This window comes from Lentzea sp. NPDC036949 (assembly GCF_055608075.1).
On sequence record NZ_JBVJRA010000002.1, the window covers coordinates 110491 to 338797 of the forward strand.

The window sequence follows — 228307 nt, forward strand, 5'->3', positions numbered from 1 at the left end:
GAACACCAGCAACGCCGTGCTGAGCAACCACTCCCTGCCCACCTGCTCCAGCGCGGGACCCAGGTACGTGTAGAACATGTTGTGCGCCAACGAGAACGTGAGCACCATCAGCACGACCGGGACCATGCCGGGCACGCGCAGCGCGGCGGGGATGCTGACCCGCACCGGTTCGGGCGCCACCGGGGGCACCGCCGCCGACACCCACCCGAGCAACGGCACGGCGATCACGCCCATCAGCACGAACGCCCACCGCCACCCCACCAGCTCACCCAGCACGGTGCCCGCCGGCACGCCGACGGCGAAGCCCAGCGGGGTACCGGCCATGGCGACCGCGAGTGCGCGCCCGGACAGGTGCGGTGGCGCGAGCCGCATCGCGTACACCGCGACCAGCCCCCACATCACGCCGGTGATCGCGCCGGAGGCGATCCGCATCGCCAGGACGAGGCCGTACCAGGGGGAGACGGCGATGACGAGGTTGGTCAGGCCGAAGCCGAACACGAGCCCGAGCAGCACGGGCTTGCGCCGCAACCGGGAGGTGAGCGCGGTCAGCGGCACCGCGGCCAGCGCGGTGGTGAGGGCGTAGCCGGTGACCAGGTGACCGGTGGTCGAGGGCGGCACGCCGAAGTCGGCGGACATGCCCAGCAGCAGCCCGGCGGGCAGCACCTCGGTCAGGCAGCCGAGCAGGACGATCACGGACAGCGCGAGCAGTGCGCGGTACGGGAGCACGGCCGGCTCCTTTCGCAGGGAAACGCGGCGGCAGGGGCGCCGCGGTGGCCGGGTGGGCGAACGGCCGGCGCCCTGGCACGAGGGCGCCGGCCGGCCGCGTCAGCCCTTGGCGAGCTGGGCGTCGATCCACGACCGCAGCGCGGCCTCGCCGCGGTACCCGACGTTGCGCGAGCCGGGGAGCTCCGCCGCGTTGCGCATCGGGACGAGCGTGGGCAGGTACTGGATGCGGTACTTGGAGGACAGGTCGCGGCTGACGTCGACGTCGACCTCACCGAGCAGGAACCGGCCGTTGTACTCGGCGGCGAGCCGTTCGATGACCGGCTTCATCTGCCGGCACGGACCGCACCAGGTGGCCCCGAAGTCGAGGACGACCAGCTTGGTCCGGGAGATCTCCAGGATCTCGGCGTGGTTGGCGGAGGTGACCTTGACGACGTTCCCGTCGGCCGTGACCGACGGTGCCGCGGAGGCGGGTGCGGCCACCAGCAGGGTGGCGGCGACCGCGACGAGGGCGACGCCGACGTGGCGCAGCCGGGCGAGCAGGGACATGGGTGAACTCCTCGGGTGTGGCAGGGTGAGGCGGCGGAACGTCTCGGGAGCGCTCAGGCGCTGGAGGTGTCCGAAGTGGACGTCGGCAGGCCGGCACCGACCCAGTCCTCGATGCCGCCGCGGTACTTGCGCACGCGGGCGTACCCGAGCTGGGCCAGCCGGGCGCCGACGAAGTCGCTGTTGCGGCACGGGGCGTTGGCGCAGTAGACGACGATGTCCGCGGACTTGTCGGGCAGCACGTCGGGGGCGTGCCGGTCGGTGAACGCCGCCGCGTCGTCGTAGGGATAGCCGGGGATGTTCACCGCACCCGGCAGGTGCTCCCTTTCGTAGTACGCCACGGGCATGGTGTCGACCACGACGAGCGTGCCCGTGTCGATGCCATTCCTGAGCTCGTCGCGGGTGATCAGCGGCAGCATGGCAGAAGTCCCTTTCCGGCTCCTCGGCGCAATTGCGGCGGTCCACCGAGTGTGTCCACGCCGCGCCACCGCGCCCACTGCCGCTCGGCTATGCCGTGCCGTTATCCGCCTCCAGCCACGCGCGGTAGACCGCGTTGTCGCGGGCGAGTTTCCGGTAGGAGCTCACCGCGGCGGCGTGCACTTCCTCGAATTGCGCGGCCAACGGGTGGTCGGTGCGCCACAACAGCAGGTGCTGCACCGTCATCGGCGTTCCCGTCAACGGCCGCAGCACCATTCCCGGCGTTTCCGGTGTGGTCGGCTGGACCAGGCACACCCCGTGCCCGCCGGCGACCAGGCGGAACCGCAGCGTGTCCACGTCGTGCGCGATGCGCGGGGTGAACCCGTGCGCCAGGCACATCTCCCTGAACACGATCCGGCAGCCGTCGCCGCAGCTCGACACGATCCACCGCTCGTCGGCGAGGTCCGCGAGGTCGACCGCGGCCGCGCCGGTGAGCCGGTGCCACGACGGCAGCGCCACGAACGACGGCTCGGTCACGACCCGCGCGGCTCGCACCGCGCCGGGCACCGCCAGCGTCCGCGGCCCGCAGACCAGCACCAGCGCCAGGTCCACGCACCGGTTCACCACCTGCTGCACCAGCCGGCTGTGGGACATGTCCGCCCTGGTCGTCAGCTCGTGACCGGGCATCAGGTCGAGCACGCAGCGGAACACGTCCGGTGCCAGCGCGCTGTCGTTCCAGCCCACCCTGACCCCCGTGGCGGCCTGCTGGTGGGCGCGGAAGTCGCGGTCCAGCTCGTCGAACGCGGGGATGATCGCCTCCGCGCGGGCCAGCACGAGCGCGCCGATGCGGGTCGGTCGCACCCCGCGCGGGTCGCGGTCGAACAACCGGTCGCCGACGAGTTGTTCGATGCGCCGCAGCTGGTGGCTGACGGCGGGCTGCGGGAGGCGGAGCTCGCCCGCCGCCCGGTTGAGGCTGCCCGCGCGTGCGATGGCGAGCAGCACGCGCAAATGCCGGACCTGGAGTTCCATGCACCTCATTACGCTCGGTCCGCGGCGCCCTGTCACCAGACCGTTCAGCTCAATCCTGGACAGCGCATAAGGCTGCGGCATGACCGTTCGGCATTACCTGCCGGGTGGACTGCTCCGCATAGTGGTCGGAATCCGGACTTTCCGGTTTCCCTGCACCCCTGTGAAATTCCTCGGAGCCAACGGTGTTGCTGACAACCCCGCTGACCGAGCACTGCGCGCGGCCGTTGCGAAGCGGCCGGCACGTGTGCGTCGGCGTCAGCCCGTTCAACAGCTACTTCTCGGTCGAGCGCATCACCGCGCTGGCCCGCTGGGCGATCGCCGAGTTCGAGCGCTTCCACTTCTTCATCCCCGACCACGCGGCGGCCTTCACCCTGGAGGCACTGGGCTACGACCCCGCACGCGCCAGGACGAAGGCACGCCGCCAGGGCCAGTACGTGGTCAACAAGGTGTGCCGCGCGCTGTGGGACGTCGGTGTCGCCCGCCCGGAGGACCACGTGCTCGACGGCACGACCCTGGCCGAGAACCCGTGCTACCTGCGGCTGCTGACGAACGGCCACGACCTGTTCGACCACGACGAGGAGTTCGCCGGCCACTGCCTGGACGCCACCCGCTGGGTGCTCGACCGCAAGCTGCCCGACGGCGAGGTGCCCACGGAGGTCCAGCTGCGCAGCGCCGTGCGGTACTTCCTGGCCGAGCTGCCCCTGTTCGTCGACACGCCCGCCATCACCGGGACCGAGAGCTCGGTGTTCGCCTACCACCAGCGGGTCAAGTTCCTCGAGCTGCTCTACGCCCGCGAGCTGACCTGGCAGCCGCACCCGAACCAGGGCTTCGTGCTGCTGCAGTCCGACGACGAGGAGAGCTGACCCCGTGCACGACGACTACTCGCTGCGCCGGCTGCCCGACTCGGCGCGCTGCTCCTGGGTTTCCGTGGCGGTGCAGCGGTTCGGGCAGGTCTCCTCGTTCCACCAGTTCCTGCTCGGCGCGGTCCTGGGCTTCGGCATGACGTTCCAGGACGCCGTGCTGGCCATCACGCTCGGCGCGGTGATGCTGGAGGTCGTGACCGTGCTGATGGGCGTGGCCGGCATGCGGGAGGGCGTCTCCACGTCCGTGCTCGCCCGCTGGGCCGGGTTCGGCGGCCGCGGCTCCGGCCTGGTCGGTCTGCTCGTCACGCTGAGCCTCGCCGGGTGGTTCGGCGTGCAGAACGACGTGTTCGCCCACGGCCTGCACTCGTTGATGGGCGGCCCGCCGGTGTGGGTGTGGGCGGTGTTCGGCGGGATCGTGGTGACCGGCATCGTCGTCGCCGGCTTCCACACCATGGCCTGGACCGCGTACCTGACGGTGCCGGCGTTCCTGCTGCTCGCCGGGTACGCGATCACGCAGGAGCTGCGCCGCCACGACCTCGCCGACCTGGTCGCCATGCCGCCGCCGGGCCCGGCGCTGTCCGTCGCCCAGGGCACGACCCTGGTCGCGGGCGCGTTCATCATGGGCGCGGTGATGACGCCGGACATGACCCGGTTCAACCGGCGCGTGAGCGACGTCGTCAAGCAGACGCTGATCAGCGTGACGCTGGGGGAGTACCTCATCGGCCTGACCGGGGTGCTGCTCGCGCACGCCGCCCGCAGCGCCGACGTGGTCGCCGCCGTCACCTCGACCTCCGGTGTCCTCGGCACGCTCATCCTGGTCACCGCGATCATGAAGATCAACGACTGGAACCTGTACTCGGCCTCGCTCGGCCTGGTCAACACCGCGGACGTGCTGCTGGGCCGCACGCTCACCCGCACGAGGGCCACGCTGGCGCTGGGCGCGCTGGGCACCCTGCTGTCCGCGCTGGGCATCCTCGACCACTTCACCACGTTCCTGACGTGGATCGGGATCATCACGCCACCGGTCGCGGGCATCGTGATCGCCGAGTACTTCGTGGTCCGCACGTGGCGGCGCGAGCTGGCCGAGTGGGGCGCGGTCGGCGAGCTGCCACCGGCCCCGCCGGACTGGGTGCCCGCCTCCCTGGTGTGCTGGGCGGTCGGTGCGGCGGTGGGCGCGTTCGTGCCCGTGGGCATTCCGACGATCAACTCCGTCGTGGTGGCGTTCGCGCTCTACGCTGCGATCGGGAGGACCGCCGGCATCCTGCGACCGCCCGGCCCCCGCGTCACCACCCCCGGCTGACCCGGCATCTGCAAGTACCACCGTAACCAGCAGGGGATCAGGGAACGGAAGAAACACGTAGAGGTGTGGACGGGGTGTGACGGCATGGAGCTCGACGTCCACCACCTCCGGCTCGTGCGGGCGATCGGTCAGACCGGCAGCCTGTCCGAGGCGGCGGTGGTGCTCGGCATCAGCCAGCCCGCGGTGAGCGGCAAGCTCAAGCGGCTGGAGAACGCGCTGGGACAACGCCTGTTCGACCGCGGCCGCGCGACGGCGGTGACCCCGACCCCGACCGGTGAGCTGCTGATCAGCCGGATCGCCGCCGTCCTGCCGCTGATGGAGGGGCTGGTGCACGACATCGAGTCGCGCACCGGCCCCGGTTCGTCGCGGGTGCGGGTGGGCGGGGCGTGTTCCCCGATCCTCGCCCACCTGCCGGCGATCGCCGCGGCCCGGCTGCCCCGCGGCGAGGGCGCGTCGCTGCTCGACAGCGAGTGCCGCGACCTCGTGGTGGACCTGGTGGCCCAGCGGCGGCTGGAGATCGGCGTGGTCAAGGACTACCCGGGGTTCGAGGCGGCGGTGCCTGCCTGCGTGGACACCGCGGTGATCGCGCTGGACCCGACGATGGTGGTGCTGCCGGAGGACCACCCGCTGGCACGCCACAAGGTCGTGCGGCTCGACCAGCTGGCGCAGGAGGAGTGGGTGCTGCCGCCACCGGACTCGGCGCGGTTCCACGAGTACTTCCGCGCCACCTGCCGGGCCGCCGGGTTCACGCCCAGGGTCCGGCACGTCGCGGAGAACTACTCGACGACCGTCGCCGCGGTCCGCACCGGCGCGGTCGGGTTGTCGCAGGCCATTTGCGAGGGGCACCAGCAGGTGGCGGTGCGGCTGCTCGCCGACGACGCGTTGGAACGGCGGTTCCTGCTGCTGTGGCACCGGGAAGGCGTCGTGGCCGAGCACGCGCGCCCGGTGCTCGCCGACGCCGCGGCGGCCTACCGGGCCGAGTGCCACGCCTCGCCCGTCTACTCGCGCTACCTGGCCTGACGCCAGGTGTGAGCCGGCCGGTCTCGGGGATCCGGCCGGCTCACGGTTCCCCGGGCCGGGGTCGTGTGGTCAGCCCGGGAAGCCGGTGGGCGCGGTCGTGCCGTCGACCCAGGCCGCGAAGAACGGCTCCAGGTCCATGTCGGCCACCGCCGCCGTGTAGAGCTCCCAGTCGTGCCAGCCCTGGTTCCAGTTGTCGTTGATCTCCGGGAACTCCCGCAGCACGGCGAAGAACTTCTCGTCACCGATGTGCTTGCGCAGCGCGTGCACCATCAGCACGCCCTTGTCCGACACCGAGAACTCGCGGCCCCTGCCCGGATCGGACAGCTTGCGCGCCCAGAACGCCGCACCCGCCCGGTCGACCGCGGCCCGGTAGCGCTGCTCGACGTCGACACCGTGCCGCTGCTCGTCCCACAGCCACCCGAGGTAGCGCGCGAACGACTCCGGCAGCGGCTGGTCCTTCCACATCTTGATGGCGAGCTTGTTGCCCCACCACTGCGCCGCGACGGCCCGCACGAGCGCGGACTCGTCGGCACCCGCCCCGAACACCGCGCGGCCCTGCGCCGGGTGCGCGTACCCCAGCCGGTCCGGCACGTACAGCCCACCGGTCGACGCGTACGGGAACGGACCCAGGTAGGTGGTCAGGAACTCCACCACCGCGGGCAGCTTCGCCGCCGGCTCCGTCGCGTTCGCACCGGGCGCGAAGGCGTCGAGGACCGGTGTCCGCCCGGCGACCGACTCCCGCACGGTGTACCGGTCGATGCCGATCATCGTGGCGGACGGGGCGATCGGGGTGTTCTCCGCCCACGTGACGGTGGACCCGGAAACCGACTCGCGCACGCCGTTGGACACCGCGGTCCACCCGCCGGGAACGGTCGCGGTGACGCGGAACGTGGCCTTGTCCGCGGTGGTGTCGTTGACCGGGAACCACGTCGTGGCCGAATGCGGCGCACCGGCCGCGAACGCGCCACCGGTCACCGAGGTCCGCCACCCGGTCCAGCCGCGCGGGGTGAGCTCGGCCTGCGGGCGTCCGCAGTAGACGACGGTGACGGTGAACTCGGCGCCCTCGGTGAGCACCTCCTTCGGCGTCACGACCAGCTCGTGCTCCCCGGTCCGGCTGAACGCCGCCGCGACGCCGTTCACCTGCACCCCGCTCACGGTCAGGCCGCGCAGGTCGAGGTTGAACCGGCTGAGCCGCTGCGTCGCGACCGCCCGCACGGTGGTCCTGGCGGTGAGGAAGCGGATCGCCGGGTCGTAGGTCAGGGTGACGTCGTAGTGCGCCACGTCGTACCCGCCGTTGCCGTCGGTCGGGTAGTACGGGTCGACGCCGAGCACGGTGCCGTTGGGAGCGACGTGGACGTAGCCGTCCGTGCCGATCGTGTCGTCCTGCGCCGCGGCGGTCGCCGGGCACACGGTCAGGCCGCACAACAGCAGGGTGACCGGCGACGCGAGCCGCCGGATGCGCACAGCCATGGGAAACCTCTCGGGATCGGGTTCGGATCCCCGTCAGTCTCTGCGGCCGTGGTCCCGCCGCCCACTGCCGTTCACCCATGCCGCCGCGTTATCCCGACCCGCCATGCTCAGGCTGCCGCCGGAGGCCCGCAACCGGTGCCCCGTCCGAAAGTACTAGATCCGAACCCGTTGTGCTGCAATGCTTTCCGCCACGTCCTACGGTCGTGATCATGACTACTGCAACGGGCAGGACCACGCCGCCGGGCACCATCACCGCGGCGTTCGCGGGGTTCCTCGTGTCCAGCGTCTCCGCTGTCGCGGCCGTGGGCATGTTGGTGGGCACGCACGACGAGCTCGTCGAGGCGCTGCGGGCCGCGCAGCCGTCCCTCGGCGAGGACCAGCTGCAGAGCACCGCCACCGCCACCCAGGTCGTGTTCGCGAGCATCGCGCTGGTGATCGCGCTGGTGCAGCTGTGGCTCGCGTTCAAGGTCAGGTCGGGGCGCAACTGGGCCAGGGTCGTGCTGACCGTCTTCACCGTGTTCCAGGTGGCGGCCGTGCTGTTCGGCGAGGGCACGACGCTGCCGGCCTACGGGGGTGCGCTGGCGGCAGCGGCGGCGGTGGTGGCGAGCTACCTGCCGGCGTCCAACGCCTACGTCGACGCGGTCAAGCGGGCGGGGTAGCGGGATCACCGCCGGGCGACGGGGCCAGAATGCCGGTATGACCGCAGGCGTACCGACGGCACGGCGGAGCGTGTTCGTGGCGGAGGTCGGCGCGCTGCTCGCGGCGCAGGCCGTGGACGCGGTGCTGGTGGTGCAGGCGGACGCCGTTCCGCGTGGGATCACCGGGTCGCTGCTCACGGTGGTGCTGCCGTACGCGGGCTCGGCCACGGCCGTCCTCGCCGTGCTGCGGCGCCGGTTCCCGCGCAGGGTCGAGCTGCTCGCGGGCGCGGTGGTGGGGCTGTCGCTGCTCGGCACCGCGGTCGCGGGCCTGGCACCGCGGGCTCCGCTGCAACCGGTGGTGACCGAGGTGCTGGCGGTGCTGCTGGTCGCGGCGGCGGGGTGCCGGCGGCTGCCGGTGTGGCGGGCCGCCGCGCTCGCCGTCGTCGCCGGTGCCACAGTGGTGCTCGCACCGAGCGTGCGCTACGGCCTGGACTACCCGGCGGCGCTGTTCCCGGTGGCCGCCGCGCTGGCGTGGGGAGCGGCGCTCGCGCTCGGCCTGATCCTGCGGGACGCGGACGCCCGGCACCGGCGGGAGCTGGAGCGCATCCGCACCGAGGACCGCCTGCAGCTCGCGCGGGACCTGCACGACCTCGTCGCGCACCACGTGACCGGGATCGTGGTGCGCACCCGCGCCGCTCAGGCGCTGGCCCAGCATCCCGTCGAGGTGTTCGACGAGATCGAGCACGCCGCCGCCGAAGCGCTGACCGCCACCCGCGGCCTGGTCGGCGTGCTGCGCAGCGACGATCCGCTGCCGTCGCCGAGCCTCGTGCTGGGCGACGTGGTGCGGGCGGCGGCGGGCACGGACGCGGCGGTGCACGTGGCCACCGACGTGGAGGCGCTGCTCGTGCCGGCACAGGTTTCCGTGGCGCTGCACCGGGTGTTGCTGGAGGCGCTGACGAACGCGCGCCGGCACGCGACCGCCACCGAGGTGCGCGTCACGGCCAGGTCCGACGGGGACGAGCTGGTGCTGGAGGTCGAGAACAACGGCGTGACCGGGGAAGCAGCGGACGGCGGGCACGGTGTGCTCGGGATGGGAGAACGGGTGGCCGCGCTGGGCGGGGAGCTGGTCGCGGGTCCACGGGGGAGTGACCGCTGGGTGGTCACCGCACGGGTGCCGCTCGCGTTCGACACCCTGCCGAGGGGGGTCTGATGACCATCCGCGTGCTCATCGCCGACGACCAGACGTTGGTGCGCACCGGTTTCCGGCTGGTCCTCGACGCCGAACCGGGCATCAAGGTGATCAGCGAGGCCGCCGACGGCGAGGCGGCCGTGCGGATGGCCCGGCAGCTGCGCCCGGACGTGACGCTGATGGACATCCGCATGCCCAAGCTCGACGGCCTGCGGGCGACCGAGCTGCTGGCCGGTCCCGGCGTCGAGGACCCGTTGCGCGTCCTGGTGGTCACGACCTACGACCTCGACGAGAACGTCCACGCCGCCCTGCTCGCCGGTGCCTGCGGCTTCCTGCTGAAGGACGCCCGCCCTCGGCTGCTGGTGGAAGCCGTGCACGCGGCCGTCAGGGGAGAGGCCCTGGTCTCGCCCGCCGTGACGGTCCGGCTGCTCGCCCACTTCACCGGCACCGGCGGCCGCGAGCAACCTCCGACCCCGCTGACCGGCCGCGAACTCGACGTGGTGCTCGCCGTGGCCCGCGGCTGGACCAACGCCGAGATCGCCGACCGCCTCAGCGTCTCGCTGTCGACGGTGAAGTCGCACCTCACCAACGTGCAGGCCAAGCTCGGCGCCCGCAACCGCACCGAGATCGCGATCTGGGCCTGGCGCACCGGCCTGCTCAGGTGACCGCCCGCACCACCACGGTCCCGGCCACCACGTCGCCGAGCCGCTGGTGCCGCGGCGTCACGGCGATCAGCACCGCCCCGACCAGGCCGAAGAACATCCCGTCCACGGCCATCAGCACCCACCGCACCAGGTAGTCCCGCAGCGACGGCTGCCCGCCGCGCAGCGTTGTGATCCGCAACCCCAGCCACCGCATGGCCGGGGTTGCGCCGCCGTGCCGGTGCGGGTACCAGATCTCCACCCACAGCACGCCCAGCAGCGACACCGTCACGAGCACGCCCGTCGGCAGCACGAAGAACACCTCTCCGGGTGCGCCGAGCTTGATGAGCGCCATCGCCAGCAGCAGGCCGAGCACCATGCCCAGCAGGCCGGCCACCACCAGCAGCGCGAACTCGATGAGGTGCTGCCAGTACCTGCGCAGGACGATCGATCGGGACTCGGCGTCGGTGAGCACCCGGAGATGGTGCCAGGGGCGAGTTCTCGGTGGTGCGGTGCCTGGCGCCGGTGCGGTCGTGGCGTTCGGAGGGGTTACCCGGGCCGGGCCGTCAGCCGGTCGAGCGGTCATCGGCGGCCGCGGTCTGGGTGAGCACGGCAACGGTCTCCTCGAGCCCGCGCTGCACCTCGTCGCCCTTCGCCTCCCGCACGCTGTGCAGGCTGACGGTGATGCGCGACCTCCCCGGCGCGACCTCCTCGACGTGCAGCTCGCCGTGGTAGTCGTCGGGGCCCTCGGCACCCCATTCCAGCCGCCGCTGCTCGGTGTCGGGCCGCACCCACGCCTCGCCCTCGACGTGGTGGCCGTGCACCTCGGCCTCGACGTGGACCTGCTCGCCGCCCTCGGGCTCCGCCGCGGTCATCTGCGGGAAGTAGCGGGGGAGGTTCGTGGGGTCGGCGAGGAAGCTGAACAGGGTGTCGGCGGGGATGTCGGCTTCGGCGGTGTGCGTGTAGGTCGTCATGGCAGCGGGGGTACCCGCTGACCCGCCCGTCTGCACGTCGTCACGCTCCGGCAACGTGAACCACCTTCGGGGGAAGAGGTGTCACTGGATGGGCGGTATCCCGGGACCTGCCACCGGTGGCGGGGTACCTCGCGATCACAGAGACGCCAGCGACGCGAGAGGAAGAACGATGATCGATCGGACCCAGCTCGAGGCCCTGTACGACTGCGACGTCATCGACAACAAGGGCGAGCGGATCGGCTCGGTGAAGCAGTTGTGGCTCGACGACGAGGACGGCCAGCCGACCTGGGCCCAGGTCCACACCGGACTGTTCGGGCTGCGCGAGAGCTTCGTGCCGATCCAGCAGGCGCGGGTCAGCGCGGGCGCGATCACGGTGCCGGTGGACAAGGAACTGGTCAAGGAGGCGCCGAAGATCGACGTCGACGGTGACAAGATGTCCGACGCCCAGCAGGAGGAGCTCTACCGGTACTACGGCATGATCCCGAGCGCCAAGACCGGGGAGCACGACCGGCTCAGCCACGAGACCCGCGGCACGCGCGACAGCGGCATGAGGGACAGCGGCACGAACGACAGCCGCACGAGGAGCGGCCGCGAGGGCGACGGCATGTCCGTCACGCGGTCCGAGGAGCACCTCGAGGTCGGCAAGCGGCAGGTCGAGGCGGGACGGGTGCGGCTGGTCAAGCACGTCGTCACCGAGCAGCGCAACGTCACCGTGCCCGTGTCGCACGAGGAGGTGCGCGTGGTGCGGGAGCCGGTGGACGGCCCCGTGAAGGACGCGTTCGAGGAGGAGGCGGCCGAGGTGACGCTGCACCGCGAGGAGCCGGTGGTGCAGAAGCGCGCCGAGGCCGTGGAGCGGGTGCGGCTGGAGAAGGACGCCGTCACCGAGCAGCGGCAGGTCAGCGGTGAGGTGCGCAAGGAACGCGTCGACGTCGAGCGCGACGACCAGAACCGCCGCTGAGGAGCAGCACCGGAGCGGACATCAGCCGCGCGCGTGGAGCACGGCCAGTGCGTGCTCCCGCGCCGGTGCGCTCAGCGTGGTGTTCAGCTGCTCGAACAACGCCTCCGCGGTCACGCCGTTCCACCCCGGCGGCAACAGGGCCAGGGGAAGGCCGGGATCGCTGTAGGGCAGGCGGCGCCACTGGGTCAGCATCGGCACGTAGGTCCGGAACGCCCCCAGGGCTCCGGCCGGCGGTGTGTCGAGCACGGGCCGGTGGCGCCGCACGAAGTCGGCGTACAGGTCGGCCAGCTCGTCGAGGTCCCACCACGACCGCACCTTCGAGCGCAGGTCGCCGAACGCGAAGTGCCGGCCCGCGAAGATGTCCACGTACTCGGACAGGCCACGGCGCTCCAGGGTCCTGCGGGTCTCCACGGCGAGGTTGCCCGGCGCCACCCACACGCCCGGCGAGGCGGTGCCGAAACCCAGCTGGGTCAGGCTGGTGCGCAGCGCGTGGCGCTTGTCGCGTTCGGACTCCGGCACGGAGAACACCACCACCAGCCAGCCGTCGTCGGTGGTGGCGCGCCTGCGTTCGAAGATCCGGGCGTCGCCCTCGGCGAGCGCCTCCAGGGTCGGTTCGGCCAAGGCGTAGCCGGCGGCGCCGTCGCGGCGGTCGCTGCGGACCACGCCGCGGCGCTTCAGCCGGGAGATCGACGACCGCGCGGCCTGGCCCTCCACGCCGAGGTCCGCCATGAGCTGCACGACCGACGCGACGGACAGCCAGTTGTCCTCGCCGCGCGCGTAGAGGCCGAAGATCGTGACGATGAGCGGGCCGAGCCGGTCACGACCGGCGGGTGCCACGTCCGCGTCACTGTTCACCGCGAGGTTCAGCGCCCTCTCCTTCCCGGCTGAGATCCGTGAGGGTGACAGTGTTGCGCAGCTCGCCGAGACCGCTCGCACGTGTCACCACCAGGTCGCCGTCGCACAGGAAGAGCTGCGGGTCACGGGCGCTGCCGATGCCGCTGGGGGTGCCGGTGAGGACCACGTCCCCTGCGCGCAGGGTCATGCCGCGGCTCAGCTCGGCGATGATCCGCGCGAACGAGAACGCCATCTGCGCGCTGGAGGCGTTCTGCAGCAGCTGCCCGTTGACCTCGCACTGCACCTGCATGGCCGTGAGGTCCACGGAGTCGGTCGTCGTCACCCACGGGCCGAGAGGCATCGTGCGGTCGATGCTCTTGCCCTTGAGCCACTGGCCGCCGTGCGCGCGTTGCAGGTCGCGCTGGGAGACGTCGTTGGCGACGAGGAAGCCGAAGACGTGGTCGAGGGCCTTCTCCTCCGGGATGTTCCGGCCGTCGCGGCCGATGACCAGCGCGATCTCGGCCTCGTAGTCCCACTGCACCGACAACGCCGGGTCGTAGGCGATCGGGTCGGTGGGGCCGATCACCGTGTCCGGGCCCTTGGTGAAGAACGTCGGCCGCTCGGGCACCGCGACCGGGTCCTGCCCCTCCCGCCTGCCCCGCGACTCCAGGAAGTGGTCGAGGTAGTTCCAGCCGGTGCACAGTACGTCGCGGTTGAAGCGGTGCAGCGGCGACTCCAGCCGCACCTCGGACAGCGGCAGGACCTCCCCGCGCTCACCCGGTGGCGCCCCGCGCACGACGTCGTCGACCGCGGTGGCCAGCAGCGTGATCAACTGCTCGGTCTCGTCGACGAGACCGGCCCTGCGGACACCGTCCACGGTCACTGATGCGAGCTTCACTATCGCGCCTCCATTTCGCTGATCATGGAAACGCTATTTCTGAATCGGCGTGACCAGGCGGTCTTCGGGGATCACCGCGACACCGAGGATCTCGATCATGGCCTCCGGTTGCCACAGCGCGGTGCAGCCGATGCCGGCCATGGCGGGGTAGACCGGGCCGGCGAGCTCGCGCCACACCGCGCCGATCTCCTTGCCGTTGGCCTGGTAGTCGGGGACGTCGGTGAGGTAGATCGTGATGCTGACCAGGTCCTCCGGCACGCCGCCCGCAGCGCGGAGGGTGGTCAGCACGTTGCCGAACGCCTGGCGGAACTGCGCGACGATGCCGCCCGGCACGATCTTCATCCCGGCGTCGGTGGCCGTCTGCCCGCCCAGGTGCAGCGTCGTGCCCGCCAGGGTTCCGTGGGAGTAGCCGCTCGGCCGGGGGAGCTCGGCGGGGTTCACCGCTAAGGGCCTCATGTGTATTGACAATATCTGACGGCGGTGAAGAATGCGATATATGGAGCCCGACCTGAGCAGGTACCAGCTCGAAGGCGACAACTCGACGTACCGACTGCCCAGCGGCCTGGTCGCGCCGGTGGTGACGCGGGGCGGCAGCGAGAACCCGGACACCGCGAACTCCGGCGGCGCGATCCGCATCTCCGGCGTGAGCATCCAGCACACCCCGGCCACCCGGCTGTGGTTCGGCAAGGTCACCAACGAGCCCGGCTACCGCTCGGTCACCCACCACCACGGCGAGGCCGAGACCGGCGGGTACGTGCTGTCGGGCCGGGCGCGGATCTACTTCGGCGACAGGTTCGAGGACTACGTCGACATGGAGGAGGGCGACTGGGTCTTCGTGCCGCCGTTCATGCCGCACATCGAGTGCAACCTCTCCCGCAACACCCCGCTGACGTGGATGACGACGCGGACCCCGGAGAACATCGTCGTCAACCTCGACGACGTGCCCGACGAGGACCTGCGTGACTGGCTGACCCGATGACCGCGGGCACCTCCGCGTTCTTCACCTCGGCGATCACGCTGGAGCGGGCCGAGCCGGAGCACTTCGACCTGGCGTTCACCGCCGTCACGCAGCCCTGCCCGTGGCCCAAGGCCTACGGCGGCGACCTGGTGGCGGCGGCGGTGGCCGCGGCCGTGCGGTCGGTGACCGACGGCAAGGTGCTGCACTCGATGCACAGCTACTTCCTGCGCCCGGCCGACATCGGTGCCGAGGTGCGCTACGAGGTGGAGCTGCTGCGCGACGGCCGGGGCTACAGCACCCGGCAGGTCCGCGGCTACCAGAACGGCAAGCCGCTCTACGCGTGCCTCGCGAACTTCGCCGCGGGGGAGGCGGGCGGCACGTTCGCGGCCGGGCTCACCGACGACCTGCCCGGCCCCGAGGAGCTGCCCAGCTCGGCGGCCTACCTCGCGGACCGCGCCGGCGGCACCATGACCGAGGAGTCGAAGCACTACTGGTCAGCCGGTCGCAGCTTCGACGTGCGGCACGTGCCTGGCCCCGTCTACCTCGCTGTCGAGGGCGACCGGGTGCCGCACCAGGCCGTGTGGCTCAAGCCGTTCGACCCGCTGCGCCCGGTCGAGGGGCTCACCGACGCCCAGCGCGATGTCGCCGCACTGGCCTACATGTGCGACTACACCATCCTGGAGCCCGTCCTGCGGGTGCTCGACCTGCCGTGGGCCCGGCCGGGACTGGTCACCGCGAGCCTCGACCACGCCATGTGGTTCCACCGCACCGGCCCGGTCGACGACTGGCTGCTCTACGTCCAGGAGGCCGTCGCCGCCGACGACGGCCGCGGCCTGGGCTCCGGCCGCTTCTTCACCCGCGACCGCAGGCACCTCGCCACCGTCGCCCAGGAGGGCATGATCCGCGCCGCTTGACCCCGCCGCCGCCGGAAGGACCCGCCATGGACACCTTCGCCCGCGACCACCTCCCGCCGCCGGCGCTGTGGCCGACCATCGAGTTCACGACGCCCGAGCTGGCCTACCCCGACCGGCTCAACGCCGCCGCGGAGCTGGTCGACGTCGCCGCCGCGCGGTTCGGGCCCGGCCGCCCGGCGCTGCGCACCCCGGCGGGCGAGGTGTGGTCCTACGGCGAGCTGCGGACCCGTGCGAACCAGGTCGCCCACGTGCTCGTCGACGACCTGGACCTCGTTGCCGGGCAACGGGTCCTGCTGCGGTCGCCGAACAACCCGTGGACGGTGGCCGCGTGGCTCGGGGTGCTCAAGGCGGGCGGTGTCGTGGTCACCACCATGGCCGCGCTGCGCACCCGTGAGCTCACGCCGGTCGTCGAGCGGACGCGTCCGTCGATCGCGCTGACCGATCCCCGGTTCGCCGCGGACGTGCGGGCCCTGCCGGGGCTGACCGTGGTGACCCACGACGACCTCGCGGCCCGCGCCGAGCGCAAGCCGGGGGAGTTCACCGCCGTGGACACCGCCGCCGACGACGTGGCCCTGCTGGCGCCGACCTCGGGCAGCACCGGCTCACCCAAGATCACCGCGCACTTCCACCGCGACGTGCTCTCCATCGACAACACCTTCGGCCGGCACGTGCTGCGGCTGGTGCCGGACGACCTCGTGGCGTGCACGGCGCCGTTCGCGTTCACCTTCGGCCTGGGCATGCTCGTCGTGTTCCCGTTGCGCGCCGGTGCCTGCGCCCTGCTGACCGAGACCGCGACACCGCCGCAGGTCGCGGACCTCGTCGCGGAGCACGGCGTCACGGTGCTCGCGACGGCACCGACCGCGTACAAGGCGATCCTGCGCGACGGCGCCGAGCAGAAGCTCGCGGGCCTGCGGGTGGCGGTGTCGGCCGGTGAGCACCTCCCGCTGGAGACCTGGCAGCGGCTTCAGGACCGGCTGGGGCTGCGCGTGATCGACGGCATCGGCGCCACGGAGCTGTTGCACATCTTCATCTCCGCGGCCGGGGACGACATCCGCCCCGGTTCCACCGGCAGACCCGTGCCCGGCTACCGCGCCACCGTCCTGGGGCTCGACGGCGAGGAGCTCGGCCCCGGCGAACCCGGCCGGCTGGGCGTCATCGGCCCGGTCGGCTGCCGTTACCTCGACGACCCGCGGCAGGAGGACTACGTGGTGGGTGGCTGGAACGTCACCGGCGACGTCTTCCACCGCGACGAGGACGGCTACTTCCACTACCACGCCCGCAGCGACCACATGATCGTCTCCTCCGGCTACAACATCGGCGGCCCCGAGGTGGAGGAGGCCATCGACACGCACCCGGACGTGCTGGAGTCCGCCGTCGTCGCCAAGCCCGACGAGGAACGCGGCTCGATCGTGTGCGCGTTCGTGGTGCTGCGCGAGGGCGTCGAGGCCGGTGCGGCGAAGGCCCGTGAGATCCAGGACCACGTCAAGCGGACGATCGCGCCGTACAAGTACCCGCGCGAGGTCCGGTTCCGCACCTCGTTGCCCCGCAACGCGAGCGGCAAGCTCCAGCGGTTCGCGCTCCGCAGGATCGTCGAGCAGGAGGTGCCGGCGTGAGGATCGCTGTCGTCGGTGGTGGGCCCGGCGGGCTGTACTTCGCCGCGCTGATGAAGCAGCTCGACCCCGCCCACGACGTCACCGTGTGGGAACGCGACGCGGCCGGCGTCACGTTCGGCTTCGGCGTGGTGTTCTCCGACGAGACGCTCGGCGGGATCGAGAACGCCGACCCGGAGTTCGCCGACGCGATGGCCAGCCGGTTCGCGCGCTGGACGGACATCGACATCCACTACCGCGGCGAGAGCCACACGGTCGGAGGTCAGGGGTTCGCCGCGATGAGCCGCAAGGAGCTGCTCGGCCTGCTCCAGCGGCGGTGCCACGACCTGGGGGTGGCCGTGCACTTCTCGGCGACCGCGCCCGACGTCCGGCTCCTGCGCGCGGACCACGACCTGGTCGTCGGCGCGGACGGGGTGAACTCGCTGGTGCGCCAGACCGCCGGGGACGTCTTCGGCTCCACCGTGGACCGCCGGCGCAACAGGTACATGTGGCTCGGCACCGACCGCGTCTTCGAGGCGTTCCAGTTCTTCATCAGGGACACCGAGTGGGGCACCGTGCAGGTGCACGGCTATCCCTACTCCGACAGCGGTTCCACGTTCATCGTCGAGATGCACGAGGACGTCTGGCGCCGCGCCGGGTTCGACACCGGCGAGCAGTTCGCGCCGGGTGCGTCCGACGACCGCGCCGTCGACCGGATCCGCGAGCTGTTCGCCGAGGAGCTGGGCGGCCACGAGGTGTTCGCCAACAACTCCAAGTGGCTCAGCTTCGCGACCGTGCGCAACGAGCGCTGGCACGACGGCAACCTCGTCCTCGTCGGCGACGCCGCGCACACCGCCCACTTCTCGATCGGCTCCGGCACCAAGCTCGCGATGGAGGACTCCCTCGCGCTGGCCGCCTGTCTGCACGAGCACCCGGACGTCGGGACCGCGCTGGCCGCGTACGAGGCCGAGCGCCGTCCCGTCGTGGAGTCCACCCAACGTGCCGCGCAGGCGTCGCTGGAGTGGTTCGAGAACATCGGCATGTACACGGGCCAGGAGCCGACCCGGTTCTGCTTCAACCTGCTGACCCGCTCGCGCCGCATCACCCACGACAACCTCCGCACCCGCGACCCGGAGTTCGCCGACCGCGTGGACGCCGCGTTCGCCGCCGCCCAGGGCCTCCCGGCCACCGCGCCGGCGATGTTCCAGCCGTTCCGGCTGGGCGGGCTGGAGCTGAAGAACCGGGTCGTCGTCTCACCGATGGACATGTACTCGGCTGTCGACGGCGTGCCCGGCGACTTCCACCTCGTGCACCTGGGCTCCAAGGCGATGGGCGGCGCGGGCCTGGTGATGACCGAGATGGTGTGCGTGTCGCCGCAGGGCCGCATCACGCCGGGCTGCACCGGTCTGTGGAATGACGAGCAACGCGACTCGTGGGCGCGCATCGTGTCGTTCGTGCACTCGCGCAGCACCGCGCGCATCGGGTTGCAGCTCGGCCATTCCGGCCGCAAGGGCTCGACCCGGCTGATGTGGGAGGGCATGGACGACCCGTTGCCGGAGGGCGGCTGGGAGACGGTCGGGCCCTCGCCGCTGCCGTACGGTCCCGCCTCACCCGTTCCGCGCGAGCTCACCCGCGCCGACCTGGACGAGCTCACCCAGTCGTTCACCGAGGCCGCCCTGCGCGGTGCCGAAGCGGGTTTCGACCTGCTCGAACTGCACTGCGCGCACGGCTACCTGCTGTCGTCGTTCCTGTCGCCGCTCGCGAACCGGCGCACCGACGCCTACGGCGGCTCGCTCGCGAACCGGTTGCGGTACCCGCTGGAGGTCTTCGACGCCGTCCGCGCGGTGTGGCCGGCAGGGCGCCCGATGATCGTGCGCATCTCCGCCACCGACTGGGCCGACGGCGGCACCACCGAACACGACGCCGTCGAGATCGCCCGCGCCTTCATCGCCCACGGCGCGGACGCGATCGACGTCTCCTCCGGCCAGGTCACCGCGGACGAACGCCCGGCGTACGGCCGCTCCTACCAGACCCCGCTCGCCGACCGGATCCGCCACGAGGCCGCCGCCGCCACCGGCACGGCCGTCATCGCCGTCGGCGCCATCGCGTCCCACGACGACGTGAACTCCATCCTGCTGGCCGGTCGCGCCGACCTGTGCGCACTCGGCCGCACCCACCTGTACGACCCGCACTGGACGCTGCACGCGGCCGCAGAGCAGGACCACCGCGTCGACTGGCCGGTGCAGTTCCAGGCCGGCAGCCGGAAACCACCGTCGGCGCGCACCGACGCGGTCCGCCCGCGGCTGTCGCTGCTGCGGGCGGACCCGCCGGAGCGCACCGTGCACCTGCGGTGGACACCGCGCAGCGCACCGGAGCGGGTCCGGGACGAGCCTCCGGCCACCGGCACCCGCGTCTGACCGGCGTCAGCCCGCTACCTGCCGCCGTAGGGTCATGCGGTGTCGCAGCCGTCGCTCACCACTCGGTCGCGGCGGCGAACTCCGCGAAGGTCCGCGCAGGCCGCCCGAGCGCCCGCTGCACGCCGTCGGAGAGGTACGCGTCGGTGCCGTTGCGCAGCGGCTCGACCATGTCCGCGAACGCCCGCGCGTCCTCGGGTGCGAAGCCCTGCGCGGTGAGCTCGGCGATGTGGTCGTCGACGTCCAACGGCACGTAACGGATCTCGCGACCGGCGTGAGCGGAGATCGTGGCCACCGCCTCGGCGAGCGTCACGACCGCGGGCCCGGACAGTTCGTAGACCTGCCCGTCGTGCCCGTCCTCGGTGAGCGCGGCGCCGACCACGGCGGCGATGTCCTCGGCGTCGACGAAGCTCGCCGCACCCTCACCCGCGGGCAGCCGCAGCTCACCGGCCTCGACCGCGGCCGAGAAGAACCCCTCGCTGAAGTTCTGCGCGAACCAGCCCGGCCGGGTGATCGTCCACTCCAGACCGCTGGTGCGCACCGCGTCCTCGCTGTCCAGCAACCCGTCGAGGACCCCGCCGCTGTCCGTCGCGTAGTCCGGGTCGTCGATGCCGCGACCGGACGCCAGCACGACCCTGCGCACACCGAGCTCCTGCGCCCGTCGCACGAACGGGCGCACGAGCCTGGTCCCGTCGACCTGCACGACGTAGACGGCGCTCACCCCGTCGAACGCCGCGTCCCACGTCTGCTGGTCGGTCCAGTCGAACACGTGCTCCCCGCGCCGTGACGCCGCGCGGACCCGCACCCCCTGGGCCCGCAACCGCCGCACCACGCGCCTGCCCGTCTTGCCGGTCGCACCGGTGACGAGAACTTGATCAGTCATGGGCCCAGCCAACCTCGGTCCGGTGAGACGATCCATGGCTCTGGCACTCTTCTGGATGTTCGATCGTCTACGGTGGGGCTCGTGGATGTCGTCTCGCAGCTGCTGGCGGACGTGCGAGCGCGTGGCGCTGTGTTCCGGCAGGCGGCCCTGACCCCGCCGTGGGCGCTGCGGATGTCGAGCGGCGCCCCGCTGACGCTGGCCGTCGTGCTGCGCGGTGAGGCGTGGATCGTGCCCGACGGCGCCGACGCGGTGCTGCTCGAACCGGGCGCCGTGGCCCTGGTCCGCGGCGACGTGCCCCACACCGTCGCCTCCACACCGTCCGCCACGCCGACGCACGACGTGACCGCCGCCGACTACTGCCCACCTGGCCCGGAACCGGCCACCTGCGGAACCCCTGACAACAGCGCCGCCGTGCTGCTCAGCGGCGCGTTCGAACGCCGGGGTCAGCTGAGCGAACGCCTGCTGCACGCGTTGCCGCCGGTCCTCGTGGTGCCCTTCGGATCGCCGCCGGCTGTCGCGGAGGCGATGGCCGCCGAGATCGCCGGCGGACGCCCCGGCCACCACCTGGTGCTCGACCGCATGCTGGACCTGCTGCTCGTGTCCGCCCTGCGCACCTGGTTCGCCGACCCGGCCGCGAACCCTCCCGCGTGGTGCCGTGCGCTGGACGAGCCGGTGGTGGGCGACGCGCTGCGGTTGATGCACGCCACGCCGGCCCGGTCGTGGACCGTGGCGGCGCTGGCGGCCGAGCTGGGCGTGTCGCGGGCGGCGTTCGCGCGGCGGTTCAGCGCCTCCGTCGGGGAGCCGCCGATGAGCTACCTCACGCGGTGGCGGATCACGTTGGCGGCGGACCTGTTGCGGGGCGGTGGGGAGACCGTGGGTGCCGTTGCGCGGAAGGTGGGGTATTCGGACGCGTTCGCGTTGAGCGTGGCGTTCAAGCGGGTGCTGGGAGTGCGACCGAGTGACCACCGCGATGGTTGAGGTTCGTCCCAGTGGGCACCCCGGTGTCACGACAACGCAGGGAACCCAGCTGTCGGGGAGGACCACATGGGCACCGACGACAAGATCGACCACAAGGCCGACGAGCTCAAGGGCAAGGTCAAGGAAGGCGTCGGCGACGTGACCGACGACCCCGGCCTGGAGACCGAGGGCAAGGTCGACCAGGCGAAGGGCAACCTCGGCCAGGCGGCGGAGAAGGTCAAGGACGCCTTCAAGAAGGACTGACGAAGCCGCGAGGACCGACCAAGGGGCGCGCACCCAACACGAGGTGCGCGCCCCTTGGCGTGCAGGAACGTCAGGACACGGAGTCGGTGCGCCCGAACTGGTGCGACTCGTTGCGCCGCATCACGCGGTCGAGCAGCTCGGCGTCCTCGCCGCCCTCGTCACCGGAGGACGTGAGGGCCAGCAGGAAGATGATGACCACGCTGACACCGGCACCGCCGATGATCAGGGACGTGATCAGCTCCGGCGAGTTGTCGACGACCAGCGGGGCGTTCGGGGTGAGCATGACGTGCATGGCGTGCATGCCGGTGTAGTGCATGCCGGTGACCGCCACGCCCATCACCAGCGCGGCGCCGGCGACGGCGAGCCAGCCGCGGACGTTGGCGGTGGCCCAGAGGGCGGCTGTCGCGGCGGCGACGGCGATCACGACGGAGAGCACCACCAGGCCGGGGTGGTAGGTGACGTCGGCGCCGATCACGATGCCCGCCATGCCGGTGTAGTGCATGCCGGCCACGCCGAGGCCGGTGATCAGGCCGCCCGCCAGGAACGGCCAGAGCCGGGTGTTGTCGCCGCGGCGGACCACGAGCAGGCCGAGGGCGACGACCACGATGGCGACCACCATGCTCGCCAGGGTGATGGGGATGTCGTAGGCGACCTTCGCGCCCATCCAGGTGCCGAGCATCGCGGTGAAGTGCATGCCCCAGATCCCGAGCCCGCCGATGGACACCGCGGCGATCGCCAGCCACCCGTTGCGTGACGCTCCGGTCGCCGTCCGTGCGCGTTCGGCGGACAGGAGACCGAGTGCGGAGCCGACGCACGCGACGAGGTACGCGGTGATCAGAGTGGAGGTCCCCATGTCCATGGGCCGAATGCAAACATTCTTCACCTATATGTGCAAGGAAACCTCCGGTGTCACATGGGCAACGAATGTCCACTGCGGACAGAGGGCCATCGGCCGGTCACCGAGCGCACTCCCGTCCGCAGAAGTGCTGCGTGCCGTGCCAGGTCGGCGACGCTGCGTCAGTGCGACTCCAGGACGCTCGCGGCCAGTGCGTCGGCCGCGGCACGGGTGCCGATGTCGACGACGGCGCGCAGCACGGCGGGGCGGCGTTCGGTGCGGCCGACGCGCAGGCTGCCGAGCGGCGGGCGGATCTGCAGGCACGCGGGGTGGGAGGCGAGCACGGCCTCCTCGACGAGCCGGTCGTCCTTGCGGCGCAGGAAGGTCTCGACGACGCCCGGTGCGTGGCGGGCGAACCAGCGCCGCAGCACCAGCCGTTCGCTGCGGGTCGGCGGCATCGGCACCTCGTCGGAGCGGACCGTGCGCAGGACGACCAGGTGCGTGGCCTTCTGGGCCAGCGCGGTGCGCACCGGGACCATCTCGCTCATGCCGGCGTCGACGTACGGGCGGCCGTCGATCACCACCGGCGGGCCGGCCAGCAGCGGCATCGCGGTCGAGGCCCGCAGCGCGGCCTGCAGGCTCGGCACGTCGTGGATCCGCCCGTGCAGGTCGGTGGACTCGCCGGTGAGGGCGTCGGTGGTCATCGGGTGGAACTCGACGGGGTTGTCCAGGATGTCCTGGAAGCCCATCGGCACGACCTGGGTGTAGATGGTGTGCACGAGGTGCTGGGTGTCCACGACTGGCAACCGGCGCAGCGCGCGCATCGGGTTGATGGTCGTCCGCATGACCGCGGGGTCCCACCAGGCGTGTTTGCTGCTGTCGGCACGCCCGCACAACAGCCACGCACCGTTCAACGAGCCCGCCGAGCTGCCGTAGACCGCGTCGAACGCCGGCAGCAGCCCGAGCTGTTCGATCGCGACGGTCATGCCGCTCGAGTACGCGCCGCGCGAGCTCCCGCCCTCGATCAGCAGCACGAGGCGTGCGTCGTCCGCGCGGTTGCCCGGTGTGCTCCCTTGCCGCTTGCGGTCGCGCAGCAGCTGGAGGACGGACTCGGTCACCTTCCACCCCTTTCCCGGCACGGGTACACCACCGATGATCCACGAACACCGGACCGGCGGCCCGGCCGCGGCGACATGCGGGACGAAGATCCGCGCATATCCGCAACGACCGCCCTCCGCGGGCACTACGGTGGCGGTCGGTGGATCAGCGAGGTGTGAGGGGTTCGGGGACATGACGTCGTGGGCCGAGGTCGTCAGCTACGTGCGGCTGCGCTACGAGGTGCTGGAGGAGCAGGACGCGTGGCTGCGGTTCCGCCTCGACACCGAGGACGGCCGGTCCCAGCAGGTCACGGTGCACCACCTGCCCGACCTCGACGGCGCGCAGTGGCTGGAGATCTCCTCCGCCGTCGGCCGCGCGGACGAGATCGACCTGCGGCGGCTGCTCGAGCTGGCCGGCGGGGTGGACGTCGGCGGCGCGGCCGTGGTGGACGGGGTGGCGCTGCTCAAGCACACGATCCCGCTGGAGCACCTCAGCGTGCAGGAGGAGTTCGGCCGGCCGCTGACCCTCCTGGTCGCCCGCGCCGACGCCTTCGAGCACGAGCTGACGAGCACCGACCACTTCTGACACCCGACCGCTCCCGTTGTGCCGCAACGGGACTCGTCACGGCACTGCGGGTGGCGCGCTCACACCGCGGTAGGTCATGGTCTGGCTGTAGACGATGCTGGTGGTGGTGCTGCCGAACGCCATCAGCTCGTCGACCACCCGCTCCAGGTGCGGCATCGACGTGGCGGCGACCTTGAGGGTGTAGCAGTCCTCGCCGGTGGTGCGCAGGCACTCCAGCACCTCCGGCCGCTCGGCGAGGAACCGGTGCAGCGGCTGGTGCCGGTTGCCGGGGTACTTCAGGCGCACCACGGCCAGCACGCCGTAGCCCGTGCTGGCGAGGTCGACGGTGGCCCGGTAGCCGGTGATGACCCCGGCGCCCTCCAGCCGCTTCACGCGTTCGGTCGTGGCCGAGGCGCTGAGGCTGACGCGGCGCCCGAGCTCGGTGATCGGCACGCGGCCGTCGCGCTGCAGCTCGGCGAGGATCGCCCAGTCGGTCGCGTCGAGCGTCTCGGTCATCCGGCGAATGTAGCGGGAAATCCACGGCCGGACCGCGCAGATGCCGTGAAGATCCCCTTCAGCGGACTCGGTCCGACGGCCTAGCCTTGATCACGTGTTGATCGGCGTGAACGTCCCCAACTTCGGCCCCGGCACCAGCCCGGCCGTGCTGCGCGACTGGGCGCGGACGGTGGAGGGCCTGGGCTTCGACCTGCTCATGGTGTCCGACCACGTGGCGGTGACGCCGGACGTGGCCGAGCAGTACCCGGCGCCGTTCTACGAGCCGTTCACCACCCTGTCCTGGCTCGCCGGGGTGACCGAGCGGATCACCCTCGGCACGACCGTGCTCATCGCGCCCTACCGGCACCCGCTGCTGGTCGCGCGGATGGCGGCGAACCTCGCCGACCTCAGCGGCGGGCGGCTCGTGCTCGGCGTCGGGATCGGCTGGGCGCGCCAGGAGTTCGCGGCGCTGGGCGTCGAGTTCGGGCGCAGGGGCGAGCTCACCGACGAGCTGATCACGGCCGTGCGCACGGCGTGGGAGGACGACGGCTACCGCGCGGGGCACATCCCGATCTGGGTGGGCGGGCACAGCGACGGGGCGTTGCGCCGCGTGGTCCGGCTCGGTGACGCGTGGCACCCGCTGCGGCAGACACCGGACGGGTGGCAGGAGTCGTTGGCGCGGTTGAAGAAGACGGCTGCCGAGCAGGACCGGCCGGTGCCCGGTCTGGCGCCGCGGGTCCTGCTCCGGCTGACCGACGACCCGCCGGCGGAACGGCGGCTGGGGGAGGGCACCGTCGAGCAGGTCGTCGCGGACCTGGAAAGGCTGCGGGCCGACGGCGCGCACGCGGTGGTCCTCGACCCGTTCATCGGCGACCCCGAGGAGACGCGGCGGCCCGAGGCCGCGTGGCACGCACTGGCAGCGGTACGGAAGGAGTTCCGGTGAACGAGGAGCATCTGCGGCGGGCGCTCGCACTGGCGGCCGAGGCACGGGCGGGCGGCAACCCGCCGTTCGGGTCGCTGCTGGTCGGCCCGGACGGGTCGGTGCTCGCCGAGGAGCGCAACACCTGCCTGACCGACGACGACATCACCGCGCACCCCGAGCTCAAGCTGGCCAGGTGGGCCGCGCGGTCGCTCGACGCGGACACGGCGGCCGGGACCACGATGTACACCTCCTGCGAGCCGTGCGGGATGTGCGCGGGGGCGCTGGCCCGCTCGGGCATCGGGAACGTCGTGTTTGCGCTGTCCACAGAGCAGCTCAACGGGCTGAAGACGACGGGCGGGTTCGCCGCCGTGCCGAACGACGGCCCGCACCTCTACGACGAGGCGAAGGTTCCGGTGGAGGGCTACTACCCGTAGCCGATGCCCCGTGGGCATCGAGGTGGTTGGCTGGACGGTGTGGAGTTGCGACAACTGCGGTACGTCGTGGCGGTCGCCGAGCACCGCCACTTCCGGCGCGCGGCGCACGCGCTCGGGATGACCCAGCCCTCGCTGTCGCGGCAGGTGGGCGCGGTCGAACGCGAGCTCGGCACGGCTTTGTTCGAACGGACCGCCCGCGGCGTGGTGCCGACCGCCGCGGGCGAGGTCTACGTCGTGCACGCCCGGCAGGTGCTGGAGCAGGTCGAGGCCGGGGCGACCGAGGCGCGGCGGGCTGCCCGCGGCCAGACCGGGTCGCTGCGGCTCGGGTTCGTGGGGGAGGCGCTGGTCGAGCTGCTGCCCTCGCTGCTGGCGCGGTTCCGGTCGGTGCACCCCGGGGTGGGCCTGGAGTGCCGTGAGCTGTCGACGGCGCAGGGCGCGGCTGCGTTGCGCGCGGGGGAGGTCGACCTGGCGTTCTGCCGCGGTGCGCCGGCCGGGGACGGCGCCGAGCTGCTGACCTCCGTGCCGGTCGCCGGCGACCACCTCGTGCTGGTGTGCCACCGCGGCCACCCGTTCGCCGGGCTGCCCGCCGTCTCCGCAGAGCAGCTGCGCGGTCAGCCGCTCATCGCGTCGTCGGCCGCCGACGAACCCGCCGCGGCGCGGGTGCTGGCACCGCTGCTCGGCGCCTCCTGCGGGGTCACCGCGACGCGGGACGTGCACACCGTCATCGGCCTGGCCGCCTGCGGGCTGGGGGTGGGGCTGCTGCCGTCGAGCGCGCGGCGCCTGGCCCGGCCGGAGACCGTCGTCGTGGAGGTCGACCCGGTGCTGCGGCTGCCCGACCTCACCATGGCGTTCCGCTCCACCGACGGGTCACCGCCGCTGGCCGCGTTCCTCGCCGTGACGAGGGAGCACTGCCCCGGAACCGGGAAGCTGCTGGCCAGGGTGATGCCCCGCAGGCATCGTCGGTCGGGTTGACGGGCATCACGCGCGCCGGGGGCCGCCGCCGGGGGTGACATGGGTGCATGTCGATCACTTCACAAGCGGTGCGGTACGGGGTCACGTTGGCCGGTACGGGCGGGGACGACCTGGTGGCGGCCGCCGTGGACGAGGCTCGTGAGGCCGCCGGGTTCGGCGCCGACTCGGTGTGGCTGGGGCAGCGGCTCGACTACGACGCCATCGGCCTGGCCGGGCTGGTGGGCGTGCAGGTGCCGGGCATCGACGTCGGGGTCTCCGCGGTGCCGGTGTTCGCACGGCACCCGCTGCTGGTGGGCAGCCAGGCCCAGACCGCGCAGGCGGCCACCCGCGGCCGCTTCCACCTCGCGGTCGCACTGGGCGCGCCGCCGATCGTCGAGCAGGCGTTCGGGTTGCCGTGGGAACGGCCGGTGACCCGGCTGCGCGAGTTCCTGACCGCACTCGGCCCGTTGCTGCGCGGCGAACCCACCCAGCACGAGGGCGAGCTGCTCACCGCGCGGTCGCTGCTGCCGACCCACGTCCCCGGTGCGGCGCGGACCCCGTTGCTCGTGGCCGCCATGGCACCGCGGGCCCTGCGCGTCACCGGCGAGCTGGCCGACGGGACCGTGCCGTACCTCGCGGGGCCCAAGGTGCTCGCCGAGCACATCGTGCCCGCCGTCACCGCCGCCGCGGCAGCGGCGGGCAGGCCGGCTCCCCGCGTCGTGGCGCTCGTCCCCGCCGCCGTCACCACCGACCGGCGGGACCTCCGCACCATGGCCGACGGCCTGTCGTTCTACCCGCAGTTCGCCTCCTACCGCCGCGTTCTCGAGCTGAACGGCACCGAACGACCGGAGGAGCTGGCACTGCTCGGCGACGAGGACACCGTCGCAGAGGGGCTGCGCCGCTACGTCGAAGCCGGCGCCACCGAGGTCGTCCTCACCGCGCACCACGACCTCAGCCCCGCGGTGCAGACCAGGACGCGCCGGTTGGCGGGAGCGCTTGCACGGGCTGCGAAGGAGAGTGTGATCAGCGGTTAAACCTGGTGGTAGTTGATTTTGAACCGGTTTGCGATGATCAGACCGGGTCGGCTCGCCGCACGACTCCGCCAGACGTGGGAAACTGTCCGTCGCACTGCGAGACGGAGGTGGGATGGCGGAGGACAGGACGTCGTTGCGGATGCGCGTCCTCGACGCCATCACCGACGGAGCGCTCAAGGAGCTCGACCTCGACAAGGTCCTGCACGTCCTGCTGGACCGCACCCGCGAGCTGCTCTCGGCCGACACCACCACCGTGCTGCTCGTGGACCGCAGCGGCACCCAGCTGGTGGCGCGGGCTAGCTCCGGTCTGGACGAGGAGGTCTTCCAGGGCGCGCGCGTTGCGGTCGGCAGGGGTTTCGCCGGTCGCGTCGCCCAGTCCCGGCTGCCGCTGCAGATCGAGCACGTCGACCCGTCCACTGTGGTCAACCCGCTGCTGTGGGAGCACGGCCTGCAGGTCATGCTCGGCGTCGCGATGATCGCCGAGGGCGAGCTGACCGGCGTCGTGCACGTCGGCCGCACCACCGCCGACACCTTCTCGGAGGAGGAGGTCGACGCCCTGCAGCTGATCGCCGACCGCCTCGCCGTGGCCGTCTACGTGAACCGCTTCCGGTCCGAACGCGCCGCCGCGACACTGCTGCAGGAAAGCCTTCTCCCGGCTCGGCTGCCGAGCACCGAGGGCTGGGAGCTGGCCGCACGGTACGTCCCGGGCGCGGAGAGCGGCGTCGGCGGCGACTGGTACGACGTGTTCGACCTGCCCGGCGGGCGGATGGGCGTGGTGATCGGCGACGTCGTCGGCAACGGCCTGAAGGCGGCTGTCGTGATGGGACGGTTGCGCAGCGCGTTGCGCGCCTACGCGCTGGAGTACGCCGATCCCGCGGTCGTGCTGGCCAAGCTCGACCGGAAGGCGAGCCACTTCGAGCACGAGACCATGGCCACCGTCGCCTACGCCGTCATCGACACGGCGACGCACCACATGAGCCTCGCCGTGGCCGGCCACCTGCCCCCGGTGATCGCGCAGCCGGGTGCGGAGGCCCGCTTCGCCGACGTCCCGGTGGGCCCGCCGGTCGGCTTCGACCTGGGCAGCTCCGGCCGCCGCGCCACCGAGGTGGAGCTGGCGCCGGGGTCGCTGGTCGTGCTCTACACCGACGGGCTCGTCGAGCGGCGCGACCAGGACCTCGACGACGGTCTGGAGCGGCTGCGCGGCGTCGTGACACCGCTGGAGCCGGAAGAGCTGTGCATCCAGGTGATGGCGACGATGGTCGGTGACCAGCCGGCGACCGACGACATCGCGCTGGTGGCGATCCGGCACAGCCCCTGACGCACGTTCATCCGCGCCGGGACCGGGTAGCCGAGCGGTATGACCACTGAACGGCGTGACAACGCGGAGCAGGACTACGACAACGCGAGCCGGACCTCGTTGCAGGAGGCGGGGGCGGACGTGGTGGACGAGGCGGAGACCGTGCCGGGCCGCAGCGGCTCCGGGTCGGCGCACCCGGAGCCGAACCCGACCGGGAACGTCGGTCTCTCCGACTACTCGGTGAGCGACGACCCGGACCGGGGCTGACCGGTGACCGGCTCGCTGCACTTCATCGGCAACGCCACGACGGTGCTGCGGCTGGGGCCGTTCACGCTGCTGACCGACCCCAACTTCCTCCACAAGGGACAGTGGACGCACATCGGGCAGGGCGTGGTGTCGCGCCGGCTCACCGACCCGGCCGTCGAGATCGCCGACCTGCCCGAGCTGGACGCCGTGGTGCTGTCGCACCTGCACGGCGACCACTTCGACCGGGTGGCGAGCCGGGAGCTGGCCCGCGACCTGCCGGTGCTCACCACACCGCACGCGGCGAAACGCCTGGCACGGCGAGGTTTCCGCGAGGCGCAGCCGTTGCGCACGTGGGAGACGACGACGCTGACCCGCGGCACGGCGCGGCTGACCATCACCTCGTTGCCCGGCCGGCACGCGCTGGGAGCGGTGGGCCACCTGCTGCCGCCGGTCATGGGCACCATGCTGGAGTACCAGGAGGCCGGTGGGCGGCCGTTCCGCGTGTACCTCAGCGGCGACACGCTCGTGCACCCGTCACTGCGGCAGATCCGCGACCGCTTCGCCGACATCGACCTGGCGGTCGTGCACCTGGGCGGCACCAAGGTCCTCGGCGTGCTGCTCACCATGGACGGCGAGCAGGGCGCCGACCTGGTGGAGCTGCTCTCGCCGCGCACCACCGTCCCCGTGCACTACGAGGAGTACGGGGTGATGAAGTCGCCGCTGTCCGACTTCACCGCGGAGATCGCCCGGCGCGGCACCGGCCTGGACGTGCGGGTGGTGCCCCGCGGCGACACGGTCCTGCTGCCGGTGCGGCGGTGAGATCGGGCACCATCGCGCCGCACGGGGAATGCCCGCGCGCCGGTGCACGTTCCCGTGGCACAGGCGGAAGCCCGCCGTGCACCGGCTACCGGACGGAAGTGTTGGGCAGGACATGAAGAAGATCGGTTTTCTGTCGTTCGGGCACTGGTCGGACAGCCCGCACTCGCAGACGAGGTCCGCGGCGGACACGCTGCTGCAGTCGATCGACCTCGCGGTGGCGGCCGAGGAGCTGGGTGCCGACGGCGCCTATTTCCGCGTGCACCACTTCGCGCAGCAGCTCGCGTCGCCGTTCCCGCTGCTCGCGGCGATCGGCGCCAAGACCGAGCGCATCGAGATCGGCACCGGCGTGATCGACATGCGCTACGAGAACCCCATGTACATGGTGGAGGACGCGGGCGCCGCCGACCTGATCTCCGGTGGCAGGCTCCAGCTCGGCATCTCCCGCGGATCGCCCGAGCAGGTCGTGGACGGCTGGCGGTACTTCGGCTACCAGCCCGCCGAGGGCGAGACCGAGGCCGACATGGCCCGCAAGCACGCCGAGGTGTTCCTCAAGGTGCTGGAGGGCGAGGGCTTCGCACGCCCCAACCCGCGCCCGATGTTCCCGAACCCGCCCGGTCTGCTGCGCCTGGAACCGCACTCGCCGGGCCTGCGCGACCGCATCTGGTGGGGCGCCGGCTCCAACGGCACCGCCGTGTGGGCGGCCGAGCAGGGCATGAACCTGATGAGCTCGACCCTGAAGTTCGACGAGGGCGGCGCACCGTTCCACGTCCAGCAGGCCGACCAGATCCGCGCGTTCCGCAAGGCGTGGACCGAGGCCGGCTGGGACCGCGAACCCCGCGTCTCGGTGTCGCGCAGCATCTTCGCGCTCACCACCGACCTCGACCACATGTACTTCGGTGACGACGGCGAGAGCCGCGACCAGATCGGCTTCATCGACGGCCCGAACAAGGCCATCTTCGGCCGCTCGTACGCCGCCGAGCCGGACGTGCTCGCGAAGCAGCTGGCCGAGGACGAGGCCATCGCCGAGGCCGACACGCTGCTGCTGACCGTGCCGAACCAGCTGGGCGTGGATTACAGCGCGCACGTGGTGGAGAACATCCTGCTGCACGTGGCGCCGGAGCTCGGCTGGCGGTGATCCCGGCGGTCCGGTGGCGTGTTCCGCGCCACCGGACCGGCGCGTCACGTGCAGTACCAGGAATACGGGTTGTTGTAGCTCGTGTAGCCCGCCGTGCTGTTCGACCCGTAAGTGCGGCGGCACGCCGCGTTCATGTCGACGGATTGACGGCCGCCTGGGTCCTGGCCGTACTGGCAGGCCCAGCCGAACACGTGGAAATGGACGAGTTCCGCGTGCCACGGGTTCTGGAAGGTGGCCACGCACCACCCGTTGATGTCGACGCCACCGCCCGCTGCGGCTGGTGCGGCGGTTCCGGCGAGGGTTCCCCCGACCAGCAGCACCGCTGCGACTATTCGTTGAATTCTTCTCACGGTTCTCCCGACTCGGTTTCGCTGAGCTGTCGTCCCATCGGTACCGGGTACCGAACAGCGAGGTCAACCGGACCGTCGGAAATTGCCGCAATCTGCCGGTTCCGGTGCTGATTTCGTCAATTCACTGGCCGATTCCTGTCTAATTCGCGGAAGTGGGCGGTCGTGAATCCGCCGGGCCGGATCGGGCTGCTGCGCCGGTGCGTCGGTGCGAGGATGGCCGCGTGCCTTCCCTGGTCGGTCCCGCCCGGTCCGCGGGCTCCCTGCGCGCCCTCGCTCAACCGCACCTCGACGTCGACGACGGCCTGGTGCTGCGCCCGTGGCTGGCCGCTGACGCCAACGTCGTGAAAAGGGCGTTCGACTGCCCGGACGTCCAGCGGTGGCACGTGCGGCGGATGGACGGGCTCGCCGAGGCCCGCGCGTGGGTCGAGGAGTGGGCGCGGCGGTGGGAGGCCGAGACCGACGGCAGCTGGGCGGTGGCCGGCCGGGCCGACGACCGGCCGGTCGGGCAGGTCGGCTTGCGCATGATCTCGCTGGGTGTCGCGTCGGCGCACCTGTCGTACTGGGTGGTGCCCGAAGCGCGCGGTGCCGGGGTCGCGGTGCGCGCGACGCGGGCGGTGGCGCGGTGGTCGTTCGACGTGCTCGGCCTGCACCGGCTGGTGCTGCAGCACTCGACGGCCAACTCCGCGTCGTGCCGGGTGGCCGCGAAGCTGGGGTTCGCCGTCGAGGGAACGGAACGCGGAGCCGCCCGGCACGCGGACGGCTGGCACGACATGCACGTGCACGGCCGCCTGCGCACCGATCCGCCGTTCTAGGGGGTCGCGGCACCGACCGCGGGCACCGCGACCGGCTCCACCCGCTCCCGTTCCGCGCGGACCGCGGCGATCCCGGCGAGGATCAGCGCGCCACCGGCGAGCTGCAGCGGGGACAGGCCCTGGCCGAGCAGCAGCCAGGCGAACACCGACGCCGACACGACCTCCAGCAGCGCGATGAACGACGCCAGCCGCGAGCCGAGGATGCCGGACGCCGTGATGCCGCTCGCGTAGGCCAGTGCGGTGCCGACGACCGCGACGACGAGCAGCGGCGCCCACCACGGCGTGCTCGTGCCGAACAGCGGCAGGTCGCCGAACGTCGCCGTGAACGGCAGCAGACCGGTGGCGCCGACCAGTGCCAGCACCGGCACGGCGAGCAGCAGGCCCGCGCCGGCGAGCGCGACCGGCGGCAGCCCCTCGTTGGGGCGTGCGGCGATCACGAAGTACACCGAGCAGCCGATGGCCGCGCCGAAAGCAGCGGCGACGCCGACCGGGTCCACCGCCTGGAGTGCGCCAGGTCCGATCACGAGCACCAGCCCGCCGACGGCGAGCACCGAGCCGACGAAGACGACAGGTGCGGGTGTGCGGCGGCTGACCGCCCAGGTGAAGCCGACGAGGATGATCGGCGCGAGGAACTCGATCAGCAGCGCCGTCGCCACCGGGATGCGCTGGATCGCCGCGAAGTACAGCACCTGCGTGACCGCCACGCCGACCACGCCCATGCCCACCACGGACCACCGGGCGCGCACCAGCGACGACCACCGGCCGCGCAGCGAGAACAGCACGAACGGCAGCAGCACCAGCCCGGCGGCGAGCGCGCGGGCCGTGACCGCCGCGGTCGGCGACCAGCCGTTGTCCAGCAGCGGTTTGACGAACGCCCCGGAGGTGCCGAAGGAGAGGAACGAGACCGCTGCCGCGATCAGACCCGTGGACTTCGACGGGACTCCCATGCGTGCCTCCCGGCTTCCGAGCGTTGTCATGGCCTAACCTGGCCGATGCCCCTGACGCTAAGCCGCTTCGGGTAAGGAGTCAATTTGCGTTTTGCCCCTGACACGGAGGTGTCGCTCGCCTTCGTCGTGGACCTGTGCAACACCGACCCGTCGGCGTCCCGCAGCGGTGCCGACGAGCTGGCCACGGTCGAGCAGCTCTCGGAGCTGGTGACCCGCGTCGGGTTCACCGGCCGCATCGACCGCGACGAGGCCGAGCTGCGCGAGGTGCAGGAGGCGCGGGCGCAGCTGCGGCACGCGTGGACGCTCAGCCGTGACGACGCCGTCGAGGTCGTCAACAAGATGCTGCGCGACGCCAAGGCGCTGCCTCACCTCGTGCGGCACGACACGCAGGACTGGCACATGCACGCCACCGAACCCGGCTCGCCGCTCGCGGAACGGATCCGCGTGGAGGCCGCGCTCGCCCTCATCGACGTGATCCGGATGGACGAGGTGGACCGGCTGCGGATCTGCGCGGCCGACGACTGCGCCGGTCTGCTGCTCGACCTGTCGCGCAACGGGCTCAAGCGGTTCTGCAGCGTGCGGTGCGGCAACCGGATGAACATGATCGCCTTCCGGGAGCGCCGCGCGCAGGAGGGGCGGGAGTAGGGGTCAGCGCGGCACGGCGACCCCGCGCTTCCACACCCCGGTGATCTCGCGGGTGGCGCTGATGTCCCGCGTGGGATCGCGGGCGACCAGCAGGAGGTCCGCGCGTTTGCCCGTGGCGATGACCCCGCGGTCGTGCAGGCCGAACGTGGTCGCGGCCCGGGAGGTCGCGGCCGCGAGCGCGTCGGCCGGGGTGAGCCCGGCGGACACCAGCAGGGCGAGCTCCTCGTGGACCGCGCTGCCGTGGGCGACCCGGGCGGGCGAGCTCGGGTCGGCGTTCGCGTCCGTGCCGAGGACGATCGGCACCCCGGCGGTGTGCAGGGCGGTGGTCGAGGCGACGGTCTGGCCGAAGTGCAGCGACTTCGGCTTGAACGGCACGCGGAGGTTCTCCAGGACCGTTCGCATCATGACCATCGTGGGGGACACGGCCGTTCCCGCGGCGGCGATCCGGCCGGCCAGGTCGGCGGGGAGCGCGGCGCTGACGGGGGCGTGCGTGATGACGTCGGCCCCGGCGGCGAGCGCGGTGGCGTAGGCCTGCGGTGAGGCGGCGTGGACGACCACCTTCTTCCCGGCGCGGTGGGCCTCCGCGACGAGGGCGGTGACGGTGTCCTGGCTGAGCGGCCTCGGCTGGAACGGCAGCAGCCGCTCCTCCAGCACGACCTTCAGGTAGTCCGGGTCCTGCCGCAGGCGTTCCGCCACCCAGCGGGCGGCGTCGAAGGGGCCGCGCACCGCCGTGGAGGCCGGGAAACCCATCTTGCGCACGGCGGTGCCGCGCACGGCGCACGCCGGGTGGGAGACGCCGCGGACGTCGGCTCGGGTGTCGGACTCGGTGTCGCGCAACGACCTCAGGTCGTCCCACAGCTTCGACCCCATGTCGAGCGCGGTGGTGACGCCCCAGTGCAGCGCGGTGGTGAGCTCGTCGGCGTGTCCGATGTGGACGTGCGTGTCGATCAGGCCGGGCAGCAGGTAGCCGCCCCGTCCGTCGACGAGCTCGCCACCACCGGTGCTTCCGGTGACCACGCCGTTGTCGACGGTCACCGAACCGAGCGGGCCGAAGGTGTGCGCCGCGGTGAACGGGTGGATGTTGGTGATCGTGAACCGGGACATGTCATGCCTCCGTCGCCGCGAGCAGGGCCGTGAGCGCGGCCACGGCGGCCCGCACGTCGGCGGGGTCCGCCTTGCCGACCAGCTCGTGCTGGGCGGCGACGACCGCGCGGACGACCTCCTCGGCCAGTTCGGTGCCCTGCCGGGTCAACGCGATGCGCTTGCTGCGGCCGTCCGTCGCGTCCGAGGCCGGAACGGTGAGCCCGCGCCGTTCCAGCGACCGCAGCACGTTGCTCAGACCGCCGGTCGTGAGCAGCAGCCGCGCCGACAGCTCCGACGGCTTCAGCGTCGGGCGGTCCGCTGTCAGGAGCGTGCCGAGCACGTCGTACTCGGCACGGCTCAGGTCGAACCGGCTCAGCACGGCGACCGTGACGCGGTCCGTGAGCGCGTGCAGCCGTGCCACCCGCTTGGTGAGCTCGATCGTCTGCGCCGGCAGCTCCGGGGCGTGGCGCTGCCACCACTCCACCACCCCGCCCACCAGGTCCGTCTCCACGTGTCCTCCTCGACCAGTTGCCTTTCAATATAGCTTTATATAAAGGCAACTGGTCGAGGCGGGGTGTCAGGCGGTCTTCAGCTGCCCGCCGTGGACGGCCCAGTTCGACCCGACGGCGCTCGGCATGGTCGGCGACGACAGCAGCACGACCGCGCGGGCGATCTCGCTCGGGTCGATCAGGTCGCCGGTGACCATGCCCAGCTGCTCGGGCAGGCCCTGGAAGAACGCGTCGCGCTCGACGCCGAGGTGCTCGGCGATCCCGGCCGCGTACCCGTCGTCGCCGACCAGCAGGTCGGTGCGGGTGGCGCCGGGCGTCACGGCGTTGATCCGCACGCCCATCCGGCCCGTTGCCTCGGCCAGGCCGCGGGTGAACGCGTTGAGCGCCGCCTTGGCCGCGGCGTAGGGCAGCGGTGCGGTGTGCGGGTCGCGGGCGCTGCTGGAACTGATGTTCACGACCGCGCCGCGCGACTTCGCGAGTGCGGGCAGTGCGGCCCGCGTCGCGCGCACGGCCGCGTTGAGGTTCAACGCGAACACAGTCGCCCAGGCGTCGTCGTCGCCGCTGAACGGGTCCTCGAACATGCCCTCCGCCCGGTCGCCGCCGCCGGCGTTGTTGACCAGCACGTCGAGCCGCGGGGCGCGGGCGAGCACGGCCTCGACGAGCCGGACAGGGCCGTCTGGGGTGGACAGGTCGGCGGGGACGAACACGGCGCCGGTGGCGGCGAGGTCCGGGGTCTCGCGCCGGGCCGTTGCCACGACGGACGCCCCTTCGGCGATGAAGGCGCGCACGACGGCGAGCCCGATGCCCTTGCTCGCGCCGGTGACGAGCACGCGCTTGCCTTCGAGCTGCAGGTCCATGACGTGGGTCCTCTCTGTGGTGATCCCTTTCAAGTGATACACACCTGTTGCACTTAGCGCAACAACTGCGACAGTGCCGTATCGTTTGTGGCTGACGAGAGGGGCAGGCACATGAGCACGTCCACGGGGGCGCGACGACTGCGGGCCGACGCGGAGAACAACACCGCGCGGATCCTCGCGGCGGCCGCGGAGGTCCTGGCCGCCGATCCGGCGGCGTCGCTGGAACGCATCGGTGAGGCCGCGGGGCTCACGCGCGCCACCGTCCACCGCCGGTTCGCCTCCCGCCAGGCGTTGCTCGACGCGTTGACCGACCAGCTCAACCAGCGCTACCTCAGCGCGCTCGACCAGTCCAGGATGGACACCGCCGCGCCGCTCGTGGTGTTCCTGCGGCTCACCGAGATCCTCTTCGAGCTCAAGGTGAGCCACCGGTTCGCGATGGAGCTGATGGGCCAGTCGGACGGCTGCCGGGACGGCCTGAGCCCGGAGGTCGCGGCCGGGCTCGAACAGGTCTTCGCCCGGCTGCGCGCGGCGGGCGACATCACCGCCACCGGTGCCGACTGGTGTCGGCAGGTGTTCCTGGCGCTGGTGCACGAGGTGAACCGGCTGCCTGACGACGCACCGGACCTCGTGGCGGCTGGTTCACGCCCGCAACTGCTCGTGCAAGCCGTAACCGGCGCGTTGGGCGGCACCCCTCGCTAGCCAGGTTCGCCCTCCGCCCGCCCGGCTGCCTCAGGACTGGTTCAGCAGACGGCGAACCGGTTGGTGGTGGTCAGCGGCGATTTGATCATGGGTTGGCGGTACTTGCAGATGCTGTCAGCAGCAGGGGAGGGGATGGCGGGCTGACTTGGCGTGACCGGTTGCACCGAACGGGGGTCATCCGGCGGTTTTCGCGATGGCCCGGGAGGGTATTCGGCCGCTGGTCGCTGCGGGTCTGCCGCGCGGCCGTTTCACGAGCGCGGGACGGGTGAGCCAGTGGAGAAGCCGCCATCGGAGCGGATGTGGAGTCCGACAGTCGGTGTGGAGGAGGAGTTCCTGCTCGTCGACCCGGAGACCGGTGTGCCGGTGAACCGGGCAGAAGAGGTCGTCGCGATCGCACGCGAGCAGCACGGCCTCGAGCTGGAGCACGAGCTGACCGGCGCGCAGGTCGAGATCAACACCTCTGTCTGCCGCGACGTGGAACAAGCGCGCGACGAGCTGCTGGAGACACGCCGCAAGGTCGCCGCCGCCGCACGGGCGGCCGGGTGCCGGGCCGTGTCCGTCGGCGCGCCACCGCTGGGTGACGGCACGGGAGAGATCACCGACAGCGCGCGCTACCTCCGGATCGCCGAGCAGTTCGGGGTGCTGGCCGAGCAGCAGCTGATCTGCGGCTGCCACGTGCACGTCGCCGTGCCGGACAAGGAAACCGCCGTGCAGGTGTGCAACCACGTGCGGCCCTACCTGCCGGTGCTGGCCGCGCTCACCGCGAACTCACCGTTCTCCGGCGGCGAGGACACCGGGTTCGCGAGCTGGCGCACCACCGTGTGGTCGCGGTGGCCGGTCTCCGGCCCGCCGCCGTTCTTCCCCGCGTTGCAGGACTACGAGGACGCGTGCGAGGCGGTGATCGAGGCGGGCACGGCACTGGACCGGGCGATGGTCTACTGGGACGTCCGCCCCGCCACCGATCTGCCGACGGTCGAGGTGCGCGTCGCCGACGTCGCCGTGACCGTGGACGACGCGGCACTGCTCGCGGCGCTCGTCCGCGCGCTGGTGGCCAGGGCCGTGGTGGACGTCGGCCGCGGGGTGACCGCCGAACCGGTGCCGCTGGAGACGTTGCAGCAGGCGTGCTGGCGCGCGGCCAAGGACGGTTACGACGGCAGCACGACGGACGTGCTGTCCGGCGAGCTGGTTCCGGTGCGCGACCAGCTCACCGCGCTGGTGCGGGACCTGACGCCGATCTTCGAGGCGAACGGTGACCTGCCCGTCGTGCAACGGGGTCTGCGGCTGCTGGAGGAGCAGGGTTGCGGTGCGGATCGGCAGCGCCGGGTCTTCCGCGACGGTGACGTGCAGGAGCTGCTGGCTCTGGTCGACGTCGACGCCGCCGACCGCGATGCCGCGAAACCCGTTGGCTGACCGGGTCAGCACTGCCGGCCGGCCGCGGGACGGAGTCACAACCGCGGCCGGCTGAGCAGCCTGGAGAGCACGATCGTGCTCTCCGTCCGGTCCACCGGAGCGGTGGCGCGCACCCGCTGGATGGCCTGCTCCAGGTGCGGGATGTCCCGCGCCAGCAGGTAGAGGAGCGCGTCCGCTGCGCCGGAGACCGTGCAGGCCTCGACGACCTCGGGGATGCCGTCCAGCGCGCGCAGCAGCTCGGCCGGGGTCGGGTTGCCGGTGCAGTACACCTCGACATACGCCTCGGTGTGCCAGGCCAGGGCCTGCGGGTCGACGAGCGCGGTGAAGCCGCGGATGGCACCGGAGTCCACCAGCCGGTCGAGGCGGCGCTTCGCGGCGGACGGGGACAGGCCCGCCTCCTTGCCGATCTGGGCGTAGGTGGCGCGGGCGTTGCGCACCACGCAGCGGATGATCGCCTCGTCGATGGTGTCCATGGCGCAATAATCCGGCAACGGGGCCGGAAGATTGCAAAGAACCGGGGCCAGTTCGGCGAAGATGATGATTGTTTGCGCGCCAAGATCGAACCTACTGTCACGGCTCGTGAACCTGAGCAACGTGGAAGCGGCCGCACTGGCCGCCGTGGACGAGACGGCGATCGGCCGGACGCTGGTGGAGCTGCTCGCGGTGCCGAGCATCACCGGCAGCGCGGCGGAGTCCGAGCTGCAGCACCTGCTGGCGCGCCGGCTGGAACACCTGGACCTCGACGTCGACCTGTGGTCGATGGACCTGGCGGAGCTGAGATCCGACCCGCTGTTCCCCGGCGGCGAGGCCCCGCGCGACGAGGCGTGGGGCCTCGCCGCCACCACCCGGCCGCGTGGCGACGGGCCGACGCTCGTGCTGCAGGGCCACGTCGACGTCGTCCCTCCCGGCGACCTGGCCCAGTGGGAGGGCGACCCGTTCCAGCCGCGCGTCGCGGGCGACGTGGTGCACGGGCGCGGTGCGTGCGACATGAAGGCCGGTCTCGTCGTGGTCCTCGCCGCGCTGGCGGCGATCCGGTCGTCGGGGGCGCGGCTGCGGGGAACGCTGGCTGCGCACTTCGTCGTCAGCGAGGAGGACGGCGGGCTCGGGGCGTTCGGCACGTTGCGGCGCGGCCACACCGGCGACGCCTGCGTCATCACCGAACCGACCGGCGGCGTGCTGATGACCGCGAACGCCGGTGCGCTCACGTTCCGCGTCGAGGTACCGGGCAAGGCCACGCACGGCAGCACCCGTTACGCCGGGATGAGCGCCATCGACGCCTACCTGCCGATCCACCACGCGCTGGCGCGGCTGGAGGCCCGGCGCAACGAGGACGCCGACCCGCTGATGGCCGAGTACCCGGTCCCGTACCCGTTGTCCGTCGGCACGGTGCGGGCGGGCGACTGGGCGAGCAGCGTGCCCGACCTGCTGGTGGCGGAGGGGCGGCTGGGCGTCCGCCTCGGCGAGGACCCGGCGCTGGCGCGCGCCGAGCTGGAGCAGTGCGTGGCGGAGGCCTGCGCCGCGGACCCGTGGCTGCGCTCCCACCCGGCCACCGTCACGTGGCCCGGCGGTCAGTTCGCCAGCGGCCGGTTGGCGGCGGGCCACCCGCTGGCCGCCCTGGTGGGCGCCGCGCACGCGGACGTGACCGGCAGCGCCCGCCCCGCGGAACGTGGTGCCCCGTACGGCAGCGACCTGCGGCTCTACGCCGCGGCGGGCATCCCGACGCTGCAGTACGGGCCGGGCGACGTGCGCCTCGCCCACGGCCCGCGCGAGCAGGTCGGCGTGGCCGAGGTCGTCACCGCCACCCGTGCGCTGGTGCTGGCCGCGCTGCGCGCGGTCGGCTGCGAGTAGCCGCCGCGCGCAGCGGTGGCCGGCTCAGCCGCTGACCGAGGCGGAGAAGTTGCCGACCGCGAGGCCGACACCGCCGTTCCACGGTTCGAACCCGGCCTGGATGCTGGTCAGGTACCAGGAGCTGGTGATCGCACCGCGGTTGCGCACGTCGTTGATGAAGTCCATGACGTTGAACGACCACGAGCTGATCGCCGACGGGGCGACGTACGAGATCACGTTGTTCGACCCGTTGCTGCCGCGCCACACCTGCCAGCTCCGGCCGCCGATGTTCGTCGTGCCGACGGCGCTGCCGATGGGCTGGATCGAGCCCTGGCGGTTGAACCAGATCATGATCTCCATCTGGTTCACGCCGTTGGTCTTCGGCGTGGGGTCGAGCCAGATGTCGTACGAGGCGTTGTACGTGCCGCCGGCGAACCGGTAGTCGATCGACGACGTGGCACTGCGGATGCGGCTGACCTGCATCGGCAGCGTCGAACCGGGGGAGCAGTTGGTGTAGTGGCACCCGAGGAACACCGACGGGTACGACACCGGCGCCCCGTTGGTCGGGCTGGAGCCTTGCTGGGAGGTGATCTGGAAACCGGACGACGTGACGTTGATGCACTGCTGCGCGGACGTGCCCCACCGGTTGTTCTGGACCACGTAACGGCCCTGGATGGTGGTCGACCCGTACTGGTCGCAGATCGTCACATCGGCCTGTGCCGGTCCCGCTGTCGCAACGACCGTGCTTGCGACCAGCAGGGCGGCAGCGGCGAAAGAACGAACGGCCCTTCGCATGAAGACTCCTCTCGCAGGTCTGGGAGCGCTCCCAGATTACCGGAGTGTCAACAGCCGGTCACACGATGTGCTGACGCGGGCCTCGGAGGCGAACCGCGGCGGGCCCGTCGTGCGGACGTCGGGTGCGCGGATCCGCCAGATGCGGTTCAGCCGGTTCGGGACGGCGCCGCGCCCGTGCGCCCCGCCTCGCCCACCGCGGGGCGGGGCGAACGGGGCCCATCGGGTGACAGACCAAGCCGCACGGCTGCCCGCTGCGAACCACCCGTGTGAAGGCAACCCGAACCGTCCTGATCGGGCTGGTCTCCGTGGTGGCGGCGCTGGCCGCCGGACACCTCGTGGCCGCGCTCGTGAACCCGCTGGCCTCGCCGTTCCTCGCGGTCGGCAACACCGCCATCGACCTGACGCCGCACCCGGTCAAGGACTTCGCCATCCGCACGTTCGGCGAGAACGACAAGCTGGTGCTCCTGGCCGGCATGGCGGTCGTCCTGGCCGCCATCGGCGTGGTGGCGGGCCTGCTGTCGCGGCGCAGCCCGTGGCCCGGCGTGGGGATCGCCGTGCTGCTCGGCCTGCTGGGCATCGCCGCCGTGGTGGCCCGGCCGACGACGACACCGCTGTCCGTGCTCGCGCCGGTGACCAGCCTCGTCGTCGGGGCGGTCGCGTTCCGCTGGCTGTACTCGCGTGCGGCCGGGGCGGGGGCGACGTCCGCTGCTGGGACGGGGGCACCGGACGCGACGCCTGCGAGCACCCCGGACCCGGCGCCCGCGCAGCCTGCGGCCACGCCGGACCCGGCGCCCGCGCAGCCCGCGACCACCCCGGACCCGGCGCCCGCGCGGCCCGCGGCCACGCCGGACCGGCGCCGGTTCCTGCTCTCCACGGCCGGTGTGGCGGTGGGCGCGGGCATCGCCGCGTCCGCAGGGCAGTTCCTCATCGGGCGGGTCGACGTGGAGTCGTCGCGGCGCGCGATCCGGTTGCAGCCGGGGGTGAAGGCGCCGGAGATCCCGTTCAACGCCGACTTCGCCCGCGAGGGCACGCCGACGTTCATCACGCCCAACGACGAGTTCTACCGCGTGGACACCGCTCTCACCGTGCCGAAGCTGCGCGCGGAGGACTGGCGGCTGCGCCTGCACGGCATGGTGGACAACGAGATGGTCCTCACCTACGACGACCTGCTGCGCCGCCCGCTGGTCGAGAAGACGATCACCCTGGTGTGCGTCTCGAACGAGGTCGGCGGCCCGTACATCTCGACGTCGAACTTCATCGGTGTGTCACTGCCGGACCTGCTGCGCGAGGCGGGGGTCCGGCCCGGCGCTGACCAGCTGGCGACCCGCAGCGTGGACGGCTGGACCTGCGGCACGCCGGTCGCGTCGATCATGGCGCCGGGCAGCGGTGCGTTGCTGGCGATCGGGATGAACGGCGAACCGCTGCCGGTGGAGCGCGGGTTCCCCGTCCGGATGGTCGTGCCCGGTCTCTACGGGTACGTCTCCGCGACGAAGTGGCTGGTCGACGCCGAGCTCACGACGTTCGACGCGTTCGACCCGTACTGGGCGCAACGCGGGTGGGCCAAGAAGGCGCCGGTGAAGCCGATGTCGCGGGTGGACCGTCCCAAGCCGTTCGAACGGGTCCCGCCCGGCCGGTTCGTCGCGGCGGGGGTGGCCTGGGCCCAGCACACCGGCATCGACAAGGTCGAGGTCCGCGTCGACGGGGGACCGTGGCAGCAGGCGACCCTCGCCACCGAGGTCAACATCGACACGTGGCGGATGTGGCGGATCGAGCTCGACCTGCCGGAGGGCGGCCACACCGTCGAATGCCGGGCCACCGACCGCACCGGGTACACGCAGACCAACGACCGCGCCGCCCCGGTCCCCGACGGTGCCACCGGGTGGCACTCGATCGTCTTCTCGGCGGTGGCGCAGTCGTAGTCCCGGTGAACGGGTGGTGCCGGAAATGCCTGCCTCACAGGCATTTCCGGCACCCGGACGTCAGCCGGGGAGGTGTTCGGCACCGCGATCCGCGGCCACCTCAGCTCAGCAGGCAGAGCAGCGAGCAGGCCTTCGCCGAGGACCAGTCGCTGTACAGCCGCGTGCCGTTCACCGGCGTGTACTTCGCCTTCGCCTTGTTGGTCAAGGGGAACAGCGACAGCAGCGCGTACGTCGAGCAGTGGACCTGCTTCGACTGACCCGGCTGCAACGTGAACGGTCCGGTCTGGCAGGACGGTTCCACGTCGTCCACCACGTACGCGTCCGTGATCGGGATCGGGCCGTTGTTGGTCACGGTGATGCGCCAGTAGGCCGTCGCGTTCAACAGCCCGAGCACGCCCACGGGTGCCTCCTTCAGCCACGGTCCCGAACCGCCCGCCGTGCAGTGCGCCAGCGTGTGCGAACCGCAGATCTCCTTGTTCACCACCACGTTCGGCAGGCACGCCGGGCCGGGCGCGATCTGCCGGGTCACGGTGTTGGACGAGAACGAGCCGGTCGCGTCGGTGCCGCCGGCCGTGTTGGCGACCGACGTGACGGTGCACTCCGCGGCGATCGTGGTGCGGAAGCACACCTGCGGTGCGTCACCGGTGAACTCCACGACCAGCGCCGGCTGGTTGCCGCCACCGAAGTCCGCCGCGTTGTTCAGCACGAGCGAGGCCGTGACCGTGACCGACGTGGCCGTCACGCCGCTGAGGTCCACGGTGCCGTCCGGTGCGAAACCCGGTGTGGCGACCGGGTTGCCGTCCTGGTCGACGACCTTCGCGCTGGACGCCGCGAAGTTCACGTTCGCCGGGGTCACGCCCGCCAGGCGCGCCCTGGTGTACGCGACCGGGTGCGCTTTGCCGTCGCAGTAGAACTGCGCCGGGGTGAGCGACACGGAGGCGCCGCTGCGAACGCAGGGCGACGCCCCCGTGTCAGGATCCATCGAGAACAGCACACCCGCGTCGCCCAGCCCGATCAGGCAGCCGGTGGGGGTGTCGTAGGCGTACCCGTAGTCCCTCGTGTCACCGCCGTTGACCGTCGGGTGCGGGATGCGCGCCGGCATCCCGGCGCACGACGTGCCGGTGCTCCAGTCGTGGCAGACCGTCGCGCCGAGGTACGGGCCGCGCCAGATGCCGAGGTAGCTGCGCACCCGGTTGCCGGTGCGGATCACCTCCGGGTTGAACACGATCACGCCGTTCTCCAGCCCGGTCGGACCGGCCGGAGCGGCCAGCGGCGACCCGTCGACGGCGTAGCAGACCGTGGTGTTCACCCCGGTCGTGCTGGAACACGCGCCGACCTCCGCACCCGTTGAGCTGTAAGCGGTGTAGGCGTTGTAGGTGTAGTTGCCGGAGGAACCGACCGGTTTCGCGGTCGCCCAGCCCGTGCACGCGGTGGTGGTGGCGGGGTCGAAGCAGCCGAGCACGGGAACGGTGCCTGCGGGCTGTGACGACGACGCGAACACCTTGCCCGCGGCGACGGTCAGCGCGCCCAGGTAGTAGCCGCCGCTGTTGCTCGGCGGCACGACCGGCGCGTAGGGCTGACCGGCGCACGCGCTCTGCGTGGCGACCGTCCAGCACACCACCTGACCGGACGTCGCGACGCCGTAGAGGTTCCCGCCGACCTGCACGAGCCCGGCCATCTCGAAGACCTGTGCGGACCGCGCCGCGAGCGGCCAGTACCCGCAGTTGCCGGGTGCCGCGAGGTCGAGGCAGCCGACGCCGATCGAGGTCGCGGTCGTGGCCGAGTAGTAGACCCGCGCCGGGTTCGCCTCGTCGCGGACGTACTGCGGTTCCAGCGGGCTGCCGATGTCACCGGTGGCACCCGTGCCGAACGGGCCGGGTGCCGTGTTGAGCGGCCGCGGCCACGGACCGCCGGGGCAGGGCGAGTTGGTGGTGAGGTCGGTGCACACGAGCTTCGGGTTGGCGGGCGCCAGGTGGTGGTAGACGTTCCACGACTGCAGCCGCCCGTCCGGCGTGCGGTGCAGGATCGGCGTGAAACCGTCGCCGCCGGTGGCGTTGGCGCTCGCCTGCACCGGTGGCGTGAGCAGGCTGGAGAGAGCGGTGCCACCGTTGCGCACGTTCGGGTTCGTGGCGGTGACCGGGTTGCCCTCGGTGCCGGTCCAGCCGGGGGGAACGCGCAGCGAACCGGGCACGAGGGCCTGGCCGGCTCCGATCGGGTCGGTGATGGTGGCGGCACCGTCCGCGCCGCCGGCGTAGGACACGACCCAGGTCGCGGTGTCGCCGTGCGCCGCGGGGTCGGACACGCCCTGGACGGTCTTCGTGAGGGTGGAGGCGAGCGGCTGGGCGACCGCGGTGGTGGCGGTGAGCGCGCTTCCGGCGAGCACGGCCGCGAGCAGCGTTGCCGGCAATCGTCTTCGCACGGGCGGATCCCTTCTGCGGTGGGATGTTCCCCGGTCCGGGAACAGACCGCAGACGCTAGGGAGACCGGCGCGGCAGGGCACTCCCCGTCACCCGCGTGCGCGGGACGTCCGCCCCAACAGCTCAGCGGGTCGGGTGGAAAACATCTGACCGGGAATGCGATTCCACTCCGGCGGCGACTCGGGGATCACCTGATCGCCGCCGAAGTGCCCATCGGGCACCCTCCCATCGGGGCACCGGTCAGGTGACGTGTGCCCCGGGAACGGGTGCGCCGCGGTCAGGGCTGCTGCGCCACCTTGATCTTGCCCTCGACGATCTGCGCCTTGTACGCCTCCAGGACGCCCTTGAGCTTCTCGTCGACCTTCCCGCCCGACGTCGCGTAGCCCATGCCGTCGACCTTGAGGTCGAAGACCTTCGGCAGTGACGCGAGGTCGTTCTTCGCGGCGGCGCGGTAGAAGTCGTACACCGCCACGTCCACGCGCTTGAGGCTGGACGCGACGATCACGTCCCGGTTGGCGGCCAGCGCGGGCTGGTTGTACTGGTCGGCGTCGCAGCCGACGGCGAGGACACCCGCCTGCTTCACCGCGGCGAAGACACCGATGCCGGAGGCGCCCGCGGCGGGGTAGAGGACGTCGGCGCCCTTGTCGATCAGGCCCTTCGCGACCTCCTGGCCCTTCGGCGGGTCCTGGAAGCCGGTGAAGTCGCCGGCCGGGGTGATGTACTTCTTGTCCAGCTTGACCTTCGGGGCCGCGGTGCGCGCGCCCTGGGCGTAGCCGGCCTCGAACTTCTGGATCAGCGGGATGTCGACACCGCCGACGAAGCCCACGTGGCAGTTCTTGCTCTGGTACGCGGCCACGACGCCGGCCAGGAACGCGCCCTCCTGCTCGGCGAACACGAGCGGCGTGACGTTGGGGGCGCCCTCGACGGCCGAGTCGACCAGGCCGAAGCGGACGTTCGGGAACTCCGGGGCCACGACCTTCAGCGACTCGGTGTAGGCGAAGCCGACGCCGACGATCGGGTTGAAGCCCTCGCTCGCGAGCTGGCGCAGGCGGGTCTGCTTGGCGGTCTCGTCCTCGTTGGGCGCGGCGGAGAGCTCGCGGGTGTTCTCCTCCTTCACCCCGAGGTCCTTGATCGCCTGGTCGAAGCCGAGGGCGGCGAGGTCGTTGAACGACGCGTCGCCGCGGCCGCCGATGTCGTAGGCCAGGCCGATCTTGAGCGCGCTGCCGTCGACCTTCTCGCTGTTCTTCGCGCTGGTGCTCGCCGCGGGGGGTGCGGTGGGCGGGGTGGCGAGCTCGCAGGCCGCGCCGGTGGACGTCGACGCGGTGCCGCCGCCCCCGGAGTCCTTCGCGCAGGCGCTCACCACCATCAGGCTGGTCAACGCGATCGCGGCAACGGCGGTGCCACGCATACGACGGCGCACGGCTCGTCTCCTCACTGCTCGGCGAACGCACCCCGATGGCGGTACCGGGGGCACAGCGACGGACGCTACCTCGCCTCCCGATCGTTCCGGGTGAACGCTCACCTGCTGGGACCACCCCGCTCAGCGGGAGGGGCCGATCCCCGCCACGGCGAGCGCGAACAACCGGTGCGCCGCGGCGGCCGGGTCCTGGTGCCCCTCGGTGGCCATCGCGATCCCCACGACCAACGTCACCAGCTCGACGACCGTGACGTCCCGCGCAACCGCGCCGTCCTCGATCGCCTTGCGCAGCAACGGTTCCGCCGCCTCCTCCAGGGCTCCCGCGCACGAGTTGCCGTGCACCGGGTCGCCCTCGTAGGCCAGTGCCGTGGCGAGTCCGCGTGCGGTGACGCAGTACGCCACCACCTCGGTCAGCCACGCGAGCAGCGCGTCCCTGCTGTCACCGGTCCCCGTCAGCTCGCGGGCGCGGTCGCACAGTGCCTGGACCCGGTGCCACGACACGGCTTCCAGCAGCGCCTGGCGGGTGGGGAAGTGGCGGCGCACGGTCGCCGAACCGACGCCGGCGACGCGGGCGATCTGCTCCAGCGACGCGCTCGCGCCGTGGGCGGCGACCTCTCGCTCGGCCACGGCGAGGATCCGCTCGTGGTTGCGCCGGGCGTCGGCGCGCTGGTTCTCGACCATGGGAACCTCGTGCTTGCGTAAACGGCGGGGGCCGCCATATCGTAGCCGAGCGATAAACGGCGGACCCCGCCGTTTACGTTCTCGCTGTTGAGGAGTGTCATGTCCGCACCAGTTCTGGTGACAGGAGCCACCGGCAAGCAGGGCGGCGCCGCCGTCCGTGCGTTGACCGCGGCGGGTGTTCCGGTGCGCGCGCTCGTCCGCGACCCGGACGCCGATCGTGCCAAGGCACTGGGGGTCGAGCTCGTGGCCGGCGACCTGGACGACCGCGAGTCGCTGTCCCGTGCCGCCAAGGGCGTCCGCGCGGTGTTCTCCGTGCAGATGGCCGCGCTGACCGAGCGGGGGTTCGACTTCGCGGGCGAGCTCGCGCAGGCGGTCACCCTGATGGAGGTCGCACGGGAGCAGGGCGTCCGGCAGTTCATCCAGACCACGGTGGACGGTGCTGACCGGGAGGTCGTCGACGAGCGCTACCCGATCAGGGCCGCGGCGATGACCACCAAGGCCGCCGTCCAGGACCGGTTGCGCGCGGCCGGGTTCGAGCGCTGGACGCTGCTCAAGCCCGGCTTCTTCATGGAGAACTTCCTGCCGTCGTCGGCGTTCCTGTTCCCGCGCGGCGTCGAGGGCGGCCTGGTCAGCATGGTCAAGCCCGCGACCCGGCTGTCGCTGGTCGCCGTGCGGGACATCGGCACGGCGGTGACCGCGGCCGTCGCGGACCCGCAGCGGTTCGACCGGGTGGAGCTGGAGCTCGCGAGCGACCACCTGTCGATGACCGAGATCGCCGCGGTCCTCTCGGAGGTGCTCGGCCGGGAGCTGGCCGCGCCGGACCTGACGCAGGAGCAGGCGTTCGCCGCCGGGATGCCGGAGATGGGGGCCGGTCACGACCGGTTGAACGAGACTCCGATGGTGGGCCGTCCCGAGTTCGCCCGGGAGCTGGGGCTGCCGCTCACGAGTTTCGCCGAGTGGGCGCGGCAGGAGTTGCGCTGACGGAAGTGGACCAGTGGCGGAAGTCCTTTTCTGTCACTGAATTGTCCATTCGCCGGCACCGCCGGTCGCACTACCATCGAATGCCGTGAAGGTGCGTTGGTGGAGCCGCAGCCGGCCGCAGGTCTCGTTGCCCGGCCGCTCCCCGGTCCGGTGGCTCGTCACGGCGTGTGGTCTGGGCATCCTGGTCGTGGCGCTCGTCAGTGGTGCGGAGCCCTACCGGCAGACGCGCGAGTTCCGCGACGTCGCGGCGTGCGAACAGGGCGCGGGCGGGTGCTTCGAGACCGAGCGGGGTTCGATCGCCGACCGGCGCACTTACACCACGACGTCGACCCAGACCGACGCCAACGGTCACTCGACCACCACGACCACCACCCACTTCGAGGTCACCTGGCAGCGGGCCGACGGTTCCCGGCGGGCCCGCGACGTGCCGTCCGACTTCTACTCCAAGGCCCGCGAGGGCGACGCGGCCGAGCTGCGGCTGTGGCGCGGCGAGGTGGTCGGCGTGCAGGTGACGGGCGCGGAGGCCTGGTTCCTGCCCACGTCCGGCTCGACCCTGCGCTGGTGGCTGCACTTGGGCTTCCTCGGCCTGGGTGTGCTGCTGTGGGGGTTGTTCCTCGGGTGGTGGGACGGACTGTTCATGCTGGCGTTCCGCACGTTCGCCTGGATGTTCCTGAGCTTCGTGCCCGTGTCCGCGACGACCCACGCACTGGCGTACGGCTGGCCCGGCGGCTGGGGACTCGTGGGCGAGCTCGCAATGGCCGGGGTGTTCACGGCCATCGCGGGCGGGATGCTCTACACCTCGCTGGACGGGTGGTGAGAGCGGTCAGGTGCAGGCCGGGAACAACCGGCGGGTGCCGGGACCGGTGTGGGCGGCGCGGTCGGTGAACCGGCAGCCGAACGCGGCGGCGGCGACGGTGCCGCGGTCACCCACCGCGTCACCGGCCGGTCGCGTGCCCCGGCCTGCCCACGCCACGAGGTCGTCCCACGCCGTGCCGACCTCGGCCGGCGAGAACTCGCAGTGGTCCACGGTCCGGATCGCCCGCTGCACCAGCCACCGCGACCGGCCGTTGCGGGCGACGTCCGCGCGGTAGTCCTGCTCCATCGAGAACGGCACGAACAGGTCGCCCAGACCGTGCAGCGAGATCACCGGCGCACCGGGCCTGCCGGTGATCCGCGGCACCTCGGTGAGCGCGGGGGACAGGCGCGAGCGCCAGTCCCGCGGCGCGACCCGCTGCACCGCCCGCTCACCGCCACCCAGCAGACGCTGGGCAACGGCAGCGGGCCGAACCTCGTGGTCGCCACCGCACCGGCCGGGTCGTCGTCGCAGGCCGCGCTGGCGCTGCTCGCCCAACTGAAGGCGGCGAGCAGCACGCCGGACCGCGCGTCCCGGCCGCGTCGTCAGCGGGTCGGACCCGTCCACCCGGCGGTGATGCGGGCGATGCGGACGCGCTGCGGGTGGTCGCCGACCGGCACCGAGACGATCTTCTGCCCGGAGGCGAAGTCGATCGCGGTGATCTGGTCGGAGCCGCTCTCGGAGATCACGCACGCGCGGCCGTCCCCGCTGACCGTGGCCCAGTAGGGCTTGGCGGCGGTGACGAGCGGGCCCTGGTCGAGCGTCGCGCGGTCGACCACCGCGGCGTAGTCGTCCATCGTCCCGGCGACGCAGAGCTTGCTGCCGTCGGGGCTCATGGACAGGCCGTGGTGGCGCGAGTCGTTGACGAACGTCTTGCGGTCGTCGCTCGTGTTCGGGTTCTTCGGCAGCGTCTTCACGCGGGTGACCCGGTCGGTGGCCACGTCGTACTCCACGAAGCCGTTGAAGAACGACACCTGGAAGTACAGCTTCTGCTGGTCCGGGCTGAACACCGCGGGCCGCACCGAGTTCGACAGGTCGCCGCGGCCGAACGCGTCGAGCCGGGCGCGCATGTCGATCGTCTTGACGGTCTGGAACGTGGTCGTGTCGACCACGGTGATGTGCCGGTCGCCCTTCAGCCAGTCCTGGTCCGGGGCGTCGAAGTCGTTGTTGACCTCGCCGATCGACATGTTCCAGAGGTAGCGGCCACCGTTGGTGAAGACGTTCTCGTGCGGCTTGTCGCCGGTGCGGAACGAGCCGAGCTGGCGGCCGGTGTCGATGTCCAGCACGTGCACGGTGTTGGAGGTCGACGCCGACACCGCGACCCTGGTGCCGTCGGGGGAGACGGCCATGTGGTCGGAGCGGAAGCCCGACACCGGGAACCGCCACCTGACCCGGCCGGTGGCGAGCTCGATCGAGACGACGTCGGCGAAGCTCGGGCGGGAGACGACCATGGCCGTGCCGTCGGGCGTGGCGTACATGTCGTCCACGAACTGGTCGTGGCCCTCGCCCGGTCCCTGCCGGATGCCGAGGAAGAACGCGAGCTTGATCGGGTTGAGGTAGATCTCGGTGAGCCGCTGGGTCTTGTCGGGGATCACGTTGAGGCGACCGATCCTCGCGAAGTCGCCGGTGGACTTGACGACGTCGGCGGTGCCGTCCCAGTTGTTGCCGACGAACATCACCTCGCGCAGGTCGGGGGCAGCGCCCGCGGCGGCGACCGGCGTGGTGACGCAAGCGGCGAGAACGGTCACCGCGGCGGCGACGCGGGTGACGCGGCGCGTGAGAGCGCTCCCGGAAAGGGCTTTCCGTGCAGGGTCGGAACTGGCGGTCATCGCTTCTCCGAGTGAAGTCGGTGCCCCGGGAGGGGCGGGAACGCGGGCGGGCTCCGCGGCCGGGACGAGGTTCGCAGGGTCTCGGAGGGGAACTCACCCCGTGGGAAGATCTGAAATCGGCCGAGTTCAGATCTTGCTACTGGATAGTAGGGTCGGAGTGACGCCGACCACAAGACCCGCGGGGCGCAACCGCCGCGGGCCAGTCGACGGAGGTGCCGTGGCAGGCAGGATCACCCCGGCGGAGGGGCGCTACGGCGGCAAGGACGCGGCGCAGCGCCGGGAAGAGCGGCGCGAGCGGTTCCGGCAGGCCGGTCTGGAGATGTTCGGCGCGGGGCCCGGTTACCGGGGCACCCGGCTCGGTGACCTGTGCAAGGCGGCGGGGCTGTCCAGCCGCCAGTTCTACGAGGAGTTCCGCACCCTGGAGGACCTGCTCGCCGACCTGCACCTGCACGTCAACGACGTGGCGGCGGGCGCGGTCGCCGAGGCCCTCCCGCGGCTGCTGCACCTGAGCATGGCCGAGTTCCTGCCGCTGGCCGTGCGCGCCTACGTGAAGGGCGCGTGCGCCGACCTGCGGCACGCCCGCATCGCCTACGTCGAGGTGGTCGGCGTCAGCCCGCGGATGGACCGCCAGCGGCTCGAACGGCGCGCGCTGTGGGTGGAGCTGATCGACCGGCTGGCGGGGGAGGCCGTGGCGCGCGGCGAGATCCCGCCCGGCAACCACCGCACCACGGCCGCGGCCATCATCGGTGCCGTCAACGGGCTCATGCACGACTGGGTCGTCGGGTGGGTCGACGCGACGCTGGACGAGGTCGCCGACGAGCTGGCCCAGATGGTGCTGGGCCGGTACCGGGTCGCCAGATGATGTGAGCGCTCACAGCACCACGTCGAGGATGTCGAATCGATTCGATGGTGACGGGCCCGCGTTCTTGACGTGGCCCGGCGCGGCTCTGCAATGTTAACGCTCACTTAACGTTGTGCTGCGAGGGGAGAACGCGATGCCGAGGAAGTCCTGGCAGGCCGTCTGGGCGGCTGCCGCGGTGGTCGCCGCCGCGCTGCTGCCCGCCACACCGGCGGTCGCCGAGTCCAACGGCGGCACGCGGGTGATGCCGCTGGGCGACTCGATCACCGAGGGCACCCAGGTGCCCGGCGGCTACCGGATCGGGCTCTGGCAGCGGTTCGGCGGCGGTGGGTACCGGGTGGACTTCGTCGGCTCGCAGTTCAACGGCCCCGCCTCGCTGGGCGACCACGACCACCAGGGGCACCCCGGCTGGCGCATCGACCAGATCGACGCGAACATCACCGGCTGGCTGCGCAACACGACCCCGCGCACCGTGCTGCTGCACATCGGCACCAACGACGTGCTCCAGAACTACAACGTCGCCGGCGCACCCGGCCGCCTGTCGGCGCTGGTCGACCGGATCACCGCGACCGTGCCGAACGCCGACGTGTTCGTCGCGACGATCATCCCGCTGGCCAACCAGTCGCAGGAGGCGGCGGCGCGCTCGTTCAACGCCACGATCCCCGGCATGGTGCAGAGCAAGGTGAACGCGGGCAAGAAGGTGCACCTCGTGGACATGCACGCCGCCCTCACCACCGGCGACCTGATCGACGGCGTCCACCCGACCGCGACCGGCTACGACAAGATGGCCGCCACCTGGTACTCCGCGCTGCGGGCCGTGCCGGGCGCCATCGGCGACCCCGTGGCCGCGGGCAAGCGGCTGGTGGGCGTGCCCTCGGGCCGGTGCGCGGACGTGCCGGGGTCGAGCACGGCGAACGGTGCCCAGGCGCAGCTGTGGGACTGCCACGGCGGCGCCAACCAGGGCTGGACGTACACCGCGGGCAAGCAGCTGGTCGGGTACGGCTCCAAGTGCCTCGACGCCTACGGCTGGGGCACCACCAACGGCACGAAGGTCGTGACCTGGGACTGCTCCGGCGGCGCGAACCAGCAGTGGAACGTCAACGCCGACGGGACCATCACCAACGCGGCGTCGAACCTGTGCCTGGACGCCTCCGGCCGGGCCACGGCCAACGGGACGCTGCTGGTGCTGTGGTCGTGCTCGGGGCAGCCGAACCAGCAGTGGCGGCTCGGGTAGCCGCTGCGGGGCGGGTCGCGGCCGGACGGCTCCGGCCGCGGCTCACAGGTCGGCCAGCGGCACCGGCCGGCCCAGCAGGAACCCCTGCGCCTGGTCGCAGCCCAGCTCCCGCAGCACGTCGAGCTGCTCGGTCTGCTCCACCCCTTCCGCGATGACGCTCAGGTCGACCGCGTGGGCCATGGCGATGATGCTCGTGACGATCGCCTCGGCCTCCGCGGACCGGCCCAGGCCCGACGTGAACGACCGGTCGATCTTGAGCGTGTCCAGCGGCAGGGTGAGCAGCTGGGCGAGCGAGGAGTAGCCGGTGCCGAAGTCGTCGATCGCGAGCCGCACGCCCAGGTCGCGCAGCGCCGACAGGGTGCGGGCGGCCAGTGCGGGATCGCGCATCAGGGCGCTCTCGGTGATCTCCAGGCAGAGCGACTCCGGGGGCAGGCCCGCCTCGTGGGTGGCGTGCCGGATGGCCGAGACGAGCCACGGGTCGTCGAGCTGGCGGGCCGACAGGTTCACGGTGAGCTGCAGGTGCGGGGCCAGCACGGCGAGCTCGCGGGTCGCGGTGTGCAGCATGTGCGCGCCGATGATGTTGATCAGGTCGCTCTCCTCGGCGAGCGTGATGAACTCGCCGGGGGAGATGAGGCCGTAGCGGGGGTGCGTCCAGCGCAGCAGGCCCTCCACGGCCGTGCGGCGGCCCGTGGCGACGTCGATGATCGGCTGGTAGGCGAGCCACAGCTGGTCGCTCAGCGGCGCGCGGCGCAGGTCTTGCTCCAGCTGCAGCCGGCGCTGGATGCGGTCGCGCAGCTCCACGTCGAAGAACGCGATGCGGCCGCGGCCGTCGGTCTTCGCCCGGTACATGGCGAGGTCGGCGTCGCGCAGCAGGTCGGCGCCGTCGCGGGCGTCGCTCGGGTCGGCCAGCACGATGCCCACGCTCGCGTCGACGTGCAGCTGCCGGCCCTGCACGGTGATCGGCCGGTTGAGCTCGGCGCGCACGTGGCCGGCCAGTGCGTGCGCCTCCTCGGGGCCGGTCACGCCGTAGGCGATGACGGTGAACTCGTCGCCGCCGAGCCTGCCCACCACGTCACCCCGGCGGGAGCTGCGGCTCAGCCGCGTGCCGACGACCCGCAGCACCTCGTCGCCTGCGCTGTGGCCCAGCGAGTCGTTGATGACCTTGAACTTGTCCAGGTCGATGAACAGCACCGCGGTGAGCCCCGAGCGGTGCGCCCGCGCGGCCGGGCTGAGCCGGTTGATCGTCACCGTGCGGTTGCACAGGCCGGTCAGCGCGTCGTGCGTCGCCTCGTGCTCCAGCCTGCTGTCCATCAGGCGGCGCTCGGTGATGTCGGTGAACGACACGACCGTCGCCGACGGCAGCCGGCCGTCCTGGTTGAGCGCGCGGGCGCTCAGCGACAGCCAGACGCGGGTGCCGTCCGGCCGCAGCGCGCGCAGGATGCGGCCGTGCTGCGAACGGCCCGTCGCCCTGGTGATCGCGGACGGGAACTGGTCCACCGGCACCGGACGGCCCGCCTCGTCGTGCAGCTCGGTCAGCGACGCCGCCTGACCGATGGCGTCCTGCGCGCGCACGCCGAGAATCCGTTCGGCCGCCGGGTTGACCGACTCGACCAGGCCGGTCGGGCCGACCACCAGCACGCCCTCCTCGATCGCGGCGACCACGGCCGTGAAGTGGCGCTCGGCCCGGCGGCGCGCGGTCTCGTCGGCGCAGATCAGCACGTAGCCGTCGGCCATCCGCGCCACGGACACCCGCACCGCCAGCGCCTCGCCGTCGGAGCGGTGGTGCTCCGCCTGGGCCACGCCACCCGCCTCCAGCACGGCGGCCGGGTACAGCGCGGCGCCGACCACGGCGCCGATGGGCTGGCCGATCGCATCGGCCGCGCGGTGCCCGTAGACGTGCTCGGCGCTGGGGTTCCAGCTGGTCACGACGCCGTCCGCGGTGGTGGCGATCAACGCGTCGCTGACGTGCGCGACGAGCGCGGCCTGGTAGGTCAGCGCCGCGGCGGCCGCCTTCTGCTCGGTGACGTCCCGCATGATCACCTGGAACGCCGGCCGGCCCTCCCAGGTCGTGCGCACCGACACCGACTCGACGTCCAGGGTGCCGCCGCCGCGCCGCAGCAGCACGGCGTCCGCGGGGTCGCTGGTCGCGCCCGGCACGGTCAGCTTCTCGATCCGCCGCAGCATGTCGGACTGCGAGTCCGGGTGGACGAAGTCGGTGATCGGCCGCCCGAGCAGGTCGCCCTCGGACTGCGCCCGGACGAACCGGACCGCTGTCGGGTTCGCGTACACGAGCACACCGGCCTCGTGCACCACGATCGCGTCCGGCGACAGGTCCACCAGCAGCCGGTAGCGGTCGGCGAGGTCGGCCAGCTCCTGCTGCTGGGCGTGCCGCCGGGTCACGTCCGCGGCGACGCCGACCAGCGCCCGCTCACCACCGCGGGCCGAGACGCGGGCGTGGAACAGCAGCCAGCGCCGGCCGCCGGGGGTCTCCAGCGGCTGCTCCAGCTCGAACTCCTGCCACGCCGAGGCCGCCCGCGCCGCCACGGTCAGCGGCGCGACGAGCTCGGTCAGCCGGGCGCGCACGGCGTCGGCGTCCGCACCGGGCAGGCCGAGCACCGAGTCGAGGCCCGCCGTCCAGCCGAACCGGTCGGTGCCCAGGTCCAGCCACCACGCCACGGCGGCACCGACCGAGAGCGCGAGGTCGGCCAGCAGCTCGTGGTCGAACTCGGCGTCGCCGGTCAGGCCGCTCACGTCGTCGCTCCCAGATCCGATCGTCCCCCGGACTCGCGGTGGCGTGGCCATCGTGAAGTCCTACTACACACCGTGCCAGAGCCGCACCCGTCTGGCGTGAACACGGTGAGCCGTTATATCCGGTCGCCGGGAGCGACGGGCGGCCAGGGGTCCCGTCAACAGTCCATTGTAGACTGCCGATTGATGTGTTCGCGAGCCGACCGACCCGTTTATGCTGGTGTGAGGTGTCGGCCCTCGGTGTGGGGGAGCGGGATATGGTCGCGCGTGGTGTGGGTGTCTGCGGAATCGGCGTCGTCAGCGCGTACGGCTGGGGCCGCCAGTCGCTCTGGGACGGTCTGGTGAGCGGGAGACCGGCCGCCGTCGTGGTGCCTGAGCTGGCCCGTTTCCCCGGCGACACCGTCTGGGCGGCGTGCGTGGGCGAGGGCGGCGACCCGGCCGACGGACCGAGCCGGTTCACCCAGGCCATGCGGGCCGCGGCCAGGGAGGCGGTCGAGGACGCCGGTGCGCGCGGCTGGCAGCCGGGCCGCCGGGTCGGTCTGCTGCACGCCGTCGTGCTCGGCGAGGTCGACCTGTGGCGCGAGTTCTACGTCACGCGCGGAGGCGATCTGCCGGTGCACGACTACCTGGCGTTGATGCCGTCCACCCCGATGTCGATGTTCATGCAGGAATACGGTTTCCACGGTCCGGCCATGAACGTCTCGGCGATGTGCGCGTCCGGCAACGCCGGGCTCATCACCGCCAAGGCCTGGCTGGACGCCGGAATCGTCGACGACGTCGTGTTCGTGGCGACGGACCTGTCCCTCACCCCGGAGAACGTGGCCCACTTCGTCCGCCTGGGAGTGGCCATCGTGGACGCCGAGCCGCTCGACGCGTGCCGGCCGTTCCAGCAGGGCAGCCGCGGCTTCGTGATGGGCGAGGCGTCCGTGGCGTTCGTCCTGTCGCGCCGCGCGTCCAACCCGTACGCGATGACGCTCGGCGGCGCGATGTCGCACGACGCCTACCACGTGACCTCGATCGACCCGCGGCTCGACCAGATCACCACCTGCTTCACCGACGCGCTCGACAACGCCGGCGTGAGCGCCGCCGACGTGCGCTACCTCAACGCCCACGGTCCCGGCACGGCCCAGTGCGACGCCGCCGAGGCCGCCGTGCTGGAACAGCTGTTCGGACCGGACACCGGCATCTACTCGGTGAAGCCGCTGACCGGCCACTGCCAGGGCGCCGCGTCCGCCGTGGAGGTCGCGGTGACGGCCATGGCCTACGACTGCGGGGTCGTCCCGGCGCCACCGGTCGTCGCACCGGGACACCCGCGGCTGCTCAACGGGCCCACACCGGTCGCGGACGGCATCACGATCAAGTCGTCGCTGGGCATGGGCGGGCACAACTCGGCCGTCGTGCTGGCACCACCGGCCTGAGCCGCGCCGCCGGTCAGAGGTCCAGCACCAGCCGCGGTGAGCGGGACCGGGACACGCAGATCATCATCACGTCGCCGCAGTCCTGTTCGGCCGCGGTGAGGACGGAGTCCCGGTGGTCCGGCACGCCGTCGAGCACGCCCGTCTCGCACGTGCCGCAGGTGCCCTCCCGGCAGGACGACAGCACGGACACCCCGGCCCGTTCGACGGCGTCGAGCACGGACTGTCCCGCCGACACCCGCACCGTGGTCCCGGTCTGCGCCAGCTCGACCTCGAAGTCCTGCCGCGGTCCCTCGCCGGCGCCGGGCTTCGGCGCGAACCGTTCGACGTGGAGGGTGCCCTCCGGCCACCGCGCGCAGTGCTGCTCGACCGCGGCCAGCAGGCCTTCCGGGCCGCAGCAGTACACGGCCGTGCCCTCCTCGGGTTCGCCCAGCAGCGCGGCCAGGTCCAGCAGGCCGTGCTCGTCCTCGGGGCGCAGCTCCACCGCGGGCAGGTGCTCCAGCTGCGCGCGGAACGCCATGGAGGACCGCGTCCGGCCGCCGTAGACGAGCCGCCAGTCACCTCCCGCCGCCGTCACCGCGGCGATCATCGGCAGGATCGGCGTGATGCCGATGCCGCCCGCGATGAACAGGTGCCGCTTCGCCTCGACGAGCTCGAAGTGGTTGCGCGGCCCGTGCACCTCGACCTCCTGCCCGGCGGTGAGCACCTCGTGCACGTGCCGCGAGCCGCCGCGGCCGCCCGGTTCGAGCAGGACGGCCACCTGGAGGACCGCGGTGTCGGCCGGGTCGCCGCACAGCGAGTACTGGCGCACCACCCCGTCGGCGAGCACCAGGTCGACGTGCGCGCCCGGCGTCCACCGCGGCAGCGGGTCGCCCGCGGGGTGCCGCAACGTCAGCAGCACCACCCCGTCGGCGACCGGTTCCTTGCGTTCCAGCAGCAGTTTCACGGCGTGTGCCCCGCAGGGTGGGCGAGCAGCCAGTCCCACAGCTCGACCGGGCCCTCGAACTCGCGTTCCGCCGCGCAGTGGCAGGTCGCGCGGAGCCGGTCGGTGCCGGGCACCCAGTGGACGCGGTTGACCCGCTCGCCGGTGAGCGCGTTCACGCCGGCTCGCACAGGCGCCCGAGCATCCGCCGCGCGGCCAGCCCGCCGGTGTCGATGTTGATCGACAGCTCCTGGTAGCCCTCCGGTTCGGACGCGATGACCTGCTCCAGCACGTTCAGCGCCACGACGTCCTGCAGCACGACGGTGCGGTTGCTCTCCGCGAGGAACGCCGAGACCTCCTCGTCGCCGAGCGCGAAGTCCCGTGCCACGGCCCAGAAGTCGTGCGTCGAGGTCTCGGTCTCCGGCGTGATCGCGTACACGACCTCGACGTGGAAGGCGTCCGGGTCGGTGCCGTCGGGGTTCGGCGTGGACCCGACCGGCGCGATGCGGCTGTGCAGCTTGTACAGGCACGGCGGCGTGTACTCGATGTCCTGCCAGCGCGCGATCCGGCCCTCCAGGCCCGTCGACTTCGAGTAGAACGGCGGGCACTCCGCGTCGTCCATGTGCCGCGAGACGTAGATGATGCCCGCGTCCTCGTCGACCTCGGTCGTGATCGGGGTGGACGCGACCTCCGGGGTGCCGATGTAGCCGCCGTGCAGGTAGGTCTCGTGCGAGAGGTCCAGCAGGTTGTCCACGAGCAGCGAGTACCTGGCCTGCAACGGCTCCATGCCGCACACCGTCGTGTAGTCCGGCGCGACGAGCCACGGCGCCCGCGGGATGCGCGCCGCGTCGGCCTTCTCCGGGTCGCCGATGAACACCCACACGAACGAGTCCTGCTCCACCACGGGGTAGGGCAGCAGCCGGGCCGTGCGCGGGATGCGCGTTTGCCCCGGCACGGCGACGCACCGGCCGCCCGCGTCGTAGGTGAACCCGTGGTAGCCGCACACCACCTGGTCGTCGACGAGCCGCGACGGCGCCTGCGACAGCGGGAACCGCCGGTGCACGCACCGGTCCGGCATCGCCGTCACCGCACCGCCACGGGTGCGCCAGAACAGGATCGGCTCACCGCAGACGGTGCGGCTGAACAGGTCGTGCTCGATCTCGGACCCGTACGCGGCGACGTACCACTGGTCGCGCGGAAAGCCGGTCATTCGGGCTCCTTCGCCGGTGTTGCTCCGTGGTGGGAGAGCACAGCGTGGCGGAGACCACCGCACGCGGCGAAGCGCCGTTTCCGGAAAATGGAAGCCCTGACGCCGTTAGCCGCAGAGCGCTCGGGAGATCGCCTGAGCGCTGGTGCGCACGAGCGGCGCCAGCGCGTGCGGCGTCATGGTGCCGTGCCGCACCACCAGCGACACGGCGGCGACGACCTCGCCGTGCTCATCGTGGACCGGCGCGCCGACCGAGAGGGCGTCCATGGTCACCTGCCGGTCGCTGACCGAGAAGCCGTTCGACCGGACGGCGGCGAGCATCCGCCGCAGCTGGGCCGGATCGGTGACGGTCCTGGCGGTGTAGCGGTCGATCGGACCGCTCAGCACGTCCTCCTGCACCTCGACCGGCGCGTGCGCGAGCAGCACCAGGCCGACACCGGTGGCGGTGAGCGCGAACCGGTCGCCCACGCGGGTCAGCACCGGCACGGCGACCGACCCCGCGATCCGCTCGACGAACACGACCTCGGTGCCCTCCCGGACGGCGAGCTGCACGTTCTCCCTCGTGACCTGGGACAGGTCCTCCAGGAACGGCAACGCGGTCTCCCGCAACCCCGGACCGCGCGGCGCGAGCGAGCCGAGCTCCCACAGCCGCAGCCCGATCCGGTAGAGCCCGTCCGCACCCCGCTCGGCGGCACCCCACGCGCACAGCTCCTGCATCAGCCGGTGCGCGGTCGACAACGGCAACCCGGCCCGCCGCGCGAGGTCGCTCAACGTCAGCTCGCGATGCTCGGCGTCGAACGCGTCGAGCAGTTGCAGCGCACGGCCGATGACCGGTCCGGTGGGACCGGTGGGCCGGCCTCGACGCGGGGCACTCACCCCGTCATTTTGCCCGGCGTGGTGTGCGACCTGGATCAAGTCAGGTGGGCAGCCGGCCGGTCCTGGTGAGCTGCTCGGCGATGTCGCGCAGCTTGAGGTTGGTGTGCTGGCTCGCGCGGGTGAGCACCGCGAACGCCTGGTCCGCGGTGATCTGGTGGCGTTCCATCAGGATGCCCTTGGCCTGGCCGATCAGGTCGCGGGTCGCCACCGCCGCGCTCAGCTGGCTGCGTTCCTGGGCGGAGGCGAGCGCGATCGCAGCGTGCCCGGCGAACAGGCTGCCGACGTGCCACGACTCGTCGTCGAACGCACCCGTTCGCGCGGAGTACAGGTTGAGCGCGCCGAGGTCCTCGTCCTGCACGAACAGCTGGAACGACAGCATGCTGCCGACCTCCAGGTCCGCGGCCTTCCCGGTGAACACGGGCCACCGGTCGTCACCGGCGACGTCGGGGACGGAGACGATCTTCTCGTCGTACAGGGCGGTCAGGCAGGGACCCTCACCGGACGCGAGCTGCGCCTGGTCGACCTCGCACGGCAGGTCACCGGTCGTGGCGACGGTCCGGATCTCCCTGCGGCCGAGCACGGTCATGATGCCCGCGTGCTCGGCACCCGGAATGGTCCCGGCCGCGGCGTGGACGATCGCGTCCATCGTCTCCTGCTCGCCGTGCTGCTGCTGGAGCGCACGGGCGATTCTGGTCAGGTGCGCTGCCAGGTCCGGCTCGCGCTCGGCGGGGAGTCCGAGGTGGCCCTCGCCCGGCGGGCCTGCGGTGTCGGTGGCCATGCGGGTGGTTACCCGGAACGGCCGCCGGTACACGGGTGCGGTACGGGTGCACGGAGTGGAACGGCGCATCCGTGCGCTGGAGTCGCGCCGGGCCCGGCTCAAGACGCGGGCCGGCAGGGCGTCGAGCTCGGGTGACGTCAGCACGGCCATGGCCGCGCCGGCCGAGGCGCGCCTGCACGCGGCGCAGGCACGACAGCGGTTGCGGGAGAGCCTGATCAGCTCCGCGCGTGCGCACGAGCGGGCAGCCGCTGCCCACACGCGTGCGGCGGAGCACGGGGGCATGGGCGTCGCGGAACACCGGGCCGCAGCCGCGCAGCACCGCCGTGGCCGACCGCGAGAGCGCTGCCAAATCGTGATCACGAAAACCCCCAGTCCTCTGTGGAACCAGGCGTAGCACCGGACCCGGCAGGGAACTCCCGGTCCGCCGGGCCCGGTGCGCCGGACGCGGCGGCACCGCGCGTGTGGTCGGGCTGTGTTCGGCAGTGTTGTTCAACAGCCAGCAACCGCGCGGGTCCGGTAGCGCGGTGCGGATCTGCGTTCGCGCGATCCGCACCGCGTTCGCCGGTTCACCACGCCGCTGGCGGGTATGCCGCACGGACGGAAGCCGACCTCCAGGAGGAGAGTGCCGTGACCGGACCGGACCGGGACGAGGAGACGGTGCAGCGGGGAGCCGCGGAGGAAGCGAGCGGCACACCCCTGACCGAGACGGAGGCCGAGGTGTCGCGGCGGCCGCCGAGCGACACCCCCGAGGACGTGCCAGACGAGGACGGCCGCGGGACCGGCGGCATGGGCCTCGGCGGTGACGACGTCGAGTGAGACCGGACGAGCCGGTGGTACAGCAGCGGCGGTTCGCCGGCCGCAGCTCGCGTGGTCGGGTGAGGTGGCCCGGCGCGCGAAGGAGCTGGAACGCGGCAACTGCGTGACCTGACCGGCCACCCGGCGCGGTCCGCTGTTCCCGGACGAGCGGTCCTCACGGGCACCCCGTCGACAGGTCGTTGCAGAACGAGCACATTCCGCGCGACGGCCGATCACATCGGCGCGGCATCGTCGAGCACGTCGGACACACCCGGCGCGCGACGACGAGGAGATGAACCAGTGGTGATGCGGGGACACGCGGGCGGCAACGGACTTCGCACCGCCTGCGCGGTGGTGCTCGTGCTCGTGGTGACGGCCTGTGCGACACCGCCGGAGGCCGGCACCGTCCACTCGGGAGGTGGCAGCTCCCGGGCGGACGGTGACGGCAGCATCCCGGAGAACGAGAGCATCTCGTTGCAGGACAACGACCACCCCGCCATCGCCAACCTCGACCCCGCACTGCTCGCGGCGGTGCGGGCGGCCGCCGTGGACGCCGCGGCGCGCGGGGTGGAGCTGAAGGTGACGTCGGGCTGGCGCAGCAAGCGGTACCAGCAGCGGCTGCTGGACGAGGCCACCGCGCGGTACCGCAGCGCGGAGGAGGCCCGCAAGCTCGTGCACCCGCCGGAGAAGTCGAAGCACGTGACCGGGCACGCCATCGACATCGGGCCGACCGCCGCCGCGGACTGGTTGGTCCAGCACGGCGCGGACCACGGGCTCTGCCAGGCGTTCGCCAACGAGATGTGGCACTTCGAGCTGCTGACCACGCCCGGCGGCCAGTGCCCGCAGCCGCAGGGCACCGCACTGGGCTGAACCCTTCCGATTCCTTTCACCGCCTCCACGGGTCCACACCCCCGAAGTGCCGGCGTCGGGTGACACCGGCCGGAGCCAGAGGGGGAAGGACAGTGGCCACCCGCACGTGGGTGCTCGTGACCACCTCGGTCGCGTCGCTGATGGTGGTGCTGGACGCGCTGGTCGTGACGACCGCGCTGACGGCGGTCAGAACGGACCTCGGTGCGTCGGTCACCGAGCTGGAGTGGACGGTCAACGGCTACGCGCTGAGCTTCGCCGTGCTGCTGCTGACGGCAGCGGCGGGGTTGCCGGAGCGGATCGGTCCCGGGTGACCGGCATCGGGCGTCAGGCGCTGGGCACCGGGTGCGCGCGGGTCCAGTCGTCCACGTGGAACGGTCCCGCTCCCTCCGGCACCACCCCGGCCGCGTGGGCGGCGACCGCGGCGGGGACCTGCCCGTCGGCCAACCCGAGCCGGTCGCGGTAGTCCGCCGCGAACGCCGCCGCGACCTCCGCCGAGGACAGCCCCGGCGCGTAGTCGGCCAGTCCGGCGATCGAGCTCTCCCGCAGTCCGTAGCCCAGCGCCTGCGACACCGCGGTGAGCACGGCGCGGACCTCGTCCGACACGGCGACCTGGACGACGGTGCTGAACAGCGACCCGGTCGCGGTGACCCGCTGGGCCGAGCCCACGACCTTGGCGGTGCCCGCCACGTTGATGCTGTACTCGCCGGGGCAGTACTCGCCGTCGACCTCGCCGACGCGGGCGTCGACGTCACCGAGCCCGCGCAGCACCCGCACGTGGCTCTCGGCGTTGGCGGCGAACGTGGCGCTGCCGGCGTGCCGGATTCCGGTGGTGCGGTCGAGGTGGTCGATCACGACGGCACCGGCGTCGTAGGCGACCATCCGCCCGCCCGGCGAGCGCACCACCGTCGCGAACCCCGCCGCACGGGCCACCTCGGTGGCCTTCGCGATGCCGGGTGAACGGAGGTCACGGCCGCTGAACGCGACCGTCGGGCCGTGCGGCACGTAGATGTGGACGAGCTCCGACCACGTCGCGGTGGGGGCGCGCAGCAGCAGGGCCGGGACCACCAGCTCGGTGGGTGCGGGGCCGGTGCTGCCGGTGGCCAGCAGCCGGCGGAGGTCGAGGTCGTTCGCAGGAGACACGCGACGATTCTCGACCACCGCCCCGATGACCGTCGCGGTGAGCCGGTCACGACCCCAGCAGCACCAGGAACTCCGCCCTGCTGCGCTCGATCCGCGCACCCAGGTCGAGTGCCTGCCTGCTCGTTCCGGCCGACAGCTCCGCACGGGCGACTGTCCGCGCCTCCTCGCACTGGGTGCGCAGCAACGTCCGCAGCTGCCCGTCGAAGTCGGCGTCCCGCGCGCCGCCGGTCGCGGCCAGCTCGGCGGGCGTGATCATGCCGGGCATGTCGTGGCCTGCGTGCTCACCGGACTCCGGCCGGCCCGCCTCCGCGAGCACCTCCCTGGCCTGGGCCAGCTCAGCTCGGTAACCGGCACCGAGCTGCTCGGCCACCGGACGCAGCGCGGAGCCGGGACGGCCGGCGGCCAGCGCCAGGGCGGCCAGCGCCGACTCGTTCTGCGGGATCACGAGGTCCACGAACGCCAGGTCCGTCGCGGTAGGCCCGGCCTGCGACGGGACAGCAGGCGACGAGACGGCAGGCGACGGGACAGCGGCCGGTGGTGCCTCGGCCACCGCACCGCACCCCGTCGGCAGGACCGCCGCCAGCAGGACCACCGCGACGTGCAGGACCCGCACTACGGGCGGCCGTCCGGTCCGCACTTGACGATCCGGTTGATGCAGTCGCGCACGCGCTGCGCCATCTCGGCCTCGGGCCACACGTTGAAGAAGTCGCCGTGCATCGTGTAGCCGGGACCGGACGACAGCCTGAACCGCGCCGGGTCGCCGTTGGCCGGGTAGCGCAGCACCTGGCGCAGCTTCGGCACGGGCACGGGGTGCGTGGCCGGGCAGTCGCCCGCGACCGGGTAGGACATGTGGCTCTTGTGGTCGGCGGAGTCGAGGTCCTTGCCGTTCCAGCACTGCGGGAAGTCCAGGTAGGACTCGATCATCGTGCCGGCCGGGCAGTTCACGAAGTCCTTCGAGGCGCCGACATGGCCGGCGTGCAGGCACGACCAGCGCGACTGCGTGCTGCCGTCCGGCGCGGTGGCCTTGGCGTTGCCCGCGACGATCCGCAGGCCCCGCGGCAACGGCTGGGTGCGGGCGATCACGTCGTCGCGCACGCCCTCGCCGAGGTAGTAGAACGTGGTGCCGGTCGGCTCGACGGGCTGGCCGTCGACCAGCAGGGTGGGCACCCAGTACGACGACAGGTCGGTCTTGGGGCTGCACGTGCTCGTCGCGCCGCCCAGGCTCGTCACGTCCGAGCGGGCGTTCGTGGAGACGTTGCCGAAGAAGCTGTGCATGTGCGAGACACCGGGCAGGTTCGGGAAGACGATCGGGTCGTCCGGCAGCCGGTGGGTGAACGGGCACTCGGCCACGAACTCCGCCACGCGCACCGCGTTCGGCGGGATCGGCGCCTGCGGCGGCAGGGGAGCGACGGCCTCGGTGGTGGGCGGAGTGGTGGCCGGGGTGGTCGCCGGTGCGGAAGCGGGAGCGGGAGTCCCGGGAACGGCCGTCGCGGTGCGGGTCTGCGCGGTGGGCGTCGTGGTCGTGGTCGGCGCGACCGCGGCCGGCGGTGGCTTGGGCGGTGAGAAGAACATCGCGTTCGCGGTCACCGCGGACGCCGCGACACCGGCCACGGCGAGGACCGCGATCAGGACGCGCCTCCGCAGCCGTGACGGGGTGGGGGCGTGGGTCATCGGAAGTCCTTTCGGGCAGGGTGGACTGACACAGGGGTGGAACGGGACGAGCGGACGCGAGCGGGAGCTCAGCCCGCGTCGCGGTAGGCCTCGCCGGCCTGGTTCGGGGTGCCGCCGGGGGCGTAGAGACCGGTGCCGGGCTTGTCGGCGGGCAGCGCGAACCACGCGTACCGCTCGACGTGCGGCAGGCCCTCCATCATCGCGCTGGAACCGCGGGCGAACGCCGCGAGCTGCGCCTGGGTCGGGTAGCGGGGTGTGCCGCCGGAGAAGTCGATGAGCGAGTACTCGGTGAGCCACACCGGTTTGCCGTACCGCGCGTGCACCGCGTCGAGGTAGTTCTTCAGGTGCTGCACGGCCGCCGCGCTGAAGTCCGACCCGTACCAGTGCACGGTGATGAAGTCGACCCGCAGGCCGCGCTGGGCCGCACCGGTCATGAACCGGTCGAGCCAGCCGCCCGGCTTGTCACCGCTGTGCGCGACGGCGGGGCTGCCGAGCCGCAACCCGGTGGCGGCGAGCTTCGGCCACAGGTCGAGTGCCTGCTCCGGCGTCATGTTGGCCTGATCGGGGAAGTCCGGCTCGTTGAACCCGAGCAGCACCTTCCCGTTGGCCTTCGCGCGGGCGATCGTGGCGTCGTCGGTGAACTTCGCGCCCCAGATCATCGGCACGAACTCGACGTTCGGCGGCGTGGCGATGCCGTCCGGGTGCACGGCCCAGTTGTAGTACCACCCGGCGCGCACGTCGGTGAGCGCCTTGCCGACGCCGGAGAAGTTCCACGTGCTGACGCCCTTCTTCGCCGACGCCGCAACGGGTTTCGGCGCCGCGGCGGGCACGGGCGGTGCGGCCACCGTCGTCGAGGACGGCGGCGCCGTGGACGGCGCTGGTGACGGAGTGGTGGTGCTGGCCGGCGGTGTGGTCGTGGGCGCGCTCTGGGAGGTGGTCGCGGACACCGCGCGGGTGACCGGCTCCTCCTTCGAGGGCAGCACGGCGACCACGATGCCCGCGGCCAGCACGGCGGCCGCCGCGGCGGCGATCGGTTTGACCAGCGCGCCCTGCAGGAACACCCCGAACTTGCCGGTCGCCGCCGTGGACGTCGTGGTGGCGGCGGGCGCCGTGGTGACGGGGGAGATGCTCACCTGCGTCCCGACGAGCGCCGACTGGTCGAGCCCGAACCCGAACGCGGCGGGCAGCGGCACCAGCGGCAGCCGGGCGATCAGTCCCTCGACCGCGGCCAGGTCGTACCCGCACCGCTCACACCGGGGGCAGCCGCGGCTGTGCCGGACGATCCGCTTGCGCCACAACGGGCTGGGGTCACCGTCCCAGTCGGCGACGACCTCGGCCAGCTCGGGGCAGCGCGGCGTGCGCTCCAGCGTCCGCACGACGATCCGCGCGGCGTCGAGCTGCGCCTTGACCCGCTGCACCCGCACGGCGGTGTGCTGCGGCGTCAGCTCCAGCGCGTCGGCGACCTCGGTGCGGGTCAGCCGGCCGGCCGCCTCCAGCCACCACAGCGACAGCAGCTCGCGTTCGTCGGCGCTGAGCCAGCGGGTGGCCGCGACGACCTCGCGCCGCTGCCCGGACAGCTGCAACCGCATGATCGTGAGGTCGACGAAGTCAGCGCCGGGGTCGGCGACGTCCTCCAGGACCGGTCCGGTGATCGGGACCCGCTGGTTTTCGCGGTGCCGCAGCCGGATCTGGTTCATCGCGATCACGACGAGCCACGACCGGAACCCGGCCGGGTCGCGCAGCGAGGACAGCCCGTGCACCGCGCGCAGCATGGTCTCCTGGACCACGTCGTCGGTGTCGGCGTGACCGCCGAGCGCGTGCCCCACGATGTTGTAGACGAGGGGCAGGTATCCGCTCACCAGGTCGTCCAGCGCGCGCTGGTCGCCGTCGCGTGCGGCCACCACCGTCGCGACGCCGGGTTCCTCGGCCACCGCCATGCCCACCTCACTTGCCGGTCCAGGGTCCTCTGACCAGGAGATGTCCCCGGCGCCCGGCAATAACGAAAAAACTTCGAAGAACTTTCGAGCGCTCCGCCGCCGCCGCGGGCAGGAGCTCAGAGCAGCGCCACGAGCCCGTAGGCACCGGCGGCGACGGTAGCGGACGCGGGCAGCGTCAGCACCCAGCCCTTCGCGATGTCCGCCGCCACCGACCAGCGCACCGCGGACCGGCGTGTGGTGGCGCCGACGCCCATCACCGCCGAGGTGATGACGTGCGTGGTGGAGATCGGGGCGTGGAAGACGAACGCGGTCAGGTACAGCACCGAGGAGGCGGACAGCTCGGCGGCGAAGCCGTGCGGCGGCGTGAGGTGGAAGATGCGCCGGCCGAGGGTGCGCATGATCCGCAGACCACCGGCGTACGTCCCGGCCGACAGGGCCAGCGCGCAGGCCCCGATCACCCAGAACGGCACCGAGTAACCGGCCTGGTTGCCGGTGACGACCAGCGCCAGGACGATCACGCCCATGCTCTTCTGGGCGTCCTGCAGGCCGTGGCCCAGCGCGAGGCTCGCAGCGGAGAACACCTGGGCGCGGCGCATCAGCCGGCCCGCGCGGTGCGCGTTCGCGTTGCGGAACGCCCACATGATCACCGTCATCACCAGGTAGCCGAGCAGCAGGCCGACGACGGGCGAGACCACCATCGGGATCACGACCTTCTCCACCACGCCCGCCCAGTGCACCGTGGTCGCGGAGGCCAGCGCGGCACCGACCAGGCCGCCCACCAGCGCGTGCGACGAGGACGACGGCAGCCCGAAGTACCAGGTGACCAGGTTCCAGGCGATGGCGCCGACCAGGGCGGCGGTGACCACGTGCAGCGCGTCGTCGCCGACCGGGGTGTCGATGAGACCGGAGGCGATGGTGACCGCGACGCCGGTGCCCAGCAGCGCGCCGACCAGGTTCATCACCGCCGCGAGCGCGAGTGCGGCGCGCAGGGTGAGCGCACGGGTGGAGACCGCGGTGGCGATGGCGTTGGCGGCGTCGTGGAAGCCGTTGGTGAAGTCGAAGGCCAGTGCCAGCACCACCACGAGCACCAGGCCCGCGGTGAGCATCAGGCCTCCTTGACCGCGATCGAGTGCACGGCGTTCGCCACGTGCTCGAACGCGTCGGCCGCTGCCTCCAGCTCGTCCACGACCTCCTTGAGCTTCATGACCTCCAGGGCGTCGCGCTGCCCGTTGAACAGCTCCGACAACAGCCGCCGGTAGACCTGGTCGGCCTCGTTCTCGACCTGGTTCACGTCCACCCAGTAGGCGGTCAGCTCCTGCGGCTCTGCCAGCCGGGGCATGGCCGCCGCGGTCAGTTGGGCGGCCCGGCACAGCAGGTCCACCTGCGCGTTCACGCCGTCGGGCAGCTCACCCACGCGGTAGAGGGTCGCCAGGTCGACCGCGGCGTCCATGTGGTCGACGACGTCGTCCAGCCTGGCCGCGAGCCGGTAGATGTCCTCCCGGTCGAACGGCGTGACGAACGACCGGTCCAGGTGCTCGATGATCGCGTGCGTGGCGTCGTCACCGGCGTTCTCCAGCGCGTGCATGCGCTCCGCCAGCTCCTGCCGCCGGTCGGCGGGCGCCCGCACGAACTCGCCCAGCAGCTCCACGCTCCTGCCGATGTTCGCGCCGATCTCGGTGAACAGCTCGAAGAACTTGGCACCCGTGGGCTTGCGGCTGATGCGCATGCGGTCGTTCCTCCCTCGCCGTGGTGGGTCGTGCGGCGTCTCCGGACGTGCCCGAGGTCAGTCGCGTGCGCGTCCGGGGGAGGTGGGGAGCCCGGCGGTTGCCCGCCCGCAGCCCGCCGGCGTGGCACCGCCGGCAGGCTCGTGGTGCGGATGCGGTCGGTGGTGCGCACGCGGCACGGTTACCCGGCGGGGTCGCGGGCAAACAGCGCGTTGTCACCTCGTCAGGTGAGCAGCTGGCCACCGGTGACGCCGAGGACCTCGCCGGTGATGTAGCTGGACTCCTGCGAGGCGAAGAAGACGTAGACCGGTGCCAGCTCGGCCGGTTGCGCGGCCCGGCCCAGCGGTGTCTGCGCGCCGAAGTCGTCGACCTTCTCGGCCGGCATGGTCGCGGGGATCAGCGGTGTCCACACCGGACCGGGGGCCACGGAGTTGACCCGGATGCCCTTGTCGACCAGGTCGGCGGAGAGCGCCTTGGTGAAGTTGACGATCGCGCCCTTGGTGGCGGCGTAGTCCATCAGCTCGGGCGAGGGCTGGAACGCCTGGATCGACGACGTGTTGATGATCGCCGCACCCGGTCGCATCAGCGGCACGGCGGCCTTGGTCAGCCAGAACATCGCGTAGACGTTCGTCTTGAACACGCGGTCGAACTGGTCGCTGCTGATGCCGAGCAGCCCCTCGTCCTGCGCCATCTGGTAGGCCGCGTTGTTGACCAGGACGTCGATCCGCCCGAACTCCTCCTCCGCGCGCCGGGCGACCTCCCGGCACGCCTCCTCGGTGCGCAGGTCGCCGGGGACCAGCACGGCCTGCCGGCCAGCTTCGCGCACGAGCTCGGCGGTGCGCTCGGCGTCGGCCTGCTCCTCCTCCAGGTAGCAGAGCAGCACGTCAGCACCCTCGCGGGCGAACGCGATCGCGGTGGCGCGGCCGATGCCGGAGTCGCCGCCGGTGATCACGGCCTTGGTGTCGCGCAGCCGGTCGCTGCCCCGGTAGGTGTGCTCGCCGTGGTCGGGCTCTGGACCCATCCGGCTGCCGGTGCCGGGGTGCTCCTGCTCCTGGCCCTCCTGCCGGCCGGGACGCGGGTACTGCTCCCTCGGGTCCTGCCGGGTGTACTGGTCTGCTGCCATGGGCGGTCACCTCACGATGATCGAACGTCGGAACCGCAGGTGTTCCCGCGCACCGGACGTCCAATCACGCGGATCTCCGCCGTGCGTCACGTTTCGCCGATCGGGGGAGCGGTAGTTCCGGTGTGGACCACGGCGGAGGGAGCCAGCCATGCCGGACCGCCCGCGGCACGTGCGGGAACGGTGGGACCGGGTCGGGGACCGGGAGTTCCGCAGCCTGACGGCGGGGCACCGCGTCGGCGACCGGCCCGACGTCGTGCTGGTGCCCGGCCTCGGCGCGCTCGGCTACCTAGCCGACACCCTCGCCGGCTGCGGTGCCTTCACCAGGGCGCACCTGCTCGACGTGCCGGGCTTCGGCCACCGCGCGGCACGGGTGTGCCCGGCCGGGATCGGCGCGGTCGCGCGGGCGGTGTGCGACTGGGTCGAGGAGGTGGTCGCGGCACCGGTGGTGCTGGCGGGGCACTCCACCGGCGCCCAGGCCGCACTGCACGCCGCTGCGGCCCGGCCCGAGCTGGTGCGGTCGCTGGTGCTGCTCGGCCCCACCTTCCCACCGGAACAACGCGGCTTGGGCGGCCTGGTCAGCGGGTTCCTGCGCACCCTGCCGCACGAGCCGCCCTCGGTGGTGCGCGGGACGGTGCCCGACTACCTGCGCGCCGGTCCGGTGGAGATCGCGCGCTTCGTCCGCTCGGCCCAGCGGGACCGGCCGGAAGAGGTCGTCGCGCGGGTGGGGTGCCCGGTGCTGGTGGTGCGCGGTGAGCACGACGCGTTGTCGCCGGTGCACTGGGTCGAACGGCTCGCCGCCGCGGCACCGGACGGGCGGGCGGTGGTGGTACCCGGTGCCCACGCGTTCCTGTTCCACCGCGGGGGGATGACGGCGCAGCTGATCGCCGGGGTGACCGGGTAGCTGAGCGGCGTCGAGGTCCTGTTCGGACGTCTCAACCGGTGACGCGGGCTTCGGCGCAGAACGGCGCCCGCCGGACGGTTGCGTCCGGCGGGCGCGGCCGCTGCGGGATCAGATCGGCTCGTCGGGCGTCCGTGCCGTGCTCGCCACCGAGCCACCGGGCTCGTCGGCGAGCTGGCCCCGCCCCGCGGCCTCGGTCTGCGACTCCTCGTCCAGCTCGCTCGGCACGACCGGCACGTCGGGCTGTTCCTCTGCCAGCCGGTCGTCCAGCGGACGCGGGTGGGCCTGCTCGTACGGCGTCGTGCCGTACTTGTCGGCGGCCGTCCACCGCTCCGGCGGGTCCATCCCCGCTTCGAGCGGGTCCAGCTTGAGGCGGTCCTCGTCGAGGTCCTCCGCGCTGTTCAGGGCCGCGGGATCGGTTTCGACCGAGTCGGGTGAGCCGGTGTCGTGCGGGGGCGTGTAGGACGCCTGGTCGTCGCCCGCGCCCAGATCATGTGTTGCCATGAGAGCCGGTTACCCGGTGATCGCGAGCACAACCTGCACTCGAAAGAGTTAGATCGGGTGATCCTGGGCATACCTCGCGCGTGAAAGCCTGGCCTGGAACGTCCTACCCGCTCGGCGCCACCTATGACGGCGTCGGTACCAACTTCGCGTTGTTCTCGGAGGTGGCAGACCGCGTCGAGCTCTGCCTGTTCGACGACGACGGCACCGAGACGCGGGTTCACCTGCCCGAGGTGAGCGGTTTCGTCCACCACGGTTACCTGCACGGCGTCGGACCGGGACAGCGGTACGGGTACCGCGTGCACGGGCCGTACGACCCGGAGCGGGGCCTTCGCTGCAACCCCACCAAGCTGCTCATCGACCCGTACGCGAAGGCGATCAGCGACGGGCTGCGGTGGGACGAGTCCCTCTACAGCTACCGGTTCGGCGCGCCGGACGAGCGCAACGACGACGACTCGGCGCCGTTCGTGCCGAAGTCCGTGGTGGTCAACCCGTTCTTCGACTGGGCGGAGGACCGGCTGCCGAGGACGCCCTACAACGAGAGCGTCGTGTACGAGGCGCACGTCCGCGGCCTCACGATCGACCACCCGGAGATCCCGGAGCGGATGCGCGGAACGTACGCGGGTCTCGCGCACCCGGTGATGATCGACCACCTGACCAGGCTGGGTGTGACCGCGGTCGAGCTGATGCCGGTGCACCAGTTCATCAGCGACCACACCCTCGCCGACAAGGGCCTCACCAACTACTGGGGCTACAACACGATCGGCTTCTTCGCGCCGCACGACGCCTACGCCTCCCTCGCCGGCTCCGGCGACCAGGTGCAGGAGTTCAAGGGCATGGTCCGCACCCTGCACCAAGCGGGCATCGAGGTCATCCTCGACGTGGTCTACAACCACACCGCCGAGGGCAACCACCTCGGGCCGACCCTGTCGATGAAGGGCATCGACAACGAGGCGTACTACCGGCTCGTCGAGGACGACCCGCAGTACTACATGGACTACACGGGCACCGGTAACTCCCTGAACGTGCGGACGCCGCACACGTTGCAGCTGATCATGGACTCGCTGCGGTACTGGGTCACCGAGATGCACGTCGATGGCTTCCGGTTCGACCTGGCGGCGACGCTGGCGCGGGAGTTCTACGACGTGGACCGGCTGGCGACGTTCTTCGAGGTCGTGCAGCAGGACCCGGTGGTCTCGCAGGTCAAGCTGATCGCCGAGCCGTGGGACGTCGGTCCCGGTGGGTACCAGGTGGGCAACTTCCCGCCGCTGTGGACGGAGTGGAACGGCAAGTTCCGCGACACCGTCCGGGACTTCTGGCGCGGTGAGCCGGCGACGCTGGGCGAGTTCGCCTCGCGCATCACCGGCTCCTCCGACCTCTACCAGAACGACGGCCGCCGGCCTTACGCGTCGATCAACTTCGTCACCGCCCACGACGGCTTCACGCTCAACGACCTGGTGTCGTACAACGAGAAGCACAACGAGGCCAACGGCGAGGACAACAACGACGGCGAGAGCCACAACCGCTCGTGGAACTGCGGCGCCGAAGGACCGACCGACGACGAGGGCGTCCTCACGCTGCGCGCCCGGCAGCGGCGGAACATGATGGCGACGCTGCTGTTGTCGCAGGGCGTGCCGATGATCCTGCACGGCGACGAGTTCGGCCGCACGCAGGACGGCAACAACAACGTCTACTGCCAGGACAACGCCATCTCGTGGGTGGACTGGACGTTGGCCGACGCGAACGCCGAGCTGGTCGACTTCACCTCGGCGCTGACCGCGTTCCGCAAGGCGCACCCGGTGTTCCGGCGCAAGCGGTTCTTCGTCGGCCGGCCGATCCGCAAGGGCGACGAGCTGCGCGACATCGCGTGGTTCACCCCCTCCGGTGAGGAGATGACCGAGCAGAACTGGGAGGACGACTTCGGCAAGTGCATCGTCGTCTTCCTCAACGGCGAAGGCATCCCCGACCTGGATCAGAGCGGGATGAGGGTGGTCGACGACTCGTTCCTCATCGCGTTCAACGCCCACCACGAGGACATCGAGGTGACGCTGCCCGAGCCCACCTACGGCCCGGAGTGGGTGGTCGTGGTGGACACCGCGACCGGTGAGGTCGGCGAGCGGGAGAAGCCGATCCCCGCGACCGGCCAGCTCGTCCTGGCGGCGCGGTCGCTGGTGGTGCTGAAGCGGGTGGGATGACGGTCAGGTGACCGGTAGGGGCCACGGGTGGCTGCCGCGGACGTCCGCGGCAGCACCTCGTGGCAGTGCCCGGAACCGGCCGGTGACCCGCGCAGCCCGACGCCGCAACGCCGTGCGGGTGCGCCCTGCGCCCCTGCGCCGTCACGGCGTTGCGGCGGCCCCCGCCCTGCCGGGGTCTGGAACTGCCGGGGTCTGGAACCGGGTCAGAAGTTCTTCTTGGCCACCACCCACGGCGCCTTGGCGGCCAGGCCGGACGGGCTGAGGACGTAGTTGCGGGCGGTCTGGTTGCCGTTGAGCACCATGTCGAGGAACTGCACGACCGTCGTCATGCCGTCGGTCAGCTGGCTGCCGGTGATGAACCCGACGTGCCCGGCCTGCGGGTGCCGCGCCAGGACGGACGGCACGGTGGCCAGGTCGTAGTTGGCCTGGTTGTTGGCGTAGGCGATGTCGGAGGAGCCGCCGTCCATGAACAGCGCCGGCGTGTGCAGCTTGCCGAGCTCGGAGCGCGGGTAGCCGAAGGCGCCGTCGGCGAAGAAACCGCTGTTCAACGCGATCACGGCGGACACCCGGCGGTCCTGCGCGGCGACCAGTGCCTCCAGCCCGCCGCACGAGTGGCCCGCGGTGGCGACCCTGGTCAGGTCGAGGCGCTGGCGCAGGGCGGCGCCGGAGCGGTTCTGCTCCCGTTCGGCCCAGGTGATCGCGTCCGTCAGCAGGGAGGGGATCGGCGACCCGCTCGGCACGCCGTTGGGCGAGCCGTCGACCGAGCCGGTGTCCACGACCACGAAGCCCTTCGACGCGACGAACGTCAGGATGCGGGTGACCTCGCTGTTGTTCGTGTGCGCGCAGGCGCCGTTGCCGAACGCCAGCACGGGCAGTGGCCGGTCGGCCGCCTGCGGGTTCGCCGGGCGGAACACCGTGAAGCGGTTGTCGCCGTACGCGCCCTCGCGGGTGACGGGGAAGTTGTTCTCGATCGCGGGCCGACCCGGCTGGGGGTCCGTGCTCGTCGTGGTCGTGGTCGTGGTGGTCGTCGTGGTGGGGTCGGTGGTGCCGGTGCACGCGGTGCCGTTGAGGGTGAACACCGCCGGGGTCGCCGCGCGCGCACTGGCGGTGGCGTTGAACCCGAGCGAGACGGTCGCGCCGGTGGCGATGCCACCGTTCCAGGCCGCGTTGACGGCGGTCACGTTCGCGCCGGACTGGGTGTGCGACCCGTTCCACGACTGCGTGATCCGCTCGTCACCGGGGAACGTCCACGCGAGCCGCCAGCCGGTGACCGCGTCACCGAGGTTCGTGACGACGACCTCGGCGGTGAAGCCTCCCTGCCATTGGGACCCGACCCTGTAGTCGGCCCTGCACCCGGCGGCGGCTGCCGCGGACTGCGACCCGGCCACGGCGGCCGTTGTCGTGACGAGCACCGCGGCGGCCATGGCCGCGGCTGCTCTGAACGTGCGGGAATCGGTGGAGTGCATGGCTTTGCTCCGTCCAGTCCGGGTGGCGGCGGAGTGGCGTAGCGCGGACGGGGGAAGGGCCCCGGTGGTCACCGGGGCCCTCCGCTGGTGTGATCAGGCGACCCGGCAGGAGATGCTGGGCCAGTTCCAGTTGCCGCCGTGCATGATGGTGAAGCCGAACGTGTTGCCGCTGCCGTTGGGGCGCGCGGTCATCACGTTCGCGGAGTCCCACGAGGCACTGGTGTTCCAGGTGGCGATGATCCGCTGTGGCGAGCTCACGGTCACCGTCACGATCCAGTTGTCAGTGCCCGACACCGTGACGTTGCCGTTGAAGCGGTCGCCCCACTTCTCACCCTCGGAGTACGTCGCCGTGCAGCCCCCGCCGCCGGGGTTGGACGTCGTGGTCGTCGTCGTGGTGGTGGTCGTGGGGTCGGTGCCGCCCGTGCCGCTGTTCAGGACGCTGAGGACCGAGTTGTACGCGGCCTTCTTGTTGCCGCTGCCGTCGAACAGCAACGGGGTGCCCGAGGCGCGCCACGAGTCGGTGTCGCGGATGCCCCACACCGTGATGCCGGTGCAGCGGGCCACGGAGAGACAGGCCTGCGTGACGCCCTGGTACTGCTGGGCCTGCGAGCTGCCGGAGCCCTCGATGTCCAGTTCGGTGATCTGGACGTCCACGCCCAGCGCCGCGAAGTTCTGCAGCGTGGTGTGGTAGTTCGACGGAACCGGGTTGCCGCTGTTGAAGTGCGCCTGGAAGCCGACGCAGTCGATCGGGACGCCGCGGGACTTGAAGTCCTGCACCATCCGGTAGACGCCCTGGGTCTTGGCGTGCGACCAGTTGTCGGTGTTGTAGTCGTTGTAGCAGAGCTTCGCGTTCGGGTCCGCCGCACGGGCCGCGCGGAACGCGGCCTCGATCCAGTCGTTGCCGGTGCGCTGGAGGTTCGAGTCGCGACGCCCGCCGCTGTTGCCGTCGGCGAACGCCTCGTTCACCACGTCCCAGGCGTAGATCTTGCCCCGGTAGTAGGTGGCGACCTGCGTGACGTGGTTGAGCATCGCGTTGCGCAGGGCGGTGCCGGACATGTTCTGCATCCAGCCGGGCTGCTGCATGTGCCAGGCCAGCGCGTGCCCGCGCACCCGCTTGCCCTGGTTGCGGGCCTGGTTGACGATCCGGTCCGCGTTGCCGTAGCTGAACTGGTTCTGGTTCGGCTCGGTCGCGTCCATCTTCATCTCGTTCTCGGCGGTGACCATGTCGAACTCGCGGTTCAGAATCCCCACGTAGGTCGAGTCGCCGAGCTTGTTCGCGGCCACCGCGGTGCCGAAGTACCGGCCGCTCTGCTGGGCCGCCGCGGCCAGTGTGGACGCGGCCCCACTGGCGGGCGACGCCGCGATGATCGCGGCACCGACGGTGGCGGCGACAAGGCTGGACACGAGGGTCACCCGTGCGACTGACTTCGCTGTCAGCGTCATATTCGGCGCTTTCTGAGTTTGCACCCGCAGCTTCGCGGGTGGAATGGGTTCAGTTGCTGATCTGTCCGGTGCGGGCGATGCGGATTGCGCCAAAACCACCCGCCCGACGCCGAACTGCGAGCAGTATTAACCGAATCCGTTCGACGGATCAAGGGTCGCGTTCGCGCTGCTCACAGGCCTTGGTGCGGTCCGGGGAGGACCGTTGAAGCTGTCAAGACCCGTGTCGAATCGTTGTCGAACGACCAGGTGAACGACATGTTCGACTACATGGGATTCACTCTTGTGCGAGTGCTTCCGACTCGCTGTGCCGACGCGTGAATCGGCGAAGTTTCGAAAATCTTTTCGAAAACTCCGGCGCGTGTGGTTCTTGATCAGGACCCGTGCGCGTGCCGACGATCATGAATTGTGCTCCGCCATTCGTGTCGCGGGCGGCGCCACGGCGGGACCCACCCTCAAGCATGTGCCGCCGGGGCGGCGGTCCTGAACTGATTCGGACGTTGCGGTAATCTGGATGTTCACAACATCTGAACCGTAGCGGGGAGTGGCCGATGGTGCGGCTGACGAGGGCACAGCAACAGGCGCGCACGCGGGCGTCCGTGCTGGCGGCGGCGAAGGAGGAGTTCACCGAGCACGGCTACGCCGGGGCCAAGGTGGACCGCATCGCGGAGCGGGCGGAGCTGACCCGTGGCGCGGTGTACTCCAACTTCCCCGGCAAGCGCGCGCTGTACCTCGCCGTGCTGATCGAGCTGGCCGGTGCCGCGGGTGCCGCGGGCGGGGTGCCGGCCGAGGTGTCGCCGTCGTCGGCGGTCGACGCGCTGGGCGTGTTCGCGCGGGTGTGGCTGGAGCGGTTGCCGCTGGTGGGCGACTCGGCCGCGGGCGGGCGGTTGCAGCTCAGGTCGCTGGACGGTGTGCTCGACGACCAGCACGGACCGGTGCTCGCCCAGGTCGCGGCGCTGGAGGCGGTCCTGCTGGCGACGGCGCTGGAACGCGGTGGTCCCGCGCGACAGGTGCGGCTGGCGCAGGTGGTGCTGACGTTGCTCGACGGCGCGGCGCACCGGGCCGAGTCGGCGCCGGGCTTCGGCGACCCGTTCGACGTGGCGCACGCGTGCCGGCACCTGGCGCAGGTCGACCTCGCGGACACCTGGGCGCCACCGCACCTGCCCTACGTCGCCCCGGCGCGGACCTGCGCCGACGCCTGGACCGCGCCGGAGGGTCTAGTCGACCTGATCGGCGGAGGCCCGGTCGACCTGACCGACGGCCTGGTCGCGGTGCTCGGCGCCGGCCGGCTCGGCGCGGCTGAGGAGGCGCTGCGGTCGGTGCGGCCCGGCGAGCAGGTCGTGCTGGTCGTGGTGACCGGCGACCAGGAGGAGACCGGCCGCCTCGTGCGGCTGCGACTCACCGACCTCGTCGGCTGCCTGCGGCGGGTGTTCGCGCCCGACGTGTGGCGGCACGTACGGCTGGTGCTCGACGAGGACGCGGCGGTGCCGTCCGCGCTCGGGCTCGGGAACGCCGGCGACGACACGGAGGCGGCGGTCCGGGTGCGCGACGGCGTGGTCGTGGCCCGCGCTCAGGGGCTGGGCGCCAGTCACGCGGCCGGTGCGCGCAGGCGGGAGGCGACGTCGTGAACCCGTTGGTGCTGCACGCCCTGCGCTGCACCGGTGCCACGAACGTGACGCGGGTGGCCGCGTTCACCGGGCTGTCACCGTCCGAAGTGGAGTCCGACCTGATCGACCTCGCCGTTGCCGGCCTCGTCACCCACCACCGCGACTTCGGCGGCTGGTCGCTGACGGGGGACGGCAAGGCCGCCGACGCCGAGCAGACCGCCGCCGAGCTGGACGGGGCCGGCACCCGTACCGAGCTGAAGGCCGCGTTCGAGGAGTTCCTCGTCCTCAACCCCGAGCTGCTCGACCTCTGCACGGCGTGGCAGATCCGCCCGGTCGACGGCGCCACGACCATCAACGACCACACGGACGCTGCCTACGACGACCGCGTCGTGGGCCTGTTCCGCGACTTCCACGACCGCGCGCTCGTCGTGATCGCCGCTCTGGCCGCCGCGCTGCCCCGGTTCGGCCGCTACGAGACCCGCCTCGGCACCGCCCTGGCCCGCGCGGAAGCGGGCGAGCGGGACCACCTCACCGACACGATCGACTCGTTCCACACCGTGTGGGCCGAACTGCACGAGGACCTCCTCGCGACCATGGGGATCCAGCGATGGGCTGGGTGAGGACGGTCTCCGCGGACCTGCACGAGCCGCCGGAGGTGGTGGGCGGCAAGGCGCACGGCCTGGCCCTGCTGCACCGCCTCAGCCTGCCCGTCCCCGCCGCGGTCGTCGTGACCACGGACGCGTGCCGCGCGTTCCTGCGCGACGGCAGGCTTCCACCCGGACTCGGTGCCGAGCTCGCGGCGGCCGTGGCGGGGATGTCCGCGGTCTCGGTCCGCTCCGGCGCCGCGGTGTCGATGCCCGGCATGATGGACACGATCCTCGACGTGGACCCGACCACCCTGGACGACGCGGTCGAGTCCGTGTTCGCCTCGTGGAACACACCCCGTGCCCGCACCTACCGCACGTTGCACGGCATCCCGCACGACCTCGGCACGGCCGTGGTCGTGCAGCAGATGGTGTTCGGCACCCGCGACGACCACAGCGGCGCCGGCGTCGCCTTCAGCCGCGACCCGAGCACCGGCGCGCGCACGCCGTTCGGCGAGGTCCTCTTCGGACACCACGGCGAGGCCGTCGTCTCCGGCCGGTCACTGACCCTGCCGCTGACCGCGCTGGAACCCCCTGTGCGGCAGGACCTCCACGACGCGCTGCACCGAATCGAGCGGCACCACCGCGACGCCTGCTACGTCGAGTTCACCTTCGAGTCCGGCCGGCTGTGGCTGCTGCAGGTGCGGCCGGGACGGTTCACCGGGGCCGCCGCTGTTCGCACCGCCACCGACCTCGCCGACGAAGGCCTGATCACCCGCGCCGAGGCCCTGCTGCGGGTGTCGCCCTCGCACCTGCGGCACGTGCGCGTGCCGCGGATCGCCGCGGGAACGGAGGTGGTGGCGCGAGGCGTGGGCGTGTGTCCCGGGGTCGCGACCGGGCAGGTGGCGCTGACCTCCGACGACGCGGTGCGTCGGGCCTCGGGTGGTCCCGTCGTGCTGGTGCGGCCGGAGACATCACCGGACGACATCCGCGGGCTGGCCGTGGCGGCCGGCGTGGTGACTGCGCGCGGTGGGCCGGCGAGTCATGCGGCGGTGGTGGCGCGGTCGATGGGGAAGCCGGCCGTTGTCGGGGCAGGGGAGCTGACCCTCGCCGCCGGTGTGGTGGTCACGCTGGACGGGACGAGTGGTGAGGTCGTGCTCGGGCGGCCCGAAGTGGTGACGGGAGAGGCGGATTCGCGCCTGGAGCGGTTGCTCGGGTGGGCGGACGAGGTCGTCGGTGGCGTCGGGGGCGGCGGCGAGGTCGAGCGGCTGGTCGCCGCGCAGGCGGTGCTGCGCCGATAAGGGCACCACCGGGTGACCCGGCTCCCTCACCTCACGGCCGCAGCCGGGTGACCCGGCTCCCTCACCGCACGGCCGCAGCCGGGTGACCCGGCTCCCTCACCGCACGGCCGCAGCCGGGTGACCCGGCCTCCTCACCGCACGGCCGCAGCCGGACGATCCGGCCTCCTCACCTCACGGCCGCAGCCCCGGCCCGAACCCCGTCCACCGCAGCTCCGCCGGCAGGTGCCCCATGTCGTTGTAGACCACCAAAGCCGGCGGACTCCCGTGCCGGTGCTCGACCACCGTCAACGCCGCGTTCCCGCAGCTCATCCCCAGCCACCGGGCCGGCGGCGCCCCGAGGGCGTCACGCACCAGCCACGCCACCTGGTAGGCGTGCGTCACCAGCACCTCGTGCGACTCGGCAGAGGCCGGCCCGGCGAACCGCGCGGTCAAGGCCTCCGCCAACCGTGCGCCTGCCGCGGCCTCCGCGGCGTCGTAGCCGTCGAAGAACCCCGCCCACGCCGGTGGGACGTCCTCCGGCACGTGCGGCACGTGGTCGACCAGCTCCGGTGCCTCGGCCACCGTCGCCCCCGGCAGGTGCGTGCCGAGGATCCGGGCGGTGCGCACGGCTCTGGGCAGAGGGGAGTGCCACACCGCCGTGATCGGCGACTCCGCCAGGCGCTCACCGAGCAGGTGCGCCTGGCGTTCCCCGACCTCCGTCAGCTCGCCGAACGGGTCCGCCGCGCCGTGCCGCACCACGTACAGGTGCCGAGTCGCCATTCACCACTCCTGGATGTCGTCAACATCCGGATGGTAACAACAGGCGGCTCACCGGTGCGCGACCGCGAAGTTGTCAAATGCCGCACCCGTGTTGAACACGCGCACCCCGTTGGCCCCGCTGGCGTAGCTCGTGTCGGTCACCGAGATCTTCGGCGTCGTCAGGTCCTCGACGTACACCTTGATCGACGCCCCGACCGCCTCCACCCGCAGCCGGTGCGCCGCGTTCGGCCGCACGGTCGCCGGCGCGGACGCCAGCTGCGCCCAGCTGTTGTCCGCCTTGCCCAGCACGACCCGGCCGTTGCCGGTGATCCCCGCGTAGTAGCCGCGGTAGCTGTCGGTGCCGGTGGCCGCCTGCGTCACGCGGAACACGACGCCGCTGTCACCTGCGGCCGAGCGGGGGATGACGTCGACGTCCTGGACGAAGTTCGTGAAGTTGGTGTCCAGCAACGACTTCCCGCCGAACGACGAGCCGGCCTCGTAGCGGCCGGCGCGGGCTGCCCAGGTGCCGCCGTGGGTGGTCCAGCCGATCGCGTTGTCGTCGGCGAAGTTGTCCTTGACCCGCATGGTGACCGGCTGGATGGTGCCGTCGGGGTTGAAGGTCATGCGGTCGTAGGCGAGCTGGCGGTCGTTGGCGCCGGACTTGCTCAACGGGCGGCGGTGGTAGGTGATGTACCAGATGTCGGTGCCCGGCACGTTGATCACGCCGTTGTGGCCGGAACCCCGTGCCACCGCTGGGTCCTGGCTAAGCACGCGGCCGACCTTCGTGAACGGGCCGGTGGGGGAGTCGGAGATCGCGTAGGCCACGGCGTAGTTCGGGCCGGTCCAGCCGTCCTCGGACCACATGAAGTAGTACTTGCCGCCGCGCTTGAACATCTGCGACCCCTCGGTGAAGTTCGCCGGGGTGATCTCCCTGTACGTGCTGCCGTCCGCGAACGTGCCGAGGCTCGTCATGTCCGCGTTGAGCTTCACGACGTTCGCGTGACCCCAGCCGCCGTAGTACAGGTATGCCTGACCGTCGGTGTCGATGAAGACGTCCTGGTCGATGGGTTGCGCGCCGTTGACGAACTGCGCGATCAACGGCTTGCCGATCGCGTCCCGGTACGGGCCCTCCGGCCGGTCGGCGACCGCGACGCCGATACCGCCGAGCTCGGAGTCGGACTGGATGTCGTTGGCGCCGAAGTACAGGTAGTACTTGCCGTTGCGTTGCACGGGGGCCGGTGCCCAGACGGCGCGGCGGGCCCAGGAGACGGACGCCGTGGTCAGGACGTTCGGGTGCTTGGTCCAGGTGACCAGGTCGGTCGAGGAGAAGGCGTCGAGGTAGGTCTGCTCGTCGTAGGGGCGCGACGAGGTGGGGAAGACCCAGTACCTGTTCTCGTAGAACGCGGTGTCGGGGTCGGCGTACCACCCGTCCACGAAGGGGTTGCCGGCCTCCGCCGTCGCGAAGTCGGGCGCGGCGGCCGTGGACGAGGCCACGGCGGGCACGCTGCCGAGCAGCAGGGCGGCCAAGGCGGAGGCGACGATCCTGGAGGTCAACGTCTCGGTCCAATCTGCCGGGATACAACGTTGTAAGCACGGTGTGTAATCATCCAAACACCAGTGGATGAACACTGTCCAGGTTGCGGGGCGGATCTGTCCTGGACAGCAATCGGTCGCGCACCTTGGCCCGGCGGGCAGCTGACCGACAATCCTCGAAACTTTCTGACACGCGCCTGAGCAGCGCTTTTCTGGTGTCGTGGCGAGCTGGCCGGCAGTCGTCGGTCTTGTGTCCCGCCGCAACACGTGCCTATATTTGCCCCATCAAGCCTATGTAAGCGCTTACATCACAAATAGTGACATGTAAGCGCTTACATAGAACCGTCAGCGACGACGAGGTGGCAGGCAGCACGATGGCGAAGCAGCACCACGCCTCCCAGGAGGCCAAGCCCGCGGGCGCGACGATCTACTCGGTCGCCGAGCGTGCCGGGGTCAGCATCGCCACCGTCTCGCGGGTGTTGCAGGGGGCCACCGTCGTGGCCGAGACGACCCGGCAGAAGGTGCTCACCGCCGTCGAGGAGCTGGGGTACGTGCCGCTCGGGGCGGCGCGGAGCCTGGCGGTGCGGCACCACGAGGCGCACGGGCTGGTGCTGCCGGAGCTGTCCGGTCCCTACTACGCCGAGCTGCTGATGGGGTTCGAGGCGCGGGCCGCCGAGCTCGCGCAGTCGGTCGTGCTGGTGCTCACCGACAGCCGGACGGACCTGGCCGCGGCGGTGCGGCAGCTCGCCACCAGGGTCGACGCCATCGCGGTGTTCGGGGCGGCGGCGATCTCGCGGGACGTGGTGCGGTTGCTGCACGCCAGAAAACCTGTCGTCGTCATCGCCGGTGAGCCGCTGGACGGGGTCGAGGCGGTCGCGGCGGAGAACCTGGAGAGCGCGCGGGAGCTGGCCGGGCACGTGCTCGACCACGGGCGGCGGCGGGCGTTGTTCGTCGGCGACCCGGACAGCGGGCCCGACATCCGCGACCGTTATGCGGGGTTCGTGGCCGCCCACGAAGACCGCGGGCGCACGGCCGCCGAGCCGGTCGGGGTCGGGTTGCGCGAGGCCGACGGTGCCGCGTTCGCGCGGAACCTCCTGCGCGGCGAGCACGACGTGGACGCGCTGATGTGCGCCAACGACGAGCTCGCGTTGAGCGTCATGACCACGTTGCAGGACGCCGGGAAGGACGTGCCCGGTGACATCGCGGTGGTCGGCTGGGACGACGTCATGACCTCGCGGTACGTGCGGCCGGGGCTCACCACCGTCCGCCAGCCCGTCCACGCGCTCGGCGCGCTGGCCGCGAGCCGCCTGCACGACCTGGTGAGCGGGGAGCCGGTGCGGAAGAACGCGCAGACGTTGCCGACGCAGCTGGTCGTGCGCTCGTCGTGCGGCTGCCCCTGATCACACCGTCCACTTCAGAGAGGAAGCGGGAAACCAATGGTGCGCAAGACCGCCAAGTCGCTCGCGGGCCTGTCCGCCCTGGTGCTGGTGCTCGCCGCGTGCGGGCGCGGTGACGACCGGGCCGGTGGCCAGCAGGGAGGCGACATCTCCCAGGGACCCGCCACGGGCACCGTCACCGTCTGGGCCATGGGCGCCGAGGGGGAGAAGCTGCCTGCCCTCGCGGAGGAGTTCGAGAAGGCCAACCCCGGTGTGGACGTCCAGGTCACCGCGATCCCGTGGGACGCCGCGCACAACAAGTTCACCTCGGCGATCACCGCGGGCCAGGCGCCCGACGCGGCCATGGTCGGCTCGACGTGGATGGGGGAGTTCGCGGGCATGGGCGCGCTCGACCCGACCCCGTCGTCGATCGACAAGGGCGCGTTCTTCGACGGCGCGCAGCGCACCACCGAGGTCGGCGGCACCTCCTACGGCATCCCCTGGTACGTCGAGACGCGGCTCGTCTACTACCGCAAGGACCTCGCCAAGACCGCGGGCTTCGAGACGCCGCCGAAGGACTGGGCCGGCCTCAAGGAGATGGCCAAGGCCATGCAGGCCAAGGCGGGCGCCAGGTTCGGGATCGGCCTGCAGGCGGGCGGAACCGGTTCGTGGCAGTCGCTGCTGCCCTTCGCCTGGTCCAACGGCGCGCAGCTGACCAAGGACGACGGTGCCGCCTACAACTTCGACAGCCCGGAGCTGAAGGAGACGCTGGAGTACTACGGCTCCTACTTCTCCGAGGGCATCGCGGACGGGGAAGCACCCGCGCAGCCCACGACCGAACCCGACTTCGTCAGCGGCCGCGTGCCGATGTTCATCTCCGGTCCCTGGATGATGTCCGCGGTCGAGAAGCTCGGCGGTGAGGGTTTCAAGGACAAGTACGACGTCATGCCGATGCCGGTCAAGAAGACCTCGTCGAGCTTCGTCGGCGGCTCCAACTTCGTGGTGTTCAAGGAGACGAAGAACCGCGACTCGGCCTGGAAGTTCGTGAGCTGGCTCGCCGACGCCAAGACGCAGGTCAAGTGGTACCGGCAGTCCACGGACCTGCCGTCGGTGAAGAGCGCGTGGCAGGACCCGGCGCTCACCGCCGACACCAAGCTCGCGACGTTCGGCAAGCAGCTCGACACCGCCCAGTCGCCGCCCACCTTCGCCACCTGGGAGCAGGTGATCACCGCGCTCGACACCGAGGTCGAGAAGGTGGCCCGCTCCGGTGCCGACCCGGCCGGCGCGCTGAAGGCGGCCCAGTCGGCGGCCGACTCCATCGGCACCGGCAGGTGAGCTCGCCCGCCGCGGCCCGCCGCCGCGGGGTCGAGCGGGCGGCGTGGGGCCTGGTCGTCCCGTTCTGCGTGCTGTTCCTCGTGTTCACGGCCTGGCCGGTGCTCCAGTCGCTGTTCATGAGCCTCACCGACACCCGCAACCGCGACCTGCGCACGCCGTTCGCGGTGGAGTTCGTCGCGCTCGAGAACTACGTGCGGGCGTTCGCGGACCCGCTGTTCCGCACGGCCGCCGCGAACACCGCGTACTTCGTGCTCGTCGGCGTGCCGCTCACGCTGGGCATCGCGCTGCTGGCCGCCGTGGTGCTGGACAAGGGCATCACCCGGTTCCGCGCGTTCTTCCGGCTGGGCTTCTACACCCCGGTGATCACCTCGATCGTCGCGGTCGCGGTGGTGTGGCGGTTCCTGCTGCAGGACGAGTTCGGCCTGGTCAACACCGTGCTCGGCTGGTTCGGGATCGACGGGCCGAACTGGCTCGGCGACCCGGACTGGTCGATGCCCGCGTTGATCCTGATGGCCGCGTGGCGCAACTTCGGCACCGCGATGATCATCTTCCTGGCCGGGTTGCAGGCGGTGCCCGCGTCGCTGCACGAGGCGGCGTCCATCGACGGCGCGGGGGCGCTCAAGCGGTTCCGGCACATCACGCTGCCGCTGCTGCGCCCGACGATCCTGTTCGTGTCGGTCACCACGGCGATCGGCTACCTGCAGTTCTTCGAGGAGCCCTACGTCATGACCAACGGCGGCCCGCTCAACTCGACGATCTCCGCGTCGATGTACACCTACCGGCAGTTCGGGTTCGGCAACTACGGCTACGCCTCCGCGATGAGCTACCTGATCTTCGTCGTCATCGCCGTCGTCACCGCCCTGCAGTTCCGGCTGCTGCGGGAGAGGGGCTGAGCATGAGGAACCGCTGGTGGCTCTACGTCCCGCTGACGGTCGCGTTCGCCGCCGTCGTCGCGCCGTTCGCGTGGATGGTGCTGGGCAGCTTCAAGGGCGAGGGCGAGATCCGGGCGAACCCGCCGACGTGGTGGCCCGGCACGGCGTCGCTGGACAACTACACGCAGCTGTTCTCCCGGCTGCAGTTCGGCACGTACTTCCTCAACTCCACGATCGTCGCGGTGGCCGTGACGGCCGGGAACCTGCTGTTCTGCTCGATGGTCGGCTACGCGCTCGCCAAGCTGGAGTTCCGCGGCAGGCGGACGCTGTTCCTGGTCGTGATGGCGACGCTGATGATCCCGGGCGTGGTCACGTTCGTGCCGCTGTACGTCCTGGTCGTCAACGCCGGGCTGGCGAACTCGTTGCCCGCGTTGATCCTGCCGTTCCTCGTCTCGCCGTTCGGCGTCTTCCTGATGCGCCAGTTCATCGCCGGCCTGCCGAGCGAACTGCTCGACGCCGGCCGGGTCGACGGTGCGGGCGAGCTGCGGATCTTCGCCAGGATCGTGCTGCCGCTGTGCGGGCCCGCGCTCGCCACGCTCGGCATCCTCACGTTCCTGGGCAGCTGGAACAACTTCCTGTGGCCGCTCGTCGTGGCGCAGCAGGAGAGCGAGTACACGCTCCCGGTCGCGCTCGCCCTCTACTCGACCGGCCAGAACTCCATCCAGTACGGCCTGCTGCTGGCCGGGGCCACCATCGTCGTCGTGCCGGTGCTGGCCGTGTTCCTGGTCTTCCAGCGGCGTTTCATCGAAGGCATCGCGACCACCGGCATCAAGTGACGAGGTCTCACATGACTGCAAGGATCACCCGCCGAACCGTCCTGCTGGGAACGACAGCGGCACTCGTGGTGCCTGGGGCCGCGTCCGCCGCCCGCGGGTTCGACCGGGAACGCGTTCGCGGCTGGGCCCGCGACACGTGGCGCAGCCTGGTCGCCATGACCCCGGCGAGCACCGGCCTGCCCGCCGACAACATCCCCGAGTCGCTCGCCCCGGCAGACCGGTCCGGCTACACCTCGCCGACCAACATCGGCGGCTACCTGTGGTCGACCGTCGTGGCCAGGGAACTCGGGTTCATCTCGAAGGACGAGGCGTCCGCCCGGCTGGTCCGCACGCTCACCACCCTGGACCGGATGGAGCACCACGTCCCCAGCGGCATGTACTTCAACTGGTACGACGAGGAGACCGGGGAGGCGTTGCGCGCCTGGCCCGGCACCGGCACCGTCGTGCACCCGTTCTGCTCCAGCGTCGACAACGGCTGGCTCGGCGCCGCCCTGCTCGTGGTGGCCGGGGCCGACCGCGCGGCGGCGGGCCTCGCACGCCGGATCTTCGCCCGGATGCGCTGGGACTCCTTCTACAACCCCGGTGACGACCCCGCGCACCCCGCGGTGCGGCCCGGCGGCCTGATCCACGGCGGGTTCTTCCCGTTCGACCACGACCGGCCCGGCGGCGTGTACCAGGGCACGCACATCGGCGGCGACCCCGTGTGGCTGACCACCCACCACTACGACACCACCGTGTCCGAAACGCGGATCACCAGCTACCTCGGCATCATCACCGGCCAGGTGCCGGCGAAGCAGTACTTCGCGATGTGGCGGACGTTCCCGGCGTCGTGCGACTGGTCGTGGCACGAGATGCAGCCGGTGGGGGAGAACCGCACCTACTACGGCATCGAGGTCTTCGAAGGCGCCTACACCTACCGCGGCATGCGGATCGTGCCCGGCTGGGGCGGCTCGATGTTCGAGGAGCTGATGCCGGACGTGTTCGTGCCCGAGGCCAGGTGGGCGCCGCGGTCGTGGGGCCGCAACCACCCGCTGCACGTGCGGGCGCAACGCGAACACGGCCTGCTGGAGGCGAAGTACGGCTTCTGGGGCTTCAGCCCGTCGAGCAACCCGGCCGGTGGTTACCGCGAGTACGGCGTGGACGCGCTCGGCATGGGGCCCGGCAACGAACCGGGCAACGGCGCCAACGGCTACTTCTCCGACCAGGAGATGACGAACTACGACGCCGGCTTCGGCACGTGCCGCCCGGCCACCGCGCCCACCCCGTCCTACGGCGACGGCGTGGTCACCCCGCACGCGGCGTTCCTGGCGATGATGCACGAGCGCGACGAGGCGTACGCCAACCTGCTGGGCATCGAACGGGACCTGCGCGCCTACGGCCGCGGCGGTTTCTTCGACGCCGTCGCCGTGCGGTCGGGCACCGTCGCGCGGCGCTACCTGTCCCTGGACCAGGCGATGGTCATGGGTGCCATCGGCAACGTCCTGTGCCGTGACGTGGTCCGCCGCGCGTTCTCGACCCCTGCCGTCGAACGCGCGCTGCGCCCGGTGATCGGTGTCGAGGAGTTCGGCGCGAGCCGAGTGTGATGGAGGTTTCTGACATGCGGCCTGTTCGGCTGACATCCGAGGACGGCGTCGAGTACCGCGACCTCAACGGCAACGGCGTCATGGACCCCTACGAGGACCCGCGCCTGCCCGTGGCCGACCGGGTCGAGGACCTGCTGGCGCGGCTGTCGCTGGAGGAGAAGGCCGGTCTGCTGTTCCACACCGTCATCGAGGCGGGTGAGGACGGCACGGTGAAGGAGGCGCCCGGCGCCATCAGCAAGTCGCCCACCAGCGTCGTGGTCACGCAGAAACACCTGTCGCACTTCAACGTCCACGCGCTGCACGACGCGCGCATGGCCGCGCGCTGGCACAACAACCTCCAGCTGATCGCGGAGAGCACCCCGCACGGCATCCCGGTGACCATCTCCACCGACCCGCGGCACGCGTTCCTGGAGAACGCCGGCGTCTCCTTCACCGCCAAGGCGTTCTCGCAGTGGCCCGAGTCGCTGGGCCTGGCCGCGCTCGGCGACCCGGCACTCGTGGAGCGGTTCGCGGACATCGCCCGCCAGGAGTACGTCGCGGTGGGCATCCGCTGCGCCCTGCACCCGGCGATCGACCTCGCCACCGAACCCCGCTGGGCGCGGCAGGCCGGCACCTTCGGCCAGTCCTCGGCGCTGACCGCCGAGCTCGCGGTGGCGTACGTGCGCGGTTTCCAGGGGCCGTCCCTGGGAGCCGGGTCGGTCGCCTGCACCAGCAAGCACTTCCCCGGCGGCGGCCCGCAGAAGGACGGCGAGGACGCGCACTTCCCGTACGGCCGCGAGCAGGTCTACCCCGGTGGCCGCTTCGCCGACCACCTGGCCCCGTTCCGCGCGGTGGTCGAGGCGGGCACGGCGGCGGTGATGCCCTACTACGGCATGCCGGTGGGCCTGGAGGTCGACGGCGAGCCGATCGAGGCGGTCGGCTTCGGCTACAACCGCCAGGTGGTCACCGGCATGCTGCGCGGCGACCTCGGCTTCGACGGCGTGGTCCTCACCGACTGGGAGCTGGTGATGGACAACCACGTCGGCGACAAGGTCCTCCCGGCCCGCGCCTGGGGCGTCGAGCACCTCGACGCGCACGGCAGGATGGAGCTGATCCTCCACGCGGGCGCCGACCAGTTCGGCGGCGAGGAGTGCGTGGACGTGCTGCTCGACCTCGTGGCCCAGGGCCGTGTGACGCAGGCCCGCATCGACGAGTCCGCCCGCCGCCTGCTCACCGCGAAGTTCCGGCTCGGCCTCTTCGACGACCCGTTCGTGGACGAGGACCGCGCGGCCGAGGTGGTGGGACGGCAGGACTTCCGCGACGAGGGCCACGCCGCGCAGGCCCGTTCGGTCACCGTGTTGCAGAACGGTTCCTCGGCGGCGGCCCTGCCCCTGCGGCCCGGCCTGAAGCTCTACGTGGAGAACGTCTCACCCGAGGCCGCCGCCCGCCTGGGCACCGTCGTCGCCACCCCGCAGGAGGCCGACCTGGCGCTCGTGCGGCTCATGGCGCCGTTCGACCCGCGCTCGGACCTGTTCCTGGAGTCGTGGTTCCACCAGGGTTCGCTGGAGTTCCCACCGGGCCTGCCCGCACGCCTGGCCCGCATCGCCGCCGCGTGCCCGCTGGTCGTGGACGTGACCCTGGACCGCGCCGCGGTGCTCACCCCGTTGCTGCCGATCGCCTCCACCCTGGTCGTCAGCTACGGCTCCACCGATGAGGCCCTGGCCGACGCGCTGACGGGCGCGATCCCGCCGCGGGGACGGCTGCCGTTCGACCTGCCGCGCTCGATGGAGCAGGTCCGGCGGCACCCGGAGGACGTGGCGGGGTACGACGACCCGCTGTTCCCGTTCGGGCACGGCCTCCACCCGGCGGGTTAGTCCCGCGCGGTCACGGGTAGCCGGGGGCCACCACACCCCGATGCGGAGGAGAGCGATGAGCGACACGACCACGGTCGACCGGTTGCGCACGGTGCTGGCGGACGCCACCTACCCGGCCGACAAGGGCCAGCTGGTCGACCACGCCTCGCGCAACAACGCCGACGAGGACACGGTCCACGCGCTGCACGCCGTGCCGGACCAGCTGTACGGGTCGTTCGACGAGGTGCTCGACGCGGTGGCCGTGGACCAGTCCCGGGAGGCCTGACCGCTCCGCCGGGTGCTCGTTCCGCTCGGTCACCGATCGGACGGGCACCCGGCGCCGCCCTGGTGCCTCACCCGCGTCAGGGCGTCGTGCCGGACGGCCGGAAGTCGCGCGCCAGCAACCCGAACAGCAGGTCGTCCGTCCACTCGCCACCGGTCCAGGTGTGCTCGACGCGGTGGCCCTCCTGCCGGAAACCCAGCCGCAGCAACACCTTCACCGACGGCTCGTTGCGCGCGTCGGTCTCGGCGGACACGCGGTGCAGGCCGCGGTCGGTGAACAGGTGCTCCAGCATCCGGTGCACGGCCTCGGTGGCGTATCCGCGGCCCTGGTGGGCGGGAGCGAGGGTGTAGCCGATCTCGGCTTGCATGAGGTTGTCGTGCGTGTTCACGCCGACGTCGCCGATGACGGTGCCGTCGCGGTCGAGGGCGTACTGGAACCAGCCGGGTGCGGCGGGGTCGGTCATCTCGGCGATCATGCGGGTGGCGGCTTCGAACGGGAACGGGGCGTCCCAGCCCTGGTAGCGGGCGACGTCCGGGTCTGACCGGTAAGCGGCGAGGGCGGGTGCGTCCTCGGGGCGGAACGGCCGGAGCGTGAGACGGGCGCTGGTGAGGAGCACGCGGACAGAGTAGGTGCTGCGGACGGCTCAGAGCGTCCGGTTTCACTGAGTCGGCGCGGCTGGTGCTCCGGCTTCCGGCGTGCCGACCGCGCGCGGCTAATCCTCCGGCCGCCGCCGCGCCGACCGCGCCAGTCGCTCAGCCAACTCCGCGACCAGCCCGCGCAGCTCGTCCGGCCGGTCGACAACGAACGGCAGGTCCAGCGCCGCCAGCACACCGGGCAGCCAGTCGAGCCGTTCCACCCGCAGCCCGACCCGCACCCACTCCCCGCCGTCCGGCTCCGGCTCCACCACCGCCACCCCGGCCGGGAGCCGCGCGCGGACCTGCTCCTCGTCGCCCCGCACCCGCAACGCCACCTCGTACCGGTGCGGTGCCGTGGCGAGTCCCGTCACCACCTGCTCCGCCGCGTCGAGCCCCTCGGGCACGGCGAACGTGCCGGGCAACGTCCGCGCGCCGCCGATGCGGTCCAGCCGGAACGTGCGGCCCTCACCGAGCGCAGGGTCCGCGGCCCGCACGTACCACCGGCCCGCGTGGTTGACCAGCCCGTACGGGTGCAGGGTGCGCTCGCTGCGCCGCCCGTCGGCGCCGGTGTACCGGATCGACACCGGCCGCCGGTGCGCCACCGCGTCCGCGAGGGTCAGCAGCACGGCGCCCTCCGGGACGGTGGCCTCCGCGCCGGGAGCGGTGAACGCGAGGGAGCCGAGCACGGCGTCGAGCCGGCGGCCGAGGTGGTCCGGGAGCACGCGGCGGATCTTCGCGGCCGCCGTCTCACCGGCCGCGCCCGCCGCCGTCGTCAGGCCCGTCCGGCGGCCCGCGACCAGGCCGAGCAGCACGGCCAGGGCCTCGTCGTCGGTCAGCATCAGCGGCGGCATGCGGTAGCCGGGGGCCAGCCGGTAGCCGCCGTAGCGGCCGCGCACCGACTCGACCGGGACGTCCAGGTCGAGGAGGTGGTCGACGTAGCGCCGCACCGTGCGCTCGTTGACGCCGAGCCGGTCGGCGAGCTCGGCCACGGTCCGCACGCCGCCGGACTGCAGGAGCTCCAGCAGCGTGAGCACTCGGGCGGTGGGCCGGGTCATGGCACAAGTCTCCAGGAAATACCGGGCGGGTTCTGCCCGGTATCCGCTTTAGCGTGCGGGCACAGGTACCGACGAACAAAGGGAGAAAGCTCATGGACCTCGTCTCGATCCGCGTCATCACCGCCGACGTCGCCCGCCTCGCCGGGTTCTACGAACGCGCCACCGGCCTCCGCGCCGACTGGGCGACCGAGGACTTCGCCGAGATCAGGACCGGTCGCGCGACCCTCGCGATCGGCAGCACCCGCACCGTGCCGCTGTTCGCGCCCGGTTCCGCACGGCCCGCCGACAACCGCAGCGTCATCATCGAGTTCCTGGTCGACGACGTGGACGCCGTGCACCGGAACCTGACCGGGGTCGTGGACGAGTTCGTCACCGAGCCCACCACGATGCCCTGGGGCAACCGCGCGCTGCTGTTCCGCGACCCCGACGGCAACCTCGTCAACTTCTTCACCCCGGTGACCCCGGAGGCTGCCGCGAAGTTCGCACGCTGACGGCCCGTCTGTGATCCACTGGCAACATGGCGGCAATGGAACGCGTGGTGCTCCTGGGCCGCGGTGCAGCGGGGAAGTCGACGCTGGCGGTCGCACTGGGCAAGGCCACCGGACTGCCCGTCGTCGAGCTGGACAAGCACTTCTGGGGTCCGAAGCTCGAACCGATGACGCACGACCTGTGGGCGATCGTGCAGGGCGAGCTCGCCGAGGCGGACCGGTGGGTCATGGACGGCGACCTCGGTCCGCACGACGTGCTCGCCGTGCGGCTGCGGCGGGCCGACACGGTGGTGCTGCTCGACTTCCCGTTCTGGCGCTGTGCCTGGCGGGCGTTGCTGCGGTCGCGCGAACGGGCCGACTTCTGGGTGTGGCTGTGGTTCTGGCGGCGCCGCAGCCGGCCGTTGCTGCTGGAGGCGGTCAGCGAGCACGCGCCCGGCGCGACGCTGCACGTGCTGCGCGACCCCCGTGCCACCGCCGCGTTCCTGGCGAGCGCCGGGAGTGCCGGTGGATGAGGACGAGTTCACCGTGCCACGGGTCGTGGCGGACACGCTCGCCGGCTGGGACGAGCTGCGGCGGGACGCCGGGAGGGCCGGTGACGAGCAGTTCCGGCGCTGGTACTTCGACGTCGTGTCGACCCACGGCGATCCGCACACCTTCGCGTTCCTGACGTTCGAGACGGCGGTCGAGCTCTTCGACCGGGGGCGTGCCCCCGACGCGTTCCTGTTGCTGGGCTGGCTGGCGCGGCACGTGGGACGTGCACCCGCCGGTGACACGGCGGTGCGCACGGTCATGGCGCTGACCGACACGTGCGCGGTGCGGGCGGTCGACCGGGAGTCGGCCGCGCTGGCGATCGGGGTGCTGCGCGAGGTCGTGGACGGGGTTCGCGCAGCCGGGGACGTCCAGGTGGAGGACGCGGTGTGCCGGGCGTTGTCCACCCTCGCGCACCTGAGCGGCCGGCACGTCACGTCCGGCCGGGCGGGGGTCGAGGAGGTCGCCGCCCTGTGGCGTGAGCTGGGCACCCGGTGCCGCGGCAGCGCCGACCCCGGCCTGCGCGGGTGGCGGGCGCAGGGGCTGGGCAACGAGGCCCTGCTGCGGCTCCAGCTCGGGGACGAGGAGCCCGCACGCCGGCTGCTCGACCTGATCGCGGCCGAGTTCGCGGCCGACCCGCCGGGTGCGTCGGAGGACGTGGACCTGTGGCGTGTCCGGGCACGGCACGCCGCCGGGGTGCTCGACCGGTTCCACGTGGGCGAGCCCGAGTTCGAGCTGGGCCACCTCGAACGCCAGCGGTACTGGGACCGGCGGCGCCGGTCCACCCCGCGCGGGTTCGCGTCCTGGCTGCGGGCCGGCGCACCGCGCAACCACCTGCGCGAGCTGGTCCGCCAGGCCGGGGCCGTGCACCGCAGGTCCGTCGGCACGGTGCGGAGCTGGTTGTGCACCGGAGAGCCGTTCGTCCTGCTGCTGCGCAACTTCGAGCTCACCGAACGCTCCGGGACCTCGACGCTCCTGGCCGGCCCCGACGACCCGGCGGACCACGTCCAGGTGATCAGCCTCGGCGGCGGCGCCACACCCGCGCTGACCGAGCTGGCCGCCTCCGTGCCGCTCGTCCTCGTGGCCAGCACGACCGCCGGTGAGCTGGAGCTGGACCACCAGGACTGGGGCCAGTTCACCGCGCCGGTCCGGCTCTACCTGCCGCACGAGACGTGGTTCGACACCGTGTCGACGCTGATCACCGTCACCGCCCAGGTGGTCGTGTGGGCGGCGGAGCTCACGCCGGGACTGGCGCGGGAGCTGGAGCTCCTGACCGCCGAGGGGCGCGGCGAGGACACGCTGGTCGTGCTCGACCGGCTCGACGACCCGATGACGCAGGCGTTCCTGCCCAGGACCGGTGGTGAACGGCTGACGAAGGACCACCCCGCGCTCGCCCGGTTCCCCCACGTGGTCGACGCGGCGGAGCTGGGAAGCCGGGACCTGGCCGGGTGCCCACCGCTGATCGCCGTGCTCGAACGCCTCGACGCCGCCCACCGGGTGCCGCTGGACCAACGGCTCGCCGACATCGGCGCCCGGCTGGACGCACGGCGAACGTGACCGCCGCGCGTCCGTCGGCGCTCACCCGACCTCGGCGACGACCTCCGACCCGGCGGCGTACCGGCTGACCGGCCTGGCCAGCCCGTAGTGCTCGCGCAGCGTCCGGCCGGTGTACTCGGTGCGGAACAGGCCGCGCGCCCGCAGCAGCGGCACGACGTGGTCGACGAACTCCTCCAGCCCCGACGGCAGCAGGGGCGCCATCACGTTGAACCCGTCGGCGGCACCCGTGGTGAACCACAGCTCGACGTGGTCGGCGATCTGCTCGGGCGTGCCCGCGACGACCTGGTGGCCGCGGCCGCCGCCGAGCCGGCCGAGCAGCTGCCGCAGCGTCAGCCGTTCCCGCTCGGCCAGGTCGCGGACCAGCTCGAACCGGCTCTTGGCCCCGTTGATGCGGCTGACCGGCGGCAACGCGGGCAGCGGCGCGTCGAGCGGGTGGCCGGTGAGGTCGACGCCGATCATGTCGGTCAGCTGCCGCACCGCCCGTTCCGGGATGATCAGCTCGTCTAGCTCCGAGGCCAGGCGCCGCGCCTCTGCCTCGGTGCCGCCGAGCACGGGGACGATGCCGGGCAGCACCTTCACGCCGTCCGCCGGTCGACCGGCCGCGACCACGCGGCGCTTGAGGTCGGCGTAGAACGCGGTGGCGTCCTCGTGCGTCTGCTGGGCGGTGAACACCGCCTCCGCCCAGGCCGCCGCGAACGCCCTGCCGTCCTCGCTGGACCCGGCCTGCACCAGCAGCGGACGCCCCTGCGGGCTGCGCACCGCGTTGAGCGGCCCGCGCACGGAGAAGAACCGGCCGCGGTGGCCGACCTCGTGCACCTTCGCCTCGTCGGCGTAGACGCCGGAACCGGGGTCGGCGACGACCGCGTCGTCCTCCCAGGAGTCCCACAGGGCGGTGGTCACGTCCAGGAACTCCGCTGCGCGCTCGTAGCGTTCGGCGTGCTCGGTGTTGACCTCGCGGTTGAAGTTCTGCGCCGACCGGTCCTGGGCGGTCGTGACGATGTTCCAGCCGGCCCGGCCGCCGCTGATGTGGTCGAGCGAGGAGAACAGCCGCGCGAGGTTGTAGGGCTCGCTGAACCCGGTGGACGCGGTGGCGATCAGTCCGATGTGGTCGGTCGCCTGCGCCAGCGCGGTGAGCAGGGTGAGCGGTTCGAAGTGACCGGCGGCGGTGTGCCGGACGTCGCCCCAGATCTGCACGCCGTCGGCGAGGAACACCGAGTCGAACGTGCCGCGCTCGGCGGTGCGCGCGAGGTGCTGGAAGTGCGTGACGTCGCCCAGCGCCCGCGGGTCGGTGCGCGGGTGCCGCCAGGCGGCCTCGTGGTGGCCGACGCCCATCAGGAACGCGTTGAGGTGGAGTTCGCGTGCGGACAACTTCAGACTCCCTGCCAGACTGGGTTTCGGATGTTCAAGGGGTCGGCGTAGAGGGCGTCCAGCTGCACGGCACCCGCCGCGACCGCCAGCACGTCCTCGCCGAAGCTGCTCGCCAGCACCGCGTCCGCGGACGCGCGCGACATGGCCGCGACCTCCTCGCGCAGCGCGGCGGCGCAGTCGGGCAGCCGGTTCGTGCCGATCTCGGTGACGACCAGGACCTCCGGGTCGAGGAAGTCGAACAGCACGGCCGCCGCCCTCCCGACCACGCGGGCCCGCTCGACGAGGTCCGCCCGCGCCGCGGGTGACCCGGCCACGGCGTCGTCGACCAGGTCGAAGATCGACGGCCGCCGCACCACCCCGGCCAGGCGGGCCCGCTCGGCCCAGGCGCGGTCGGACACGGTGGCCTCCAGGCACCCGCGCTTGCCGCACCCGCACCGGACGCCGGGGTCGCCCAGCGCCAGGTGCGCCACGTCCCCTGCGGCCGACCGCGGCCCGCGGTGGGTGGTGCCGGCGGTCACGATCGCCGCGTCGACGACGTTGCCGACGAACAGGTGCAGCAACGACTCGCGGCCGCGGGCGGCACCGAAGAGCTGCTCGGCCCGTGCCAGCGCCCTGGCGTGGCTGTCGACCCGCACCGGCAACCCGGTCCTCGCGGTGAGCAGCGCGGCGACCTCGACGTCGCGCCAGCCCAGCGAGGCGTGCCGGACGACCACACCGCCGGTCGGGTCGACCCAGCCGCCCGCTGCCACGCCGAGACCGATCGGGATGTGGCCGGGGAACCGGTCGGCGTGCAGCCGCAGCAGCTCGTCGGCGGCCGTCGTCAGCACCTCGTGCGGGTCGTCCGCCGCGGTGTGCGGGATCGTCCGCCGCACGAGCACCCGGCCGCGCAGGTCGACCAGCGTGATCGTGCTGAACAGGTGCGCGACGTGGACGCCGGCCACGACGTGCCGGCTCGTGTCGACGTCGACCGGTACGTGCGGCCGTCCGATGCCCCGGTACGGCACGGCCTGCGGCACCTCGGCGAGCAGCCCGAGCTCGGTCAGGGCCGCGCAGGCACGGGTCACCGCGGCCGGGCTCAGACCGGACGTGCGGGCGATGGTGCTGCGGGCGATCGGCCCGCACCGCAGCACCGTGCCGAGCACGACCGACGCGGTGCCGCTCACGAGATCAGCGGCGGGGCGGAGGGGGACAGGGCGGGGCCGACGGCGCGCGCCGCGCCCGGCGTGCGGCCGCGGCCCCACCCGATCTCCCTGCGGTAGCTGCCGAGCAGCCCGGTCCGGCGCAGGTGGTCCTCGTCGTGCGCGGGCGACCCCGGTGGCAGCGGGTGGGTCTGCGGTGCCACGAACAGCGCGTCCGCCGGGCAGTTGGCCTCGCACTGGAAGCACGTCTGGCAGTCGGACTGCCTGCTGACCACCGGCAGCCCGTCCGCACCCCGGTCGAACACGTTGGTGGGGCACACCTCGATGCACTTGTCGCAGGTGATGCACTGCGCCGCCGACACCAGCTCGATCACGCCGCCACCTCCTGCGGGCGGGCCCACACCTCGTCCAGGCCGCCGGAGGTGATCCGGTGGCGCTGGGCGGGGTCGAGGCCGGGGCGGTCGAGCCGCCTGGCCATGCCGCGGCTCTCCTCCCGCAGCAGGGCGGAGGTGTACATCCACCGCGCGTGCGCGACCATCGCCGCCGCCTGCCGGGCCCGCACGACCGCGGCACCCTCGGCCCGCAGGCCCGACCGCACCGACCGCCAGGTCTCGTCGAGCTCGCCCAGCGCCGCCCGCAGCACGTCGCCGTGGCGCAGGTAGTTCTTGTCGTAGGGCAGGACCTCGGCCTGCACCGCGCGGACCACCTCCTCGACGTCGACCTCCGCGGAGCGGCCGGTCGGGCGCAGGCCCGCGCCACCGGCCGCGGTGACCCGCCGGGTGCCGCGGCCGAGCGCGAGCGCGAACCGGGCGGCGGACCGGCCGGCCCATGAGCCGGACGAGATGGCCCACGCGGCGTTGTGGCTGCCACCGCCGGTGAACCCGCCGCAGATCAGCTCGCGCGTGGCGGCGTCACCGGCGGCGTACAGGCCGGGAACGGTGGTGGCGCAGCCGTCGTCGACGATCCGGATGCCGCCGGTGCCGCGCACGGTGCCCTCGGCCAGCAGCGTCACGGCGAACGGCTCGGTGAACGGGTCGACGCCCAGCCGGTCGAACGTGAGGAAGAAGTTGGGCTGCGCCAGCCGCATCGCCCTGCGCGCCGCGTCGTCGGCCAGGTCCAGCTTGCAGAACACCTTCTCCGACAACAGGGTCCTCGCGATCACCGATCGCCCGCGCTGGCTGCCCGCGCCCTCCAGCACCTCGCCGTCGGCGCGGTAGAAGGTGGCGTAGTTGTAGAACGCGGTCTTCGTGACGGACGTGTGCTCCGGGGCGATGCCGTAGGCGTTGGAGAACTCCATGCCGGACAGCTCGGCGCCGGCCTCCACCGCGAGCAACGCCCCGTCGCCGGTGTTCACGTCGCACCCGAACGCCTTGCTCAGGAACGCGCACCCGCCCGTGGCGACGACCACCGCGCCCGCGCGCACCTCGAACGGCCGACCGGCCTGCCGCCGGTACCCGGCAGCGCCCGCGACCGCGCCGTCGTCGGCGGTGAGCAGCTCGGTGACCGGGCTGTGGTCCAGGACGACGACCCCGGCGCGTTTGACCCGGATCCGCTGGCGCCGCATGTACTCCGGCCCCTGCAGGCCGTTGCGCAGCGGTGTGCCGTCCGGTCCGGTGGGGAACGGGTAGCGCCCGGCGTCGGCCAGCTCGTTGACCCGCTCGTAGGTCTCGTCGAGCACGCGGGCCATCCACCGGCGGTCGGCGAGGTACCCGCCGAGCGCCTCACGGCTGGCCATGGCCGCCTCACGGGCCTTCTCCTCCGGCGGCACGTACCAGACACCGGTGCCGACGGACGCGGTGGCGCCGCTCGTCCCGCAGTACCCCTTGTCCGCCAGCACGACCGAGGCACCCTGCTCGGCGGCCTTGAGCGCGGCCCACGTGGCGGCCGGACCGCCACCCACCACCAGCACGTCAGCTGTGAGCGTCATGACCCCTCCTCAGGCCCCGACCGGGACGCGCCACGAGGTGAACCGGCGCTCCAGAGCGACCAGCACCTGGTTGAACAGCACGCCGATGGCGGACAGGGTGATGATCCCGGCGTACATCTGCGGGATCGCGAAGTTGAACTGCGAGGCGTTGATCAGGTACCCGAGACCGGCCTTGGCGCCGACCATCTCCGCGGCCACCAGCACGAGGATCGACAACGCGCCGGCGAGCCGGACGCCGGTGAACACCGTGGGCACCGCCGAGGGCAGGATCACCTTCTGGAACAACCGGAAGCCGCCCAGGTCCATCGACCGCGCGAGCCGCAGCAGCGTCGGGTCCACCGCGCGCACGGCGCTGATCGTGTTGAGCAGGACCGGCCAGGTGCAGGCGTAGCAGACGATCGCGATCTTCGACGTCTCACCGATGCCCAGCAGCAGCACGAACACCGGCAGCAACGCGAGCGCGGCGGTGTTGCGGAAGACCTCCAGCAGCGGGCTGAGCAGGTTGGCGACCGGCTTGTACCAGCCGATCAGCAGGCCGAGCGGGACCGCGACCGCGACCGCGAGCCCGAAGCCGGACAGCGACCGCACCAGGCTCGCCTGCGTGTTGTCGAGCAGCTTCCCGCTCACCGCGAGGTCCCACCACGACTCCAGGACCGTCGAGAACGGCGGCAGGAACGTGGAGTCCACCAGGCCGAACCGGGGCGCAATCTCCCAGACGGCCAGCACGACCGCGATGGCCACGACCTTGCCCACGGCGGTCAGCAGCGCGTCGGCCAGCCGGGCCACCGCCCCGCGTGGCCGCGCCGGTGCTGGCGGGGCGTGGTCCTCGGTCCGTGACGGGGTCTCCAGCAGCGCGGTCATGCGCCCACCACCTCCTTCTCCTGTTGCTGGGCACGGGACACCTCGTCGTGCAGGAGGTCCCAGATGCGGTGCCGGCAGCGCGCGAACTCGGGGCTCGAGCGCAGGTCGTCCTGCCGGGTCCGGTCACCGAGGTCGATCGGCACGACCTCCTTCACCCGGCCCGGCCGCGAGGTCAGCACGACCACCCGCTGACCGAGGTGGACCGCCTCGTCGATGGAGTGCGTGATGAACACGACGGTCTTGCCGGTGCGCTGCCAGATCCGCAGCAGCTCGTCCTGCAACGACTCGCGGGTCTGCGCGTCGAGCGCGGCGAACGGCTCGTCCATCAGCAGCACCTGCGGGTCGTAGGCGAGGCTGCGGGCGATGGCGACCCGTTGCCGCATGCCGCCGGACAGCTGGTGCGGGTGCCGGTCCTCGAACCCGGTCAGCCCGACCAGGTCGAGGAACTCGCGGGCACGCCCTGCGCGCTGCCTGCGCGGCACCCCGGTCGCCTCCAGCCCGAACTCGACGTTGCCCTGAGCGGTGCGCCACGGCAGCAGCGCGTACTGCTGGAACACGATGCCGCGGTCGAGGCCGGGACCGGTGATCGGGCGGCCGTCGAGCAGGATCTCGCCCTCGCTCGGTTCGGTGAGTCCGCCGAGCAGGTCAAGGAGCGTGGACTTGCCGCACCCGCTGGGGCCGACGAGGACGACGAACTCGCCCCGTTCGACGTCGAGGTCGATCCGGTCGACGGCGGTGAACCCGGTGCGCTGCCGGGAACCGCGGACCTTGACGTCGAACCGCTTGGTGACGCCGCGGAAGGCGATGTGCGCGCTCATCGGGCCACCTCGTTGAACTCGTTGGTGTACAGGTCGGTGAGCCGCACCTGGTCCCGGGTGATCTCCCCGCGCTCGGCGAGCCAGTCGACCCAGATGGACAGCTCCCGGTCGAGGATCTTGCCGCCCTTCTCGGCGACCCCCGTGGACTTCCAGTACCTGAGCGCCGCAGGGTCCTCGTTGCGCCCGCGCCGGGTGAGGACCTCGACCTTGCGCGCCACCACCTCCTCGCGCGGGGTGGTGCGGCTCCACTCGATCGCCTTCGCGATGCCGCTCGTGAACGTCCGGACCGTGCCGGGGTTGTCGCGCAGGAACTTCTCGGTGAAGACGTACGTGCCGGCGGTGAACGGGCCCAGCAGGTCGAAGTCGGAGAACAGCTTGCGCACACCGCCCTTCTCCAGCGCCTTGTCGCGCAGGATGCCGCCGAGCACACCGACCTCGATCTGCTTCTGCCGCACCGACTGCTCGGTGTTGACCGGGGGCACGACGATCGGCTCGACCTTCTTGACCTCGTCCTGGCTCAGGCCTGCCCGCTTGAGGTAGATGCCGAGCATGGCCTCGTGGTGCGCGCCGAGGGTGTTCATGCCGACCTTCTTGCCGAGCAGGTCGCGGGCCGTGCGGACCGAGCTGTCGTCGAGCACGTAGAAGCCGCTGTAGGCGTTCTCGTCGGCGCCGTAGTAGCCGATCACGGACCGGATCGGCGCTCCGGCGGCCTTGAGCTTGACCACGGCGCCGTTGAACGCGCCGCCGAAGTCGACCTGCCCGGTGGCGGCGGACTGGATGTCCTGCGGGCCGCTGATCGTGTTGCCGACCCACTCGAGCTTCACGTCGCCGAGGTAGCCCAGCTCCGCTGCCAGCTCCGGCAGCGTCACGTCGCCCGCCCAGCCCTGGTAGCGCAGCGTCTTGGTCTCGACGCCGGCACCGGCGGCGGTGGAGCAGCCGACGGTCGCGGCTGTCAGTCCGAGCAGGGAAAGGCCGAGGAAGTTCCGTCGCGTGGTGGTCACGGCAGGTCCTTTGTCGAAGGGAAGTCGGGCACGCTGAAGAACGGGACGAACGGTCCCGGTGGAAATGCGGAGCGGATTCAGCGACCGGCGCGACAGAAGGCGCTGGCGTGCCGTCGGAGGTCGACGTGCCGGCGCGAGGTGAGAGAGGCGGCTTGGCTCACGGAGCGAGCGTCACACCCGGATCGGACGGGGTCAACGGCCGGACCGCACGTCCCACATCATGGAGCCGGGCTGGACGGTCCCGCCTATTTTTCACGCTGGAAGGAACTCGGCCGGTCAATCCCTTCCAGGTGCTGGGAAGACTTATTTTTCGGCCGCGCGATGTTGCGCACGCGGCGCGGACATCAGCACGGTGGTGGGGAAGTTCGCCACCACGAGAGGAAGTCCGCGATGACCGCACAACTTTCCGCCACCGTCGCCAAACTGGGTGCGGGCATCGGCGCACGCGTCGACGGCGTCCGGCTCGGCGGCGACCTCCCGCAGGACGTCGTGGCGGAGATCAGGGCCGCCCTGCTGGCCAACAAGGTCGTGTTCTTCCGCGACCAGCACCACCTCGACGACGCGGAGCAGCTCGCGTTCGCGCGGCTGCTCGGCAGCCCGACCCTCGCGCACCCCACGGTGAAGGGCCAGAACCACACCAACGTGCTGGCGATCGACTCCGACTACGGCAAGGCCAACAGCTGGCACACCGACGTCACGTTCGTCGACCGCGTGCCCGCGATCAGCATCCTGCGCGCCGTCGAGCTGCCGCCGTACGGGGGCAGCACGGTCTGGGCGAACACCGCACGCGCCTACGACGAGCTGCCCGAGGCGTTGAAGGCGCTCGTGGACCGGCTGTGGGCGGTGCACACCAACGTCTACGACTACGCGGGTCACGTCGACTCGACCCGCATCGGCGGCGTCGACGTGAAGGAACGGGCCTACCGCTCGGAGTTCGAGTCGCAGCGCTACGAGACCGAGCACCCGCTGGTCCGAGTGCACCCGGAGACCGGCGAACGAGCGCTGCTGCTCGGGCACTTCGTCAAGCGGATCGTCGGCCTGACGGCCGCGGAGTCCAAGGCGGTCTTCCAGCTGCTGCAGGACCGCGTCACCCGGCTGGAGAACACCGTGCGCTGGCAGTGGGCCGACGGTGACGTGGCGATCTGGGACAACCGGGCCACCCAGCACTACGGCGTCGACGACTACGACAACGCCCGCCGCCGGCTGCACCGCATCACCCTCGCGGGCGACGTGCCGGTCAGCGTCGAGGGCGTGGCGAGCACGACCGTGGTCGGCGACGCGGCCCACTTCTCCGAACTCTGACGCTCGTTCTCCTCGGGCGCGGTGACGTGGCTGCGGCGTCGTGGCCACGTCCCGGTGGTTCGCCCGCGCACGCGCTGCTGTCGTGGCCTGGTCGGCACGGCCGGTTCAGCCGATGCGTACGCGGGCCAGCACCTCCATCGCGGCCCGTTCCCGTTCCGCCAGCTCGCCCAGGACCGCCGCTGCCCGGTCCAGCCGCCCCTGGTCACCCGTCTCCCCGGCCGCGGCGATGTGGTCGGCCACCTCGGTCCACAGCGGCGCGATCGCGGCGTACAGCCCGTGGCCGTGCCGCAGGGTGTCGTCGCCGGTGAGCTCGGCGGCCTCGGCGAGGAAGTCCCGGTACAGCGCGCGGAACAGCGATCCGCCGGTGCCGCCGCGCTCCATCAGCATCGCGGCGAGCGGGAGGTCGCGGGACGGGTCGCCGGCCCGGTCGAACCACCGCGCCACCCGCTTCGCCGCCGTGGCGATGCCGCGGTGCCCGAGGTTGGCGATGGGCGGCGTGAGGAACGCGTGTGCGTTGGCGCGCACCGCTTCCCGGACCGCGCGTCCGAGCTCGGGACGGCCGGTGGGCGCGGTGGCGGTGTAGGAGAGGTTGCGGGCGGTCATCGGTCCGCGTTCGGCACGGGCTTTCGCCAGGCTCGCCAGCGTCGTGGTGACGTTGCCGCCCTGCTGAGCCGTGTCGACGAGGTGGGCGGTGTCGTCGTCGTAGCCGTGGATCGCGACGAAGTGACCTCCGAAGTGGACTTTCGTCGTGAAGTGGTCGAGGTGGAACGAGTCCAGCTGCAGGCCGACCGGGCGGCCCGCGGACAGGTGGGTGACGACGTTCTGCCACGCCTTGTGCGGCGAGGTGGTCTCCTCGGCGCGCAGGTCGAGGCCCAGCCTGGTGGCCGCGGTCCGGGTGAGCGCGAACGGCTTGACGCGCCCGCCGAGGAACGGGAAGTCGAGGCTTTTCGCGTCCCAGTAGACGAAGCCCAGGCCTTCGCCGAGGCCGAACAGCAGCGGTTCGGACAGGTCGAGGCCCTCGTGGCGCAGCAGGGCGCCGAGGGTGGTGGTCTCGCAGTGCTGACCGCGGGGGAACGAGACGTCGTCGATGATCATGTGGCTTCCTGGGCTGGTGCGTCGTGCGGGGGTGCGGTCAGTCTCGACCCTCCCACGGTGTGAGGGTCAACGGCGACGAGCGGTTCACCGAGGGCCGTGGTCACGCTCACTCACCCGGCCGTCACGACGGGAACGGCCCCTTCTCTACGATTGCGCGACTCGTCGAGGGGACGAGCGCGGCGCCTCGGCGCCGGTGCCGGGGAGGTGTTGTGCGGACGAGTCCGGACTCCGGGGCGGGGCTCGGCGGCCCGTCGCTGCGGCGGTGGTCGCTGCTGATCTCGGTGGCGCTCGTCGTCGTCCTGCTCGGGGCGACGGTGGCCGTGCTGCTGGCCATCGGCGACCTGTCCAGGGCGCGCTCGCGGTTGCTCGACGTCGTCGGGCCCGCGGTCGTGAGCTCGCAGCAGCTCGGCACCCTCGTGGTGGACCAGGAGAACGGCGTCCGGGGCTACCTGCTGAGCGGCAGCGAGGCGTTCCTCGACCCGTACCGCGACGCGGGGGAACGCCAGGCCGCTGCACGCGCGACCGTCGAGGCGACGAACGACCCGGCCGTGCTGCGGGCGCTGACCGCGCTGGACGGAGCGTTGGCGGACTGGCGTGGTGACTACGCCGACCCCGCGGTCGCCGCGGTGCGGACGGGCGGCGTCGTTCCGGCCGAGGCGCTGGGCAAGCAGCGGTTCGACGCGGTGCGCGCGGCGTTGTCGGCGTTGCAGGACGAGATCGCCGCCCAGCGCGCCGCCGGACGGGCCGCGCTCAACGACGCGTCCACGCGGATGGCGGTGACGTGCATCGTCGCGATGGCCGTGCTGCTGGCCGCCGTGCTCGGGTGTGTGGTGGCGCTGCGGGTGTTCGTCGTGGCGCCGTTGGGCAGGCTGCGCCGGCAGGTCGGGACGGTGGCGGGCGGGTCGTTCGCGCACACCGTGGCCGCGACCGGGCCGACGGAGCTGCGCGAGCTCGGCGTCGACGTCGACACCATGCGCACCCGGATCGTCGCCGAGCTGGAGCAGGCGCGGGAGCGCAACGCCGCGCTCGACGCCGCCACGACCGAGCTGCGCCGCTCCAACGCCGAGCTCGAGCAGTTCGCCTACGTCGCCTCCCACGACCTGCAGGAGCCGCTGCGCAAGGTCGCGAGCTTCTGCCAGCTGCTGGAGAAGCGCTACGGCGACCAGCTCGACGAGCGCGCCACGCAGTACATCGACTTCGCCGTGGACGGCGCGAAGCGCATGCAGCTGCTCATCAACGACCTGCTCGCGTTCAGCCGGGTGGGCCGCATGCGCGACAAGCAGGTGGTGGTCCCGGCCGGTGACCTGGTCGACGAGGCCCGCCGCAACCTCGCGCTGTCGATCGAGTCCTCGGGAGCGCGGATCGACGTGGGACCGCTGCCCGAGGTCAGGGGAGAGGTCCGGCTGCTGGTCGGGGTGTTCCAGAACCTCATCGGCAACGCGCTGAAGTTCCACGGCGACGAGCCGCCGCACGTGCGCATCGCGGCCGAGCCCGGTGAGGACGACACGTGGTGGTTCTCGGTGAGCGACAACGGGATCGGCATCGACGAGCAGTACGCCGAGCGGATCTTCGTGATCTTCCAGCGCCTGCACGCCAAGGACCGCTACCCCGGCACCGGCATCGGGCTCGCGATGTGCCGCAAGATCGTCGAGTTCCACGGCGGCCGCATCTGGCTGGACACGGAGGCCACCGGGGTGAACGCGGGCACGACCGTCCGCTTCACGCTGCCGCGGGTCGGCGCGGACGCCCCGGTGACCGTGTCCGGAACCCCGTGAGGTCGCACGGGAGTCGCTGACCGCTCCGGCTCAGACGGCCACCCCGTCGAGCTGGAAGGTCTGCACCTGGCCCGGTGCGAAGGCGACCCGCAGCAGCTTGCCGTCCAGGCGGACGTCCGTGCGCTGCGCGTAGCGGTCGCTGCCGCTGGTCGTGGACGTGGACCAGCGGGTGAGCTGCCCGGTGGGCAGGGTGGTGAACCGGGTCAGGTCGAACGTGGTTGTCTGCGCCGAGGTGGCCGTGTTGACGCAGACCAGGACCAGCCGGCGCGCCACCGGGTCGTAGGCGGTAGCGGCGTTGCCGGTGGACGCGGAGACGATGCGCATGCCCGGCCGGATGTGCCGGGTGAACTGCGCCAGGACGTGCAGCTTGTTCTGCACGGCACCGGCTTCGAGCGTGACCGGGTCGTAGCTGATCAGCGCCCACGCCGGGGTCGGGTCCATCACCTGCCAGAAGCACCACGCGGTCGGGTGCAGCCAGCGCCAGTCCAGGCACAGGTTGCTCGCCATCGACAGGCCGGTGCCGTCCGCGTCGCCGTACTCGGAGTTCCACAGCACCTTGCCCGCCGAGCGGGCGTCGGAGTGCAGCAGGTCGCGGCGCCCGCCGGAACCCTGGTAGCCGTGGACGTTCAGCTGGTCCACGACGGACCGGGTGGTGGCGTCGAACGCGGCCCACGTGCTGCGCGCCGCGTCGTAGCTGGTCTCGTCGGACGCCGCGATCCGCATGCCGGTGAGACCGCGGGCGTTCATCTCCTGCCGGAGGTGCTGGAGCACGACCCGCTGCGTCGCCGGGTCGAAGTGGCAGCCCTCCTGCCTGCCGGTCGCCGACCAGTAGTCCGACGCCGGCTCGTTGAACGGCGAGATCGTGCGGAAGGTGACGCCCCACCGGTCGCGGAACTGCCTGGCCACCTCGGCGAGGTGGGCGGCGTGGGTGCGCTGGTTCCACGTCTGCAGGTTGTCGCTGTTCGCGTCGGCGGCACCGGAGGGGTTGTGGTTGGCGCACATCCACCACGCGGGCGAGTTGGCGAACAGCTCGGTGACGGCACCCCGTTGCGCCGCCTTCACGACGGCCGCGCGTTGCTTGGCGTCGGCGGCCCACTTCCACGCCGCCGACGCCGGGTCGGTGTTGCGCCAGTCCTGCCAGAAGGTCTCGATCTGCTTGAACCGCGGGATGTTCGGCGAGGTGACCATGGTCTCGTCGTTCACGCTGTTCCAGCTGCACGCGCCGAGGTTGTACCGGGCGATGCTGAGCCCCAGGCCGGGCAAGGGCTGTCCTCTGTAGACGACGGTCTTCGTGGTGAACCACAGGTCCGCCAGGTCGTCGCGGTCGCCGAACACGTTGGCCCACCAGGCGAGCGACGTGCCCCAGCCCTCCCACGTGCCGTGGTCTGGACCGGGGTCGACGGTGATGGTCTGGTCCGCGTGGGCGGAACCCGTTCCCACGGCCGCCGCGGCGACGGTGGCGACCGCACCGGACAGCACCGTCCTGCGCGTGACCATGGCAGCTCCTCGGGGTGGTCCGGTTCGGCGGATGACGAACTTGTTGGTGGTAGTTGGCGGCGGTTTGATCAGGTGTTGGTGGTACTTGCAGATGCCGTCAGGAGCAGACGTTTGACGGGCTGTTGTTCAGGGTGAGGTTGCGGAACGTCGTGTTCGTGCCGCAGGGGCTCTCGCGGACGGCCGAGTTGGTCACCGTCAGGTTCTGGACGGTGATGTCGCGGTTGCCGGGGAACTCCGAGCGCGCGGCCAGCCGGATCTCCCCGCCGCCGGTCACCGTGCCGCTCTGCGCCGCCAGGACCACGTTGGTGCAGTTCTCGATCAGCACCGCGTTGTTGCCGGTGTTCGCCAGGTCGATCCGGTCGATCGTCAGGCCACCGCTCTCCGACACGCAGAACACGCCACGGCCGCCACCGCGGGCGCGGACGGTGCCGACCCGGACGTTCGTGGGGTAGGCGGTGCCGATGCGGCCGTTGCGGTTGGCCGTGCGGAACGCCGCGTACCCGGTGCCCGCGCCCGCGTTCTCCGCGTCCACCGTGCCGACCGTCGCGTTGATCGTGTCGTTGAGCAACAGCCCGGACTCGCCGACGTTGCGCGCCGTCACGGTGCCGACCGTGAGGCCGTCCACCCCGTAGGTCTCGACGGCGTGGCTGCTCGCACCGGACACGAACACGTTGTCGATCCGGATGTTGCGGCTGCGCACGCTCGTGTTGCCGCGGTTGTCGATGCGCACGCCCAGGCCGCCGGACAGGCGCATGTCGAGCTGGCCCAGCACGAGGTTGTCGACGTTGCGCATGAAGATCCCGTACAGCGGACGGCCGGTGAGGCTCAGGTAGCGCACCTCCACGTCACGGGTGCCGCGCGAGTAGATCGGCGCCTGGTCGCCGGAGCCGGTGCCGGTCACGTTGATCGTGCCGCACACGTCGATGCCGGTGTAGCTGGGCAGCGAGATCCGCGAGCCCGCGCTCACCGCACCGCTGCCGCGCACCAGGACCCACTGCTTCGCGGTCCGGCCCGCGGTGAGGCTGTCGACGGCGGCTTGGACGGCGGAGCGCATGTCGGTGCCCGTGTAGACGGTCCGGCCGCCGGTGCGGGAGGTCCAGGTGCTGCCGCTGAGCACGGCCTCGGCGTTGAACGCCCGGTCACCGCAGGCCAGCGCCCGCACCTCGGCGTGGGCCACCGGCACGAGGCCGCCGATCACGACCGCTGCCGCCGCTGCGGCGCTCACCCACGTCCTGGTCGAGGGCATGCGAAGAAGTCCTTTCACGAGGGGCGGCGGCGGTGTGCGGAAACTCCGGGCTCGGCGAACCCGTTACCTCAGGTAGTTCGCCAGTGGGATGCGCTGGTCGCGCAGCGCCTTGGCCACGACACCGGCGATCTGCCTCGCCCCGGCGGCCTCGAAGTGCGTGTGGTCGTTGCAGAAGAACGCGCCGACCGGGCCCCTGGTGTAGTCACCGTCGTTGGGGCAGAGCCGCAGTGAGTTGTAAAGCGCGTAGCTCAACCGGTGCAGGTCGACGACGGTGACGCCGCTCGTCCGTCCCGCGTCGAAGGTCTCGGTCAGGAACCCGCGGGTGGCGACGGCGGTGCTGCCACTGCACCGGATCGCGGAGACCGGGGTGAGGAAGATCGGCGTGGCACCGCGGTCCTTCGCCGCCTTGGCCATCAGCGCGAGGAGCTCCCGGTAGCGGGCGCTGCCCACGTGCCGGGGGCAGTCGGGGCTGCCGTCGTTGATGCCGAACTGGACGACGAGGTAGTCACCCGCCTTCATCCCGGTGGCCGGGTCGAGCATGGCCTGCCAGCGCTGGTGGAAGGTCCGCGGGCTCACCACGCACTCGCCCGCCGCGTCCTTGGCGTTCTGCACGTTCGACTCGTAGAGCCAGGTCTGGACGCTGCGACCGGCCACCGCGCTGTTCACCACGGTCACGTCGGGGGTGAACAGCGCACCGAACTGGCTGCCCCAGCCGACCGGGCAGCTCGCCTTCGGGTCGGCCATCGTCGAGTCACCCGCCAGCCACACCTTCACCGCGGCCGCACCGGCCGGCGCCGTGCTCGCCGGGGAGCAGCCGGGTTCCTCCGCGACGGCCGGCGTGGCCGCCGCGCACAACGGCAGCACGACGAGTGCTGCCAGGGCCAGGAAACGAGTCCTCACAGTGGTCTCCAGACGGGCAGGGGCTGCCTGAGACGGCCGGGCGGGAACGGCGGGTGAACCGAGCGTAGCCCGTGGTCACGGTGTGCGGAAAGCGCTTTCCGCGAATCGTCGATTCGACGTCCGGTGGTGGTGCGCCGCAGTCGGTCCACTGTGCACCGCGCCGTCGAACACCGGGTCGAACGCAGGTCGAATCGGTGTTCAACGAAGCTTTCGACGGCGTTCGACGCCGCTGCTTGACGGTCGGGTGACGTCGATGCAAACTCCGGAAAGCGTTTTCCAAACGGATCAGGGGCTCCATGAGTGCTCTCGACGAGTTGCGCCGGCTGCGTCGCGACGGCACGCAGGTGCGCAAGCGCGACAACAGGGCGGCCTTCTGGTTCCTGGCACCCTGGTTCGCCGGACTGCTGTTCATCACCCTCGGCCCGGTCCTCGCGTCGTTCGGGCTCGGCTTCACGAAGTACAACCTGATCCAGCCGCCCAGGTTCACCGGGCTGGACAACTTCGCGCGGATCCTCACCGACGAACGGCTGCACAACGCCCTGCGGGTGACGTTCACCTACGTGCTCGTGTCCGTGCCGCTCCAGCTGGCCTGCGCGCTCGCCGTCGCACTGCTGCTGGACCGCGGGCTGCGCGGGCTCGCCCTGTACCGCTCGGCGTTCTACCTGCCCTCGCTGCTGGGCTCCAGCGTGGCGATCGCCGTGCTGTGGACGCAGGTGTTCGGCACCGACGGCCTGGTGAACCGCGTGCTCGGCCTCTTCGGCGTCGAGGGCGGGGGCTGGATCTCCGACCCCGACACCGCCCTGTCGACGCTCATCGTGCTGAACGTGTGGACGTTCGGGTCACCGATGGTCATCTTCCTCGCCGGGCTGCGGCAGATCCCGGCCGTCTACCACGAGGCGGCCGCGATCGACGGTGCCGGCCGCTGGTCGCGGTTCTGGCACATCACGCTGCCGCTGCTGTCGCCGATCCTGTTCTTCAACCTGGTGCTGCAGATCATCCACGCGTTCCAGTCGTTCACGCAGGCGTTCGTCGTCTCCGGCGGCACCGGCGGCCCGTCGGACTCGACGATGTTCTACACGCTCTACCTGTACCAGCAGGGTTTCAGCCGGTTCGACATGGGCTACGCGTCGGCGCTGGCGTGGTTCCTGCTGCTGATCATCGCGGCGTTCACCGCGATCAACTTCTGGGCGGCGAGGTACTGGGTCTTCTATGACGACTAGCCGGTTGTCCTCCCTCGCCAAGCACACCGGCCTGGTACTGGCCGGCTTCGTGATGCTGTACCCGGTGCTGTGGATGGTCGTGAGCTCGCTGCGGCCCGACGACGAGATCTTTCGCAGCCCCGGGCTGGTCCTCGACGGCCTGCGGACGGAGAACTACACCGAGGGGTGGACCGCCCTCACACCGTCGTTCGGGACCTACCTGGTCAACTCGTCGGTCCTGGTGCTGGGCTGCATCCTCGGCAACCTGGTGTCGTGCTCGATGGCGGCCTACGCGTTCGCCCGGCTGCACTTCAGCGGGAAGCGCTGGTGGTTCGGCATCATGCTCGGCACGATCATGCTGCCGATCCACGTCATCATCGTGCCGCAGTACGTGCTGTTCTCGAACATCGGCTGGGTCAACACGTTCCTGCCCCTGATCGTGCCGAAGGTCCTCGCCACCGACGCGTTCTTCGTGTTCCTCATGGTGCAGTTCATCCGCGGCCTGCCGCGCGAGCTGGACGAGGCCGCGCGCATCGACGGCTGCGGCCACCCGCGAATCTTCCTGCGGATCATCCTGCCGCTCATGACGCCCGCGCTCGCGACCACCGCGATCTTCACGTTCATCTGGACCTGGAACGACTTCTTCGGCCAGCTGATCTACCTCACCGACCCGGACATGTACACGGTCCCGGTCGCCCTGCGGTCGTTCGTGGACTCCACGGTCGCGACGTCGTGGGGCGCGCAGTTCGCCATGAGCGTCGTGTCGCTCGTCCCGATCTTCCTCGCCTTCCTCGTCGGCCAGCGGTACCTCGTCAAGGGGATCGCCACGACTGGGGGCAAGTAGCCGAAAGGACAGCTCATGCCAAGAGGTGCTCGCCGCAGGGTCGCGTGGGCCACCCTGCTGTCCCTGACCGCGTCGCTGCTCGTCGCGTGCGGGGCCGGTTCCGACGCCGGTGGCGACCTGACCGCGGAGCCGGTGACGCTGCGCTTCACCTGGTGGGGCGGCGACGACCGGCACAAGAGGACCCAGCGGATCATCGAGCTGTTCCAGGAGCAGCACCGGAACATCACCATCAAGGGCGAGTTCAAGGAGTGGAACGGCTACTGGGACAGCCTCGCCACCACGATGGCGGCCAACGACGCGCCCGACGTCATGCAGATGGACGAGCTGTACATCGCGTCCTACGCCGAGCGCGGCGCGTTGCTCGACCTCACCGAGGCGAAGAAGCACCTCGACACCGCGGACTTCGACCAGAAGGCGCTCGCCACCGGCGCGATCGGCGGCAAGCAGTACGGGCTGCCCGTCGGCCTCGGCATGTACTCGGTCATGGTGAACCTCGACCTGCTCGCGCAGTACGGCATCCCGGTGCCCGACGACACGAAGTGGTCGTGGGACGACCTGAAGCGGATCGGCGAGCAGGTGTCCGAGGCCGGTGGCGGGCAGGTGTTCGGCGTGCAGTCGCCGGGCATCAACGACACCGCCGGGCTGAGCATCCGGGCGCGCCAGCAGGGCAAGGCCATGTTCGACGCCGAGGGCAAGGTCGTGCTGCCGCAGGAGATCGCCCGCGAGTACTGGCAGTACATCGCCGACCTCGCGAAGTCCGGCGTCGCGGCACCGCCGTCGGTGACGATCGAGAAGGCCTCCGCGGGACTCAACCAGTCCGCCACCGCGACCCGCACCGCCGCGTTCGGCCTGTGGTGGAACACCCAGTTGACCGCGCTGACCGCTGCCAGCGGCGCCAGGCTGAAGTTGCTGCGGCTGCCGGGGGAGACGCAGGGCAAGGCACCCGGCGCGTACTACAAGCCGTCGATGTTCTGGTCGGTGTCGTCGCGGTCGAAGCACCCCGCGGAGGCGGCGGCGTTCGTGAGCTTCCTCGCCAACGACGAGGAGGCGGCGAAGATCATGCTGACCGAACGCGGTGTGCCCGCCAACCAGAAGATCCGCGACGCGATCGCCGGCCAGCTGAAGGAGACCGACAAGGCGGCCAAGGAGTACCTGGACACCGTGCCGGTCAGCGACCCGCCCAGGATCACGCCGAACGGCGCCAGCACGGTCGACGCGATCCTCAAGCGGCACACCGAGGACGTGCTGTTCGGCCGGACCACCCCCGATGCGGCGGCCACGTCGTTCATCAGGGAGGTCCAGGCGGAAGTGGACGCGGCCCGGTGAGGCGCGCCGCCATCGTCGGAACGGGTGCAATTGCGGCCGCCCACGCGGAGGCGGTGCGGGCCTGCGGTGACCGGGTCGAGCTCGTCTCGGTCGCCGACGTGGACGCCGGCCGCGCCGCCGCGTTCGCCGAGCGGTGGGGTGTGCCGCGGGTGCACCCCGGGCTCACCGCGCTGCTGGCGGAGGAGGAGCCGGACGTGGTGCACATCTGCACCCCGCCCCGCCACCACGTGCCGCTGGCGCTGGAGTGCCTGGCCGCGAACGCGACGGTGCTCGTCGAGAAGCCACCGGCGTTGTCGCTGGCCGAGGTCGACGCGCTCGTCGTCGCCGAGCGGAGCTCGACCGGCCGGGTCGCGACGGTCTTCCAGCACCGGTTCGGCCCGGCGGCGGTGCGGCTGCGGCGCCTGGCCGCCGAGGGGGTGCTGGGCCGGTCGCTGGTCGCGAAGTGCGACACCCTCTGGTACCGCGACGACGCCTACTTCGCCGTGCCGTGGCGCGGTTCGTGGGACAGCGAGGGCGGCGGTCCGACGATGGGGCACGGCATCCACCAGTTCGACCTGCTGCTGTCGGTGCTGGGACCGTGGCGGGAGGTGCGGGCCGTCGCGGCCAGGCAGGCCAGGGACGTGCAGACCGAGGACGTCTCGATGGCGCTGGTGACCTTCGCCGACGGGACGGTCGCCTCAGTGGTGAACTCGCTGCTCTCACCCAGGGAGACCTCACAGCTGCGGTTCGACTTCGAACGCGTCACGGTCGAGGTCGAGCACCTCTACGGCTACAGCGACGCGCACTGGACGGTCACCCCGGCGCCCGGCCACGACGACGTCCTCACCCGCTGGCAGCAGGAGCAGCGGTCGGACGAGGTCAGCGGTCACCGGGGCCAGCTGGCGGCGGTCCTCGACGCCCTGGACGGCGGCGAACCGCCCCCGGTCACCCTCGCCGACACCAGGGACACCATGGAGTTCATCGCGGCGCTGTACGCCTCGGCGTTCACCGGCGCCGTCGTGCAGGCCGGCCGGATCGGGCCGGGCGACCCGTTCTACACCAGCATGGAAGGAAGCGGTGCCCCGTGGGCGACCAACCGGTGATCACGCGCCAGGACGACGAGGTGCTCGTCGTGTCGGCGGGCCCGGCCGAGCTGTTCCGGTACGTGCACCGGCCGACGACCCCGGCGTTCGAGGGGCCCAAGCCCTACCTGCACCCCGTGCGCACGCTGGCCGGTGACGTCGTGACGGCGTTCCGGCCGCACGACCACCGCTGGCACAAGGGCGTGCAGATGACCGCGACCGACGTGTCCGGGCAGAACTTCTGGGGCGGCGTCACCTACGTGCGCGACGAGGGGTACGTGGTGCTGCCGAACGTGGGCAGCATGCGGCACGAGGAGTTCAGCACCGCCGAGGCCGGGGGCGAGCTGACCATCGGCGAACGGCTCTCCTGGGTCACCGAGGCCGGGCAGCACTGGGTCGACGAGGAACGTCGGCTCACCGTGCGCGACGTCGAGGACGAGGCGTGGACGTTGGAGTTCGCCACCACGCTGACGAACGCGCGCTCGGAGTCGTTGTCGTTCGGCAGCCCGACCACCAACGGCCGCGAGCTCGCGGGCTACACCGGGTTCTTCTGGCGCGGTCCGCGTTCGTTCACCGGCGGCGAGGTCCTCGCGGCCGGCGGCGGGAGCGGGCAGGAGCTGATGGGCGAGAAGGCCGCGTGGCTGGCGTTCGTCGGACAGCACGACGAGGTGGACCGGTCCTCGACACTGCTGTTCATCGACCACCCGGACAACAAGAACACCCACTGGTTCGTGCGCAGCACACCGTTCGCGGCGGTCAACCCGTCGTTCGCCTTCTTCGACACCGTCGAGGTGCCACCCGGTGAGTCGCTGCACCTGCGCCACCGGCTGGTCGTCGCGACCGGCGGCTGGGACCGCGGGCGCCTGGAGTCCTATGTGGAGGAGCACGCGTGGTGACCCCGTTCCCCGGCGGGATCGGCCTGTCCGGTCTGCGGGTGTACGACTGGCCGACCGCGGACGGGGTGTGCGGCGGGTCGCCGCACGTGCACCTCACCTGCGCGGAGTGCTACTACGTGGTCGGCGGGCAGGGCCGGGTGCAGACCCTCACCCGGCGCGGGTTCGCCGAGACCCCGCTGCGCACCGGCACGGTCGCGTGGTTCACGCCCGGCACGGTCCACCGGCTGGTCAACGACGACGACCTGCACATCGTCGTCGTGATGCAGAACAGCGGCCTGCCCGAGGCCGGTGACGCGGTGTTCACGTTCCCGCCCGAGGTGCTGGCGGACCCCGAGCGCTACGCGACCGCCGCGTCCCTCGCGCAACCTGGGCACGCCTACGCCGCCTCCGAGCCCGCCGCCCGCCGGCGCCGCGACCTGGCCGTCGAGGGGTTCCTGGAGCTGCGGGAACGCCTGGAGGCGGGCGACACCGCGGCGATCGAGGCGTTCTACGCGGCCGCGCTCACGTTGAAGCGGGAGTCGCTGGACGACTGGGAACAGCGGTGGCGGGCCGGGGCGCTCGCGGCCACTCAGCTGACCGGCGAGCACCTGGAGCGCCTGCGCGCCGGGGACATCGGGCACCTCGCCGGCGCGGACGTCCACGTGGTGCGGGGGGAGGAACCGCAGCGGTTCGGCATGTGCGGCCGCCTCGACGTCCACGACCCGGCAGCGGGCCGGTCGCCGTACCGGTGACCCGCGCTGCGCGGGCACCCCTCACCGCAGGTACGGCCAGCCCGCGGAGTCGAGGGCCAGCAGGTTGACGCCGAGCCGGGACGCGCCGGAGTCGGTGTAGTAGTGGTAGACGAGCAGGTCGCCGTCGACGTCGCTGAGGACGTCCTGGTGGCCGGGCCCGTGCACGCTGCCCTGCCCCGCCAGGACCTCCGTGCCGCCGCCCGAGGTCAGGGCGGTGCCGTTGCGGTCGATGTAGGGACCGGTGACGCTCGTCGATCGGCCGACCATGACGCGGTAGGTGCTTGACGCGCCCCGGCAGCAGTAGTCGAACGAGACGAACAGGTAGTAGTAGGAGCCCCGTTTGACGATGTTCGGCGCCTCGATCGGGCCGCCGTTGCGCCCGGCGAGGGACCGGATCGTGGAGTCGGCCCGCAGACCCGTGGACGGGTTCAGCGCGACCATCTTGATCCCGGACCAGAACGAGCCGAAGCTCAGCCACCAGCGGCCCTGGTCGTCCACGACGAGGTCGGGGTCGATGGCGTTGAAGTCGTCGGAGGTCCGCGACTCGACGACGAGACCGCGGTGGGTCCAGGTGCCGGCGTTCCCGCTGGGGCTGGTGGCGAGGAAGATCGCCGACCGGTTCGAGCCGAACGTCGAAGCGGAGTAGTACAGCCAGTACTGGCCGTTGCGGAACGACAGGTCCGGTGCCCAGAGGTTGCGGTCGCCGTTCGTGTACGGAGTGGTCCAGGACGCCCCGTTCGGGAACGCCGACCCGGCGGAGCGGAACGCGACCCGGTCGGTGGAGGTCCGGAGCGCGATGTCCCTCCCGGTGTGCGCCACCAGGTAGCTGCCGTCGGCGCGCCGGACCGCGCTCGGGTCGTGCACGCCGGTGTCACCCGTGACGCGGCCCGGCAGGGGATAGGCAGAGGCGGGGGGTGCCGTTCCGGCGACGGTGGCCAGCACCACCGCCGCGACCAGTGCGATCTTCCTCGTCATCGCGGATCACTCCAGCACGAACGTCGCATCGGAACGGCCCTGCGCGTCGGTGACCGCCTGCAGGAAGAGCAGACCGCCGTTGACGCGCACGTAGAGGCCGGGGAAGTTGACCGACTCGAACGACACCGCCGAGCTCGCGGCGAGTCCCGCGCGCTGGGTGAAGCTCGCGTCGTTGCGGAACAGGGTGCTGCCGTCGCTGCGGTCCACCCACAGCTCGTTGTTGCGGTGGCGCAGGTAGTAGCCGGGGAAGTTGGTCGACTCGAGCGACACGGTGCCGGACCCGGTCAGCCCGGTGACGACCCGGAACTGCGAGTCGGCCAGCGGCGACACGTTCGCCTCCAGCCGGGCGCGGTACTCCCAGTGCCGCACGAAGCGGTCGGCGGCGGCGTAGGACCGCAGCCGCACCGGCGTCGGGCCGTCGGGCACCGGAATGCCGAAGTCCGGGGTGCCGTCGGAGCGGTAGTGGACCTTCTGCACGCGGGTGCGGCGGTTCGGGTCGTTGAGCGGGTCGCCGCTGATGTCGCGGTAGTTGCGGTCGTGGTAGACGAGGACGTCGCTGGCACCGTCCTCGGAGACGGTGAACGAGTTGTGGCCGGGACCGTACTGGCCGGTCGCCGCGTTGCTGGTGAACACCGGGTCGGCGCTCTTCGTCCACGACGCCGCGTTGAGCGGGTCGGCCGACGCGGAGGCGGTCAGCAGCCCGAGGCAGTAGTTCGCGTCGGTGGCACTGGCCGAGTAGGTCAGGAAGAGCCGCCCGTTGCGCTGCAGGACCGACGGCCCCTCTGCGACCTTGTACCCGCGGGTCTCCCACACCAGCGCCGGCACGGTCAGCCGCGTCACCGTCCCGGTGATGGTCCACGGGTTCGCGCCCATGCGGGCCAGGTAGAGGTTCGAGTTGGTGGCGATGCCCGGTTCCTGCTGCGCCCAGGTCAGGTACCGCACGCCGTTGTGCACGAACGTCGAGGCGTCCAGCGAGAAGGTGTCCCACGGCGTGGTGATCCGGCCGCGTTCGGTCCACGGCCCGGTCAGCGGGTTGGCAGCCGAGCTCTCCAGCACGTACATGCGGATGCACCAGACGTCGTCGGTGCGCCCGGCGGCGAAGTAGACGTACCACCTGCCGTTGATGAAGTGGATCTCCGGTGCCCAGATGTGGGCGCCCATCTCACCGCTGGAGTGCTTGCGCCAGATCACCGTCTCCGCCGCCGTGGCCAGGCCCTGGATCGTCGTCGCGCGGCGCAGGACGATCCGGTCGTACTCCGGGACGGTCGCGGTGAAGTAGTAGAAGCCGTCGGTGTGCTTGAAGACGTGCGGGTCGGCCCGCTTCTCGGCGATCGGGTTGGTGTAGCGCACCGCAGGCGCCGCACCGGCCTGCGGCACCGGCATCCCGGCCACGCAGGTGACGACCGCGAGCACCAGCACCGCCAGGCGGAGGAAGACCGTCCTCATCGGCTGTCCTTTCAGGCCAGTGGGGCGGCGGCGGTGAACGACGCGTCACCGGCGAACGCCGAGTCGGAGGTGCGCCAGTCCACGCGCAGTTCGTAGTTGTGGTGGCGCAGGTAGCGGCCGGGGTGGGAGTAGGACTCCAGTGACGTGCCGGTGCCGGCGAGTCCGGTGCGGGCGCAGAACGTGGCGTCGCGGGCGAACGTGGCGTCACCGGTGTTGGCGTCCAGCCGTGCCTTGAAGTCGTGGTGCCGCAGGTAGCGGTCGGGGAAGTTCACCGAGCGCAGCGAGTGGCAGTTCGCGTTGGCCAGGCCCGCCACGACCGTGAACGTCGCGTCCTGACGCGTGGAGAGCGGGCTGGACGAGCTCACCGGGTCCACGTACGCGAGGTTGTCGCGGTGGCGGACGTACCGGTCGGGGAAGTTCACCGAGCGGAACGAGCGGGCGCCTGTGGCGATGGCCGTGCCGTCGCCGGAGTCCTCACGCAGGACCGTGAAGTGCCGTGCGGTACCGGACAGCCCCGCCAGCTCGGTCTTGGCGCCGAACGTCGTGAGGTTGCCGCTGTCGGCGTAGAAGTAGCGCCGCTGGCCGTACTGGTCGAAGTAGATCCGCCAGCGGCCGTCGGGCAGCCGCACCAGAGCGGGTCCCTCCAGCCCGGAGCCCCAGCCCGCCCAGTTCCCGGTGCCGACGAACGTCCACGGCCCGGTCAGCGACGTGGCCGTGGCGTGCTCGACGTACTTGGTCGTCTCGTTCTTGAGGAAGTTGTGGTAGGTGCCGCCGACCTTGACCAGGAAGCTGTCGATGTAGTTGGCCGGGATGCCCAGCGCGACCGGGCTCGTCCACGCCGACAGGTCCGCGTTCGTCGCGGTGATCCGGTACGGGCGGAACTGCCCGGCCGTTCCCGTCGTGGACGCGGAGAAGACGACGTGGACGCTGCCGTCGGAGTCCTTGAACCACTCCGGTGCCCAGGTGCTGCCGGTGGCGCCGTTGAGGCCTATCCGGACGTTGCGCAGGAACGTCCACGTCACGTAGTCGGCACTGCGGGCGAAACCGATCGTGTCACCGGTCCAGTTCGTGGTGTAGACCAGGTAGTAGTAGCCGTCGGTGTGCCGGATGACGCTGGGATCGCGGATCAGGCCCGACGGCGGTGTGTAGGCGTTCGCCCTGACCTGGGTGAAGCCGGTGGCGTTGGCCGAGTCGTAGACGTACATGTTCGACTCGCTGCTGTTGGTGAACGCCGTCATCAGGTAGTGCGGCACCGGACCTGCCGCCGAGGCGGCGGGGACGACGACGGCCGCCGCGACGAGCGCGGTCACGAGCAGGACGAGCCGGAGTGCTGTGCGCGGCATGGACCGGCTCCCTCAGAACTTCGCGGCGACGATCGGCGCCAGGCGGTCGGCGATCTTGCGGTGCCCCTGGTCGTTGGGGTGCACGTTGTCGGTCGTGTCGGTGGCCTCGACGATCCAGCCGGTGGTGTCGACGAACCAGACGCGGCCGTCACCGCCGTTGACGACCTCCTGCACGGCCGCCTGCGTCTCCGGCAGGTACCGCTTGCGGAACGTGCCCAGCGCGAAGACCGCCGCGGTCGGGTACTTCTCCCGCACCCGCCGCAGCAGCGTCACGTAGGAGGCGCGGAACTGCTCCTTGGTGACGCTGTGACCGACGTCGTTGGTACCGAGGTTGATCACGACCGCGTCCGCCCGGTAACGGCCGAAGTTCCACGCCGGGGCGTTCAGGGCGAGACCGGTGCGCAGGAAGCCCTCGCGCATGCTCAGGCACCCGTCCGCCGCCGGGTGCAGGCACGCGCCGCCGACCGCGATCTGCGTGTGGCCGGCCTTCAGCCGCTCGCCGGTCAGCCAGCCGTACGCGGTCAGCGCCTGCTTGGACGACTGCTGGCCGACGGTGATCGAGTCGCCGACGAACTCGATGGTCTTCGCGGGCACGGCGGGCGCGAACGTCCGCGCGCCGGTGTCGATCTCGATGCCCTGGTACACCGCGTCGCCCTTGTAGGAGCCTGCGATCGGGCGGTAGGACACGCGCAGGGTGTGGTTGCCGGTGGCCAGTGGGGTGGGCGTGAGGTCGACCGTCCCGCTTCGGTTCACGTACGACACGTCGGGGCCGCCGTCGATGCTGGCGAAGAAGTCGATCGTGCCGCGCTGCCGGAGCTTCACCGTCCGTCCGGTGAACCCGATGACGACGTGCGCACCCGCCCACTCGGACACGTAGGCGCCGGCCGAGCTCGTGTTCCAGCGGCCGGTGTAGCGGGCGTTCGGATCGGTGGGCGGGCTCGTGACGGCCGCCGTGGCCGCCGGTGCCGCGACGGCGGTGCCCGCGAGCACCGCCACCGCGACGAGCAGGGTCCTGATCATGGTGCGACCTTTCCGCGCCAGGGCAGGGGACGCGCGCCCTCGTGGACCATGAAGATTTCGAGACCGGGGCGGTTCGGGTCGATGTCGGTGACGTGCAGGGCGTCACCGTGCCCGACCCGGACCGCTGCTCCGGTGACGGCGCTGCCCGGTGGCAGCACGCCGGTCGAGCTGTACGCGAGCGACCCGTCGTCGTCGAGCGTCGCACCGCCGTGGACGACCTCCTGCCGCAGCTCTCGTCCGGCCAGGACGGCGGTGACCACCACTGGGAGCAGCACGCTTCGTCGCGGGTCCACAGCGGTCAGGATGACCCGGCGGACTGGCGCGCGCAAGGGTGAGAAGTGTTGTGCAGCAATGTGGAAAGCGTTTTCCAAACTTGATCGTCGATTCGGGTGCGCCGTTCGACGGAGCAGGTGTCGAACGGGTCGAACGGCCATCGACCGGTGTTGCGCGTCCCGGTGGGGCCAGTCGGCGGTGTGGTCGCTTGATCCGCCGTGGTTACAGTCCCACTCCGGGAGCGCTCCCAGAAGATGTCCTCCCCTGTCGAACACCTCAGGAGGTCGTGGTGGCCCGCAGACTCCTCCGAGCGGTGGTGGCCGTCCTGGTGCTGGCGGCCTGCGCGGTCGTCGCTCCCACGCCCGCCGGCGCCGCCGCACCCGTTCGGATCATGGCCCTCGGCGACTCGATCACCGGCTCACCCGGCTGCTGGCGTGCGCTGCTGTGGAAGCACCTGCAGGACACCGGTCACACCGGCGTCGACTTCGTCGGTTCGCTCCCGGCGCCGGGCTGCGGTTTCCCCTACGACGGCGAGAACGAGGGCCACGGTGGCATCCTCGCCACGAACATCGTGCGGGACAACCAGCTCCCCGGCTGGCTGGCCACCGCACGGCCGGACGTCGTGCTGATGCACCTCGGCACGAACGACGTGTGGAACAACATCCCGGCGCAGACCATCCTCAACGCCTACACCACCATGCTCGGCCAGATGCGCGCCGCCAACCCGGCGGTGAAGCTGGTCGTGGCCCAGCTCATCCCGATGAACCCCTCCGGCTGCCCGGCCTGCGGCCAGCGCGTGGCCGACCTCAACGCCGCCATCCCGGCCTGGGCGAGGGCGAACAGCACGACGGCCTCACCGATCACGGTCGTCGACCAGTGGACCGGTTTCAGCACCGCCACCGACACCACCGACGGCGTCCACCCCAACACCACCACCGGCATCCAGAAGATCGAGAGCCGCTGGTACCCGGCCGTGGTGGCCGCTCTCGGGACGCAACCCCCGGCCGCGCCCGGCCTGCACGTCGAGGGCACCCGCGTCGTCGAGGCGAACGGCACCCCGTTCGTGATGCGCGGCGTCAACCACGCCCACGTCTGGTACCCGAACCGGACCAGGGCGTTCGCGGACATGAAGTCCTTCGGCACCAACACCGTCCGCGTCGTGCTCGGCAGCGGCCAGCGGTGGGGCCCGACCCCGGCCGCCGAGGTGTCGTCCGTCATCGCGCTGTGCAAGCAGAACAGGATGATCTGCGTCCTGGAGGTCCACGACACCACCGGCTACGGCGAGCAGAGCGGTGCCGCGAGCCTCGACCAGGCCGCCACCTACTGGCTCGGCGTCGCGGACGCCCTGAAGGGCCAGGAGAACTACGTCGTCATCAACCTGGGCAACGAGCCGTTCGGCAACAACGCCCAGGTCAGCGCCACGTGGGCCACGGCGACGAGCAGCGCGGTCACCCGCCTGCGCGGCGCCGGCCTGCACCACCTGATCATGGCGGACGCCCCGATGTGGGGCCAGGACTGGCAGAACGTCATGCGGGACGGCGCGGCAGCGGTGTTCGCCGCCGACCCGTTGCGCAACACCGTGTTCTCCATCCACATGTACGGCGTCTACGACACCGCGGCCGAGATCAACGCCTACTTCGACGCGTTCCAGACCGCGGGCCTGCCGCTCGTGGTGGGCGAGTTCGGCTTCGACCACAGCGACGGCGACCCCGACGAGAACACCATCATGGCCCAGGCGCAGGCCCGCGGCCTCGGTTACCTCGGCTGGTCGTGGAGCGGCAACGGCAGCGACGTCGCCTACCTGGACATGACCACCTCCTTCGACCCGGCCGCACTGACCCCGTGGGGCGAGCGCTTCCTCAACGGTGCCAACGGAATCCGCCAGACCGCGAAGGAGGCCACGATCTTCGGCGGCGCGGTGGACCCCGTCCCGCCGTCCGCTCCGGGCGCCCCGGTCGCGTCGAACGTGACCTCCACCGGCCTGACGCTGACCTGGCCCGCCTCGACCGACAACGTCGGCGTCACCGGCTACGACGTCTACCGCGCCCTGGGCCCGGCTGCGTTCGCCCTGGTCGGTTCGGTCCCGTCGGCCACCTACACCGACACCGGTCTGACCGCCTCGACCACGTACCGGTACCGCGTGCGCGCCAAGGACACGACCGGCAACGTCTCCGCCGACTCCCCGGTCGTGTCGGTGACAACGGGCGCGGGTTCGGCGAGCTGCAAGGTCGCGTACTCGGGTTACAACTGGGGCGGTGGCAACGGGTTCACGGCGGGTGTGACCATCACCAACACCGGTGCCGCCCCGGTCGACGGCTGGACGCTGGCGTTCAGCTACGCGGACGGGCAGCGGCTGACGCTGCCGGGGTGGGGTGCCACGTTCGCGCAGTCCGGCGCGGCGGTCACGGCGGTGAACCTCGCTTGGAACCGGACGTTGGCACCCAACGGGTCGGTGAGCATCGGGTTCAACGGGACGTACAACGGGGTGAACTCGGCGCCGGGGGCGTTCTCGTTGAACGGGAGCACCTGCACGACCGGCTGATGTGGAGCGCGCTGCGGGCCGTCGTGCTACAACGGTGCGACGGTCCCGCACAGCCAGGAAGTGCCATCACATGGAGAACGTCGTCGAGTCCATCGCGACCGAGTTGCTGATCGACGGCCTCACCGACTGGGTGCACGCCGACCTGCCGATCGGCTGGGCGCGCGAGACCGTGGGCGAGGACTTCAAACCGATCGCCGTCGCCGTGGTCGAGTACGTGGTTCTGGGTGGACTGATGGTCGCGGGCGACCTCGGCGGGACCGGTTTCGAGGCGTGGCCGGGAACCCCGGCGGACCACGTGCGCACGGTGGTGGAGAGGTACGAGGCGTACGACTGGAACCCGCAGGGCATGGCCGGCTGGCTCGCCAACACCGAGGCGGGCGACGCGCGGGTGGGTTGACGCGCTGGAGGGCTGACGCGGCAGCGGCTCCTCACGGGACCGGCGCCTGGTCACGCCGACCGGCACCGCTTCACGCCGACCGGCGCCCGGTCACGCCGCCCGGCGCCGGTTCACCGGCCGCAACCGGACCCGCCGCCCAGCCGCAGCCCGCCCAGCCGTGGCCCGCCCAGTCGCAGGCTGCTCAGCCCGCGACACGTCGTCAGCAAGACCTCCGCCGGACTCGCCACCGGAGGAGACCCGCCCACCCGGCCCCCGATCGCGGAAGTGCACCACCGCGAGCAAGGCCAGCCCGATGACCAGCAACGAGTGCGACAGCACCCGGCCGGCGGTCGCCGTTCCGTTGACCAGGTCGCTCGCCGAGTACGGCACCAGCACGGCCACGAAAGCCGCCGTCACCGGGAGCACGCCCGCCGTCGCCGCCGGCCGCAGCGCGGTCCACAGGAGACCGAGGCCCAGGGCCAGGTTCCAGGCCGTGCTCTCGTTGAACAGGTGGCTGCTGTCCACACCGGTGGTGTGCCCGCCGTGCGCCGCGGAGCCCGTGCCCAGCACCTGGGCGAGCCCGAGGGTGAGCTGTGCGACAGCGACCCCGCCGAGCAGGGCCCGCGACAGCCACGCCCGCGGTGCGGGTGGGGTGAGTGCGGGGGTGGCGTCGAGGACGGCCGCGGCGAGGTCCGGCGCCGGTGCGGCTGGGCGGACGCGCAGCGTGCGGGTCAGGGCGGTGGCGGTCTCCTGCCACTGGCGGCAGGGTGCGCAGGAGCCGAGGTGCGCGTCCACCTCCTCGGCGGGCACGCCCTCGTCTTCCCCGTCGAGGCGGGCGGACAGGGCTTCGCGGCAGGTGCTGCAGTCCACATGCACATTGTCGGTCATCCGGCCCAGTTGGTTCCCGGTGATCTGTGAACGGTTCGGCGGACGCGGGTCCGGCACGTGGCCCAGCGGGTCCGAATGGCCGGTGAGGTCACCGGACGGTGGCCGTTACGATGCGGCCTCGTGAACTCCCCCGATGACGAGGTGACCCGCTGGGCGTTGCAGGCACGCGGGGGTGACCGGGTTGCCCTCGAGCGGTTCGTGCGGGCGACGCAGCGGGACGTGTGGCGGTTCGTCGCGCACCTCGCGGACGTCGGCGTCGCGGACGACCTGGCGCAGGAGACGTACCTGCGGGCGTTGCCGAGCCTGCGCAACTTCGAGGCACGCTCGTCGGCGATGACCTGGCTGTTGTCGATCGCGCGGCGGGTCGTGGTGGACCAGGTGCGGATGGCGCAGTCGCGGCCGCGGGTGTCCGCGGACGTCGACTGGGTTCAGGCCGCGGACCGGGGGCAGGGCACGTCGTCGGGGTTCACGGCGATCGTCGAGCTCAACGTGCTGCTCGACGGGCTCGCGGAGGACCGGCGGGAGGCGCTGGTGCTCACGCAGGTGCTCGGGCTGGGGTACGCCGAGGCCGCGGAGGTCGTCGGCTGCCCGATCGGCACGATCCGGTCGCGGGTGGCGCGGGCGCGGGAGGACCTGGTCAGGGCCGCCGGGCAGGACGCCACCGAAGTCGGCTGACAACTGCCGGGAACTGACCCGGCCGGGTGAACGACCTGTGGCACGTGACCGCGTCGTCCCTGCTGTTCCGAGGTGTGCATTGCCGCTATGGCAGGCACACCGCCGTTCATGCCGTCGACCTCGACGTGCCCGCGGGGCTGCGGGTGGCGTTGATCGGCACCAACGGCTCCGGCAAGTCGACGTTGCTGCGCGCGGTGCTGGGGTTCCAGCCGATCGCGGACGGCGTGGTGGAGGTCGGCGGGGTGCGGGCCGGCAACGCCGCGCAGTGGCGCCGGAGGCGGGCCGAGGTCGCGTGGATCCCGCAGCTGCGGTCGGCGGGGCGGTTCCCGTTGCTGCTGGGCGAGTTGCTCGACAGCAGCGGTCACGGCGAGGCGGCGCGTGCGGCGGCGGAACGGCTCGGGCTCGCCGGGGTGGAGTCCCGTGGCGTGCACACGTTGTCCGGTGGTCAGGCGCAACGGGCGTGGCTCGCGCGGGCGGTCGGGGCCGTGGCCGCCGGAGCGGGCGTGCTCCTGGCCGACGAACCCACCGCGGCGCTCGACTTCGCGGGCCAGGAGGAAGCGGCGGCGGTCATCGCGGCGTTGCCGGTGACGGTGCTGGTGGCGACGCACGACCGGGCCGTGGCCGACGCGTGCGACCGGGTCGTGGAGATGGCCGCCGGGCGGCTGCGGGACGTGGCGTGATCGCGGAGCTGCTCGCGCTGGTCCCGGTGCAGCGCGCGGGTCTCGGCCTGCTGCTGGGTGCCGTCGCGTTGCCGCCGGTCGGGGTGCTGGTCGTCGGCCTCGACATCTACCCGGTGCGGTTCGCGATCATGCACGTGGCGTTGCTCGGCAGCGCGATCGGCCTGCTCACCGGCACCGACCCGCTGCTGTGGGCGCTGGCGCTGTGCGCGCTCGCCGGCGGTGGGCTGGCGCCGTTCGCGACGACGTCGGCGGGGCTGTCCGGTGCGATGGGGTTGCTGATGAGCCTCGCCATCGCCGTGGCGCTGCTGGTGCTGTCGATCTCCGGCGTGAACGCCAACGGCGCGTTCGAGCTGCTGTGGGGCTCGATCCTGTCGACCCGGCCGGTCGACCTGGTGGTGCTCGGGGTGCTGGCGGTGGCCATTCCGGCGCTGTTCTGGTGGCGTCGCGGGGATCTGGCGTTGCTGCTGCACGACAGGGAGCTCGCCGCGTGCTCCGGTGTGCGCACCGGACCGCTGACCGCGGCGCTGCTCGTGGTGATCGCGGTGTCGATCGCCGCGGCGATCAAGCTGACCGGCGCGCTGCTCGTGGACGCGCTGACCCTGCTGCCCGCGCTGGCGGCGCGGCGGATCGGCCGCGGCCTGACCGGCATGGTCGTCGCGTCGGTCGGCATCGGCCTCGTCGTGGCCGTCGGCGGTCTGCTGCTCGCACTCGCACTGGACCAGCCACCCGGTCCGGTGCTCGTCCTGCTGGCGGGCGTGATCGCCCTGCTGGCCCAGTTGTCGCCGATGAGGAGAACCTGACCCGTGAAGACCAAGCTCGTGGTGCTCGGCGCGGTGCTCGCGCTGACCGCCTGCGGCGGCGGAGCCCAGCCCGCGTCCCCGGCCGCCCCGGCGGGCAAGAAGGTCGTCGCCGCCACGGCGTGGGAGGCCGCGCTGGCCAAGGCCGCGGGTGCGACCGACGTGCGGGTCGTGGTGCCGGCGACCGTGGCGCACGCGGCGGACTACGACCCCAAACCGTCCGACCTCGCCGCCGTCGCGGGCGCGGACCTGGTGCTGTACGCGGAGTTCGAGGGGTTCGCGCCCCGGCTGAAGGAGGCCGCGGGCGGGGCGGCGCAGGTGGAGGCGGTGAAGCTGGAGAACGCACCGGAGGTGGTGCGCGCCGAGGTGACGCGGCTGGCCGGCCTGCTCGGCACCACCGACGCGGCCGAGAAGTGGCTGGCGGAGTTCGACACCACGCTGAAGTCGGTCGAGCAGCAGGTGCGCGGCTCGTTCCCCGGCGGCAAGGCGCCGAAGGTGGTCAGCCAGGCGTTCGTGGCGTACATGGCCGCGGTCACCGGCGCCGAGGTGGTCGGCACGTTCGGCCCGCAGCCGGTCACCCCGGCGCAGCTCGCCGAGCTCGCGGGCAAGCAGCCGGACCTGGTGTTCGACAACGCGCACATGTCGACCGGGACGGTGCTGCCCGGTTCGGCCGCGCGGCAGGTGCGGATCGTGAACTACCCGGGCGAGGACCTCGACCTCCTCGGCGTCTTCACGGCGAACGCCGCGGAGATATCGAAGGCCCTCAAGGCCTGACGGGGCATGCGCCCGGCGGACGGCCCGTCCGCCGGGCGCGCCTCACGACCGCCGCACGAGGTCCTGCACGGCGCGGCGGTCCACCTTCCCGGCCGCGCCCAGCGGCAGCGCGTCCACCACGACCAGCCGCTCGGGGAACTTCCGCGGCTCCAGCCCCTGCGCCGACAGGTGTGCCGTCAGGTCCTCCAGCACGAGCGCCGGATCGCCCACGACACAGGCGCACAACCGTTCGCCCAGCACGTCGTCCGGCACCGGCACGCACACCACGTCCCGCACCGCCGGGTGCGTGACGAGCAGCGCCTCGACCTCGGCGGGGCTGATGTTCAGGCCACCGCGGATGATCACGTCCTTGCGCCGCCCGACCACGTGCAGGTAGCCCTCGTCGTCGATGCGGCCGAGGTCGCCGGTGCGCACCCAGCCGTCCGGCGTGCGGTAGCGCTCGTTCAGCTCGGGTGCGCCGACGTAGCACAGCGGCGACATCGGGCCGAGCGCGATGATCTCGCCGACCGCGCCGGGCGGCACGTCGTGCAGGGTGTCGTCCACGATGCGCAGGCGTGCGACGAACGGGTTGGGGCGGCCCGCGGTGTCGGCGTGGCCGGGCGGGTCGTCCAGGGCGGTGTGGCAGTTGACGCCGTCCGCCGAGCCGTAGACGTTCACGACCGTGCAGCCGAGCGTGTCGCGGACGCGTGCGGCGGTCGTGGCGTCCAGGGCGGCACCGCCGAGTGCGACCACGCGCAGGCTGGACGTGTCGTACCGGTCGAGGTCGGGGGAGTCGGCGATCATCCGCAGCATGGTGGGCACCGCGAGCACGTGCGTGGGGCGGGCGCGTTCGACCATTGCCAGCGCGGCCGTGACGTCGAACTTGGGCAGCAGCACGAGGGTTCCGCCGTGGACGGCGAGCGTGACGGAGGTGCCGTTGCTGCCGTAGGACGACGCCAGCGGCACCAGCACGAGGTTCCGCAGCTCGGGGTCGCCGCCCATCAGCTCGCCGATGAACCGGCCGCGGCCGCCGACGAGGGCGTTGTGCGAGTACAGCACCATCTTCGGCGCTGCCTCCGAGCCGGAGGTGACGAGGATGCGCGCGGGTCCGTCCGGGTCGGGGGACGCCGGGGTGAACCGGTCCGGGTGGGCGGCCAGCAGCGCCGCCACCGGCACGCAGCCCGCCGGCACCACGCCGTCGCCCGCCGCGATCACGGTCCGCAGCTCGGGCAGCTCGCCGGCCAGCGCGCGGGTCCGCTGGGCGCAGGGGTAGTCGCCGTAGCGCGTCGTCGTGACCACGGCGACCGCGCCGGACCGGCTGAGCAGGCTCGCCGCCTCCCGGTCACCGCGCCCGACCGGGTAGGGCAGCGCGACGGCACCCAGCGCGGCCACCGCGAGGTCGAACGCGCACGCCAGCCGACCGTTGGGCAGCTGGATGCCGACGACGTCACCCGGTTCCACGCCCATGCCCGCGAGGCCCGCCGCCAGGGAGCGGGCCATCAGGTCGAGCTCGGCGTAGGTGACCTCACCCTGCGCGTCGACGACGGCGACGCGGCCGGGACCGGCCAGGACGTGCTCGCGGAACAACGAGTACAGGTCGCGGTCGCGGTACAGACCGGTGGCGGCCCAGCCGCGGCGGAGCTCGTACGGCACGAGGTCCGCCAGGTGCCGCACGGCGGTGGTCGCGGCGAGTGTCACAGGAACCTCCACGGGGAGCCGAGAGCGGGACAGCCGCGGTCGTCGCGGCCCAGTACGGCGGCGAAGCGGGGGTCACCCGGCAGCGCCGCGAGGTCGGTGAGCACGTCCACGCCGCCGACCCGGCCGTCGACGGGAACGCGGAAACCGGGGGAGGGCCGGGACTTCGCGCCGGCGAGCAACGCACCGGCCGCGCCGAGCAGGCTGCTCTCGACGGCGACGCCGCGACCGGTGCGCCGGCGGGTCAGCACCCCGGCGAGCACGGCCTCCGCGCCGATCAGGCCGCCGAGCACGTCCACCAGCGTCATCAGCGACGGCGCGGGCTCCTCGTCGGCAGGGCGCACCAGCTCGGCCAGACCGGTGCGGGCCTGGACCATGAAGTCGGTGCCCAGCGGCGGGTCCACGAGGTCGCCGCCGCCCCAGCCGGACGTGTGGGCGTACACCAGTCCGTCCGGCAGGTCGGCCGCCGTGAGCCGCCACCTCTCGGCGTTGCCCGGCGCCCAGTTGTGCAGGAACACGTCCGCGTCCACCAAGAGGTCGCGCAGCCGTTGACGATCGGCGGGGTCCTTGAGGTCGACCTCGACGGCGTCCTTGCCGCGGTTGAGCGCGAGCCAGCGGGCCGACAGGTCGCGGCACATCGGCGGCATGCCCCGCAACGGGTCACCGCCCGGCGGCTCGACGCGGATCACCTTGGCGCCCAACAGACCCAGCAGGTGCGCGGCCATCGGTGCCTGGATGCGCCGGCCCGCCTCGTACACCACCAGGTCGTCGCCGGTGCGCGTCGCGACGCCGGCCGTGGGGCGGATGCTCCACGGCCGTTCGAGCGGCTGAACAGGACGGTGCACCCGGCAGACGCTGGCCCCGCTCACCATCGCGGCGGTGGTGATCTCCGCGAACGTGACGGCGCGGGTCGCCGCGTGCAGGGCCTCGGGAATCGGCGCAGTCGCTGTGGCATAGCGGAACTGGTACGGCCGCCAGCCCGCGCGGACCGCGGCGGAGTCCGTGCCGAGCGCCGCCCAGAACGCAGCCCACACCTCGGGCACCAGTGCCTCGACCTCGAACCGCACCCCGTCCGCGGTGGTGAACGGCGGTCCACCGGGCCGCAGGTCGACCGCCTCCGCCTCGTCCGCCCCCGCCGCAGCGAGGTACTGGGACACCGTCAGCAACGCCGCCTCGGCCACGCTGGTCCGCACCCGCGGCTCGCCCCGCAGCACCGCCGCGAGCAACCCCGTCACCGCCAGCACCCCGGCCGCCGTGCCGCAGTGGTCGACGCCGAGGCCGCGCGGTGAGCCGGACCGCCTGCCGTGCACGTGCATCACCCCGCACGCGGCCTGAACGGTCGCCTCGTCGCGCAGGCCGGGGACGTCCACCGGCCCGGCCCAGTCGACGACCACCTCGTGCCGATCACCGCCGTCCAGCACCAGAACTGCCTCGGCGGGTAGTTCCGCGAAGCCGGTGTGCACCTCCGCTCCCAGCGCGCGGAGGTGTGCGCGCAGCACGCGTGCCGCCGCGCTCGTGCCCGAGACCGACGCGGTCGCGCCTTCCAGGGCCAAGGCGTGCAGTGCTGTGGCTTCCGTCATGACCCAGAGGTCGTACGCGCGCCCATTCGGGTTCCCACGGTGGTGTGATGTGCCGGTGACGGGTGACACGCAGTTGCGGCGGTTCGTGGACGAGGTCGTGATCCCCGCCGAACCGGAGCTCGACGCGGGCGGCGGTCTCGCACTGCGCGACCTCGCCAAGCAGGCCGGGTTGTGGGCCCGGCCGCTGCCGGTCGAGCTGGGCGGCGGTGGTCAGCCGCTGGCCGGCTACCTCGCGGAGGCCGAGGACGAGGGGCGCAGCGACCACGGCCCTGACGTCGTGGGCTCGTCGAGCCTGCTGAACACGCGGATGCTGGCCGCGCACGCACATCCGGAGCTGCGGGACGCCGTGCTGACCGACCTCGTGGCCGGGCGCGCGCACGTCAGCTACGCGATGACCGAGCCGGGGGTCGCGGGCTCCGACCCGTCCGGGCTGCGCACCACCGCCGAGCGCGGCGCGGACGGCTGGTGGACCGTCACCGGCCGCAAGTGGTTCACCAGCGGTGCGGCCCGTGCGGACCTCGTGCTGGTCGTGGCCCGCACCGGCGACGGCTTCTCGGTCGTCGCCGTGCCGGCAGGCGGGTTCCGGGTGGACCGCGAGCTCGACGTCCTCGGTGCGGGCGGGCAGCACGAGATCTCGTTCGACGCGGTCCGCGTGCCACCGACGCACCTCGTCGGTGAGCAGGGGAACGGGATGCGGCTCGCCGGCGAACGGCTCGCGCTCGGGCGGACGTTGCGCGCGCTGCGCTGGGTCGGGCAGGCGCAGCGGTGCCTCGACCTGCTCGCGGACCGTGCGGTGTCGCGGGCGCTCGGCGACGGCGTGCTGGCCGACCGGCAACTGGTGCAGCGCCTGGCGTTCGAGTCCGAGCTGGAGGTGCGCTCGGCCCGGCTGTTGGCCCGCGAGGCGGCCGCGCTGGTCGCCGCCGGTGAGCGCGCGCCGGTCGAGGTGAGCCTCGCGAAGGTCGCCGCCGCACGGGCGCTGGACACCGCGGCCGACGCCGCGGTCCAGGTCTACGGGGCGGAAGGGCTCATGGCCGCAACGGGTCTGCCGCGGCTGCTGCGCGTGGCACGGGCCGCCCGCATCCTCGACGGCGCGGACGAGCTGCACGTCGCGACCACCGGACGGCGGCTGCTCACCAGGCGTCGGGCGGCACCAGACCGGTCAGCAGCGCGGCGCCGAGGAACGTGAAGAAGTCGCCCCACACCACCTGAAGACCGGTCAGGCCGTCGTACTCGGCACCGTCCGGCAGCGTGCGCAGCAGTCGTTCGCCCTCCTCGCGCCGACCGGCCTTCAGCAACGCCACGGCGGCGATCGCCACCGCCGAACTGTCCTGTGTGGACACGGTCCAGGCCGGACGCGGGTGGGTGAGCTGCAGCCACGCCTTGCCGCGCGGCCAGTCCGGGTCCAGTGCCAGGTGCGCTTGCTGATGGCAGCGCGCGACGGCGTGGTGGCCGTGGGCGTTCAGCAGCGGAACGAGCCCGGCCGCCCCGTCCGCGCGCACGGGCTGTCCCTCGGGGGCCAGCGCCGTGCCCCACGGAACCGCGCCCAACTCGCGGTCGTAGCACCGCGCGAGCCGGTCCGCGACCAGGGCCGTGCTGGGGCGTGCGGCGATGGTCCCCAGCCGTTCCGCGCCGCTGCCGTACCAGAAGATCATGCCGCGCAGCACCGTGTCCGCGTCCGCCCAGACGTCCAGCCGGTCCCGCACCGCGGCGACGTCACCGGTGCCGGTGACGAGACTCCGCAGCGTCAGCAGCCCCGCCCAGAACCCGCCGGTCCACGACCCGCGGGCCGAGGTCTTCCACCGCCCGTCGTGGCGGTAGAGCGGAAACCGTTCTCCCGCCGCGGCTTCGGCCTCGTCGACCCGGTCGCACAGCCGGCGCACCAGGTCGTGCGCCCAGCCGCTCACACCGCCACCGCGGTGCGCCGGACGACCAGCACGCCCACGGCGGCCGCCAGCCCGAACGCCACGCCGACGACACCCCACAGCCACGGGTAACCGGCCTGCTGCAGCACGAGCCCGGTGACCGGCGGCCCGGCGGCGAACCCGGAGAAGAACCCGGCCGACACCACCGCTGCCGCACGCCCGGCCAGCCCTTGCGGCACCGCCCGCAGCACCGCGACCATCGACACGGCGTTGCCCGCCACCGCGAACACCCCGATCCCCGCCGCACCGAACCACACCAGCCAGTGCACGTGCTCGGCCAGCGCCACCACCGCGACCGAGACGACGGCCCCGAGCGCCAGCAACGGCAGCACGGCGGCAGGGTCGCCCGCTCGCCCCGCCGCCGCGCTCCACCACACCCGGCCCACGATGCCGACCAGCCCCACCACGGCGATCGACCACGCCGCGACGGGTGCCGGCAGCTCCAGCCGGTCCACGCCGTACAGCGGGAAGAAGGTGTTCACCGACGCCAGCCCGAAGCCGAGCGCCAGCGAGAACACCGCCAGCGCGCGCACCCGGCCACCCACCCGCCCGCGCCCGCGCTGGGCCGGAACCGCCGGCACCGCGAGCCGTGTGGTCAGCACCGCGCCCACCAGGCACAGCACCGCGAGCACCCCGACGCCCCAGCGCCAGTCCACCACCGCGGTGGCACCGGCCAGCGGCACGCCCGCGACGAACGCGCCGAGCTGCACCCCGGACTGCTTCCACCCGGTCACCGCCCCGAGCCGCTCCCGTGCCACGGCGGCGACGACCACCTTGTTGGTGGCCGGGTTCGCCAGTGCCTGCGGCACCCCGCCCAGCGCCACCCCGGCCGCGATCCACCACACCGACCCGGCGACCGCCAGCACCGCCAGCGCCACCGCGCTGACCACGAACACCCCGGCCAGCGCGCGCCGCGCCCCGACCCGGTCCACCAGCGCCCCCGCGGGCAGCGACAGCAGCGCCGCCACCGCGAACCCCACCGCGACCAGCGCACCGAGCTGCCACTGCGCCACGCCGAGGTCGGTGACCAGCACCGGCCCCAGCGCGCCCAGCACGAACAGCTGCAGCATCGACACGGCCATCGCGGCCGTCGCCAGGACGGCCGTCACGCCGTCACCCAGTAGTCCCAGAACGCGTGCAGCACCAACGCGACGATGACCGCGTACCAGAGCACGAGCACAGTGCTGTGCAAGCGGCGCAACGGCGCGAGGCGTGGCCAGGTGTCGAGGGTGGTGTACCAGAACAACGGGATCACGACGATCCACACGACGATGCAGTACAGGCACAGCGCGTGGATGTCGTAGAGGCTGACGACGACAAGCCAGTGCACGAACACCACGGCCAGGCCGGTGCCCGCGTTGAGGGCGAGCCGGTAGGAGCGCGGCGGCGCGAACCCGGCCAGCAGTGCGACCCCGGTGGTCACCACGACCGCGAACCCGGCGATGCCGAGCAGCGGGTTGGGGAACCCGAACGCCGCCGCCTGCGGGCTGTCCATCACCGGCCCGCAGGACACCACCGGGTTCAGCGAGCACGTGGGCACGTGCGCCGGGTTCCGCAGCAGCGCCAGCTTCTCCAGGGTGAGCGCGGCGGACGCGGCGAACCCGAGTGCGCCGCCGGCCACGTACAGCCACGCCAGCGGGCGGCTCATCCGGCCAGCGCCGCGTCGATCTTCGCGCGCAGCTCGCGGTCGACGTCGGCGAACGACTTGCCCGACGGCTGGAACTGCTCGCCGTTGAGGAACAGCGTCGGCGTGCTCTGCACCCCGAGCTTGCGCGCGTCGGCCACGTCGCGGTCGATCGCGGCCCGCACGTCCGCGGACGCCATGTCGGCGCGGAACCGGTCCAGGTCGAGCCCGGCGGCGGTGGCGAACTGCTCGAACAGGCCGATCGCGCGGTCGCGGTCCGCACTGGTGTTCTGGCCGTCGACCGCCCAGCGGTCGTAGTTGCCGTAGAGCGCGTGGTACATCTCGGCGTACTTGCCCTGCCGGCCCGCCGCCTCGGCCGCCTGCGCCGCGGGCAGCGCCAGCGGGTGCATCTCCAGCGGCAGGTTCCTGGGCACGATGGTGACGCGCCCCCGGTAGTCGTCCTCCAGCTTCTTCGTCACGCCGGAGTAGTAGGCGGAGCAGGCCGGGCACTGGAAGTCGAGGAACTCGACCAGCACCACCCCGTCACCGTCCACTTTGGAGAGCGTGTGCGCACCGGCGGGCACCAGCGCGGCGGTCCTGTCCTCGGCGCCATCGCGCTGGAACAGCAGCACACCGCCGAACACGGCGGCAGCGAGCAGCACGACCACGGAGGTCAGCACCACGTTGAGCGACACGCCGCGGCGTGCCGTGACGGGATTCTTCTTCGTGCGGGACATCCTGTTGCGCCTCGGGTTGTTCGGGGACTCCTTGCTCAGGTAGTGGTCGGATCGGAGGCCGAGGAGTTCCCGGTCCACCGTCACTTGCGCCAGACGGTGCCCCTGCGCTCGTACTCCAGCACGGTCTCGACGCGTTGCGCGGTCTGCGCGCCGACGAACCGTTCCACCAGCCAGAGCGCGACGTCCAGGCCGGACGTGATGCCGCCGCCGGTGATCAGGTCGCCGTCGTCGACCACCCGCGCGTTCACCACGGTCGCCCCCTGCGCGGCGAGGTCGGCCTTCGCGCCGCTGTGCGTGGTGGCGTTGCGGCCGCGGGTGAGGCCCGCCGCGGACAGCACCATCGTCCCGGTGCAGATGCCCACCGGCAGCACGTCCGCCCCGGCCAGCCGGCGCAGGAAGCCCTGGTCGCCGATGAGCCGGTGCACACCAGGGCCGGTCCGCGCGGCATACCCGCCGCCGGGCACCACCAGCACGTCGGCCTCGCCGGGCGACCAGCCGCGCGCGACCTCGACCTTCGTGCCGTACGTGCAGGTGACCGTGCCCGGCCGGCCGGACGTGACCTGGGTGGTCACGACGGCACCGCCGGACATCCGCCCGGCCAGGCCCAGCACCTCCACCGGTGCCACGAAGTCCTGCTCCTCCACGCCGTCGAACAACAGCACCTGGACGCGCAACGGCTGCGCCGCCGACGCGGTGGCGCCCGCCGCGCCCGTGATCCCCAGCGACAGCGCCGATGCGCGCAGGAATGTCCGTCGTTCCACGGTGGCCTCCCAGGTCCGGTGTCGTCCTAGGAGTCGGCCGCGAGGTCGGTCCGGTTCCCGAGCGCGTTGCGCAACCTCAGGCTGTTCGCGACCACCAGCACCGACGACAACGACATGGCCGCACCCGCGATGAGCGGGTTGAGCAACCCGAAGGCAGCGAGGGGGAGCGCGGCGGCGTTGTAGCCGAACGCCCAGACGAGGTTGCCCCGGATGGTGGCGAGCGTCCGCCCGGCGAGCACGACCGTGTCCGCGACAGCGCCGAGGTCGTCGCGCACGAGCACCACGTCGGCGGCCTGCGCGGCGATGTCACTGCCGTGCGCGACCGCCATGCCCAGGTCGGCGGCGGCAAGTGCGGGCCCGTCGTTGACGCCGTCACCGACCATCGCGACCCGGTGGCCCTGCGCGCGCAACCGTTCCACGACGGCGACCTTGTCCGCGGGCCGCACGTTCGCGACCACCTCGCCGACCCCGACCTCCGCGGCGACGGCCCTGGCCGCGGCGTCGTGGTCGCCGGTCAGCAGCACGGTGCGCAGACCGAGCGAGTGCAGGCGGGCGACCGCACCCCTGGCAGACGGCCGGACCGTGTCGCGCAGGGCGATGCCGCCCACCACCACACCGCCGCGCGCGACCAGCACCCCGGTCGCCGCGCCGAGACCCGCAAGCCACTCGGTCGCCGCCGGCGGGACCGGGAGCCGCAGCCGTGCCATGAGCTCCGCGGAACCGACGACCACGGCGACGCCCTCGACCTCGCCTCGTGCGCCCGCACCGACCAGGGCCTCGAACGCGGTCACCGCGGGTGCGTCCGAGCAGGCGGCGGCGATGGCCACGCCGATGGGGTGCTCGGAGGCGGCTTCCACGGCGGCTGCGGCGCGGAGCACGTGGTCGGCGGTGGTGGGCGGGTGTTGGGAGGCGGCTTCCACAGCCGCAGCCCGAAGCACGTGGTCGGTGAGGGTGGGCGGGTCGTCGTGTACGGCCTCCGGCCCCGGCACTCGTTCGTCCCCGAGCGCCCACGTCTCCACGACCTCCATGCGGCCGGTCGTCACGGTCCCGGTCTTGTCCAGCACGACCGTGTCCACACCGCGGGTCGCCTCCAGCGCCTCCGGCCCCTTCACCAGGACGCCGAGCTGTGCCGCCCTCGCCACGCCGACCATCAGCGCGGTCGGCGTGGCGAGGCCGAGCGCGCAGGGACAGGCGATGATCAGCACCGCGACCGCAGCGGTGAACGCCTCGCGCGGGGAGTGGGCGGTGAGCAGCCAGCCGGCCAGCGTCAGCGCGGAGAGCACCAGCACGACGGGCACGAACACCGCGCACACCCGGTCGACCAGGCGTTGCACGGCGGCCTTGCGCTCGGCCGCCCGTTCGGCCAGCGCCCGCATCTGTGCGAGCTGGGTGTGGGCGCCGACCGCCGTCGCCCGCACGACCAGCCGCCCGGCGCTGTTGACCGTGCCGCCGACGACCGGTGCGCCCGGACCCACCTCCACCGGGACGGGCTCGCCGGTCATGGTCGCCGTGTCGACCGCGGAGAACCCCTCGGTCACGACGCCGTCCGCGGGCAGTGCCTCGCCCGGTCGCACCACCACCAGGTCGCCGACCAGCACCTGCGCCGCGGGGACCGTGGTCTCGACGCCGTCGCGCAGCACCCTGGCGTCCTTGGCCGCGATGCCCGCGAGCGCTGTCAGCAGGCCCACCGCGGAGCGCCGCGACCGCAGCTCGAAGTAGCGGCCGGCGAGCAGGAACGTCGTGACACCGGCGGCCACGTCGAGGTAGACGGCGTCCGCGCCCTCCGCCGTCACGCCGAAGCCGAGCCAGTGACCCGGCCCGGACGGTCCGGCCGCGAGCGACCACACCGCCCACCCGAACGAGGCCAGCACGCCCAGCGACACCAGGGTGTCCATGCTCGACGCGCCGTGCCGCAGGTTGCGCAGCGCCGCGCGGTGGAACGGCCAGGCCGAGTACGCGACCACCGGCAGCGCGAGCAGCACGCACACCGCCTCCCAGCCGGGGAAGCGCAGCGCGGGCACCAGCGCGAGGCTGATCGACAGGTTGCCCAGCGGGATGGCGAGCACCGCCGCGACCACCAGCCGGTGCCGCAGCCCGGTGACGACGTCGTCACCCCGCTCCTGCCCGGCCACGGCCGCGTCGTACCCGGCGGCGCGCACGACCTGCACGGCGTCGTCGGTGCGCATCCCCTGCGGCAGCTGGACGATCGCGCGTTCGGTGGCGTAGTTGACGGTGGCGCGCACGCCGTCGACCCGGTTCAGCTTGCGTTCGATCCGGGTGGCGCAGGCGGCGCAGGTCATCCCGGACACCGACAGTTCGACGGCGTTGTCCGCGGTGGTGGTGGTCATGGCGGGTCAGTTCTTCCTTCCGGACAGTTCCGCGAGCATCGCGTTGTAGGCGGCCAAGCGGTCGTCGTGCCCGGTGTCGGTGGCGCGGTCGAACCGCACCGCCTCCCGCCGGTCCGCCACCGCCCACTGCCGCAGCAGTGCGAGCACGACGACGAGCATCGGCACCTCCCCGGTGGCCCACGCGATGCCGCCGCCGAGGCGCTGGTCGGTGAGCAGGTCGGGCAGCCACGTCAGGCCGAGGGTGCGGTAGAAGTGCTCGGCGATCACGGTCTGGTGGTTCATCAGGACCACGCCGAAGAACGCGTGGAACGGCATCACCGAGAACAGCAGCCCGAGCCGGGCCAGGTGCGGCAACGCCCGCGGCGCGCGGTCGACGCCGATGACGAGCCAGAAGAACACGCAGCCGGTGACCAGGAAGTGCAGGTTCATCAGCTGGTGCGCCCAGTGGAAGCGCATCGCGGCACCGAACAGGTCCGAGAAGTACAGGACGTAGAACGACCCGACGAACGCCGTCGCGGCCACCGCGGGGTGCGCGACCAGCCGGGTGGCCCGGCAGTGCAGCAGCGCCGTCACCCACTGCCGCGGCCCGGCCGGCAGCACCCGCAGCGCGAGCGTCACCGGTCCGCCCAGCACGAGCAGCACCGGTGCCAGCATGTTCAGCGACATGTGCGCGACCATGTGGGTGCTGAACATCCCCGCCGCGTACCGGCCGACCCCGGACGACGTCACGACCAGCACCACCGCGCACCCCAGCAGCCACGCGACCGTCCGCCCGGCGGGCCAGGTGTCACCTCGGCGCCGCAGCTTCCGCACCGCTACCGCGTACCCCGCAGCCAGCCCGAGCGCGCCCAGGCCGAACACCAGGTCGAGGCGCCAGCCCAGCACCAGTTCCGCGAGGCTCGGCGGGTCGGGCAGCTCGTAGCCGAGCACGGTCTCCTGCGGCGACGGCCGGTCGGCGAACCACGCGGGCGGCACGAGGTGGGTGAGACCGGTCGAGGCGCCGAGCACGAGTCCCAGCACCACCAGCTCGGTGCCGAGCGGCCGCTGCGGGCCCCAGCGCGCACGCAGCAGCGGCACGGCCACACAAAGGGAAAGCTTGAGCAGCAACAGGACCGCGTACCCGGTGTGGAGCCCGGACGGTCCGATGAGGACCGCCGCGGTCACCGCGCCGCTGAGGACGAGCACGACCACGCAGCCCGTCGTGAGCCGGTGGTAGCGCCGGACGACGACATCGGTCGCAGCGGTGCCCGGCCTGCGCAGGTACGCCCGCAGCGCGACGAGCGAACCGACCCACACGGCGGCGGCCGGGATGTGCCACACCACCGCGTTGGTGGCGACGTCGTGCCACGCACCGTTGGCGACGTGCCCGGCGACGACCGGCGCGAGCACCCCGGCCAGGGCGGGGCCGAGCCACAGCACCGAGGTCGTCCACGTCAGCGTTGCCCGCGCACCGGCCGCGACGACCACGGCGGCGACCGCCGAGACGATCCACGCCTTGGGTTCCTCGGTGGCGGCCACGAGCCCGCCGAGGTGCTCCAGCGCGACCGCGACGGACTGCCCGGACGCGTCGGCGGCGGACAGGACGACGGCGGCAGCGGCCGCACCGGCCCACACGGCCGCAGCCGTTGCGGCGGTGCGCACGGCGGCGAAGGCGTGCGGTGTCAGCTGGGCGCGCTTCGGCGGTGCGGGCACGACGAACGCCCCGAAGACGAGCGCTCCCACCGTGATCGTGGCAGCGGCGTTCGCCGCGGTGCGCACGAGGCCGAACGCCAGCGCCGTGGCCCTGCCGGGATCGCTGTCGCCCAAGGCGGCGTGCACGTCACCCGCCCAGAGCACGACGACCGCGACGCACACCACCGAGCCGACCGACGCGACCGCGACGGCCCTGTCCACCCTCATGCCCAGGCGGTCGGACGAAGCCCTCGCCGAGTTCCCGGCCTCAGTGGATCAGGGGCGCCGGTGTGACGCAGCCGACTGCGCACAGTGGACGGAGCCGGCGGGGCCCCGTCGATCAGTCCCCGGTGCGGGTCACCGCGGCGAGCACGATCTCCTGCGCCGCCCGCACCGTGGCCGCGAACGCGTCCGGTTCCCTGGTGATCCGATCGATACCCGCGCGCATCGCCCCCGACAGCAGCTCGACGGTGAGCCGCACGTCCTCGACCGGCCGGAACTCACCGGCGGCGACGCCAGCCTCGACGATGTTCACCACCTCGGCCACGAGCACGGAGAACGGGTTCTCCGGTCCGTCCGGCAGCTCCGCCACCAGCGGGCTGGAGTTCGGCAGGAACATCAGCCGCAGCGCGTGCTGCGTGGACGCGGCCAGGATCGTCTCGACGACCTCCCGCAGCCGGTCGGCTGCCGGGTCGGACGACCGCGCGGCGATCTCGGCGACCTGCCCGGCGAGCGGCAGGCTCGCCCGGTGCGCGAGGGCCAGCACCAGCGCCCTCTTGTCGCGGGCGTAGTTGTAGAGGGTGTTGCGCGCGAGTCCCGCCCTGGCCGCGATGTGACCCATGTTGATCGAGTCGTAGTCGCGTTCGAGCAGCAGCTGCCGCACCGCCTCGGTGAGGTCGGCCCACACCATCTCGTGGTGCTCTTCGATGGTGGCGGCGCGAATCCGCGGCATCAGGTGCTTCTCCCGGGTCGGTCGGGTCATCCCGCGGCGGGGACGAGCTCCGGTGCGTTCTCCTGGTGGATCGTGGTCAGCTTGACACGGCTCCGCCGTCCGCCGCCGGGCGCGTGGACCGCCGCGGTGCCGCCGTCGACCTCGGCGACGTGTCCGCAGCACCTCGACGTACTGGCCCATCAGTTCGATGGGCTCGGGTGCGGTGGCTCGGGTCAGCCGAGCCTGCGTGCGCGCACGGCAGCCACGGCGCGGGCGACCCGCGCGTCGAACGCGGCCAGCTCCTCGGCCTCGGCGGCGTCCGGGACGAACGGGCGCCGCTCGCACTGCACGCCCGCGCGCCAGACCCGTTCGACCGCGCGGACCGCGGTGATGTCGGCCAGCGGGTCGCCGGACACGAGCACCAGGTCCGCGCGCAGGCCCGGTGCGATCCGGCCGCGGTCGCCGAGCCCGAACACCCGTGCCGGCTCGGCCGTGGCGGCGGCCAGCGCCTCCGCCGGGCTGAGACCGCACCCGACCAGGAGCTCCAGCTCGCGGTGCAGCGCCTGCCCGAACGCGGTGCCGGGGTTCGGCGCGTCGGTCCCCGCCAGCAGGGGGATGCCCGCCTCGGCGAGCCGCCGCACGGTGGCCGCTGCCCGGTTCGCGGAGCGCAGGGCGTTCTCCGCGGTGACGAGGGTGGGGCCGACGGAGATTCCGGCCAGGGCCATGCGGTCGACGAGGGTGTCGTCCAGGTCGTCGGTGGGCACGTGCGCCACGACGTCGGCCCCGGCGGACACGAGCTGGTCGAGCCCGGCCGCCGAGCTCACGTGCCCGACGACCACCAGGCCGCGGGCGTGCGCGGCGGTGACCAGGGCGGCGATCGTGGCGGAGTCCAGCGCCGGCCAGAGGCCACCGACCCCGGAGATGACCTTCAGGTGGTCCACGCCCTCCGCGACCCGGTCCGCGACGAACCGCTCGGCCTCACCGGGAGCGCTCACCGTCGGGATCGGCGCGTACAGCGGCGACGGGTGCCCGCCGGGTGCGGTGGCCCCGATGCCGGAGGACCGCACGTCGGCCACGTCCGTGCGGGTGGCGGCCTGCTGCCTGGCCGCGGCCACGACGTCGGGCTTGCTGAACATGTCGAGCACGGTCGTGACGCCGTGGTTCAGCGACTGCGCGAGGGCGCCGGGGACGAGGTGCACGTGCGAGTCGATCAGGCCGGGCAGCACGGTCCCGCCCCGCGCGTCGACCACCTCGTCGCCGTCCTGCGCGGCCGAGCCCACCGCGCAGCCGGTGACCAGGCCCTCCGCGAACCGGACGGAGGTCCAGTCCCGCACCGCCCTGCCGTCGAACACCCGCGCGTTCACGATCGTCGTCGCCACACCGCCCACTCCACCCGTTCCGGCGGGCGCGATCAACGACCGACGCGGTCGTGTCCCACCCGTCCGTCCATTGTGGAGCACCCGTGACCGGCCGGTAGGCTGCCGGGCATGAGCAGAAAAGTGGTGGTCGGGGTCGGCGTCGTGCTGCTCGTGCTCGGCGGCGTCTGGACCGCGCAGGGCCTCGGCCACCTCAAGGGCAGCTTCATGACCGGGCAGCAGCTCTGGACGACGATCGGCCTGCTGTGCGCCGCCGCCGGCGTGCTGCTGCTCGTGCCCTGGCCGAAGCGGCGGTGACGCCGGGACGGGGAGCACGGCCGTGGTGAGACTGGACCGGCTGGTCAACGTGCTGGGCGGGTACGGGGTGCGGCTGTGCTGCTGCCCGGTGCCGCGGTCGGCGGAGCTGCGCGGCGTGGTGCTGCGCGACGCCGCGGACGAGCGCGCCGAGGTGGGTGACGTGTACCTCGCCGTCGGCGCGGGCTCGGTCGCGGAAGCGGTGCGCGCGGCGGTGGCGGCGCGGGCCGTCGTCGTGCTGCTGCGGGGCGGCGAGGAGCTGCTCGCGGACGTCGTCGCGGTGGGGGAGGCCGAGGGCGTCGCGGTGATGCTGGCGGACCCGGCGCTGTCGTGGAGCCAGCTCGCGGGCGTCGTCTACGGGCTGGTGCTCGAAGGCAGGGAGACCGAGTCCGGACGTGGTCCCACCGACCTGTTCGCCCTGGCCGACAGCCTCGCCGCGGCCACCGGCGGTGCGGTGACCATCGAGGACCAGCTCTCGCGCGTGCTGGCCTACTCGGGACCGCAGCAGGAGGTCGACGCCGCCCGGCTGGAGACGATCATGGGCCGGCAGGTGCCGGCGTGGGTGCGGGAGCTGTTCGAGGCGGCGGGTGTGCGGGCGCACCTGCAGGCGTCCGACGAGCCGTTGTTCGTGGCCGGGGCACCCGGACGCGGGCTGACCGGCCGGATGGTGGCCGCGGTCAGGGTGGGCCGGGAGCTGCTGGGCGCGGTCTGGGTGGCCTGCCCGGCGCCGCTGCGGGGGCCGCAGCGCACGGCGCTGACCGACGGCGCCCGGATCGTGGCGCTGCACCTGCTGCGGCTGCGGGCCAGCGCCGACCTGGAGCGCCAGGTGGAGTCGGAGTGGGTCATCCGGCTGCTGGAGGGCACGGCGGACGCGGCGACGGTGATCAGCCAGCTCGGCCTGCCGCCGGGACCGGCCAGGGTGGTCGCGGTCCGCGCCCACGTCGGCGCCGAGCGGCACGCGGCCGTGCTGCTCGCGTTCGAGCAGGCGACCACCGGCTTCGGCTGGTCGCGGCCGGGACGCAGCGCGGTGACCGGCAACAGCATCTACACGGTCCTGCCGGGCGAGCGGGTGGCGGCGGCACGGGATTGGCTGGCGGCGCTGCGGTCGGCGCTGCCCGACAACGTCACCCTGGCGGCGGGCATCAGCGCGGTCGCCGGCCCCGCCGACCTGCCCGCTGCCCGGCAGGAGGCGGACGAGTGCCTTGCCCTGCACGAGATGCGCACCGGCGACACGCCCGCCCCCGCCTACGACGAGTCGTGGGACGAGATCCTGCTGCACCGGCTGCGCGCCGCGGCCCGCGTCGGCCGGGCGTCCGCGCGCGGACCGGTGGCCGACCTGCGCAGGCACGACGCCGAGCACGGCACCGAGTACGTCGCGACGCTGCGCGCGTGGCTGGAGGCGCAGGGAGACCTGGCCGCGGCCGGTGACCGGCTCGGCGTGCACGGCAACACCGTCCGCAACCGGCTGCGCAAGATGAGCGAGGTGACGGCCCTCGGCCTGGACGACCCGGCCAAGCGGGTCGCCATGCTCATCGACCTCGCCGCCACGGTGTCGGAAATCTACAACCGCTGAGCCGCGGTTGTAGGAATCGGACAACCGGATCGGCCTGTCCTCACTCCATCCTGGGGGCAAGCGATGACAGGAGGCCCGGGATGGACGGCGTCGAGCGCCTTGACGGCGGTCCGCGCTCAGCGGTGGTGGTCGGTGCGGGGGTCGTGGGGTTGTCCACGGCGTGGTTCCTGCAGGAACGCGGGGTCGAGGTCACGGTCGTCGACCGGACCGGTGTCGCCGCCGGCGCCTCGTGGGGCAACGCGGGGTGGATCGCGCCGGGCCTGGCGATCCCGCTGAACGAACCGGCGGTGCTGCGCTACGGGCTGCGGTCCCTGCTCAACCCGGCCGCGCCGCTGCACATCCCGCTCACCGCCGACCCCGGGCTGTGGTCGTTCCTCACGCGGTTCGCCGCCCACTGCCGCTGGTCGTCGTGGACGCGCGTGGCGAAGGCGAACCTGCCGCTCAACGAGGAGAGCATCGAGGCCTACGACGTGCTCACCGCCAACGGCGTCGCGGTGCCGACCGTCGACGCGCCGTTCACCGCGGCCTTCACCTCGGCCCGGCAGGCGCAGGGCCTGGTGCGCGAGCTGGAACGGCTCGCCGCGGCAGGACAACCGGTCGACCACTCCGTTCTGTCCACATCGGACCTGAGGGAACAGCTCCCGCAGGCCTCGGCCGCGCTGACGGCCGGGGTGCGCATCGACGGACAGCGGTTCGTCGACCCCGGCGCGTTCGTGCGGGCGCTGGGTCGCGCCGTGGTCGCACGCGGCGCCACGATCCGGTCCGGCGAGGTGACCGGCGTCCGCCCCGGTGTCTCCGTGCACACGAGCGACGGCACCGCGATCTCCGCCGACGCGGTGGTACTGGCCACCGGCGCGTGGCTGCCCGCCCTCGCCGCACGGGCCGGTGTCCGCACGCAGGTCCGCGCCGGCCGCGGCTACTCGTTCACCGTCCCCGTGAGCGAACCCGTCCGCGGCCCGATCTACCTGCCGGAGGTGCGCGTGGCCTGCACCCCGTACCGGGACGGCCTGCGGGTCGCGGGCACCATGGAGTTCCGCGACCCGGACGCACCGCTGGACAAGGCGCGCGTGGACGCGATCATCGCCTCCACCCGGCCGCTGCTCGACGGCGTGCGGTGGGAGGACCGCACCGACGTGTGGGTCGGCCCCCGCCCGGTCACCCCGGACGGCCGCGCGGTGATCGGAGCGACCCGCGTCCCCGGCGTGTACGTCGCCGGCGGCCACGGCATGTGGGGCCTGGCGCAGGGACCGGTCACCGGCCGCCTGCTGGCCGAGCAGATCACCACCGGCAAGCAACCCGCCGCGCTGCGCGAGTTCGACCCGCTCCGGTGACCGCCGCATGCACCCCGCCGAACCGCCGCTGACCGACGGCGAACGAGCCGAGCTCGCCTGGCTGCGCAAGGAGAACGACTTCCTCCGCGTGCAGCGCGACATCCTCCTGCGCGTCGCCTCCGACTACGCGCACGACTTCGAGGCCCTGCGCCGCGACCACTGACCACCCTCCTGTCCGTGCGGGTCGTGGGCTGACGAACCCGGCCCACACGGACACCCCCTACTCCTCGCCCTGGAGCAACGATGACGACTCCCCGCGTGTGGCTGACGCCGCAGGCGCACCACCGGCTCCGCAACGAGCTCACGACCCTGCTCGCCCCACCGCGCGCGCAGTCCGACGACGAGACCAGCCCCGTGCCGCAACAGCAGCGGACCGCGCGCATCCGCCAGATCACCGACCTGCTCACCAACGCGATCGTCGGCGAGGACCCGCCCGACGACGGCATCGCGGAACCCGGCATGGTCCTCACCGTCCGGTTCGACGACACCGGCGAGACCGAGACGTTCCTGCTCGGTGCCCGCGGCGCGGAGCACGGCGCGGTCGAGGTCTACTCACCGGACTCACCGCTCGGGGCGGCGGTGAACGGGGCCCGGCAGGGGGAGCGGCGCACGTACCGGACGCCCAGCGGAGCCGCGGTGCCGGTGACCCTGCTGAGCGCCGTGCCGTACGGCCAGGCGCACGGCGAGCAGGAGGTGCGCAGTGCTCGATGACCGGGAACGCGCGGCGCTGAGCGAGATCGAGCGCACCCTCGGCGAGCAGGACCCGGAGCTCGCGGCGAAGCTGGAGGGCGCCACCCGGCCCGCGGCGGACCGCCACCAGGCCCTCGTCATCGCCGTCGTCCTGCTGGGCGGTGCGGCGCTGGTGCTCGGGCACCCGATGGGCATCCTCGTGTTCGCCCTCCTCGCCGGGTGGGCCTGGGCCCGCTCGCAGTACCGGCGCAAGCCCGGGGCGTGACCCCGGATGCGCACGGTGCGTGACCCGGGACGCGCACGGTGCAGCTCGGCTGGAGGCCGTTGTGCACGCGGTGTTCCGGGCGGCGGGGGAGCGCCAGCGTTCGGGCCAGGGGACGGCGGAGCGTGGAGGCGGCGGTCGGGGAGGCGTTGCCGATCGCGGCGCGCGACTGCCCGACCCGGTCACCCGGTCATCCCGGCCGGTCGGTGACGGTCAGCTCCAGCCCGCCCTCCCCGGCCGTCACCACGACGTGCTGCCCCTCCCGCAGCTCCCCGGCCAGCAACGCCCGCGACAACCGCCGGTCCAGCTCCCGCCCGATGGTCCGCCGCAACGGCCGCGCGCCGTACTCGGGCACGTACCCGCGGGCCGCGAGCCACTCCACGGCCTGCTCGTCGACCTCCAGCGTGATGTCCTTCTCCCGCAACCGGTCGCGGGTGCGGTCGAGCAGCAGTGCGGTGATCTGCCGCAGCTGGCCGGCGTCGAGGCCGCGGAACAGGATGATCTCGTCGAGGCGGTTGAGGAACTCCGGGCGGAAGTACCGGCGGACCGTGCCCAGCAGCGGGCCGCGCAGGTCCTCGACCGGCACGCCCGAGGTGGCCGCGGCGAGCAGCTGGTCGGCGCCGATGTTGCTGGTCATGATGATGACGGTGTTGGCGAAGTTCGCGGTGCGGCCCTGGCCGTCGGTCAGCCGGCCCGCGTCGAGCACCTGGAGCAGGGTGTTGAAGACGTCGCCGTGGGCCTTCTCGATCTCGTCGAGCAGCAGCACCGAGTACGGCACGCGACGGACTGCGCCGGTGAGCTGGCCCGCGTCCTCGTAGCCGACGTAGCCGGGGGGTGCGCCGATCAGGCGGGTCACGGTGTGCTGCTGGGCGAACTCGCTCATGTCGAAGCGGATCAGCCGGTCCTGCGAGCCGAACAGGGCCTCCGCCAGCGCACGGGCGACCTCGGTCTTGCCCACGCCGGTCGGGCCGAGGAACAGGAACGAGCCGATGGGGCGGTTCGGGTGCTTGAGGCCCGCACGGCCCTGGCGCACGGCGTCGGCCACCGCCTCCACGGCCTCCTCCTGTCCGATGATCCGGCGGTGCAGGTGGTCCTCCAGGTGCAGCAGGCGGTGGCGTTCGGCCTCGGTGAGCTGGGCGACCGGGATGCCGGTGCTGCGGGACACGACCTCGGCGACGTCGTTCGCGCCCACCTCCGGGGCGTCGGCCAGTGCGGCGCGGGCGGCCTCCAGGTCGGCGACGGCGCGGTCGAGCTCGTCGTCGATCGCCAGCACCTCCTCCGGTGGCGCGGTCGCGCGGTCCCGCTTCAGGCGCCGCACGCGGTGTTCGAGCTGCGCCGGGTCGGCGGGCAACGGGGACTTCTCGCGCAGCCGCAGCCGTGCGCCCGCGCGGTCCACCAGGTCGACGGCCTTGTCCGGCAGGAACCGGTCGGCGACGTAGCGGGCCGACAGCTCCACCGCGGCCACGACCGCCTCGTCGGTGATCCGCACGCCGTGGTGCAGCTCGTAGCGCGGGCGCAGGCCGCGCAGGATGGCGATCGACTCCTCGACCGACGGTTCGGGCACGAGGATCGGCTGGAACCGGCGTTCCAGCGCCGCGTCCTTCGCGATGTACCGGCGGTAGTCCTCGGCCGTGGTGGCGCCGATGACCTGCAACCGCCCGCTGGTCAGCACCGGTTTCAGCATGGTCGCGGCGTCCATCGGCGCGCCCTCGGCGCTGCCGGCGCCGACCACGGTGTGCAGCTCGTCGACGAACAGCACCACCATCCGGTTCGTCGCGGCCACCTCCTCGACGACGCCCTGCAGCCGTTCCTCGAACTCGCCGCGGTACTTCGCCCCGGCGACCATGCCCGCGAGGTCGAGCGAGATCAGCCGCCTGCCCTGCAGCGTGGCCGGCACGTCGCCGCTCGCGATCAGCGCCGCGATGCCCTCGACGACCGCCGTCTTGCCCACGCCCGGATCGCCGATGAGGACGGGGTTGTTCTTGGTGCGCCGCGACAGCACCTCGAGGACCTCCTCGATCACGTCCTCGCGGCCGACCACGGGGTCGAGCAGGCCGTCGCGGGCCGCCGCGGTGAGGTCGCGGCCGAAGTGGTCGGTACGCCTGGTCGCCGACGGCGGCTGCCCCAGCCCGCCGAACAGCTTGCCCACCAGGTCTTCCAGCGAGTTGGACCCGAACCCGAACAGCCAGTCGTCACCCACTGCTCGCCACCTCCACCCGGTCGAGGGACCTGCACCCGCACATCGTCCCCCTTCTGGAGGGTGGACGTGACGGTCGTTCCGCCACCTGGCGCAGCGCCCGGCCGCAGCTCGCACCCCGGGGACCCGTGCTGAAGTTCCTGCCCGACGGCCACCCCGTCGTCGACCGGCTGCGCAACGTCGCCGCGCGTTCCCCCGTCAGTCGAGGGTGAACTCCGCCCACACGACCTTGCCGCGGCCGGTGGGCTGCTGCCCCCAGTCCGTCGCGAGCGCGTCGACCAGCGTCAGACCGCGGCCACCCGTCGTGGTGCCCTCACGCGGCCGGGCCGGTGCCGGCTCGCCGTCCTCGACCTCGAACCGCAGCGAACCGGGTCGCAGCAGCAGGGTCAGCGTGCGCGGGGCCGCGCCGTGCCGCAGCGCGTTGGAGACCAGCTCGTCGGCGGCGAGCACCACGTCCTCCGCCTGGTCCGCGGTCAGCCCGGTGAGCTGCTCGCGCACCCAGTCCCTGGCGCGGCGCAGCTCGCTGACGTCGTCCTCGATCGCGAGGGTCCGCCGCGTGCCGGATCTGTCCGGCAGCACGTCTTCCGTCGTGGACACGTCGCCTCCAGTTCGTGGTCGGTGCGCAGAGCTGCCATCCGGACGTTCGTCGTGGGTTCGGACGCGGTTCGGGTCTTTTGTGGTTCCGTTCCGCCGAGGAGGCCGCCGCACCCCCGAGAATAGGGTGCGCGGGTGGACTTGCTCGCACGATTGCGCACAGAAACCCGCGGTGCGCACCATGCGCTGGAGGACGACCTGGGGTTGTCGGGCCGGCTCACCTCACCGGAGCGCTACGAGGAGGTGCTCGCGGTGTTCCTCGGTTTCCACGAACCGCTGGAGGAGGCGCTGGCCGCCGCCGTCACGGCACAGCGGCTGCCGTGGTCGGTCCTGCCGGGCGCCGGCCTGCTCGCCGCGGACCTGCGCGACTCCGGCTGGAGCCCGGCGCGCATCGCGTCGCTGCCGCGGTCGGCCGCGCTGGACGTCGAGTCGCTGCCCGCGCTGGTCGGCTCGCTCTACGTCGTCGAGGGCGCCCGGCTCGGCGGGCAGCTGATCACCCGCTGGGTCGCCGGCGCACTCGGCCCGGTGCCGGTGTCGTTCTTCGCGGGTGACGGGGACGCGCGCCGCCGGCTGCGGCGGTTCGGCGAGCTGGCCGGACAGGTCCTGCCGCCGCAGGACGTCCCGGCCGCCTGCGCGGCGGCGAACCGGCACTTCGAGCTGTTCCGCGACTGGGTGGTCGCGTCCGACCACCGTGCTGCGCCGTCCGCGCGGTGACCGCTGCTCTGCTCGCCGCAGCCGGTAGCGGACCCCTGACGCCGACACTGCCGCAGTCCCACCTCTGCACACCCACGGACAACGGCCACGACGGGCACCGGTCCGACACGCTGCGGGACTTCCAGGTCCCGGTCGACGGTGGCCAGACCTGGGGCGACGGGTACCGCACCGCCACCGTGCCGCTGGGCGGCGAGACCGGTGTCGAACAGGCGTTCCACACGATCGTCAGCCATGTCGTCACGTCGTGGAACCACGACCGCGCCAGCCGCGTGCGGTTGTGGCGCGGTGACGGCACGCTGCTCGCCGACCAGGCCGTCCCCGGCGCGTACGCCGACGCGTTCGCCACGCCGGTGCCGGTGGTGCCGGGGGTGGAGTACGTCGCCTCGCTCACCTCGCGCCACGGCCTGTACCGCGCGAGCACCGAGACGTTCCCGGCAACGGTCGTGCGCGCGCCGTTCGTGCTGCCCGCGCACGCCGGCGTGTACAGCTACGACGACGGGTTCCCGACCGAGACGTGGCGCGACAGCCACTACTGGGTCGCTCCGGAGCTCCAGGCCTGACCGCCCTGACACGGGACGGCACCGCCGTCCCGTAGCGGGGAACCGCTCACGGCAGTGGCAGGTCCGGCGGCAGCTGCAACGCGATCGTGATCAGGTTGTGCACCCGCGTCGCGATCACCGCGAGCAGGCCCTGCATCTCCGGCGACGCGCTGTCCGCGGCCTCCTGCAGCACCCGCAGGTCGGTGTCGATGCGGTCGAGCAGCAGCGTGACGTCGCCGGTCCGCGCCTGCAGTGCAGTGCCGATCTCCTCCAGGGGCAGGCCGTGCACCTCCAGGCGCTGCACCAGGTGGATGCGGTCGACGTCGGCGGGGGAGTACAGCCGGTAGTTGCCCGCGGTGCGCTGAGCTGGGCTGATGAGACCCAGGGTCGTGTAGTAGTCGACGGTGCGGATGCTCACGCCGGCGCGGGCGGCCAGCTCTCCGATCTTCAGCAGGGCCTCGGACACGCACACCTCCTCGTCCCCACAACCGTACAGTGTCACGTGCTACTGTGAAGCATGCCTTCCGAAGCCGATGTAGACGGCTGCAGTACTGCGCCGGGGCGAGCCCGGCGAACCTCTCCCTTCCGTGTCGCGGGTGCGACATGTTGATCTTCTCCGGCCTGCTGGTGATCGTGGCGCTGACCGCCGCCACCGGCTACTTCGTCGCCCAGGAGTTCGCCTACATGGCGGTCGACCGGGGCCGGTTGCAGCAGATGGCCGAGGCGGGCGACAAGGCCGCCGAGCGCGCCTACCGGGTGACCCAGAAGCTGTCGTTCATGTTGTCGGGCGCGCAGTTCGGCATCACGGTGACGGCGCTGCTCGTCGGGTACGTGGCCGAGCCGCTGCTCGGCACGGGTCTGGCGACCGTGCTGGGACTGCCCGAGTCCGTGGGCGTGCCGCTGGCCATGGCCGTAGCGCTGATCTTCGCCACCGCCGTGCAGATGGTGCTCGGCGAGCTGCTGCCGAAGAACCTCGCGATCGCCAAGCCGGAGGCGCTGGCGACGTGGCTGGCCTCGTCCACGCTGGTGTACCTCAAGATCGCCGGTCCGGTGATCCGGTTGTTCGACGCGACGGCGAACAAGCTGCTGCGCTCCCTCGGCATCGAGCCGGTGGAGGAGCTGCCGCAGGGCGCCACGCCCGAGGACCTCAAGCAGATCGTCGGGGACGCGCAGGAGCAGGGCCACCTCGAACCGGAGCTGGCCCGGCTGCTCGACCGCGGTCTCGACTTCCGCGAGCTGGTGGCCGAGCAGGCCATGACGCCGCGCGTGAACGTCCACTCGGTGCGGGCCGACGAGCCCGCCGCCCGCGTGGTCGAGCTGCTCGCCACGGGGCACTCGCGGTTCCCGGTGACCGGCACCGACCTGGACGACCTGCGCGGTGTCGTGGGCCTGGCCGAGGTGCTGACCCTCGCGCCGGAGCAGCGGCCGCACACGCCGATCGGTGACATCGCGTCGTCGGCGCTCGTGGTGCCCACGACGCTGCCGCTGCCCGCGGTCCTGGAGCGGCTGCGCACCGAGCGCCGCCAGCTCGCCTGCGTGGTCGACGAGTTCGGCGGGTTCGCCGGCGTCGTCTCGCTGGAGGACCTGGCGGAGGAGCTCGTCGGTGAGATCCACGACGAGGACGACATCGTCGAGGACGCGATCGAACCCCTCGGCGACCGCCGCTGGCAGGTGCCCGGCCGCATGCGGCTGGACGAGGTGGAGGACGCCACCGACGTGCCGCTGCCCGCGCACGACTCCTACGACACGGTGTCGGGCCTGGTGCTGCACCAGCTCGGCCGCACGGCGGAGGCCGGTGACGAGATCGAGCTCGGCGAGGTGACCCTGCTGGTCGCCGCGGTGGCCCGCAACGTGCCGGACACCGTGGTGCTCACGGCGCGCACCGCACAGCGGGAGGAGGCCCGATGAGCACGACCTGGTCCCTGCTCGTGTCGCTGGTGCTGCTGGCGGCCAACGCGTTCTTCGTCGCCGCCGAGTTCGCGCTCATCGCGGCGAAGCGGCACCGGCTGGAGCAGGAGGCGGAGACCTCCCGCGCCGCACGTGCCGCCGTGGCCGGTGTCCGCGAGCTGTCGCTCATGCTCGCTGGCGCACAGCTCGGCATCACGCTGTGCACGCTCGGCCTGGGTGCGCTGGCCAAGCCCGCGGTGACGGACCTGCTCGACCCGCTGCTGCAGCTGACCGGGATGCCCGACGCCGTGGCGTACGGCATCGCGTTCACGATCAGCCTCGTGCTGGTGGTGTTCCTGCACATGGTCGTCGGCGAGATGGCACCCAAGTCGTGGGCCATCGCCCACCCGGAGCGGTCGGCGCTGCTGCTGGCCGTGCCGTTCCGCGCGTTCGCCCACTCGGTCCGCTGGGTCCTGAGTGGACTGAACGGCACGACGAACGCCCTGCTGCGCCTGCTGAAGGTGGAACCGCAGGACGAGCTCGCCCAGGCACACCGCCCGGACGACCTGCGGCTGCTGGTGCGCCAGTCCGCCGAGCACGGCCTCATCCCGGAGAACCAGCAGCGGCTGCTCACCCGGATGCTGCAGGTGCAGAAGACGACGCTGCGCGAGGTGATGGTGCCGATCGCGGACGTCTCGACGGTGACCGAGCTGACGTCGGCGCGCGACGTCGAGCGCGCCAGCCTCCGCTGTGGACGGTCGCGCTTCCCGGTGAGGGACGAGCGCGGCGCCTACGTGGGCCTGGTGCACATCCGCGAGGCCATGCGGGCGACCGCCGGTGGGGCCGATCCCGCCGCGCGGGAGCTGATGGGCCCTGTGCTGACGTTGGCGCAGGGGATGCCGGTGGCGGCCGCGGTGACGGCGATGCGCGCCGACCGCGCCCAGCTCGCGCTGGTGGCCGGCGCCGACGAGGCCGTGGTCGGCATCGCCGCACTGGAAGACCTGCTCGAAGAACTGATCGGCGAGTTCGACGACGAGACCGACGCACCGCGCGCAGCGGTGCGTTCGAACTGATCCTCACCTAGTCCCCGCAGGAGGAGACTGTCCATGTTCAAGCGGATGCTGAGCGCCTTCGGTGTCGGTGGCCCGTCCGTCGACACAGTGCTCGACTCGCCGTACGCCACGCCCGGCCAGGTGGTCACGGGCCAGGTGCGCATCCAGGGTGGCAGCGCGGACGCCGAGATCGGCCAGGTCGTGCTGTCGCTGGTCACGCGCGTCGAGGTCGAGCACGGTGACCACGAGTACGCCGGTGTGTCCGAGTTCTTCCGGCTGGTGGTGCAGCAGGGCGTGCGCGTGCCCGCCGGTCAGCCGGTCTCGATCCCGTTCCAGCTGCCGCTGCCGTGGGAGACGCCGATCACCGCGGTCGGCGGTCAGCCGCTGCCGCGCATGACCGTCGGTGTGCGCACCGAGCTGGTGATCGCGGGCGCGCCGGACAAGGGCGACCTCGACCCGGTCCACGTGGGCCCGCTGCCGTCGCAGGACGCGGTGCTGAACGCCTTCGGGCAGCTGGGTTTCTCGTTCCGCAGCGCGGACGTCGAGGCCGGCCGCATCCACGGCGTGCACCAGGAGCTCGGGTTCTACCAGGAGATCGAGTTCTTCCCGCCGGCCCAGTTCGCGGGCCGCATCCAGGAGGTCGAGCTGACCTTCGTCGCCTCCCCGCACGAGCTGTACGTCGTGCTGGAGGCCGACAAGCGCGGCGGCATGTTCTCCTCCGGCGGTGACGCGTTCGGCCACTTCCGGATGTCGCACCAGGAGGCGCAGGTCGCCGACTGGGCGTCGGCGATCAACGGGTGGTTGTCGCAGATCTCCGACCGCGGCCACGGCGGCATGCCGTTCGGCGGCAACCCGGCGTTCGGCGGTCAGCCGGGTTATGGCGGCCAGCCGGGTTACGGCGGTCAGCCGGGGTACGGCCAGCCGCACCCCGGCCAGTACGGCTACGACCAGCACGGGCACCACGGCCACCACGGCCAGCACGGTCACCGCAGCGGGCCGGGCATGGGCGGCATGATCGCCGCCGGTGCGGCCGGTGTGGTCGGCGGCATGGTGCTGGGCGAGGTCGTCGAGGAGGTCTTCGAGGACGACGGCGGGGACTTCGCGTTCGGCGAGGAGTGACCTGATCGAACGACACGGCGGGCGGCCCTGCAGGGGGTCGCCCGCCGTTCGTCCGCCTCAGCCCGGCACGCGGTCGCGCATCGCCGCCAGCTCGGCCCGCAGCGACCGCACCTCGTCGAGGATCTGCAGCGTCGCGGCCATCTCCTCGCGGTCGTGCTCCTCGGTCATCTGCGTCTGCATGGCGCTGACCGCCACGGCGATGAACAGGTTGAGCACGGTGAACGTCGTGACCACCAGGTAGCCGACGAAGAAGATCCACGCGAACGGCTTCTCCGCCATGACGGTGCGCGCGACCTCCGACCACGCCTCCCCGGTCATCACCTGGAACAGCGTGAACAGCGAGTCCCCGAGGTCACCGAAGTACTCCGGCGCCACCGCGCTGAACAGCTTCGTGGCGATCACCGCGGACACGTAGAGCACCAGCGCCAGCAACGCGGTGATCGACGCCATCCCCGGCAACGCCGTGAGCAGCGCGGACACCACCCGCCGCATGCTCGGCACCACCGACACCAGCCGCAGCACGCGCAACACCCGCAGCGCCCGCAGCACCGAGAACGTGCCGGTGGCCGGCAGCAGCGTGATGCCCACGACCACCGTGTCGAACCAGTTCCACGGGTCGCGGAAGAACTCCCCGCCGTACGCGGCGAACCGCAGGGCGAGCTCGACCACGAACACCGCCAGCGCCAGCTGGTCGACCGCGTGCAGCACGGTGCCGTGGTCGGCCAGGAGCTGGGGCGAGGTCTCCAGACCGAGCGTGACCGCGTTGATCAGGATGACGGCGGTGATCACTCTGGTGAACCACGGCGCGTCGACCAGGACGCGCAAACGGGCACGGGCGGTCAACGGAGGGCTCCTGGTGCGAGAGGTCGACTGGTGATGATCAACCTGTCGAGTGACCGGAGCCTGTCGTGGATCAGCGTCTCCGTTGGTCCTGCAGCGCGGTCGTGGTGCGGGACAACCACTCGGTGAGCAACGTGCGCTCCCCGTCGCTGAGCGACGGCAGCTCCGGCAGCGCCTCCTCGAACGCCAGCACGAGCGCCAGCGGATCGGCCGCGGGCGGCGCCGGTGCCGTGGTGAGGACCTGCCTGAGCACCGCCTCCAGCAGCACGTCGGCGAGCTGAGGATCGCGCTGGTCCTCCGGCTTGCCCAGCAGCGCGAGCACGGCCCCGCTGCCCGCGGCGTGGACGAGGTCCACCGCGCGTGCGACGGACACGTTCAGCAGTCCCGCCGCCGCCAGCCGCGTGATCCGGGCCCGCAGCACCTCGGTGCCGCCGGTGGCGGCGGGGGAGCGCCGGCGGCCGGGGCCGGTCAGCAGCAGGAACACGTCGGGGTGGGCGAGGCTGAACGCGAGGTGGGTGCGCCAGGCGGCGCGCAGGTCTTCGACCGGGTCGCCGTCCTCCGCCGCGGCGCTGGCGGACTTCTCGGTGACGTGGTCGGCCATCAGCTGTTCCGCGACCGCCTCCAGCAGGCCGTCCTTGTCGCCGAACAGCCGGAAGATCGTCGGTGCCGGGACGCCTGCCTCCTGGGCGACGGCGCGGGTCGTCACGGCCTTGGCGCCGCCGGTGCGCAGCAGGTGGGCGGCCGCGGTGACGATCTTCACGCGAGCGTCGGCGCCGGTCTCCGTCATGGATCAACGATATCAGCATCGAGCTATCGCCGATCCGAATCAGTGATAGCGTGATTGTGAATCACTGGTTCAGGGAGGCTTTCATGATCATCGTCACCGGGGCGACCGGACGGCTCGGTCGCCAGGTCGTCGAGGAGCTGCTGGAGCGCGTTCCCGCCGGGACCGTCGGCGTGAGCGTGCGCGACCCCGGGAAGGCGGCGGACCTCGCCGCGCGGGGCGTGCGGGTTCGCGCGGGCGACTTCACCGAGCCCGCGACGCTGGACCGCGCGTTCGAGGGTGCGGACCAGGTGCTGCTCGTCTCGGCCGCGATCCGCGGGCCCCAGGCGGCTCAGGCGAGCCGTGCGGCGGTCGACGCGGCCGTGCGCGCGGGAGCGTCTCGGGTGCTCTACACGAGTCACCAGGCGGCCTCGCCGGACTCGTTGTTCGACCCGGGACGGCAGCACGCGGCGGTCGAGGAACACCTGGCGCAGCAGGACGTCCCGCACACGGCGCTGCGGCACGGCTTCTACGTCAGCACGCTGGAGCACTACGTACCCGATGCGCTGCGGACCGGTGAGCTCCGCCTGCCCGCGGACGGGCCGTTCTCGTGGACGGCGCACGCCGACCTCGCCGAGGCGGACGCCGCCGCGGTGACGAAGTCCGGGCTGTTCGACGGCGCGAGCCCGCCGCTCACCGCGCCCGGCCTGCTCGACTTCGCCGACGTGGCAAGGGTTCTGAGCGAGGTCACCGGGCGGACCATCAGGCGGGTCGTCGTCGACGACGAGGAGTGGAAGGCAACTGTGATCGGCCACGGCACGCCGGAAGGGCTGGCAGAGTTCACCCTCGGCATGTTCCGCGCGGCGCGGGCCGGCCAGTTCGCGGTCACCCACCCGGCGCTCGAAGAGCTGCTGGGGCGTCCGGCGACCGCGGCGCGCACGGTGGTCGAGGAGATCGCGCGCCGCTGACGACCGGAGGGGAACCGATGGGGGCGAGGGTTTCGGCCGTGCTGGCGGCGCTCGTGGTGGTGCTGGCGACGGCGGTGCCGGCGGCGGCCGCGGAACGGTTCTGGGCGTTGCAGCTCAACCTGTGCAACAGCGGGGTGGCCGGCTGCTACGCGCAGGGCCGCGCGGTCCCCGAGGCCGCCGACCTCATCCGGCGGGTGCGGCCGAACCTGGTGACGCTCAACGAGATCTGCGCCGGCGACCTCCCGGGCCACCTCGTGGCGGCGATGACGCAGGCGTGGCCGGGCGACGTCGTCTACCAGGTGTTCGCCCCGGCGCTGCGGCGGGACACCGGCACGCCGGTGAAGTGCACCAACGGCCAGGACTACGGCAACGCGGTGCTCGGCCGGGTCGCGGCAGCCGGTCATCAGGGCGTGCGGACGTACACGGGCCGGTACGCGAGCCAGGACGGCGGCAACGAGCAGCGGACCTACGCCTGCGCCTACGCCGTCGGCAACCACCTCGCGTGCACGACCCACCTGTCGGCGAGCAGTGAACCGGTCGCGCTCGCGCAGTGCCGGGCGCTGCTGTTCGACGTGGTCCCGGCCATCCGGTCGGCGGAGGGGCTGAGTGGCCGGACGGTCGTCGGCGGCGACTTCAACCTCGAGCACGACCCGTCCGACCCGGAGAACGCGCAGAACTGCGTTCCGCCCGGCCACGTCCGCAAGGGCGACGGCGACGTGCAGCACGTGGTGTTCTCCGGCGACCACACGTTCGTCAGCACCGCCAGGTACAGCCTGAGCCACACCGACCACGACGGGTTCCTGGTGCGCCTGACGACACCGTGATCACCCGATCGGCGTCCAGGCCCGCCGGGCGCCGATTAGGCTGCTGCGGTCGGCGGAACCCGCAGCGGTCTGCGCGCGTCGACTCGGACGGACAAGGCGCTCGGGAACACGGGGACGATGACGGAAGAGACGTTCGGGCCGTACCGCATCGAGCAGCTGCTCGGTCGCGGCGGAATGGGCGAGGTGCACCGGGCCTACGACACGGCGCACGACCGGTTCGTCGCGCTCAAGCGCCTGTCGCCCGGCTACCACGACGACCAGGAGTTCCGCGCCCGCTTCCGCCGCGAGGCGCAGATCGTGGCCCGGCTGCGCGAGCCGCACGTCATCCCCATCCACGCCTACGGCGAGATCGACGACCGCCTCTACCTCGACATGCGCCTGGTCGAGGGCGCCGACCTGTCCGACGTCATCGACCAGGGCACCCTCGAACCGGCCCGCGCCGTCCGCATCGTCGAACAGGTCGCGAGCGCCCTCGACGCCGCCCACGCCGACGGCCTCGTGCACCGCGACGTGAAGCCGTCGAACGTCCTCGTGACCTCCGGCGACTTCGTCTACCTGGTGGACTTCGGCATCGCCCGCAGCGCCTCCCCGTCCGTGACGGGCCTGACCGCCTCCGGTTCGGTGGTCGGCACCCTCGACTACATGGCCCCGGAACGCTTCGAGAGCGGCCCGGTCGACGGCCGTGCCGACGTGTACGCCCTGGCCTGCGTCCTGTTCGCGTGCCTGTCCGGCCGCCGCCCGTTCACCGCGGACGGCACCGCCGCCCAGATCTGGGCGCACATGAAGGAGGCCCCGCCCAAGGCCTCGCCGCTGAACCCGGCCGTGCCGCCTGCGCTGGACGACGTCATCGCGAAGGGCATGGCGAAGGACCCCGCCGACCGGTACGCGACGGCGGGGGAGCTGGCGCAGGCGGCAGCGTGGGCGTTGACAGCTCCGAGGATCGGGGCGCCGGGCGGTCACGGAACGCCCGCGGGCGGGTTCGCCGCAGCTCCCGGGCATGGCACGCCGCCTGGTGGGTTGCCCGCTCCGGCTCCAAGCGCGCCCGCCGGGCATGGCACGCCGCCTGGTGGGTTGTCCGCTCCGGCTCCAAACGCGCCCGCCGGGCATGGCACGCCGCCTGGTGGGCTGCCCGCTCCGGCCCCAAGCGCGCCCGTCGGCCACGGCACGCCGCCGGGTGGGTTGCCCGCTCCGGCCCAGGGCACGCCGCCCAGGCCCGCTGGCCACGGCGGTGCGGCCGGTCGCGGCGCGCTGCCCGGCGGTCCGGCGCCGGCTCACCCCACTCCGCCCGGCGCCCTCGCCGCGCACCCGACCCCACCTGCCGGGCAGCCCGCGCCCATGACACCGCCGGCCGGCCAGGCCACTCCCGGCCTCCCCGCCGCCCACCACTGGGCCCAACACCCCGGCCAGCCCCAGTTTCCCCGCGCGACCACCCCCGCCGCTCCGCCGTTCCCCTCCACCGGCCCCCAGCCGTTCACCGGCCAGCCGCCCCGGCGCACCTCACCGGCCAAACGGGCCGCGCTCGTCGGCGGCACGCTCGCGGTCGTGGTGGGCATCGTCGCGACGGCGCTGATCATCGCCAACGGGGACCGCACCCTCGGGTCCGGCTCGTCCAGCACCACCCCGACCAGCACCACGACGAGCACGACCACCTCGGCCACGCCGACGACCACCACCACGACCCGGACGCCGCAGGACGACGCCCTGCTGGCCGCGCTGCCCACCGTGTACCGCACGGCGAACTCGTGCGTGCGCAAGGAGCCGGACAGCGGTGCGGTCGCCGCGGTCCGGTGCACCACCGCGAACGCCGCCTACGACGGGCGGCTGGCGCAGCCGGACGAGGCGGAGTTCCGGCTGTTCGCCGATCAGGCCGCGCAGAACGCGTTCTTCATCGGGCTGGTGAACGCGCGGGGCATCCCGCGCATGGACGACCGCGGCGGGTGCCGGCCCAAGTCCGACCCGATCCACTACGCGCTCTACTACCGCTCCACCTCGGGACCGCTGCCCGGTGAGTTCACGACGTGCTTCCTCGCCGAGGGCAAGGCCGAGGTCTGGTGGGTCGACTCGCGCACGCTCACGATCGGCGTGCTGCGCAGGCCGGGCGACATCGACACCCTCGACAAGCTCGACCTGTGGTGGAACACCCAGATCCTGTCCAAGTTCTGAGCAGTTTGCCGGCTGTCGTGCCTTCGACGCCCCAAGTCCCCGCCCCTGGCTCTGCCGGCGTCTGCAATGAGGGGGAGAGGCGGGCAAGACTGCTGGCCAGGTGCCTAGTCGGCCAGGTGACCGCGCAGGAACCGGCGCACGACGGTCTCGGGGTCGGCGGGCGCCTGCGTGGCGCGCTGGTCGATGCGCCGTGCGATGCCGCGCATCATCACCGGGCCGACCAGGGCGAAGAACGTGTGCCGCGGCGGTTCCACGACCAGGGCGCCGCGCCGCTGGTGGTGCAGGACGACCGCGTCGACCTTCTCCAGCAGTGACTCCGGCTCGGCCAGCACGGCCGCGACCTCGGGGCTGAACTTCGCCTCCCGCATCAGGGTCAGCACCACGCCGCCGCGCGTCTCGTAGAGGCGCGCGTAGTAGTTGACGATCGTGAGCAGGTCGGCGGCCACGTCGTCGCCCGGCGTGTCGATGTCCAGGGAGAACCCGGCGAAGCTGCTGCGCACGGCCTGGCGCAGCAGGTCCTTCTTGGAGCCGAACCGGCGGAACAGGGTCGCCTCGTTGATCCCGGCGGCGTCGGCGATGGCACGGGTCGTCGCGCGCTCGTAGCCCTGCTCGGCGATCACCGCCAGCACCGCGTCGAACACCGCCGCGTCGGTCACCCGGCCAGCCACTCAACCCTCCCCGATCGTCCGATAATGCAAGTGGACACTTGCATTATCGGCGCCGGATGGCTACCTTCGTTTGCAAGTGACCGCTTGCAATTCAGCCTACCGAAGGACAGGGCCCATGGCCGACACCAGCCTCCCCGCACGCCCCGCAGGTCTCGCGCCCAGCACCGGTGAGGTCGTCGTCGGCCTCCTCGGCGCCGCGGTCATCTCGACCGTCGTCAACGCGGTGATCGCCCTGGTCGCGGCCAAGTTCATCCCCGAGGGCACCGAGCGGATGGGCCTCGCCCTGAACGAGTACGCGCCCGCCACGGTCATCGGCATCGCGCTCGGCACGCTGGGCTGGTACCTGGTGCGCCGCTTCGCCGGCAACCCGCGGCGCGTGCTGCGCGTGCTCGTCCCGGTCGCCGTCGTGGTCTCGTGGATTCCCGACCTCGGCATCCTCGCCGGGGGCGCGTCCGTGGTGAACTCGCTCGCGCTGATGGCGATGCACCTCGTGGTCGCCGCCGCCACCGTGCCGGTGCTGACCCGCATCCTGCCTCTCGGCGCCCGGTGAGCCGCTGAGGAGCGCGACGGGGACCGCGCCGACGCCGCTGCGGCGCAGGACCCCGGTCGCGTGGTCCCGGGCCGCACCGCCGCCGCGGCCCGGGACCGCACCGCCGTCCAGTCGGCGCAACGCCGTGACAGAAGCGGACAGGATCTTCTCCGGCACGGTCCGTGAGAGCGTTCCCGTGGTGCACTGCTGATCGGCTCCGGGCGGGTCCGGTGCCGAGGGAGGTGCGGCGGATGGGTCCCCGGCGGCGGATCGGACATGTCCTCCTGGCCCTGCTGGTGGTGAGCGGCGCGGTCACGGCCGCCACACCGGCCGCGGCGGTGGTCACACCGCCGTCACTGCGGTTCGCCAACCCGCACAGCCAGGCGCTGTACGGCAACGCCTACGCGACCGCGCTGGACAACCTGTTGCGCCGCAACACCATCGCCTACGACCCCCGCTACAACAAGAGCGGCCTGCTGGACCCCGGCACCGGCATCGTCCGCGCGGGCGGCGGGTACGAGCAGCCGTGGACGCGCGACGCGTCGATCAACAGCTGGAACGCGACGAGCCTGCTGGACCCGGCCCTCGCGGAGAACACGCTCTGGGCGGTGGTGGACAAGGACTCCACCGGTGCGCTGCGGGTGCAGCAGGACGACCAGCAGTGGGACCAGGTCGTCTGGGTCACCGCCGCGTGGCACCACTACCTCGTCACCGGCGACCGGGAGTTCCTCGCCCACGCCCACCGCACCGCCGCGAACACCCTCGCCATCCGGGAGAACGCGAGCAGCGCCGGCTTCAACCGCACCTACGGGCTGTTCACCGGCGCGTCGTTCTTCAACGACGGCATCGCCGGCTACCCCGCGCCGCCCGCCGACGCGACCGAGTCGGTCAGCACCGGCAGCATGCCGTGGCCGGGCATCGCGAGCGGCATGTACCTGAGCACCAACGAGGTCTACTACGCCGCCTACACCGGTGCCGCGGACATGGCCGACCGGCTGGGGCTGCCGCAGCAGGCCGCCGCGCACCGCGCCAAGGCCGTCGCGCTCAAGGCCGCGATCAACCGGCACTTCTGGAACCCGGCGACCGGCCGGTACGACTACCAGCTGCTCGCCGACGGCACCCGCGGCGCCCACCAGGAGGGCACCGGGCTCGCGTTCGCGATCCTCTTCGGCATCGCGAGCCCGGCGCAGGCGCGGTCGATCGTCGCGAACGCCCGCGGCATGACGTGGGGGATGCCCGACACGTTTCCGCACTGGGACCGCTACTCCGACGCCCAGCCCGGCCGCCACAACGCGATCGTCTGGCCGCTCGTGCAGGGCCTGTGGGCCAAGGCGCTGGCCCGGCAGGGCGACGCGAACCGGTTCGCCGCCGAGACCGCCCGCCTCGCGAAGCTCGCCGTGAACAACAGCGGCTTCTGGGAGGTCTACAACGGCACCACAGGTGTGGTGGACGGCGGCTACCAGCGGCTGGGGGACGCGGTGAAGTTCCACTGGGGCTCCGAACCCGACCAGACGTGGTCAGCCACGGCGTTCCTGGACATGGTCCACACCGGACTGTTCGGCCTCGGGTACACCGACCGGGGGCTCACGTTCGCGCCGAACCTGCCCGCGGGCTGGGGCGACGTGACCCTGCGCGACGTGCGCTACCGCGGCGCCGACCTCACGATCTCCCTGCGCGGCGCGGGTTCCACGATCCGCTCGGTCACGGTCGACGGCCGGCCGTCGCGCGCCGAGGTGCCCGCCACGCTCACGGGTGCGCACACCGTCGAGATCACGCTGACGGGAGCCACCGACGGCGACCGCGACGGTGACGGCGTCACCGACGCACGGGACCGCTGCGCCGACACCGCCGGCACGGTCTCCGGCTGCCCGGCACCCACCCGCCTGGAGGCCGAGGACGCCCACAACACCGGTGGCGTCAAGACGAACGTGAACCACACCGGCTACTCCGGCCGGGCGTTCCTCGACGGGCTGTGGGCCCAGGGCGCCGCGTCGTCGTTCACGTTGCACCGCACGACGGCGGAGCTGGGCTCGGGCGCGCTCACCCTGCGGTACGCGAACGCCCACGGCGACGCCCGCACGATGACGCTGTCGGTCGACGGGCGGGCCGTGCGCCAGGTGAGCTTCCCGAAGGTCTCCGACAGCTGGGACGCCTGGGGCACCGTGACGTTCGACGACGTCCCGCTGACCGGCCGCGACCCGGTGGTCACGCTCTCGTACGGCGCCGGCGACACCGGTGCGATCAACCTCGACTGGCTCGCCTGCCGCGGCGCCTGAGCGGAGGTGACCCACCGGCTGGGTGGGTGTGACGCACCCTGCCGGGCGCGCGTGCGCGGTCCTACCGTCGAGATCATGAACGCTGCACAGGTGATCGCGGACCAGCACGAGCGGTGGGTGTTCGGCTGGGACCGCCGCGAGGGGGACGAGCCCTTCGACTTCCGGCGCGTCTTCGGCGAGCTCTACGACTTCGGCTCATCGGACGTCCGCCTCTACGACGACTTCGACCCGGGCACCGAGTCGCCACCTCGGCCGCCGGGTACGGCGCGATCTGGGAACCCGCCTTCCGCACCACGACCTCGGCGCACCACGTGATCGACGACGGCCCGCACGTCATCGCCGACGGGAACCTGGCCGCGTCCACGCTGCGGTTCGTGGCGCGGATCGTGACGCACGAGCAGGTCACGCACATCCGCACCACGACCTCGCTGGTCTGGCGCCGGACACCGGACGGGTGGCGGATCGTCCGCGAGCACAACTCGACCGAGGTGCTGGACCCCGTCCAGGACGCCGAGGTGCTGGAACGGCTGGGATGACGGGAGCACCTGGTCCGAAGCGTGTCCTCACCCCGCACATCGCGGTGTCCGTGGCGGCCGGGCGGCTGAGCGGCAAGGCCGCTCAGCCGGGTGTCCGTCACTGCGCGGTCGGCACCGGGTGGCCCTCGGACGCCTGCACGACGACGATGCCCTGACCCGACAGCGCGAGCTGGTAGGCCTCACCCGAGCCGCGGCCGATGACCGCGCCGAGCTTGGCGGTCTTGCGGATCGACGACTGCAGCGAGGTCGACCACAGCACGGCGGACTGCATGTCGACGAACGTCGGCACGTCCACGTTCAGCACGACCGGCGTGCCGTAGGCGGTGACGGCCAGCGCACCGGTGCCGGTGAACGTGGTGTTGAACAGGCCGCCGCTGAGCATCGACGCGCCCTCGGTGCGGTTGATGTCCCACGTCAGCGTGCTGTCGAAGGCGAGGACGTTCTTGCCGTTGACGGTGACTGCCTCGTTCTCCAGGTACAGCACGAAGATCTCGTCGGCGTCCTGGGCGAGGAACACGTCCCCGCTGCCCGACACCTTCATCAGCGACATGCCCTCGCCGGTGAACGCCTTCTTGAACAGCTTGCCGAGGCCCCCTGCGCCCTCGTAGGCGAAGTCGACGTCGCCCTGGTAGGCGACCATGGAGCCCTGCTTGGCGAAGAAGTGACCGCCGCTGCCGGTGAGGTCCACCTTCAGCATGCGTTCGTTCTGCAGTTGGAAGCTTCCCGGCTCGACGGACCGTTCCTGGTGGTTGAACAGTGAGCTGCGCATGCGGGAATCATGCAGGTGATCATGGGCGCGTGCACGCCTTTCGGACGATTCCGCGTGCCATTGTGGCGAACACGATGTCGTGCAACGGTTTCTGCGCCACCCAGTACAGCCGGCCGAGCAGCCCGTCGGCGGTGAACGTGATCTTCTGCCGGTACCGGGTGCGGTCGCCCGCGCGGTCCACGCGCATGTCGAGCAGGGTGTGACCGGGCATCTTCATGTCCGCCCGCAGCACCAGCTGCCGCGCGTCGTCGTCGCGGTGCACGACGGTCCAGAAGTCGACCACGTCACCCTCGCCGACCTCGGGTGCCCGGCCGCGGTACAGGCCGATGCCGCCGAACAGGTGGTCGATCGCGCCCCGGACCGTCCACACGAGGGAAATGGTGTGCCAGCCGTCCTTGCCTCCGAGCGCGTTCACCGTGCGCCACACGTCCTCCGGTGCCGCGTCGGTCAGGACGGTCCGCTCCTCGGTGAACACCTCGCCGCCGGTGCGCTCGTCCACCGGGGTGGTCGCGGCCCGGATGGCGTTGTCCACACTGGTCAGACCGCCGGGCGGTGCGGGCAGCACGTCGGTGACCGGGGGAGAGGTCGCGGTGAGGTCGTGGTCGAGTGAGGCGAACAGCGGTTCCGCGACGGCCGCGGACACCGGTGTCACCAGCCCGGCGACCTGTGCGGCCAGCTTGTGCGACCACAGCGGTGCGGGCAGCGGCATGCGCACGGGCAGTCGCAGCACCCGCGCGCACCGCTGCACCAGCTCCAGGTAGCTGAGCTGCTCGGGCCCGAGGACGTCGAACACGCCGTCGACCGGTTCCGGCAGGTCAGCGGCGGCCCCGAGGAAGTGCACGACGTCGTGGACCGCGACGGGCCTGCTCGTGTTGTGCATCCACGACGGCACCGGCACCCACGGCGTGAGCCGCGCCGAGGACCGCAGCAGCTCGAAGCTCGCCGAACCGGCCCCGATGACCATGGACGCCTGCATGACGAGCGCGGGCACCGGTCCCGCGGCCACGACGTCACCGACCTCGGCCCGGGACGCGAGGTGCGCGGACAGGCCGGGGGAGTCGGGTCGCGGCCCGCCGACGTAGACGACCTGCCGCACGTCCGCGTCCGCCGCCGCGGTGACGAGCACCGCGGCGGCCTCGCGGTCGACCTCGGCGAAGTCGGGACGGTCCAGCGAGTGCACCAGGAAGTACACGACGTCACAGCCGGTCACGGCCTCCCCGACCACGTGCGGGTGCGTGGCGTCGCCGACGTGCACCAGCACGTTCGTGGGGAACCGGGCCGCCTGCGTGCCGTCGCGGACGAGCACCGCCACGTCGTGGCCGTGCCGCAGCAGCTCCGGCACGAGGCGCGACCCCAGGTGCCCGGTCGCGCCCATGACGAGGCACCTCACCGGATGCCGGTTCTGTTCTGCAACGCCCCGACCTTGATGCCGTACAGGAAGAACACCGCCATGAACACCTCGATCTGCTGCTGCGACGTGAGGCCGTCGAGGTCGACCGCGACCTCCGTCTCCCGCACGTCCGCCGGCTCGGCCAGCCGCCGGTTGAACACCGCGCGCGCCACGTCCTGGCTGCGTTCGTCCACTTCGGCGTGGAACAGCATGCGCAGGTCGCAGTCGGGCGGCAGCGGGTGGCGGACGAGCTCTGCGGGGTAGCGGGCGGTCGTGACCCGCGCCGCCGTGTTGAGCGCGTGGGCGATGAGCTCGGCCCCCTTGCCGAAGTGGTCGACCATCGCGACCAGCTCGTCGAGCGTCGCGACGTCGTCCTCGATGCTGACCGGTGTGGCGATGTCGAGGTCGAGGCGTTCCATGGCCATCGCGACGTTCGCGAGCACCTGCGCGGGGTCGACGACGAACCTGTCGCCGAGGTGGGCGCTCGCCCGGTGGTGGTGCGGATCCAGTAACTCCTGCGCCTCGCGGTCGAGGTGCGCGTGCAGGAGGTCATCGTGGTCGGTCGTCACGCGCAAGACGTGCCCACTTTCGGGTGAGCGCAATCGTCCCTCCACGAAGGAGCGACGGCGCGGTTGGCAGCCGGGACCATCGGGTACCTCCCACCGATGCGGGCCGCTGCTCCCGCAGATCGCCGCATCCCGCTGGCCGTGCCCCATCAACGAGGACGGCCTGTCCCGAACCGGTCAAATCACCGCCGACAACGTTGACAGCCCTCCACGTCTGCGGAACGTTCCGATACATGCGCAGCAGCGGAGTGGTGGGTCTGGCAGCCGCGTTCCTCCTGGTGGTCCCGCTGGCCGCGTCGGCGCAGCCCCAGCCCCCGCCACCGCTGGTCGCCGACCCGACCGCCCACGTCGACCCGTTCATCGGCACCGGGAAGGCCGGCGCCGCCGTCGGCGAGATCAACAACTTCCCCGGCCCGTCCGTGCCGTTCGGCATGGTGCAGTTCTCGCCGGACACCCTCGGCTCGTACGCCGGCTACCAGTACCACAGCGACAAGATCCGGGGGTTCAGCTTCACGCACGCCAGCGCGGGGTGCAGCGTGTTCGGTGACGTGCCGATCCTGCCGGTCACCGGCGCCGTGGGGGAGCAGCCCTGGGACCGGGTGGAGACCTTCCGGCACAGCAGCGAGCAGGCCGAACCCGGCCACTACGCGGTGACGCTGGAGGACTCGCGGGTCCGGGCCGAGCTGACCGCCACCACCCGCACCGCTCTCGCGACATTCACGCTCCCCGCCGACGGGCACGTGCTGGTCAAGGGCGGCGCGAGCCTCTCGGGCAACTCCGCGGCCGACCTCACCGTCGAGAACGACACCACGGTCACCGGTTCGGCCAGCACCGGCGGTTTCTGCGGCAAGGCCAACAAGTACACCGTCTACTACGCCATCACGTTCGACCGGCCGTTCACCGCGAAGGGCACCTGGGACGGCAGCACCGTCACGCCGGACAGCGGCAGCGTCCGGGCGCCGCGGGCCGGTGCCTACCTGAGCTTCCCCGCGGGGCAGGTGAAGGCCAAGGTCGCGCTGTCCTACGTCGACGTCGACGGCGCCAAGCGGAACATTGCGCAGGAGGTGCCCGGCTGGGACGCGGACCGGGTGCGAGCGGACACCAGGGCGCGGTGGCGCACCGAGCTCGGCAAGATCCGCGTCGCGGGCACGAACGCCGACGAGCTGAAGACGTTCTACACCGCGCTGTACCACTCGTTGATGCACCCCAACACGTTCAACGACGTGGACGGGCGCTACACCGGCTTCGACGACCAGGTCCACACGCTGCCCGCCGGCCGCACCCAGTACGCCAACTTCTCCGACTGGGACACCTACCGCAGCCTCGCGCCGTTGCACGCCATGCTGTGGCCGCGGCAGGCGAGCGACATGGCGCAGTCGCTGGTCAACGACGCGGTGCAGGGCGGCTGGTGGCCGCGCTGGCCGCTCGCCAACGACCACACCGCCCAGATGACCGGCGACAGCTCGGTCCCGCTGATCGCGAACCTGCACGCGTACGGCGCGCGCGACTTCGACCTCGCCACCGCGCTCAAGTACCTGGTCAAGGGCGCGACCAGCGTCGACACCACACCGGGCGGCTACCGGGAACGGCCGGGCATCGACGAGTACGTGCGGCGCGGCTACCTGCCCAACACCGACGTTGCCCGCGGCGACCACGCGCGGGCCGGTGCCTCGATCACCCTGGAGTGGTCGGTCGACGACTTCGCCATCGCCCAGCTCGCGCAGGCCGCCGGTGACCGCGCGACGGCCGCCGAGTTCGCGAGGCGGGGCCAGAACTGGCAGAACCTGTTCAACCCCGCCACCGCGCACGTCCAGCCGCGCGACGGCGCCGGCCGGTTCCCGGACGGTCCCGCGTGGCCCCCGTCGGCAGGCGGCTTCGGCCAGGACGGCTTCGACGAGGGCAACGCGGTGCAGTACACGTGGATGGTGCCGCACAACCCGACCGGCCTGATCACCGCGATGGGCGGCCGCGACGCCGCGGCGGCCCGCCTGGACGCGTTCACCACCAAGCTCAACGCCGGCCCGTCAGAGCCGTACATGTGGGCGGGCAACGAACCCGCGTTCGGCATCCCGTGGCTCTACAACCACACCGGCCGCCCGTGGCGCACCCAGCAGGTGGTCCGGCAGATCATGACGACGTTGTTCAACGCCACCCCGGACGGCGAGCCCGGCAACGACGACCTCGGCGCCCAGTCCTCCTGGTACGTCTGGGCCGCGCTGGGCCTGTACCCCGCGACACCCGGCACGTCCGACCTGGCCGTGCACAGCCCCCTGTTCCCGCGGATCGTGCTCGACCTGCCCGGCCGCGACCTGACCATCACCGCGCCCAAGGCCTCCGCCACCGCGCCGTACGTGCACGCCCTGCACCTCGACGGCCGCGACCACGAGCGCACCGGCCTGCCGCGCGACCTGCTCCGCACCGGCGGCCGGCTCGACTTCGACCTGGGCACCACCCCGGACCGCGGCTGGGCCACCGGCGCCGACGCGGCCCCACCGTCCTACCGCGACGGTGAGCACGACTTCCTCGCGAGCGCCGACAACCTGGTCACCGTGCGCCCCGGCGGCACCGCCGAGCTGACCGTGTCCGCGCGCAGGCTGGCCGGCGACGACCGCACGCTGTCCGTCACCAGCGCATCGCCCGCCGGCATCACCGTCACCGGCCCGCAGCGGTTCCCGCTCGCCGACGGCCAGGTGAAGCTCCAGGTGGGCGCAACCGCACCCGAGGGCTACCACGACGTCCCGCTGACCATCAGGGGTGAGCACCACACCGTGACCACCGCGGTCACCGTGCTCGTCGCCCCCGAAGGCAGCCTGGTCACCCGCTACGGCAACACCGGCGTCTCCGACGATGACGACAGGTCGCAGGCGAACCTGGACGGCGCCGGCAACAGCCACTCCCGCCAGGCCCTCGCCGAGGCGGGCCTGACCGGCGGCACACGCGCCGAGGTCGCCGGCACGACGTTCACCTGGCCCGCCACCCCGCCCGGCCGCCCGGACAACGTCGCCGCCGACGGCCAGACCGTGACCCTGACCGGCGGCCCGACACGGCTGACGTTCATCGGCGCCGCCACCAACGGCGACCACCGCGGCACGGCCACCGTCACGTTCACCGACGGCACCACGGCACCGGCGGACCTGTCGTTCGGTGACTGGGTCCTGCCCGGCGGCAAGCCCGACACCCCGGTGTTCGGCAACACCGTCGTCGCGCACCCCCGCTACCGCAACGTTCCGCGCGGCGCCACCGGACCGGCGTTCGTCTTCGCCACCGCGCCGTTCGCCGCGCCGGAGGGCAAGGTGATCGCGAGCGTGACCATGCCCGTGGACAGGCAGCTCCACGTGTTCGCCATCGGCACGGGGTGACGGTCTCGTAGCGCTGCAGCAGGTCCGCGAGCGGCGGGCAGCCGTCGCACGCCGCACCCGTGGCGGTGCCACCGGGCGTTCTCTCCACGGAGTGGGCTGCAGGTCGAGCAGGCCGTTGCGCAACGCGAACAGCGTCGCCGTCGACCGGGACGACGCGCCGGTCTTGGGTAGATCCGCTCGATGTGCGTGCCTGCGGTCTTGCGGGAGATGCCGAGCCGTTCGGCGACCTCACCTGCTCCATCGGCAGGCTCCACCCGCGCAGCGCAGCTCCGCGATCAGCGGGTCAGTATTGATGATTGCTTCAGTGTAGACTAAATTCAAATCACCGGTGTGATGACTGACTGGAACCCTGCTCAGACCCCAACACAAACGCGGGTAGCGTGAGAGCCGTGGTGCAGGTCTTCATCCAGCCCTCGTACGGCACACCCGGAGCGCGCAGGCACTGGGCCGACTCGCTGGAACGCGCGGTCGAGTTCCGCGCGTTCGACCCCGATCCGGCGGACTCGGCGCGGCTGGCGGCCGTGCACCCGAGTGGCCGGGCGCGGTTCTGGGGTGCGACGGCCAAGCACGACCGCAGGATGGACACCGTGACCACCGGTGACGTCGTGCTGCTCACCGGCCGCAAGCACGTGCTGGCCATCGGCGAGGTGGGGCACTCGTTCCGCGACCCGGCGTTCGCGCGCCGGCTGTGGCGGCCCGATCCCTCGAAGTGCTTGTGGAGCAACGTTTACAGCCTCCGACGGTACTGGCCGGTGCTGATGCCCTACGAGGAGATCTGGGCGTTGCCGGGTTTCAGCACCGGCGACAACTTCATGGGGTTGCGCTTCCTCGCGTCCGAGAAGGCCGCCGTCGTGCTGGCGCACACCGCTGCCGACCGGCGCCGCCGGGGCGCGGCGGAGAACGACGTGTGCCCGGCCGGGGTCTGACCGCGTCCACAAACGCTTGTCCTATCGCGACGGAGTCCACTCGGGACGGTTCGGAGCAGCGGAACCGGCCCACCACCCGGCCGCGCACATCACGAACGACCACACCACTGCGGTGACCAGCCCCAGCTGCGTGGCGAGGTCGTGGTCGGCCGGCCAGCCGGCCGTCCAGCCGAGCAGCGGGGCCAGGAACGCGACGCCCGCGAGCACCGCGGCGACACCGACCACCACGGCGCGACGCCGGGGCACGGAGTCCTGGACCAGGGTCAGGGTGACGCCGACCGCCGCCACGCCGAGCGCGTAGAGCAGCGGCGCGGGCGTGGTCTCGTCCGCCGTGGTGAAGAAGAAGCTCACCCAACCGGCGACCGGCAGGGACGACGCGAGCAGGGCGGCGAACGGCAGCAGCGCCTTGGGGCGGGTGCGGGACCGGCCGACGGCCACCGCCATGCCGAGCAGCAGGGCCAGTGCGGTGACCAGGCCGGCGTGCCGCACGTGGTCCCCGATGGCCTGGCCGAACCCGGTGAGCGGGGAGGGGCGGACGTCCAGTCCGGTCGCGGGGACCACGACCGGCACGGCGCGCCACGTGCCGTCGGTGCCGCGGACGGCCATGCCCTCGGCGCCGTTGGCCACGAACACCTCGTGCCCACCCGGCACCTGCCGGGCCAGCAAGTCCACGCTGGCGATCTTGGAGCTGCGGTCGACGCCGCTGGGGATCAGGTGCCGGCGTTCGATGAACGACCACCGCGCGGCCGGCACCTCCCAGGCGGTGCGCCAGGTCCGGCCGCCGTCGGTCGTCTCGTCGACGCCGAGCAGGCGGCCGCCGCGGGGCGGGGTCTCGTCGAGGTCCAGCTCGCCGCCGCCGTGCACGCGGTAGCAGTGTGCGGCGGTGCCGGGCACGCACGCCTCGGTCTGGAGCCGGTGTTCGGGCGGGGGCTGCGGCAGCGGGGTCCACTCGCCGAGGCCGGTGGGGGAGCCGTAGAACCGCTCCTCGATCTCGACCACGACCCGTCCGCCGTCCGCGGCCCGCACGGAGTCGACGGCCGGCAGCGAGACGTAGGGCGCCGAGGTCGCGCCGACCGCCAGCACCGCGAACGGGACGGCGAGCACCACCCGCAGCCGGTGCGCGAGGCCGTCGGGCAGCGGGGGAGCGGCCGCCGCACGCCGCCACGTCCACCAGGCGAGGCCGAGCGCCGGGAGCGCCACCAGGTCCGTCGGGTCGGCCAGCACCACCGACGGGCCGTTGACGAGCGACCACGCCGCCGACGCGACCTCCGCGCCCACCGCGGTCGTCTTGACCCACGCGAACCCGGCACCGGTCAGCACCACCGCGGCCGCCGCACCCGCCCGGCCCGCGCGGAACAGGCCGGCCAGCAGGCCCAGCACGGCCGGTGCCACCACCAGACCGGCGACGTCGCTCAGCTTGCCGGTGACGAGACCCGGCCACGCCCGCTTGAGCACGTGGTCGTTCAGCAGCAGGACCGCGGCGGCCCCGAGCGACACCGGATGCGCCACCCAGCGCAGGAATCCCCCAGCTCTCATGCCGGACAGCCTGCGTCCCCGTGATCACGGCAGCGACTCGGCCCGGCGTCGGATCAGCGCGGCGGACAGACGCGGGTTCGTCCGTCAGCCGGTCTCACCGGTCACCGAGGTGCCTGGTGAAGGTCGCCTGACCGGCAGCTCCGGCTGGGAACCACCACCTCACCGGCCGAGGAACGCCTTGATCTCCTCACGCGTGCGCCGGGAGACCCGGTGGTCCTCCGCCAGCTTCCGCAGCGCCTCCTTCCCGCGCTCCTCGTCCACCTCCACGGCCCTGCGCCCCGCCTCGAAGCGGACCGCGTCGGTGTCGAGGTCGCCGACGACGTGCAGCAACCACTTGAGCCGCTGCTCACCGGGCAGCAGGCAGGCGGCCTCGATGCGGACCTCGCCCGCACGGCGCTTCTTCACGATCTTGTCGATCACCTCGGCGGCGAACTTCCGGTCGATGCCCACGAGCGCCTTCGCGGCGTCCAGCCGGTGGTCCGCCGACTGCGCGAACAAGCCGATCTGCCGCAGCTTCCCCTTGCCCCGGCCGCCCGCCTCCCGCAGCAGGCTGACCTGGAAGGAGATGTCCGAGGGGAACAGCTCGGCGAGCCGCGCCATCAGCTGTTCGCCGGCGTCCTTCTTCATGCCCACGACCTTGCGGGCGGCCTTGAGCATCAGGTCCCTGTCCGAGGTGGTGGCGGTCGCGATGAGCTCGTAGAGCGTGATGGCCTTCGCCTTGTCGAACGCGCCGGACTCGACGGCGAGGATGCGCAGCTCCGCAGGCCTGCCGGTGTCCCGTGCGACCTTCTCCAGCGCCTCGGCGGCGGGGCCGGCCGCGAACTTGAGCGCCTCCAGGAGCAGCTCGACACCGGCGCGGTCCACCGCCCTGTGAGTCTTGGCGATGTCGATGAGCAGCAGGCCACCGGGCTTCGGTTCGGCCTCGCAGATCCTGCGGGCGCCGGCCAGCCGGCGCTCGCGGCTCTTCTTCGGGTTCGCGGCGAAGGCGTGCAGCGCGGTGACGGGGCCGCCATGGTTGACGATGGAGAGCGCGGCGGCGAGCTGGGTCTCCTCGTCCTCTGCCTCGCGGGAGAGCCGGGCGAGGTCGGAGAAGCGGCGGGACGGCACGAGGTCGCCGATCAGGTGCACCGCCTCGAGCCGCACGGGACCGGCGATCTTGCGCCGGGGCGGCCACGCGACCCCCTCCGCGATGCGCAGCGCCACCCGCGCGTCCCACGGGCGGACCGCCCTGGCGACCGCGACCGGTGTGGTCTCGGTGCTCGCGCTGTCCGCGAACCGTTCGGCGGTCCTGACGGCCTCGGCCTCGTCGGCCTCGGCCAGCTGCCCGAGGTGCGCCAGCCGTGCCGCATCGCTCAGGGTGCCATCGCGGCCGATCAGACCGGCCCACAGCGCGGTATCACCGCTGAGCCTCGCCGCGTCCAGCCGCCGGTCGCCCATGTCCGGGTCGGCCGCGAGGCAGCGGTAGGCGTGCAGGCCGAGTGCGGCCTCCTGGCGCCAGATCAGCCCGGCCACGTCCAGCCGTTCGGTCCGACCGCCGGTGAGCGTGCCCGCCAGCAGGCGCAGGCACTGCTCACCGCGCACCGGGTCCATCTCGGTCAGCACCTCGACGGCGTTGAACCGGCGCAGGGAGGGCGTGTCCCGGTTCTGCAGCCGGGCCAGCCGCTCCAGCGCGTCGGCGGTCTGCTCCGGTTCGAGCTCGCGCAGCGTGGCGACCGACGCCCGCCACGCGCCGGCCTCCCTGCGGAGGTCGGCGAGCTGCTCGTGCAGCACCCCGACGGTCTTCTCGCGCAGGTCGTCTGCGGGTACCAGGCGCCGGTGGAGCAGTTCGGCGACGAAGTGCACGTGGGTGTCGGCGTGCTTGGGGCTCAGCAGGGCGTCGAGCCGCTTGCGCAGCATCGCCTCGGCCGTGTCCCACCACAGCGCCACCTGGTACTGCGCGACCCCGCTGTTCTTCCGCCACGCGCCACCGGGACGCAGGAACGCCTTCTGGCGCAACCAGAAGCGGAGCCTGCCCCCGTCCTCGTGGACCGCGCGGCACGCGGCGAGGAAGTCGCCCATCCGGTCGGGGACGAACCGGACCACGCCGTTCCGCTCGGCCACGACCCCGTTGTCGGTCAGGAGCCGGTGCAGCGCGGCGATGTCGGCCGCGCCGTCGAGCCGGTGCTGTGCCGCGGTGTGCTTGAGCGCGTCGTGGAAGTCGTCGTCGAGACACCGGTCGGCGAGGTCTTCGAGGAACGGGCCCGCCTTGCCGTTGACCAGCGGGGAGCTCTGCACCGCGAGAACGTGTCGCCGCGCCGCCGCCTTCATGGTCTCGATCTCGTCGGCTGTCGTCACGCGAGAACATGCTAGGCGCGTCCAACGATCCGTTACAGGACAATAACTTGACAGTTCACATCGGTGAAAAATATGTCCACAGTGGACGTCGTTGCCCCCTGGGGGCCGGATCGGCCCTGAGGGTCGAATCAGGTGCGGATCAGGGGTAAACCCTGATGGCACCGCGCTCGCGCACGGGCACTCTGGAGTCGTCAGGGAAGACCCACGGTTCTAGGAGAGTCATGAGCGAGTCCAAGCCCGAGTCCGCCCGTTCCGCCGTCGACTCGGTGGTCGACGCCGTTCGCGGGCTGGTCAGCGAGGGCATCAACCGCCGCGTGGTCGTGCGCGACAGCAAGGACGACGTGGTGCTGGAGGTGCCGGTGGCTCTCGGGGTGGTAGCGGCGCTGGCCGCTCCGGTGGCCACGACGATCGGCGCCGGTGTCGCGCTGGTCGGCAAGTGCGACATCAAGCTGGAGGACCGCCGTCAGCCCGGCGCCCAGCCCGCCACGACGGCGGAGGCCGAGCGGGTGTAGCTCGGCCGGTCCGAGTGCGAGGCCGGTGCCGTCACCGACTGGTGGCGGCACCGGCCTGCGGTGTCCTACGGGGTGTGCTGCAGGTCGAGCCACATGATGCGAAGACCCACGAAGCCCTCGGTGGGGTGGCGGAAGGCCCCGGGAGCGACGCCGAGCGTGACGAACCCGAGGCTTTCGTAGAGGCGGACGGCGGCGGTGTTCGTGTCGACGACCGCGTTGAACTGGACGGCGGCGAAACCGGTGCGCCGGGCCCAGTCGACCAGGTCGGTGGTGAGCGCCCGCCCGACCCCGGCACCCCGCGCGTGCTCGGCGACCATCAGCGTGCCCGAGGCGACGTGGCTTCCCGGGCCCTGGCGGTTGGCGTACATGTTCGCCGTCCCGAGCACCTGACCCTCGCCGGCGGCCACGACCACGCGCGCGGGTGCGGGCAGCACCCACATCCGCCGGGCGTCGTCCTCGGTCATGGCGGGGTCGTACGGGATGGTCCGCTGGTCGGTGACGACGGACCGGATGATCGGCCAGATCCCCGGCCAGTCGTCGTCGTGCGCCTCGCGGACCGCGAACGCGGCGGAACCCCGGCCGGTGTGTGTCTGCACGACCTCATCCTGCAGACAGGAGCGTGCGGTGACCATCCATTTAGTCCTCAGTCCGCGAGCGCCCGCGGGTCCAGATGTCGTCGTCGGGCTTTTCGGGCGCTAAAATTTAGCCGCTCACAAATGCCGGAGTGCGATCCTCTGGCACTTCCGCCGAAGTTTCGAAACATTGTCGAAACTTCGCGGCAACCTTACGGAGTCGTGTCGGCACTGCTAGTGTCCGAAAAGGTTCGGCCACCGTCGACCTGGGTCTCCGCCGAATCCGGGCCGGCCGGTCGCAACCACGCAGTTGGCCATTTCCGACAAGGCCAGCACCGACGGCGGCCCCCAGCACGATCACCACTGCCCTCGCGGCTCGCATCGCGTTGCCCGGCTGCCGTGCCACCCTCGACGACGAGGAGTACTGCACATGGCTGAGGCCACTTCCCGCTCGTCCGGCCGCGTTCGCGGCCGCATGGCCACGCTCGTCCGCGGTGCCTGCATCGCGCTGGTCATGTCGCTGACACCCGGCGTCGCCGGCGCCGATGTCGGCATCACCGCCACGTGTTCGAGCCAGACGGGCAACAACGGCGGGTACTACTACTCGTTCTGGACCGACGGCGGCGGCCGGGTCTGCATGGAGCTCGGGTCCGGCGGCAACTACAGCACGTCGTGGAGCAACGTCGGCAACTTCGTCGGCGGCAAGGGCTGGAGCAACGGTTCCCGGCGCACGGTGAACTACTCCGGCAGCTTCAACCCGTCCGGCAACGCCTATCTCACCCTGTACGGCTGGACGTCGAATCCGCTCGTCGAGTACTACATCGTCGACAACTGGGGCGACTACCGGCCCACCGGCACCTACAAGGGCACGGTGACCACCGATGGCGGAACGTACGACATCTACCAGACGATGAGGTACAACGCGCCTTCCGTGGAAGGCAACAACAAGACCTTCCCGCAGTTCTGGAGCGTCCGTCAGCAAAGGCGCACCGGCGGTTCCATCACCACCGGGAACCACTTCGACGCGTGGAGCCGCGCGAACATGCGGCTGGGCAGCTTCAACTACTACATGATCATGGCGACCGAGGGGTACCGCAGCAGCGGCAACTCCAACATCACCGTGCGATGACCCCTCCCGCGGGCTGCGGTGAGCGCCGCAGCCCGCGGTGCGGGAACCCCCGTACCGGCTACTCCGGTGGTGCCCCCTCCTCGGCCTCGGCCAGGTGCCGCACCACGGCCGCCACGTAGTCCTCCGGCCCCTCGGCTCCGCGCGCCACGACGACGGCACCCCCGTCGTCGCCGAACGCCACCACCGCCCCGGCCCCCGGATCCGGTCCGACCCGGTAGCCGGAGTCGTCACCGAGAGCCGAGGCGAAGTCGGCCCACGTCTCGTGCGGGAACCCCTTGAGCAGGTTCACCCGCCGGGTCTGCCCCGCCCGCGCCGCCGGTGGCGTGAACACGAACAACCTGCGGTGCGCCCCGAGCTCCCTGATCACCCGGAGCTCGTACCGCAGCTCCGGCCAGTCGCCAGGGGCCATGATCACGCAGCGGGAGCCGGCCGCCAGCTCGGCGAACTGCTCGCGCCACGAGTCGTCGGTCGCGTAGTGGCGGTCGATGCCCTCGGGCGGGAGGTAGTCGCGCGGGTTGCCGAGGCCGTGGCCGCGGCCGAGGGTCCGTGCGATCGCCGGCGCGAAGTAGTCGTCGAACGCCATCGGTTCCGGGCGGCGGAACACCTTCCGCAGTTCCGGCCGGGCGCGCGTCTCGTCCGGTTCGCGGCGCCGGAAGGCGAACAGCCTGCGTTCGTTGCCGAAGCCGCGGATCCACACCACGGCCGGACGCGGATTGGCCGCGGGTGGGGCGTCGAGGCGGTCCGCGCGCCGGGCCGCCGCGTGGCACAGGACGTAGGCCATCGCCGTCGGCAGCATGGACTGCACCGCGAGGGTCACGGGTTTCCCGTTGAACGCCAGCAGCACGTACAGCAGCGGCGGGACCGCCACCGCCGCATTGCCCAGCACGCGGAACGGTGTGCGCGGCCGTCGCCGCCGGCCGGACCGGACAGGGCGTGCGGGCACCAGGCGCACGGCCAGTGCGAGACCGGCCAGCGTCACCGCGACGCCGAGCACGGCGACGGCGGTGAGGACCGGTCCGTCGCCGGACCGGACCACCAGGGCGACGAGGAGCGGCCAGCCCACCAGGCCGGCGAAGGTGGACGTCGCGAGCACGGCGGGCGTGAGCGGGCCGGTGTAGCCCTTCGCCTGCGCCCGCCGCCACACCCGCATGAACGCCGCGACCGCCAGGTAGGTCGCCGCCATCCCCGCGGCCAGCACGGCCACGCCGACGAGCAGGGCGAGCACCGCCCGGCCCGTCACGACGCACCGGCCCGCACGCGCGGCTCCACCGTCATCGCACCGCCCCTCCCCGTGGCCGCGGACGACTCCTGTCTATGCCCGCGGTACCGCACGCGGCACCGCCGAACAGGGGATCGGCCCGGTGGGGGTGGAGGGTCCGCGTCCACAAAGGACACGGACCCCCGGCGCGCTACTCGAACACCCCGTAGCCCTCGACGGCGTGGGCTCGCACGCCGTCCATGTCCAGCTCCACACCGATGCCGGGCGTGTCCGGAACGGTGATGTAGCCGTCCTTCACGATCGAGCCGCTCCCGTCCGGTGCCTGGACGTAGCTGTCCCACACCGCGCGTTCGTCGAGGGCGTGCCACTCCTGGACGAAGAAGTTGGGGATCGCCGCGCACTGGTGCGAGGTGGCCATCGTGCCCAACGGCGTCGACACCAGGTGGGGTGCGAAAGGGATGTAGTGCAGCTCCGCGAGGTTCGCGATCTTCTTGGCCTCGGCGAGACCACCGCACTTGGGCACGTCCGGCTCGATCACGTCCACCGCGCCGCGTTCGAGCAGCTCGCGGAAACCCCAGCGCAGGTACAGGTTCTCGCCCGCGCAGATCGGTGTGCGGGTCTGCGCGCGCACCCGCACCAGCGCGTCGACGTTCTCGGCGGGCAGCGGTTCCTCCAGCCACATCAGGTTGAACGGCTCGAGCTCCCACGAGATCCGGCACGCGCTCGGCACGTCGTAGCGGGCGTGCAGGTCGATGGCCAGGTCGACGTCCGGTCCGATCGCCTCCCGCACGGCCGCCACGCGGTCGACCATCGAGCGCAACTCGCCGGTGTTGACCGTGTGGTTGAACGCGTCGAACTTGTCCGGGTGGTGCAGGTCGTCGATGTCGAACTTCAGCGCGGTGAAGCCCTCGGCGACCATCCGCTGCGCGCGGTCGACGCAGCCGGAGACCGAGCCCGCCGGGTCGTCGCCGTCACCGCAGTCGGCGTAGAGGCGGATGCGGTCGCGGAACTTCCCGCCGAGCATCCGGTACACCGGCTGGCCCGCCGCCTTGCCCGCCAGGTCCCACAGCGCGAGCTCGATCCCGGACAGGGCGATGACGAACACCCCGCCCTGCGGGCCCGCGAAGACCTTGTTGCGGCGCAGCTTCTCCCAGCACCGCTCGACGTTGCGGGGGTCCTCGCCGATCAGGAGCGGGGTGAGTGAGTTGATCATTCCGACGACGGCTCCCGCGCCGGCGTCGGGGTTGGCCTCGCCGAAACCGCTGAGGCCCTCGTCGGTGTCGATCCGCACCAGCGTGGCCTCACCGTGGTAGGCCACCACTGCTGTCGTGACGTTCACGATCCGCATTGCTCTCCCGTCGCCGGGTGGTGCACAGGAACGGAGACTGTCGCGGTGTGCAACTTGTCCTATAAGCTGATGACATGCAAAGGGGACAGGAGTCCGCGGACGCTGTCAAGGTCCGGACCCTTCCGGTGCAGGTGGCCGCACACCTGACCCGGCGCATCGTCAGCGGTGACGTGGAGGACGGCCGGGCTCCGTCCGAACTCGACATCTCCCGCGAGTTCGGGGTGTCCAGGGTCGTGGCGCGGGAGACGCTGAAGATCCTCGCCTCGCTCGACATCGTCGAGGTCGCCCAGGGCCGCCGCGTGGTCGTGCGCCCTCCCGCCGAGTGGGACTACCTGAGCCCGTTGCTGATCGAGTGGCTGCCGCAGGAGATCGTCGGCGAGCTGCTGCAGGAACTGCACCAGATGCGCGTGCTGCTCGAACCCGAGCTCGCCGCCATGGCCGCGGCGAGCGTCACCGACGAGACGCTCGACCGGCTCAGGGACGAGGTCGGCCGCATGGCCTCGCTGGAGGCCGACCCCAACGCCTACCTCGCGGTGGACCACGAGTTCCACATGGAGATCTGCCGGGCTGCGGACAACCGCATCCTCGACCGGATCATGTACTCCGCCCGCTGGCTCGGCACGGCCAGCCGGCGCATCACCAACGAGGCACCGGCCGCGTTGCGCAAGGCCACCGCCGACCACACCGAGATCTACGAGGCGATCCTGGCGCGCGACCCGGCCCGTGCCCGCGACGCGATGCGCAGGCACCTCAGCAACAACTCCACGCTCCTCGCGGAGAAGGAGGAGCAGACCAGGCGCGCCACCCGGCGCCGCTAGGCCACCGCACGGACCGTTCCGCCGCAAGACCGCACCACCCCGCGATTGTTCCGCCGCCGTACCGCACCACCGCCGTACCGCAGGAAGTCCCACGCCGTCGCACCCCGTCCGCCCGGGGTGCCGCCGGTTGCCACCCCGTTCCGCCGTTCTTCGCCGCATGAACCCGGCAGCGCGGCCCTCGCCGTGCTGTCCCGCCGGTTGCAACGTCGCCCCGTCGGTACGCGTCCGCTCGACCGGACGCGAGAGGAGTGGTCTCATGGAAGAGAAAACGGACTTATCCAGGCGCACCTTCCTCGGGATGAGCGCGCTGGGCGTGCTCGGTCTCGCCGGCTGCGGCGGGGGAGGAGGCCCCGCGGCGCCCCAGGTCGACGTCCAGGTGCCCCAGGCCCTGCTCGACCAGGCCGCCTCGCTGCGCGGCGGGTCGGTCGGGATGCTGTCGCAGAAGCTCTACTCCGAGTCCGCCAACAAGGCGCTCGACAAGTCGCTGCAGGTCTTCGCGCAGGCGACCGGCACCACGGTCCGCAACGACCTGGTCTCCGGCGACGCCGGTGACATGGTCGCGAAGATGGACGCCGAGGTCAGGGCGGGCACCAGCCGCGACTTCGCGTTCGTGAGCGACCGGCGGTTCGTCGGCCAGCTGCACAACCTCGGCGCCCTCACCGACGTCACCGACGTGGTCGAGCAGATGCGCGAGCTCTACGGTGACCCCGCGACGGAGGCGACGAACTACTGCGTCTTCGACGGCCGCTGGTTCGCGATCCCGTACCACTTCATCGCGTCCGCGATGTACCTGCGCAAGGACTGGTACCAGGAGAAGGGCCTCCCGCTCAAACCCCACTACACCTGGGAAGAGCTGCGGGACAACGCCCTGGAGGTGTCCGACCCGGCGAAGAAGCGGTTCGGCTGGGGTCTCACGGTGAACCGCTCGGGCGACGCCAACGGGTTCATCGCGAACGTCATCAACACCTACGGCGGGGCCATCGCGGACAACACCGGCACGAAGGTGGTGTTCAACTCGCCGGAGACCGTCGCTGCCGTCACGTTCATCGGCGACATCTACACGAACCCGAAGTACACGCCGATGCTGCCGCCGGGCGTCGGCAGCTGGACCGACTCGAGCAACAACGAGAACTGGCTGGCCCAGATCCTGGGGCTCACGCTCAACCAGTTCAGCGTCTACGCCGACTCCAAGACCAAGAACAACCCGGTCTACGCCAACACCCACCCGTTCAACGGCGCCACCGGACCCGCGCTCGACAAACCGCTCGCGTTCGGCGAGTCCAACTCGTTCGTCGTGTTCAAGGGCGCGAAGAACCCCGACCTCGCCAAGCTGGTGGCGAAGTTCATGGTCAGCGGCAGCGCGCTGCTCGGTGTCGCGAAGGGAGCACCGTGCCTGGTGAACCCCTCGTGGGACAAGGTGTGGGACTCCGACCCCTACTACACCACCGGTGACCCGGCGTTCCCCGCTCTGCGGGAGCAGACCCGCACACCGCTGCCGGTGACCACGAAGACCGGGTTCGCGTTCCCCCAGGCCCCGAGCCCCGGCGAGCAGGCGGCGACCGCGGCGTACCTGCTGACCGACATGATGCAGTCGGTCATCCAGGGCACCAAGCCCGCCGACGCCGTGGCCTCGACCCACGCCCGGATCGTCCAGGTCTTCGAGCAGCAGGGCTACCGGCAGTGACCGACCTGCGCACCCGGCCGGCGCCGGTCCGCCCGGCGCCGAACCGGTCTCCCTCGCTGAGCTCGACGCAACGCGCGCTCGGGCGCGACTGGCGCCTCGCCGCGGTGTTCATCGGGCCGACGCTGGTGCTCGTGGCCGGGCTGATCCTGTTCCCGATCATCGACTCGGTCGTCACCAGCACCACCGAACGCCACGGCGAGGACACGGTCTTCGTCGGCCTGGACAACTACACCGCGCTCGCCGGCGACACCGTGTTCCACAAGGGCGTGCTGAACTCGTTCGTCTTCACCGCGTACGCCGAGATCTTCAAGGTGGTCCTCGGCCTCATCGCGGCGTTGATGCTGCACCACATGCGCCGCGGCCGGGCGGTCATCGCCGGCATCATCCTGCTGCCGTGGGTGGTGCCGACCGTCGTCACGGCGTTCACCTGGCGGTCGTTGCTCGACCCGATCTTCGGCAGCGTCAACGTCCTGCTCACCGACTCCGGCATCGGGCCCGCGCTCGCGGCGGTCGGGCTCGTCGACCGCTGGCCCGCGGAGTGGCTGTCCGACCCCGCGCTCGCGATGCCGGCGGTCATCCTGGTCAACGTGTGGAAGGGCATCCCGTTCTTCACGGTGACGTTCCTGGCCGGGCTCAAGGCCATCGACAGCGGCCTGTACGAGGCGGCCGTGGTGGACGGTGCGACGCCGTGGCAGCGCTTCGTGCACATCACGCTGCCGGGCCTGCGCAACATCATGATCGTGACGGTGCTGCTGTCGTCGATCTGGACGTTCAACAACTTCGACCTGATCTGGCTGATGACCCAGGGCGGACCGGGCGACGCCACCGCCCCGTACGTGATGGTGGCCTACTCCAAGGCCATCCAGCAGCTGCAGCTCGGGGCGGGTGCCGCGGTCACGCTGGTGATGCTGCCGGTCATCGCCGTCCTCGTCGTCATCCTGGTGCGGATGATGCGCCGCAGCGACCAGCCCGGCGCCGCGGACCTGGGGCGCCGGAGGCTCACCCCCGCTCAACGCACCGCGCTGCCGTGGGTGATCGTCGTGGCCTCGACGCTCGTGCTGATCTGGGCGTCGCCGCACATCGTGTGGAAGGCAGCACTGGTGCTGGGCGTGTTCGTGGTCCTCGCGGCCGCCGTCGGACGGGTCGTGTCCGTGCTCGCCGCACGCGGCAACCGGCTGGCCGCCCGCCTGGTCAGCGGGACGAGCAGCGGGATCGCACTGCTGGGGCTGCTGGGCTTCGTGCTCGCCCCGCTCTACTGGATGACGGTCACGGCGTTCAAGTCCGACGACCAGATCGTCGCGCGCACCGACGACCTCTGGCCGACGCCGTGGACGACCGAGCAGTTCACGAACCTGTTCTCCGGCAGGGCGTTCGGCACCTGGTACCTCAACACGGTCCTGGTGTCGCTGGCGTCCACCGCGATCGCGCTGGTCTGCGCGGCGCTGGCGGGATATGCGTTGGCACGGCTCAAGTTCCGCGGTTCGGAGAGCTTCACGGTGACGATCCTGCTCACCTACGTGATGCCGGGGGCGCTGCTGTTCATCCCGCTGTACCAGATGATGAGCGGCATCGGCCTCAACGACTCGCTGTGGTCGCTCGTGCTCGCCTACCCGACGTTCACCCTGCCGTTCGCGACGTGGCTGCTCGTCGGCTACTTCAAGTCGATCCCGGCGGATCTGGAGGAGGCCGCTTTGGTCGACGGCTGCACGCGGTTCGGCGCGTTCCTGCGGATCGTGCTGCCACTGGCCAAACCGGGACTGCTCGCGGTCGCGCTGTTCACGCTCACCAACGCGTGGAACGAGTTCCTGTTCGCGTTCGTGTTCATCACCAAGGACGACTACAAGACGCTGCCCGTCGGCATGCAGTCGATGATCTTCGGCGACGTCGTGCCGCAGGGCCAGCTGGCGGCGGCGTCGTTGCTGATCAGCATCCCGGTCGTGGTCATGTACGGCTTCGGGCAGCGGTTCCTGACCGAGGGCCTGACCGCGGGAGCCGTGAAGGGATGAGCGAGCCGTCCGCGATCACGGAGGAGCACGTCGCCACGGCGTCCCGGCCGAGCGACCTGCGCATCACCGACCTGCGGGTGGCCACCCTCGCCGGCGTGCCGTTCCGCTCGTCGATCATCCGGATCGACACCAACCAGGGCCTGGTCGGGTACGGGGAGGTGCGCGACCAGGCCAGCGCCACCTACGCGCTGGTGCTCAAGAGCCGGCTCGTGGGGGAGAACCCCTGCAACCTGGACAAGGTCTTCCGCAAGATCAAGCAGTTCGGACACCACGGCCGCCAGGGCGGCGGGGTCTCCGGCGTCGAGATGGCGCTCGTGGACCTCGCGGGCAAGGCTTACGGCGTGCCCGCGTACGCGCTGATCGGCGGCCGGTTCCGGGACGCGGTCCGCTGCTACGCCGACACCCCCACGCTGCCGGACCCGCACGCGATGGGCGCGCGGCTGCTGGAGCGCAAGCAGCGCGGGTTCACCATGCTCAAGATGGACGTCGGCATCGACCTGCTGTGGGACGTGCCCGGCGCGTTGATCGCTCCGGCGGGAGCCCGTGCGGACCAGACGACCATGCACCCGTTCACCGGCATCCAGGTCACGGCGAAGGGCGTCGAGCACCTGGCGTCCTATGTGGACGTCGTGCGCTCGGTCGTCGGCTACGACGTGGCGCTCGCCGCGGACCACTTCGGCCACATCGCCCTCGACTCGTGCATCCGCATCGGCCGCGCGCTGGAGCCGTTCACGCTGGCGTGGATCGAGGACCTGATCCCGTGGCAGCTGACCGACCAGTGGCGCCAGCTCACCACGTCCGTCGCCGTCCCGACCTGCACGGGGGAGGACATCTACCTGCTCGACGGGTTCAAGCCGCTGCTCGACGCGGGCGCCATCCGCGTCGTGCACCCCGACCCGGCGACCGCGGGCGGCATCGCGGAGACCAAGCGGCTCGGCGACTACGCCCAGGACCGCGGCATCCCGATGGCGCTGCACCTGGCGGCGTCCCCGATCGCGACGATGGCGTGCGTCCACCTGGCCGCCGCCACGGAGAACTTCCTCGCACTGGAGCACCACGCGGCCGAGGTGGACTTCTGGAGCGACCTCGTCACCGGCCTGCCCCGCCCGTTGATCCAGAACGGTCACATCACCGTGCCCGACGCACCGGGGCTCGGTTTCGGCGACCTCGACGAGGAACTGCTGCAACGGCACCTCGACCCGCGGGACCCGGTGTTCTTCGCCGAGACGACGCACTGGGACCGCGAGTCGAGCCACGACCGGCTGTGGAGCTGAGTCAGCGCCCCTGCTGCGCGCGCCACCGCTCGTACTCGGGACGGGCCTCGTCCGACAGGGGGTAGTACAGGCGCAGGTCGCCACCCTCGGAAAGCCTTTTCCGGGAGAACTCCTCCCATTCCGCGTGCTCCTGCGCGGCGGCCAGCACGGCGGGCGCGAGCTTGATCGGCACCACCACCGCCCCGTCGTCGTCGGCCACGACGATGTCGCCCGGCTCCACCAGCGTGCCACCGCAGGCCACCGGCACGTTGACGGCGGTCGGGACGATGTCGGTCTGCGCGTGGTAGTTCGGCGTGGCACCGCGGATCCACAGCCCGAGCCCGAGCGTCTTCGCCTCACCGGTGTCGCGCAGGCACCCGTCGACCACCACACCGGCACCGCCGCGGCCCTTGAAGTAGGTCAGCATCATCTCGCCGAACACCCCGCTGCCCATGTCCCCGCGCGCGTCGACGACGATCATGTCGCCGGCCTGGGCGTGGTACATGACGTGCCGGTGCAGCTGCTTCTCCGGGTCCTCGTACTCGTCGACGGGGTAGAGGTCCTCCCGCTTCGGCATGAACTGCAACGTCAACGCCGGTCCCGCCACCCGCAGACCGGGCGTCACCGACACCGGGCCGCGGATGGCGGCGCTGCGGATGCCCATGCGGCTGAGCTCACCACTGGCCGTGGCGCTGCCGATGGCCGCGAGCGCCGCGCTGAGCTCGGCGGGCGGGCGGGCGATGTCGTGCGTCTCGACCACGTCGGTGGCTCCCTCGGGTTCGCGTTGCGCTGTCGGGAAGTTCCGTGCCGTCCACCACCGAGCCTAGTCCGAAGACCCAGTGACAGCGCGGAAAATCGTTGCAGGAACGGGAAACCCTGTCGGGAAAGGACCGCCGGGCGCGGATCAGGCCTGCGGCACCGTGATGGGCGGCAGGGCCTGCTCGCTGTCGGCGACCTGGGTCACCTTGGCGGTCAACGGCGCGAGCAGCCGGGACGTGACCACCCTGTCCGCCAGGTGGCGCAACCGCAGGCCGCGTGCCGTCTGCGGGAAGGCAAACGGCAGGACCCAGCGCGGGAAGTTCTGCACGTCGTCCACGAGAGGCCGCATCCACTTGCCGTAGGCGGCGAGCCCGTCCTCGACGCCGTTCGCGGACAAGGCGGCCGCCAGCACGTAACCGCTGATGAGCGCCAGCGACGCGCCGCCTCCGCCCATCGGCGTGACGCACCACGCGGCGTCCCCGGCGAGGCACACCCGCCCGCGGTGCCAGGTGGTCATCCTGATCTGGGTGAGCTGGTCGACGTAGACGTCCCGCGACCGGTCGAGCTCGTCGAGCACCCGGCGCGCCTCCCATCCGGCGTCGGCGAAGCGCTCGCGGAACCGCCGCAACGCCTCACCGCGGTCGCGCACGGCGATGTTCCCGGTGCAGGCGAGCATCGCGCGCGTCGTGCCGTGGTTGTCGGGCCGCAGGTGGACCTGCCGTCCGCCGATCGTGGTGTACCAGCGCCACCGCGTGTCGTCGCCCGCCGTGCGGGGGATCGTGCCGAACACCATGGAGACGCCGAGATCGCGCCGCTCGACGTCGTCGCCGAAGAGCATGTCGCGCGTAGTGGACCGCACTCCCTCGGCGATGACGAGCAGGTCGGCCTTCAACGTCCGCCCGGCGGCGGTGGTCACCGTGACGTGCTCGCCCGCCTCCTCGTCCACCGCGGAGACGGTGTCGCCGTAGTGGATCTCCACCCCGGCGGGCAGGTTCCGCAGGATCGTGCTCGCGAAGTCGCCGCGCAGCACCTCCAGCTCGGCGGTGGCTCCGTCCGTCCCCGCCGGCATCTCGGCGCGCACCCTGCCCGACGAGTCGACGAACACCGTGGCGGTCTCGGTGGTGTTCTGCTCCTTGACCGCCTCGAACAACCCCATCCTGGTCAGCACCTCCCGGGCCGTGCCGCGCACGTCGACGTTCTGCCCGCCGTCCCGGAACTCCTCCGCGCGCTCCAGCACGGTCACCTCCCAGCCGGTGCGCCGCAACCAGAACGCCGCCGAGAGCCCGGCGATGCTCGCACCGGAAACCACCGCGTGCCGTGCCGTCATGTCCAACCCCTCGTTTGGTAGCTTTGCAGCAAAGCTACTTCGCTGTGAAGGGGTGTGCATGACAGCCGCGGACCCGCTGGTCGAAGACTGGTCCCCGGACCAGGTCGACGTGATGCACCGCCTGCGCGACTGGGTGGTGGCGTTCACGACCCTCAACCAGCACCTGGCCGCGTGGATGCGGCTCCCGGCCTCCGACGCGAACGCGCTGGGCCAGGTCATCTGGGCGGCCGAGGCCGGCAGCCCGCTCTCACCGGCGCAGCTGTCGCACCAGCTCGGCATGACGACCGGCGCCACCACGATCCTGCTCAACCGCCTGGAAGCCGCCGGCCACCTCATCCGCACCCGCGAGAGCACCGACCGCCGCCGCGTGACCCTGCGCCCGACCCCGGCCTCCCGCGACCACGCCCGGCGCTTCCTCGGCCTCGCCGGAACGGAGATCGCCGGTGTGCTGCGGGAGACGTCACCGGCCGAACTCCGGACCGTGGCGGCGTTCCTGGGGCGGATGACGAGTGCGGCGACGTCGGTGGACCAGCGGCTGACGGAGTCGCGGACCCGCTGAGCCGCTGGGTCTGTTCGCTGGTTCTCGGTCTTCACACCGGTTCCGGTGTCCGTTCACCTGCGGTGGCGGACCCCGGCGTACGCGAGCGTGCCCCCGGCCAGCGCGGCGGCGAGCCCGGCCCACCCGCGCTGGTTGGCCGCCATGGCCGCGTCGTACTCGTCCTCGTCCAGCTGCCGGACGACGGCACCGTCCTTCGACTCCACGTACTTCCCGTCCCGGTACTCGAAACTCCCCGCGGTGCGGTCCGTCAACAACGGGAACGCGAAGAGGAAACCCCCGCCGGCCACCGCGACCACCGCCACCCCGACCGCCCACGCCGGCAGCGTCGGGTTCTGGAGGTTGAACCCGCCGCCGGTCAGCGGCACCGCCGCCAGCATGAGGGCAAACGTGATCACCATCAGCACGACGTTCGCCGACCGCGGCAGCAGCGGGCTGCCGGTGACCAGTCCGGACAGGACGACGACGGCGTCGAGGAGGATCACGACGAGGGAGGCCCACTGCACCGGCACCAGTCTCATGGTGGTGCACAGTAGGGGTCTCGGGGTGGAACGGGATCTTCCGGTCCGCTCGCGTGCGGTGTGATCGCTACCCGCGGAAGACGGTGGTGCGGTGCCAGGTGAAGTAGGGCTGTGAGCCGGCGCGGTGTGCTCCGCAGGGACGACCGTCTGCTCCTTGGGTGGTGGCCACCGCGCTGCCGTCGAGCACGGCGAACTTGCGGACGCGGACCGGGAACTGCCTGTCGTGCAGGGTGATCACGGCCGGTCGGAGGGACACGACGGTGCCAGGGATGGACGCCAGTATGGCTTCTCGTTCATACAGCTTCTCCAGGCCGGCCGTGACGTCGCGCACCTCGACCCACTGGCGGCGTAGCCGAGCACCCGCGGCCTCAGCCGTATCTGCTTCGTGGCGTTCCCGTCCGGGTTCCTGCCGATCTTCCCCTGCGCGCGGCCCGACTCCTTGCGCGATGCCTCAGGCAGGTCCCTCACCACGCTGCTCTCCAGCACGGCGCCGCGTTCGCGCAGCCGGTGCAGCAGCAGCTCCAGAGCCGGGTTGTACTGGTGGTTGCGGCCGTGCGGGCTCCCGGTGACCCTGCCGCCCGCGCTCTTCACGACCAGCGCGAGGTGGTCACCGTCCGCCTCGACCTCGAACTCCGCGTTGAGCACGGCACCGGAGTCGTCTGTTGCACGCATGCCTTCATCATCGACCCTTGCCGGGACCGGGTTACCGCCGCCCATTGCCGGCGCCTCCGGGAAACCGCGACGGCGCCCTCCGGAGAGGTTCGGCGGAATAGGCTGAATATAGACCGAGTATCAGGTGTCCGGGGAACAGTGGCGTCCACAGTATTGTCGTGGAATCGAAGGGTAGTGGTCCGGATGGAAGACCACAGGATCTCCAACGTCGTCGTTCTCGGTGGTGGCACCGCCGGCTGGATGACCGCCAGCTATCTGGGGAAAGCGCTCGGTCGGCACGCGACCATCACGGTGCTGGAAGCGCCGTCGATTCCCCGGATCGGCGTCGGGGAGGCCACGGTCCCGAATCTGCACAAGACGTTCTTCGACTTCTTGGGGATTCCCGAGGAGGAGTGGATGCGGGAGTGCAACGCCAGTTTCAAGATGGCGGTGAAGTTCGTGAACTGGCGCACGCCCGGTGAAGGGGAGGCGGAGGGCAGGCCGTTGCGGGGCCGGCCGGACCACTTCTACCACCTGTTCGGGCTGCTGCCGACGCACGAGCACCTGCCGTTGTCGCACTACTGGGCGGCGAAGAGGCTCGACGGGCAGACGGACGAGCCGTTCGACTACGCGTGCTACCGCGAGTCGCCGATGATCGACGCGCGGTTGTCGCCGCGGTTCGCCGACGGTACCAAGTGGACGAACTACGCGTGGCACTTCGACGCGCAGCTGGTCGCGGACTTCCTGAAGCGGTTCGCGATCCAGAAGCAGGGGGTGGTGCACGTCCAGGACGAGATGGTGGACGCGACGATCGACCAGCGCGGGCACATCACCTCGTTGAAGACCAAGGAGGGGCGCACCATCGCCGGTGACCTCTTCGTGGACTGCTCCGGCTTCCGCGGGTTGTTGATCAACAAGCTGATGCGCGAGCCGTTCCTCGACATGGGGGACCACCTGCTCAACGACAGCGCGGTCGCCACGGCCGTGCCGCACGACGACGCCGCCCACGGGGTCGAGCCGGCCACGTCGGCGATCGCGATGAAGTCCGGCTGGACGTGGAAGATCCCGATGCTCGACCGGTTCGGCACCGGGTACGTCTACTCCAGCCGGTTCACCGACGGCGACGAGGCCGCCGAGGACCTCTGCGCGATGTGGGGGCTGGACCCCGACGAGCAGCCGCTCAACCACGTGAAGTTCCGCGTCGGGCGCAACCGGCGGACCTGGGTGCGCAACTGCGTGAGCATCGGGCTGTCGTCGTGCTTCCTCGAACCGCTGGAGTCGACCGGCATCTACTTCATCACCGCGGCGCTCTACCAGCTGGGCAAGCACTTCCCGGACAAGCGGTTCGACCCGGTGCTGATCGACTCGTTCAACCGCGAGATCGAGACGATGTTCGACGACTCGCGCGACTTCCTGCAGGCGCACTTCACGCTGGCGCCGCGCAACGACACGCCGTTCTGGCGGGCGTGCAAGGAGATCGTGCTGCCCGACGACATCCAGTTCAAGATCGCCCAGTACCGGGCGGGGCTCGCGGTCAACATGCCGATCACCGACGAGGCGACCTACTACGAGAACTTCGAGGCGGAGTTCCGCAACTTCTGGACCAACAGCAGCTACTACTGCATCTTCGCCGGTCTGGACGTGCTGCCCGAGCACCCGCTGCCGGCGCTGGCGTTCCGGCCGCACGCGGTCGAGGGGGCCGAGCCGGCGTTCGCGCAGATCAGGCAGAAGCAGGCCGAGCTGTTGAAGACACTGCCGACCGCCTACGACTACGTGCGTGAGCTCCACGGCCGTTGATCACCCGGACGGTGGCATGCCGACTCCTGGCGGCACCTGCTAAGTTTTATTTGCGGGTGCCGCCCAGGATCGGCCCCGCGAGGGGATCCCACAAGCCGGAAGGAGCTGCACCCGGTGCACCGGGCGCAGCCCCTTCCGGTCGGGGACTCAGATGAGGGACAGCTCCGACAACCCCTCGGCGAGCGCCGTCTCCCGCGCCGCGAGCCGGGCGAGCGGGTGGAACCGGTAGGCCGGTTCGCCCTCCGCGTCGACGTGGGCGAGCTCCAGCAGGTGGAGGTCGAGCAGCGACTCCGTGATCTGCTCGCCGTCGGCGTCGGACAGGCCCAGCAGCGAGCTCGTCACCGAGTGCGGGAATGACGGCAGGTCCAGCAGTGACAACCGCAGCAGCGCGCCGCGGGCCCGCGGGTCGAGCGAGCTGCTGCCGCCCGTGAGCCGTTCCCGCACGTCGAGGTCGCCGAGCCGCAGCTCGTCGAGCAGCCGGTCGGGATCGGCGAGCCGGTGGGCGAACCGGGCCAGCGGCCAGTGCCGCTTGGCCGCGACGCGCGCGCCGGCGATCCGGATGGCGAGCGGCAGACCGTGGCAGAAGTCCACGATCCCCGCCGCCGCACCGGACTCGGCGGCCGTGCGCTCCGGTCCCACGATCTTGGTGAACAGCGACAGCGCGGCCTCGTCGCCAAGGGGTGCGAGGTCGAGCGTGTACTGACCGGCCAGTGTCGTGAGTGAACGGCGGGTGGTGACGATCGTGCGGCAGTGCGTTCCCGCGGTGAGCAGCGGACGCACCTGCCGGTCGGTCGCGGCGTCGTCGAGCACGACGATCATCCGCCGATCGGCCAGCAAGCCCCGGTAGAGCAGCGCCCGCTGCTCCAGGCTCGTCGGCAGTGACGCCTCGTCGAGGCCCAGTGCGGTGAGCAGTGCGCCGAGTGCCTCACCCGGCGGCAGCGGCGTGCGGTCGCTGCCGCGCAGGTCGACGAGCAGCTGGCCGTCGGGGAAGTCCGCGCGCAGGCCGCCCGCGACCCTCGACGCGAACGCGGTCTTGCCGACGCCCGCCATGCCGGTGATCGTCAGCGGCGCGGACCTGTGGCGCAGCCGGTCCGCGGCGAGCGTCAGCTCGGCGGCGCGGCCGGTGAAGTCCGGGGTGTCGGCGGCCAGCGCCACCGGTCTCGGCGCCGCGGTCATCGCGTGGCGCTGCTGGGGGAACGCCGACGGCACCTCGTTGGTCAGGATCGCCTGGTAGGCGCCCTTCAACGTCGGTCCGGGGTCGACACCGAGCTCGTCGGACAGCAGCCTGCTGCCCTCGTGGAACGTGGCGAACGCCTCTGCCTGCCGATCCGCCCGGTACAGCGCGACCATCAGCTGGGCTCTGAACCGTTCGCGCAACGGGTTGGCGTTCACCAGCCCGACCAGTTCGGAGGTGAGCTCGTGGTGCCGGCCGAGTGCGAGCTCGGCGTCGATCCGGAGTTCCAGCGTCTTCATCCGGACCTCCTCGATCCGCGGCCGCTCGGTCTCGGCCAGCAGGTCGGTCACGTCCGTGAGCGTCGGGCCGCGCCACAGGTCGAGCGCACCGCGCAACGTCTCGGAGGCGTGGTCGAACCGGCCGGCCCGCAACGCCTCGCGGCCGGTGCCCGCGAGCTCCTCGAACTCGTGGAAGTCGAACCGGGACGCCCCGATCCGCATGAAGTAGCCCGGTCCCTGCCGGATCAGCGCCATGCTGCCCTGCAGGTGCCTGCGCAGCCGGGAGGCGTAGGTGTAGATCTGGGCCTGATAGGTCGCGGGCGGGTGCTTGCCCCACAGCACCTCGCCGAGCTGGGCGTCGGAGAGCACCTTCTCCCTGGCGAGCAGCAGTGCCGCCAGGATCGTGCGCTGCTTGGAACCCTTCAGCGGAAGCTCAGCACCGTCCAGCCACAGGCCGACCGGTCCCAGTATTCGGAACTCCAAAGGACACTTCCCCCATTCGAAGTGTGCACCTTTCAGCAGTTCAGGATTGGTGCATACCCTGAAGAACCGAGCTCAGGACCTGATCGGACCAGGATTGTGCGTTCCGGCCGTGAGCTCGGTCGTCGTGCGCGCCAAATCCGCTCGCCGGTGTTCCCCTGGGCGAGCGCATTCCTCACCAGTTGTCGCGCGATCTCGTTGGTTAATCCCCAAACAAGGCCAACGTACCGAGACGCCCCGGGGGGCGTCAACTGTGGTGGGTGGTTCATGTACCTTTCATCCACATCGGCTGATACGTGTAGGGTCGACGGGCCCACCGGTGGCGGGTGTGCTGACAGCGGAGGTAGTGGATGGCCGATGCGGACGGGCCGCCGGAGGGCTCCCTGGCGGCGAAGGTCGACCACCTGTTCCGGACCGTGCGCCCGCGTGCCGGGCGCGAGTACTCGTTCGACGAGGTCGCCGAGACGATCAAGGCCCGTGGCGGGCCGACCATCTCCGCCACCTACGTGTGGCAGCTGCGCCGGGGCCTGCGGGACAACCCCACCAAGCGGCACCTCGAGGCGCTCGCCGGGTTCTTCGGCGTGCCGCCCGCCTACTTCTTCGACGACGCGGTCACCGAGATGATCGACTCCGAGCTCGCGCTGCTGATCGCGCTGCGCGACAGCTCGGTGCGCCGGATGGCGTTGCGGGCGTCGGGTTTGTCGGCCAAGAGCTTGCACGCGCTCACCGCTATGGTGGAACGGGCGCGGGAGCTCGAAGGCCTTTCCGAGGGGTCGGAGGAGGAAGCGGGCTCGTGACCCGCCGGTGGGGGGTGTCGTGTTCGGTGGGGGACTGAGCCTGCGGCGGTTGCGCCGCCGGTGTGCCGCACGGGTGCGGGAGCTGCCGATGCCCGACCCGTTCGACGTCCGCGCGCTCTGCGCCCTCGTCGCCGGGCAGCGCGATCGGCCCATCACGCTGCTCCCGATGACCGGACGGCACGGCGTGCTCGGGTTGTGGGTCGCCACCGACGACAGCGACCTGATCTTCTACGAAGAGGCGACCACGCGGCCGCACCAGGACCACATCATCCTGCACGAGCTGTGCCACCTGCTCTGCGACCACTACGCGGCACCGCTGCCCGCGGCGAACCTGATGCCCCACCTCGACCCGGACATGGTCCGCTCGGTGCTGGAGCGCACCGGGTACTCGGCGGTGGAGGAGCAGGAGGCCGAGCTGCTCGCGTCGCTGATCCTGCAGCAGGCCGGTCATCCGGCCGCACCGCCCGCCGAAGGGCTCGCGCACCGGATCTCCGAGGCGCTGAACTGGCCAGACCCGCGCTGATGCTGGACGCACTCCGGTTCTACCTGCCGCCCCTGCTGGTGATCAGCTTCTTCGTGGCCATGCTGGTCAACGGCGAGTACCGGCCGCGCACCGACGCCCAGCGCGCGGTGCGCCTCGGCCTGCTGGCGCTCGGCATCTCGCTGATCGTGCTGACCCCCGCCGGCTACGCGTTCGCGGCGCGGGTGACCGGCGTTCCCAACATCGGCCGGCTCATCGGGCACGGCACGATGCTCGTGGTGGCGTGGGCGGGGCTGGCGTTCGTCGCCTGGCTGACCGCGCCGCTCACCGCCCGGCGCCGGTCCAGGCGCGTCGCGTGGTGGCTGCTCGCCGGGTTCGCGGTGCTGGTGGTCCTGTTCGTGCTGGCCCCGGTCGACGTGGACGACGTCCGCTTCTCCACGCGGTACGCGCGCACGCCGTGGGTGCTGGAGTACTGGGTCTTCTACGCGGCGTGCCTGACCCCCGCGTTCGCCACGGTCGTGCGCGAGTCGTGGCGGTTCGCGCGGGTGACGCCGGATGCCGTGCTGCGCCTGGGGTTGCGGTTCGTGGCGGCCGGCGGGTTCTGCGCACTGGCCTATCACGTCCACAAAGGACTGCTGTTCGCGGCGGCCAGGTTCGGCCTCCCGTACCTGTCCGTCCCGTTCGTGGACAAGTACTTCCCGCTCGCGGCGAACGTGTTCGCCTTCGGCGGCGCCACGATCCGCTGGTGGGCGCCCCGGATCGGGCTGACCGCGCTGGTGGCGCGGATGAAGCAGTACCGCACGTACCGGTGGCTGCGGCCGCTGTGGGTCGACCTGCACCGGGTCAGCCCGCACATCGCGCTGCACCCGCCGCGCAGCGCCGCCGTCGACCTGCTGCCCGACGACCTGGGGCTGCGGCTGTACCGGCGGGTGATCGAGATCCGGGACGGCCGGGTCGCGCTCCAGCCCTACCTCGACCCGGAGGTCGCCGCGCGGGCCCGGCGCACCGCCGAGCACGACGGGGTGCGCGGAACGGACGTCGACGCGCACGTGGAGGCGGCGGTGCTGGCGGACGCGGTGCAGGCCGCGTCACGAGGCCGGGTGTTCACCGCGGAGGCGCAGGTCGGCGTGCCCGGCGGTGGCGACCTCGACAGCGACACGGCGTTCCTCGTCGCGGTGGCCAGGGCGTATCGCAGGCTCGCCTGACACCTGCTAACATTTCTTGGCATGTGCAGGGTTCAGTTGTGACAGGGGATGAGCTGCTGCGCATCCTCGCGACGCTGGCCAACCCGCACCGGTTGCGGGTGCTGGCGGTGCTCACGAGGGAGCGCACCTACGTCAGCGCGCTCGCCCGCGAGCTCGGGATCAGCCGCGCGCTGCTGCAGGTGCACCTGCGCAAGCTGGAGTCGGCCGGTCTGGTGCGCGCGCACCTGGAGCTGTCCGAGGACGGCAAGGCGATGAAGTTCTACGAGGTCGAACCGTTCGCCGTCGAGCTGTCACCGGAGTCGGTGGCGGTCGCCGTGCGGACTCTCACGGAGAAGGAAGCGCAGGCATGAGCCCCTACGACTGGCAGGAGATCATCGGCGTCGTCGGGGTGTTCGTCCTGATCACCGCGGTGACGACCGTCCTCATCTGGCAGCTGGCCGCGACCTGGCGGGCGAAGGCGGCGCTGGCGCGGGAGAACGAGTACCGGGCGCTCGCCGAACGGGCGGTCCAGGCGCAGGAGAGCTCCGAGCGCAAGCTCGACGAGCTGCAGGAGCGGATGCGGTCGGTCGAACGCATCCTCAAGGAAGTCGAGTAGGGGAAGTGCTGGGCCGGCGAGCGGCAACTCGGCGGCCCAGCGGAAGAAGCGGCTCTCGCCCGAGGGCGAGTTCTGGTGAGCACTCCTTCGAGGAAGGACTTTAGTCGATGCTGCCTGCGCGCAGGTCGAAGGTCGCACTGGTGGAACGGGTGGCCGCGTGGTCGGTCCGGCACCGGGGCGTGGCGGTGGCCGGATGGCTCCTGGTCGTGTTGCTGGCCGTGCTGGCCGGTGCGCTGGCGGGACAGGGGGCGTCCGCACGGGACCCCGGTGAGTCCGGCGTGGCGGGAGAGGTGCTGGACCGGCAACGGACCTACGCCCCCGTCCGGGAGAACGTGCTGGTCGAGGGGGCGGGGACCGAGGACCTCGTCGCCGCCCTGCGCGGCAGCGGCGCGGTCACCGAGCTGACCACCACCGGTGGGACGCCCTCGCTCGTGACGTTCCACGTCGCCGGTCCCGACGACCGGATCGCCGGCAACTACGACACGGTGGTCCGCGTCGTGTCCGAGGTGTCGTCCCGGCACCCGGACACGCGGTTCTCCCAGGCGGGCGACCGCAGTCTGGCCAAAGCCGTCGACCAGGCGGTGAAGGACGACTTCCAGCGCTCGGAGCTCATCTCCCTGCCGATCACCGTGCTCATCCTGCTGGTCGTGTTCGGTTCGCTGATCGCGGCGTCGGTGCCGTTGCTGCTGGCCGGGACCACGGTGGTCGCCGCGTTCGGGCTGCTGGGGCTGGTCGGCACCTGGGTACCGGTGAACAGCGCGACGTCGTCGATGATCCTGCTGATCGGCATCGCCGTCGGGATCGACTACTCGCTGTTCTACCTGCGCCGCGAACGCGAGGAACGCGCGGCGGGCCGGTCGGTGGCCGAGGCGCTGCGGATCAGCGCCCGCACCTCCGGTCGGGTCGTCCTGGTGGCCGGGCTGACCGTGATGCTGTGCGTCGCGGGCCTGCTGTTCACCGGTCTGGACAACTTCCGCGGCCTCACCGTCGGCACCGCGCTGGTGGTGGGCCTGGCCGTGCTCGGATCGGTCACCGCCCTACCCGCATTGCTGTCGCTGCTGGGCCCGTGGGTGGACCGGGTGCGCGTGCCGTTCCTGCGCCGCACGCACGTGCGCGAGTCACGGCTGTGGACCGCCGTCGCGCGCGTGGTGGTGCGCCGCCCGTGGCTGTGGGGCGGGCTCGCCGCGCTGTCGCTGGTGGTGCTGACGATTCCCGCGCTGGACATGCGGTTGCAGGACGCGGGCGCGGTGAACAGCCTGCCGCGCACGGTCGCCGCGGTCGACGGCGCGATCCGCATGCAGGAGGCGTTCCCCGGCACCCCGACGCCCGCGCAGGTCGTGCTGTGGGGGCAGGTGGACGACGTGGACGTCGCCGCGTTGCGCCGGGAGATCGCGGCCAGCGGAGGGCTGCTGCACGAGCCGCTCACCGCGGCACGGGTGGACTCCGCGCTGGTGGTGCGGGTGCCGCTCGCCGGCACCGGGACCGACGACCTGTCCAACCGGGCCCTGGAGCACCTGCGGTCCCAGGCGCTGCCCGCCGCGTTCGGCGACGTGCCCGGAGTGTCGTACGCGGTCTCGGGGAAGACGGCGTTCGCCCACGACTTCACCGCGCAGATCCGGTCCACCACACCGCTGGTGTTCGGGTTCGTGCTGCTGCTCGCGTTCGTGCTGCTGGTCGTGGCGTTCCGCGCGCTGGCCATCCCGCTGATCTCCATCGGCCTGAACGTGCTGTCGATCGGCGCGGCCTACGGGGTGCTCACGTGGGTGTTCCAGGACGGGCACCTGGAGTCGGCGCTCGGCTTCACGTCCTACGGCGGCGTGGTCGGGTGGCTGCCGCTGTTCATGTTCGTGCTGCTGTTCGGGCTGAGCATGGACTACCACATCTTCATCCTCAGCCGGATTCGCGAGCGCTGGTTCGGTGGTGCCGACGCGCGCGCCGCCGTCGTTGGGGGAGTGGGCAGCAGCGCCGGGGTGGTCACCAGCGCCGCGGTGATCATGACCGCAGTGTTCGCCGTCTTCGTCACGCTCAGCGCCATCGAGTACAAGATGCTCGGCGTCGGGATGGCCGTGGCGATCCTCGTCGACGCCACCGTCGTGCGCGGCGTGCTGCTGCCCGCGGCCATGGCGGTGCTGGGCGAGCGCGCCTGGGTGCTGCCCGGTGGCCTGGGGCGGTTCTCGCACGTTCCCCGGCTGGCCGGCGGCGCTTCGCCGCAGCCGGTGGCCGCGCGCCTCGGCTCCGGATAGTTCGCGTATAGACGCAGTATTGGGCCCGCGAGAACTGTTCAGGCGACCGGAGACGATCACCTGAGGAGTTCTCGTGGCCGAGGAACAGGACGACAAGCAGACCTACCGCGTCGTGCTCAACGACGAGGAGCAGTACTCGATCTGGCCTGCCGACCGGGACCTGCCCGCCGGATGGCGCGCGGACGGCACCGAGGGTTCTCGGACCGACTGCCTCGCGCACATCGGTGAGGTGTGGACGGACATGCGCCCGCTCAGCCTCCGCCGCCGCATGGCGGAAGCAGCGCACTAGTCCACACGATCGGGAGGACAGGTCGACCATGAGCACCGGCGAGATCGAGCACACGAGCACCTCCGCCGACAGGGACGAGCTCCTGCGCCGGTGGCTCAGCGGCGGCGTGCGGGGCAGGCGGCGGACGATGGGGCGGGCGGACCGGTCCGCGCTGCTGCCGCTGTCGCACGGGCAGCGGCAGATGTGGTTCCTCAACCGGCTGGACCCCGGCAGCGCCGAGTACCTGGTGCCGCTGGCGTTCCGGTTGCGCGGGCCGCTGGACGTCACCGCGCTGGAACGGGCCTGGGAGCACGTCGTCGCCCGGCACGAGGTCCTGCGCACGCGGTACGCGGTGAACGGCACCGAGCCCGTGCAGGTGATCGACCCGCCCGCGCCGGTCGCGCTGCCGGTCACGCGGGTGTCCGATGTGGACGAGGCGGTGGGCGAGGAGGCCGTCGCGCCGTTCGACCTCGAACACGACTGGCCGGTGCGCGCGAAGCTGTGGCGCACCGGGCCCGAGGACCACGTGCTGACGCTCGTCTTCCACCACGTGGCGTTCGACGCCTGGTCCACGCGCGTCGTCGGCGAGGAGCTGGAGGCGCTCTACACGGCGTTCACGCGCGGTGAGCCCGCGCCGTTGCCGCCGGTGCCGACCCAGTACGCGGACTACGCCGTGTGGCAGCGCGAGGACCCGGCCCTGGAGCAGCAACTCGCCTACTGGCACGAGCAGCTCGCCGGCATCGAGGTGGCCGACCTGCCCGCCGACCTGTCGCGGCCCGCGGTGCGCGACGCCGCCGGTGACGCCGTGGAGTTCGCGGTGCCGGCCGAGGTCGCCGGCAGGATCAGGGCGGTGGCCAAGGAGTACGGCACGACGCCGTTCGTCGTGCTCCTCACGGCCTTCCAGGTGCTGATGGCCCGCTACACCGGCCGCTCCGACGTGCCGGTCGGCACCACCGTGTCCGGCCGGACCCGGCCGGAGCTGCAGGGCATGATCGGCTACGGCGTCAACAACCTCGTGCTGCGCGCGCGGTGGGAGGGCGACCCGTCCTTCCGCGACCTGCTCGTCCAGGCACGCGGCACGCTCGCCGACGCCTACGACCACCAGGCAGTGCCCTTCGCCCGGCTCGTCGACGACCTGCAGCCCGAGCGGGACATGTCCCGCACCCCGCTGTACCAGGTCGCGTTCACCATGCACGACCGCGGCGGCGCGCCGTTCGGGCTGCCCGGCGTCACCGTCGAGCCGCGCACCGCCACCGGGCGGGTGGCCAAGTGCGACCTCGAACTGCAGATCAACGACCTGCCCGACGCCTCGTTCGCGGGGCAGCTGGTGTACGCGACGTCGGTGTTCCACGAGGAGACCGTGCAGCGCGCCGCCGGGCACCTGGTGCGGTTGCTGGAGTCCGCGCTGGCCGACACCGCGCTTCCGGTGTCCCGCCTGAACATCCTTGACGACGCGGAGTACGCGCTCGTCACCGGCGTGGTGCCCGGTCTGGGCAGCCCGGTGACCGACTGCGTGCACACCCTGTTCGAGGAGCAGGCCGCCCGCACGCCGAACGCCGTGGCGATCGTCGCCGGCTGCACCAGGCTGACCTACGCCGAGCTCAACGCCCGCGCCAACCGGCTGGCGCACCACCTGCGCGACCTCGGCGCCGGGCCGGAGACGCTGGTCGGCGTGCGCCTGGAACGCGGGCCTGACCTGCTGCCGGCCCTGCTCGGCGTGCTGAAGTCCGGCGCGGGCTACCTGCCGCTGGACCCGGTGAACCCGGAGGACCGGCTGCGGTACGTGCAGGCCGACGCGGACGTGTCCGTCGTGGTCGACGAGGAGCTGCTCGCCGCACTGCCGGACGGGCCAGACACCAACCCCGTGAACCGGTCCGCTCCCGACAACGTCGTCTACACGATCTACACCTCCGGCTCCACCGGCAAGCCCAAGGGCTGCGTGCTCACCCACGCCAACGTCGTGCGGCTCATGCGCACCGCCCAGGAGCACTACGAGTTCAACGAGTCCGACGTGTGGTCGATGTTCCACTCCTATGCGTTCGACGTGTCGGTGTTCGAGATGTGGGGCGCGCTGCTGCACGGCGGCACCCTCGTCGTCGTGCCGCGGGAGGTGACGCGGTCACCGGAGGACTTCCTGGACCTGCTGGTGGACAACGAGGTCACGGTGCTGAGCCAGACGCCGTCGGCGTTCCGCTCGCTCGTGTCCGCCGCCGCCGACGGCGACTCGCGCATCGACCGGCTGGTGCTGCGGGCGGTGATCTTCGCGGGCGAGAAGCTGGAGATGCCCGAGCTGCGGCCGTGGACCGACCGGCGCGGCCTGGACGAGCCGGTGCTCGCCAACATGTACGGCATCACCGAGACCACCGTGCACACCACGTTCTACGAGGTGCGGCCGGGAGACCTGGAGCTGTCGGCCGGCAACCCGATCGGGCGGCCGCTGGGCGACCTGAACGTGTACCTGCTCGACGCGCACGGCGGGCTGGTCCCCGTCGGCGTGCCCGGTGAGATCCACGTCGGCGGCCCCGGAGTCGCCCGCGGGTACCTCAACCGGCCGGAGCTGACCGCCGAGCGGTTCGTGCCGAACCCGTTCGGGCCGCCCGGCTCGCGGCTGTACCGCAGCGGTGACCTCGCACGGCGCCGCCCGGACGGCAGCCTGGACTTCCTCGGACGCGCCGACCACCAGGTCAAGATCCGCGGCTACCGCATCGAGCTCGGCGAGGTCGAGCTCGCGCTGACGGCACTGGACGACGTGCGCGACGCCGTGGTGATCGCACGCGACGAACGCCTCGTCGCCTACGTCGTGCCGGTCGCCGGAGAGCTGGACACCGCGTCGGTGCGGACGGCGCTCGGCCGCGACCTGCCGGACTACATGGTGCCGGCCGCGTTCGTGCGGCTCGACTCGATCCCGTTGACCCCCAACGGGAAGCTCGACCGCCGCGCACTGCCCGCACCCGACCTCGGCGCGTTCGCCCACGGCGAGTACGTGGCGCCGCGCACGCCGGTCGAGGAGCAGGTGGCCGCGGTGTGGGCGACGGCGCTGGAGGTGGAGCGCGTCGGTGTCCACGACGGGTTCTTCGACCTCGGCGGCGACTCGATCCGGGCGGTCGCGCTGGTGGGCGCGCTGCGGGCGGAGGGCTTCGACCTCGCCGTGCGCGACGTGTTCGAGCGCCGCACGGTCGCCGAGCTGTGCGAGCTGCTGACCGGCCGCACCGCCCTGGTCGCCGCGGACGACGCGCTGGTGGAACCGTTCGCGCTGATCTCGGCGCAGGACCGGGCCGCCCTGCCGGACGGCGTCGTCGACGCCTACCCGCTGTCGCAGATCCAGACCGGCATGGTCATCGAGATGCTGGCCGACGACAGCAAGAACAACTACCACAACTGCTCCTGCTTCCGGATCCTCGACGACCGCCCGTTCTCGTGGGAGGCCTTCGAACGCGCCGCGCGGATCGTGGTGGAGCGCCACGACATGCTGCGCACGAGCGTGCACCTCACCGACTACTCGGTGCCGCTGCAGCTGGTCCACGCCACCGCGACCATGGAGGTCGGTCAGCGCGACCTCGGCCACCTCGACGAGGAGGGCCAGCTCGCGACGCTGCGGGAGTGGGTGCGCGAGCAGCGCGCCACGCCGTTCGACCTCACCGAGCCCACGCTCATGCGGTTCCACGCCCACCTCACCGGCACCGACCGGTGGTGGATCTCCATCACCGAGTGCCACCCGGTGATGGAGGGCTGGAGCTACCACTCGCTGCTGATGGAGCTGCTGCGGTTGTACCGCTCGATCCGCGACGGCGTGGAACCCGAGCCCCACGACCGCCCCGGCGTGCGGTTCGCCGACTCGGTCGCGGCGGAGCTGGACTCGCTGGAGTCCGGTGTGGACGGTGCGTACTGGCGCTCCGTCGTCACCCGCTACCCGAAGGTCACGCTGCCGGCGGGCTGGGGCGAGGAGCCGGGGACGACGCACCACGTGCGGGTCTCGTGGGAGGACCTGGAGCCCGGTCTGCGGGCGCTGGCCGCGGACGCCGGTGCCTCGCTCAAGGCCGTCATGCTGTCGGCCTACCTCAAGGTGATGAGCCAGCTGACCGACCTGCCGTCGTTCCACGGCGGCCTGGTCTACGACGTGCGGCCCGAGGTGCTCGGCGCCGACCGGGTGTTCGGCATGTACCTCAACACGCTGCCGCTGCCGTTCGACCGCGGCGCGCCCTCGTGGCTCGACCTGGTGCGGCAGGTGTTCGCGCAGGAGGTCGAGTCCTGGGAGCACCGCCGGTACCCGCTGCCCGCGGTGCAACGCGAGTACGGCGCGGCCCAGCTGATCGACGTCTTCTTCAACTACCAGGACTTCCGCCAGGTGGACACCGGGCTGGTGGACGCCTCCGTCGGCATCGACGACAGCCCCACCGAGTTCCCGCTCACGATCTCCTCGCGCAACAAGCACATCTTCCTCACCGCCGCCTCGTCGTCGCTGAGCCTCGCCAACACCGAGCGCATCGCGGCGATGTTCCGCGCGGTGCTCGCGGACATGGCCGCTGACCCGGCGCGCGACGCCCAGAAGACGTTCGTCGCACCGGAGGAGACCGCGCGGACGCTGGGGGAGTGGGCGGTCAACCCCGCCCCCGCGGTCGAGAAGTGCACCTACGAGCTGTTCGAGGACCAGGTCGCCCGCACGCCGGACGCCGTCGCCGTCACCGACGGAACCCGGCAACTGTCCTACGTGGAGCTGGACGCGCTCGCCAACCGGTACGCGCACCGGCTGCGCGGCATGGGCGTCGGTACCGAGTCCGTGGTCGGCGTGCTGCTCGACCGCGGCCCCGACCTGCTGGCGTGCCTGCTGGGCGTGTGGAAGGCGGGTGCGGCGTACCTGCCGATGGACCCGTCGTTCCCGGCCGGCCGCGTCACCGGCGCGCTCGCCGACGCCGAGGCCGCCGCGTTCGTCACGCAACCCGGGTACACCAACGACTTCGCCGGCCCGACGCTCCTCGTCGGCGTGGACGACGTCTCGGCCGAACCGGCGACCGCTCCCCAGCGGGTCGCCGACCTCGACCGGCTCGCCTACGTGATCTACACGTCCGGCTCGACCGGCCGGCCCAAGGGCGTCCAGGTGCCGCACCGCGGCCTGGTCAACCACGTGTGGTGGGCCGTGCAGGAGCTGGCGTCGCAGGGCACCGGTGGCGCGCCGCTGTTCTCGTCGATCGCCTTCGACCTCGTGGTGCCGAACCTGTGGGCGCCGGTGCTGGCCGGTCAGGCCGTGCACATGGTGCCGCAGGACACCGACCTGGCCGCGCTGGGTGAGGCGTTGTCCGGCCCGTACAGCTTCATCAAGCTCACGCCCGCGCACCTGGAGGTGCTGACCCACCAGCTGCCGCCCGAGCAGGCCAACGCGCTCGCGTCGGTGCTGGTGGTCGCGGGTGAGGCGCTGACCCGCCGGGTCGTCACGGCGTGGCGCGAGCTGGCGCCGGACGTGCGGCTGGTCAACGAGTACGGCCCGACCGAAACGTCCGTCGGAACGTGCACCCACCCCGTCGAGGGCCCGATCACCGCGGAGGTCCAGCCCATCGGGCGGCCGCTGCCCAACGTGACGATGTACGTGCTGGACCACCGGCTGGAGCCGGTGCCCGTGGGCGTGCCCGGCGAGCTGTACGTCGGCGGCACGGGTGTCGCACGCGGCTACGCCGACCGGCCGGAGCTCACCGCGGAACGCTTCCTGCCCGACCCGTACGGGTCGCCGGGAGCGCGGCTGTACCGCAGCGGCGACGTGGTCCGCGTGCTGCCCACCGGTGACGTGGACTTCCTGGGCCGCGGCGACGGCCAGGTCAAGATCCGCGGCTACCGGGTGGAGCTCGGCGAGATCGAGGCCAGGATCGCCGAGGACCCGCGCGTCACGGACGTGCGCGTGGTGCTGCGCGAGGACAACCCAGGTGAGAAGCAGCTCGTGGCCTACCTGGTCGGCGCGGACGCCGACCCGCAGGAGCTGCGCGCGCTGCTGGAACCCGTGCTGCCCACCTACATGGTGCCGTCGGCGTTCGTCCAGCTCGACGCCATCCCGTTGAACGCCAACGGCAAGGTCGACCGGGCCGCGCTGCCCGCACCCGGCGCGGACGCGTTCGCGCGGGCAGTGAGCGTGGCACCCAGGACACCGCTGGAGGAGCGGGTCGCCGCGGTGTGGCACGACGTGCTCGGCGCCGACTTCGGCGTGCACGACGACTTCTTCGACCTGGGCGGCGACTCGATCCGCGCGGTCGCGCTGATCGGCGCACTCCGGGCCTCCGGGTTCGACGTGTCCGTGAAGGACGTGTTCGGGCACCGCACGGTCGCGGCGCTGTGCGAGCGGCTGTCCGGCCGCGCCGCGGTGTCGGAGGAGACCTTCGTCGAGCCGTTCGCGCTGATCAGCGCGGAGGACAGGGCGGCGCTGCCGGACGGCGTCGTCGACGCGTACCCGTTGTCGCAGGTGCAGACCGGCATGCTGGTCGAGATGCTGGCCGACCCCGGTCGCAGCAACTACCACAACGTCAACGTCTACACCGTGCACGACGACCGGCCGTTCGACGTGCTGGCGTTCGCCCGCGCGGTGCGGATCGTCGTGGCACGGCACGACGTGCTGCGCACCAGCGTGCACCTGACCGGTTTCTCGGTGCCGCTGCAGCTCGTGCACTGGGTCACCGAGACGCCGATCGGCCGGTTCGACCTGCGCCACCTCGACGTGCGCGACCGGCGGGCCGCGGTGTCGGACTTCGTCGCCGCCGAACGCGCGGACGTGTTCGACCTCGCCGCCGGCACGCCGCTGCTGCGGGTCAGTGCGCACCTCATGACCGACGACGAGTGGCTGTGCTCGTTCACCCAGAACCACGCGGTGATGGACGGCTGGAGCAACCAGCTGTTCCTGATGGAGCTCGTCGAGGTCTACCGGCGGGTCCGCGACGGCCAGGAGCCCGACCGGTACGAGCCGGTCCCGGTGCGGTACGCGGACTTCGTGGCGGCCGAGCTGAGGTCGCTGGAGTCGCGGGAGGACGCCGGGTACTGGCAGCGGCTCGTCGACGAGCACGCCAAGTTCGAGATCCCCGCCGGCTGGCACGGTGACCGCACCGCGCCGGTGGCACCCGTGCGCGCCGGCACCGACTTCGGCGACCTCGCGGACGGGCTGCGCGCTCTGGCGTCGGCGGCGAAGGTGTCGATGAAGAGCGTGCTCGTCGCCGCGCACGTCAAGGTGATGAGCCAGCTCACCGGCGAGACCGCGTTCCACACCGGGCTCGTCACGCACTCCCGGCCGGAGGCGCCCGGCGCGGACCGGCTGTACGGCAACTTCCTCAACACCCTGCCGTTCCCCGCCGACCGCTCCGCGCGCACCTGGCGCGAGCTGGTGCGGCAGGTGTCCGACCGGGAGATCGAGGCCTGGGCGCACCGGCACTACCCGATGCCCGCCATCCGCGGGCACGGCGGCCGGCTCGTGGACGTGTTCTTCGGGTTCCTCGACTTCCACCGGCTGGACGCGCGGGTCGCCGAGGACGGCTGGGGCTTCAACGACGCGCCCAACGAGTTCGCGCTCGCGATCACGACGCTCGGCGGTCTGCTCGCCATCACCACGAACTCGCACGTCCTCAGCCAGGACAACGCCGACCGCGTGGCCGGGATGTTCCGCGCCGTGCTGACGTCCATGGCGGCCGAAGTGGACGGCGACGCACGGGCGGTGTACCTGCCGGAGGGCGAGCGGGACCGGCTCCTGGAGCTCGGCGGCACCAGCCCGGTGCCCGTGGTGAAGTGCGTGCACGAACTGTTCGAGGACCAGGTCGCGCGCACGCCGGACGCGGTGGCCGTGGTCGCCGGCGAGGTGTCGCTGACCTACGCGGAGCTCAACGCGCGGGCCAACCGGTGGGCGTACCACCTGCGTTCGCTCGGCGCGGGACCGGAGCAGCTGGTGGGCGTCTCGCTCGACCGCGGCCCCGGCCTGCTGCCCGCACTGCTGGGCGTGCTGAAGTCCGGTGCGGGCTACCTGCCGCTGGACCCGGTGAACCCGCCGGAGCGGCTGGAGCACATCCGCGAGGACGCCGGCGTCTCCATCGTGATCACCTCGCCCGAGGTGCCGGAGGGACCGGAGACCAACCCCGTCAGCACGTCCGGCCCGGACAACGTCATCTACACGATCTACACCTCCGGGTCGACCGGCAAGCCCAAGGGCTGCGTGCTGACCCACCGCAACGTGGTGCGGTTGATGGCGACGGCGCAGGAGCACTACGCGTTCGACGAGTCGGATGTGTTCTCGTTGTTCCACTCGTATGCGTTCGACGTGTCGGTGTTCGAGATGTGGGGGGCGTTGCTGCACGGCGGCACGCTTGTGGTGGTGCCGCGTGAGGTGACGCGCTCGCCGGAGGACTTCCTGGACCTGTTGGTGGACACCGGGGTCACGGTGCTGAGCCAGACGCCGTCGGCGTTCCGGTCCATCGACCCCGAGGACCCGCGCACCGGCCGGTGGTCGGTGCGGACGGTGGTCTTCGCCGGTGAGAAGCTGGAGATCGGCGAGCTGCGGCCGTGGCTGGACCGGGTCGCCCTGGTCAACATGTACGGCATCACCGAGACGACCGTGCACACGACCCACCACCGCGTCGCCGCGGCCGATCTGGCCGGTGGCAACGCCATCGGCTCGCCGTTGCGCGACCTGTCGGTGCACCTGCTGGACCCGCACGGGCAGCTCGTGCCGTTCGGGGTGCCGGGCGAGATCCACGTCGGCGGTCCCGGTGTGGCCCGCGGGTACCTGAACCGGCCGGAGCTGACCGCCGAGCGGTTCGTGCCGGACCCCTTCGGTGCGCCCGGCTCGCGGCTGTACCGCAGCGGTGACCTCGCGCGGCGCCGCCCGGACGGCAGCCTGGACTTCCTCGGACGCGCCGACCACCAGGTCAAGATCCGCGGCTACCGCGTGGAGCTGGGCGAGATCGAGGTCGCGCTCAGCTCGCTGCCCGGCGTGCGGGAGGCCGTCGTGGTCGTGCGCGACGACCGGCTCGTCGCCTACGTCGTCGGTGCGGACGGGACCGACCTGCGCCCGGCGCTGGCCAGGAACCTGCCGGACTACATGGTGCCGTCGGCGTTCGTGCCGCTCGACGCCATCCCGTTGACCGCCAACGGCAAGCTCGACCGGCGCGCACTGCCGGACCCGGACGCCGGCGCGTTCGCGGGCACCGGTCACGTCGCCCCGCGCACCCCCGTGGAGGAGCGGATCGCCGCGGTGTGGCGGGACGTGCTGAAGCTCGACCGGGTGGGCGTCCACGACGGGTTCTTCGAGGTGGGCGGCGACTCGATCCGCGCGGTGCGGCTGGTGGGCGCGCTGCGTGCGGGAGGCGTCGACCTGTCCGTGCCCGAGGTGTTCGAGCACCGCACGATCGCCGGCCTCGCCTCGATCGCGTCCGGACGCGCGGACGTCACCGCACGCGGACCGGTCGAGCCGTTCGAGCTGGTCAGCGCGGCGGACCGGGCGAAGGTGCCCGCGGGTGCCGCCGACGCGTACCCGATGTCGCAGGTGCAGACCGGCATGGTCGTCGAGCTGCTGACCGAGGACGACGCCTACCGCAGCTTCGCCTCCTACCGGATCGCCGGGCCGTTCTCGGCGGACGCCCTGCGCGCGGCGGCGCGGATCGTGGTGGCACGGCACGACCTGCTGCGGACCTCGTTCGACCTCTACACGTACTCCGTCCCGATGCAGGTCGTGCACGCCGAGGTCGACGTCCCGGTGACCGTGCACGAGGTGCACGGCGAGGACGCGTTGATGGAGTCGCTGCTCGCCCAGCGCAACGCGACCTTCGACCTGGACTCGGCGCCGCTGCTGAAGATCGCCGCGCACCTCACCGGTGACGACGGCTGGTGGCTCTCGCTGTGCCGGCCGCACGCGATCGTCGAGGGCTGGAGCCACAACTGGCTGCTCGCCGAGCTGGTCGACTGCTACCGGCGGCTGCGCGACGGCCTCGCGCCGGCACCGCACACCCCGCCCGGTGTGCGGTACGCCGACTACATCGCCGCCGAGCTGGCGTCACTGGAGTCCGAAGAGGACGCCGCCTTCTGGCGTGACGTCGTGCACGCGCACGCCCCGGTGACGCTGCCGGAGCCGTGGCGCGGCGAGGAACCCGGCGAGAGCTACGACGTGCCGGTGGCGCTGGACGAGCAGGCGCTGACGGCGGTCGCGGCCGAGCTGCGCGTGTCGGTGAAGACCGTGCTGCTCGCCGCGCACGTCAAGGTGATGGGGCAGCTGACCGGGGCACCGGCGTTCCACGTCGGCCTGGTGTGCGACGCGCGGCCGGAGCTCGACGGCGCCGACCGCGTCTACGGCATGCACCTCAACACCGTGCCGTTCCCGGCGGACCGGTCCGCGACGACGTGGCGCGAGCTGGTGCTGCGGGTGTTCGACCGCGAGGTCGAGCTGTGGCCGCACCGCCGCTACCCGATGCCCGCGATCCAGCGCGCCTGGCCGGGCGGACGGCTCGTGGACGTCGCGTTCAACTACGTCGACCTGCGGCACGAGGAGTCCGCCGGCGAGGACGTCGAGTCCCGGTACTCGGTGTCGCAGACCGAGTTCGGCCTCACGCTGCACTGCCGCCCGAACCGCCTGAACCTCACCGCGAACACCGCCGTGCTGTCCCGTGCGGACGGTGCGCGGCTCGGCGAGATGTACGCGGCGGTGCTCGACGCGATGACCGCCGACCTCGACGGCGACGCCCGCACGACCCACCTGCCCACCGGGGAACGCGCCCGCCTGCTCATCGAGGCGTCGGCGACCGAGCGGGAACCGGTCGACCTGTGCGTGCAGCAGGAGTTCGAGCGCCGGGTCGCGCTCGCCCCGGACGCCATCGCCCTGACCTCCGACGACTACGCGGCGACCTACGCCGACCTCAACGCACGCGTCAACCGGCTGGCGCACCACCTGACCGGCCTCGGCGTCGGTCCCGAGACGGTCGTCGCGATCTGCCTGGAGCGCTCACCGGAGCTGGTCACCGCCGTGCTCGCGGTGCTCAAGGCGGGCGGCGCCTACCTGCCGCTCGACCCGGAGACCCCGCCCGCGCGCCTGGAGTTCATGCACTCCGACGCCGGCGCGCGGCTCCTGGTCACGCGGAGCTCCCTGCTGGACCGGGTGTCGCACGAGACGGTCGTCCTGGTCGACGAGCCCGCACTGCAGGACCTGCCCGACACCGACCCCGCCCCGCGGGCCACGCAGGACAACCTCGCGTACGTCATCTACACGTCCGGGTCCACCGGCCGGCCCAAGGGCGTCATGGTGCGCCGCGGCGGCATGGGCAACCACCTGCTCGCCAAGGTCGAGGACCTCGGGCTCACCGAGCGGGACAGCGTGGTGCAGAACGCCTCGCCGTCGTTCGACATCTCGGTGTGGCAGATGCTCGCACCTCTGGTCGTCGGCGGCGAGGTCCGGGTCGTGGACGGCGACACGGCGCTCGACCCGGACGCGCTGTTCGGCCTCGTGGCGCAGGAGCGGATCACCGTGCTGGAGGTCGTGCCCTCGCTGCTGCGCACCGCGCTGGACAGCACGGGCGCGGACGGCACCGGGCTGCCCCCGCTGCCGCACCTGCGGTGGCTGATGGTGACCGGTGAGGCGCTGCCGGCGGAGCTGTGCCCGCGGTGGTTCACCCGGTACCCGCGCATCCCGCTGGTCAACGCCTACGGCCCGACCGAGTGCTCGGACGACGTGACGCACGCGTTCCTGACCCAGCGGCTGCACGGACGGCGCGTGCCGATCGGCGAGGCCGTCCGCAACACCCGCCTCTACGTGCTGGACGCCCGGCTGGAGCCGGTGCCCTCCGGTGTCGCGGGCGAGCTGTACGTCGGCGGGCTCGGCGTCGGTCGCGGCTACCTGAACCGGCCGGACCTCACCGCGGAGAAGTTCGTGCCCGACCCGTTCGGCCCGGCGGGCGCGCGGCTCTACCGCACCGGTGACCTCGCGAGCTGGCGGCCGGACGGCGCACTGGACTTCCTCGGCCGGATCGACGACCAGGTGAAGGTGCGCGGCCACCGGATCGAGCTGGGCGAGATCGAGGCGGAGCTCTCGGCGTTCGACGAGGTCCGCGAGGCGCTGGTGGTCGTGCGCGACGACCGGCTGGTGGCCTACTACACCGGTGGGTCACCGGCGCGGGAGGAGCTGCGCGACCGGCTCGCCCGCACGTTGCCCGACTACATGGTGCCGGCGGCGTTCGTGCGGCTCGACGAGTTCCCGTTGACGCCCAACGGCAAGCACGACCGCAAGGCGCTGCCCGAACCCGGTGACGACGCGTTCGCCCGCGGCGAGCACCTCGCGCCGCGCACGGAGACCGAGGCCCGCGTCGCCGAGATCTGGCGGACCGCGCTCGGACTCGACCGAGTAGGCGTGCGGGACGGGTTCTTCGACATCGGTGGTGACTCGATCCGCGCGGTCGGCCTGGTCGGCGCGTTGCGGGCCGAGGGCTTCGACGTCGCCGTGCGGGACGTCTTCGAGGCGCGCACGGTCGAGAACCTGTGCCGGCTGTTCACCGGTCGCGGGGTGGCGGCCGAGCAGGAGTACGTCGAGCCGTTCGCGCTGGTCTCGGCGGAGGACCGGGCGTTGCTGCCCGCGGACGTCGTCGACGCCTACCCGGTGGGCCGCACCCAGCTCGGCATGATCATCGAGATGCTGGCCGACGACGGCAGGCACCCGTACCACATCATCAACACGTTCCGGGTGACCGAACCCGAGCCGCTCGACCACGCCGCGCTCACGGCGGCCGCCCGCGTGCTGGCCGACCGGCACGAGGTGCTGCGCACGTCGTTCCGGCTCACCGGCTTCTCCGAGCCGCTGCAGCTCGTGCACGGCAGCGCCGACCTGCCGGTCGAGCTCCGCGACGTGCGCGGACTGTCCGAAGAGGACCTGGTCGGCGTCAGGCAGGAGCTGGCGGCCGAGCAGCGCGCCGCGGTGTTCGACGTCGCGAGGGCACCGCTCATGCGGATCATCGCGCACGTCGAGGCCGACGACGCGTGGTGGGTGACGTTCACCCAGTCGCACGCGATCACCGAGGGCTGGAGCTACCACCTGCTGCTCATGGAGCTGCTGGACGTCTACCGGGCGATCCGCGACGGCGCCGAACCCGAGCCGTACGACCGGCCGCGGGTGCGGTTCGCCGACACGATCGCCGGTGAGCTGGCGGCACTGGGCTCCGCGGCGGACCGGGCCTACTGGCAGCGCGTCACCGGCACGCAGGCGCCGGTGGTCATGCCACCGGAGTGGGCCGGCGACTCCGACGAGCGCGTCTACGTCGAGGTGCCGTTCGACGACCTCGGCGCCGCCCTGCGCTCGGCGGCCAGCGCCGCCGGTGTGTCGATGAAGAGCGTGCTGCTGGCCGCGCACCTCAAGGTGATGGGCCAGGTCACCGACGAACCGGCGTACCACACCGGCCTGGTGTGCGACGTCCGCCCGGAGGTGCTCGGCGCGGACCGGGTGCCCGGCATGTACCTCAACACCCTGCCGATGGGCGTCGACCGGTCGGCGCGGACGTGGCGCGAGCTGCTGACGCAGGTGTTCGACGCCGAGGTCGAGCTGTGGGCGCACCGGCGGTACCCGATGCCCGCGGTCCAGCACGACTGGGGCGGCGGCCGGCTGATCAACGTGCTGTTCAACTACCTCGACTTCCACCACGTCGACACCGACCGCGTCGCGACCGGCACCCGGATGAACATCGGCCCCAACGAGTTCGACCTGTCGATCTTCAACCGCGGCGACCGGCTCTGGGTGAACTCGCACGAACGCGTGCTCAGCCGCGCCAACACCGAACGCCTCGCCGGCATGTACCGCGCGGTGCTCGAAGCCATCGCGTCCGACGTGGACGGTGATGCGCGGGCCGTGCACCTGCCGGCCGGTGAACGGGAACGGCTGCTCGGCTTCACCGACGCCGTCGCGGAACCGGTGTCGTCCTGCGTGCACGAGCTGTTCGAGCAGCAGGCGGCGCGCACCCCCGACGCGGTGGCCGTGGTCGCCGGCGGGGTGTCGCTGACCTACGCCGAGCTCAACGCGCAGGCCAACCGCCTGGCGCACCACCTGCGTTCCCTGGGCGCCGGGCCGGAGCAGCTCGTCGGCGTGTGCCTCGACCGCGGCCCCGACCTGCTGCCCGCACTGCTGGGCGTGCTCAAGTCGGGTGCGGGCTACCTGCCGCTGGACCCGGTGAACCCACCGGAGCGGTTGAAGTACGTCCGCGAGGACGCCGGCGTCTCGATCGTGGTGGACGCGGAGGTGCTGGCCGCTCTGCCCGAGGGGCCGGACGCGAACCCCGTGTCGCTGACGGTGCCGGACAACCTGATCTACACGATCTACACCTCGGGTTCGACCGGCAAGCCGAAGGGCGTCTGCCTGACCCACAGCAACGTCGTGCGGTTGATGGCGACGGCCCAGGAGCACTACGCGTTCGACGAGTCGGATGTGTTCTCGTTGTTCCACTCGTATGCGTTCGACGTGTCGGTGTTCGAGATGTGGGGGGCGTTGCTGCACGGCGGCACGCTTGTGGTGGTGCCGCGTGAGGTGACGCGGTCGCCGGAGGACTTCCTGGACCTGTTGGTGGACACCGGGGTCACGGTGCTGAGCCAGACGCCGTCGGCGTTCCGGTCCATCGTCGCGTTCGCGGACGACCCGCGGATCACGCGGCTGTCGGTGCGCGCGGTGGTCTTCGCCGGTGAGAAGCTGGAGATCGGCGAGCTGCGGCCGTGGGTCGAGCGCGTCGGGCTCGGGCGGGTCGCGCTGGTGAACATGTACGGCATCACCGAGACGACCGTGCACACGACCTACCACCGGCTGTCCAAGAAGGACACGCTGCCCGGCGCGGGCAACCCCATCGGCCGGCCGCTGAGCGACCTCGCCGTGCACCTGCTGGACGCGCACGGCAACCTCGTGCCGATCGGCACCCGCGGCGAGATCCACGTCGGTGGCCCCGGCGTGGCCCGCGGCTACCTGAACCGGCCGGAGCTGACCGCGGAGCGGTTCGTGCCGGACCCGTTCGGGCCGCCCGGCTCGCGGCTGTACCGCAGCGGCGACCTGGCCCTGCGGCGACCGGACGGCAGCCTCGGCTTCGCCGGCCGGGCCGACGACCAGGTCAAGATCCGCGGCTACCGGGTCGAGCTGGGCGAGATCGAGGCGGCACTGGTCGCTCACCCGGACGTGCGTGACGCGGTGGTCGTGCTGCGCGACGAGTCGCTGGTCGGCTACGTCGTGCCCGCGGGTGACCCGGCCGGACTGGACGCTGCCGCAGACCCGGCCGGGCCGGACTCCGCCGGGCCGAACCCCACCGGCCTCGACCCCGCCGACCTGCGGGCCTGGCTCGACCGCACGTTGCCGGACTACATGGTCCCGGCCGCCTACCCGGTGCTCGACCGGATTCCGCTGACCCCCAACGGGAAGCTGGACAAGCGGGCACTGCCCGCACCGGACCGGGGCGCGTTCGCCGGTGCCGAGTTCGTCGCCCCGCGCACGCCGGTCGAGGAACGGGTCGTGGCGATCTGGCGCGCGGTGCTCGGCGTCGACCGGGTCGGGCTGGCCGACAGCTTCTTCGACCTGGGCGGGGACTCGATCCGCGCCGTGATGGTCGTGGGGGAGATGAAGGCCGCCGGGATCGCGGTGACCGCCCTCGACGTGCTGCGGCACCAGACGATCGCCGCGGTGCTGGCGCTGTCGTCCCACGACGCCGGTGCCGAGCCGGTCGAACCGTTCGCGTTGCTCTCCGAGGCCGACCGGGCGCTGCTGCCGGACGGGCTGGTGGACGCCTACCCGCTGACCCAGCCGCAGACCGGCATGCTGGTGGAGATGCTGGCCGGGGACGGCCCGCGCAGCTACCACCGGGTGGCGTCGGCGCGGATCAGCGAACCGTTCTCCCGCGACGCCCTGCACCGCGCCCTGCACCTGCTCGTGTCACGGCACGAGGCGCTGCGGACGTCGGTGGACCTCGACCGGTGCTCGGTGCCGGTGCAGCTGGTGCACGCCTCGGCCGAGGTGCCGTTGAAGGTGGTGGACCTGACCACGGCCGCTGACGCGGACGAGCAGGTGCGCGCGGCGTTGCGCGGTGAGGCGGAGACCGCGATCCCGCACTCCGCGGCACCGTTGCTGCGGCTGACCGTGCACCGGCTCGCCGGCGGGCAGTGGCAGCTGACGATCACCCAGTCGCACGTGGTCATCGACGGCTGGACGTTCAGCACCCTGCGCGCCGAGCTGCTGGAGACCTACCGCGCCGTGCGCGACGGTGCCGACCTGCCCGCGTTCACGCCGTCCCGGCTGCGGTTCGCGGACACCGTCGCGGCGGAGCTGCGTGCGCTGCGGTCCACTGAGGACCGCGCGTACTGGCAGGACGTCGTCGACGGGTTCGAACCGTTCGCGCTGCCCGACGGATGGGGCGGTTCCGGTGAGGACAGCCACCTCCGCGTGCCGCTCGACGACCTGTCGGAGGGGCTGCGCGCGGTCGCCGCGGCGGCCGGGGTGCCGGTGAAGAGCGTGCTGCTGGCCGCACACCTCAAGGTGCTCAGCCAGCTCACGCCCGCGCGGCGGTTCCACTCGGGGCTCGTCACGCACTGCCGCCCGGACGGCGGCGACCGCGTCTACGGCACGCACCTCAACACCGTGCCGTTCCCGGTGGAGGTCACCTCGTCCTGGACGGACCTCGCCCGGCAGGTGTTCGACCGCGAGCTGGGGATGTGGCCGCACCGGCACTTCCCGATGCCCGCGATCCAGCACGAGCTGGCGGGCGGCGGGCGGCTCGTGCAGGTCTACTTCAGCTACGAGGACTTCGGCACGCCCGACGTGGCCGCCGATCCCGCGGAGGGCTTCAGCCACGACGAGTTCCCGCTCGCCGTGACGGCCTCCGACACCTGCCTGTTCCTGGCGTGCGATGGCGCGGTCCTCAGCCGGGCCAACGCCGAGCGGCTCGCCCAGATGTACCGGGCGGCGCTGGCGTCGGTCGTCGCGGGTGAGGACTGCGGGACCTACCTGCCCGAGGGCGAACCGGTGCTGCCGGTCGGCCCGGAGCCGGCGGTGTCCAGGCCGGCCCCCGACATGTTCGAGTCGCACGTCCGGGCAACACCGGACGCACCTGCGGTGACGTTCGAGGGCGCCACCGTGTCGTACGCCGAGCTCGACGCGCGGGCCAACCGCGTCGCCCACCTGCTCCGCGCGAAGGGCGTGGGCACCGAGTCCCTCGTGGGCGTGCTGCTGGACCGCGGGGTGGACCTCGTCGCGGCGCTGCTGGGCGTGTGGAAGGCGGGCGCGGCCTACGTGCCGGTGGACCCGTCGTTCCCGGCGGCGCGGTCGGAGGAGATGCTGCGCGGCTGTGCGGCGGTGCTCGACGCGCCGGCGCTCGACGGGCTCGACGCCTTCCCGGCGACCACGCCGGATCGTGCGACGGACCCCGGCCACCTGGCGTACGTGATCTACACGTCCGGGTCGACCGGCCGTCCCAAGGGCGTGCAGGTCACCCACGGCGGCCTGGCGAACTTCCTGGCCTACGTGCGGGCCGAGTACGTGCGCGACCGCGGTGCGCCGCTGTTCGCGTCGATCGCCTACGACATGGTCGTGTCCAACGTGCACGGACCGCTGACCGCCGGTGCGCCGCTGCACCTGGCGCCGCGCGACCTCCCGCTCGACGAGCTGGGCGACTGGCTGGTCCGGCAGGGCCCGTTCGACTTCGTCGAGCTGACCCGCAGCCACCTGGAGCTGGTCACCGGGCAGGTGCCGGGCGTGCTCGCCCGCGACCTGGTCGTCGGCGGCGAGGCCGTGTCCGGTCACGTGGTGGCGTCGGCGCGCGGCCTGGTCACCGGTCGGATCGTCAACTCCTACGGACCGACCGAGACCACGGTGACGTCCAACGAGTTCGTCGTGCCGGACGGCGCCGACGCCGTGCCGATCGGCACGCCGCTGCCCGGTGTCTCGACCTACGTCCTGGACTCCGCGCTGCGACCGGTGCCCGTCGGCGTGCCCGGCGAGCTGTACGTCGGCGGTGCCGGGGTGGCCCGCGGCTACCGGGACGAGCCCGCGATGACCGCGGACCGGTTCGTACCGGACCCGTTCGGCGCGCCCGGTTCCCGGCTCTACCGCACCGGCGACCTCGCCCGCGTGCTGCCCTCCGGTGACGTCGACTTCCTCGGCCGCGACGACGGCCAGGTGAAGATCCGCGGGTTCCGGGTGGAGCTCGGCGAGATCGAGTCGGTCCTGCGGGAACGGCTCGACGACGCCCGCGTCGTCGTGGACTCCGGCCGGCTCGTCGCCTACGTGGTGGGGGAGCGGGACGACCTGCGCCCGTGGCTCGCCTCCCGCCTGCCCGCCCACCTGGTGCCGGCCGCGTTCGTGCCGGTACCGGAGATCCCGTTGACCGCCAACGGGAAGCTCGACCTCCGCGCGTTGCCCGCGCTGGACGGGTCGGCGTTCGCGCAGCGGTCCTACCAGGAACCGATCACCGACACCGAGCAGTGGCTCGCCGACGTGTGGGCCGAGGTGCTCGGCCTGGAGCGGGTCGGTGCCGCCGACCGGTTCTTCGAGCTCGGTGGCCACTCGATCCTGGTCTTCCAGGTGATCGCGGCGGCCCGGCGCGCGGGACGGGCGCTGTCGTTGCTGGCGATGTACGCCGACGACCGCCTTTCGGCCGTGGCCGCGGCGATCGACCAGGCACGGCCGGCGCCGGTCGAACACAGCGTGGCGGACGTGAGCGTGACAGACGTGAGCGTGGCGGTGATCCGCGGTGGTGAGCTCGCCGAGGCCCGCACTCGCGGCGCGGTCAGCGCGGACACGGTGTTCCAGGTCGGTTCGCTGAGCAAGCCGGTCACCGCGTTCACCGCGCTGCGGCTGGTCCAGCAGGGCGTGCTCGACCTCGACGCGGACGTGAACACCCACCTGACGAGCTGGTCGGTCCCCGCCGACGGCCGCGTCACCCTGCGGCAGCTGCTCAGCCACCTGTCCGGGCTCGCCCCGGCGCCCAACCCGGGCTACGCCGAGCTGCCCGGACTGGCGGAATTGCTGCGGGACGTCCGGCTCGAAACGCCGCCCGGCGCGATGTTCCGCAAGGCGGACGTCAACTACACGGTCGTCGAGCAGCTCCTGGAGGACGTCACCGGCCGGCCGTTCGCCGAGCTGGTGCGGGAGCTGGTGTTCGCACCGCTCGGCATGGCGCGCAGCGGCTACGGCCCGGCGACCGGACCGGCGGCCCAGGGGCACGACCAGGACGGCAAGCCCGTCCCGTGGCTGCTGTGGCCCGCCGCGGCGAGCGGTCTGTGGACCACGGCGGGCGACCTCGCGTCGTTCCTGCTGGAGGTCCGCCGGTCGCGCCTCGGCCACGCCGGTGCGCTGCTGTCACCGGAGCTGGCCGGGGAGATGGTGACACCGCAGCACCGGCACAGCGCGTACGGGCTCGGCGTGGTCGTGGACGACCTCGGCACCGACGTCCAGTTCGGGCACGGCGGCACGGGCGGTGGCTTCCACGCCATGGCGATGTGCCGCATCGGCCAGGGCACCGGGTTCGTCGCGCTCACCGGTTCCGACGCGGGCGCCGACGTGGTGAAGCAGTACACCTCCCTGCTCGAAGGCGACCGATGAGCGCGGGGGTGCTGCGGCACAACCGGGACTTCCGGCTGCTGTGGACCGGCGCGGGCATCTCCGCGCTGGGCGGCACGGTCACGACGGTCACCTACCCGCTGCTGATGATCTGGCACGACGGGTCACCGGTGCGGGCCGGGCTCGTCGGGTTCGCGGCGCTGCTGCCGATGCTGCTGCTCCAGCTGCCCGCAGGGGTGTTCGTCGACCGCTGGGACCGGCGCCGCGTGATGATCACGTGCGACGCGGTGTCGTTCCTGTCGATCGGCAGCGTCGCGATCTCGTTGCTGCTCGGGCACCTGTGGCTGCCGCACCTGCTCGCCGTGGCGTTCCTGGAGGGCAGTGCGCAGATCTTCTACCGGCTGTCGGAACGCGCGGCGGTGCGCAACGTCGTGCACCCCGACCACCTGCCGGCCGCGCTGTCGCAGAACGAGGCGCGCGGCCGTGCGGCGGGGTTGCTGGGCCAGCCGCTGGGCAGCGTCCTGTTCGCGCTGGTGCGGTGGGCGCCGTTCGTGTTCACCGCGCTCGGGCACCTCGTCGCGCTGGTCACGCTGCTGCTGATCCGCAAGGACTTCCAGACCGAGCGGGGTCAGCGCAAGAACATCAGGGCCGAGATCGCCGAGGGCGTCGGCTGGCTGCTGCGGCAGCGGTTCCTGCGCTCCGCCGTGCTCCTGGTGGCCGTGACCAACGTGCTGTTCCAGGTCCTGTCCCTGAGCCTGGCGCTGATCATCAAGGAGAACGGCGGCTCGCCCGCGGTGATCGGCGTCATCGGCGCCGCGTCCGGCGTCGGCGGCGTGCTGGGCGCGATGAGCGGCTCGTGGTTCGTCCGCAGGCTCCGGCCGGGCATGGTGATCATCACCGTGTTCGCGGTGTGGGCGCTGCTGATGCCGATGGTCGCGCTGACCTCCAGCCCGGTCGTCCTCGGCGGCCTGTTCGCCGGCATGTCGTTCGCCGGTGCCCTGGTCAACGTGATGGCCGGCGTCTACCAGGTGCAGGTCACGCCCGACGAGATGCAGGGCCGGGTCGGCAGCGTGGCCGGCCTGCTCAGCTCGGGTGCCAACTCGTTCGGCGCGCTGGCCGCCGGGTTCCTGCTGGCGTTCTGGGGGACCGGGCACACGGTGCTCGGCGTCGGCGCGGTGATGGCCGCCGTCGCCGTGACCGCCTGGCTGATGCCCGCCGTCCGCACCACCGAGTACCGGGAAAGGGTGACCGCATGACCAAGGCGATCGAGAGCCTGTTCAGCCAGTACGGGGAAACCGACCCGTACGCGCTGTACCGGCGGCTGCGCGAGCTCGGCCCGGTGCACTGGGACCAGTGGATGCGCACCTGGATCGTGCTCGACCACGAGGAGATCACCCGGCTGTCCAAGGACCCCCGGCTCTCCGGCGCCCGGATCGAGCAGTTCTACGAACAGCTCCCCGAGGGGGCGCGCACCGGGCTGGCGACGCTGAAGGACGCGCTGGCGCCGATGATGCTGTTCAACGAGCCGCCCCGGCACACCCGGCTGCGGCAGCTGTTGCGCCCCGGGCTTACCCCGCGGTTCGTCAAGGAGATCCGGTCGGTCATCTCCGACCGGGTGGAGTCGCTGCTCGACGAGGCCGCTGCCCGCGGCGGGATGGACGTGATCGCGGACTTCTCCGAACCGCTCACGCGGGACGTGGTCGGGCAGCTCGCCGGCGTTCCCGAACGCGGCGCGCACCTGCTGGAGAGCTGGCAGGGGCTGCTGCACGAGTTCTTCACCCAGTCCCGGCGCGAGGTGCCGCGGGTCGCCGCGCTGCGCGGCCTGTTCGACGAGGGCGCGCAGGCCCGCCGCGACGGCACCGGCACCGACCTGTTCACCAGGATGGTGTCCGGGCAGCTCGCCAAGGACGACTACACCGAGGACGAGGTCTTCGCGAACTTCCTGCTGCTCATCGACGCGGGCCAGGCGACGACCACGCACCTGATCGGCAACGCCGTGCTCGCCCTGGTCGAACACCCCGACCAGCAGCAGCTCCTGCGGTCCAGGCCCGAGCTGGCGGCGAACGCGGCGCACGAGTTCCTGCGCTACGACAGCTCCGTGCAGTTCACCAGCCGGGTGGCGCTGGAGGACATCGAGATCGCCGGGCAGCGCATCGAACGCGACCAGTCCGTGGCGCTCGTGCTCGGCGCGGGCAACCGGGACCCCAAGCGCTACGCCGACCCCGACCGGCTCGACGTGACCCGCAGGGCGCACGACCAGCTGTCGTTCGGGCACGGCATCCACTACTGCCTCGGCGCCTCGCTGGCGCTGGCCGAGATCGAGATCGCCGTCTCCCGGCTGCTCGGCCGGTTCTCCACCATCGAGCTGCTGGACCGGTCGCCTGCCTGGCTGGAGAGCATCAACTTCCGGTTCCTGCGGCACCTGCGGATCGAGGTCCGGTGACGGGCCGCTGGTTCCGCGCGTTCGTGCCCCGTCCGCAGGCACCGCGGCAGCTGGTGTGCTTCCCGCACGCCGGTGGCGCTGCCAGCGCGTTCCGCGGCTGGGCCGAGCTGCTCGGACCGGCCGTCGAGGTGGTGGCCGTGCAGTACCCCGGACGGCAGGACCGCATCGGCGACCCGCTGCCCGCCGACCTCGCGGAGCTCGCGACGTGGGTGGCCGAGCAGGTCGAACCGCGGCTCACGCGCCCGACCGCGTTCTTCGGGCACAGCATGGGCGCCGCGGTAGCGTTCGAGACCGCACGGCGGCTGCGGCCGCGGTTCCCGTCGCGGCTCGCCCGGCTCTACGCGTCCGCCTGCGACGCCCCACCCGCGCACCGCCGCCGCACGACCGACCACAGCGACGCCGAGATCCGCGAGTACGTCCGGTTCCTCGGCGGTTCCGGCGCGGCGCTGCTCGACGACGCCGAGCTGTGGCAGCTGTCGTTGCCCGCGCTGCGCAACGACTTCCGCCTCATCGAGTCCTACCGGTACACGGCGGGCGCACCGCTCACGTGCCCGGTGACGGCGATCGCCGGCGACCGCGACGAGTCGGTGGCGCTCGCGGACGTCCTGCGGTGGCAGGAGATCACCATCGGACGGTTCGAGGCGACCACCCAGCCCGGCGGGCACTTCTACTTCGACGACTCCGCGGCGGGACTCGCCGAGCTGATCAGGGCCGAGGAGAACTGGGCCACCGGTATGGCCGCGATATAGCCCGAGTATCGGGACCGGCGGGAGTTTCGGGACGGCAACCGTCCCAACGCGCACACAGTGGAGAGACGAATGAACAGCGTGCCCCACGCATGGATCGCGCGGCGGGCGGCCGGCGAACCGGACGCGGTAGCGCTCGTCGAAGGCACCCGCCGGATCACCTACCGCGCGCTGGACCGGTCGGCCAACCAGCTCGCGAACCTGTTGCGCGCCAACGGTGTCCGGCCCGGTGATCTCGTCGCCGTGCGGCTGCCCCGAGGCGTGCGCCTCGTCGTCGCGCTGCTCGCGGTGTGGAAGGCGGGCGCGGCTTACACGCCGCTGGACCCCGCCCACCCGGCCGAGCGGAACGCGGCGGTGCTCGCGGCCGCGCAGCCCCGCCTGGTCGTCTCGGATGCGGCAGCGGACGTCGTGCTCGACCCCGACCTGACCGTGCTGCACGACCAGGACCCGGCCGCACCGGACGTGCCACTCAGCGGCGACCACCCGGCGTACGTGCTCCACACCTCCGGTTCCACCGGCACCCCGAAGGGCGTGGTCGTCACGCTCGCCGGCATCGGCAACCAGCTGCGGTGGCTGACCCGCACCCACGGTCTCGCGGCCGGGGACCGGGTGCTGCAGAAGACCGCGCTCACGTTCGACGCGGCGGGCTGGGAGGTCTGGGCGCCGCTGATCAGCGGAGCGACCGTCGTGCTGGCACCGCCCGGGGCGGAACGGGACCCCGCCGCCATCGTGCGCGCGGTCGCCGACCACGGGATCACGGTGCTGCAGGTGGTGCCCTCGATGCTGCGCGCGCTGGTCGAGGAGCCGGGGTGGGACCGCTGCACGACGTTGCGCGTCCTCTCCTCCGGCGGCGAGCAGCTGCACGCCGAGCTCGTGCAGCGGTTCCTGCGGGTGGCGGAGAACTGCCCCGTCACGGTCTGGAACACCTACGGGCCGACCGAGGCGGCCATCGACGTGACCGCGCACCGGTTCGACGACCTGCAGCGGTCCGGCCCGGTTCCGATCGGCACACCGATCGACGACATGCGCGTGGAGATCGCCGAGGACGGCGAGCTGCTCATCGGCGGACCAGGCGTCGCCCAGGGATACCTCGCCGACCCCGCGCTGACCGCGGAGCGGTTCGTCCCGGGTCCCGGCGGCACCCGGTGGTACCGCAGCGGCGACCGCGTCCGCCGGCGCGCGGACGGCACCCTGGAGCACCTCGGCCGACTCGACCACCAGGTCAAGGTCAACGGCGTGCGGATCGAGCCCGGCGAGGTCGAAGCCGTCCTCAACGCCCACCCCGACGTGCGCGAGGCCGTCGTCGCGCCCTACACCGCGGCCAGCGGTGCCACCCGGCTCGCCGCCTACGCGCGGCTGGGCTCAGCGGTCGACCTGGCCGCCTACCTCGCCGCCCGGCTGCCCGAGACCCACGTGCCCGCCGCGTTCGTCGAGCTCGACGACTTCCCGCGCACGTCCAGCGGCAAGGTCGACCGCACCGCCCTGCCCGCGCCCGGCACCGCCGGACCCGCCGTGAGCACCGAGGCCGAGGAGCTGGTCGCCGGGGTGTGGCGTGAGCTGCTGGGCGTCGAGCAGGTCGGTGCGCACGACGACTTCTTCCGGCTCGGCGGCTCCTCGCTGCAGCTGACCAGGCTCGGCAACAGGCTGCGCGCGGCCACCGGTGTGGACGTCCCGCTGGCCGCGCTGCTCACCTCCACCACCGTGGCCGCGCAGGCCCGGCTGATCGACCCGCGGCCGGCGTCCGCGGTACCGGTGCGCCCGGTGCCGCGCGACGGCGCGCTGCCGCTGTCGTTCGGCCAGCAGCGGTTGTGGCTGCTCGACCGGATCCACCCCGCCGCACGCGAGTGGGTCTCCGGGCTGTTCCTGCGCACCGACGCCGGTGAAACCGCCGTGCGCACCGCACTGGACGCCCTGATCGCACGGCACGAGTCGCTGCGCACCCGGTTCGTCGTCGAGGATGACGAACCACGCCAGGTCGTCGACCCGCCGCGGCCGGTGGAGCTGCGCGTGCTCGACGTCCCGGCCGACCGGATCGCGGCCGTCCTCGACGAGGACGCCCGGCGCGGCTTCGACCTCGCCACCGGCCCCGTCGTGCGAGCGCTGCTGTTCCCGGCTGCGGGACGGCTCGTCGTGCTGATGCACCACATCGTCTGCGACGGCTGGTCCTCCGCGGTGCTGGAACGGGAGTTCCACGAGGTCCTGGCCGGCCGCACACCGTCCACACCGGACGTCCAGTACGCGGACTACGCGGTGTGGCAACGGGACCGCCTCACCGAGGAGGTCCTCGCCCGCGAGCTGGCGCACTGGGGCGAGGAGCTGGCGGGTGCCACGCCGCTGGCGTTGCGCACCGACCACCCGCGGCCCGCCGCGCGCGACGCCCGTGGCGCGGTCGTCGGCTTCACCGTCCCGGCCGCGGTCTCGCGGCAGCTGGAGGAGCTCGGCAGGCGCAGCGACGCGACCCCGTTCATGGTGCTGCTCACCGCCTACGCCACGCTGCTCGCCCGCTACACCGCCCAGTGGGACGTGGTCGTCGGCAGCCCCGTCGCCGGCCGCGACCGCCCCGAGATCGAGAACGTCGTCGGGTTCTTCCTCAACAGCATCGTGCTGCGCTGCCGCCTGGACGGCGACCTGACCTTCGAACAGGCACTCGACTCCGTGCGCAACACGTGCAAGCAGGCGTTCGCGCACCAGGAGCTGCCGTTCGAACGGCTCGTCGCCGCCCTGGCCCCGGAACGGGACCTGTCCCGCACGCCGCTCTACCAGGTGGCGTTCGACTTCCACGGCGACGAGCTGACCGGCGCACCCTCCGACGACGCCGAGCTGACCACCCTGCTCGAAGCGTCCCAGGTCGCCAAGACCGACCTCACGCTCTACCTGCGCAAGCAGTCCGACGGCTCGATGACGGGGATGCTGGAGTACGCGACCTCGTTGTTCGACCGGTCGACCGTCGAGCGGATGGCACGGCACCTCGGGCAGCTGCTGGCGTCCGTCACGGGCGACACGCTGCTCGGCACCGCGGACCTGCTGCCCGCGGACGAGCGCCGCGACGTGCTGTCGTGGAGCGGCAACCCGGTCGAGCCGGTCACGTCGTCGGTCCTCGACGGGTTCGAGCGGCAGGCCGCGGCGACCCCCGACGCGACCGCGCTGGTCGTGGCCGGCGCGACCGTCACGTTCCGCGAGCTCGACGCGCACGCCAACCGCCTGGCCCGGCGGCTGAGGGACGCGGGCGTCGGACCGGAGTCGGTCGTCGGCGTGCTGCTGGACCGCGGCGCGGACCTGCCGGCGGCGTTCCTGGCGGTGTGGAAGGCGGGCGGCGCGTACGTGCCGCTCGACCCGGACTTCCCGGCCGACCGCGTCCGGTACGTGCTGGCCGACGCCGGGGCCGACGTCCTGATCACCCACCGCGACGGCTTCGGCGGCCTGCGGCCCGACGTCCACGACGGCGACGCGAGCCCGTTGCCGCGTTCGACGGACCTGGACGCGCTGGCGTACGTCATCTACACCTCCGGCTCGACCGGGCGGCCCAAGGGCGTGCAGGTGCCGCACCGCGGCCTCGCGAACCACGTCCGCTGGGCGGTCGGCGAGCTCGCCGCAACCGGTGGTGCGCCGGTGTTCTCGTCGGTCGCGTTCGACCTGGTCGTGCCCAACGTGTGGGCGCCGCTGCTGGCCGGGCACCCGACGCACCTGCTGCCGCAGGACCTCGACCTCACCGAGCTCGGCGCGCGGTTGCTGGCCGCGGCACCGTTCGGGTTCCTCAAGCTCACACCCGGCCACCTCGACGTGCTCACCCAGCAGCTGGAGCCCGCGCAGCGCGCAGGGCTCGCCGACGTGGTCGTCGTGGCGGGCGAGGCGCTCCCGCCCCGGCTCGCCGCGCAGTGGGACGGCCTGGTCGACCTGGTCAACGAGTACGGCCCCACCGAGACCTCGGTCGGCACGTGCACCCACCCGGTGCGCTCGCCGCTCGGCGACTCGGTGCCGATCGGGACACCGCTGCCCGGCGTCACGATGCACGTGCTCGACACCCGGTTGGAGCCGGTGCCGGTCGGCGTGGTGGGGGAGCTGTTCGTCGGCGGCGCCGGCGTGGCCCGCGGCTACGCGAACCGGCCGGACCTCACCGCGGAGCGCTTCCTGCCCGATCCCTTCGGCGCGCCGGGAGCGCGGTTCTACCGCACCGGCGACCTCGTGCGGCTGCTGCCCGGCGGCGCCGTCGACTTCGTCGGCCGGCGCGACCAGCAGGTGAAGATCCGCGGCTACCGGGTGGAGCTGGGCGAGATCACCGCGGTGCTCACCGAGCACCCCGGCGTGCGCGACGCGGTCGTGGTCGCCGGGGACGGCGTGCTGACCGCGTACTACGTACCGGTGGCCGGTGACGTGGAGCTCGGCGGGTGGTGCGCCGGGAAGCTGCCCGCCTACATGGTGCCCGCCACGTTCACCTCGCTCCCGGCGTTCCCCCTGAACGCCAACGGAAAGCTCGACCGCGCCGCACTGCCCGCGCCCGGCCCCGCCGCCGAGACCCTGGTCGCACCACGCGGTGTCGTCGAGGAACGGGTTGCCGAGGTGTTCACCGCGCTGCTCGGCGTCCCCGTCGGCGCGCACAGCCACTTCTTCTCGATCGGCGGCAACTCGATCCTCGCGATCCGGCTGATCGCGACGATCCAGTCTGAGTTCGAGGTGACCGTGCCGATGCGCGCGGTCTTCGAAGGCGGCACGGTCGCCGACCTCGCCGCCGTGGTCGAGGAGCAGGTGCGGGCCGAGCTCGACCGGATGTCCGACGAAGAACTGGCCCTGCTCGACGAGAGTGAGAACCGATGACCGAGGAAGAATACGTCTCCGCACTGCTCGCCTTCGTGCGACGGGAGTTCCTGTCGGACTCCGACGACGTGGAGCTGACGGCGGCCACGCCGCTGATCGAGTCGGGCGTCCTCGACTCGCTGCGCATCGCCGTGCTGATGGCGTTCATCCGCGACGAGTTCGCCGTGCAGGTGCCGCTGACCAAGATCGACGCGCGGCACTTCGCGGACATCAGCACCATCGCCGCGATGCTGCACGAGGAGCAGGGGGTGCGCGCATGAGCACCGACTACGACGTCGCGATCATCGGCGGCGGCCCGGCCGGCTCGACGATGGCGTCCTACCTGGCCAGGGCCGGTCTGAACGTGGTCGTGTTCGAGGGCGAGACCTTCCCACGCGAACACGTCGGCGAGTCCCTGGTCCCCGCCACCACACCGGTGCTGGCTGAGATCGGCGCGCTGGAGAAGGTCGACGAGGCCGGGTTCCCGAAGAAGTACGGGGCGTCCTGGACGTCCGCGGAGTCGCGCGACATCCCGAAGATGGGCTACAGCGGCCTGAGCCACGGCTGGACCGCGGACATCCAGTTCGTGGAGCGCAACCAGCCCGGTGTGGACCGCGACTACACCTTCCACGTCGACCGCGGCCGCTTCGACGCGATCCTGCTCAAGCACGCCCAGGAGCAGGGCGCCACGGTCTTCAACGGCGTCCGCGTGCGCGACGTCGACTTCTCCTCTCCGTCGGAGGTGCGCCTGACCTGCCGCGTCGGCCCGCGCGACGTCCCGTTCACCGCGCGCATGGTGGTCGACGCCTCCGGCCGCTCGACGCTGCTGGGCAAGCAGCTCAAGGTGAAGGTCAGCGACCCGGTGTTCGACCAGTACGCGGTGCACACCTGGTTCGAGGGCCTCGACCGCGGTGCGCTGGCGGGGGACGCGTCGCAGGTGGACCACATCTTCGTGCACTTCCTGCCCATCAAGGACACCTGGGTGTGGCAGATCCCGATCACCGACACCATCACGTCCATCGGGGTGGTGACCCAGAAGAAGCGCTTCCGCGAGAGCTCCGGCGACCGCGAGGAGTTCTTCTGGGACTTCGTGGGAAGCCGCCCGGAGCTGGCCGACGCGCTGAAGAACTCGCAGCGGCTGCGCCCGTTCAAGGTCGAGGGCGACTACAGCTACGCGATGGAGAAGATCTGCGGCGACCGGTTCGTGCTGATCGGTGACGCGGCCCGGTTCGTCGACCCGATCTTCTCCAGCGGTGTGAGCGTGGCGCTCAACAGCGCGCGGATCGCGGCCCAGGACATCATCGCCGCGCACGCCGCCGGCTCGTACGAGAAGGAGCGCTTCGGCACCTATGAGTCGAAGCTGCGGCGGGCGGTGAAGTACTGGTACGAGTTCATCTCCATCTACTACCGGCTCAACGTGCTGTTCACCGCGTTCGTGCAGGACCACCGGTATCGCGTGGACGTGCTCAAGATGTTGCAGGGCGACGTGTACGACGGCGAGGAACCCAAGGCGCTCAAGGCGATGAAGGAGGTGGTCGCCGCCGTCGAGGCGAACCCCGACCACCTCTGGCACCCGTACCTGGGCACGCTCAAGGCACCCACCTCGGCACCCAGCTTCTGACGGTTCGACCCCAGCGGGCCGGCTCCTCCGGGAGCCGGCCCGCTGTCGTGTGCGCCGATGGCTTTCGGCGCGACGAAAGGGGTGCCCGGACCGTGGCCCGAACACCCCTTGTTGTTCCGTCCTACGGGCTAAGCCCCTTGGCCAGCAGT

General features: G+C 72.2%; 204 protein-coding genes (1 of these 204 cut by a window edge). 109 read left to right on the forward strand and 95 right to left on the reverse strand.

Going from position 1 to position 228307, the window contains the following annotated elements:
- From ACZ7CD_RS06595 to ACZ7CD_RS06610, 4 genes are all read right to left on the reverse strand, one after another.
- Positions 1-726, reverse strand: the 5' portion of a protein-coding gene (locus ACZ7CD_RS06595; RefSeq protein WP_470378444.1) for an MFS transporter. 417 nt of this gene lie to the left of the window's left edge; the window shows 726 of its 1143 coding nt (coding positions 1-726); its start codon is at positions 724-726; its stop codon lies off the left edge, out of view.
- A gap of 99 nt (positions 727-825) precedes the next feature.
- Entirely contained in the window at positions 826-1272 is a 447-nt protein-coding gene (locus tag ACZ7CD_RS06600; RefSeq protein WP_470378445.1) for a thioredoxin family protein, read from the reverse strand.
- Positions 1273-1325: 53 nt separating this feature from the next.
- Positions 1326-1688 (reverse strand): rhodanese-like domain-containing protein, encoded by a 363-nt coding sequence (locus tag ACZ7CD_RS06605; protein WP_470378446.1) that lies wholly within the window; start codon positions 1686-1688, stop codon positions 1326-1328.
- Between the two features lie 88 nt (positions 1689-1776).
- A complete protein-coding gene (locus tag ACZ7CD_RS06610; RefSeq protein WP_470374138.1) occupies positions 1777-2715 on the reverse strand; it encodes a LysR family transcriptional regulator in 939 nt (312 codons plus the stop codon).
- Between the two features lie 182 nt (positions 2716-2897).
- Here ACZ7CD_RS06610 and ACZ7CD_RS06615 point away from each other — a divergent pair, with 182 nt between their 5' ends.
- The 3 genes from ACZ7CD_RS06615 (at position 2898) to ACZ7CD_RS06625 (ending at position 5898) form a co-directional block, all read left to right on the forward strand.
- Entirely contained in the window at positions 2898-3578 is a 681-nt protein-coding gene (locus ACZ7CD_RS06615) for a tRNA-dependent cyclodipeptide synthase (RefSeq protein WP_360384250.1), read from the forward strand.
- 4 nt (positions 3579-3582) lie between these two features.
- Positions 3583-4878, forward strand: a complete 1296-nt coding sequence (locus ACZ7CD_RS06620; RefSeq protein WP_360384248.1) for a purine-cytosine permease family protein — start codon at positions 3583-3585, stop codon at positions 4876-4878.
- Positions 4879-4962: 84 nt separating this feature from the next.
- Positions 4963-5898 carry a LysR family transcriptional regulator gene (locus tag ACZ7CD_RS06625; protein ID WP_470369040.1) on the forward strand — a complete coding sequence of 312 codons (936 nt, stop codon included), beginning with the start codon at positions 4963-4965 and terminating at the stop codon, positions 5896-5898.
- A gap of 69 nt (positions 5899-5967) precedes the next feature.
- Here ACZ7CD_RS06625 and ACZ7CD_RS06630 read toward each other — a convergent pair whose 3' ends face one another.
- A complete protein-coding gene (locus ACZ7CD_RS06630) occupies positions 5968-7368 on the reverse strand; it encodes a M1 family metallopeptidase (protein WP_360384244.1) in 1401 nt (466 codons plus the stop codon).
- Positions 7369-7577: 209 nt separating this feature from the next.
- Between ACZ7CD_RS06630 and ACZ7CD_RS06635 the strand changes: the two genes are divergently transcribed.
- From ACZ7CD_RS06635 to ACZ7CD_RS06645, 3 genes are read left to right on the forward strand one after another with little or no spacing between them, the layout of a single operon-like run.
- Positions 7578-8027, forward strand: a complete 450-nt coding sequence (locus ACZ7CD_RS06635) for a hypothetical protein (protein ID WP_470369042.1) — start codon at positions 7578-7580, stop codon at positions 8025-8027.
- Positions 8028-8064: 37 nt separating this feature from the next.
- Positions 8065-9216: a sensor histidine kinase gene (locus ACZ7CD_RS06640; protein ID WP_470369043.1), complete on the forward strand. Its 1152-nt coding sequence runs from the start codon at positions 8065-8067 to the stop codon at positions 9214-9216.
- Positions 9216-9860 (forward strand): response regulator transcription factor, encoded by a 645-nt coding sequence (locus tag ACZ7CD_RS06645; protein ID WP_360384238.1) that lies wholly within the window; start codon positions 9216-9218, stop codon positions 9858-9860. Before ACZ7CD_RS06640 ends, ACZ7CD_RS06645 begins: the two co-directional genes overlap by 1 nt.
- Here the strand turns inward: ACZ7CD_RS06645 and ACZ7CD_RS06650 are convergent.
- Positions 9853-10311, reverse strand: a complete 459-nt coding sequence (locus ACZ7CD_RS06650) for an RDD family protein (RefSeq protein ID WP_360384236.1) — start codon at positions 10309-10311, stop codon at positions 9853-9855. The genes ACZ7CD_RS06645 and ACZ7CD_RS06650 overlap by 8 nt on opposite strands.
- 91 nt (positions 10312-10402) lie before the next feature.
- On the reverse strand, positions 10403-10810 hold the full coding sequence (locus ACZ7CD_RS06655) for an SRPBCC family protein (RefSeq protein WP_360384234.1): 408 nt from the start codon (positions 10808-10810) through the stop codon (positions 10403-10405).
- 169 nt (positions 10811-10979) lie between these two features.
- Between ACZ7CD_RS06655 and ACZ7CD_RS06660 the strand changes: the two genes are divergently transcribed.
- Positions 10980-11768 carry a PRC and DUF2382 domain-containing protein gene (locus ACZ7CD_RS06660; RefSeq protein WP_360384232.1) on the forward strand — a complete coding sequence of 263 codons (789 nt, stop codon included), beginning with the start codon at positions 10980-10982 and terminating at the stop codon, positions 11766-11768.
- Positions 11769-11789: 21 nt separating this feature from the next.
- On the opposite strand, the gene ACZ7CD_RS06665 is transcribed toward ACZ7CD_RS06660, so the two are convergent.
- Genes ACZ7CD_RS06665 through ACZ7CD_RS06675 form a run of 3 tightly spaced genes read right to left on the reverse strand, consistent with a single transcriptional unit; the run spans position 11790 to position 13956 of the window.
- Positions 11790-12623 carry a PaaX family transcriptional regulator gene (locus ACZ7CD_RS06665; protein WP_470369044.1) on the reverse strand — a complete coding sequence of 278 codons (834 nt, stop codon included), beginning with the start codon at positions 12621-12623 and terminating at the stop codon, positions 11790-11792.
- Positions 12613-13500 (reverse strand): fumarylacetoacetate hydrolase family protein, encoded by an 888-nt coding sequence (locus tag ACZ7CD_RS06670; protein ID WP_470378447.1) that lies wholly within the window; start codon positions 13498-13500, stop codon positions 12613-12615. The genes ACZ7CD_RS06665 and ACZ7CD_RS06670 overlap by 11 nt, the downstream gene beginning before the upstream one ends.
- 33 nt (positions 13501-13533) lie before the next feature.
- The gene (locus ACZ7CD_RS06675; RefSeq protein WP_360384226.1) at positions 13534-13956 is read right to left on the reverse strand and encodes a RidA family protein; all 423 of its coding nucleotides are present in this window, start codon (positions 13954-13956) and stop codon (positions 13534-13536) included.
- Between the two features lie 40 nt (positions 13957-13996).
- On the opposite strand from ACZ7CD_RS06675, the gene ACZ7CD_RS06680 reads away from it, so the two are divergent.
- The 4 genes from ACZ7CD_RS06680 to ACZ7CD_RS06695 are packed head-to-tail and all read left to right on the forward strand — an operon-like array spanning position 13997 to position 19378.
- Complete coding sequence (locus ACZ7CD_RS06680; protein WP_360384224.1) at positions 13997-14479, forward strand: cupin domain-containing protein; 483 nt, start codon at positions 13997-13999, stop codon at positions 14477-14479.
- A complete protein-coding gene (locus tag ACZ7CD_RS06685; RefSeq protein WP_470378448.1) occupies positions 14476-15372 on the forward strand; it encodes an acyl-CoA thioesterase in 897 nt (298 codons plus the stop codon). The genes ACZ7CD_RS06680 and ACZ7CD_RS06685 overlap by 4 nt, the downstream gene beginning before the upstream one ends.
- Before the next feature lie 26 nt (positions 15373-15398).
- Positions 15399-16985: an AMP-binding protein gene (locus ACZ7CD_RS06690; RefSeq protein ID WP_470378449.1), complete on the forward strand. Its 1587-nt coding sequence runs from the start codon at positions 15399-15401 to the stop codon at positions 16983-16985.
- Positions 16982-19378, forward strand: a complete 2397-nt coding sequence (locus ACZ7CD_RS06695) for a bifunctional salicylyl-CoA 5-hydroxylase/oxidoreductase (protein ID WP_470378450.1) — start codon at positions 16982-16984, stop codon at positions 19376-19378. Before ACZ7CD_RS06690 ends, ACZ7CD_RS06695 begins: the two co-directional genes overlap by 4 nt.
- A 55-nt stretch (positions 19379-19433) precedes the next feature.
- Here ACZ7CD_RS06695 and ACZ7CD_RS06700 read toward each other — a convergent pair whose 3' ends face one another.
- On the reverse strand, positions 19434-20258 hold the full coding sequence (locus ACZ7CD_RS06700; protein ID WP_470374131.1) for an NAD(P)H-binding protein: 825 nt from the start codon (positions 20256-20258) through the stop codon (positions 19434-19436).
- An 81-nt stretch (positions 20259-20339) separates the two neighbouring features.
- On the opposite strand from ACZ7CD_RS06700, the gene ACZ7CD_RS06705 reads away from it, so the two are divergent.
- A complete protein-coding gene (locus ACZ7CD_RS06705) occupies positions 20340-21236 on the forward strand; it encodes an AraC family transcriptional regulator (RefSeq protein WP_470378451.1) in 897 nt (298 codons plus the stop codon).
- A gap of 66 nt (positions 21237-21302) precedes the next feature.
- A complete protein-coding gene (locus tag ACZ7CD_RS06710) occupies positions 21303-21479 on the forward strand; it encodes a CsbD family protein (protein ID WP_360384210.1) in 177 nt (58 codons plus the stop codon).
- Between the two features lie 70 nt (positions 21480-21549).
- Here the strand turns inward: ACZ7CD_RS06710 and ACZ7CD_RS06715 are convergent, their stop codons facing one another.
- Both ACZ7CD_RS06715 and ACZ7CD_RS06720 read right to left on the reverse strand, forming a co-directional pair.
- Positions 21550-22338: an MHYT domain-containing protein gene (locus ACZ7CD_RS06715; RefSeq protein WP_470378452.1), complete on the reverse strand. Its 789-nt coding sequence runs from the start codon at positions 22336-22338 to the stop codon at positions 21550-21552.
- Between the two features lie 158 nt (positions 22339-22496).
- Entirely contained in the window at positions 22497-23432 is a 936-nt protein-coding gene (locus ACZ7CD_RS06720) for a patatin-like phospholipase family protein (protein WP_470378453.1), read from the reverse strand.
- Between the two features lie 172 nt (positions 23433-23604).
- On the opposite strand from ACZ7CD_RS06720, the gene ACZ7CD_RS06725 reads away from it, so the two are divergent.
- Positions 23605-23997 (forward strand): hypothetical protein, encoded by a 393-nt coding sequence (locus ACZ7CD_RS06725; RefSeq protein WP_360384204.1) that lies wholly within the window; start codon positions 23605-23607, stop codon positions 23995-23997.
- A gap of 36 nt (positions 23998-24033) precedes the next feature.
- On the opposite strand, the gene ACZ7CD_RS06730 is transcribed toward ACZ7CD_RS06725, so the two are convergent.
- On the reverse strand, positions 24034-24492 hold the full coding sequence (locus tag ACZ7CD_RS06730; RefSeq protein WP_458432541.1) for an Lrp/AsnC family transcriptional regulator: 459 nt from the start codon (positions 24490-24492) through the stop codon (positions 24034-24036).
- A gap of 94 nt (positions 24493-24586) precedes the next feature.
- On the opposite strand from ACZ7CD_RS06730, the gene ACZ7CD_RS06735 reads away from it, so the two are divergent.
- The 8 genes from ACZ7CD_RS06735 to ACZ7CD_RS06770 all read left to right on the forward strand — a co-directional run bounded on the left by ACZ7CD_RS06735 (position 24587) and on the right by ACZ7CD_RS06770 (position 31309).
- A complete protein-coding gene (locus ACZ7CD_RS06735; protein WP_458432540.1) occupies positions 24587-25414 on the forward strand; it encodes an LLM class flavin-dependent oxidoreductase in 828 nt (275 codons plus the stop codon).
- Positions 25411-25827, forward strand: a complete 417-nt coding sequence (locus ACZ7CD_RS06740) for a nucleoside deaminase (protein WP_458432539.1) — start codon at positions 25411-25413, stop codon at positions 25825-25827. Before ACZ7CD_RS06735 ends, ACZ7CD_RS06740 begins: the two co-directional genes overlap by 4 nt.
- A 39-nt stretch (positions 25828-25866) precedes the next feature.
- On the forward strand, positions 25867-26799 hold the full coding sequence (locus ACZ7CD_RS06745; protein ID WP_360384196.1) for a LysR family transcriptional regulator: 933 nt from the start codon (positions 25867-25869) through the stop codon (positions 26797-26799).
- A 47-nt stretch (positions 26800-26846) separates the two neighbouring features.
- The gene (locus tag ACZ7CD_RS06750; protein ID WP_470378454.1) at positions 26847-27812 is read left to right on the forward strand and encodes a TIGR03564 family F420-dependent LLM class oxidoreductase; all 966 of its coding nucleotides are present in this window, start codon (positions 26847-26849) and stop codon (positions 27810-27812) included.
- 112 nt (positions 27813-27924) lie between these two features.
- Positions 27925-29130, forward strand: a complete 1206-nt coding sequence (locus tag ACZ7CD_RS06755) for a PP2C family protein-serine/threonine phosphatase (RefSeq protein ID WP_360384192.1) — start codon at positions 27925-27927, stop codon at positions 29128-29130.
- A 39-nt stretch (positions 29131-29169) separates the two neighbouring features.
- Entirely contained in the window at positions 29170-29376 is a 207-nt protein-coding gene (locus ACZ7CD_RS06760) for a hypothetical protein (RefSeq protein WP_470369053.1), read from the forward strand.
- A gap of 3 nt (positions 29377-29379) precedes the next feature.
- Positions 29380-30174, forward strand: coding sequence for an MBL fold metallo-hydrolase (locus ACZ7CD_RS06765; protein ID WP_470378455.1), 795 nt, complete (start codon positions 29380-29382; stop codon positions 30172-30174).
- 112 nt (positions 30175-30286) lie between these two features.
- Positions 30287-31309: an LLM class flavin-dependent oxidoreductase gene (locus tag ACZ7CD_RS06770; protein ID WP_360384186.1), complete on the forward strand. Its 1023-nt coding sequence runs from the start codon at positions 30287-30289 to the stop codon at positions 31307-31309.
- A gap of 44 nt (positions 31310-31353) precedes the next feature.
- On the opposite strand, the gene ACZ7CD_RS06775 is transcribed toward ACZ7CD_RS06770, so the two are convergent.
- Complete coding sequence (locus ACZ7CD_RS06775; protein WP_360384184.1) at positions 31354-31629, reverse strand: hypothetical protein; 276 nt, start codon at positions 31627-31629, stop codon at positions 31354-31356.
- 251 nt (positions 31630-31880) lie between these two features.
- Between ACZ7CD_RS06775 and ACZ7CD_RS06780 the strand changes: the two genes are divergently transcribed.
- Positions 31881-32471: a GNAT family N-acetyltransferase gene (locus ACZ7CD_RS06780; protein WP_470378456.1), complete on the forward strand. Its 591-nt coding sequence runs from the start codon at positions 31881-31883 to the stop codon at positions 32469-32471.
- Here the strand turns inward: ACZ7CD_RS06780 and ACZ7CD_RS06785 are convergent.
- A complete protein-coding gene (locus ACZ7CD_RS06785; RefSeq protein ID WP_470378457.1) occupies positions 32468-33418 on the reverse strand; it encodes an EamA family transporter in 951 nt (316 codons plus the stop codon). The genes ACZ7CD_RS06780 and ACZ7CD_RS06785 overlap by 4 nt on opposite strands.
- Before the next feature lie 84 nt (positions 33419-33502).
- On the opposite strand from ACZ7CD_RS06785, the gene ACZ7CD_RS06790 reads away from it, so the two are divergent.
- Complete coding sequence (locus tag ACZ7CD_RS06790; RefSeq protein ID WP_360384178.1) at positions 33503-34063, forward strand: CGNR zinc finger domain-containing protein; 561 nt, start codon at positions 33503-33505, stop codon at positions 34061-34063.
- Between the two features lie 3 nt (positions 34064-34066).
- On the opposite strand, the gene ACZ7CD_RS06795 is transcribed toward ACZ7CD_RS06790, so the two are convergent.
- The 3 genes from ACZ7CD_RS06795 to ACZ7CD_RS06805 form a co-directional block, all read right to left on the reverse strand.
- Positions 34067-35167 (reverse strand): amidohydrolase family protein, encoded by a 1101-nt coding sequence (locus ACZ7CD_RS06795; RefSeq protein WP_470378458.1) that lies wholly within the window; start codon positions 35165-35167, stop codon positions 34067-34069.
- Position 35168: 1 nt separating this feature from the next.
- On the reverse strand, positions 35169-35657 hold the full coding sequence (locus tag ACZ7CD_RS06800; RefSeq protein WP_470378459.1) for a MarR family winged helix-turn-helix transcriptional regulator: 489 nt from the start codon (positions 35655-35657) through the stop codon (positions 35169-35171).
- A gap of 66 nt (positions 35658-35723) precedes the next feature.
- Positions 35724-36512: an SDR family NAD(P)-dependent oxidoreductase gene (locus tag ACZ7CD_RS06805; RefSeq protein ID WP_470378460.1), complete on the reverse strand. Its 789-nt coding sequence runs from the start codon at positions 36510-36512 to the stop codon at positions 35724-35726.
- A gap of 111 nt (positions 36513-36623) precedes the next feature.
- On the opposite strand from ACZ7CD_RS06805, the gene ACZ7CD_RS06810 reads away from it, so the two are divergent.
- Positions 36624-37211 (forward strand): TetR/AcrR family transcriptional regulator, encoded by a 588-nt coding sequence (locus ACZ7CD_RS06810; protein ID WP_360384170.1) that lies wholly within the window; start codon positions 36624-36626, stop codon positions 37209-37211.
- Positions 37212-37508: 297 nt separating this feature from the next.
- A complete protein-coding gene (locus ACZ7CD_RS06815; RefSeq protein WP_470378461.1) occupies positions 37509-38621 on the forward strand; it encodes a carboxylate-amine ligase in 1113 nt (370 codons plus the stop codon).
- 35 nt (positions 38622-38656) lie between these two features.
- On the opposite strand, the gene ACZ7CD_RS06820 is transcribed toward ACZ7CD_RS06815, so the two are convergent.
- Positions 38657-39094 carry an Lrp/AsnC family transcriptional regulator gene (locus tag ACZ7CD_RS06820; protein ID WP_360384166.1) on the reverse strand — a complete coding sequence of 146 codons (438 nt, stop codon included), beginning with the start codon at positions 39092-39094 and terminating at the stop codon, positions 38657-38659.
- A 106-nt stretch (positions 39095-39200) separates the two neighbouring features.
- On the opposite strand from ACZ7CD_RS06820, the gene ACZ7CD_RS06825 reads away from it, so the two are divergent.
- Positions 39201-40469, forward strand: a complete 1269-nt coding sequence (locus tag ACZ7CD_RS06825) for an ArgE/DapE family deacylase (RefSeq protein ID WP_470378462.1) — start codon at positions 39201-39203, stop codon at positions 40467-40469.
- Positions 40470-40493: 24 nt separating this feature from the next.
- On the opposite strand, the gene ACZ7CD_RS06830 is transcribed toward ACZ7CD_RS06825, so the two are convergent.
- On the reverse strand, positions 40494-41243 hold the full coding sequence (locus ACZ7CD_RS06830) for a GH12 family glycosyl hydrolase domain-containing protein (protein WP_360384162.1): 750 nt from the start codon (positions 41241-41243) through the stop codon (positions 40494-40496).
- Positions 41244-41509: 266 nt separating this feature from the next.
- Between ACZ7CD_RS06830 and ACZ7CD_RS06835 the strand changes: the two genes are divergently transcribed.
- Complete coding sequence (locus tag ACZ7CD_RS06835) at positions 41510-43162, forward strand: molybdopterin-dependent oxidoreductase (RefSeq protein ID WP_470378463.1); 1653 nt, start codon at positions 41510-41512, stop codon at positions 43160-43162.
- A gap of 100 nt (positions 43163-43262) precedes the next feature.
- Here ACZ7CD_RS06835 and ACZ7CD_RS06840 read toward each other — a convergent pair whose 3' ends face one another.
- From ACZ7CD_RS06840 to ACZ7CD_RS06850, 3 genes are all read right to left on the reverse strand, one after another.
- Positions 43263-45581 (reverse strand): DUF7617 domain-containing protein, encoded by a 2319-nt coding sequence (locus ACZ7CD_RS06840; protein ID WP_360384158.1) that lies wholly within the window; start codon positions 45579-45581, stop codon positions 43263-43265.
- A 275-nt stretch (positions 45582-45856) separates the two neighbouring features.
- Positions 45857-46987, reverse strand: coding sequence for a BMP family lipoprotein (locus ACZ7CD_RS06845; protein ID WP_470378722.1), 1131 nt, complete (start codon positions 46985-46987; stop codon positions 45857-45859).
- Between the two features lie 132 nt (positions 46988-47119).
- Positions 47120-47677: a TetR/AcrR family transcriptional regulator gene (locus ACZ7CD_RS06850; RefSeq protein WP_470369064.1), complete on the reverse strand. Its 558-nt coding sequence runs from the start codon at positions 47675-47677 to the stop codon at positions 47120-47122.
- 99 nt (positions 47678-47776) lie between these two features.
- Here ACZ7CD_RS06850 and ACZ7CD_RS06855 point away from each other — a divergent pair, with 99 nt between their 5' ends.
- Positions 47777-48658, forward strand: a complete 882-nt coding sequence (locus ACZ7CD_RS06855) for an NmrA/HSCARG family protein (protein ID WP_360384154.1) — start codon at positions 47777-47779, stop codon at positions 48656-48658.
- A gap of 85 nt (positions 48659-48743) precedes the next feature.
- Positions 48744-49475 (forward strand): hypothetical protein, encoded by a 732-nt coding sequence (locus ACZ7CD_RS06860; RefSeq protein WP_470378464.1) that lies wholly within the window; start codon positions 48744-48746, stop codon positions 49473-49475.
- Between the two features lie 6 nt (positions 49476-49481).
- On the opposite strand, the gene ACZ7CD_RS06865 is transcribed toward ACZ7CD_RS06860, so the two are convergent.
- Positions 49482-50078 carry a hypothetical protein gene (locus ACZ7CD_RS06865; RefSeq protein WP_470378465.1) on the reverse strand — a complete coding sequence of 199 codons (597 nt, stop codon included), beginning with the start codon at positions 50076-50078 and terminating at the stop codon, positions 49482-49484.
- Positions 50057-51340: a YncE family protein gene (locus ACZ7CD_RS06870; protein WP_470378466.1), complete on the reverse strand. Its 1284-nt coding sequence runs from the start codon at positions 51338-51340 to the stop codon at positions 50057-50059. The genes ACZ7CD_RS06865 and ACZ7CD_RS06870 overlap by 22 nt, the downstream gene beginning before the upstream one ends.
- A 217-nt stretch (positions 51341-51557) precedes the next feature.
- On the opposite strand from ACZ7CD_RS06870, the gene ACZ7CD_RS06875 reads away from it, so the two are divergent.
- Together ACZ7CD_RS06875 and ACZ7CD_RS06880 are read left to right on the forward strand one after the other, a co-directional pair.
- Positions 51558-52202: a TetR/AcrR family transcriptional regulator gene (locus tag ACZ7CD_RS06875; RefSeq protein WP_470378467.1), complete on the forward strand. Its 645-nt coding sequence runs from the start codon at positions 51558-51560 to the stop codon at positions 52200-52202.
- A 133-nt stretch (positions 52203-52335) separates the two neighbouring features.
- Complete coding sequence (locus tag ACZ7CD_RS06880; protein WP_470374113.1) at positions 52336-53433, forward strand: ricin-type beta-trefoil lectin domain protein; 1098 nt, start codon at positions 52336-52338, stop codon at positions 53431-53433.
- A gap of 42 nt (positions 53434-53475) precedes the next feature.
- Here ACZ7CD_RS06880 and ACZ7CD_RS06885 read toward each other — a convergent pair whose 3' ends face one another.
- Positions 53476-56235 carry a sensor domain-containing protein gene (locus ACZ7CD_RS06885; protein WP_470378468.1) on the reverse strand — a complete coding sequence of 920 codons (2760 nt, stop codon included), beginning with the start codon at positions 56233-56235 and terminating at the stop codon, positions 53476-53478.
- Between the two features lie 203 nt (positions 56236-56438).
- On the opposite strand from ACZ7CD_RS06885, the gene ACZ7CD_RS06890 reads away from it, so the two are divergent.
- Positions 56439-57599, forward strand: a complete 1161-nt coding sequence (locus ACZ7CD_RS06890) for a beta-ketoacyl synthase N-terminal-like domain-containing protein (RefSeq protein ID WP_360384131.1) — start codon at positions 56439-56441, stop codon at positions 57597-57599.
- A 13-nt stretch (positions 57600-57612) separates the two neighbouring features.
- Here ACZ7CD_RS06890 and ACZ7CD_RS06895 read toward each other — a convergent pair whose 3' ends face one another.
- The 5 genes from ACZ7CD_RS06895 to ACZ7CD_RS06915 all read right to left on the reverse strand — a co-directional run bounded on the left by ACZ7CD_RS06895 (position 57613) and on the right by ACZ7CD_RS06915 (position 61379).
- On the reverse strand, positions 57613-58542 hold the full coding sequence (locus ACZ7CD_RS06895) for a PDR/VanB family oxidoreductase (protein ID WP_470378469.1): 930 nt from the start codon (positions 58540-58542) through the stop codon (positions 57613-57615).
- The gene (locus ACZ7CD_RS06900) at positions 58539-58697 is read right to left on the reverse strand and encodes a hypothetical protein (RefSeq protein WP_360384125.1); all 159 of its coding nucleotides are present in this window, start codon (positions 58695-58697) and stop codon (positions 58539-58541) included. The genes ACZ7CD_RS06895 and ACZ7CD_RS06900 overlap by 4 nt, the downstream gene beginning before the upstream one ends.
- A complete protein-coding gene (locus ACZ7CD_RS06905; RefSeq protein WP_360384122.1) occupies positions 58694-59728 on the reverse strand; it encodes an aromatic ring-hydroxylating dioxygenase subunit alpha in 1035 nt (344 codons plus the stop codon). Before ACZ7CD_RS06905 ends, ACZ7CD_RS06900 begins: the two co-directional genes overlap by 4 nt.
- Before the next feature lie 105 nt (positions 59729-59833).
- The gene (locus ACZ7CD_RS06910; protein ID WP_458432515.1) at positions 59834-60601 is read right to left on the reverse strand and encodes an IclR family transcriptional regulator; all 768 of its coding nucleotides are present in this window, start codon (positions 60599-60601) and stop codon (positions 59834-59836) included.
- Positions 60602-60641: 40 nt separating this feature from the next.
- Entirely contained in the window at positions 60642-61379 is a 738-nt protein-coding gene (locus ACZ7CD_RS06915) for a GAF and ANTAR domain-containing protein (protein ID WP_470378470.1), read from the reverse strand.
- A 55-nt stretch (positions 61380-61434) separates the two neighbouring features.
- Here ACZ7CD_RS06915 and ACZ7CD_RS06920 point away from each other — a divergent pair, with 55 nt between their 5' ends.
- From ACZ7CD_RS06920 to ACZ7CD_RS06935, 4 genes are all read left to right on the forward strand, one after another.
- Positions 61435-61773 carry a hypothetical protein gene (locus tag ACZ7CD_RS06920; RefSeq protein WP_458432513.1) on the forward strand — a complete coding sequence of 113 codons (339 nt, stop codon included), beginning with the start codon at positions 61435-61437 and terminating at the stop codon, positions 61771-61773.
- Between the two features lie 233 nt (positions 61774-62006).
- Complete coding sequence (locus ACZ7CD_RS06925; RefSeq protein WP_360384110.1) at positions 62007-62195, forward strand: hypothetical protein; 189 nt, start codon at positions 62007-62009, stop codon at positions 62193-62195.
- Positions 62196-62480: 285 nt separating this feature from the next.
- Positions 62481-63044 (forward strand): M15 family metallopeptidase, encoded by a 564-nt coding sequence (locus ACZ7CD_RS06930; protein WP_470374194.1) that lies wholly within the window; start codon positions 62481-62483, stop codon positions 63042-63044.
- Positions 63045-63136: 92 nt separating this feature from the next.
- Positions 63137-63355, forward strand: coding sequence for a hypothetical protein (locus ACZ7CD_RS06935; RefSeq protein ID WP_470378471.1), 219 nt, complete (start codon positions 63137-63139; stop codon positions 63353-63355).
- A gap of 13 nt (positions 63356-63368) precedes the next feature.
- Here the strand turns inward: ACZ7CD_RS06935 and ACZ7CD_RS06940 are convergent, their stop codons facing one another.
- The 7 genes from ACZ7CD_RS06940 to ACZ7CD_RS06970 form a co-directional block, all read right to left on the reverse strand.
- Complete coding sequence (locus tag ACZ7CD_RS06940; RefSeq protein WP_470378472.1) at positions 63369-64184, reverse strand: lipoyl protein ligase domain-containing protein; 816 nt, start codon at positions 64182-64184, stop codon at positions 63369-63371.
- 46 nt (positions 64185-64230) lie between these two features.
- Positions 64231-64821 (reverse strand): DUF305 domain-containing protein, encoded by a 591-nt coding sequence (locus ACZ7CD_RS06945; RefSeq protein WP_470378473.1) that lies wholly within the window; start codon positions 64819-64821, stop codon positions 64231-64233.
- Positions 64797-65855, reverse strand: coding sequence for a DUF1996 domain-containing protein (locus tag ACZ7CD_RS06950; RefSeq protein ID WP_470378474.1), 1059 nt, complete (start codon positions 65853-65855; stop codon positions 64797-64799). The genes ACZ7CD_RS06945 and ACZ7CD_RS06950 overlap by 25 nt, the downstream gene beginning before the upstream one ends.
- Positions 65856-65923: 68 nt before the next feature.
- Positions 65924-67792 carry a sigma-70 family RNA polymerase sigma factor gene (locus tag ACZ7CD_RS06955; protein ID WP_470378475.1) on the reverse strand — a complete coding sequence of 623 codons (1869 nt, stop codon included), beginning with the start codon at positions 67790-67792 and terminating at the stop codon, positions 65924-65926.
- Between the two features lie 116 nt (positions 67793-67908).
- Positions 67909-68898: an inorganic phosphate transporter gene (locus ACZ7CD_RS06960; RefSeq protein WP_470378476.1), complete on the reverse strand. Its 990-nt coding sequence runs from the start codon at positions 68896-68898 to the stop codon at positions 67909-67911.
- Positions 68898-69518: a DUF47 domain-containing protein gene (locus tag ACZ7CD_RS06965; protein WP_360384090.1), complete on the reverse strand. Its 621-nt coding sequence runs from the start codon at positions 69516-69518 to the stop codon at positions 68898-68900. The genes ACZ7CD_RS06960 and ACZ7CD_RS06965 overlap by 1 nt, the downstream gene beginning before the upstream one ends.
- 221 nt (positions 69519-69739) lie before the next feature.
- The gene (locus ACZ7CD_RS06970) at positions 69740-70639 is read right to left on the reverse strand and encodes an SDR family oxidoreductase (protein ID WP_360384087.1); all 900 of its coding nucleotides are present in this window, start codon (positions 70637-70639) and stop codon (positions 69740-69742) included.
- Between the two features lie 148 nt (positions 70640-70787).
- Between ACZ7CD_RS06970 and ACZ7CD_RS06975 the strand changes: the two genes are divergently transcribed.
- Entirely contained in the window at positions 70788-71540 is a 753-nt protein-coding gene (locus ACZ7CD_RS06975; RefSeq protein WP_360384084.1) for an alpha/beta fold hydrolase, read from the forward strand.
- A gap of 108 nt (positions 71541-71648) precedes the next feature.
- On the opposite strand, the gene ACZ7CD_RS06980 is transcribed toward ACZ7CD_RS06975, so the two are convergent.
- Entirely contained in the window at positions 71649-72041 is a 393-nt protein-coding gene (locus tag ACZ7CD_RS06980; protein WP_360384081.1) for a hypothetical protein, read from the reverse strand.
- Positions 72042-72121: 80 nt separating this feature from the next.
- Between ACZ7CD_RS06980 and glgX the strand changes: the two genes are divergently transcribed.
- A complete protein-coding gene (gene glgX / locus ACZ7CD_RS06985; RefSeq protein ID WP_470378477.1) occupies positions 72122-74233 on the forward strand; it encodes a glycogen debranching protein GlgX in 2112 nt (703 codons plus the stop codon).
- A 203-nt stretch (positions 74234-74436) separates the two neighbouring features.
- On the opposite strand, the gene ACZ7CD_RS06990 is transcribed toward glgX, so the two are convergent.
- Together ACZ7CD_RS06990 and ACZ7CD_RS06995 are read right to left on the reverse strand one after the other, a co-directional pair.
- A complete protein-coding gene (locus ACZ7CD_RS06990; protein WP_470378478.1) occupies positions 74437-75699 on the reverse strand; it encodes a cellulose binding domain-containing protein in 1263 nt (420 codons plus the stop codon).
- A gap of 93 nt (positions 75700-75792) precedes the next feature.
- The gene (locus ACZ7CD_RS06995; protein WP_458432503.1) at positions 75793-77142 is read right to left on the reverse strand and encodes a glycoside hydrolase family 10 protein; all 1350 of its coding nucleotides are present in this window, start codon (positions 77140-77142) and stop codon (positions 75793-75795) included.
- 548 nt (positions 77143-77690) lie between these two features.
- Here ACZ7CD_RS06995 and ACZ7CD_RS07000 point away from each other — a divergent pair.
- The 3 genes from ACZ7CD_RS07000 to ACZ7CD_RS07010 are packed head-to-tail and all read left to right on the forward strand — an operon-like array spanning position 77691 to position 80631.
- The gene (locus tag ACZ7CD_RS07000; RefSeq protein ID WP_470378479.1) at positions 77691-78767 is read left to right on the forward strand and encodes a TetR family transcriptional regulator; all 1077 of its coding nucleotides are present in this window, start codon (positions 77691-77693) and stop codon (positions 78765-78767) included.
- Positions 78764-79366 (forward strand): transcriptional regulator, encoded by a 603-nt coding sequence (locus tag ACZ7CD_RS07005; protein ID WP_470374099.1) that lies wholly within the window; start codon positions 78764-78766, stop codon positions 79364-79366. The genes ACZ7CD_RS07000 and ACZ7CD_RS07005 overlap by 4 nt, the downstream gene beginning before the upstream one ends.
- Complete coding sequence (locus ACZ7CD_RS07010; RefSeq protein WP_470378480.1) at positions 79354-80631, forward strand: PEP/pyruvate-binding domain-containing protein; 1278 nt, start codon at positions 79354-79356, stop codon at positions 80629-80631. The genes ACZ7CD_RS07005 and ACZ7CD_RS07010 overlap by 13 nt, the downstream gene beginning before the upstream one ends.
- A 171-nt stretch (positions 80632-80802) precedes the next feature.
- Here ACZ7CD_RS07010 and ACZ7CD_RS07015 read toward each other — a convergent pair whose 3' ends face one another.
- Both ACZ7CD_RS07015 and ACZ7CD_RS07020 read right to left on the reverse strand, forming a co-directional pair.
- Complete coding sequence (locus ACZ7CD_RS07015) at positions 80803-81390, reverse strand: histidine phosphatase family protein (protein WP_470378481.1); 588 nt, start codon at positions 81388-81390, stop codon at positions 80803-80805.
- Between the two features lie 48 nt (positions 81391-81438).
- A complete protein-coding gene (locus ACZ7CD_RS07020) occupies positions 81439-82923 on the reverse strand; it encodes a family 43 glycosylhydrolase (protein WP_470378482.1) in 1485 nt (494 codons plus the stop codon).
- A gap of 338 nt (positions 82924-83261) precedes the next feature.
- Here ACZ7CD_RS07020 and ACZ7CD_RS07025 point away from each other — a divergent pair, with 338 nt between their 5' ends.
- Genes ACZ7CD_RS07025 through ACZ7CD_RS07055 form a run of 7 tightly spaced genes read left to right on the forward strand, consistent with a single transcriptional unit; the run spans position 83262 to position 91022 of the window.
- Positions 83262-84302, forward strand: coding sequence for a LacI family DNA-binding transcriptional regulator (locus ACZ7CD_RS07025; protein ID WP_470378483.1), 1041 nt, complete (start codon positions 83262-83264; stop codon positions 84300-84302).
- Between the two features lie 36 nt (positions 84303-84338).
- The gene (locus ACZ7CD_RS07030; protein WP_470378484.1) at positions 84339-85613 is read left to right on the forward strand and encodes a sugar ABC transporter substrate-binding protein; all 1275 of its coding nucleotides are present in this window, start codon (positions 84339-84341) and stop codon (positions 85611-85613) included.
- Positions 85610-86506, forward strand: a complete 897-nt coding sequence (locus tag ACZ7CD_RS07035) for a carbohydrate ABC transporter permease (RefSeq protein WP_470378485.1) — start codon at positions 85610-85612, stop codon at positions 86504-86506. Before ACZ7CD_RS07030 ends, ACZ7CD_RS07035 begins: the two co-directional genes overlap by 4 nt.
- A 2-nt stretch (positions 86507-86508) precedes the next feature.
- Complete coding sequence (locus ACZ7CD_RS07040; protein WP_360384049.1) at positions 86509-87321, forward strand: carbohydrate ABC transporter permease; 813 nt, start codon at positions 86509-86511, stop codon at positions 87319-87321.
- An 11-nt stretch (positions 87322-87332) separates the two neighbouring features.
- On the forward strand, positions 87333-88904 hold the full coding sequence (locus tag ACZ7CD_RS07045) for a glucoamylase family protein (RefSeq protein WP_470378486.1): 1572 nt from the start codon (positions 87333-87335) through the stop codon (positions 88902-88904).
- Between the two features lie 14 nt (positions 88905-88918).
- The gene (locus ACZ7CD_RS07050) at positions 88919-90757 is read left to right on the forward strand and encodes a glycoside hydrolase family 3 protein (RefSeq protein WP_360384043.1); all 1839 of its coding nucleotides are present in this window, start codon (positions 88919-88921) and stop codon (positions 90755-90757) included.
- Between the two features lie 55 nt (positions 90758-90812).
- The gene (locus ACZ7CD_RS07055; protein WP_360384040.1) at positions 90813-91022 is read left to right on the forward strand and encodes a DUF2795 domain-containing protein; all 210 of its coding nucleotides are present in this window, start codon (positions 90813-90815) and stop codon (positions 91020-91022) included.
- 76 nt (positions 91023-91098) lie between these two features.
- Here the strand turns inward: ACZ7CD_RS07055 and ACZ7CD_RS07060 are convergent, their stop codons facing one another.
- Both ACZ7CD_RS07060 and ACZ7CD_RS07065 read right to left on the reverse strand, forming a co-directional pair.
- A complete protein-coding gene (locus tag ACZ7CD_RS07060) occupies positions 91099-91635 on the reverse strand; it encodes a GNAT family N-acetyltransferase (protein WP_470378487.1) in 537 nt (178 codons plus the stop codon).
- Between the two features lie 96 nt (positions 91636-91731).
- Positions 91732-92709 carry a helix-turn-helix transcriptional regulator gene (locus tag ACZ7CD_RS07065; protein WP_470378488.1) on the reverse strand — a complete coding sequence of 326 codons (978 nt, stop codon included), beginning with the start codon at positions 92707-92709 and terminating at the stop codon, positions 91732-91734.
- A gap of 92 nt (positions 92710-92801) precedes the next feature.
- Here ACZ7CD_RS07065 and ACZ7CD_RS07070 point away from each other — a divergent pair, with 92 nt between their 5' ends.
- The 3 genes from ACZ7CD_RS07070 to ACZ7CD_RS07080 are packed head-to-tail and all read left to right on the forward strand — an operon-like array spanning position 92802 to position 95282.
- Positions 92802-93200: a VOC family protein gene (locus tag ACZ7CD_RS07070; protein ID WP_470378489.1), complete on the forward strand. Its 399-nt coding sequence runs from the start codon at positions 92802-92804 to the stop codon at positions 93198-93200.
- A gap of 35 nt (positions 93201-93235) precedes the next feature.
- Entirely contained in the window at positions 93236-93709 is a 474-nt protein-coding gene (locus tag ACZ7CD_RS07075) for a P-loop NTPase family protein (RefSeq protein WP_470378490.1), read from the forward strand.
- Positions 93702-95282: a hypothetical protein gene (locus ACZ7CD_RS07080; RefSeq protein WP_470369082.1), complete on the forward strand. Its 1581-nt coding sequence runs from the start codon at positions 93702-93704 to the stop codon at positions 95280-95282. The genes ACZ7CD_RS07075 and ACZ7CD_RS07080 overlap by 8 nt, the downstream gene beginning before the upstream one ends.
- 21 nt (positions 95283-95303) lie before the next feature.
- On the opposite strand, the gene ACZ7CD_RS07085 is transcribed toward ACZ7CD_RS07080, so the two are convergent.
- The 8 genes from ACZ7CD_RS07085 to ACZ7CD_RS07120 form a co-directional block, all read right to left on the reverse strand.
- Positions 95304-96650 (reverse strand): LLM class flavin-dependent oxidoreductase, encoded by a 1347-nt coding sequence (locus tag ACZ7CD_RS07085; protein WP_470378491.1) that lies wholly within the window; start codon positions 96648-96650, stop codon positions 95304-95306.
- A gap of 2 nt (positions 96651-96652) precedes the next feature.
- Positions 96653-97813 (reverse strand): ROK family protein, encoded by a 1161-nt coding sequence (locus ACZ7CD_RS07090; protein ID WP_458432484.1) that lies wholly within the window; start codon positions 97811-97813, stop codon positions 96653-96655.
- Positions 97810-98163, reverse strand: a complete 354-nt coding sequence (locus tag ACZ7CD_RS07095; RefSeq protein WP_470369084.1) for a 4Fe-4S dicluster domain-containing protein — start codon at positions 98161-98163, stop codon at positions 97810-97812. Before ACZ7CD_RS07095 ends, ACZ7CD_RS07090 begins: the two co-directional genes overlap by 4 nt.
- Positions 98160-99716, reverse strand: a complete 1557-nt coding sequence (locus ACZ7CD_RS07100; RefSeq protein WP_470378492.1) for an FAD-dependent oxidoreductase — start codon at positions 99714-99716, stop codon at positions 98160-98162. Before ACZ7CD_RS07100 ends, ACZ7CD_RS07095 begins: the two co-directional genes overlap by 4 nt.
- 9 nt (positions 99717-99725) lie before the next feature.
- Positions 99726-100577: an ABC transporter permease gene (locus ACZ7CD_RS07105; RefSeq protein ID WP_458432482.1), complete on the reverse strand. Its 852-nt coding sequence runs from the start codon at positions 100575-100577 to the stop codon at positions 99726-99728.
- The gene (locus ACZ7CD_RS07110; protein ID WP_360384008.1) at positions 100574-101395 is read right to left on the reverse strand and encodes an ABC transporter ATP-binding protein; all 822 of its coding nucleotides are present in this window, start codon (positions 101393-101395) and stop codon (positions 100574-100576) included. Before ACZ7CD_RS07110 ends, ACZ7CD_RS07105 begins: the two co-directional genes overlap by 4 nt.
- Positions 101392-102396: an ABC transporter substrate-binding protein gene (locus ACZ7CD_RS07115; protein ID WP_470378493.1), complete on the reverse strand. Its 1005-nt coding sequence runs from the start codon at positions 102394-102396 to the stop codon at positions 101392-101394. The genes ACZ7CD_RS07110 and ACZ7CD_RS07115 overlap by 4 nt, the downstream gene beginning before the upstream one ends.
- A gap of 77 nt (positions 102397-102473) precedes the next feature.
- Positions 102474-102557, reverse strand: coding sequence for a putative leader peptide (locus ACZ7CD_RS07120; protein WP_360384958.1), 84 nt, complete (start codon positions 102555-102557; stop codon positions 102474-102476).
- Positions 102558-102786: 229 nt separating this feature from the next.
- Between ACZ7CD_RS07120 and ACZ7CD_RS07125 the strand changes: the two genes are divergently transcribed.
- Positions 102787-103698 carry a TauD/TfdA dioxygenase family protein gene (locus ACZ7CD_RS07125; RefSeq protein WP_360384003.1) on the forward strand — a complete coding sequence of 304 codons (912 nt, stop codon included), beginning with the start codon at positions 102787-102789 and terminating at the stop codon, positions 103696-103698.
- A gap of 105 nt (positions 103699-103803) precedes the next feature.
- On the opposite strand, the gene ACZ7CD_RS07130 is transcribed toward ACZ7CD_RS07125, so the two are convergent.
- Complete coding sequence (locus ACZ7CD_RS07130) at positions 103804-104793, reverse strand: BtrH N-terminal domain-containing protein (RefSeq protein ID WP_470378494.1); 990 nt, start codon at positions 104791-104793, stop codon at positions 103804-103806.
- 209 nt (positions 104794-105002) lie between these two features.
- Here ACZ7CD_RS07130 and ACZ7CD_RS07135 point away from each other — a divergent pair, with 209 nt between their 5' ends.
- The gene (locus ACZ7CD_RS07135; protein ID WP_470378495.1) at positions 105003-106568 is read left to right on the forward strand and encodes a sensor histidine kinase; all 1566 of its coding nucleotides are present in this window, start codon (positions 105003-105005) and stop codon (positions 106566-106568) included.
- A gap of 30 nt (positions 106569-106598) precedes the next feature.
- Here ACZ7CD_RS07135 and ACZ7CD_RS07140 read toward each other — a convergent pair whose 3' ends face one another.
- The 3 genes from ACZ7CD_RS07140 to ACZ7CD_RS07150 all read right to left on the reverse strand — a co-directional run bounded on the left by ACZ7CD_RS07140 (position 106599) and on the right by ACZ7CD_RS07150 (position 110211).
- Positions 106599-108065, reverse strand: a complete 1467-nt coding sequence (locus tag ACZ7CD_RS07140; protein ID WP_470378496.1) for a glycoside hydrolase — start codon at positions 108063-108065, stop codon at positions 106599-106601.
- A gap of 97 nt (positions 108066-108162) precedes the next feature.
- Positions 108163-109311 carry a hypothetical protein gene (locus ACZ7CD_RS07145; protein ID WP_470378497.1) on the reverse strand — a complete coding sequence of 383 codons (1149 nt, stop codon included), beginning with the start codon at positions 109309-109311 and terminating at the stop codon, positions 108163-108165.
- A 63-nt stretch (positions 109312-109374) separates the two neighbouring features.
- The gene (locus ACZ7CD_RS07150) at positions 109375-110211 is read right to left on the reverse strand and encodes an SGNH/GDSL hydrolase family protein (RefSeq protein ID WP_470378498.1); all 837 of its coding nucleotides are present in this window, start codon (positions 110209-110211) and stop codon (positions 109375-109377) included.
- A gap of 296 nt (positions 110212-110507) precedes the next feature.
- Here ACZ7CD_RS07150 and ACZ7CD_RS07155 point away from each other — a divergent pair, with 296 nt between their 5' ends.
- From ACZ7CD_RS07155 to ACZ7CD_RS07180, 6 genes are read left to right on the forward strand one after another with little or no spacing between them, the layout of a single operon-like run.
- The gene (locus ACZ7CD_RS07155) at positions 110508-111431 is read left to right on the forward strand and encodes a carbohydrate ABC transporter permease (protein ID WP_470369090.1); all 924 of its coding nucleotides are present in this window, start codon (positions 110508-110510) and stop codon (positions 111429-111431) included.
- Positions 111421-112254 (forward strand): carbohydrate ABC transporter permease, encoded by an 834-nt coding sequence (locus ACZ7CD_RS07160; RefSeq protein WP_360383982.1) that lies wholly within the window; start codon positions 111421-111423, stop codon positions 112252-112254. Before ACZ7CD_RS07155 ends, ACZ7CD_RS07160 begins: the two co-directional genes overlap by 11 nt.
- A 15-nt stretch (positions 112255-112269) precedes the next feature.
- Positions 112270-113580, forward strand: a complete 1311-nt coding sequence (locus ACZ7CD_RS07165; RefSeq protein WP_470374085.1) for an ABC transporter substrate-binding protein — start codon at positions 112270-112272, stop codon at positions 113578-113580.
- Positions 113577-114662 carry a Gfo/Idh/MocA family protein gene (locus ACZ7CD_RS07170; RefSeq protein ID WP_470378499.1) on the forward strand — a complete coding sequence of 362 codons (1086 nt, stop codon included), beginning with the start codon at positions 113577-113579 and terminating at the stop codon, positions 114660-114662. The genes ACZ7CD_RS07165 and ACZ7CD_RS07170 overlap by 4 nt, the downstream gene beginning before the upstream one ends.
- The gene (locus tag ACZ7CD_RS07175; RefSeq protein ID WP_470378500.1) at positions 114644-115537 is read left to right on the forward strand and encodes a DUF6807 domain-containing protein; all 894 of its coding nucleotides are present in this window, start codon (positions 114644-114646) and stop codon (positions 115535-115537) included. Before ACZ7CD_RS07170 ends, ACZ7CD_RS07175 begins: the two co-directional genes overlap by 19 nt.
- Complete coding sequence (locus tag ACZ7CD_RS07180) at positions 115531-116268, forward strand: cupin domain-containing protein (RefSeq protein WP_470378501.1); 738 nt, start codon at positions 115531-115533, stop codon at positions 116266-116268. Before ACZ7CD_RS07175 ends, ACZ7CD_RS07180 begins: the two co-directional genes overlap by 7 nt.
- A gap of 21 nt (positions 116269-116289) precedes the next feature.
- Here the strand turns inward: ACZ7CD_RS07180 and ACZ7CD_RS07185 are convergent, their stop codons facing one another.
- From ACZ7CD_RS07185 to ACZ7CD_RS07205, 5 genes are read right to left on the reverse strand one after another with little or no spacing between them, the layout of a single operon-like run.
- Positions 116290-117243 carry an arabinan endo-1,5-alpha-L-arabinosidase gene (locus tag ACZ7CD_RS07185; RefSeq protein WP_470378502.1) on the reverse strand — a complete coding sequence of 318 codons (954 nt, stop codon included), beginning with the start codon at positions 117241-117243 and terminating at the stop codon, positions 116290-116292.
- A gap of 6 nt (positions 117244-117249) precedes the next feature.
- The gene (locus tag ACZ7CD_RS07190; RefSeq protein WP_470378503.1) at positions 117250-118689 is read right to left on the reverse strand and encodes a family 43 glycosylhydrolase; all 1440 of its coding nucleotides are present in this window, start codon (positions 118687-118689) and stop codon (positions 117250-117252) included.
- A gap of 11 nt (positions 118690-118700) precedes the next feature.
- Positions 118701-120032, reverse strand: a complete 1332-nt coding sequence (locus ACZ7CD_RS07195) for a glycoside hydrolase family 43 protein (protein WP_470378504.1) — start codon at positions 120030-120032, stop codon at positions 118701-118703.
- A gap of 12 nt (positions 120033-120044) precedes the next feature.
- Positions 120045-121052, reverse strand: coding sequence for an SGNH/GDSL hydrolase family protein (locus ACZ7CD_RS07200; protein WP_470378505.1), 1008 nt, complete (start codon positions 121050-121052; stop codon positions 120045-120047).
- Positions 121049-121345 carry a rhamnogalacturonan lyase family protein gene (locus ACZ7CD_RS07205; RefSeq protein WP_470378506.1) on the reverse strand — a complete coding sequence of 99 codons (297 nt, stop codon included), beginning with the start codon at positions 121343-121345 and terminating at the stop codon, positions 121049-121051. Before ACZ7CD_RS07205 ends, ACZ7CD_RS07200 begins: the two co-directional genes overlap by 4 nt.
- A 269-nt stretch (positions 121346-121614) precedes the next feature.
- Between ACZ7CD_RS07205 and ACZ7CD_RS07210 the strand changes: the two genes are divergently transcribed.
- Both ACZ7CD_RS07210 and ACZ7CD_RS07215 read left to right on the forward strand, forming a co-directional pair.
- On the forward strand, positions 121615-123867 hold the full coding sequence (locus tag ACZ7CD_RS07210) for a cellulase family glycosylhydrolase (RefSeq protein ID WP_470378507.1): 2253 nt from the start codon (positions 121615-121617) through the stop codon (positions 123865-123867).
- Between the two features lie 70 nt (positions 123868-123937).
- Positions 123938-124264: a hypothetical protein gene (locus ACZ7CD_RS07215; protein WP_360383954.1), complete on the forward strand. Its 327-nt coding sequence runs from the start codon at positions 123938-123940 to the stop codon at positions 124262-124264.
- A gap of 90 nt (positions 124265-124354) precedes the next feature.
- On the opposite strand, the gene ACZ7CD_RS07220 is transcribed toward ACZ7CD_RS07215, so the two are convergent.
- The gene (locus tag ACZ7CD_RS07220) at positions 124355-125113 is read right to left on the reverse strand and encodes a zf-HC2 domain-containing protein (RefSeq protein WP_470378508.1); all 759 of its coding nucleotides are present in this window, start codon (positions 125111-125113) and stop codon (positions 124355-124357) included.
- 93 nt (positions 125114-125206) lie between these two features.
- On the opposite strand from ACZ7CD_RS07220, the gene ACZ7CD_RS07225 reads away from it, so the two are divergent.
- From ACZ7CD_RS07225 to ACZ7CD_RS07240, 4 genes are read left to right on the forward strand one after another with little or no spacing between them, the layout of a single operon-like run.
- Positions 125207-125806: a sigma-70 family RNA polymerase sigma factor gene (locus ACZ7CD_RS07225; RefSeq protein ID WP_458434410.1), complete on the forward strand. Its 600-nt coding sequence runs from the start codon at positions 125207-125209 to the stop codon at positions 125804-125806.
- Between the two features lie 44 nt (positions 125807-125850).
- Positions 125851-126486, forward strand: a complete 636-nt coding sequence (locus ACZ7CD_RS07230) for an ATP-binding cassette domain-containing protein (RefSeq protein WP_470369098.1) — start codon at positions 125851-125853, stop codon at positions 126484-126486.
- Positions 126483-127286, forward strand: a complete 804-nt coding sequence (locus ACZ7CD_RS07235; protein WP_360383943.1) for a metal ABC transporter permease — start codon at positions 126483-126485, stop codon at positions 127284-127286. The genes ACZ7CD_RS07230 and ACZ7CD_RS07235 overlap by 4 nt, the downstream gene beginning before the upstream one ends.
- Positions 127287-127289: 3 nt before the next feature.
- Positions 127290-128057 (forward strand): metal ABC transporter solute-binding protein, Zn/Mn family, encoded by a 768-nt coding sequence (locus tag ACZ7CD_RS07240; RefSeq protein ID WP_470374077.1) that lies wholly within the window; start codon positions 127290-127292, stop codon positions 128055-128057.
- 42 nt (positions 128058-128099) lie between these two features.
- On the opposite strand, the gene ACZ7CD_RS07245 is transcribed toward ACZ7CD_RS07240, so the two are convergent.
- Positions 128100-129734, reverse strand: a complete 1635-nt coding sequence (locus tag ACZ7CD_RS07245) for an AMP-binding protein (RefSeq protein ID WP_470378509.1) — start codon at positions 129732-129734, stop codon at positions 128100-128102.
- Positions 129731-131311, reverse strand: coding sequence for a CoA transferase (locus tag ACZ7CD_RS07250; RefSeq protein WP_470378510.1), 1581 nt, complete (start codon positions 131309-131311; stop codon positions 129731-129733). Before ACZ7CD_RS07250 ends, ACZ7CD_RS07245 begins: the two co-directional genes overlap by 4 nt.
- A 55-nt stretch (positions 131312-131366) precedes the next feature.
- Between ACZ7CD_RS07250 and ACZ7CD_RS07255 the strand changes: the two genes are divergently transcribed.
- Complete coding sequence (locus ACZ7CD_RS07255; protein WP_470378511.1) at positions 131367-132497, forward strand: acyl-CoA dehydrogenase family protein; 1131 nt, start codon at positions 131367-131369, stop codon at positions 132495-132497.
- Here the strand turns inward: ACZ7CD_RS07255 and ACZ7CD_RS07260 are convergent.
- The 9 genes from ACZ7CD_RS07260 to ACZ7CD_RS07300 all read right to left on the reverse strand — a co-directional run bounded on the left by ACZ7CD_RS07260 (position 132442) and on the right by ACZ7CD_RS07300 (position 142684).
- Positions 132442-133215, reverse strand: a complete 774-nt coding sequence (locus tag ACZ7CD_RS07260; protein ID WP_458432459.1) for a hypothetical protein — start codon at positions 133213-133215, stop codon at positions 132442-132444. The genes ACZ7CD_RS07255 and ACZ7CD_RS07260 overlap by 56 nt on opposite strands.
- Entirely contained in the window at positions 133212-134342 is a 1131-nt protein-coding gene (locus ACZ7CD_RS07265; protein ID WP_470378512.1) for an MFS transporter, read from the reverse strand. Before ACZ7CD_RS07265 ends, ACZ7CD_RS07260 begins: the two co-directional genes overlap by 4 nt.
- Positions 134339-134881 (reverse strand): vitamin K epoxide reductase family protein, encoded by a 543-nt coding sequence (locus tag ACZ7CD_RS07270; protein WP_458432457.1) that lies wholly within the window; start codon positions 134879-134881, stop codon positions 134339-134341. Before ACZ7CD_RS07270 ends, ACZ7CD_RS07265 begins: the two co-directional genes overlap by 4 nt.
- Positions 134878-135678, reverse strand: a complete 801-nt coding sequence (locus ACZ7CD_RS07275; RefSeq protein WP_470378513.1) for a DsbA family protein — start codon at positions 135676-135678, stop codon at positions 134878-134880. The genes ACZ7CD_RS07270 and ACZ7CD_RS07275 overlap by 4 nt, the downstream gene beginning before the upstream one ends.
- Positions 135675-136355: a DJ-1/PfpI family protein gene (locus ACZ7CD_RS07280; RefSeq protein WP_360383919.1), complete on the reverse strand. Its 681-nt coding sequence runs from the start codon at positions 136353-136355 to the stop codon at positions 135675-135677. Before ACZ7CD_RS07280 ends, ACZ7CD_RS07275 begins: the two co-directional genes overlap by 4 nt.
- A gap of 26 nt (positions 136356-136381) precedes the next feature.
- Positions 136382-138703: a heavy metal translocating P-type ATPase gene (locus ACZ7CD_RS07285; protein ID WP_470378514.1), complete on the reverse strand. Its 2322-nt coding sequence runs from the start codon at positions 138701-138703 to the stop codon at positions 136382-136384.
- A gap of 6 nt (positions 138704-138709) precedes the next feature.
- On the reverse strand, positions 138710-140602 hold the full coding sequence (locus ACZ7CD_RS07290; RefSeq protein WP_470369108.1) for a bifunctional copper resistance protein CopD/cytochrome c oxidase assembly protein: 1893 nt from the start codon (positions 140600-140602) through the stop codon (positions 138710-138712).
- 112 nt (positions 140603-140714) lie between these two features.
- Entirely contained in the window at positions 140715-141326 is a 612-nt protein-coding gene (locus ACZ7CD_RS07295) for a TetR/AcrR family transcriptional regulator (protein ID WP_470378515.1), read from the reverse strand.
- Between the two features lie 212 nt (positions 141327-141538).
- Complete coding sequence (locus tag ACZ7CD_RS07300) at positions 141539-142684, reverse strand: amidohydrolase family protein (RefSeq protein WP_470378516.1); 1146 nt, start codon at positions 142682-142684, stop codon at positions 141539-141541.
- A 108-nt stretch (positions 142685-142792) separates the two neighbouring features.
- On the opposite strand from ACZ7CD_RS07300, the gene ACZ7CD_RS07305 reads away from it, so the two are divergent.
- From ACZ7CD_RS07305 to ACZ7CD_RS07330, 6 genes are all read left to right on the forward strand, one after another.
- Positions 142793-142978, forward strand: a complete 186-nt coding sequence (locus ACZ7CD_RS07305) for a hypothetical protein (protein ID WP_360383906.1) — start codon at positions 142793-142795, stop codon at positions 142976-142978.
- 22 nt (positions 142979-143000) lie between these two features.
- Positions 143001-144548 (forward strand): PucR family transcriptional regulator, encoded by a 1548-nt coding sequence (locus ACZ7CD_RS07310; RefSeq protein WP_470378517.1) that lies wholly within the window; start codon positions 143001-143003, stop codon positions 144546-144548.
- A gap of 80 nt (positions 144549-144628) precedes the next feature.
- On the forward strand, positions 144629-145879 hold the full coding sequence (locus ACZ7CD_RS07315) for an NAD(P)/FAD-dependent oxidoreductase (protein WP_470378518.1): 1251 nt from the start codon (positions 144629-144631) through the stop codon (positions 145877-145879).
- Between the two features lie 7 nt (positions 145880-145886).
- Positions 145887-146042, forward strand: a complete 156-nt coding sequence (locus ACZ7CD_RS07320; protein WP_360383897.1) for a hypothetical protein — start codon at positions 145887-145889, stop codon at positions 146040-146042.
- Positions 146043-146122: 80 nt separating this feature from the next.
- Entirely contained in the window at positions 146123-146590 is a 468-nt protein-coding gene (locus ACZ7CD_RS07325) for a GreA/GreB family elongation factor (RefSeq protein WP_360383894.1), read from the forward strand.
- The gene (locus ACZ7CD_RS07330; RefSeq protein ID WP_458432442.1) at positions 146580-146834 is read left to right on the forward strand and encodes a DUF3040 domain-containing protein; all 255 of its coding nucleotides are present in this window, start codon (positions 146580-146582) and stop codon (positions 146832-146834) included. The genes ACZ7CD_RS07325 and ACZ7CD_RS07330 overlap by 11 nt, the downstream gene beginning before the upstream one ends.
- Positions 146835-147021: 187 nt before the next feature.
- On the opposite strand, the gene ACZ7CD_RS07335 is transcribed toward ACZ7CD_RS07330, so the two are convergent.
- The gene (locus tag ACZ7CD_RS07335; protein ID WP_470378519.1) at positions 147022-149031 is read right to left on the reverse strand and encodes an ATP-dependent Clp protease ATP-binding subunit; all 2010 of its coding nucleotides are present in this window, start codon (positions 149029-149031) and stop codon (positions 147022-147024) included.
- Between the two features lie 195 nt (positions 149032-149226).
- Positions 149227-149625 carry an ATP-binding protein gene (locus ACZ7CD_RS07340; RefSeq protein ID WP_360383885.1) on the reverse strand — a complete coding sequence of 133 codons (399 nt, stop codon included), beginning with the start codon at positions 149623-149625 and terminating at the stop codon, positions 149227-149229.
- Positions 149626-149757: 132 nt separating this feature from the next.
- Between ACZ7CD_RS07340 and ACZ7CD_RS07345 the strand changes: the two genes are divergently transcribed.
- Positions 149758-150336 carry a biliverdin-producing heme oxygenase gene (locus tag ACZ7CD_RS07345; RefSeq protein WP_470378520.1) on the forward strand — a complete coding sequence of 193 codons (579 nt, stop codon included), beginning with the start codon at positions 149758-149760 and terminating at the stop codon, positions 150334-150336.
- A complete protein-coding gene (locus tag ACZ7CD_RS07350; RefSeq protein WP_470378521.1) occupies positions 150333-150896 on the forward strand; it encodes a DUF4082 domain-containing protein in 564 nt (187 codons plus the stop codon). Before ACZ7CD_RS07345 ends, ACZ7CD_RS07350 begins: the two co-directional genes overlap by 4 nt.
- Before the next feature lie 46 nt (positions 150897-150942).
- Here ACZ7CD_RS07350 and ACZ7CD_RS07355 read toward each other — a convergent pair whose 3' ends face one another.
- Positions 150943-151341 carry a MerR family transcriptional regulator gene (locus tag ACZ7CD_RS07355; RefSeq protein ID WP_360383876.1) on the reverse strand — a complete coding sequence of 133 codons (399 nt, stop codon included), beginning with the start codon at positions 151339-151341 and terminating at the stop codon, positions 150943-150945.
- A gap of 137 nt (positions 151342-151478) precedes the next feature.
- On the opposite strand from ACZ7CD_RS07355, the gene ACZ7CD_RS07360 reads away from it, so the two are divergent.
- From ACZ7CD_RS07360 to ACZ7CD_RS07370, 3 genes are read left to right on the forward strand one after another with little or no spacing between them, the layout of a single operon-like run.
- Positions 151479-152783 carry a hemolysin family protein gene (locus tag ACZ7CD_RS07360; protein ID WP_470374062.1) on the forward strand — a complete coding sequence of 435 codons (1305 nt, stop codon included), beginning with the start codon at positions 151479-151481 and terminating at the stop codon, positions 152781-152783.
- Positions 152780-153835, forward strand: a complete 1056-nt coding sequence (locus ACZ7CD_RS07365) for a hemolysin family protein (protein ID WP_360383871.1) — start codon at positions 152780-152782, stop codon at positions 153833-153835. The genes ACZ7CD_RS07360 and ACZ7CD_RS07365 overlap by 4 nt, the downstream gene beginning before the upstream one ends.
- Positions 153836-153868: 33 nt before the next feature.
- Positions 153869-154933, forward strand: coding sequence for a sporulation protein (locus ACZ7CD_RS07370; protein WP_470378522.1), 1065 nt, complete (start codon positions 153869-153871; stop codon positions 154931-154933).
- A 57-nt stretch (positions 154934-154990) separates the two neighbouring features.
- Here ACZ7CD_RS07370 and ACZ7CD_RS07375 read toward each other — a convergent pair whose 3' ends face one another.
- Positions 154991-155776 carry an ion transporter gene (locus tag ACZ7CD_RS07375; RefSeq protein ID WP_470378523.1) on the reverse strand — a complete coding sequence of 262 codons (786 nt, stop codon included), beginning with the start codon at positions 155774-155776 and terminating at the stop codon, positions 154991-154993.
- A gap of 70 nt (positions 155777-155846) precedes the next feature.
- Entirely contained in the window at positions 155847-156560 is a 714-nt protein-coding gene (locus ACZ7CD_RS07380; RefSeq protein WP_470378524.1) for a TetR/AcrR family transcriptional regulator, read from the reverse strand.
- 83 nt (positions 156561-156643) lie between these two features.
- Here ACZ7CD_RS07380 and ACZ7CD_RS07385 point away from each other — a divergent pair, with 83 nt between their 5' ends.
- From ACZ7CD_RS07385 to ACZ7CD_RS07395, 3 genes are all read left to right on the forward strand, one after another.
- Positions 156644-157504 (forward strand): NmrA family NAD(P)-binding protein, encoded by an 861-nt coding sequence (locus ACZ7CD_RS07385; protein WP_470378525.1) that lies wholly within the window; start codon positions 156644-156646, stop codon positions 157502-157504.
- Positions 157505-157521: 17 nt separating this feature from the next.
- Positions 157522-158328: an endonuclease/exonuclease/phosphatase family protein gene (locus tag ACZ7CD_RS07390; RefSeq protein WP_470378526.1), complete on the forward strand. Its 807-nt coding sequence runs from the start codon at positions 157522-157524 to the stop codon at positions 158326-158328.
- A gap of 117 nt (positions 158329-158445) precedes the next feature.
- Entirely contained in the window at positions 158446-160491 is a 2046-nt protein-coding gene (locus ACZ7CD_RS07395; protein ID WP_470378527.1) for a serine/threonine-protein kinase, read from the forward strand.
- A 104-nt stretch (positions 160492-160595) separates the two neighbouring features.
- Here the strand turns inward: ACZ7CD_RS07395 and ACZ7CD_RS07400 are convergent, their stop codons facing one another.
- Positions 160596-161159 (reverse strand): TetR/AcrR family transcriptional regulator, encoded by a 564-nt coding sequence (locus tag ACZ7CD_RS07400; protein WP_360383853.1) that lies wholly within the window; start codon positions 161157-161159, stop codon positions 160596-160598.
- A gap of 115 nt (positions 161160-161274) precedes the next feature.
- Between ACZ7CD_RS07400 and ACZ7CD_RS07405 the strand changes: the two genes are divergently transcribed.
- From ACZ7CD_RS07405 to ACZ7CD_RS07420, 4 genes are all read left to right on the forward strand, one after another.
- The gene (locus tag ACZ7CD_RS07405) at positions 161275-161709 is read left to right on the forward strand and encodes a DUF6069 family protein (RefSeq protein WP_360383850.1); all 435 of its coding nucleotides are present in this window, start codon (positions 161275-161277) and stop codon (positions 161707-161709) included.
- Between the two features lie 230 nt (positions 161710-161939).
- A complete protein-coding gene (locus ACZ7CD_RS07410) occupies positions 161940-163964 on the forward strand; it encodes an MGH1-like glycoside hydrolase domain-containing protein (RefSeq protein WP_470378528.1) in 2025 nt (674 codons plus the stop codon).
- A 75-nt stretch (positions 163965-164039) separates the two neighbouring features.
- Positions 164040-164279, forward strand: a complete 240-nt coding sequence (locus ACZ7CD_RS07415; RefSeq protein WP_470378529.1) for a hypothetical protein — start codon at positions 164040-164042, stop codon at positions 164277-164279.
- Positions 164276-164500, forward strand: coding sequence for a nuclear transport factor 2 family protein (locus ACZ7CD_RS07420; protein WP_470378530.1), 225 nt, complete (start codon positions 164276-164278; stop codon positions 164498-164500). Before ACZ7CD_RS07415 ends, ACZ7CD_RS07420 begins: the two co-directional genes overlap by 4 nt.
- A gap of 97 nt (positions 164501-164597) precedes the next feature.
- Here ACZ7CD_RS07420 and ACZ7CD_RS07425 read toward each other — a convergent pair whose 3' ends face one another.
- Genes ACZ7CD_RS07425 through ACZ7CD_RS07435 form a run of 3 tightly spaced genes read right to left on the reverse strand, consistent with a single transcriptional unit; the run spans position 164598 to position 167228 of the window.
- Positions 164598-165269, reverse strand: coding sequence for an AIM24 family protein (locus ACZ7CD_RS07425; protein WP_470369126.1), 672 nt, complete (start codon positions 165267-165269; stop codon positions 164598-164600).
- A 19-nt stretch (positions 165270-165288) separates the two neighbouring features.
- A complete protein-coding gene (locus tag ACZ7CD_RS07430) occupies positions 165289-166644 on the reverse strand; it encodes a DUF2867 domain-containing protein (RefSeq protein WP_470378531.1) in 1356 nt (451 codons plus the stop codon).
- Between the two features lie 11 nt (positions 166645-166655).
- The gene (locus tag ACZ7CD_RS07435; protein ID WP_360383837.1) at positions 166656-167228 is read right to left on the reverse strand and encodes a hypothetical protein; all 573 of its coding nucleotides are present in this window, start codon (positions 167226-167228) and stop codon (positions 166656-166658) included.
- Between the two features lie 230 nt (positions 167229-167458).
- Here ACZ7CD_RS07435 and ACZ7CD_RS07440 point away from each other — a divergent pair, with 230 nt between their 5' ends.
- Both ACZ7CD_RS07440 and ACZ7CD_RS07445 read left to right on the forward strand, forming a co-directional pair.
- Complete coding sequence (locus ACZ7CD_RS07440; protein WP_470378532.1) at positions 167459-170584, forward strand: GH92 family glycosyl hydrolase; 3126 nt, start codon at positions 167459-167461, stop codon at positions 170582-170584.
- A gap of 389 nt (positions 170585-170973) precedes the next feature.
- Positions 170974-171510, forward strand: coding sequence for a hypothetical protein (locus ACZ7CD_RS07445; protein WP_470378533.1), 537 nt, complete (start codon positions 170974-170976; stop codon positions 171508-171510).
- A gap of 21 nt (positions 171511-171531) precedes the next feature.
- On the opposite strand, the gene ACZ7CD_RS07450 is transcribed toward ACZ7CD_RS07445, so the two are convergent.
- Both ACZ7CD_RS07450 and ACZ7CD_RS07455 read right to left on the reverse strand, forming a co-directional pair.
- The gene (locus tag ACZ7CD_RS07450) at positions 171532-173046 is read right to left on the reverse strand and encodes a hypothetical protein (RefSeq protein ID WP_470378534.1); all 1515 of its coding nucleotides are present in this window, start codon (positions 173044-173046) and stop codon (positions 171532-171534) included.
- A 159-nt stretch (positions 173047-173205) separates the two neighbouring features.
- Positions 173206-175380 carry an NACHT domain-containing protein gene (locus ACZ7CD_RS07455; protein WP_470378535.1) on the reverse strand — a complete coding sequence of 725 codons (2175 nt, stop codon included), beginning with the start codon at positions 175378-175380 and terminating at the stop codon, positions 173206-173208.
- Between the two features lie 221 nt (positions 175381-175601).
- Between ACZ7CD_RS07455 and ACZ7CD_RS07460 the strand changes: the two genes are divergently transcribed.
- A complete protein-coding gene (locus tag ACZ7CD_RS07460; RefSeq protein ID WP_458432415.1) occupies positions 175602-175892 on the forward strand; it encodes a DUF4342 domain-containing protein in 291 nt (96 codons plus the stop codon).
- Between the two features lie 65 nt (positions 175893-175957).
- Here ACZ7CD_RS07460 and ACZ7CD_RS07465 read toward each other — a convergent pair whose 3' ends face one another.
- Positions 175958-176488 (reverse strand): GNAT family N-acetyltransferase, encoded by a 531-nt coding sequence (locus tag ACZ7CD_RS07465; RefSeq protein WP_360383811.1) that lies wholly within the window; start codon positions 176486-176488, stop codon positions 175958-175960.
- Positions 176489-176894: 406 nt separating this feature from the next.
- Here ACZ7CD_RS07465 and ACZ7CD_RS07470 point away from each other — a divergent pair, with 406 nt between their 5' ends.
- Positions 176895-177593: a glycoside hydrolase family 11 protein gene (locus ACZ7CD_RS07470; RefSeq protein WP_458432414.1), complete on the forward strand. Its 699-nt coding sequence runs from the start codon at positions 176895-176897 to the stop codon at positions 177591-177593.
- A gap of 58 nt (positions 177594-177651) precedes the next feature.
- On the opposite strand, the gene ACZ7CD_RS07475 is transcribed toward ACZ7CD_RS07470, so the two are convergent.
- The gene (locus ACZ7CD_RS07475; protein WP_470378536.1) at positions 177652-178833 is read right to left on the reverse strand and encodes a hypothetical protein; all 1182 of its coding nucleotides are present in this window, start codon (positions 178831-178833) and stop codon (positions 177652-177654) included.
- Positions 178834-179002: 169 nt separating this feature from the next.
- Positions 179003-180160, reverse strand: a complete 1158-nt coding sequence (locus tag ACZ7CD_RS07480; protein WP_360383806.1) for a mandelate racemase/muconate lactonizing enzyme family protein — start codon at positions 180158-180160, stop codon at positions 179003-179005.
- Positions 180161-180234: 74 nt separating this feature from the next.
- Here ACZ7CD_RS07480 and ACZ7CD_RS07485 point away from each other — a divergent pair, with 74 nt between their 5' ends.
- The 4 genes from ACZ7CD_RS07485 to ACZ7CD_RS07500 all read left to right on the forward strand — a co-directional run bounded on the left by ACZ7CD_RS07485 (position 180235) and on the right by ACZ7CD_RS07500 (position 185942).
- Complete coding sequence (locus ACZ7CD_RS07485; RefSeq protein ID WP_360383804.1) at positions 180235-180978, forward strand: FadR/GntR family transcriptional regulator; 744 nt, start codon at positions 180235-180237, stop codon at positions 180976-180978.
- Between the two features lie 256 nt (positions 180979-181234).
- Positions 181235-182662, forward strand: a complete 1428-nt coding sequence (locus tag ACZ7CD_RS07490; RefSeq protein ID WP_470378537.1) for an extracellular solute-binding protein — start codon at positions 181235-181237, stop codon at positions 182660-182662.
- Positions 182659-184668 (forward strand): ABC transporter permease, encoded by a 2010-nt coding sequence (locus tag ACZ7CD_RS07495; RefSeq protein WP_470378538.1) that lies wholly within the window; start codon positions 182659-182661, stop codon positions 184666-184668. Before ACZ7CD_RS07490 ends, ACZ7CD_RS07495 begins: the two co-directional genes overlap by 4 nt.
- The gene (locus tag ACZ7CD_RS07500) at positions 184665-185942 is read left to right on the forward strand and encodes a mandelate racemase/muconate lactonizing enzyme family protein (RefSeq protein WP_470378539.1); all 1278 of its coding nucleotides are present in this window, start codon (positions 184665-184667) and stop codon (positions 185940-185942) included. Before ACZ7CD_RS07495 ends, ACZ7CD_RS07500 begins: the two co-directional genes overlap by 4 nt.
- Position 185943: 1 nt before the next feature.
- Here ACZ7CD_RS07500 and ACZ7CD_RS07505 read toward each other — a convergent pair whose 3' ends face one another.
- Both ACZ7CD_RS07505 and ACZ7CD_RS07510 read right to left on the reverse strand, forming a co-directional pair.
- Entirely contained in the window at positions 185944-186681 is a 738-nt protein-coding gene (locus ACZ7CD_RS07505; RefSeq protein WP_360383794.1) for a ribonuclease activity regulator RraA, read from the reverse strand.
- 144 nt (positions 186682-186825) lie between these two features.
- A complete protein-coding gene (locus ACZ7CD_RS07510; protein WP_470378540.1) occupies positions 186826-188007 on the reverse strand; it encodes an FAD-dependent oxidoreductase in 1182 nt (393 codons plus the stop codon).
- 58 nt (positions 188008-188065) lie between these two features.
- Between ACZ7CD_RS07510 and ACZ7CD_RS07515 the strand changes: the two genes are divergently transcribed.
- Positions 188066-188566 (forward strand): MarR family winged helix-turn-helix transcriptional regulator, encoded by a 501-nt coding sequence (locus ACZ7CD_RS07515; RefSeq protein WP_470378541.1) that lies wholly within the window; start codon positions 188066-188068, stop codon positions 188564-188566.
- A 53-nt stretch (positions 188567-188619) separates the two neighbouring features.
- Here the strand turns inward: ACZ7CD_RS07515 and ACZ7CD_RS07520 are convergent, their stop codons facing one another.
- The 3 genes from ACZ7CD_RS07520 to ACZ7CD_RS07530 form a co-directional block, all read right to left on the reverse strand.
- Positions 188620-189084, reverse strand: a complete 465-nt coding sequence (locus ACZ7CD_RS07520; RefSeq protein WP_360383787.1) for a hypothetical protein — start codon at positions 189082-189084, stop codon at positions 188620-188622.
- Positions 189085-189151: 67 nt separating this feature from the next.
- Positions 189152-189322: a hypothetical protein gene (locus ACZ7CD_RS07525; RefSeq protein WP_360383784.1), complete on the reverse strand. Its 171-nt coding sequence runs from the start codon at positions 189320-189322 to the stop codon at positions 189152-189154.
- Complete coding sequence (locus ACZ7CD_RS07530) at positions 189319-189756, reverse strand: hypothetical protein (RefSeq protein ID WP_470378542.1); 438 nt, start codon at positions 189754-189756, stop codon at positions 189319-189321. Before ACZ7CD_RS07530 ends, ACZ7CD_RS07525 begins: the two co-directional genes overlap by 4 nt.
- Positions 189757-189939: 183 nt before the next feature.
- On the opposite strand from ACZ7CD_RS07530, the gene ACZ7CD_RS07535 reads away from it, so the two are divergent.
- The gene (locus ACZ7CD_RS07535; protein WP_360383779.1) at positions 189940-191532 is read left to right on the forward strand and encodes a tryptophan halogenase family protein; all 1593 of its coding nucleotides are present in this window, start codon (positions 189940-189942) and stop codon (positions 191530-191532) included.
- Between the two features lie 147 nt (positions 191533-191679).
- Here the strand turns inward: ACZ7CD_RS07535 and ACZ7CD_RS07540 are convergent, their stop codons facing one another.
- On the reverse strand, positions 191680-193467 hold the full coding sequence (locus ACZ7CD_RS07540) for an AfsR/SARP family transcriptional regulator (RefSeq protein ID WP_470378543.1): 1788 nt from the start codon (positions 193465-193467) through the stop codon (positions 191680-191682).
- A gap of 347 nt (positions 193468-193814) precedes the next feature.
- Here ACZ7CD_RS07540 and ACZ7CD_RS07545 point away from each other — a divergent pair, with 347 nt between their 5' ends.
- The 14 genes from ACZ7CD_RS07545 to ACZ7CD_RS07610 all read left to right on the forward strand — a co-directional run bounded on the left by ACZ7CD_RS07545 (position 193815) and on the right by ACZ7CD_RS07610 (position 228158).
- Complete coding sequence (locus tag ACZ7CD_RS07545; RefSeq protein ID WP_360383773.1) at positions 193815-194261, forward strand: helix-turn-helix domain-containing protein; 447 nt, start codon at positions 193815-193817, stop codon at positions 194259-194261.
- Positions 194262-194280: 19 nt separating this feature from the next.
- Positions 194281-194784: a hypothetical protein gene (locus ACZ7CD_RS07550; RefSeq protein ID WP_360383771.1), complete on the forward strand. Its 504-nt coding sequence runs from the start codon at positions 194281-194283 to the stop codon at positions 194782-194784.
- Complete coding sequence (locus ACZ7CD_RS07555) at positions 194784-195947, forward strand: MAB_1171c family putative transporter (RefSeq protein ID WP_470378544.1); 1164 nt, start codon at positions 194784-194786, stop codon at positions 195945-195947. The genes ACZ7CD_RS07550 and ACZ7CD_RS07555 overlap by 1 nt, the downstream gene beginning before the upstream one ends.
- Before the next feature lie 38 nt (positions 195948-195985).
- A complete protein-coding gene (locus ACZ7CD_RS07560) occupies positions 195986-196297 on the forward strand; it encodes an ArsR/SmtB family transcription factor (protein WP_360383766.1) in 312 nt (103 codons plus the stop codon).
- Positions 196294-196542, forward strand: a complete 249-nt coding sequence (locus tag ACZ7CD_RS07565) for a hypothetical protein (protein WP_360383763.1) — start codon at positions 196294-196296, stop codon at positions 196540-196542. The genes ACZ7CD_RS07560 and ACZ7CD_RS07565 overlap by 4 nt, the downstream gene beginning before the upstream one ends.
- Positions 196543-196649: 107 nt before the next feature.
- The gene (locus tag ACZ7CD_RS07570) at positions 196650-198785 is read left to right on the forward strand and encodes an MMPL family transporter (RefSeq protein WP_458432394.1); all 2136 of its coding nucleotides are present in this window, start codon (positions 196650-196652) and stop codon (positions 198783-198785) included.
- 73 nt (positions 198786-198858) lie between these two features.
- Positions 198859-199074: an MbtH family protein gene (locus ACZ7CD_RS07575; protein ID WP_360383759.1), complete on the forward strand. Its 216-nt coding sequence runs from the start codon at positions 198859-198861 to the stop codon at positions 199072-199074.
- Between the two features lie 28 nt (positions 199075-199102).
- Positions 199103-218599 carry an amino acid adenylation domain-containing protein gene (locus tag ACZ7CD_RS07580; protein ID WP_470378545.1) on the forward strand — a complete coding sequence of 6499 codons (19497 nt, stop codon included), beginning with the start codon at positions 199103-199105 and terminating at the stop codon, positions 218597-218599.
- The gene (locus tag ACZ7CD_RS07585; protein WP_470378546.1) at positions 218596-219813 is read left to right on the forward strand and encodes an MFS transporter; all 1218 of its coding nucleotides are present in this window, start codon (positions 218596-218598) and stop codon (positions 219811-219813) included. The genes ACZ7CD_RS07580 and ACZ7CD_RS07585 overlap by 4 nt, the downstream gene beginning before the upstream one ends.
- Entirely contained in the window at positions 219810-221000 is a 1191-nt protein-coding gene (locus tag ACZ7CD_RS07590) for a cytochrome P450 (protein ID WP_470369144.1), read from the forward strand. The genes ACZ7CD_RS07585 and ACZ7CD_RS07590 overlap by 4 nt, the downstream gene beginning before the upstream one ends.
- A complete protein-coding gene (locus ACZ7CD_RS07595; RefSeq protein WP_360383747.1) occupies positions 220997-221749 on the forward strand; it encodes a thioesterase II family protein in 753 nt (250 codons plus the stop codon). Before ACZ7CD_RS07590 ends, ACZ7CD_RS07595 begins: the two co-directional genes overlap by 4 nt.
- Before the next feature lie 69 nt (positions 221750-221818).
- A complete protein-coding gene (locus tag ACZ7CD_RS07600; protein ID WP_360383746.1) occupies positions 221819-226558 on the forward strand; it encodes an amino acid adenylation domain-containing protein in 4740 nt (1579 codons plus the stop codon).
- Entirely contained in the window at positions 226555-226818 is a 264-nt protein-coding gene (locus ACZ7CD_RS07605; RefSeq protein ID WP_360383744.1) for a phosphopantetheine-binding protein, read from the forward strand. The genes ACZ7CD_RS07600 and ACZ7CD_RS07605 overlap by 4 nt, the downstream gene beginning before the upstream one ends.
- Positions 226815-228158, forward strand: a complete 1344-nt coding sequence (locus ACZ7CD_RS07610) for an NAD(P)/FAD-dependent oxidoreductase (RefSeq protein WP_470369146.1) — start codon at positions 226815-226817, stop codon at positions 228156-228158. The genes ACZ7CD_RS07605 and ACZ7CD_RS07610 overlap by 4 nt, the downstream gene beginning before the upstream one ends.
- Positions 228159-228307 lie beyond the last annotated feature (149 nt).

Bases quoted from the DNA above. Each gene is read 5' to 3' on its own strand.
- ACZ7CD_RS06600 (WP_470378445.1), bottom strand. From the start codon at position 1,272: ATGTCCCTGCTCGCCCGGCTGCGCCACGTCGGCGTCGCCCTCGTCGCG.
- ACZ7CD_RS06605 (WP_470378446.1), bottom strand. From the start codon at position 1,688: ATGCTGCCGCTGATCACCCGCGACGAGCTCAGGAATGGCATCGACACG.
- ACZ7CD_RS06610 (WP_470374138.1), bottom strand. From the start codon at position 2,715: ATGGAACTCCAGGTCCGGCATTTGCGCGTGCTGCTCGCCATCGCACGC.
- ACZ7CD_RS06625 (WP_470369040.1), top strand. From the start codon at position 4,963: ATGGAGCTCGACGTCCACCACCTCCGGCTCGTGCGGGCGATCGGTCAG.
- ACZ7CD_RS06630 (WP_360384244.1), bottom strand. From the start codon at position 7,368: ATGGCTGTGCGCATCCGGCGGCTCGCGTCGCCGGTCACCCTGCTGTTG.
- ACZ7CD_RS06635 (WP_470369042.1), top strand. From the start codon at position 7,578: ATGACTACTGCAACGGGCAGGACCACGCCGCCGGGCACCATCACCGCG.
- ACZ7CD_RS06640 (WP_470369043.1), top strand. From the start codon at position 8,065: ATGACCGCAGGCGTACCGACGGCACGGCGGAGCGTGTTCGTGGCGGAG.
- ACZ7CD_RS06645 (WP_360384238.1), top strand. From the start codon at position 9,216: ATGACCATCCGCGTGCTCATCGCCGACGACCAGACGTTGGTGCGCACC.
- ACZ7CD_RS06655 (WP_360384234.1), bottom strand. From the start codon at position 10,810: ATGACGACCTACACGCACACCGCCGAAGCCGACATCCCCGCCGACACC.
- ACZ7CD_RS06660 (WP_360384232.1), top strand. From the start codon at position 10,980: ATGATCGATCGGACCCAGCTCGAGGCCCTGTACGACTGCGACGTCATC.
- ACZ7CD_RS06675 (WP_360384226.1), bottom strand. From the start codon at position 13,956: ATGAGGCCCTTAGCGGTGAACCCCGCCGAGCTCCCCCGGCCGAGCGGC.
- ACZ7CD_RS06680 (WP_360384224.1), top strand. From the start codon at position 13,997: ATGGAGCCCGACCTGAGCAGGTACCAGCTCGAAGGCGACAACTCGACG.
- ACZ7CD_RS06685 (WP_470378448.1), top strand. From the start codon at position 14,476: ATGACCGCGGGCACCTCCGCGTTCTTCACCTCGGCGATCACGCTGGAG.
- ACZ7CD_RS06690 (WP_470378449.1), top strand. From the start codon at position 15,399: ATGGACACCTTCGCCCGCGACCACCTCCCGCCGCCGGCGCTGTGGCCG.
- ACZ7CD_RS06700 (WP_470374131.1), bottom strand. From the start codon at position 20,258: ATGACTGATCAAGTTCTCGTCACCGGTGCGACCGGCAAGACGGGCAGG.
- ACZ7CD_RS06710 (WP_360384210.1), top strand. From the start codon at position 21,303: ATGGGCACCGACGACAAGATCGACCACAAGGCCGACGAGCTCAAGGGC.
- ACZ7CD_RS06715 (WP_470378452.1), bottom strand. From the start codon at position 22,338: ATGGACATGGGGACCTCCACTCTGATCACCGCGTACCTCGTCGCGTGC.
- ACZ7CD_RS06725 (WP_360384204.1), top strand. From the start codon at position 23,605: ATGACGTCGTGGGCCGAGGTCGTCAGCTACGTGCGGCTGCGCTACGAG.
- ACZ7CD_RS06730 (WP_458432541.1), bottom strand. From the start codon at position 24,492: ATGACCGAGACGCTCGACGCGACCGACTGGGCGATCCTCGCCGAGCTG.
- ACZ7CD_RS06750 (WP_470378454.1), top strand. From the start codon at position 26,847: ATGTCGATCACTTCACAAGCGGTGCGGTACGGGGTCACGTTGGCCGGT.
- ACZ7CD_RS06755 (WP_360384192.1), top strand. From the start codon at position 27,925: ATGGCGGAGGACAGGACGTCGTTGCGGATGCGCGTCCTCGACGCCATC.
- ACZ7CD_RS06760 (WP_470369053.1), top strand. From the start codon at position 29,170: ATGACCACTGAACGGCGTGACAACGCGGAGCAGGACTACGACAACGCG.
- ACZ7CD_RS06770 (WP_360384186.1), top strand. From the start codon at position 30,287: ATGAAGAAGATCGGTTTTCTGTCGTTCGGGCACTGGTCGGACAGCCCG.
- ACZ7CD_RS06785 (WP_470378457.1), bottom strand. From the start codon at position 33,418: ATGGGAGTCCCGTCGAAGTCCACGGGTCTGATCGCGGCAGCGGTCTCG.
- ACZ7CD_RS06795 (WP_470378458.1), bottom strand. From the start codon at position 35,167: ATGTCCCGGTTCACGATCACCAACATCCACCCGTTCACCGCGGCGCAC.
- ACZ7CD_RS06805 (WP_470378460.1), bottom strand. From the start codon at position 36,512: ATGGACCTGCAGCTCGAAGGCAAGCGCGTGCTCGTCACCGGCGCGAGC.
- ACZ7CD_RS06810 (WP_360384170.1), top strand. From the start codon at position 36,624: ATGAGCACGTCCACGGGGGCGCGACGACTGCGGGCCGACGCGGAGAAC.
- ACZ7CD_RS06815 (WP_470378461.1), top strand. From the start codon at position 37,509: ATGTGGAGTCCGACAGTCGGTGTGGAGGAGGAGTTCCTGCTCGTCGAC.
- ACZ7CD_RS06820 (WP_360384166.1), bottom strand. From the start codon at position 39,094: ATGGACACCATCGACGAGGCGATCATCCGCTGCGTGGTGCGCAACGCC.
- ACZ7CD_RS06830 (WP_360384162.1), bottom strand. From the start codon at position 41,243: ATGCGAAGGGCCGTTCGTTCTTTCGCCGCTGCCGCCCTGCTGGTCGCA.
- ACZ7CD_RS06845 (WP_470378722.1), bottom strand. From the start codon at position 46,987: ATGCGTGGCACCGCCGTTGCCGCGATCGCGTTGACCAGCCTGATGGTG.
- ACZ7CD_RS06850 (WP_470369064.1), bottom strand. From the start codon at position 47,677: ATGGTCGAGAACCAGCGCGCCGACGCCCGGCGCAACCACGAGCGGATC.
- ACZ7CD_RS06855 (WP_360384154.1), top strand. From the start codon at position 47,777: ATGTCCGCACCAGTTCTGGTGACAGGAGCCACCGGCAAGCAGGGCGGC.
- ACZ7CD_RS06870 (WP_470378466.1), bottom strand. From the start codon at position 51,340: ATGACCGCCAGTTCCGACCCTGCACGGAAAGCCCTTTCCGGGAGCGCT.
- ACZ7CD_RS06880 (WP_470374113.1), top strand. From the start codon at position 52,336: ATGCCGAGGAAGTCCTGGCAGGCCGTCTGGGCGGCTGCCGCGGTGGTC.
- ACZ7CD_RS06885 (WP_470378468.1), bottom strand. From the start codon at position 56,235: ATGGCCACGCCACCGCGAGTCCGGGGGACGATCGGATCTGGGAGCGAC.
- ACZ7CD_RS06890 (WP_360384131.1), top strand. From the start codon at position 56,439: ATGGTCGCGCGTGGTGTGGGTGTCTGCGGAATCGGCGTCGTCAGCGCG.
- ACZ7CD_RS06905 (WP_360384122.1), bottom strand. From the start codon at position 59,728: ATGACCGGCTTTCCGCGCGACCAGTGGTACGTCGCCGCGTACGGGTCC.
- ACZ7CD_RS06915 (WP_470378470.1), bottom strand. From the start codon at position 61,379: ATGGCCACCGACACCGCAGGCCCGCCGGGCGAGGGCCACCTCGGACTC.
- ACZ7CD_RS06930 (WP_470374194.1), top strand. From the start codon at position 62,481: ATGCGGGGACACGCGGGCGGCAACGGACTTCGCACCGCCTGCGCGGTG.
- ACZ7CD_RS06950 (WP_470378474.1), bottom strand. From the start codon at position 65,855: ATGACCCACGCCCCCACCCCGTCACGGCTGCGGAGGCGCGTCCTGATC.
- ACZ7CD_RS06955 (WP_470378475.1), bottom strand. From the start codon at position 67,792: ATGGCGGTGGCCGAGGAACCCGGCGTCGCGACGGTGGTGGCCGCACGC.
- ACZ7CD_RS06960 (WP_470378476.1), bottom strand. From the start codon at position 68,898: ATGCTCACCGCGGGCCTGGTGCTCGTGGTGGTGCTGGCACTGGCCTTC.
- ACZ7CD_RS06965 (WP_360384090.1), bottom strand. From the start codon at position 69,518: ATGCGCATCAGCCGCAAGCCCACGGGTGCCAAGTTCTTCGAGCTGTTC.
- ACZ7CD_RS06970 (WP_360384087.1), bottom strand. From the start codon at position 70,639: ATGGCAGCAGACCAGTACACCCGGCAGGACCCGAGGGAGCAGTACCCG.
- ACZ7CD_RS06975 (WP_360384084.1), top strand. From the start codon at position 70,788: ATGCCGGACCGCCCGCGGCACGTGCGGGAACGGTGGGACCGGGTCGGG.
- ACZ7CD_RS06980 (WP_360384081.1), bottom strand. From the start codon at position 72,041: ATGGCAACACATGATCTGGGCGCGGGCGACGACCAGGCGTCCTACACG.
- ACZ7CD_RS06990 (WP_470378478.1), bottom strand. From the start codon at position 75,699: ATGCACTCCACCGATTCCCGCACGTTCAGAGCAGCCGCGGCCATGGCC.
- ACZ7CD_RS06995 (WP_458432503.1), bottom strand. From the start codon at position 77,142: ATGACGCTGACAGCGAAGTCAGTCGCACGGGTGACCCTCGTGTCCAGC.
- ACZ7CD_RS07000 (WP_470378479.1), top strand. From the start codon at position 77,691: ATGGTGCGGCTGACGAGGGCACAGCAACAGGCGCGCACGCGGGCGTCC.
- ACZ7CD_RS07010 (WP_470378480.1), top strand. From the start codon at position 79,354: ATGGGCTGGGTGAGGACGGTCTCCGCGGACCTGCACGAGCCGCCGGAG.
- ACZ7CD_RS07015 (WP_470378481.1), bottom strand. From the start codon at position 81,390: ATGGCGACTCGGCACCTGTACGTGGTGCGGCACGGCGCGGCGGACCCG.
- ACZ7CD_RS07030 (WP_470378484.1), top strand. From the start codon at position 84,339: ATGGTGCGCAAGACCGCCAAGTCGCTCGCGGGCCTGTCCGCCCTGGTG.
- ACZ7CD_RS07040 (WP_360384049.1), top strand. From the start codon at position 86,509: ATGAGGAACCGCTGGTGGCTCTACGTCCCGCTGACGGTCGCGTTCGCC.
- ACZ7CD_RS07045 (WP_470378486.1), top strand. From the start codon at position 87,333: ATGACTGCAAGGATCACCCGCCGAACCGTCCTGCTGGGAACGACAGCG.
- ACZ7CD_RS07050 (WP_360384043.1), top strand. From the start codon at position 88,919: ATGCGGCCTGTTCGGCTGACATCCGAGGACGGCGTCGAGTACCGCGAC.
- ACZ7CD_RS07055 (WP_360384040.1), top strand. From the start codon at position 90,813: ATGAGCGACACGACCACGGTCGACCGGTTGCGCACGGTGCTGGCGGAC.
- ACZ7CD_RS07065 (WP_470378488.1), bottom strand. From the start codon at position 92,709: ATGACCCGGCCCACCGCCCGAGTGCTCACGCTGCTGGAGCTCCTGCAG.
- ACZ7CD_RS07070 (WP_470378489.1), top strand. From the start codon at position 92,802: ATGGACCTCGTCTCGATCCGCGTCATCACCGCCGACGTCGCCCGCCTC.
- ACZ7CD_RS07075 (WP_470378490.1), top strand. From the start codon at position 93,236: ATGGAACGCGTGGTGCTCCTGGGCCGCGGTGCAGCGGGGAAGTCGACG.
- ACZ7CD_RS07100 (WP_470378492.1), bottom strand. From the start codon at position 99,716: ATGACGCTCACAGCTGACGTGCTGGTGGTGGGTGGCGGTCCGGCCGCC.
- ACZ7CD_RS07105 (WP_458432482.1), bottom strand. From the start codon at position 100,577: ATGACCGCGCTGCTGGAGACCCCGTCACGGACCGAGGACCACGCCCCG.
- ACZ7CD_RS07110 (WP_360384008.1), bottom strand. From the start codon at position 101,395: ATGAGCGCGCACATCGCCTTCCGCGGCGTCACCAAGCGGTTCGACGTC.
- ACZ7CD_RS07125 (WP_360384003.1), top strand. From the start codon at position 102,787: ATGACCGCACAACTTTCCGCCACCGTCGCCAAACTGGGTGCGGGCATC.
- ACZ7CD_RS07130 (WP_470378494.1), bottom strand. From the start codon at position 104,793: ATGATCATCGACGACGTCTCGTTCCCCCGCGGTCAGCACTGCGAGACC.
- ACZ7CD_RS07140 (WP_470378496.1), bottom strand. From the start codon at position 108,065: ATGGTCACGCGCAGGACGGTGCTGTCCGGTGCGGTCGCCACCGTCGCC.
- ACZ7CD_RS07145 (WP_470378497.1), bottom strand. From the start codon at position 109,311: ATGCCCTCGACCAGGACGTGGGTGAGCGCCGCAGCGGCGGCAGCGGTC.
- ACZ7CD_RS07155 (WP_470369090.1), top strand. From the start codon at position 110,508: ATGAGTGCTCTCGACGAGTTGCGCCGGCTGCGTCGCGACGGCACGCAG.
- ACZ7CD_RS07160 (WP_360383982.1), top strand. From the start codon at position 111,421: ATGACGACTAGCCGGTTGTCCTCCCTCGCCAAGCACACCGGCCTGGTA.
- ACZ7CD_RS07165 (WP_470374085.1), top strand. From the start codon at position 112,270: ATGCCAAGAGGTGCTCGCCGCAGGGTCGCGTGGGCCACCCTGCTGTCC.
- ACZ7CD_RS07185 (WP_470378502.1), bottom strand. From the start codon at position 117,243: ATGACGAGGAAGATCGCACTGGTCGCGGCGGTGGTGCTGGCCACCGTC.
- ACZ7CD_RS07190 (WP_470378503.1), bottom strand. From the start codon at position 118,689: ATGAGGACGGTCTTCCTCCGCCTGGCGGTGCTGGTGCTCGCGGTCGTC.
- ACZ7CD_RS07195 (WP_470378504.1), bottom strand. From the start codon at position 120,032: ATGCCGCGCACAGCACTCCGGCTCGTCCTGCTCGTGACCGCGCTCGTC.
- ACZ7CD_RS07200 (WP_470378505.1), bottom strand. From the start codon at position 121,052: ATGATCAGGACCCTGCTCGTCGCGGTGGCGGTGCTCGCGGGCACCGCC.
- ACZ7CD_RS07215 (WP_360383954.1), top strand. From the start codon at position 123,938: ATGGAGAACGTCGTCGAGTCCATCGCGACCGAGTTGCTGATCGACGGC.
- ACZ7CD_RS07225 (WP_458434410.1), top strand. From the start codon at position 125,207: ATGGCCGGTGAGGTCACCGGACGGTGGCCGTTACGATGCGGCCTCGTG.
- ACZ7CD_RS07250 (WP_470378510.1), bottom strand. From the start codon at position 131,311: ATGACGGAAGCCACAGCACTGCACGCCTTGGCCCTGGAAGGCGCGACC.
- ACZ7CD_RS07270 (WP_458432457.1), bottom strand. From the start codon at position 134,881: ATGAGCCGCCCGCTGGCGTGGCTGTACGTGGCCGGCGGCGCACTCGGG.
- ACZ7CD_RS07285 (WP_470378514.1), bottom strand. From the start codon at position 138,703: ATGACCACCACCACCGCGGACAACGCCGTCGAACTGTCGGTGTCCGGG.
- ACZ7CD_RS07290 (WP_470369108.1), bottom strand. From the start codon at position 140,602: ATGAGGGTGGACAGGGCCGTCGCGGTCGCGTCGGTCGGCTCGGTGGTG.
- ACZ7CD_RS07295 (WP_470378515.1), bottom strand. From the start codon at position 141,326: ATGCCGCGGATTCGCGCCGCCACCATCGAAGAGCACCACGAGATGGTG.
- ACZ7CD_RS07305 (WP_360383906.1), top strand. From the start codon at position 142,793: ATGAGCAGAAAAGTGGTGGTCGGGGTCGGCGTCGTGCTGCTCGTGCTC.
- ACZ7CD_RS07315 (WP_470378518.1), top strand. From the start codon at position 144,629: ATGGACGGCGTCGAGCGCCTTGACGGCGGTCCGCGCTCAGCGGTGGTG.
- ACZ7CD_RS07320 (WP_360383897.1), top strand. From the start codon at position 145,887: ATGCACCCCGCCGAACCGCCGCTGACCGACGGCGAACGAGCCGAGCTC.
- ACZ7CD_RS07325 (WP_360383894.1), top strand. From the start codon at position 146,123: ATGACGACTCCCCGCGTGTGGCTGACGCCGCAGGCGCACCACCGGCTC.
- ACZ7CD_RS07360 (WP_470374062.1), top strand. From the start codon at position 151,479: ATGTTGATCTTCTCCGGCCTGCTGGTGATCGTGGCGCTGACCGCCGCC.
- ACZ7CD_RS07365 (WP_360383871.1), top strand. From the start codon at position 152,780: ATGAGCACGACCTGGTCCCTGCTCGTGTCGCTGGTGCTGCTGGCGGCC.
- ACZ7CD_RS07370 (WP_470378522.1), top strand. From the start codon at position 153,869: ATGTTCAAGCGGATGCTGAGCGCCTTCGGTGTCGGTGGCCCGTCCGTC.
- ACZ7CD_RS07380 (WP_470378524.1), bottom strand. From the start codon at position 156,560: ATGACGGAGACCGGCGCCGACGCTCGCGTGAAGATCGTCACCGCGGCC.
- ACZ7CD_RS07385 (WP_470378525.1), top strand. From the start codon at position 156,644: ATGATCATCGTCACCGGGGCGACCGGACGGCTCGGTCGCCAGGTCGTC.
- ACZ7CD_RS07390 (WP_470378526.1), top strand. From the start codon at position 157,522: ATGGGGGCGAGGGTTTCGGCCGTGCTGGCGGCGCTCGTGGTGGTGCTG.
- ACZ7CD_RS07395 (WP_470378527.1), top strand. From the start codon at position 158,446: ATGACGGAAGAGACGTTCGGGCCGTACCGCATCGAGCAGCTGCTCGGT.
- ACZ7CD_RS07405 (WP_360383850.1), top strand. From the start codon at position 161,275: ATGGCCGACACCAGCCTCCCCGCACGCCCCGCAGGTCTCGCGCCCAGC.
- ACZ7CD_RS07410 (WP_470378528.1), top strand. From the start codon at position 161,940: ATGGGTCCCCGGCGGCGGATCGGACATGTCCTCCTGGCCCTGCTGGTG.
- ACZ7CD_RS07415 (WP_470378529.1), top strand. From the start codon at position 164,040: ATGAACGCTGCACAGGTGATCGCGGACCAGCACGAGCGGTGGGTGTTC.
- ACZ7CD_RS07425 (WP_470369126.1), bottom strand. From the start codon at position 165,269: ATGCGCAGCTCACTGTTCAACCACCAGGAACGGTCCGTCGAGCCGGGA.
- ACZ7CD_RS07430 (WP_470378531.1), bottom strand. From the start codon at position 166,644: ATGGGCGCGACCGGGCACCTGGGGTCGCGCCTCGTGCCGGAGCTGCTG.
- ACZ7CD_RS07440 (WP_470378532.1), top strand. From the start codon at position 167,459: ATGCGCAGCAGCGGAGTGGTGGGTCTGGCAGCCGCGTTCCTCCTGGTG.
- ACZ7CD_RS07450 (WP_470378534.1), bottom strand. From the start codon at position 173,046: ATGAGAGCTGGGGGATTCCTGCGCTGGGTGGCGCATCCGGTGTCGCTC.
- ACZ7CD_RS07460 (WP_458432415.1), top strand. From the start codon at position 175,602: ATGAGCGAGTCCAAGCCCGAGTCCGCCCGTTCCGCCGTCGACTCGGTG.
- ACZ7CD_RS07470 (WP_458432414.1), top strand. From the start codon at position 176,895: ATGGCTGAGGCCACTTCCCGCTCGTCCGGCCGCGTTCGCGGCCGCATG.
- ACZ7CD_RS07480 (WP_360383806.1), bottom strand. From the start codon at position 180,160: ATGCGGATCGTGAACGTCACGACAGCAGTGGTGGCCTACCACGGTGAG.
- ACZ7CD_RS07485 (WP_360383804.1), top strand. From the start codon at position 180,235: ATGCAAAGGGGACAGGAGTCCGCGGACGCTGTCAAGGTCCGGACCCTT.
- ACZ7CD_RS07490 (WP_470378537.1), top strand. From the start codon at position 181,235: ATGGAAGAGAAAACGGACTTATCCAGGCGCACCTTCCTCGGGATGAGC.
- ACZ7CD_RS07500 (WP_470378539.1), top strand. From the start codon at position 184,665: ATGAGCGAGCCGTCCGCGATCACGGAGGAGCACGTCGCCACGGCGTCC.
- ACZ7CD_RS07510 (WP_470378540.1), bottom strand. From the start codon at position 188,007: ATGACGGCACGGCACGCGGTGGTTTCCGGTGCGAGCATCGCCGGGCTC.
- ACZ7CD_RS07515 (WP_470378541.1), top strand. From the start codon at position 188,066: ATGACAGCCGCGGACCCGCTGGTCGAAGACTGGTCCCCGGACCAGGTC.
- ACZ7CD_RS07520 (WP_360383787.1), bottom strand. From the start codon at position 189,084: ATGAGACTGGTGCCGGTGCAGTGGGCCTCCCTCGTCGTGATCCTCCTC.
- ACZ7CD_RS07530 (WP_470378542.1), bottom strand. From the start codon at position 189,756: ATGCGTGCAACAGACGACTCCGGTGCCGTGCTCAACGCGGAGTTCGAG.
- ACZ7CD_RS07535 (WP_360383779.1), top strand. From the start codon at position 189,940: ATGGAAGACCACAGGATCTCCAACGTCGTCGTTCTCGGTGGTGGCACC.
- ACZ7CD_RS07545 (WP_360383773.1), top strand. From the start codon at position 193,815: ATGGCCGATGCGGACGGGCCGCCGGAGGGCTCCCTGGCGGCGAAGGTC.
- ACZ7CD_RS07555 (WP_470378544.1), top strand. From the start codon at position 194,784: ATGCTGGACGCACTCCGGTTCTACCTGCCGCCCCTGCTGGTGATCAGC.
- ACZ7CD_RS07565 (WP_360383763.1), top strand. From the start codon at position 196,294: ATGAGCCCCTACGACTGGCAGGAGATCATCGGCGTCGTCGGGGTGTTC.
- ACZ7CD_RS07570 (WP_458432394.1), top strand. From the start codon at position 196,650: ATGCTGCCTGCGCGCAGGTCGAAGGTCGCACTGGTGGAACGGGTGGCC.
- ACZ7CD_RS07580 (WP_470378545.1), top strand. From the start codon at position 199,103: ATGAGCACCGGCGAGATCGAGCACACGAGCACCTCCGCCGACAGGGAC.
- ACZ7CD_RS07585 (WP_470378546.1), top strand. From the start codon at position 218,596: ATGAGCGCGGGGGTGCTGCGGCACAACCGGGACTTCCGGCTGCTGTGG.
- ACZ7CD_RS07590 (WP_470369144.1), top strand. From the start codon at position 219,810: ATGACCAAGGCGATCGAGAGCCTGTTCAGCCAGTACGGGGAAACCGAC.
- ACZ7CD_RS07600 (WP_360383746.1), top strand. From the start codon at position 221,819: ATGAACAGCGTGCCCCACGCATGGATCGCGCGGCGGGCGGCCGGCGAA.
- ACZ7CD_RS07605 (WP_360383744.1), top strand. From the start codon at position 226,555: ATGACCGAGGAAGAATACGTCTCCGCACTGCTCGCCTTCGTGCGACGG.
- ACZ7CD_RS07610 (WP_470369146.1), top strand. From the start codon at position 226,815: ATGAGCACCGACTACGACGTCGCGATCATCGGCGGCGGCCCGGCCGGC.